The organism is Terriglobus sp. ADX1 (genome assembly GCF_036877645.1).
Classification (GTDB): Bacteria; Acidobacteriota; Terriglobia; order Terriglobales; family Acidobacteriaceae; genus Terriglobus.
In genome coordinates, this window is sequence record NZ_JAEDXV010000002.1 from 57,672 (window position 1) to 273,250 (window position 215,579).

Sequence of the window (215,579 nt, forward strand, 5' to 3'; positions counted from 1 at the left end):
TGATCAAGAACCACGTAGTCGTGGGCACTGGCAACGATCTGGACGCGCCAAGCTTCCTGAAGTCGTTTGATCCGGAGACGGGCGATCTGCAGTGGACGTGGTACGTAACGCCGCAGAATCCTGGCGATCCAGGTCTTGATTCCTGGAAGAACCTGGATGCAGCACGCCACGGTGGCGGCGGCACATGGGTAACGGGCGCGTATGACCCGGAGACCAACTACTACATCATGAGCACGGGCAATCCCACGCCGAGCTGGACGAACGGCAATCGTGGCGATGGCGACAACCTGTACACCTGCTCGCTGGTGGCGCTGGATGTGGATACCGGCAAGCTGAAGTGGTACATGTCTACTTCGCCGCATGACACGCACGATTACGATTCTGCGCAGACGCCGGTGCTGGTGGACGGACTGTTCAAGGGACGTCAGCGCAAGATGGTTGTGACCGCTGCTCGTAACGGCTACTTCTTTGTGGTGGATCGTGTAACGGGTGAGCACCTGCTGACCACGAAGTATGGCGAGACGACGAACTGGTCAAACAAGCTGACGCCGCGCGGTGGGCCGTACCCTGATCCGGAGAAGGACGCTTCCATTGGTGGCAGCCTCATCTCTCCGGCTTCGGGTGGCACCGTGAACTGGCAGCCTCCGGCTTTCTCGCCGCAGACGGGTTTGCTGTACCAGTATGAGAACAACGGCTTCTCCGATGCGTTCCTGACCGATCCCGATCCTCGCGGAGCGATGGGCCTGGGTGGCAAGGAAGAGCTTTCCATCGGTACGTACTCGAACTACATCTCAGCCATTGACTACAAGACGGGCAGGGCGCGGTGGCGTCACTCGCTGTATGGACAGGGCACGGGCGGCGGCGGATTGCTGACGACGGCTGGTGGCTTGCTGTTCAGCGGCGATGGATCGGGCAACCTGGTGGCGTTTGATGTGGCGACTGGCAATCCGCTGTGGCACGCACACATTGGCAACATCTCGAATGCACCGCAGACGTTCCTGCTGGATGGACATCAGTATGTCATCGCGGCATCGGGCGATACGGTGTATGCGTTCCAGTTGCTGTAACGACTCGTAAAACGTAATGAGGCGGATGACAGAGGATTCTGTCATCCGTCTTTTCGTTTGTACTTCGTAGGGATCTCAACGCTTTGCGTGATCGCGCTTGCGCAAGCTGATTTAGCCTTCGTGGTCTGAAGACTTTGAGCGATTCGTTGTCGGCAGGTGTGTTGGGATTCTTCGCTTCGCTCAGAATGACAGCGACAGGCGGTCTTCGAGAATACCGCTACGGCAGGCGCTCTACGGAGTAATTCGCGGGAATCTTGGGCGCTTCAAACTGGTCGTCTTCCAGCGGCTGGTTCACGGAGAGTTCCGTGATGGTCATGTTCAGCGTGATCTCGTCCTGTGGGCGCCGGATGGTGATCTTGGCCGGGAAGGTGGTCTCGCCGAACATCTTGTAGTCGCTATAGTTGGCGACGGTGACCAGCTGGCCCTTCTCGTCATAGATGTCCTGCTGGTAGGGCAGCAGGGTGGAGCGACCAATGTGGATGACGCGCTGCGTCTTCAGCTCTTGGCTGTTCTGCACCGGGCGATAGATTCCGAACTCGTATTCCGGCTCGTCCACAATGTATTTCTTGGTGGGATCAGGCTGGTAGATTCGGTCGTCTGAGGTCATGGAAACCAGTTCGCCGGGCTTCGCGCTCTGGATCAGAAGCGAGTCCGTGAACATGTCTGGCCGCAGGTTTTCCAACGCGTTTTTTGAGGGCGTGGTGATCGTATTGGAGCCGGTGACCGCACGGCTCTTGGGTGGGATGACCAGAGTGAAGGTCTGGCCATTGGTCACCATATCGACCATGCGGGTGTGGATGGCGGGCAGCAGCCCCAGGAAGTGGAAGTCGCCCGGTTTCCGGATCAGGATGTAGCCGTTGAACGAGGTGTAATCCACCACCTTGCCCTGTTTGCCACCCCCGGTGGATGCCTGCATCTCCACGGAGGCCTTCAACGTTTTAATGCTGTCGTAGCGGTCTGCAGTGGACTTGACGATGTGGTCCAGTGATGAGGAAAGCACCTGCTCCGGCGGGTGGGTCTTCATGACGGAGCGCGTCGTGCGAAGGCAGCCGCCCAGCGCCGGTAAAAGCGCCAGGAGCAGTAATGAGTTCCTTCGAGCGTGCTTCATCGTTTCCAAACGTCCAGTGTCATTGATTGGCGCAGCATCGTATAGCGACGATCTACGCCATCAACAAGGGGTATCAGGTATTGGATGCCGATTTCAGGCCGCCCGATGGGACTTTTCTCCCCTGGTGTTACACAAACTGTTACGTGCGGACTTAACGGGCGTTCGGTAAAAGACCGGTCTCCACCAGCACGGGCGGTTTGCGCAGTTTCGTGGCCTGCTCGTAGGCGTAAGCCCAGCCCAGCAGGTCGCCGTCGTGCCAGGGGCGTGTGCTGATTTCCAGGCCGAAGGGAAGGCCGCTGTCATAGAAGCCTGCCGGGACGACTACCGCGGGTACGCCGATATTGTTGTTCCAACCGGTAGACGAGTGCGGTCCGCTGGAAAGCTGGCCGTTCTGCGGCATGGTTTCGTCCGGCGGAGGCATCTGCGCGCTGGGATAGATCACGCCGTCCAGGTGCAGACGGTCGAGTTCGGAGAGGAACAGGGCGAGGGCAGCTTTGCGCGGTGCGAAGTAGGTTTCGTCGGCCTTGGGGTCGTCCTTCAGGAGAACCTGCGGGGTGGGAGGGCGGTTGGGATTCACTGCAGCTCCCGGTGGGGTTATGCCGGTGACGGTGGCTGGTAGCGGGGAACCGATGGCCTTTTCGTAGGCATCGACGGAGCGATATTCGGCGGGGCCGAACTCGGCCAGCCACTGGTTGGTACCGTCGCGGCGGTAGGCGCGGGTGTTGATTTTGCGAACTGCCTGGGCAAAGGCGTCGGGCATGAACGTGTCGTCGATGACGACTTCCGCACCGGCGGCACGGAGTTGGTCGATGGTCTTCATCAGCATGGCGCGGGTTTCAGGGCGCATTGCGTTTGTGGGGCGGGGAGCCACGCTGACGCCGAAGCCGGTGTTGCCACTGAGCATGAACGCAGGAACGCCGAATCGCTTGCCCTTGAGCGCATCTTTCTTCAAGTAGGGAAGATAAGGGCCAAGCTGCGCGGTGTCTGCGCCTTCGGTTCGTCCTGTGCCTTCCGTGCGGAAGTCGAGGGGATCGCCCGGGTGACCGCTGCCGTTCATGACGCTGAGGGCAATGGCTGCGTCGGTGACGTTGCGCGCAATGGGGCCGGTGTTGTCCAGCAGCCAGTCCAGCGGCGCGATGCCTGCAATGCTGACGAGTCCGCGTGTGGGCAGAACGCCTACGACCGCGCTTGTTCCTGATGGCATGCGGATGCTGTTGGCAGTGTCGGTCCCGGTGCCGAGCATGGCCATGTTGCTGGTGACGGCGGTGACGGTTCCTCCGCTGGACCCGCCGGGAGAGAACCGCACGTCATACGCGTTGCCGGTGCGGCCGAAGGCGGTGGAGCGGTTGGTGTCGCTGGCGGCGAAGTCCGGCATGTTGGTGATGCCCAGGATGATGGCTCCCGCTGCTCGCAGGCGCGCTACGACGGTCGCGTCTTTCGGTGCAATGAACTCGTGTCCCGGCAGGGCGAAGCCTTGCCAGCCGTCGCTGTCGATCAGTCCCTTTACTGCGGTGTTTGCCTTGATGACTACGGGCACACCCCATAGCGGTTTCGCTGCGTCGTACTTCGCTGTGTCCTGTGCCTTTGCTGTTGCGAGTGCGTCTTGCGTGTTTACCGTTTGCACGGCGCGATAGATGCCGTTGTACTTTGCAATGCGGCCCATGTACCAGCGCGTGACCTGCTCCACCGTGTACTTCCGCTGTTTGTAGAGCTGGTGCAGTTGCTCGATATCGATCTCCAGCAGATCGTGATCCATCTTTGCCTGCTGCGCTGCGGGAAGCACGGGCAGGTTCGCCGGTGGCGCAATCGGCGGCGGTGACATGGGTTCCGGTGGGGTGCTTCGCTGCTGGGCGGCAGCGGTGGAGGCAACAACGGCAACAGCCAGCGCAAGCGGCAGAAGGCGCATCGGTGGGAACCTCAGAAGCAATAGGGATGCTCCGTTTGTAGCACGCTTCTGCTCGCGTTACGCAGCGATGTGTTGCGACAGGCTCAGCGTGTTGCCATCGGGGTCTTTGAACCACGCGACTTTGTCGCCGTCCGGTGCGGTCCAGATGCCGAGTGCGTCCTGTTCCATGAAGCCGAAGCGGACGAACTCCACGCCTTTTGCCGTGAGCGATTGCACGTCGTCTTCGATAGAGTTGGTTTCCCAGCCCAGGATGGTGAATTGGGCTGGGATGACCTGCGGCATCTTTGCCAGCCGGACCATGTTCGCGCCGCTGCGGAAGATGAGAGCGAAGCCGTCATCGGCCACGAAGGTGAGTCCCAATACGTCTGCATAGAAGGCTTTTGCGCGATCTGCGTCGGTGATGGGGGCAAATCCGATCAGCTTTCCATTCATGGCCAACTCCGTGTTATTGAACGCTGCCGCTGACGTCGTCGGTAGGGGCGTCGAGTTCAGCTTCGAAGCCCGCGCGAATTTGTTCCAGGAAGTCTTCGGCGTCCACCTGGTCATCCTGCTGTGCGTGGGCTTCGGCGATGTGCCGGGCAAGGTCTGCCAGCAGCAGTCCCCATGCGGAGGGATCCTCCCACATGCCAAAGGCAAGCGCCACATGCTGTTCGCCGTTGGCAATCCAGACGCGCAGGACCTCCAGCGAGCGGGGATCGCGCGATGCGGCGGCGGGAATGGGCAGTGAATCTTTCTGTGACATGGTTCGGTTTCCTCAGAATCCAAAGTAATCCACAGTTTCCTTGCGGCTTCCACAGGCTGTGTGTGGATAACTCCGGCAAATGTAACTACAAAGGCAACCAAGAGACTACACGGCGTGCTAACAGACTGTGAATAACCGCGTCTGAGCCGGTTGAGACTGCTGCATACGTGGGGCAAAAGCAGGCCTGCAGCGGAGGCTGTAACCTGAACAAGGCGGCCGCGGCAAGACCTGTTTCGCAGGACCGCTGTCTGCATATTCTGTACAAACGCAATGCTGCACCGCTCCACGAGCGCCGGTAGTCAAGCGCGAGGAGAACCACTCATGTCAACCTTCCTGCAGATCGTCGAGCGCGACGGGCTTCCCGCATCCGTTCATACAGAACGCGTGATCCTCGGAGCCATGTTGTCCGACCCCGTTGCCGTTGTGGATGCGACGGCGAAGCTGATTGCAGATGACTTTTCGCTGGACTCGCACAAGCGCATTTATGGCTGCATGCAGGAGCTTTCCGACATGGGCCACGCCATCGACTTTGTGACAGTGGCAGAAGTGCTGATTCGTCGCAAGGAGTTGGAGGCCATCGGCGGACGTCCTTACCTGATCTCGCTGACGGAAGACCTGCCGCGCCACCTGGCGATTGAAAACTATGTGCAGGTGGTGAAGGACAAGTCGATCCTGCGCAAGCTGATGCAGGTGTGCGAGATGGGTTTGAATCGCGCCGCCGACCAGAGCGAAGTGTCGCTGGATGTGCTGGGCGATGTGGAGAACCGGCTGATGGAGATCAGCGAAAGCGCCATCAAGCGCGGGTTTTCTGACATTGGTCAGATTGTTACGGAGAGTTTCGGTTCCATCGACCAGCTCTATGAACAGGGCCGCGAAATCACCGGACTGGAAACGCATTACACCGAGTTTGATCGCATGACGAGCGGCTTGCAGAAGGCCGATCTGATGATCATTGCGGCGCGTCCTTCCATGGGCAAGACGGCGTGGGCCATCAACATTGCCCAGAACTGCAGTGTGCGTGATCAGAAGGTGGTGGCCGTCTTCTCGCTGGAAATGTCGAAGGAGTCGCTGCTGCGACGTATGTTGGCCAGCGAAGCGTTGGTGAATAGCCGCAAGATTCAGACGGGCTTTTTGCCGCGCGAAGACAAGCAGAAGCTCATCAATGCGCTGGATCGGCTGATGAGTTCGAAGATGTTCATTGACGATACTCCGGGCATCACGCTGACAGAAATGCGTGCGAAGGTGCGTCGTTTGAAGCAGCAGGAAGGTTCGTTGGACCTGATCCTGATTGACTACCTGCAGCTGATGACGATTGCCGCGAGTGGCCCCGGTGGACGCAAGCCGGAAAACCGTACGCAGGAAGTGTCACAGATTTCGCGTGGTTTGAAGGCGCTGGCCAAGGAAATGAATGTGCCGGTGATCGCGCTGTCGCAGCTATCGCGTGGAAGCGAACAGCGCCAGGGCGACAAAAAGCCGCTGCTCTCGGATTTGCGCGAGTCGGGTTCGATCGAGCAGGACGCAGACGTGGTGTGCTTCATCCATCGCGAAGAGTATTACGACCGCGAAAACGAGGACGTGAAGGGGCAGGCGGAGATCATTATCGCCAAGCAGCGTAACGGTCCTACGGGTTCGGTGAAGATGGCGTATCTATCGGATTACACGCGCTTTGAAAACCTTGCACCCAGCGGTACGGGGGGCGGCGACTACTAACGGTTGTACCGTTTTCGGTGCAGTTCCGTGGTGAGTGCTTAGTCCTGATATCTCAATTAGTTTCAGATAGCTGGCCAACCTATCCGCGTCCTGCTGCTATCCTATTAAGGATCGTAGGATTCGATCTGGTCATTTTGCGTGTTTCTGGTTCCACCGTCACCGCATTACCTCCACATTGCGTTCGTCGGTACATTCAGCTTCACAAGGAACAGAACATGGAACAGGGCACAGTTAAGTGGTTCAACGATGCAAAGGGTTTTGGATTTATCAGCCGTGCAAACGGTGGTGGTGATGTATTCGTTCACCACACCGCAGTACAGTCCTCGGGCTTCCGCTCGCTGGCAGAAGGCCAGACGGTAGAGTTCGAAGTGACCAAGGGACCCAAGGGCCTGCAGGCTGACAACGTTCGCGCAGTCTAAGCGAAGGTTTCAGTAATAAAGAGGGGGATGGCCTTTGGCCATCCCCCTCTTTGTTGCCCTCAATGATGTTTATGCTACTTGCTTCTTCCACTGCGCGATGCGCTCGATGGCGAGGCGAATGTCCTTGTCTCGCTGTTCAGCGTTGGGCTCTTCGCGTTCGATGACGAGCGGGCCGGTGAAACCGATCTTCTTCAGCAGGGCAATGAATGCGGGGAAGTCGACTTCGCCTTCTCCAAGCGCTACTTCGCTGCCAAGTTCTCCTAATGCCTTGGGAGATGTGCCGTCTTTGCAGTGGACGGAGCGCACATGCTTCTGCAGCAGGTCCAGCGCAACAATCGGATCGCCACTGCCGTAAAGGATCATGTTGGCGGGGTCGAAGTTCACGCGCAGGTTCGGCTTCTTCACGTCAGCCAGGAACTGTAGCAGTGTGTATGCGCTTTCCTGTCCTGTTTCCAGAACGAAGTCCTGGCCGTTGGCGGCGCATGCGTCACAGAGTTCGCGCGCGATGCCGACGAGTTCCGTGTAGATGGGCGATGCGGGCTCATCGGGGATGAAACCGATGTGGCATGACAGCGATGTGATGCCGAGAGCCGCAGCGAAGTTCGATGCTTCCTTTGTGCGTGCAATGCGTTCCGCGGCGTAGCCCGGTGCGGTGAAGCCTACAGTCTCATGCACCTTTGCGAGGTTCGCGTAGTCTTCTCCGCGATAGGCAACGACAGCGCCGGAGACGATCACGCCTTCGCGTGCGATCGCTTCCTTCCATTCATTGACGGCTGCGGCGCAATCGAGTGTGGGCGCTACGCCAAGCTGGCATACGCGCAGGCCGAAGCTCTTCAAATGTTGGAGATGCGTGTTGGCATCTTTCTCTGCCCAGAAGACGAGGCCTGTTTCCAAGGGTTCTGCTACTGCCATGAAAGTTCCTTTCCGTTATTGTCGCGTGATTGCATGAGCAGCAGCGCCAGGCGAACAGCCTCCGCGGAGCTTTCCGGCGGACAGAGCGCGGGTGCGTTGCCGGTGCGGCAGCATTCGATAAAGTAGGCAATCTCGTCATAGTAAGCGTCGCGTTCCGGGAGCTTTACTTCGTGCGATTCGTTGCCGCGGGTTTCGGTAAGTTCGCCGTCTGCAAATGTCAGCGATGCATCGCTTGCGGTGATAGAGAAGGATGCGGCGAATGGTGTTTCCGGCGCAAGCCATCCACCTTCCACAATGATTTCCTTATCCGCGTAGCGAAGGGTTGCACGCATGGTGTCGACTTCGCCAATGCTGGTGGCGCTCACGGAGATGGGTTCGCCGAACCATTGCAGCGCTTGATCCAGATCGTGCAGCAACAGATCAGGAATCGCGCCGCCGCTAACCTTGATGTCACGCAGCCACTTGCTCCAGTGTGGATAGCCGGTGCTGCGACGTAGCGTTGCTGTGGTGATGTTGTTCGTTTTCTTAACGAACTCAAAGGCATACGGATACGGCTGCATCCAGCGCAGAACATGCGCGATCATGAATATCTTGCCGCTGGCCTTTGCCAGTGCGAGTAGTTCTTCGCAATCCTGATTGCTGAGCGCCATGGGCTTTTCGCACAGCACATGCTTGCCGTTGGCGAAGGCGCGTTCAATGGCTTCACGGTGCATGGGCGTGGGCAGGCAGATGTCGACGGCGTCTATGGCGGGATCGTCCACGACTTCATGCCAGTCCGGCGTCCAGCGAACGGAGTCGGGCAGCGGTTCGGTTTTCAGATCGAGGTTGCCACGCGTGGGTCCGTCTGCGGATGGCTTGTTTTGCGAGCCGACTGCGACGAGTGTTGCGCCGGGAATGTGCGTGATGGCCGCAGCGTGCGCGCCGCCCATGAAGCCGTATCCGATGAGTCCGATGTTCATTGTGCCTTTCTAAGTTGTTACACAAGCGCGCCGTTGCGTGCGGGCAGTTTCCAGTCCCGGCGAACCCAATGGCAGGTGTAGCCGTTGGGAATGCGCTGCAGATAATCCTGGTGTTCCGGCTCTGCTTCCCAGAAGGGGCCTGCGGGTTCGACTTCCGTAACAACTTTGCCGGGCCACAGGCCGCTGGCGTTTACGTCGGCAATGGTGTCTTCGGCAATCTGCTTCTGCTCCGGCGTGGTGTAGTAAATGGCGGAGCGATAGCTGGTGCCAATGTCATTGCCCTGGCGGTTGCGTGTGGTTGGGTCGTGAAGCTGGAAGAAGAACTCCAGCAGTGTGCGATACGTGAGCTTCGCAGGATTGAAGATGATTTCCACGGCTTCTGCGTGCGTGCCGTGGTTGCGATAGGTCGCGTTGGGCACGTCGCCGCCGCTGTAACCTACGCGTGTGGAGATGACTCCGGGATAGCTGCGCAAAAGTTCCTGCACGCCCCAGAAGCATCCACCTGCCAGAATTGCTGTTTCCGTCGACATAAGTAGAAGGTACCCCTCTGCACGATTGGATGCGCAGAGGGGGTAATGCGAGGCAGTGCTACTCGGCGAGCACTGCCTTGTTGAGGTTGCGCGGGCTGTCCACGTTGATTCCGTTCTGGATAGCCATGCAGTAAGACAGAATCTGCAGCGGAATCACTTCGCAAATGGTGAGCAGGCCTTCGCTGGCTTCTTCCACGGGGACAAAGAAGTCAGCGAGTTGTTCGACGGCGGTGTCGCCTGCGTTGCCGATGGCAAGAATCGTGGAGCCCTGCGTACGCATGTCCTGCATGAGTTGCACGACTTTTTCGTAGCGCTCGACGGATTCGCTATCGCTGCGATCGACGGTGGCCAGCATGACCAGCGGTGTTTCCTTGCTGACGAGTGCGTTGGGGCCATGCTTCAATTCGCCGCTGGGGTAACCTTCAGCGTTAATGTACGCGGACTCCTTCAACTTCAGTGCGCCTTCACGAGCAATGGCGTAGTGAACGCTGCGACCCACAAAGAGAAAAGCCTTGGCCTTGGCAATCTGTGCAGCGATTTCGCGAACGCGGCTCTCCCACAGAGGCAACTGACGACGTACGCGATCAGAAAGCGTGCCCAGTTCTACAAGCAGCTTGTCGAGTTCCGGTTTCACTAGAACGCCGCGCTCTTCTGCTGCGAGCAGCGAAAGCAGGTACAGGTTCAGCAGTTGTGCGGTGAAGCTCTTGGTGGCGGGCACGGCGCGTTCGCGACCTGCGAAGGTGGGCATGGAGACGGAGGCTTCACGCGCCATCGATGAGCCGGGAACATTGGTGATGGCCAGCGTGTGGTGGCCTGCGGTGTTTGCCTTGCGCAGTGCGGCCAGCGTGTCTACCGTTTCACCGCTCTGTGAGATGACCATGACGGCAGCGCTCTTCAGCGAATGCTCGGACCGGTAACTGTATTCGCTGGCGTATTCTACGTCGACATGGATGCCTGCCTTGTCTTCAATGAGCAGCTCTGCGACGAGACCGGCGTGGCGGCTGGAGCCGCTGGCGGCAATCACAATGTCGCGCTGCGCTTCACGCAGCCATTGGCGAATCGACTCGCAGGTGTCGTCGCGGAATCCTTCGGCGGTGGCATAGGCAGCCAGCGTGGCGGCCAGTGTCTCCGGCTGCTCGTGGATTTCGCGGAGCATCCAGTGCGGGTATGGTGCGGGTGTATCGCTCACAGTATTACCTCGTGTTCCTTATGGTTCTTGTTTATTTTGATCCGTGCGGCAGAGACACGGTGCGCCCTTCACGGGCGGAAAGATAAAAAGCGTCCAGCACGGTCATGACATTGACTGCATCCTGCGCCGTGATAGCGGGAGCAGTGCCTGTGCGGATCGCATCGCGGATGCTTTCGTAATACTTTTGTTGGCAACCTCGCTGCGGTGCCGCAGGTGTGGTGGTGCCGGTTGCTCCATCGATGATGACACCACCATCGGGGTCAATGCCAAATGCGGGATCATTGGGTGACATGCCAGATTGCAACTGTGGCTCCTGCGTGTCTGCGCCGTATTTCATCCACGTTGCCGCAGTGCCATGCAGTGTGGAGCGTGGGCCTGTGCCTGCGACCAACAATGATGCATTGAGCACAACGCGCATATGCGGATAATGCAGAACGGCGTGGCCCCAGTCGTCGGTTTTACCGCCAGGGCGCAGCGTTGCAAGACTTCCCTGAATGGCGTGCGGCATACCGAAGAGATACATGCTCGCGTCAATCATGTGCGGACCAAGATCAAACCACAGGCCCGCGCCGGGGCCGGGATCTTCACGCCAGCGCTGACGCACGTTGGGCCGGAAGCGGTCCATGTGCAGTTCGTAGTGCGTGACCTGACCCAGAACGCCGGATTGCAACACTTCACGCGCGCCCTTGATTTCGCTTTCCCAACGGCGATTGTGAAAGACGCTGAGGATGCGGCCATGTTCGTTGGCGATTTGTTGCAGGTCTTTTGCTTCCTGCAGGTTCAGAGTGAATGGCTTGTCGACAACAACATGTTTGCCAGCACGCAATGCCGCTGCCGCCAGCGGGAAGTGCGAATCGTTTGGTGTAGCGATTACGACAAGATCGATTTCAGGATTAATGATTGCTTCCTGCGCACTGGAGACGCGCACATTGGGATAGCGCGCGTGCACGTCGTCCGGGCGGCTGGAGCCGACGAGCGAAAATGCGATGCCCTCCACGGCCTCAAGCAGAGGCGCATGAAATGTGCGGCCGGCATAGCCGAAACCGAGGAGGGCAGTGCGAACAGGAAGCATCGTCATCGTCAGGCTTAGTGGTACTTGGTGATATCCATGCCGAGTTCGTAGGCTTCGTTGTCTGCCATGAGTTCATCCCATGTGGCGGCGCGGCCCAGTTCTGCGGACTTGCGACCCAGGATGCAGCTCCGTGCGCTATCCACGCCGGTTGCAATCTGGTTCTGATACTTGTTGCCGGTGATGCTGCCGATGAAGTCCTGGTCCTTCATCTTGTCTGCCTCGGCCAGGTTGTCAGTGAAGGCACCGTCTACAGCGAACTTGCTGTCGGTCTTTGCAGGGCCGCCATCCCACGTCCATGCCTTCGGTCCCATGATGCGCAGCGGTCCCTTGTAGGGCGCTTCCGCAACGCCGTCGCTGCCGAAGACGTGTTCGGCAACATCGAAGAAACCCTTGAAGTTGAACTGCGTGGAGTTGAAGACGAGCTGCACGTCACCAGGGTAGGTGTAGATGACTTCGTAGTTATCGTTGATGTTGCCGTAACCGGTGACGGCTTTACGGCTGGCGCGCGCATCGGCCTTGATGGGATGTGCTCCCATGATCCAGTTGCAGACGTCAATGACGTGAATGTTCTGTTCCACCAGAATGTCGCCGGAGAGCTTCTTGTCACGCACCCAGTTGCGCAGGCGGAACTCTTCCTGCGAGACGTTTTGCACATCGTGGAAGACAGCCGGTGGTGCGTTGTAATAGCCGCTGAGCGATGCGATCTTGCCGATGTCGCCGTTGTGAATACGCCTGACGATTTCAACGAAAGGCGGTGCCTTGCGAATCTGGAAACCAACAGCAACGCTTACTTTGCCATCGATGCGCTTGGCGATCTCAAGTGCGCGACGCGTCTGCGGAATGTCCACGCCCACGGGCTTTTCAACGTAAACGTGCTTGCCGCCTGCGGTGAGGATGTCGAGATGCTCCACGTGGAAGAAGGGCGGTGTGGAGATCTGCACCGCGTCAATGTTGGGGTTGGCGGCCATAGCCTTGTACGCTTCCCATCCGTGAAAGGTCAGCTTGGGATCAACGGCAGGCTTGCCCAGTGAAGCGTTTACCTGATCAAAGTGCTGCTTTCCCTTGGCAAGCTGGTCCGGGAAGATGTCGCCCAGCGCGACGATGCGCGCATCGGTATTCTTCGCGAACGATGTTGCGACGGAAGTGCCGCGGCTGCCGCAGCCCAGCAGGCCGTAACGTACAGCGGAGTTGGCGGCATAACCAAAAGCCGTGGAAGGTTTCACGATGAGGAGACCGCAAGCAGCACCGGTCCCCTTGAGAAATTTTCTGCGATCCATTTTGTTCTCTCCGAATGTCGCTTAAGCGCGGCCAAGCTTGTTGAGGATGTTTTCGAGGTAGACCTTTTCTTCCTTCACGTCTTGCACCTGCTGCGGGCCAGACGTTTCGCGTTCAATGCTGATTGCACCGGTGTAGTTCAGAGCCTTAAGCATCTTGAGCACAGTGGGGAAGTCCACGTCGCCCTTGCCGATCTGCACTTCTTTGCCAAGCTTGTCCGGATCGGTGGGCCACATGCCGTCCTTCGCGTGCATCGCCTGCACGTGCGGTCCGAGAACCTTCAATGCATCCACCGGATTTGCTTTGCCGTAGAGGATGAGGTTCGCGGTATCCAGACCAACGCCGAGTCCGGGATGGTTCACATCCTTAATCATGCGCAGCATCGTGGTGGGGGTTTCCTGGCCGGTTTCCATCAGGAAGTGCTGGCCGTTGTCAGCGCAGTGCTCGGTGAGTTCGCGGATGGCCTTAACCGTTCCGTCGTAGAGAGGATCGTGCGGATCTTCCGGAATGAAGCCGCAGTGTGTCTGAATGCGACCCACACCAATGAGCCTCGCAAAATCTGAAGTTTGCTTCAGTGCATCGACACGAGCCTGACGGTACGCAGGCGGGACAACGCCGATTGTCGAGGGGCCTTCCACGAAGTTCCACTTCAGCGGCGCCGGATGCACGACTTCTGCCGTGGTGGGAACCACCTGATATTTGTCAAACAAATCATTGAACTGCTTGGCCAGAGCGGGCGTGAATTTGCCCAGATAGCCGTCCAGCGAAAGGAAGCAGGTCGGGAAGCCCAGATCGTGAACGAGTTTGATTTTGGCTTCGGGATCAGGGAACGGTGAGATGAGCAAACCCAGAGCCATGGGCGCGTGGGTGCGCTTCAACGCTTGTGCTTCAGCGCGGTTAGGCAGCGCAATTTTTCCTGCGACGGTGGCCAGTGCGGCTGCGGTGGCCGCGTGCTTTAAAAAGCCGCGACGCGACAGGCCTGAGACTTCTCCTTGCTGTGTGTGCTCCTGCATGTACTTTCCCCTCCGAGTGGTTCTGATTGCTACAGGGCGATCAGATAGTTAAAAGCCGCGATGGAGGCGGCGCTGCGTGGCAGCGAGACCGGCTCCCCATCGCCAAAAATGATCTGTGTGGAAGCAAGGAAGCGCGGCAGGATGCCGTTCTCAATAGCTTGTCGTGTGGCAGTTCGGAAGAGGCCGTTTTCAAAGCCCTCCAGATCCGTGAAAAGCACCGCCGCAGGATCGTTCAAATGAACCAGTGTGGCGATGGCGCTGCCAAGGGCTGCGCCTGCATCGCGCAGCAGCTTAATGGCTTTTGCATTGCCACGCATGGCCAGATCTTCCAGATCACGCATGCTTTGAATGGAAAGCCCTGCTTTTTTTGCGGCTTGGCGCAAGGCATAACCGCCTGCGAGTGTATCCAGACAGCCGTTGCGTCCGCAGCGGCAGGGCGGGCCATTTGGGTCCACAGTAATATGGCCGATTTCTCCCGCGCTGCCGTCGTGTCCGCGATAGAGCATCCCGTTCATATAATGCGCGGAACCAATGGTGCGGCCCAGCATGACGATGGAAAAGTTGTCATACTCGCGTCCACGACCGAAGATCTTCTCGCCCATAGCGATAGCGTTGGCATCGTTGTCTGCCCATGCGGGAAGTTTCAATGCGGCTGCAATCTTTTCTGCAATGGGAACATCGCGCCAATCCAGACCGGCGGAGTAGCGACAAATACCTTCCTCTGCGTCCACAATGCCGGCGACGGAGATGCCAACGCCTCGAACACGAGCGCGTGCGACGCCAGATTTGCGCAACGTGCGTGTGAAGCTGGCGCGGACGGCAGCAGGCAGCTCCTGAAGGTCACTGTGTTCTGTCACTTCTTCGTGACCGAGGACTTCGCCACGCAGGTCGGTGATGGCGAGCTGCACCTTTTCTTCGTTGATGCTGACGCCGACGAAGCAGGAGTGGGAGGCCTGAAGAGAAAGCTGAACCGTAGGGCGTCCGCGGCGCTTGCCCGCATTCATGGCGGGCGTTTCCAGCAGAAGTCCTTGCTGCAACAGGTGTTGGGTCACTTCGGTGATGGCTGCAGGACTCACACCCGCGCGATCGCTCAGTTCCAGCCGGGAGAGCTGGTCGTTTTCGAGCAATGCGGCAATCACGGCGGTCTTCGCAGACCGGAAGGATACCTTCATGAGAAAGCTCTCCAACCCCGGGATGTGTTTCCGGGGTATTGCGTCTGGGTAACAGGGATGTAAATCCTGCTTGACCCTTCACAGGGCGGTGGATATGATCCACCTACCGAAACATTGTTGACCTGATTACCTTCGCAATACTACATCAGCCGCACCAGGATTGACTCCAATTTATTCACTGAGTGAATTTATAGGTGAGTCGACCGGACAGGATGAAGTGCAGCTGGCAGGGGAGTAAGCGCTTTTCGCCGGGGAAGGTTCTAATTCCCTTTCGGCACACGAAAATTCCTGTGCGCACGCGTATTCACGACACAGGGCGTTACCAGGCGGAATAACACTCGGGAGACCCGGACCATGAAGGACCTATCAAATATTTGTACCCAGTCGCGAGGCACTGCAGATAAGCAGTGTTTCAGTATGACCAAAGGCACGTTGCGTACGATGGCAATCGCCGGTATGTTTGCCGCAGCGGTTTCACCGGCCTTTGCTCAGAACACCACAGCGGATGTAGTCGGCACGGCAACGGACGTGTCAGGCGCCGTAGTGCCAAATGCCACCATCGTGCTCACAGATGTCAACACGCACGACAAGCGTACGGTTACCGCAGGCTCCGCCGGTGAATATACGTTCACTCTGTTGAAGCCGGGCACGTACTCACTGACCGTAACGGCAACGGGCTTCAAGACATTCCAGATCAACAGTTTCAGCATTGCTGCAGGTGACCGTGCGCGTGAAGATGCGCATCTGGCGGTTGGTAGCGAAGGCGAAACAATCAACGTAGAAGCGACCACGCCCGCGTTGCGCACGGATTCGTCGGCCATCATCAACACGGTGACGGAAAAGGCGACGCAGGAACTGCCGCTGAACGGACGTAACTTCATCAACCTGGTACAGGTGACGCCGGGCGCCACGGAAGGCCTGAACAACGGTCTCGCCAGCGGCAACCGCCCGGATGATCGTCGTCAGACCTCGTCGGTATCGATGAACGGTCAGGCTGACATGATGAACAACCAGACGATTGACGGCATCGATAATAACGAGCGCATCATCGGTTCCATTGGTGTTCGTCCTTCCGTGGACTCTATCCAGGAAGTCAGCGTTCAGGCGAACGTATTCACGGCAGAAGTGGGCCGTGCGGCAGGCGCCATCATCAACGTCATCACCAAGTCCGGTGGCAACCAGTTTCACGGTACGGCTTACGAGTTCTTCCGCAATGACAAGCTGAATGCGAACCCGTTCAAGTTTGGCGCAACCATCCCCAAGCCGAAGTATCGCCAGAACCAGTTCGGTGCCAGCCTTGGCGGCCCTATCTGGAAGGACAAGACGTTCTTCTTCGTGGACTACGAAGGATTGAACAAAGTCTTCAATCAGAACCCAACGATTACCAGCGTTCCATCATTGTTTGAGCGCAACAACCCCGGCAATTTCACGGACAACCCGTCGATTCCGGTGGCGCAGCAGACCGTCGCTCCTGCTAACTTCGACAAGATTGGACAGCAGTACATCGCCCTGTTCCCGCTACCGAACTATGGTGCGGCTGGTGCTGTTACGAACAACTACATAGGTACTCGTGGAGACTCGCAGTTCTCCAAGGTAGGTGATGTTCGTGGCGACCATCTTTTCTCAAACGGTGATCGCGCGTTCCTGCGTTACACCTACAACCGTGTCGACACCAAGATCGGTACGCTGTTTCCGGCAGTGAACTCAGCTGCTGGTGTTATTGAACCGGGCGGCAACCTGGGCAGCTATCCTGGCCCGGCAGCCACACGCGCGCACCAGGCGCACCTCAACTACACCCACGCGTTCACGCCGACTCTTCTGCTGGAATTGAAGGCGGGTTATACGCTGCTGGATAACGCCCAGTACCCTCTTAACTTTGGCAAGGCCATCAACACGGCGATGGGCCAGCCGAACATCAACGTAGATGGCCGTACGGCTGAACTTTCCGCAGTATCGGTCAGCACGCCCGGCACGAACCTCGGAAACCGTCCGCCGATCATCTATCACGAAAACACGTATCAGTATGAGGGAGCCGTCAGCTGGATTCGCGGCCACAACTCGTTCAAGTTCGGTGCAGGCGTTATTCGTCGTCAGGACTCTGTCACACAAACCGATACGGCGAATGGCAACTGGACGTTTGATAACTTCTCACAGTTGCTCACCGGAACGTACACATCCGGTGGTCGTAACGAGATTCTGTATACGCCGCACAATCGTACCTGGGAACCCCACTTTTACTTCCAGGACGATTTCCACGCATCGTCGAACCTGACACTGAACATTGGTGTCCGTTACGACCTGTTCACGCCGTATACGGAAATCAACAACATCCTTTCGAACTTCGACATCCTGCAGGGAAGAATTGTGGTGGCAGGGCGCAACGCTGGCGTACATGGCGGTGTGCAGACGGATTACAGCAACCTGGCCCCGCGTTTCGGCTTTGCGTATACGCCGATGGAAAAAACGGTTATCCGTGGTGGTTTCGGCCTGACGTTCGCGCCGGAAAATACTACCTCTGGTTCGGCGTTGGTGAACCAGCCGTTTACCGCAACGTATGGCCCCTTCACGTCCGCGCAGAGCGGCCAGAAGTTTGCTGCTGGTCTTCCCATTCCAGCTCCGAACAGCTACACGAATCCAAGCGGCGCCATTACTGCTGCGTTGGATCCTAACTTCAAGTCGTCGTATATCGAGCAGTTCAACCTGACAGCTGAGCGAGAGTTTGCCGGTTTCGTGGGCACACTCTCTTATGTGGGCGAACTTGGCCGTCGCAATGGCTATTATCTGTCTGACTACAACACGGTTGGACTGGCAAACCTGTCGAAGGTATTCGTAACGCCGGGTGACACCACCACGAACTCGCCCGCGGTGAACAGCAACTACAACCAGTACCGCCGATTCGCCTCTACTGTGCCGAACATAACGAACATCCCGCTGTATCGCAGCACTGGCTCCAGCAGCTACCACGCGATGCAGGCCGTGTTGAAGCGCCGCTTCAGCAAGGGACTCGACATGTCGTTGGGATATACATGGGCGCGTTTGCTGGATAACGCGGAATCGATCAGCAACAACGGTGGCAACGGCTTTGGCTCATCAGCAGAGCTGATCAATACGATCGATTACGGCAACGGCAACCTGGATGTGCGGCACCGTGTCACGGCGACGTTCAACTATTCGCTGCCGTTTGGTAATAGCGCTCATGGTTTCAGGGGTGTTCTGATCAAGGGATGGCAGGCCAATGGTGTCGTGGTGTGGAACACGGGCATGCCTTTCTCTGTGACAAACACCGTCAACCGCAGCGGTACGCGTCCTACCGTCGGAGGCGGCGATCGTCCGAACATGATTGCCAGCGGCAAGGTTGGCCACCCGACAATCAGCAAGTGGTTCGACACGAATGCGTTCGTCTTCCAGCCCACAGCTACTATCGGTTCGGAACATCGTAACCAGTTGTTCGGACCGGGGCAGCAGCGTGTGGATCTGTCGCTGTTCAAGAACTTCGACATCTACAAGAGCCTGAAGCTGGAGTTCCGCACGGAAGCATTCAACGTGATGAACACGGCACAGTTCGTGAACCCGAGCTCGACGTTGTCTTACCAGACCTGTACTACGGCTTGTAATGGCTTCCCAGTTGCGGGCTTTACGCCAACTGCAGGTTACGGTTCCATCACCTCCACGGCGAATGCCTACAACCCGCGTTTGATTCAGTTCGCGGCTCGTTTGAAGTTCTAACCAAAACAATGCCGGGCGGCTCACTTGTTGAGCCGCCCGATTCTTTTCTTCTCTTTTCAATGCTGTTCTTTTCTCAGGAGATTTGCGTTGATGCAGCGACGTTCGTTTCTGAAGGCTGGTTCCATGGCCGCGTTGGCCACCGTTGTTGGATGTAAATCTTCCAAGGCAACGACTGCGCCGCGCATTGCGTATGGCGGCATTGCGATTGAATGCAGCACGTATGGCCACATCCGCACGCGCTATGACGAGTTCACAATTACGCGTGGCGATGCGTTGAATGCTTCTCCGCGCTTCGCTGTGTTGAAGCAACGCTATCCTGACGTTCCTTTCATGGGAACTATCGTTGCCACTGCGGTTCCGGGCGGTCCTGTTGCGCGGGACGCTTACGACAAGATCAAAGCAGAGTTTATTGATCGTCTAAAAGCGTTGTTGCCGTTGGATGGTCTGTATCTACCTATGCATGGCGCCATGACTGTCGATGGCCTGGATGACGCTGAAGCCGATTGGTATGAAGCTGCGCGTAATGTGGTTGGACCAAACTGCCTGATGTCTGCAAGCTACGATCTGCACGGCAACATCAGCAAACGCATTATTGATTCGCTGGATATGCTTTCCGCGTTTCGCACAGCACCGCACATCGACAAGGAAGAGACGATGTTCCGGGCGTGCGACATGCTGGTGAAGTGCGTGAAAGAAAACATTCGCCCAACGCTGGAGTGGGCGACGATTCCTGTATTGATGCCGGGTGAGCGCAGCTCTACAAACTGGGAACCGGCGAAGCGTTTGTGGGCACAGTTGCCTGAGTTGAATAAGACGCCTGGTGTGATGGATGTGTCCATGCTCGTGGGCTACGTGTGGGCCGATCAGCCGCGCTCTGCTGCATCTGTTGTCGTGACCGGAACCAATCCTGCAAATGAAGAGAAGGTTGCCACGAATCTTGCGCAGCAGTATTGGGATGCGCGCAAAGAGTTTGCGTTTGGCGATCCGGTTTGTCCGCTGGATGAGTGCATCACGAAGGCGATGAAGTCTGACGTTCATCCGCTTGTTCTTGCGGACTCCGGCGATAATCCGACCGGTGGTGGCAATGGCGATCAGGCCACGGTTCTTGAAGCCCTGTTGAAGGCTGGCGCGAAGGATGTTGTCTTTGGTGGTATCGCCGATAAGCCTGCGACGGACGCGTGTTATGCAGCGGGTGTTGGCAAGACGATCCCGCTTTCCATTGGTGCAACGCTTGATCCGATTGCCAGCAAGCCAGTGAAGGTAACGGCAACGGTGAAGGCGTTGTTGCAGAATGTTGATCCTGCAAAGCGTGAAGCAGCAGTGCAGATTCAGGGCGTCACGCTGATCCTGAGTGCGTATCGCAGGCCGTATCACGAGATTGTGGACTTTACGAAGCTGGGTATTGATCCGCACGCAGCGAAGATCGTTGTTGTGAAGTCTGGCTATCTTGAGCCTCAGATTAAACAACTGGCGAAGGCGAACCTGATGGCGCTGACCGATGGTGCGATCAATCAGGACATCGTGCATCTGCCGAAGAACAAGAATCGTCCGCCAACGTATCCGTTTGTGGATGACCTGACCTACACGCCGAAGGTGTATGTTTCGGCGCGAAGCCCAAAGCAGGCGTAAACACTCGTCACAACGCAACAGGCAGTAGAAGGAGATAGCAATGGAGTCACGCACGATGCAACTGGATCGCCGGAACTTTCTGAGGGGCGCGGGTGGCGCAGCGGCCGCCAGCATATTGGCAGGCGAGGCATTTGCGCAACAGAAGAGCGCAACACCGGAAACCATTGAGAAGGGGAGTGCCTTCCGTCCTCTTACGGAGAGCGAGAAGCTGGACCGCATCGCAGCGAATAGCTATCCGTTGCGTTGGATCTTCAAGAACCGCAACAACGTGGGTGATAAAGCGACCGTTGAGAAGATGCAGGCGAAGTATGGCAGCATCACGGCGCTGGAATATCCCGCATATGCGAAGAAGTTGTTTCCGGGTGTGACGAAGTTCGATATCTGGTCCAGCCTGTTTGGCGACATCACGGATGAGAGCCAGTACGAGCCGATGACCATCATGGGATACAACGGCAAGGAACGTCAGATTACGGAGTTCAATCCGGGAAGCCCGAACGGCGTGAAGTGGCTGGAGAAGCTGGCGGCGAAGCAGAAGGAAGAAGGCGTCTTCTGTCATCACATCTCGAACAATGCGCCGCGCGATATCTGCGAACTGGATGAAGCGAAGCGCAAGGCTGGCGTTGCTGTTGCGAAAAAGTGGTTGGATGGTGCTGCCATTCTTGGCGCGAAGAGCATGCGTATCAATAGTGGTGGTCCGCGCATTGCGCCGTCACCACAGCCGAACGAAACCAGCTATCCGAAGAACCCGGATCTTGAGAAATACCTGAGCCAGTGCATCCAGTCATTCAAAGAAATGGCGGAACACGGTTCGAAGGTGGGCGTGAAGGTGACGTTGGAAAACCACTGGGGTCTAACCGCGAATCCCATTAATATCCGCATCATCATTGAAGAAGTGAACAGCCGCTGGTGCGAAGCTTCGCCGGACTTCGGCAACTGGGAACACAAGTATCTTGTCTATCACGCGCTAAACGACCTGGCGCCTTACGCACACACCACATGCCACGCGAAGCACTGGGACCGTTGGGATAATGCGTTTGGCGAAGGCACGCACATTGATGTGCAGCGCAACGTGCGCATCATGATGAACAATGGTTATACCGGCGTGTTTGCGCTGGAGTACGAGGACGGCCCTTGGGATGGCGTTGAGGGCGCGAAGTATCTGTTTGAGCAAGTGAAGGCGGCGCTGTAACAGGCGTCTTCCTTCGCGGAGGAAGTGTTGCAACGAGAACTGGAAATATGTGCGGAGACACTGCAGGCATGCGAAGCAGCAAATGCCGGTGGCGCCGATCGCATTGAACTGTGCGCCGCCCTCAGTGAGGGCGGCGTTACTGCTGGCGTAGGGTTTCTGCGTGAGGCGATTGCAGCTTCAAGCATTCCGGTGCATGCACTGGTGCGTCCGCGCGGTGGCAACTTTGTGTATTCCGCCACAGAGTTTCGCATGGCGTGTGCCGATGCAGAGATGGCATTTTCGCTTGGTGCTACGGGCATTGTCGTAGGCACGTTGACGGCGGATGGATCTATTGACACTGCGCAGACTGCAGAGTTGATTCGCATAGCGAATGGACGTCCGGTGACGTTTCATCGCGCGTTTGATCTTGCGCGTGATCTGCACGAGTCGCTGCGCGTGATCATCGATCTTGGTTGCAGCCGCGTGCTTACATCGGGTGGACAGCCCAACGTGATGGAAGGTCTTGAGATGCTGCTTGAGCTAACGCAAATATCGGCAGGCTGGATTCGCATTGCAGCGGGTGGTGGCGTGTCGCTGCAGAATGCTCCACTGCTGGCGAAGGTTCCAGGGCTTGATCTACACGGGTCGTTTCGTCGTAAGCCGCATGCGGCAGATGTGCGTGATGTGTTGTGGCAGCAGGGCGAGGCGCGGGTTGAGGTAGAAGATGTTCGTGTGGTTGCAGAATTAGTGCATCGCGCGTGACGTGAATGTAGTTGTGTTGAATCCTGCTACGGAGACTGTCATGGATCGCCGGACATTTTTATCGTTAGGTGGCGCGACGCTACTGCACGGGCCGCTTATGGAAGGTGAAGCGCAACAGAGCGCCGTGACACCACAAGTCAAGCCGTATCATCCTGCGGGTAAGGTCAACATCGTGATGTTGATGGCGGATCAGCATCGGTGGGACTGCATGGGCGCGTATGGCAACAAGACCATTCATACGCCAAATATGGATCGCATTGCGCGTGAAGGCGTTGTGTTTGAGAACGCGTATTCATCCACACCAAGCTGCACGCCTGCACGCAGTGCGTTGATGACGGGGCGTAGTCCATGGGGACACGGAATGCTCGGCTATGGCACCATCGCTACGAATCCGTATCCGACAGAGAAGGCCGCGGCTATGGCACAGGCGGGGTATTACACCACGTCAGTTGGCAAGAACCACTACTATCCCATTACGAATCCGCATGGCTATCACCACCTGGTGAACGATGAGCATTGCAGCTACTGGTTTCACAAGGGCGAAGGAAAACATGCGCAGTCCGCGGAGCCGCGTTGCGATTATGAATCGTGGTTCTGGTCGCAGATGCCAGACAAGGATCCGCATGCAACGGGACTGGGATGGAATGACCGCAGCAGCAAGCCGTTTGCCTATCGCGAGGAGATGCACGCGACGCACTGGACGGGTGAGACAGCTGTGCGTTTTCTGCAGCAGTATGAGCGCGACGAGCCGTTCTTTCTAAAAGTGTCGTTCATTCGCCCGCATAGTCCGTATGACGCGCCAGAGCGATTCTTTCGAATGTATGAGCGTGAGTTGCCGAAGGCTGCTGTGGGTGATTGGGCGAAGAAGTATGAAGCCCACTCCAGCGAACGCGATGATCTGTGGCACGGCAAGTTCAGTGATGCGGAGATTCAAAACTCACGGCAGGGATACTACGCCGGTGTGAGTTTTGTGGATGAGCAGATTGGCCGCATCCTGCGCGTTCTGGAACAGCGCGGCATGTTGGATAACACCATGATTGTGTACTTCAGTGACCATGGCGACATGTTGGGCGACCAGAATATGTGGCGTAAGTCGTATGCGTATGAATCGTCCGCGCACATTCCCATGCTGGTGCGTCCTGCGAAGTCGCAGCAGTTGCAGGTTGCAGGGAAGCGGATGTCGCAGGTGGTGGAGATTCGCGATCTTCTGCCAACGTTTCTGGATGCGGCTGGTGCGGCGATTCCTGACGATGTGGAAGGCAAGAGCCTGCTTGCATTGCTGCGCGGTAAGACCGAGTGGCGCGAGTATCTTGATCTGGAGCATGCCATCACGTATGACCCCAGTAATCACTGGACGGCACTGACGGATGGCAAGTGGAAGTACATCTTCCATTGCTATGACGGCACGGAGCAGTTGTTTCACCTGGCGGAAGATCGCGCTGAGTTGCACGATCTGTCTGCGGATGCTGCGCATGCCGAGACACTGGCGATGTGGCGCGCACGCATGGCGAAGCACCTGGAGGTGCGTGGCCCGCATTGGGTGCAGGACGGGAAGCCGGCGATTCGTAAAGGGAATGATCTTTACTCGCCGAACTTCCCTGGCTATTCCAAAGAGATTCCGCTGCTTAGTTGGGCAGGGTAAAGGCTATGTATGCGCCGGGAATCGGATCCTGCGCTGCGGGATGCCCGGGCACGGCATGTGTGTACGTGGTGGCGCGTGCTGCGGCGCAGAAGACCACGTATTCCTTGCCATCAATCTCGTAGATGGCAGGCATGCCTTCCAGCGCAGCGTCCACTTCGTGTTCCCACAGAACCTTGCCAGTAGCTGCATCCAGTGCGCGAATCTTGCGATCACGCGTTCCGGTGAAGATGAGTCCACCTGCGGTGACTACCGGGTTCACCTTTGGAAAGTGCGAGCCGGTGTTCGTGATGACCTTTGCTGCCAGTTCCGGTACTTCACCCAACGGAATCTTCCAGCGAACGTTGCCGGTGTTCAGGTCATATGCGGTGAGCGTGGTCCACGGCGGAGCGATCACGGGAAGGCCACTCTCTGCAAACAGGAAGCCGAATCCGCTGCGATAGCGCAGCCTGGCGGGATCGCCGGTCGGTGCGGCCGCGGTGTTTTCAACCATCGGCAGTCCCGGATTCTTCAGGAACTTCATCAGGTCGTCCACCTGCGCGGCGGGAAGGCTGCCGAAGGACGGCATCTGATTTTTGCCGTAGCGGACGGTCTGGCGAATCTGTTCTTCGGTTAACCGTTTGTCAACGTCAACCAGCGTGGGGATGACGGGGGCTTTGCCTTCGCGATTGATGCCGTGGCACAGACTGCATGTGTTGGCATACACCGCTGCGCCTCGTGCCTCTGGCGTGCTGCCGGTGGGTGCAGCGGGAGGCAGTTGCAGTTTCAGCATCGCGGGCAGGTCTTTCGACACGACGTAAAGATAGCCGTGCGTGGGATCGACGGCTGCGCCACCGTAATTCACACCGCCGTTGTTGCCGGGCATCTCGACCGTGTCCTGCGTGGTGGGCGGTGTGTAGATGCCTTCATTACGAGCAGCATCAATCTGCTTCTTTAGGCGATCATGTTCCTCGGGTGTGAGGTACGGGCTCAGGTCTTTCGATGTGAAGGTTTGGCGGCTGAACGGTTCTAACTTTGTAGGCACGGGCTGCGTGGGCCACACGTGTTCGCCTGGCATGGCATCCTGCGGCACAGGCTTTTCTTCAATAGGCCACAGAGACTTTCCCGTTACGCGATCGAAGACCCACAGGTAGCCCGTCTTGCTGGTCTGTGCGACAACGTCCACATCTTTGCCGTTGTGTTTCACAGTCAGCAGCATGGGCGTGTTCGGGTTGTCGTAATCCCAGATGTCGTGATGCACCATCTGGAAGTGCCAAATGCGCTTTCCGGTGTGTGCATCGATGGCAATCAGCGAGTCGCCATAAAGGTTTGAGCCAGTGCGGTTCGCGCCGTAGAAGTTGTACTTGGGGCTGGCGGTGGGCACGTATAGGATGCCGCGCTTCACATCAAGCGCCATGCCTCCCCATGCATTCGCTCCGCCCACGGTCTTCCATGCGTCCTTGGGCCATGTGTCATAACCGTATTCGCCGGGATGCGGAATCGTGTGGAAGATCCACGTCATCTTACCGGTGAGAACGTTATAGGCGCGGATGTCGCCAGGAGCGGAGTCGTATTCTTCGTTGGTCGCGGAGCCAAGGATCACCAGGTCGCCAAAGACGCGGCCGGGATTGTAGGACTGCACCAGCGTCAGCTTGTTGACGTCGCGGCCCAGGCCTTCGCGCAGATCCACGTTGCCGTCCTTGCCGAAGGTGGTGATGGATTTTCCGGTGGCAGCGTCGATTTCACGCAGTTGATTGTCCACTGCAAAGATGAGGCGCTGGTCCTTGCCATCCACGCTCTGCCAGTAAGCCAGGCCGCGCGTGGGAACCAGCGGCGTCTTCGGCTGCAATGGATGCGACCACAGTTGTTTGCCTGTGCCTGCATCCAGCGCCACGATGCTGTTGTTCTGGGCCAGCACATACATCGTCTTGCCGATGATGAGCGGATTGAAGACGTAACCGCGCCCATCGCCGGTAGAAACCCGCCACGCTTCGCGCAGATGACTAACGTTGGTGCGGTTGATCTGCTTCAGGGATGAGTATTGTGTGCCGTCTTCTGAGCCGCCATACGCGCGCCACGACGCATGCACGTCGGCTGTTTGTGCTGAGGCTGAGGCTGCGATGAGAACACTGGTGAAGGCAAGAGAGCTAAGCAGGTTGTGCCGTGGTGGCATCGACTGACTCCGTGGACCGTTGTTCGATTGCATGTGCGCGTGCTTCAAATGCCTGCTGGTCGCGTGCGCGCCACAACGCTCCCTCAATCGGATCAACCACGCCATCGCGCGTTTGCAGCGATGGAAAGTCTTTGCGCAGAGATGCGATGAGTGCTTCGCGCACGGGAATCACTCGCTCCATGATGGAGCCGGCAAAGGCAAGCTGCGGAACAAAGGTGGAGTCGCCCTGTAAGGTTTGCAGCTTGCGAATCAGCAGACGCACCAGGTGAGCCAGTGCTTCGCCTTCGGCCTTCAATACTTCCTGTGCAACCGGGTCACCGTGCTGCGCCACGCTGTAGACAAGCTGCGCAAGACGTGAAACGTCTGGTGCGGGCGTGCGGTTTGCGTACTCAATCAACAGGTCAAGCGAAGGCAGATTCCAGAAATCCATTACGGCCTGCTGCAGCGCCGTGGTCCGTCCTTCATCAATCGCGAGGAAGACGGAGCGGATGGCGCGCAGGCCAATAGCGTGGCCGGAACCCTGATCGGAGAGCACGGGGCCCAACCGCCGGTGTTGGCCATCTTGCCGGAAGGTGTGCGTCCTGCAACATTTGAGCCTGTTCCTGCCAGTACAAGAACGCCGGGGCCGCCACGGAAGGCAGCATCCAGAGCGATCTCTACATCGCCCAGGAGAAGCAGTTGTCCGCTGACACGTTCTGCGATGGTTTCGCGCAGCCAGTCGGCCACCATCGGAACGGTTTCGCCCGCTGTGCCAACGCAGGTGCGCAGCACGGAGGACATGGTAATACCGCTCTGTGCGGTCAGGCCGCGAAGGCCTTCTTCCAGATTCTTTTGTGCAGTGTCCGCATCAGTGCGAAGACGCTTGATGGTGCCGGTGCGCTGCCGCGCCAGCGTGCGTGTTTCATCGGCCAGTACAAAGTCCGTCTTTGTGCCGCCCGCATCAATCGCCAAAAAATACGCCATAAGGTAACTTTACTTTGCGGAAGCCATGAGCGGGGCTATCGCACCCCGAAAGTCCCATGTTATTCCTGCATTTCGAAACAAAAAAGGCCGTAGAGAAGTAATTCTTCTCTGCGGCCTTTGATTCTGCTCTAAAGCGTGCTTAGAAGTAAATTTTGGCGGCTAGTTCAATGGATCGAGCAGCGTTCAGGGTTGAGGTGATCTGGCCCGCCGAGGACGAGTCGATATTCGTCACGGGCGTTGCGAAGGTGGTGTGGTTGAAGACGTTGAAGAACGAGCCACGGAACTCCAGCGAGCGGGCGTCGCCGAACGGGATTTTCTTCAGGACCGAGACGTCAAACTGCACCAGACCGTCGTTACGCATGGTGTTGGTGCCGCCATTGCCGTAGGTGTATTGCGCAGGGATGCTGAAGGCATCGGCGCCCCCCGTGGGGCAGGAGGCATTGCGCGAATCGTAGAACCAGCAGGTGGGCTTGCGCACCATCTGCGGGCGTCCGGTGATGTTCGGGCGTTGGCCGCCAAGGCCGGTGTTTGCCTGGTCGCTGCTGATGCTCAGGGTGAAGGGCAGGCCGGATTGCAGCGTGCCTACGCCGGAGAGACTCCAGTTGCCGATCAGGCCTTGCACAAAGCCGTTGGCGCCAGACGCGAACATCTTGCCTTTGCCGAAGGGCAGTTCGTACAGGCCGCTGGTTACGAAGTTGTGCTTGATGTCGTAGTTGCAGGGGCCGTAGTAGTTATAGCCGCCACTCACTTCGCGGGTCAGGCCGTTGAATGTGCCGTCCGTAAGGCAGGCGCCGTAGGTATAGGAGACGAGGAACGTAGCGCCACTCAGCGCGCGTGTCTCCAGCTTTGTTTGTAGCGAGTTGTAATTCGCGTTGCCCGCGTAGCGATACAGCGTGAGCGTGCCCCACTGCTGGAAGGGCCGACGGTTCTGGATTGTGCCTGCTCCGGGGAACGGGTCGTTTGCAGAGAATGGTTGCACAATGTGCTGCGTGCGATTGCCCACGTAAGCCACATCGAGCGATACCTTGCGACCGAATTGATGCTGGACGGCGACGTTGTATTCCTGCGTGTAGGAGTTCTTTACCTGCAGGTCCATCGTGGTGAGGCTGGGTTGCGAGCAGGACAGCGCGACATAGCCGAAGGAGCAGGTGGAATTGCTTGTGTTCGCGGCGACGATCGGCTGGCCCGAGTAGAAGTCGCCGAAGGTCAGCGTCGGGGTGGGTTTCACGTTGTTTACGGTTTGCGACGCGATGAACGGCACTACATTCTGCGTGTTGTTGATGGCGTTGTTATCCGGAAAGAGATAGAAAATGCCGTATCCCGCGCGCAGTACCGTGTTTTCTTCCGGCTTATAAGCCACACCGAAGCGCGGCCCCACATTCTTGCGTGCTGCTTTGCGGATGGAGGTCGGCAGGCCGAGATCGTTTGAGTACTGCAAGCGATCGGAGAACAGCGAATACAGATACGGTGTTCCGGGCTGCGCGTTCATGGAGAAGTCAGAAGGAATTACAAGCTTGCCGTTCGTCGGATTCCATCCCGATGTCTGACCCTTGATGCCGTTGTAGAACGGATTGATCTCCCAGCGTAGACCGGCATTGATGGTCAGCTTCGAGCTTGCCTTGTAGTCGTCCTGCACATACATCGACTGAAAGTTAACGTAGTTACCCCACGGCTGGCGGAAGTAGCTGCGCAGGCCGGATGCGGGATAGCCCAGCAGGAAGTCCGCAAAGTTGTCGCCGGAGTAGGAATTGCTGAAGGTAAACGTACCTACCGAATTGGAGCCGAAGAGATAGGTGTTGGTGTCGTGGAAGTTCTCGTAGCCAAAGCGGACTTCATGTTTGCCGCTGGTGTACGTGGAGCGGATGACGTATTGCCACGAACGGATCTTGTTCTGCTTGGGATAGTTGCCGCTCTGGCCGGTGAAGCCCGCGTAGTTTGAGATGCTGAGCTGCGGCATGCCCTGATACTGATCGGGCGATAGACCTTCCAGGCCCTTGATACCCGCTTGCTGATTGATGTTTTGTCCCTGCAGCGAACTGGTGAAGAAAAAGACGCTGCGGTAGTAGGAGAACTGCGCCTCCGTCAGCCACTTCGGCGAGAAGATGTGCGTTTCACGCAGCACCACGTTCTGGCCACGGCTGCGTAGCGGAAAACCGCCGAGGGCTGGGAAGGGGTTGGGGTCCGTTTCGTGGTTGTCCGTGATGGAGTAGCGACCCATCAGGCGGTCTTTCGAGAACAGCGTTTGATCAATGCGGATGTCGCCCTGATCCAGTTGCTGCTTCAGGCGGTTTGTCAGTACAGCGTGAGATACAGTGCCACGAAGCTGATTCGCGGCGGGCAGATACTTCAGGAAGAACTGTGCCTGCGGGACAATGCGGTTTGCGGGGATCGTGTTATTCGCAAACGCAGTGCCGGTCAAAGGATCTTTCAGCGTGATGCCTGTGCCCTGATAGTTGCCGGCGCGCATGGCAGCGCTGGGCACAATGTTGTCAAAGTTTTGGCCCAGTGTGTACAGCGTGGATTGCAAATCGAGGAAGAAGAACGTGTGGTCCTTCACGATCGGTCCGCCGACAGCAATGCCGAACTGATTGCGATGCAGCGGCTGGTTGCGTCGCGTGGAACCTGCAGGTGGAACGTAGAAGTAGTTCTTCGCGTCGAAGGCGTTGTTGCGCAGGAACTCATACGCTGTTCCGTGGAAGGCATTGGTGCCGCTCTTCAGCGTGGCGTTCACAATGGTGGGGCTGTGGCCGTAGTCGGCGGGCATATTACTGGATTCCACTTTGAATTCCTGCAATGCGTCTACGTTGGGCGAGATCAGCGTGCCACCAAGCTGCGATTCTGTGATGTTCGATCCGTCCAGATACCATCCTGTCCACGAAGGTGAAAGGCCGTTCACATTTACGTTGACGGCGCTGGCGCGGATGGACGTGCCGCCGGAAGCAATGTTCTGCCCGCCCTGAATGAAGCTGACACCCGGCGTAAGCTGCGTCAGCTGCCAGAAGTTGCGGCCATTCAACGGCACGTTCTGCACCGTCTGCGTATCAATGACCTGACCTACGGCAGAGGACGCCTCATTCAACAGCGGCGTCTGCGAGGCGATCACGTCTACCTTGTCGGTAATCGCGCCCACGTGCAACACGGGGTTGATAGTCGCGCGCTGCGCAACTTGCAATTCGGTGTCGGCTATCTGTGCCGAAGTAAATCCGTCATGCGCGATCGTGATGGAGTAGTGGCCGATCTGCAGATTCGGAACGTTGTAAACGCCGCTGCCGTCAGACGTGGCGGTGCGTGTCTCACCTGTGCCCAGGTTGCGGATGGTTACGGTTGCGCCGGGAATGGCGGCGCCGGTGTCATCCTGCACGGTGCCGAGGATGGTGCCGGTGTTGGATTGCGCGTGGGTCACGGAGACACAGGCAAGGGCAAGCGATGCAGAGAGGATGGCCTTCCGGGAAAAGTGCAGCGGTGTCATGGGAATATGCTCCGTCTGGATGTGTGATTTGCCGTTTTCCGGAGGCGTTTGCGGCGATTGCAGAGCGACGCGGAGCAGGCAGAATCGGAAGCGTTTCCGAAAATACGCATCGCTATGCTGCCTTGTCAATAAAATCGTCACCCAAAAGGCACCTGTGGCACAATTTTGTCGGAAACGCTTCCGCTATGGATTGACAAGGGAATCCGATAATGCGGATGATTTCGGAAACGATTCCAATTTCGGTATTCACGAAAGACTGGTTTTTAGAAACTATGAGCAGCTTGCAGGCAAAACAACTAGATGGAAAGATTGCGCTGGTGACCGGCGCCAGCAGCGGCATTGGCGCCGCCTCTGCCGTGGCGCTGGCCGCTGCCGGAGCGCACGTGTTGATCCACTACAACTCACAAGCTGACGAGGCACAGAAGGTGCTGGATCAGGTCCGCGCCGCGGGTGCTGACGGCGAAATTGTGCAGGCTGACCTGGGAACATGGGACGGCACGCAGATTCTCTGTCGTTATGCGGAAGCGCGGCAGATCGACATCCTGGTGAACAACGCCGGATCGCTCGTGCAACGGACGCGCGTGCTGGAGTTCACACACGAGCTATGGGAGAAGGTGATGATGCTGAATCTAACCAGCGCATTCTTCCTGTCGCAGGCGGTGTTGCGCGGCATGAGTGAACGTAAGAGCGGCGTCATCATCAACATGTCGTCCGTGGCTGCGCGTTTTGGCGGTGGGCTGGGTGCGTTGGCGTATTCATCTGCCAAGGCTGCGATCTCGACCATGACGAAGGGACTGACGAAGGAGTTTGCGCCGCAGGGAGTGCGTGTAAACTGCATCTCGCCCGGCACGGTGAACACGGGGTATCACCGTTCGTTCTCCACGCAGGAAGGGCTGGATGGTGTGCGTGCAGCAACGCCGATTGGACGACTGGGAACAGCAGAGGAGATTGCGGATCTGGTGGTGTTCTTATCCAGCGATCAGGCGACGTTTATCCATGGCCAGGTCATTGAGATCAATGGCGGATTCTTCATGGCGTAAGTTGCGAATCAAGACGGGAAAAGGGCGCCCTGTGGGGGCGCCCTTTTGCATGAAAGTAATCTTTCGGTGTTTCAGACGGACGGAGCAATGTCGCGACGGCGTGCCATGCGCGGCAGCGTCCACACTAGCGTTGCTGCAATGATGGGCAGCGTTCCGAAGAGCATGAACACAGGCCGGAACGAGTAGTGATCGACGAGCCATCCAGTGCACAGACTGAAGACCATACCACCGAAGCCGGAGCCCATGCTGGCAAGTCCCCAGATGGAAGCGACGGCGTTCTTCGGATACAGATCGCGCGGAATGGCGAGTACGTTTGCCAATGCGCCACTGTAGCCGAAAGTTGCGGTGGAGATCAGTGCGATGCTCAACGCTGCGCTGCTAACCATGGCCGCAGGAAACGCGCAGACCATGCACGCGGAGAAGAACAGAACGCTGATGCGGCGTGCTGTCTGGTCATTGACGCCACGCTTCATAATCAATGCTGTTAGAAAGCCGCCAGCAAGATTGCCGAGACCTGCTGTGGCAAAGGGAATCCAACCAATCTTTCCAATCTGCGCCAGTGTGTAGCCGTGGCCGATCTTCAGATACTGAGGGAACCAGAATGTGTAGAAGTACCAGACGGGATCGGCGAAGACCTTGCTCAGCGTGAACTGCCACACAAAGCGATCCTGGATCAGCGAAAGGACCGACGGGGCAGGGACAGTTGGTTCTGCAGGATTGACGGGTGGCGTGCGGTAGATCAGCAGCCACACCAGCATCCAGAGGAATCCGAGTACGCCAACGACGGCGAACGATGCCTTCCATCCGAAGCTGATAGCGCACCATGCGAGCAGCGGTGGAGCAAGCATGGCTCCAATGGCTGCGCCGCTATTGAAGATGCCCGAAGCAAGCGAACGTTCGCGTGCAGGGAACCACTCACCAATGACCTTTACCCCGGCGGGATAATTGCCCGCTTCGCCCATGCCCAGCAGAAAGCGATAGATGCCGAGTGAGAACGCGCCCGTGGTGAAGCTGGTGAGAATCTCTGCGGCGGACCAGAAGGCAATGGTTAGCGAATAACCTTTGCGACTACCTAATCGATCCAGCAAGGGCCCGGAGATGCCGTTCATGATGGTGTACGCCAGCATGAACGCGAAGATGATCTGGCTGTACGTGCCTGCGGAGATGTGGAACTGATCCAGCAGCACAGGCGCCATGACAGAGAGTGTCTGGCGATCCAGATAGTTGATGACGGTGGCGAAAAACGCCATGGCCAGCATGACCCAGCGCATGCGGCTCAGTGTGAATGTCGTGTTTGTTTCCGCAGACGGATTCGTTATGGCCGATGTGCTCATGCGAGTCCCTGCTTTGCAAGGTGCGCGCGGACAGCCTGCAGGTCCTTCTTCATGGTGGCCAGCACTTGTTCCCGCGGCAGCGTGAGTGTGGTCTTGCCGTTTTCTGCGCCGCCCAGCGGATATTCAAAGTGCAGTTGCAGCGGGCCGTTGAAGTTTTGCGCTTTCACGATAGAGAGGAACTGGTCGAAGTGCACCATGCCCTCGTTGATGGGGCACCAGTGCGGTACAAACACGCCTGTAGCGCCGAGACTCTTGTCGTAAGGATCGGCATGCGTGTTGCCCTTTTCATTGCGCGCCCACAGGAAGTCCTTCAGGGCGATACCACGCATCCAGTCTGCGGAAAGTTTGCTGGTGCAGATCCATCCGCCATAACCGCCTTCTACAGTGGCGTGGCCAATGTCGTAGTTGAAGCCAAACCACTTGGGGTCGAGTCCGCGGAACATCTCCCACAGATCCCAGATGGTTGCGCCGATGGCTTCCGGGCCAGAGTGTGTGTGATACATCGCAGCAACGCCGTTCTTCTGGCTGAGGTCTGCGAGTGCGCGTACACCGGGGCGCATCGTATCCAGCTGTGCAACGATGGGTTTGTTCGTTTCGTATTTCAGTCCGCCCCAGCGATAGTGATGAATGCCTTCGCCTGCGGCGGCCTCGAGAATCTTTTTCGCCATAGGCATCGTGGCAGGTGTGATCTCCGTGCTGATCATGGAGACTTCCAGACCGGCCTTGCGCACAGCGGCGACAGCCTTGGGCAGATCAGTGGTGACGTTCTCCGGCAACACGTGGCCTTCGGCGCGCACGGTCATATCAATCGCGTCAAAGCCCATATCCTTCGCTGCCATAGCAGCTTCTCCGATGGGCATGAACTGCAGATGCTTGGAGAAGATGGAGACCTTCAACGGGCCAGTGGGTGGCACTGGCTCGATGGTGCGTGTGGATTCTGCGCGCAGTGTGGTTGATCCAAAAGCCTGCGCTGCGCCTGCCATGGCCGCTCCCAGCAGAAGCGATCGGCGTGACATTCCCCATTCTGTTTCGTTCTGCATGTGCGTTACCTCTTTGCGGTCGATGTGGTGTTTGCGGGCAATGCAAAGGTCAGCAGCGTTGACCCGGCCGTGACGGAGACATACTGCTTGCCGTCTACGGCATAGGTCATTGGCGGGCCCTTCATGCCCACGTTGGTGTCGTAATGCCAAAGAATCTTGCCCGTCTTCTCATCAGCGGCACAGAACGCGCCGTTGGGATCGGCGTAGAAGACAAGCCCTCCGGCCGTAGCCACCACGCCGGACCATGTCTTCAGAACAAGCGGGCCGGGTTGTGCAATCTCCCACTTCGTTTCGCCGGTTTCAATATCAATGGCGCGAACGAAGCGCTGGCCAATGCCTTGTGCCTCAGGCGTTCCTGGTGCTGCCTTGGGATCACCGCACGCCTCAATCGTCATCATGTAATACCAATGCGTGGTGGGGCTGAACGCGGTGGAGGTCCAGTTGGCGCCGTTGTCCGGGCAGTTGCGCTGCTTGGTGCTCATGGTGGAGGGCAACGACTTGTTCAGGATGGGACGACCGCTGGCATCAATACCAGTGGCCCAGTTGATGCGCTTCAGGAAAGGCTTTGCCAGCAGCAGTTTGCCGTTGGTGCGATCGAAGACATAGAAGAAGCCGTTACGGTCTGCGTGTAGCAGCAGCTTGCGTGGCTGGCCTTGGAATGTCGTGTCAACAAGGACGGGCGGCTCCACGGCGTCGCGGTCTGCAATGTCGTGTGGCGTGAACTGGAAATACCACTTCACTTTGCCGTCGTGCGGATTCATGGCAAGGATGCTGTTGGTGTACAGGTTGTCGCCGGGACGCGTGCGGTCGTCAGAGTCGGGCCATGGATTGCCGGTAGGCCAGAACAGCGTGTCGGTTTCCGGGTCATACGAACCGTGCAGCCACGTCGATCCGCCGCCCAGCTTGGGCCATTCCGGGCCCCACGTTTCCAGGCCGGGTTCGCCGGGGCCGGGCAGCGTCCAGTGTCGCCACAGTTGTTTGCCCGTCTCTGCGTCGTAGCAGATGATGAAGCCGCGAATGCCCCAGTCGCCGCCGCTGACGCCACCGATGACAGTGTCGTTCAGGATCATGGGAGCGACGGTGGAACCATACTTCATCTTTTCTTCCGGCATGGTCTGTTCCCACACGGGCTTGCCGGTGACTCGGTTCAGCGCGATGAGATGTGCATTGTCCGTGGTGATGTACACCTTGTCGCGGAAGACCGCCGCGCCGCGATTCGTGCCCACCGATGCGTCACCTACAAGGCCCGATGTCGGCGGACGGAACCATGTCCAGATGGTGCGGCCTGTCTTTGCATCCAGCGCACTCACGCGGTTCTGACCGGAGAAGTACATGATGTCGCCCACCACAATGGGCGTGGCCTCCAGGCCAAGCTGCGGCATGGGCGCAATCCACTTCAGAATGAGCTGGCTGATGTTGCTGCGATTGATGCTGGTCAGATCGCTGTAACGATTAGCGTTCAGCTTGCCGTTGTACGAGGGCCATTCGCCCTTGCGTGGATGCAGGATTTCGTTGAATTCGATAATGCTGGCGCCGGGTGTGACGATGGTGTTCTTTTCCGACATGGGGCCGTCCACACCGGTCAGGCTGCCGAGGTATGCCGTGAGGTCATCCATCTGTTTCTCAGGCAGAGCAAGCGGCTTCATCGCGGCGTGATCGTCAACAGTTAGCTTCACCACCTGTGAGAGCGGCAGCAGATGAATGGTGCCGCCTTTCTCGTCTTGCAAGTGGATGTCGTAGTTGGTGCGATTGCGCAGATAGCCGCGGAGTGTTTTGCCGTTGGTGACCACGGTGGCCAGTTCGTAACCCGGTGTGATGTGCAGGTCCGGCGCGGTCAGCGCAGAGCGGATCGCCGGTGCGCTCATGCGTGATCCAACGTCGGAAAGGTCCGGGCCTGTAGCTGAGCCCATGCCGCGCACCATGTGACAGGTGCTGCACTTGCCGTCATCCCAGTAAAACTTTTTGCCCGCTTCGGCATTGCCACTACTGGCGCTTTCGGATGCGGTAACGTTCAGCGATCGGACGTATGCGGCCAGGTCATCAATCTCTGCGGACGGCATGCTGGCGAACGGAGGCATGCCTTGCGCGGGAAATCCCGCTGCAATGATGCTGTGGATGCGCGCAATGTCTTTGCCTCGGAGGTCAGGGTTATCGGCCAGTTTTGGCGCATGCTCCGTTCCGCTGCCGTCTGTTCCGTGGCAACCAATGCACAGGTTGTTGTACTTTGCTTTTCCGGATGCAGCGGATGGCGTTTGCGCAGGAAGCGCCACTACCGCCGCAGCGCACAGCAGAGCAGCAATCAGGGGGCGGGATGCGGAGCGTCCGAAGCTGGTTCGTGTTTCATTCATGTTCTGCGGTCATCCAGCCCGGAACCGGCCCTCCAAAGGCCCGGTCCGCGTCCGTGTTCTCCTGTGTGGGTTTCGTGCCGGTTCTGTGTGTCGGAAACGCTTCCGAGGAATCTTCAGGCAAGCATCGTGCGGCTGTCAACCTCCGTATTGCGACATCGGATACCCTCGCTTTTCGCGTCGTGGGAGTGGTAGCGTTGTAAACGCTTCCGAAAATGCAGGATTGCAGACGGACAACGAGGAGTGGGGATGTCGGAATCGCTTCAGGGAAAAGTGGTGTTGGTGGTGGGAGCTTCCAGCGGCATTGGGCAGGCCACGGCGGAACTTGCCGCGCGTGAAGGCGCAGTGGTGGTGGCTGCAGCTCGCCGCGAAGACAGGTTAATCGCAATGAAGCAGCAGCTTGCTTCAGAGGGGATTGTGCTGCATACACGCAAGGCCGATGTCACATCGCTGGAAGAGATGCAGTCCATGGTCGACGACGTTGAGAAGAACATTGGAAGCATCGCGATTGCGGTTTACGCCAGCGGCACCAACACGCCGCAACGAGCTATGAAGGTTATGCCGCCTGCCGTGTGGAATGAAGTTTTGGAAGTGAACCTGACCGGCGCGTTTCACCTGGCGCACGCAGTTCTGCCGGGTATGCGCAGCGCGGGTGCAGGGCAGATCGTGTTTGTCTCTTCCACGGCCGGAGCCATCGCCGATCTTTCCGGCGCGGCGTATCAGGCTTCCAAGCGCGGCGTACTGGGGTTGGCACATGCCATCCGCCTTGAGGAACGCATGAACGGCATTCGCACCTGCTGCGTTATGCCGGGGCTGACGAATACGGAGTTGGTTGATAAGCGGCCAGAAAAGTTATCCGCGGACACGCTGGAGAAAGCGCTCCAACCGCAGGATGTGGCGGAGACGATTGTGCACTTAATGAAGACGCCTCCGCACGTCACCATCACGGAACTGCTGATGGTGCCTTCGCAGGCTTGATGATTCTCTTCAATTCGTCATTCTGAGGAACGGAATGACGAAGAATCCCAACACATTTGAATCGTGCGAATCCGTCTGGCGTTTTCGGCCGACACTTCTCAGCATCTTTCTCTCGGCCTACATCGTAGAGATTCTTCGCTTCGCTCAGAATGACAGCTGCGAATCGTTAGCGAGTGGAAAGCTTCGCTACCGATGAGCGTTCCACCAGTTCCACATCCACCACGCGATGGATAGGCGTCTTTGAGCCACTGGTGAGCAACTGCTGCACGATCTCAACCGCCGCGCGTCCGACTTCATATTTAGGCTGACGAACCGTGGTGAGTGGCGGGAAGGTCATGGCGGACAACTCCACATCGTCAAAGCCGATGAGTGAGATATCGCGCGGAATTCTTACACCTGCTTCAATCGCAGCACGCATCACGCCAAACGCCATCGCATCGTTGCCGGTGGCAATGGCGGTTTCGCCGTTGAGATTGCGGAAGATTTCAATCGCCGCTTCGTAGCCACCCTGCATGGTGTTGATGGTGTGGATGGTGTTTACGCGTGCTCCGCGTTGTGCTTCCATGGCCTTAATAAATGCGGTGGAGCGTCGTGCAAGGTTGGCGTGCTTCTTAGGGCCGGTGAGGTTAATCACCTTGCGATGACCGTTCCGCAGAAGGCATTCTGCGGCCAGTCGTCCGCCTTTGTCGTTGTCTGCATTTACGGTGGAGAACGTGGTATCGCGGCCGGGGCGGTTCAGCAGCACAATGGGCACGCCTGCTGCTGCAATTTTCTGTTGATCCTCGCGCGAAAGAGTCGCGACGGAGTTCATGATGATCGCTTCTGCACGCTTATCCAGCAGCGAATTTACAGACTTCATCTGGCGCTCGGCGTTTAGATCGCTGTTGCACAACATCACATCGCGACCGGATTCCAGTGCGGCATCTTCCACGCCGCGCGCCACTTCCGCAAAGTAAGAGTTGCGGATATCGCTGACGATAAGGCCCACCATGTCTGATCGGCCGGTCACCAGGCCACGTGCAAAACGATTGGGCTTGTAGTGCAGTTGCTCTGCAATGCGTTGCACGCGCGCCTTGGTTTCCGGGTGCACGCCATAGGCATCGTTCAGGGATCGCGATGCGGTGGCAATGGTGACACCGGCGGCCTCTGCCACCGCCTGCAGAGTCACGCCGCCTGATACCGGGTTTCCGTTCTTCACCATCAATCACGTGTGCCGGGCGAAATCGGTATCGCAAACCGGCGACTTCCTGTCTTTAGTTTTTGAGTCGGCGCAAATTTCCCGGAGGCGCCACGGACAAACAATACCCGAAGAGAACCTTTTTCGGAAACCTTTCCGAAAAAGCATACCTCAGGAGTGGGTCCACTTTGTAACTGTGTGAGACGGAGGAACCGTCGCTGCGATTTACTCGGCAATACGCTCTCCGCGAAGTTTCCTCATCGTGTCTAAATAAAACGACAGGTTGTGTACGGAAGCCAGTGTGGCGGCCAGCGGCTCGCCTGTATGGAACAGGTGGCGAAGGTAGGCTCGTGAATAACGGCGGCAGACCGGGCAGTGGCACGCGGGATCTGCGGGGCCATGATCTTCACTGAATTTCTTGCCACGAATGTTGAGTCGGCCTTCGCTGGTGAACAACAGGGCATGCCGCGCGGCGCGTGTGGGCAGCACGCAATCCATCTGGTCCACACCCATCTGCGCGTATTCCACAATCTCGTCGGGATAGCCAACACCCATCACGTAGCGCGGCTTATCCCTGGGCAGCAGCTCCAGCGTGTGCGCAATGATTTCGCGTGTAACTTCGCGGGGTTCGCCAACGGCAAGACCGCCTATCGCATAGCCATCGAAGCCTTCGCCGTTTGGCGCGCGCATCTCCAGCAAGCGATTCGCGCTTTCCGTGCGCAGGTCTTTGTACATGCCACCTTGCACAATGCCGTACAGGTTCTGGCGCTGGCCCAGCTCGTTAAACCACGGCACGTCCTGGCAATGCGAGTGGAAGTGATCCAGCGAACGCTGTGCCCAGGCGTGGGTCAGCGCCATGCTGTCGCGCGTGCGCTCGTAGGTTGCGGGATGTTCCGTGCATTCATCAAAGGCCATGATGATGTCCGCACCCAGCGCAATCTGCACGTCAATGGAATGTTCCGGCGAGAAGAAATGCTTGGAACCGTCCAGATGCGAGCGGAACTCAACACCTTCTGCGGTGATCTTGCGCAGCGCGGCGAGTGAGAAGACCTGGAATCCGCCGCTGTCCGTCAGCATGGGCCGGTTCCAGCTCATGAACTTGTGTACACCGCCCGCGCGACGGATCAGCTCATGGCCGGGGCGCAGGTACAGGTGATAGGTGTTTGCCAGAATGATTTCGGCACCACGGCCATCGTCACCCAGAGTTTCCAGTATGTCCTGCGGCACAGCTTTTACCGATGCGGCTGTGCCCACGGGCATGAAGACGGGCGTTTCCACGCTGAGGTGAGGAAGGTGCAACGTAGCGCGGCGCATGGAGTTTTCCATGCGATGGATTTCAAAACGAAGAGACATCAATTCTGATTGTAGAAAACGATGGGCGACACCGCGCAGATAGCAGTGTCGCCCACCCTAATCTCTGCGCAGCTCGGAGGGTTAGCGCAGAGAAACTTCCCGGTTTTAGCGTGCGCCGCCGGAGACCTTCACGATCTGGCCGGTCACCCAGCGAGAGTCGTCTGTGGCGAAGAAGGTGGTGGCCGCGGCGATGTCGTCCGGCTGGCCAACGCGGCCCAGCGGCGTCTCTTCCACCGCTTTTGCTTCAAACGGGCTGCCGATGAAACCCTTGCTGATTGCGCCTTCAGTCACCACCATGCCCGGGCTGACGCTGTTCACGCGAATCTTCTTCGGTCCCAGTTCCTTCGAGAGCGTCAGGGTGATGGTGTCCACGGCTCCCTTGGTGGCGTTATAAACGGCGAGCGCTGCAGGAGCCAGTGTGGCTACGACGGAGCTGATGTTGATGATCGATCCGCCCTCAGCCGGGAAGTGCGGCACGGCGGCCTGCGTGGTGAGCAGAAGACCCAGCACATTCAGGTCAAAATGGCTGCGATAGTGTTCGACCGTGATGGCTTCCAGGGGAGCGGGGTCGAAGATGCCGGCATTGTTCACCAGCACGTCGATCTTGCCGTATGCCTTCACCGTTTCGTCGATCAGTTTGGTGATCTCTTCCGGCTTCGCAACGTTCGCGCCTACGGCAATCGCCTTGCCGCCAGCTTTCGTGATGCGTTCCACTACGGCGTCCGCGCCAGCCTTCGACGAAGCATAATTCACAACGACGGATGCACCATTCGCCGCCAAATCTTCTGCGATGGCCGCGCCAATTCCCTTGGATGCGCCGGTTACCACTGCAACTTTTCCGCTGAGCTTACCCATGATCCTTAGATCCTCCCGAAGCATCTCGCTTCGACATTTCAATGACTATCGAAATGATTGCGTTCAAGAGCAAAAGGATTCAGGAAACATTTTGATGGTTGTGAAAATGTGATGAAGGAAGCGAAAAACTCAAGCGAGCTCTTTCAGGTAGGAAAGGTAATTCTTCCAGACTTTGCGTCGCACTTCCGCACGGACGAACTTGCCGTCGCGATGTGTCTCAATCAGGCCTGCCGATTCCAATTGCCGCATGTGATGGGACAGCGTTGCCGGATTCATCTCAAGGCATCCACGTAGATCCATGCAGGTGGAGTTTTCCTTGTTTGCAATGCGGCGGAAGACGGCAAGACGAGTGGGGTCAGCAAGCGCGCGCGTAATGGCGATCATGCTGCGCCCCTCTGTGTTGTCTTGTGTTTCTTCCCGTTCTGTCTTGTCTTTCTTTGCCATGAGGGGACCGCCTGCAATTCAGGCAGTATACGCGGGCGCGTCCAGTTCCTGCAGAAGCTGGCGGACTGTGCGCTGCAGTACGGGATGAATCATGTCCGGTGCAATGGCTGCCAGCGGTTCCAATACAAATCGGCGGCGATGCATCTCCGGATGCGGCAGGGTCAGTTCTGAAGTCTCTAAAATTACTTCGGCATATAGAAGCAGATCCAGATCCAGCGTGCGCGGGCCTTTTTCAATGCCATGCGAGCGATCGCGACCATGCTCACGTTCGATTTGCAGCAGATTTTGCAATAGAAGCGCGGGGGGCAATTCGGTTTCGAGGAGCGCTGCACCGTTCACAAACTCGGGCTGATCGGTATAGCCAACAGGTTCCGTCTCAATCCACGGCGAGACAGCTACGACGCGACCCACAGATGCCAGAGAACGAATAGCGTCCGCGAGAGTGGCTTTGCGGTCACCCAGGTTTGATCCCAATGCGATGGCGGCTAAAGGCACGGCGAATCAGGCGTGGACCGGCGTGGCGAACGCGGCTTTGAGAGGTGATTCCATGGCGGGCTCTTCGTCAAATTCCGGAGCGAGCTCCCATGCGGAGCGGTCTTTCAGCAGCTTGCTGACCAGTGCTGTGTGCATGGCGTGGCCTGCGCGTTCTGCAACAACGCGTCCCTGAATGCGACGTCCTGCAAGAGCAAGATCACCAATCAGATCCAGCACTTTATGGCGGACGAATTCGTCGGAGAAGCGGAGCGGGCCATTCTGGACTTTCTTTTCGCCGATGATGATGGCGCAGGTCTCATCCGCGCCGCGAATCAGGCCCATGTTACGCAACATGGGTTCGTCTTCGCGGAAGCCGAAGGTGCGTGCCGGTGCAATCAGATCGGCATAGGCGCCGGTTTGCAGGTCGCCCAGAAAACGCGATGTGCCAATCGGTGCCGGGAAGTCGATGGTGTAATCGATCTGGTAGCCCTTGCCCGGGTAGACGCCGATGAACTTCAGGCCATCCTTGCTCTTTTCTGTGACTTCCACGGGTTTCAGAATGCGCAGATATTCGCGGCGGCGGCGCTGCTGCTGGATACCGACACGTTCAAACGCCTCGACATAGGGCAGGGAGGAACCATCCAGAATGGGCACTTCCAGGTTGTCGATTTCGACGATAACGTTGTCCACGCCACAGCCGATGAACGCGCTCAGCAGATGCTCCGTGGTCGAAATCAGAACGCCTTGCCGCATCAGCGACGTTGCGTAGGACACCTTGGCTACATTGCGGCCGTTGGCGGGGATTTCAAAGTTGTCCAGATCGGTGCGACGAAAGACGATGCCGGAACCGGCGGCGGCGGGTACCAGCCGCATGGTGACAGGTGCGCCGGAATGCAAACCCACGCCGCTAAAGCAGACTGCCTCCTGCAACGTGCATTCTCTGTGTGGCGATTGACCCAAATCCTGCGCTCCTGATCCAACTTGGAGAATGCGACGTGGGGCGCGTCGCAAAGTCCGGCGAAGGACAGCGTACACCCATTTGGGGAGTGCGCAACTGTGTCTAAATGGACACAGTTACCCGATGCCTACATGCCTTCAGACGTAGAATCGGGCCATGTCCTCTGACCTGCATCTGCTGCAAAACATCCTGACCGAGACAAACGACCGATGGCTTGCCCGTTTGCGCGCATTGGTGGAGTGCGAATCGCCGACCGAAGACGCGGCGGCGGTGAATCGTGCCATGGACATGGCGATCGCATGGGCGGAGGAGCTTGGCGGACGGGCGGTGCGACACCCGCAGACGGGTTATGGCGATGTCGTCGAACTGTGGTTCGGAGAGCAGACGTCAACGCGTAAACCGTTGATGCTATTGGGGCATCTGGACACGGTTTGGTCCACGGGAACGTTGGCTGGGATGCCGTGGCGGCAGGAAGCCGATGCACAAGGGCGCATGCGGTTGTGGGGGCCGGGCGTTCTGGATATGAAGGCCGGGGTCATTATGGCGCTGGCCGCGGTGGAGGCGGTGCAGCGAAATGGCGGCCTTTCACAGCCTGTCGTCCTGCTGCTGAATCCTGATGAGGAGACCGGATCAGAGGTTTCCCGGCCCTATACAGAGCGGATTGCTCGCGATTGTGAAGCGGTTTTCGTGTTGGAACCTGCGCAGGGACTGCCCCGTACTGCCGACGATGCGGCCTACAAAACGGCGCGAAAGGGCGTTGGGCATTACAGGCTGGATGTGACCGGTGTCGCCTCGCATTCCGGGGTGGACTTCACACGCGGACGGTCGGCGGTGCTGGAACTGGCGCGATTGCTGTTGAAGGTGGAGCAGTTCACAGATTTGGAGACGGGGCTGACAGTGAATCCCGGAGTCATTGGCGGCGGTACGCGGTCGAACGTGATTGCCGCTCATGCGTGGGCGGAGGTGGATGTTCGCATTGCGCGCGCTGCCGATGCGGACCGCGTCGACCGGCTTTTTCATGGTTTGACCGTCGACGAGCCTGCATGTTCGTTGCAGGTGAGTGGAGGCATCAATCGTCCTCCGATGGAACGTGGTGAAGGTACGGTGCGTTTGTTTGAGCAGGCACGTTCGCTGGCTTCGCGCCTGGGTATGGAGTTGAAGGAAGCTTCTACGGGCGGCGGATCGGATGGCAACTTCACCGCGGGCATTGGTGTGCCAACTTTGGATGGCATGGGTGCTGTCGGAGAAGGCGCGCATGCCGCGCATGAATCGTTGCTGCTGGATCATATGTTGCCTCGCACTCTGTTGTTGGCGGCGATGATCGCTTCCGGGAAATAAAGTCTCCACAATGACCGCGATATGCGGCTGTTCAGACCCAATGGCTCGCCGGGATACAATGAACGACGGGACTTTGAAAGCCTTCTGCGCGCATATTCCCACCAGTTCAAGGTAAGACGTTAGGAGTTTTCACCATGGCGATTCCCGCCACACAGATGCGCCCCGGCATGGTCATCAAGCACAACGACAAGCTGCACTCAGTTTTCTCCGTTGAGCACCGCACCCCCGGCAACCTCCGCGCCTTCATCCAGGCAAAGCTGCGCAACCTGGAATCGGGCGCCATGTTTGAGCACCGCTTCCGCTCCGGCGATGCGATCGATCGCGTCATCGTAGACGACGTGCAGATGGAGTTCCTGTACCAGGATGGCGACGAGTACATCTTCATGGACATGAGCAACTACGAACAGACCTCGCTCTCGCGCGAGATTCTGGGCGATGCCGTGGATTACATGCTGCCCAACATTAAGGTGGACATCAGCTTCATCGACGGCAAGCCGGTGGGCGTGGAACTGCCCAACGTGGTTGAGATGACGGTTGTGGAGACGGAGCCGGGCATCAAGTCCGCAACTGCTTCGTCCGTTACCAAGCCTGCCAAGACCGAGACCGGTCTGGTGGTGCAGGTGCCGCCGTTCATCAACGAGGGCGAGAAGATTCGCATCGACACCGCTGAAGGCGCATACATGAGCCGCGCGTAAGCACGGCAGAAGAGAGACATCGAGAGGGCTGCGCACATCGCGCAGCCTTTTCGCTTCAGGAGCCGTCATGACATATCTTGTACGTTGTCTATCTGGTCTCGCCAGCATGCTCTTCGTTGTGACTGGGTCTTCACAGCAGCAAACACCTCCGGGAGGCGACCCTGTGGCGTGGGCAGCGGTTTCCATTCACCCTACCGATCCTACAAGTACCAAGAACAGTTGGGGCGACCAGCCTAACGGCATCTCAGATCACGGTATTGGTCTGCAAGGCCTTATCTCTCAGGCTTACAACTTCAGCGTGATGCCGTTCCGTGATGACGAGATCGAGGGATTGCCTGCATGGGCGAAATCAACTCGGTACGACGTGATTGCGCGTGTTGACCCGGACGATCAAGAAGCCTTTCGAAAACTTTCAAGCCTATCTATGCAGGAGACCGTTGCTGCATTTGCTGCCCGCCAGAGTACTGGAGAGATGCTGATGGAACAGGCTCTGCTGGCAGACCGATTCCATCTGAAGGCGCATTGGGAACCGCGAGAACGGACTGTCTATCTGTTGACAGTGGCGAAAAGCGGTGTACGAATGTCGCTTGCGGCTGACCCAAAGCATGGCGGCATGACATTCAACTCCGGAAAGCTGTCTGGTAAAGGAGTGCCCGTGCCATTCATCGCCAGTCTGCTTGCTTCTCCCGCTCAACGAACGGTGATGGATCACACCGGGCTGACCGGGCGATACGACTTCGATTTGCACTTCGCTCCCGAGAGCGTGACCGCTGCCGATGCGACGAGTGCAGAACCGGATTTCTTTACCGCTGTGCAGGAGCAGCTTGGATTAAAGTTGCAGAGTAGTAAGGCTCAGGTCCCAGTGCTGGTCATTGACCATGTTGAGCAGCCCACGCCGAACTGATGGCGTGTTCGCCCCATATGAGCTTTTCACTGCAGTGATTGGAGCGTACGGACGTGAAGAGTCCATTCCGAAGCCTTAGATTTCAAGCCGGCGCTTTCACTGTCGTCGCTCTTGGTAGCTTGATTGCGCAAGCCCAAACGACAACGCCGCCAGGTGGTGAGCCGCTGCAATGGATGGCGGTTTCCATTCATCAGATGGACCCTGCGCACGAGAACAACGCGTCTGCGAATGATCAGCCGAACGGCATCTCTGAACGAGGGGCGCCGCTTGCTTCGCTGATCTCGCAGGCTTATAACTTCGGCATCATGCCCATGCGCGACGACGAGATTACAGGGCTGCCAGGCTGGGCGAAGTCTGCACGCTACGACGTGGATGCGCGTGTGGCTCCCGAGGACGTACCGGCTTTTAAGAAGCTGTCCGGGCTATCGACTGCCGATACGATTGCCGCGTTCTCCACCCGCACCTATACGGGCGAGATGCTGATGGAGCAGGCGCTGCTGATGGAACGCTTTCACCTGAAGGTGCATTGGGAAAAAGGCGAACGCAATGTCTACATGCTGACTGCTGCCAAGGGCGGCGCTCGCCTGAAGCCCACGGAGTCTGATCCGAATCACGGCAGCATTTCCTTTTCTTCTGGACGCATTACCAGCAAGGCGGTGCCGGTGGTGTTCTTCGCTTCCATTCTGGAGATGCCGGCAGACCGCAAGATCGTAGACAAGACGGGATTGACCGGATCGTACGACATGGATCTGCATTTCTCTTCATCGAATCTGAGTGCCAACACCGGCGACGCCAACAACAACGATCCGGATTTTTTCACGGCGTTGCAGGAACAGCTTGGACTGAAGTTGCAACCAGCGAAGATGGAGATCCCGATTCTTGTGGTGGATCACATCGATCCGCCGACCGATAACTAGCCACAAAAGCAAAGGGCACGGATTCATCCGTGCCCTTCGTCGTTCTCACATGAAACTGCTTAGGCTTTGAGCGCAGCCGCCAGTTCTGCGAAGGCAACTTTGCTTTGTGCACCGTCGGCAAACTGCTTCACCGTGGCGATGCTTGCAGCCACTTCGTCTTCACCCAGAATGACAATGCTGCGTGCAATGCGATCTGCATTCTCGAAGCTCTTCTTCAGACGGAAGCTGCCGTCACCCACTTCCACTTCCAAACCGGCGGCGCGCAGTGAACGAGCCAGCGCCAGTGCCGCAGGATTCTGTGCGGTGGAGAGCGGTGCGATGTACGCGTCGATCTTTGCTGCAGCGGGCTCGCCCTCTGCCACAGCACGCGAGTCTTCCAGAGCCTGCAGTGTCAGGATGAGGCGGTCTTCGCCAATCGCAAAGCCAATGCCCGGAGCCTTCGGGCCGCCAAGCATTTCGCTCAGGCCGTCGTAACGTCCGCCACCCAGCAGCGCGTTCTGCGTTCCAAGGCCGAGATCAACGGTGAACTCAAACGTGGTGCGCGTGTAGTAGTCCAGTCCACGCACCAGTCGCGGATTCACTTCGTAGGGAACGCCGCAGGCATCCAGCGCGGCCTTTACCTGCGCGAAGTGTTCCATGGAGGCTTCGTCGAGGTAGTCGGCAATCTTCGGCAGCGCGTTGATGATTTCCTGGTCGGCCTCATCCTTGCTGTCCAGCACGCGCAGCGGGTTCGTCTCCGCGCGGCGCTGATTGTCGGGGCACATCTTGTCCTTTACTGGCGCAAGCGCCTCGCGCAGTGCCGCAATGTAGCGCGGACGATCTGTCGATGAGCCGACCGAGTTTAGATGCAGCTTCCAACCCTTGTATTCGTTCGCAGCAGAGGCGCGCGGAATGCCGAGCTCATCCAGCAGCGTTGCCAGCATCTCCAGCACTTCCGCATCGCGCAAAGCAGATTCGCTGCCGGACGATGTGGGGCCAATGACCTCAGCGCCGATCTGGAAGAACTGGCGATAGCGTCCCTTCTGCGGGCGCTCGCGGCGGAACATGGGGCCAATGTAATAGAGCTTCTGCAGTTGGCCGGTGTCGCCGAGCTTGTGTTCAATGTAGGCGCGGACCACGCCTGCGGTGTTTTCCGGGCGCAGCGTCAGTGACTGTGCCTTTTCGCTGGCAGCGCGTGCGCGGTCTTCCCATGTGTACATCTCTTTGCTGACGATGTCGGTTTCTTCACCCACGCCGCGCGCAAACAGTTCTGTTGCTTCCAGCACCGGCGTGCGTATTTCACCAAAGTTGTAGCGGGCAAAGACGGCGCGAACGGTGCTTTCCACGCGGTTCCACAAAGCAGTTTCAGGGGGAAGCAGATCGCGTGTGCCGCGGATTGCTTTCACGATAGAAGCCATAGTCATTAGTTTATCGGAGCCTGCACTGCGCGATTTCGCAGGAGTCATCGACAGTTTCCGTAAGCCATGTGTGCCTTTGTGTCGATAAAGAAGAGAGCATGACGGCGAGAGCAGTATCAAAATCTGCTCATGGATGAAAACTTCTTCTTGCTATTGCACCAGCCACGGTGCACCATATTGCTGTGTTCGCATCCGATGTGTTTTCATTGGCCACCTGCAACACGCACAAAGAAGATGTTGCATCCTAACCAGCATCGGTAGCGGAGGTTTGTGGACCATGATGTCTGATGATGATCTGAAGTACTACGCAGCGGCGCACGACGACTATGAGCCTGAGCTCGACGACGACGACGAAGAGGACGACTTCGACGACGACGAAGAGGACGAAGAAGACGAAGTGACGACCACCTCGGACGATGACGACCGCACGTTGGACGATGAGGAAGACGACATCGACGACGAGCCGGATACAGACGATGACACCGACAGCGAAGGCTCCGACCGTCTGCTTCACAGTGAGCATCACGCGGAACAGGCCACGCTGAAGGCAGCACCTTCGTCGCAGGTGGATCCTTACACGCCCGCAGAGAGCGAATCGGTAGAGCCGGAAGAAAGCGCAGCTGAAGTTTCAGTTGGAGTATCGTTGAGCTCTGCAGCGTCTGCTGTGAAGAAGGCTCCTGCAAAGAAGACTGCCGCGAAGAAAGCCGCAGCTCCTGCAGCGAAAAAGGCTGCTAAGAAAGCAGCGAAGAAGGCCGTAGCCAAGAAGGCTGCGAAGAAAGTGGCCAAGAAGGCCGCAAAGAAATCTCCCCCACCCGCAGCAAAGAAGGCAGCCAAGAAGGCCGCGAAGAAAGCAGCGAAAAAGGTGGCGGTGAAAAAGTCAGCACCCGCAAAGAAGACCACGGCTAAGAAAGCTACCGCGAAGAAGGCGGTCGTGAAGAAGGCTGTGGCGAAGAAAGTAGCGGGAGCAAAGAAGTCTGCCACGAAATCGTCAGCGACGAAACGTGGCGGCAACGTCGCCAGTAAGAAGGCGACGAAATCCAACCAGCGAGGAAAAACCTTGGCAACCAAGAAGGCTCCTGCAAAGAAGGCCGCGGCAAAGAAGACTGCCGTGAAGAAGGCTCCGGCGAAGAAGGCCGTAGCGAAGAAGGCTGTAAAGAAGGCTGTCGCAAAGAAGGCTGTTAAGAAGGCCGTTGCGAAGAAGGCCGTCAAGAAGGCCGTTGCAAAGAAGGCCGTCAAGAAGGCTCCGGCGAAGAAGGCTGCAGCTAAGAAGGCCACCAAGTAGTTTGGCGCTTCTCCTAACCGCAGACGGGTAACCGGCTGCACGTAGTTAAGGCAAGCAAAAAGGCCCGGCTCCTCCCCGTGAGGCTCCGGGCCTTTTTGCGTCTGGAGATAAGTTTGGATTCAGGTCAAGGGTGCATGTCGTGGGTATCGTGCCAAAGCATCCAGTGATCGTTCAGCGCATGCGCGCCGCACCTGGCATACACGCTCCTTGCGGACTCATTGGCCTCATCGACATTCACGCACACTTTGTGAATTTTCTGTTGGATGAACCAATCGCCCATCTGCGCAATCAGGAGGCCGGAGATACCAATGCCTCGTTTCTCCGCAGCGACGTTCAGCCATTGCAATTCTCCATCGCAGCCCAGCCGCGTGGTTTTGTGTCCGGCAACGAAGCCGATCACATCCGCATCGACAGCCACAAAGAGGGCTCGCTCCAAAAGAGCGTGTTGAGGCATATGGATTCCTTGCTTGTACCGCGTGATCCTGTCGACCCAGAACGCTTCATCTGCCCATTCGGGAGCGCGGATGCGAGCCATTGCTGCAATGTCTTGCTCTTCAACAGGCCGGATGATCATGGAATCCTTCCGTAATGCAGCAGACAAATGAAGAGAGCGGGCCATAGAAGGCCCGCTCTGGATATGCTGCAAAAGAACGATGCGGTTTAGGACTTTGCCTTCTTTGCTTCGTCGATGGCCGCCAGAACTTCTTCGCTGTGGTTCTGCACCTTCACGTCTGGCCATACCTTTACGATCTTGCCCTTGGGCGAGATGAGGAAGGTAACGCGCTTGGCGAAGTGGTTGGGGCCAGCAGCTACAACGGGCACGCCGTACTCATCCACAACCTTGTGCTCGGGGTCAGCCAGCAGCTTGAAGGTCAGGTTCTCCTTGGTGCAGAACGCCTTGTGGCTGTCGGCGGTGTCCAGGCTCACACCCAGAACCGCGGCGTTGGCCTTGTCATACATGGCCTGGTCGCGCTGAAAGTTGTGCGCTTCAATGGTGCAGCCCTGCGTCTGATCCTTCGGATAGAAGTAAAGAACAACCCACTTGCCCTTGTACTGAGCAAGGCTCACCTGTTTGTCTTCCTGCGAGGGAAGAGTGAAGTTCGGGGCAGCCGCGCCCGGTTCCAACAATCCTGCAGCGGCAGCGGCCATCGCCATCCGCGCCGTTCCTGCTACCGCCAATGCGGCTACCAACACCATGGACCACAATCCTGCACGCTGCATATACATCTCCCTTGGGATCTACCGGTGACAGTATGACTCAGCGGCCCGGTGCTGGGTAACAGGAAATACTCAAAATTTCATCGAAACGATGCGCCGCTTTGCCGGTTAGGCCGGTCGCAGCTCGCCCACCACGGAAATGCCTGCGGCGTCGGCATCGCGCAGCATGTTCTCTTCGTCAAACAGCAGCGTGCGTCCTGCCTCCACGGCGAGGCATGTCGCTCCAGCAGCCTGCATGGCGCGGATGGTGGGAACGCCCACCACCGGAACGTCAAAACGAAGATCCTGCTTGGGTTTGGCAACCTTCACCACCGTTAGCGAACGCGCCAGCGTAGAGGCATCGTCTTCCAGCGATCCCATCAGCGTACCGGCGCGGGCAATGCAGGCGTCCGTGCCTTCCATGGCTTCCACGGCGACGCACGCACCGGCTGCGATCACGACTGTCTGCCCCAGATCGAACCCTGCAATGCCACGGGCGACCGTAAGGCCGTAGGCAATGTCGTTGCGCTCGGTTTCATTCGGAGCGCGTTGGGTCAGCACACCTTGTTTTGCCAGCATGGGTTCCAGGTATGCCGTGGAGCTGATCAGTTCAATGCCTTCATCGCTCAGCACTTTGGCTACCGCGCCCAGCAGCATGTCGGTGTTGCGTGTGCTCAGGCTCATCAACAGCTTGGCCAGGCGCCAGTCGGGACGGATAGCAGAGAAGATTTGCTTGTGCCGCACCTGCCCGGCCATCACCGCGTTGTGTACGCCAGCCTTCTGAAAGGTGTCGATCAGTTTTGACAGTTCGCCAAGGCTCATCCAATGGACTTCCATGCCGCTGTCGCTTGCGGCGCGCGTGTCCATCTCCGGATCGGTCTCTTCCTTGATGGCTGCGACCACAACGTGCAGCCCACGCGCACGTGCTGCTTCAAGCAGAAGAAAAGGGAAGCGTCCGTTGCCAGCGATTAATCCAAGCCTGTCCATCAAGCGTCATCGTCCCACGCCGGAGGGGATTCGTTCAATGGCACTCCGTGGGGTTGATGCTCGCGTTACCCTTGAACGTGATGCGAAGCCTGTTTGCCGCCGTTGCCGTTTTGTCTCTTGCTGTACCTGCCGTTGCGCAGGATGCTGCTGTGCACACCGTGGAAACATCCCCCGGTTTCCGTGACGCCGCGCTGAAGAACTTTCAGGGATACGAGTCGAGACTCAGCACGCACTGCCCCGCAGTCACGCCGGACTGGAACGCTGCATCGCACAAGATCTACGGCAAGCCAGTCGCTGGCGCTGACGGCAATCTGAGCAATGCAACGTGGGTGGAGAGTGTTCCCGGAACTGCCTGCGGCGAGCATCGGCGCTATCGCGTTCTGGTGACGATCCGTGGCGGCCATGCGGCCGTTGCGCCGTTGTTGCCGGGGGAGAGCATCGCGACACCGCAGCTGGAAACCGACGCGCAGATGCCCTTGATGAAAGCAACGGCGGAGTTTGTTCCCAAGGGCCAGACCTGCCCGGTGGATGTGCTGGATACGAAACTCGATGGTCCCATCCCTACCGTGGCGCGCGGCGCATGGAATGAGACCTGGACCGTCCGCACCTGCAACCGCACCCTGCACGTGCCCATCCGCTTCGTGCCAGACGTGGTGGGCGAGGGAACCAGCATACGGATTGAGTCGAAGGCTGTGACTGTGGCGCAGTAAAGGACATTTTGCCGGAAGTTTCGTGGCATAATGTCCTTATGGCGACCCTAACCACAGTTCGGGCTCCACAAACCTTCTCAGCTGAACTGGGCATTGACCTGTTTTCGATTGAGGCGGGTCTGCCCCTGGATTCGCTGGCTACGCTGGTGGAGTTGACGGGAATGACCTGGGCTGATGTCTATCAGATCGTCATCCCGGCCCGGACACTGAAGCATCGTCGTGCAAAACGTCAGGCACTTTCGATTGAGGAATCGGACCGTCTTGCTCGTGTGGCTCGAACGTTTGATCATGCCATGCGTGTCTTCGGTGATCTTGAGCGGGCGCGCCTCTGGTTGGAGCGTCCGAAGCATCGGTTTGAAGAACGAACGCCGCTGCAAATGCTCGTTTCAGAAATGGGCGGACGTTTAGTGGAAGAGATGCTTGGCCAGATCGAACATGGAATCTTTGCCTGAATATGGAGTTGTGGCGCATCAGCCGCTTTCCTGATCTGGCGGGTCTTGGAGGGTTGAAATATGCTGGCCGCTGGCATAGCTCTGGCCGCGAGATTGTTTATTTCGCTGACTCGCTGGCAGCCGCAATGCTCGAAATACTGATCCATCTGGAAATTCAGGAGGACGAGATTCCTCTTGGATATCTTGCTTTGCAGGTTGCATGCCCGGACGACATGACGGTGGACACCCTGTCTGTCACCGCCGACGCTTGGCAAGAGGATTTAGCAGCAACCCGGAAAGCTGGCGACGCATGGCTGAAGGACAACACGACAGCCTTGGCGCGGGTTCCATCCGCGGTGTTACAGGACACAACAAATTTCCTATTGAATCCGCGTCATCCTGACGCCGCACGGCTTGTATTGCAAAGCAGAAAGCCATTGCGTTTCGACCCGCGGCTCATCAAGCGTATGCGCCAGCCTACTTGATAATGCCGCGTTCGCTCTTGGCGACGAACTCGGCAAGATAAGCGACGCGTTCCCCGAATTCTCCACTGGCCACCTTTTCACGGATGGCTTCGAGTGCCTGCGTGGTATTCATCTTGCTGCCCTGCAGCAGGCGATAGGCCTGGCGAAGCTGCTTGATCTCATCTGGTGTAAAGCCGCGGCGCTCCAGGCCCACCCTGTTGATGCCGAATGCCTTGTTCTCGCGGCGTACGCTGGTCAGGCTGTAGGGCAGAACGTCCTGTGTGATGGTGGTGCCGCCGCCAATGTAGGCGTAGGCGCCGATGGTGCAGAACTGGTGCACGGGGGCGTTCGCGCTGAGGACGGCGTAGTCCTCCACCGTGACGTGTCCGGCCAGCGTGGAGCCGTTGGGCAGAATGCAGCCGTTGCCGATCTTTGAGTCGTGGCCAATGTGGACATAGGCCATGATCAGGCAGCCATCGCCGATCTTCGTTTCGCCGCCACCGCCTACGGTGCCACGGCTTATGGTGACGTTTTCGCGGATGGTGTTGCCGTTGCCGATAGTCAGCTTCGTCGGCTCGCCCTTGTACTTCAGATCCTGCGGACTGCAGCCGACCGAGCTGAACGGGAAGACGCGATTGTCATCGCCCATGGTCAGGTGGCCATCCAACACCACGTGGCTTACCAGTTCGCAGCGTTCGCCCAGCACCACGTTCGGTCCGATAGTACAGAAGGGACCAACGGTGCAGCTCTCTGGAATAATCGCGCCCGGCGCAACGAAGCTGGTGGGATGGATTGCCATGGGAGCTAGACGGCTGCCTCAGGCAGCGTAGGGCCGTCCTGCTGCGGATTCGATTCGCCCGCAGTTTTTGCAGGAGCGGCTGCCTGCGATGGACGCGGTACAAGCTGGCAGGTCACGGTGGCTTCGCAGGCTACCTTGCCGTCGACCGTGGCCACGCCCTGCATCTTCACGGCGCGCGAACGCCAGTTCAGCACGGTGACTTCAATCTTCAACTGATCGCCAGGAACGACGGGTTTGCGGAACTTCGCGCCGTCAATGCCGGTGAACACCATCAGCTTGTTTTCGCGGTCAGGGATTTCGTTCAGCAGCAGTGCGCCGCCCGCCTGAGCGATAGCCTCAATGATGAGCACGCCCGGCATCAACGGATAGTCAGGGAAATGGCCGGTAAACTGCGGCTCATTCACCGAGATGTTCTTCAGGCACACGATGCGCTGCTTCGGTTCGACCTCAAGAACGCGGTCAATCAGCAGAAACGGATAGCGGTGCGGAAGCAGCTTCATAATCTGCTGCACATCCATGACGGGGGCGACGATCTCACTCATGACTCTTGTGAGTATAGTTCGCCCCGTCTTCTCACGGTTTTATTGCGTTTCCGTGAACGGGTTTCCACGGCAAAGTTCGCCCATATCAAGTCAATTTAACTGCAGAGTTGTCTTCTTTGCGGGCGAGCACAATCGGTTGGTAGAACGTTGTCGTTTCTGGCATCAGCCATTCGATTTCTCTGAATCCGTGTGATGCAAGGCTCTGGGTAAGCTCGGCGCGCGTTATGGCGCGATATCGAGACGCATAGTGCTTGCTTGTCCAGACTGAGGCTGTGTTCCAGGTCAGATAGAGATGAACGTCGTATTGGTTGCCATCCCAGTCCCACACCTGATGAACAAAGCGGCGAGTCTCATTCTCGGAATAAAAAGTAGGGCCTTGAAAGGATGGGCGAGTGGGTAGCAGGCTGTCGTAGTCACGAATCGTGGCAAGAAGAACACCGCCGGGCCTCAAACGAGCGGAAATATTCTCCAGCGCGCGGCCCAGATCCTCATCGGACAACAGGTGAGGCAGAGAATTATCTCCGGCCATTACCGCGTCGAACTCTGACGCGGGAAGAGCAGAAAGATCTCGCATGTCGGCCACATGGAATTCGATATTCAGTCCCAAACTGCTCGCTTCACGGGCCGCTCGCTTTACTGCTGCCTTGCTTAGATCAGTGGCAACGACCGTATGACCGCGTTGGGCAAGCCCGAGTGCTTGTGTTCCGATCCCGCAGGCACAGTCAAGTATCTTGAGGGGACCGCGAACCAGCTTGTTTTCGAGCAACGGCCCGAGCGTACCTGCCTGCCGTTGAACCGAGCGACCCCAGTCCTCAAAGATCAGATGATAGTGTTCTGCCAAATCATCGTAGAACCCCGCGGTGTCCGTACTCATGGTCCTCCTCAACAGTGGGGCGCACTATCTGGCGTTGCTCGATTCAGCCGGGGCTGCCGTCTCTCCCTGTGGCTGCAGCCACGGTTCTTCGAAGCGGATGCCCACGGATGCGTCGCCGCAGATCCTTGCTTGCAACGGCGCGGAGACATCGCCCTTGTCGAGCTTCACAGTGCCTTTTGCCACGTTCACGCAGGTGTTGTGGTCATAGACTTCGCCCGAGACCCAGCGCAGCGCCGAGCGTGCGGACTTGCCCGGAGCGAGAACTACAGGAGTCAATACCGGGCCTGGGTGCATCCCCTTTGGGGTGTCGGGTTGGGCTTTGAGGGGTGCGTTGGTGATGTCCAACCAGGTGATTTGCGGACGGCGCGGCACCGTGCAGGTTCGCAGCCCTATGTTGGTCAACACAAGATAGGCGCCGGAGTGAGACATGCCGTTGAACTCGCCGTCGGCAGTATCAAAGCTCAGAGCGATATCGAGCGCTGTGCAGGTGGATGGCTGCGCGTCCTGTTGTGGCTGAGCGGCAGGGACCAGCCCCTTCCCTCGATATGGCGAAGAACAGCCACACGACAGAAGCAGGAAGGCGGCGATACACAGACGTGATGCTTTCTTCATTTACTGTTGGATGCGGCTGTTAGTCCTTGTGCTTGCCGAGAGGTGCGTTAGGCGCGAAGAGAGCCGGATCGACGGGCTTGTAATGAATTTCTTCCACGAAGCGCTGCGCCACCATGTCGCCGTTGAAATAGCGCGTGGTGACGTAGGGAGTAGGAATGCCATCGACGTCATGCCAGTCGCTGTACTCTTCCACGTCCTCGTCAAAGTCGCTGTATTTCTCGTTGCGGAACTGGAACACACGGCGCAGCGGGTAGTGATTGCTCAACTCAATGTCTACGGTGACAGAGTCGTTGTGCTTGTCGATGAGTGTGACCTCTTCCACCTCGCGTCGCGCCACGACTTTATGACCACCATAGACGAGCAGTGTCTGCGGATCGGTGAGCCATGTATTTGCAATGGAATCGATGGAGTAATGAATGCGACGGAAGTAGGCTTCCTGATCTTCCTTGGGCAGCGGCTTACGGCCGCGATAGGTCACTTCCACGCCTTCGGTGGTGGTCCATATCTGAACGACGTCGCGCTTCTTCGTCAGTTCAATGCGGTCTTCCCACTGGTTGTTGGGTAGCGCATGGTGAAACTGAACGTATTCGCCCACGCCGGTAGGTTCGTTTTTGTAGAACGATGAGGTGCGGCCTCGCAGAACGTAATCGCCGCGGTTCAGCCACTTCTGCCCGCCCAGCGCTGTGTACATGGTGTTCAGCGCAGCACGTGCCTTGGCCTGATCAATCTCTTCACCCGGTTTGGGCTGCGTGACAATGATCTGCTCTTCGCGCTTGTTTTCCTGTTTGGGTGGCAGGGTCAGCGTGCGTTCCTGCGCGCGCGCAACGAACGGCATGAGAAAGCAGAACGCAGCGATCGTTGTTATTCCGTTGCGAACACGCTTTTCCATCGAACTCTCCATAGATCTTTTATCCAACCAGCACCGCGCCGCCATTCACGTTGAAGATCTCGCCTGCCACAAATCCTGCAAGCGGTGTGCAGAGAAACAGGATGGGCCCAGCGATTTCTTCCGGTGTGGCGACACGGCCCAGCGGAATGGCGCTGAACACCTTCTTAGACGCGATTGGATCGGTGAGAGTACTTTCCGTCATCTCGGTATGCACCCAACCTGGCGCAACGCAGTTCACGCGGATGCTTTGCGGGGCGAGTTCTGTCGAAAGCCCCTTGGTCATGCTGATGAGGGCGCCCTTGGTGGCGGCGTAGTCGGCATGGAAGGCTTCGCCGCGTTGTCCTGCGGTGGAGCTGACAAGGATGATGTGGCCGCGCACGCCATCGATGGGCTGTTGCGATTGCATCTGTGCCACCGATGCGCGGATGAGTCCGAAGACGCTGTCCAGGTTGATGCCGATCGTGCCGTTCCATTGTGCGTCGGTCATGCTACCGATGGGCGCGTCGTGCGGCGGCCAGATGCCATGATTGGCAACGAGAATATGTAATCCACCGAAGTGCTTTATGGCAGCTTTTACCAGAGCATCGCCATCTGCCGCGGTGGCAAGCTCCTGACGGATGGCCACGCACCATTCCGGGCCGCCGCACTCATCCTGTAGCGCGAGAGCCTGCGCTTCTGCCGCACGGTAGGAAAACGCAACCTTCGCGCCGGCCTTGCGAAACAGGCGAACAGCCGCCGCACCAATACCGCGCGAGCCGCCGGTGATGAGAGCGACGCGGCCTTCAAGAGAGAGTGAGACACCTGCATGTTGCATGTGTTCACGCTACACGATGCGTTAGAACAACCGCTCCGCACGGCGCAGATTGCCCGCGGTGCCAATGTTGGCCAGCGTGAAGTTGAAGCGATAGGCGTTTTCGTTACGCACGCTGCCCAGTTCGTATTTGCGGTATTCACCGGAGATGCCGCAGCAGTTCCAGTTATAGGAAACCTGCGATGCGGCGTACTGCACCTGCGACAGCTTCAGATCGATGCCCGCATTGGCAGCGATGCTGAGACCGGGTTTGGAAGGAGTTCCATAACCCAGCAGCACGCGGAGCTGGCTAAAGTCGCTGATCAGGGATGTGGCTGTGCTGCCGCTCCCAGTATCGGTGGTGAAACGTCCTGGCGCATAGAGACGCGCATGGCTGAATCCGCCAAAGAAGTTGCCCTGATGGTAGTCGACGAAGACGTTGCTCTGACGCATGCGTCCTGCGTGCAGGTCATAGGCCATGTCCCACTCCATGTCGATGTGGTCGGTGGCGCTGAGTTTCATCTCGCTCACAAGGGGCGAGGCGCTGCGAAAGTCCGTAAGGAACGCGATGCCGCTGAGGTCGAGCGTGCTATCCAGAACGTTGCGGCGATTCAGCACCAGCACACCGTCGGGATTCGTAGGAGTCAGGTATCCGCCAAACGTGTCATCGAAGTAATGGCGCTGCACCAGCTTCCAGCGAATCGTTTCGCGTGTGCCGCCGCAGGACGAATTCGTTTCTGCGGGGTCTTCGTTGGCGTAGCAGGCACGTGTCTTGGTGGGGCGCAGGAACAGGCGCTGCGTAAATCCGTACTCCAGTTCGTTGCGGTTCGCGACAACGTCAGTGTCATCGAAGCGCAGCGTGCGGGCAAAGTCGCTAACACCGCTGGCGTAGCGGTAGTTCATCTCAGGTTCAATGGTGTGACGCGCTTCACGGCCCAATATTTTGCGGAAGGCGCCCGTGTCGAAGGTGCGCTCCAGAACCGGGAAACGCATCTCCATGCCCGCTTCTGTCACGAAGCGATTCAAGCCGGGGGCGCGTTCGGTTGGCACCGGGCCGGGCAGGGCTGTCGCCGCTCGCGAGTGCGAATAGTACGTATCGTGCAAACCTACCGAGGGGCGGAAGCGGAACCCGGCAAAGCCAAAGGGCATGGAAAGCTGCGGATGAACGTCATAGCGACTCACCAGATCCGATGCAAAGCCTGTCTGTGCGGAAGGTGTTCCTTGCGTCCGTTTCAGGCCCGCATATTGCAGCGTGGAACTCCATATAAACGGCGTGGTGCCGATGCGACGCTCCAGCGAATCCAGATCGAGTACAGGTGCGTGGAAGATACGGATCTGTTCGCCGGTGCTGACAATCTTCAGGCCCTGATAGCGCTCCATCTCTAATGCCGCGACATAGCCGTTGCGAGCAGTCGTGCCGTACAGATAGGACTTGATGTCGGATGACACGGCCTGATTGAAGTTGTCGGTAAAGGCCTCGCGGTAGATGTAGCTGCTCAGATATTCAGCGTCTGCAGCGGCGCGCGTGTGGAGTGAAAAGTCCTTGCGCCCCGAGAACGCGACATCTTCACCACCCTGATTGACGTAGGTGTTCGCCGTGGTCGTTTGGCCATTCGTGGTGGTGGTCGTTGCCTGGTAGAAGCCACGATCCAGCAGTCCGGAGTACCGCGCGCGAAGGAAATCGTTGTTGCGGCCCTGCATACGGAAGCTGGCGGACTGCTCCCAACCGCGCCGCGAGAAGTATTCCGCACCTACGGTCAGATCGGCGGAACGACCCAGCGTCATGTAGAACTGTTCACCGATCACGATTCCTTTCGTGGTCGAATTGCCAGCGATTGGAATCATGAAGCCGCTTTGGCGTTCTTCGCTGTCGGTGGGGTGCGTGGCGTAGGGCAGAAAGAACACCGGGATGTTGTACAGCCGGAAGATCGTGTTCTTTGCGCGTGCCTTGCCGTCCTGAACCAGAAAGTGTCCCGCGGCCAACTGCCAATCGGGGTGCGGCAACTGGCAACTGGTGACAGTGCCGTCGATAATCTCCATCTGCTGCGGTCCGGTGCGGATCACTTCGCGACCGGTGAACAGGAACGGATTTTCCGTGGTGTACGTGGTGCCGCGTGTCGACAGCTTCACGCCAATAGAGCCGGACACGTTGTACATGCGGCCGTTTTCCGTATGGATGTTCAACAGCGCGCGGGTGGCCTGCATGGTTTCTTTGCCGCCGTCCGCGACGATGTGTACATGGCCTTCGGCCTCCGCGTCGCCAGTGGTCTGGTCATAGCGGATGTGGTCGGCTTCCAGTCGATAGTCGCCGTAAGTGACGACGACATTGCCGTCCAGCAGCAGCATGTTGCCATTGCGGCTCTGGCGGTCGCTATCGATGATGATCTTTTTTGCCGAAGGCTCCGGCACAGGAATGGCTGTGGGAAACCGTTCCGTGCCCGGATCCTGCGGTAGATCGCGCGGTTGCGGCGTTGCGGCAGGGGATGTATCGGCAGGGGGTTCCTTGGCAGTTACCTGCTGTGCCGTCGCAGACACTCCAAACGCCGCCGCCAAAGTGATACACCAGCAAATACAGGCTTCGCGCACGGATGCGATGCCAGGCGGCAACACCCCGGAGCGCGTGCTGGATGTTCGCGTGACGTTCTTCCGGAAAATGGCGTTGCTGCTCACTGAAGTTTCTATTCTACGAAAGTGAGACGCCTTGAGCACCGCGAGCCCTCTCCCCCTGCAGCCGCTACCCGCTGGCACCGTTTCTGAAGAGGAAGCACGCGCCCTCAAGCGTGAGATTGCCAACCGCCTGGCCGAGCACCGCCAGCGTCGCGGTCGGACCGCGGAGACACAGTCCATGCTGCCTATGGAGACGCCCGCACCGCGCCATCGCGTTGCGGATTCCGTGGCGGCTCGCTTTGCCCGTTCCGTTTCCTATAGCGATTTTTTGAAGCAGGAGGCGGAAGCCGCCATCCGGCAGGCTGAGGCAGCCGCCGAGGTCGCCCGTCGCAATGCAGAGGCCATTGCGGCCGCGCAGATGCAGCTTCTGGAAGAGATTGAGCAGTGGAACGAACCGGTTGCGCCGCAGCCGGAAGCTCACGGACCTGCCGAAGTCATTACCTTTGCGGCGCCGGTGGAGACGGAATCGCCATTGGGAATCTCTGAGGCCGTCACCGAAGCCAGGATTGTCATGGCTAAGGAGCCTGTGAGCGTCGCAGAGCCGCCGATTTTGACCGTGCAGGCGGCAGAGCCAGCCGCGCCTGCCGTGGTGGAGGCTGTTGCCCCTGCACCTCCAGCTCGTCCTGACTTCGCGCAGGTGTTCACGGCTGCGGTCAATGAGATTCAGGAAAAGCCAGCAACGCTGGCAGAGCGTCTGGGACTGGCCACTGGGCCACTGGACTCAGCCGTGGCGCTGCCGACGAACCTGATTGAATTTCCGCGCCAGCTTGTGGCCGCACGCAAAGCTCGTCCGCGCTTGGCGGAGGGTCCTCTGCGTGACGAAGCAGATGCCGCGCCGGAGCGTGCACAGCTTCGTATCTTTGAAGTGGAAGCCAGCGCTGTTTCCACAGAGCCTATGGTGGAAAGCGTTCTGCCGGAGTGGCACACCATCCGTCTGGATGTGGACGCGCCGGTTCGGATGGCAGAGTCGCCGGATGCGCAGATCTCGTTTGCGATGCCGCTGTATGTGGCTCCGGGTAGCCAACGTATGATGGCGTTCCTGGTGGACGCATGCTGTGTGGTCACTGGATTCCTGATGGCGGTAACGGTGGCGGCCTATGCTTCGCCGGTTCTGCCCACGGGGCTGCCTGCGGTCCTGGCGTCTGTGGTGACGTTGTTTGCCTTTGCCATTGGCTACCAGACGCTGTTCTTCTCCCTCAGTGGCACCACACCGGGTATGCGTTATGCGCGCATCGGGCTATGCACCTTCAATGATGAAAATCCCACGCGCAAGGCCATGCTGCATCGCATCTTTGCACTGCTGCTGGCGGGTATGCCGCTAGGGCTGGGACTGCTGTGGGCCTGCATGGATGAAGAAAATCTCGGATGGCACGACCGCATTTCGCGCATGTATCCGCGCGGATATTAATGTGTTCACGATAGGCTGAAGGGGCATGGCATATGAGCTCACCCCTGCTCGCAACCGCAAATTCCTCGTGCTGCTGTGGCTGTTTTTCTATGCCACCTTCACGCTGATTGTTCCGCCACTGCTGGACGATGCCGATTCCGTCCATGCAGAAGTGGCGCGCGAGATGATTCAGCGCGGCGACCCCGTTACGCTCTACGCGAACGGCATCCGCTACCTGGAAAAAGCACCTGTTCTGTACTGGTCCATGGCGGCCAGCATGAAGGTATTTGGTGCGGCAACAGCCGCAGCGCGGTTGCCGCTGGCACTGTTTGCGCTGGCGCTTTTTCTGTTGACGGAAAGCTTTGCGCGCCGCGCCTTTCGCAGCACGCGCGCGGGTATCTATGCGGCAATGTTGTTGCTGCTGTGTTTCGGCATCTTCATCTTCACGCGCATCCTCATCCCGGATGCCATCGTGTGCCTTTGGCTTACGGCTTCGCTGTATTGCTTCTGGATCACGGAGCAGCAGGGCGAACAGCCGTGGCGTCTGCCGGCTCTCGGATTCGGTGCGGCATGTGCGCTGAATATCCTTACCAAGGGATTGATCGGCCTCGTCTTCCCCATCGGCACCATCGTGCTGTATCTGTTGCTGACGCGTGGCTTCATGGGAACACTGCGGCGCGTGTGGAAGCTTCATCCCATCTCGGCTCTGGTGATGTTCCTGCTGGTGGGTGCTCCGTGGCATATCGCTGCTGGCCGTGCGAATCCCACGGAAGGGCATCCCGCAGGGCTGACACATCCCGGCCACATCTTTCCGTTGTTCTGGAAGGGCTGGCAGGTAGGCGAGCCTTCCTACGGCAACGTGCATGGGTGGACGTGGTTCTACTTCATGAACGAACACCTGCTGCGCTACCTGAACCTTCGCGTGCCGCGTGACTATGACACCGTGCCGCTGCTGCTGTTCTGGGGCTTGGTGCTGGTGTGGATGATGCCGTGGAGTGCGTTCCTGTTTAAGGCAGTGGGCGCTGCGCCGTGGCGTGCCTTCCGTTCGCGCAGCACCGCGCTGTCACTGGATAGTGAGCAGAAAACGCTGCTGCTGCTGACCATTGCGGCGCTGTTGCCGCTTGTGTTCTTCTCGTTCTCCACGCGGCAGGAGTATTACGTTCTGCCATCGCTGCCGTTCTTTGCGATGCTGATCGGCCGCTGGCTCGATCGCGAAGCCACGGAAGCAGAGGGCGAAGTGATTCCGGCAACGCTGGGCCAAAGCGGGCAACGCATTGCCACTGTCTTGCTGGTGCTGGGCAGCCTTGCTTCTGTGGTGTGTGTGTTCTTTTTGATTCATGCGAAGGTGCCGCCACCAACCTTTGATCTGGCCACCATGCTGCAGCAAAACCCTGGTGAGTATGCGTTGTCCTTCGGTCACTTTCTCGATCTGAATGCAACTGCGATGGGAGCATTCCGCGATCCGTTGATATTGACTGCTGTTGCGCTTTTCGGTGGGACGCTGGCCGCGTGGTGGCTGCGAAAGAACTATCGTCCGCATCACGCCAACATTGTTCTTGGCGTTGCCACGGCAATGTTTCTTGTCGCCGCGCATAAGGGATTGCAGACTTTCGCTCCGGTGCTCAGCAGCGAACGGTTGGCACGAACCATTCAGCCTGATCTTCGCCCGGATGACCTGATCGTGATCAACGGCGAATATGAGTCAGGATCGACGCTCGGTTTCTATCTGCGTCGCGACAACATCCATATCTGGCATGGACGATCCTCGAACCTCTGGTACGGATCGTTTTTCACGGATGCGCCGGATATCTTTGAGACCGATGCATCCATGCGCCTGCGTTGGACAGGTGTACAGCGTGTCTTTGTGTGGACAGAGCCGGGTAAGCTGCCGGCTTTGCCGGGCAGAACTTACATCGTTGCCGAAGGCGGCGGAAAGCAGATCATCAGCAACCGCGACACCGTCTACTAACGTGAACGCGCACGTTCAATCGCGCGCACCACTGCCTTTGATTTATTCACGGTCTCTTCGTACTCGGTCTGTGGAACGGAGTCGGCGACCACGCCGCCGCCGGACTGAACGTAGCCGTCTTTGCCGTGCATAAAGAGCGTGCGGATGGCGATGCAGCTATCCAGGTTGCCGCTGAAGTCGGCATAGAAGATGCTGCCACCGTAGACGCCGCGGCGCGTAGGCTCCAGTTCTTCAATGATCTCCATGGCGCGAATCTTCGGTGCTCCGCTGAGCGTGCCCGCAGGGAAGCACGACTTGAACGCATCAATCGGTGCGAGATCAGGGCGCAACTTGCCCTCAAGCGCACTCACAAGATGCATCACGTGCGAGTAGCGCTCAATGAACATCAGCTTCTTCACTTCAACGGAACCGAACTGGCTGACGCGACCAAGATCGTTGCGGCCCAGATCGACCAGCATGACGTGTTCGGCAGTTTCTTTTACGTCCCGCAATAGGTCTTCTTCTAAACGACGATCGCTGGCTTCGTCATCGCCGCGCGGACGCGTTCCGGCAATGGGATGATATTCAATCTGTCCGCCGTGCACGCGAACAAGCAACTCCGGCGACGAACCCACAATGTGCGCTGGTGTTTCCGTCCTTGCGCCGGGCTTCTTCATGGGGAAGCGCAGGAAATACATGTACGGCGATGGGTTCACGATGCGCAGCGAACGATAAATTTCAAACGGATCGACGCCGGGCTGGCAGTCGAAACGCTGCGACAGCACGCACTGGAAGATGTCGCCTGCAGCTACATAATCCTTCACCTTGGCGACAGCCTTCATGTAATCGCGCTTGGCAGTGCGCGGCGTCAGTTGTAGCGGACCCAGCGGCTTGTGCTTTTTCGTTGCTGGCAGGGGCCCTGCAAGCTGCTTCTCCAGGCGATCCAGGCGGCGAACTGCCTTGGCATAGGCCTTTTCCGCATCCGGCTCGCGCTTCAGATCGGCTGTGAGGATGAGAAAGATTTCCTTCTTCACATGATCGAAGGCAAGCACTTCGTCAAAGAACATCAGGCATGCGTCGGGCACGCCGAGTTCGTCCTTCGCGGTTTCTGGAAGGCGCTCAATCTGCCGCACCACGTCATACGCAAAGAAACCTACGGCGCCTGCCGTAAACGGCGGCAGCCCCGGTAGCTTCGCGGGTTTGTGTTCGCTTAGCGCGGACTTCAGCTCGTGGAAGATGTCGCCTTCGTACTGGCGTGTCTTCTTGCCGTCGATTGCGGTGATGGAGCGGCCACGCGATTCCAGCTTGCGATACGGTCGGATGCCGATGAAGGTGTAGCGGCCAATACGCTCGCCGCCTTCAACTGACTCCAGCAAAAATGCTTCTGGCTCTTCTGCGGCAATGCGCAGGAAGGCGCTCACCGGCGTCTCCAGATCGGCAGTCACCGTGCGATAGACAGGGATGAGCGTGTGCTTCTTCTTCACAAGTGCGAGGAAGCTCTTCAGATCGGGCGTAGCGGAAATGGTACGTGGCATGGCGGCTGAACTAATGGTACTGGAGTGTTCGGATCGCCGTTCAGGGATTCGTGAAGAAGCCGTTGCGCGCCTGTACTCGCAGTGACTTATCTTTGGTTTTCAGTTCCAGCTTGTGGAATTGCCTGGGCTTGGTGTCTGCGGGCAGGTTATAGCCGATTTCGTATTGTGTGCGCAGTTCCTGGGCGATCTCCTCAAAGATATGTTTGAGTGTTCTCCCGGCGCTAACCTGATACACATGGCCACCGGAGGCAGAGGACCATGCCTGCAGATTCTCAAGCCCCGGATCGCCGCCTGAACGTCCAGGGGAGTTGGCGAAGGCGGACTGCGGAAGGCCGCTCCATGCGCTATAGGAAACAGCGTAGATGGGGACATTGTCGCGCTGCGCTTCGGCAATTGCATCGTCGCGTTTTGTAATGCTGCCGTTGTCGCCACCGTCGCTAATTAGGATGATGGCTTTGCGCCCACGAATCTTTGAAAGCACGTTCTTGCTGAGTGTGTAGATCGCATCATTCAGGCGAGTGGCGTTGGCTACCCTCTGGTCGTAGTGCAGCCCATACAGTGCCAGGTGCAGTTTGCCGGGATCGTTCGTCAGATCGCTGTGGGCCAGGACGTTGGCGTTTACCTCAATCAGTGCAGCGCGGTCCTGAGGACGTCCCAGCACCGTCTCGAAGAAGACATCGCAGGCGCGTTGCTCATCGTCAATGAAAGTCCGCTGGCTGCCGCTGGTGTCAATCATCACAATGAAGGTCAGCGGCAGGTCATCACCCTGTGAGAAGTACTGAATCGGCTGCTCTTTGCCATCCTGCTTCAGTAGGAAGTCGTCTTTGGTGAGGCCAGGGCGCGGTTCGCCGGTTTTGTCCGTAACGACTGCGGAGACTTCCACCAGACGCGATGTCACATGCAGTGTCTCCACCGGCGCTTCCTGCGCCAGTGAGGGCAGTGCGAGCAGCAGCACCGGGAAGAGCGTGAGAAAACGCATGGCGATTACACCGCGTGATTCAGAACCTGTGCGTAGAGTGTTGTGTCCACATTGCCGCCGCTGAGAATCACTGCGGCGGGGCCGGGTCTGCGTGCGGTATCCATCAGTAGTGCGGCAAGTCCCAGCGCACCAGCGCCTTCTGCAGCGTTATGCGTTGCAGCGAAGTACAGTCGCATGGCTTCCGCTACTTTTGCTTCCGGCACTTCTACAAAACGTGCCACGCCTTTGCGCATCGCTTCCACGGCTTCTGCATTGGGCTTGCGGCAGGTCACACCGTCGGCAATCTTCGCCGTTACGGGTGCCTCCACGACGTGTCCTGCGGTCACGCTCAGCACCGTTGCACGTGCCTCCGTGGAGGTGACCCCTACGATTTCTGTCGCCAGGCCAAGTCCATCACGCACGGCAATAGCACCGCAGATACTGGAGCCCATGCCCACAGGAACATAGAGTGTGGCAATCTCCGGTTGCGTTTCCAGCAGCTCCAGATGCAGTGTTGCAACGCCGGTGATCAGATCCCGATGCACGCCGGAAACCATGTGCCAACCGTGCTCGTTGGCAAGTGCAACCGCATGGTCCATCGCAGCCTGATAGTCATCGCCATGTTCAATCAGTTCCGCGCCTTGAGAACGCATGGCTGCGTTTTTCTCCACGCTGTTGCCATGAGGCACAACAATGACGGCGCGCAGACCATGTTTGCGTGCGGCAATGGCGATGGACTGGCCATGATTGCCGCGTGTTGCGGAGATCACTGTGTTGACTGAAGGTTCGCGGCGTCGCAGCGATTCCATGTATACCAAGCCGCCGCGCACTTTGAATGCGCCCACAGGCAGATGGTTCTCATGCTTCACCCACACCTGTGTCCCGGCAGCCGATTCAAGCTGCGGCCAGCGAATCTGCGGCGTGGGTGTCAACACGTCGTACACGTGGCGCGATGCTTCACGGATGGTGGCAAGATCGGGCAGCAGGGTTTGCTCAGGCATGGGTTGCAACCATCTCCTCCGTGGAAGGTGTGTCTATAGCACGTGAAACCTGCACATTGACTGCGTAAAACGTGGCTCCGCCGCCAATGTCGGTAACGCGTTCGCTGGTGAGCACGTTGACGCCGTTACCATCGTGCGACAGCTTGTTCCAGCCAAGCGATGTGGCAACTGTGCCTTTGACGACGCGACCTGTGAAGGCAACGCGCAGGTGAATGGAGCCGCGTTCATTGGCTACTTCCACTTCATCGCCTTCGTGCAGATCGCGTGCCGCAGCATCATCCGGATGCATCTCCACAATGTTCAAGCCGATGCGCGCGTCTTCCATGTCGCGATGTTTCGGCATGTTCGCAAAGGTGGAGTTCATCCAGTTGTCCGCTTTGCGCGCCAGCATGCGCAGCGGTTGTGTACTGTCTCTGCGCTCGGGTGCGACGACGTATGCCGGCAATGGGTCGAGCCCCTGTTCCTTAAGCGATTCGGAGTAGAACTCGCCTTTGCCGCTCGGTGTTCTGAACCATGAAGCATCGCTGAAGGGCATGAATTCGCAGCGTTCATTGCGCGGCAGCTTCAGCGGCATCATGTTGCCGTGTGCCTGTAGCGCTTCCATCGTGATGCCTTCGTGCCACGGGTGTTGCGTATCCAATGCTTGCCGGATGAGATCGTGTTCGGTGTCGTGGAAGCATGACTCATCGAATCCCATGCGCTGTGCAAGCTGGCCGAACAGCCACACATTGCTGCGTGCTTCACCCTGCGGCTGCATGGCGCGCAGAGATAACTGCGCAACGTAATGGCCGTATGCTCCTTGGACGTCATCCTGTTCCAGGAATGAGGGCGATGGCAGAACGATGTCTGCGTAGTCCGTGGTGTCTGTGAGGAAACAGTCGTGCACCACGGTAAAGAGATCGTCGCGACGCATGCCGCTCAATACCACATTCTGATTGGGTGCCACGGCTCCGGGATTCGAGTTGTAGACGAACAGCGCATGCACACGCGGTACATCCAGCTCAGTGAGCGCGTGGCCAAGTTGGCTCATGTTCACCATGCGCGCTTCGCGGTGCAGCGGACTCGCGAGCATTAACTCCGGCATCTGCAGCTTCGCGGAATTAAAGCTGAACGCATTCGACGAAGACAGCATCACGCCACCTCCATGATGCTTCCATGCACCTGTCAGCAACGGCAGCATCCCCACGGCGCGCGCGGCTGTGCCGCCATTGTCGGTGCGTTGAATGCCGTAGTTCATGCGGATGACCGCAGGCTTCGTCGTAGCGTAGCGGCGCGCCAGCGTGACGATGGTTTCCGCGTCGATGCCGCAGATTTTCGCTACATTTTCCGGCGCATATTCCGCAGTCATCACGCGTTCGCGCAGCTCTTCAAAGCCATGCGTGCATGCGGCGATGTAGTCGCGTTCTTCCAGGCCGTCGCGCAGAATCACATGCATCATGCTCATGGCCAGCGCGGTGTCTGTGCCCGGTGTGAGTGCAATGTGTTCATCCGCAAGCCTTGCGGTCTTTGTTTGATATGGATCAATCACGACAAGGCGTGCGCCGTTGCGTCGCGCCTCTTCCACAAAGGGCCACAGATGGATGCTGTTGCCGTGCAGGTTCGCACCCCACGCAAGGATGAGTTTTGCGTTTACAAAGCTCTGCGGCTCTGGCCCAATGCGCACGCCGTACACCGCATTCAGCGCCGCTGATCCAGCGCTGGCGCAGATGGTGCGGTCAAGCTGCGACGCACCCAGCCGATGAAAGAAGCGGCGATCCATAGAGCCATAGCCAAGCTGTCCGATGGTGCCTGCGTAGCTGTAGGGAAGCACTGACTCCGGGCCATGCTCGTCGCTGATGGCTTGCAGGCGTTGTGCAATGGTATCCAGCGCCTCGTCCCACGAGATGCGCTCGAATGCGGCAAACTCCTCGCCATGTTTCAGTGGGCCTTTTGGCACATCCGCTTTGCGCTTCATGGGATGCAGCAGACGATCGGGTGCGTACACGCGGTCGAGATATCGCGCAACCTTGCCACAGAGAAAACCACGTGTCACAGGATGTTGCGGATCACCGGTGATGCGGACGACGCGTTCCGTGGCGTTGTCAATCGTGGCGATGATGCCGCAACTGTCCGGACAGTCCAGCGAACAGGTCGCATGGACTGTGCGTGTTGCCGACGCGAGTTCGTTCCCGCTGCCCATGTGATGATTGTAGAAGTTCCTCGCGGTAAAAGAACGGCCAATCTGCAACGGAGGCTTCCGGCAATGCTTCGCATCGTCCGCAGTGTGGTTTTTGTAATCGCAGTGGCAAGCGCGCCGCTGTGTGCCATGGCGCAGCGTCCCGAAGGCGAGCAGATGAAGGTGCTCCCGCAGGCGGAACTGGATGTGGTGAAGGTGTTGCTTTCGCAGGAACGCGCGTGGAATGCGAGTGATATGGATGCGTTCCTCAGCAGTTATGAGAAGTCGAAAGAACTCATCGTGATCAGCAACGGCGTGGCCCACGGTTTTGAAGATGTGGAGGCCACGTATAAAAAGAATTACCCTGACCGCGCCAGCATGGGCACGCTGACTTTCAGCGACCTGGAACCGCACATTCTGGATGATCGTTTTGCCATGGCGACAGGCAGGTACTCGCTGGAACGCGTGAAGAACAAGGGCGGTAATGCGTCTGGCACGTTCTCACTGGTGTTGGAGAAAACTGCGCAGGGATGGAAGATCATTCTGGATCACACCACCTAATTTCCGCATGAGTTACGTGCCGCGAACAGCGCGGCGGGTGCATCCTAAAGACATGCGCGTTCACGAAGTGAAGACCTCCACCCTGAAGCTGGTGTTTGAAGAGGGTGGTCCGAAGAATGGCAGGCCGCTGATGCTGGTGCATGGCTGGCCAGATTCGCCGCGAACCTTTGACAAGCTGTTGCCCGCATTACATGGCGCGGGGTATCGCACTGTGGTGCCGTATCTGCGCGGCTACGGCCCCACGGAGTTCCGTTCGCCATTCATTGGCCGCAAACCGCGGCGTACAGGGCAGGCCGTTGCACTTGCACAGGATGTCCTTGAGTTGGCGGATGCGCTGAAGTGGAAGACGTTTGATTTCGTCGGTCACGATTGGGGCGCGCGCGTTGGCTATACGCTTGCAGCGCTGCATCCGAAGCGGTTGAATCGCATGGTTACGTTGGCGGTAGCGTTTCAACCCGGCTCACTGAAAGCTCCCAAGCTGTCGCAGTCGCAGGCTTACTGGTATCAGTGGTTCCTGTGCACGAAACCCGGCGAGGCCGCGTTCCGCGCCGATCCGCTGGCCTTCTGCAAACGTCAGTGGCAGACGTGGGGACCGGCGGATTGGTTCTCAGAGCAGGAACTGGCCGCTGCCGCGCAATGCTGGACGAACAAGGATTTTGTCGACGTTGCATTGCACTACTACCGCGTGCGTTGGGGCCATGCCGAAGCGGATCCGCAATATGCTGTGCAGCAAGCACGCTACGATGCAACGGTGACGCTGGATGTGCCAACGCTGCTGATTCACGGCATGGAGGATTACTGCGTGTTGCCCGAAACGACGGATGGCGCAGGCAGGCACTTCACCAACGGCTATCGCCGACTGCTGCTGGAGGGCGTGGGGCATTTCCCGCAGCGGGAACAGCCCGAGACGGTAGCCAACGCAATACTGCAACACTTGTGGGAGCCGAAGGGATGAGTGGAGAAGAAGGTTTGATCGTGCGGCATTACCAGGTGGAGGGCCGTGTGCAGGGCGTCGGCTTCCGCTGGTTTGTGCAGCGCGAAGCTGCGGAGATTGGCCTTCGAGGATGGGTGCGGAACTCCCCGCATGGCCATGTGGAAGCGGTCGCCGCGGGCTCACCGGAGCAGATAGCGGAATTGGAGGCCGCGATGAAGCGCGGAAGCCGTGGATCGCGTGTGGACCGCCTCCGTATTCACAATCTGGAAGACAGCGAAGCGGACGCACTCACTGAGTTCCATATTGAAGGTGCGGTTTAGGTCTTTTATCGGTTCCCGTTCGGCGAGAACGACAGTCTGCCATACATAGCAAGGGGGAGGTACCTGACCTACGCCTTGCGCCATTTATCCGGGCCGCCAGCATGCGTATGGCGAACGCGCTCCACATCCGGATGGTCAGCAGGATTCAGTTCTTTTACTTTTGTGATCGCCTCTTCCTGTGTGGCGAAAAGGGCGCTGGCACGTTCTGATCCCTTTGCTCGTACCGCAAACTGGCCGTCCTCATTCTTCTCCACGAAATAGTGTTTTTCCGTCGACATGGCAACACTCCTTTTTGGCTGAGATGCGAGAATGTCGGCCTATGTATCCCTGCCGGCTCGTTACAATAACCACATGTCCCACCTCATCAACTGCGAACCTCTGAAGGACCTCATCCGCACGGTCCCTGACTTTCCCAAGCCCGGCATTCTCTTTTACGACATCACCACGCTGCTAAAGGACAAAGCGGGCTTTGCGCAGATGATTGACGCCTTTGCGGCGTATTACATCGACAAGCAGATCGACCTTGTCCTGGGCATTGAGGCCCGCGGCTTCATCTTCGGACCGGCGATGGCGTATCGCTTGAATGCTGGCTTTGTGCCCGTTCGTAAGCCGAAGAAGCTGCCCGCACCCACCGCTCGCGTGACCTATGACCTGGAGTACGGTTCGGATTCGCTGGAGATCCATCTAGATGCCATCCAGCCCGGCCAGCGTGTGGTCATTGTGGACGACCTGTTGGCGACTGGCGGCACCATGCAGGCTACGGTGCAGCTGGTGAAGCAGCTTGGCGGCGAGATTGCCGGTGTGGCGTTTGCCGTGGAGCTGGACTTCCTGAAGGGGCGCCAGAAGTTCCCGGACGTCGATGTGTACTCGCTACTGCACTACAACGAGTAGAGTTCAGCATCGCTACACGGCTGTCATTCTGAGCGAAGCGAAGAATCCCGAAGCACTCTCAATCACTGAGAATGCTTCGGGATTCTTTCTTGAGAAATTTCAACTATTTCGTTGCTGCCTGCGCCGCCGGGATCCTTCGCTTCGCTCAGAATGACGGGTTATACGGCGGAATTATTAACCGAACAAGATGCAGCTTGGCGATTTCACTGCTGCGCCGGAGACTGTCGGTTGCAGGAATCCCGTGGCTTCATCAATGGGGAACACCAGCACTTCTTCGGTGAACTGGTTGGCACTCAGGAACCAGCGACCTGTGGGATCAATGGCAATGTGGCGCGATTCCTTGCCTGGGTTGGCCATGCGCTGCACTTCCAGCAGTCCGCCGGTTTCCGGGTGAATGGCGTACACCACAAAGTCTTCATGCACGCGGTTGGAGGCGTAGAGGAAACGCAGATCCTTGCCGAAGACGATTTCGCAGGCACGAACGTCCACCTTCGACACACCGGGCGGCAATGTGCGCACGGTGGACAGTGTCGTCAGCGTGCCCGCGGTGGCATCCCATGCAAGCTGGTCAATGGTGCATCCTATTTCGTTGATGTTGTAGACCCACACGCCGTTGGGATGGACGGCAACGTGACGCGGACCATCGCCGGGTGTAGCAAGCCATGCGCCGTGTGCGCTCAGCTTGCCGCTGGGCCGATCCACCTTCAGGATGCGGATGCGGTCACAGCCAAGGTCGTTGATGAAGACGAAGTTGCCGCAGGGCGAGAACGTGGCATCATGCGCGTAGCTGTGGTCCTGGCGCTTCGGATCGGGGCCGTGTTCTGCGGCATCAAAATTCGCCAGTGTCTCCGGTGTCAGCAGTCCGCCGAGCGAAAGCTGAAACGATGCAGCCGATCCGCTGATGTAATTCGCGGCGACGACGACACCATCCCGCTCGTCGAAAGCTACGGCGTTCTGGCCGCCGGTAGAGGCGCTGCTCTGCTGCGTGAGTTTGCCATCGGCGTTTACTGCAAAGGCGATGACTTCACCAAAAGCGCCATCACCCGATGGCTGTGATGTGGTCAGCAGGCTGCCATTTTCGGCAAAACGCAGCCAGCTTGGCTTGGGCACATCGGAAACCCGTTCCGGTTCGGTCAGCAGACCGCGCTCCGTATCGAAGGATGCTGTATAAATGCCGCGGCCACCGCTGCTGGTGCCAATGAAAACACGTTCCTGACTCATTGCTTCTCCTGCTTCTTATGATGCGATTTTTTCAGGCAAACAGCAGGCAGCTTGGCCCGGCAATCTGCACCTGCGATGTGCGCTCGCCCAGTTTTCCTGTCGCGGTGTCGACAGGGAAGACAGAAATGTCGCCGGAGAACTGGTTGGCGCTCAGGAACCACTTGCCGCTGGCGTCAATGGCCATGTGGCGCGATTCGTGGCCGGGGTTCATGCGTTCCTGGATCAACTTCAAGTTGCCGGTTGCAGGATCAATCGCAAAGACAGCGAAGCTTTCGTGGATGCGGTTGGATGCGTACAGGAAGCGGAAGTCTTTCGAGAAACACATCTCGCACGAGCGCGACTGGTCTTTGCCCGGTGCGCCGTTCGGAATCGTGCTCCATGTTCCCTTGGTGGTCAGCACACCGTGCGTTGGATTCCACAAAAGCTGGTCCACGCTCGATCCCATTTCGTTGATGTTGTAGATCCACTTGCCATTGGGGTGAAACGCAAGATGGCGCGGACCCGCGCCTGCCGTGCCTTCCCAGTGGTCTGGCTTGTGCGGCAGCAGTTTTGCTGTTGCGTGATCGAGACGGAAGACGTGGATGCGATCGCAGCCCAGGTCATTCACGAAAACAAAATCACCATCTGGCGACGTGAGTGCGGAATGAGCATGCGCGCTCATCTGTCGGTCTTTGTCTGGCCCATGTTCGCTGGCAGGGAATTGGATGAAGCTTGCTTCGCTCAGCTTGCCGGTCGCATCCACCAGGAACGACGAAACGTTGCCGGGGCCGTAGTTCGCAATGAAAGCTGCACGCGCATCTTTCGATACGCCAATGTGGCATCCGCCACCATCCTGCGAAAACGCACGGCCGATCTCGGAGATAGCATGGCCGCTGCCGATGCGATAACTCACCGCCACGGAGACGCGCTTGCCTGCCGCATTGGGCGCTGTAGCTTGCGCGAAAAGCATGCCCTTCGCAGTGGCAAGAAATCCGGGACTGTCGATCTTTGCGACCAACTCCGGCTGGGTAAGTTTGCCATCGACAAACTGTGCGGCGAAGATGCCGGGCGCAATACCAGAGCCATCGCGCGCGGTGTTGGCGGTGCCAATGAACAACCGCTGTCCTTTTGCCTGTGCTGCCGCGCCACGCAACATCATGCTTGCGCCCACTGCTACTGATCCCGCCAGAAACTCACGCCGTGTCTGCACCCGCTTCACTCCTTTTCAGCGAAGCCTCATTCAGACACTTCGCTCACACGCAGTTTTTCGTCCTTACCAAGATAGCCCTTGCGGCGCAGCCAGTCCTCCATGCGGTCGTGCAGTAGATCCAGTGGCACGCGCAATCCTGCTTCCATCAGGCCATCAGCGAGCGGAAGCGTGTCGTCAAATATCGCGTCGTTGGTGAAGTTGCGCATGGCGAAGCTATCCAGTCCTTTCAGGGGGACAGGACAGGTGGTGCCGTCTTCATGCACTACATGCAGCGCAATCTGGCGTACGAACATGAGAGAGATGGTAGTGCATTCCTGCTAAGCCCAAAGAACATAGCATGCACCCGGCAGCTTGATGCTGCTCACCTGCGCGCTCAGCAAGCCGGTCTTGGGATCGCGCGGCAAGACAGACACATCGTTGCTTCGCTGGTTCGCTGCAATCAGCCAGCGTCCAGTGGAGTCCAGCGTGATGCAGCGGTTCTCCACGCCTTGCGACGGCAGGAACTGGATGCGCCGCAGGGTTCCGTCCGGCTGTACCGCATACGTGACGAAGCTTTCCAGCGTGCGCACGCTGCAGTAAAGAAAGCGACTGTCCGCTGACAGCGCCATGTCTGCGGTGCGGCATTTTGGCGGCGCGTCTAGCGGAAGGGTACTCACGCTTTCGCGGAACTTCAACGTGCCGCGCTTCGCGTCCCAATCCAGCAGGTCCACCGTATTGCTGAGTTCGTTGTTGCAGTAAATCCACTTGCCATTGGGATGAAACACAAGATGCCGCGGCGCAGAGCCGGGCGCTGCTGTGTAGAACGGGGGATCGTGCGGCGTAAGCTTTGCTGTCTCCGCGTTGAATGCATAGACGTAAATGCGGTCGCACCCAAAGTCGTTCACCAGCACAAAGCGGCCACCGGGTGCGGTCAGAATGGAGTGGCTACGGCTGTGCGGTTGCGCAGGCTGTGGTCCGTGGTGGTCCGCGCCGTATTCAATGTGCTCAACATACGGCGAGAGTTCGCCGTTGCGATCAATGCGATAGGTGCTCACGTCGCCGCTGCCCCAGTCGGCCACCATTGCCATGCGTCCACTGGGGTCAATGGAAACAAAGTTTGGGATGCTGCCCTTGGCAGTCTGCTGATTGATGGGGCGCAGAGGCTGTTCTGCATTGCCGGTGATTTCGAATCCCTGCACGGCTGCAATGCCATTCACCACGGTTGTGCTGTAAAGGCGATTGCGCTGGCGCGGGTTCAGCGTCATGGAGTCGTTGCCGGGAAGCTTTGCGGCCATATCCGGTGGTGCAAAGGTGCCGGTCTTCGCGTCGAACGACGTCTGAAAGATGCCCTGCGCTTCCTTGCCCGTGGTGCCGATGAAAGCGGCTTTGCGATGGAGCGACAGCGCGGGCTGGATGGCAAATGAGCGTAAGGCAAAGGCAGTAGCAGGCAGGCCAAAGGCGAAGTGTCGACGATTCATTGCGGGCAGCTCCGGGGATGCGCCACCAGCATACGCTCTTGGGCCGTTTGCCAGGTTTGCTCTGTCATTCTTCGCTTCGCTCAGAATGACAGGCATAGCAAACAGTGAAGGAGCGCCAAGGCGCTCCTTCCGTATCCACTGAATTCAGAAAGCGATTTACAGAGCGCCGCCATCCGCGGGCAGATGTCCGGCGTACTCTTCCGGCTTGATGTTGTCATCGATCACCGGCAGTGCAGGCAGTTTTGCTGTCGATCCGGCTTCGTTGACGACAGCTTTCACGTTGGTCAGTACTTCGTCCACCGTCATGGTGTACATCTCGCGGCCGTTGTCGTAGCCGTTCTGGATGATGGTCTTCAGATACTTGCCTGCAGCCTGCGCTGCGGCGTAATCGGTAATGACGAAGCCAGTGGCGCGCTTCATCTGCACCCAGGCAACGTTCGGCATCGCAATCCATACCGGGCGTCCGCTGACGTCAAAGCGAATGTCCGTGGCGTCCGCATGGCGCGTGGCAATGGCGACAACCGTGCCCTTCCAGACGCAGTGCAACTTTTCTCCGGTCCACTTGTCTTCGACGGTGAAATCCTCGTACATCAGCAGGGGTCCTCTCGCAGCGGGTGCTCCCTTCCAGACTAAGGATTCCTACCCCGATGGGCAAGCTGTGGCGGCCCGGATTGCCGAGATAAATGACATATAGATGACATCTCATTCATCTGGCGGCCTGAAACAAAGAATTTGGCAAAAAAGGGCCTTCTCGGACTGGAAGCGTCCGATGGGGTGCGGGTTAGCGTAGCGAGAGAACCAGAACAGCTCCCTCACCGCTGTCTGATCTGAAGGAGCTTCTTGACGCAACCTCGCAGATGGAATCGGCGCGAATTCATGATGGCCACGGGTGCGGCTGTGTGTCTGGGGGCGCTGGATTCCCATGCGCAGGAAACACCGGATTACACGGTCACCATTGATGCCTGCACCGTGGAGGCTTCGCCGAAGCATATTGTGCGCACCGTGGGATACAACGGCCAGGTTCCCGGGCCACTGCTGCGCCTACGCGAAGGGCGAGCCAGCACGATTCGCATGGTGAATCGCACCAAGTCTGAGGAGATTGTGCATTGGCACGGCCTGCACCTTCCCCCTGCGATTGACGGCGCTATGGAAGAGGGAACGCCCATGGTGGCGCCGGGCGCCACGGTGCAGTTCCAGATGACACCGCAACCGGCGGGGTTTCGCTGGTATCACACGCATACCTTTGCCGGGAACGATTTGAGGAAGGCACAGTACAGCGGCCAGCACGGATTCCTCTACGTGGAATCGGCGAATGAGCCGGGCAACTATGACGCGGAACATTTCCTGGCGCTGCATGACTGGAACGGATATCTGACCGGCGGCGACGACGGTTCCATGAATCCCACGTATGACATCAGCACGGTGAACGGCCGGATGCTCGGCTATGGCGAACCCATCCGCGTAAAGCAGGGGCAGCGTGTTCTGTTCCACATCCTGAACTCATCGCCCACTGAGGTTCACTGGGTCGCGCTGGCAGGGCATACGTTTCATGTCATTGCGCTGGACGGCAATCCGGTCGCCACGCCTTCTTCCGCTGCGATGCTCCGGCTTGCGCCTGCGGAGCGTGTTTCCGCCTGGGTTGAGATGGATCATCCCGGCGTGTGGGTGCTGGGCGAGGTGCGCAAACACATTCAGGCTTCTGGCATGGGCGCGGTCATTGAATATGCCGGAAGCTCGAAGAAACCCGCGTGGCTGCAACCTGCGTCGCTGGAGTGGGATTATGCGCAGTTCGGAGCCGCAGACCCCGACGCGGCGGCTTCCTCAGAAGTAGAAGAGATACCACTCGTTCTTGAGAGCCGTTTCAAAGGGCACGGCGCGCAGGAACGTTGGATGATCAACGGCAAGTCGTATCCCGATACCGACATGCCTGTGCTGGTGCAGGGACGTCGCTACCGTCTGTTCTTTCAGAACAAGAGCATGGACGACCACCCAATGCATCTGCATCGTCACACATTTGAGTTGAGGGAATTGGCTGGCGGGAAGCGAACGCGCGGTGTCATGAAAGACACGGTGCTGGTGCCCGCCGGAGCAGAGACAGCGGTGGAATTTACCGCGTCCAATCCCGGCCTCTCGCTGCTGCATTGTCACCAGCAAAACCACATGGATATGGGTTTCATGATGGTGTTTCGCTATGCCTGAGAGAACAGCACACTGGCGGATGAACGTGCGTGGCTGGTTGCTGATGGCAATGGCGATGGCTGGACTGTGTGCCGCGCATAACGTCATGGCCCAGGGGAATTACGAGATCCAGGTCTATGGCTCGGACACGGTGCCTCGTGGCAACACCATGGTGGAACTGCACTCGAATTTCACTGCAAAGGGCCAGCGGTATGAGTTGCAGGGCGTTTACCCCACCAACCATCAGCAGCACGAAACCATAGAGATTACGCAGGGGCTGAACGACTGGTCGGAGGTGGGGTTTTACATCTTCACCAGCGAGCAGGACGGACATGGCCTGCAGTGGGTGGGCGACCACATTCGTCCGCGCGTTCGTGTGCCGGATGGCTGGCATTGGCCTATCGGTGTCAGCCTGTCCACGGAAGTTGGTTATCAACGCGCGGTCTACTCCCCGGATACGTGGACATGGGAGATCCGACCGATTCTCGATAAGTCGGTGGGCCGCTGGTATTTCGCGGTGAATCCGGCGCTGGAACGTACATGGCACGGACCGGATGTGAATCAGGGGCTGGGGTTTGCGCCGGGAGTAAAGGTCAGCTACGACGTGAACCGTGCAATCAGCATTGGACCGGAATATTACGCGGATTACGGACGCCTGTGGCGATTCGACACTCTGCACAATCAGCAGCAACAGATCTTCCTGGTGACGGATCTGAACGTGTCGCCGAAATGGGAGATCAACTTTGGCGCGGGACTCGGCGCTACGGCAGCCACGGACCACCTTATTGTGAAGTTCATCCTTGGTCGCCGGTTTTCCTGGAAGAAGCCGTCTGAGGTTGAGTAGGGCAGTCTGCTAACCTTACCTTTGGTGCTGTTGCGCCGACCGATTCGCGTTCCGGCTCCGGAGAGGGCCGCCGCATGCCAAAGGATTCAGACTCTTGGACACACCCACCCGCACCCGCACCTCGCCGCTGCCCGTTCACCATGGTCCGCTGGCTGTAAACACCAACTCCAGCAGCACGGCATTCTTTGACCGGATTGCCAATGACCGCAAGCTTGCACTGAACCTGGCCATCGCTGTGGTGGTTGTTGTCATTGCTGTGGTGGCGGGCATTCTGGTGTACAACCACCGCTCGGCTGTGGCTGCGGATCAGCTTTCCGCTGCCATGCAGACTTACGCGGCGCCGATCCGTTCTGCGGAGAACCCGGTTCCCGCCAGCATGCGCAGCTTTGGCTCCACGGATGAGCGTGCGAAGGCCGCGAATGTTGAATTCAAAGCGATTGCCGACACCTACGGCATGACCGATGCGGGACGCAATGCGCTGTATCTGGAAGGCCTGACCGCGCTGCAGACGGGCCAGAACAGCACCGCCGAGGAGCTGCTGAAGAAATCCGCTGGAAGCTGGAACCGCGACATCTCGAACCTGTCGGGATTGGCGCTGGCCGGTCTTTACCACCAGACGGGCCGCACCAGCGACGCTGTGGCAGAGTACAACCGCATCATCGCGAAGCCTTCGAATGTGGTCCCCGCTGGTCTGGCGAAGTTGCAGCTTGCAGAGATGTACGACTCCGATGGCAAGTCCGCTGACGCGAAGAAGATTTACGCGGAGATCAAGGACAAGGACCCAAAGAGCGCCGCTGCCGAAGTGGCCAGCGAAAAGCTGAACGGCCCCGCAGCACGCTAAGTTACACCGTAAAAAGGAACACCGCATGGCGGCTCCCGAGAAACCACCGGCAACACTGGCAGAGTTGATTCGTCGACGCTCCAGCGCCGGAAGGTCAAAGGAGCCGCCATCGCCGTCTGCGGCAAAGCCTCCGGTGGCGGATCGGCTGGGGCAGTTTGGACTGCTCTTTGCCGAGCCTGAGGAAGAAGTCGTTGCCCAAACCGATGAGCCGGAGACACTCCTCGAACCGGAAGAGGTGAAGACTCCGGAACGCAGGTTTTGGTCTGTGGCGGAACTGGTTTCTGCATTGCGCTTTCGCGTGGAGCGCGAATATGCGGATGTGTGGGTGGAGGGTGAAATCTCCAACTGCCGCCCCGCGCCCTCGGGTCATTTGTATTTCACCTTGAAAGACGGCGATGCGCAGTTGCCGGTGGTGTTGTTTCGCCGCGAAGCTGCGCTGCTGAAGTTCAAGCCATCGGACGGTCTGAGTGTGCTGGCGCGTGGGCGTGTCAGCGTGTTTGAAAGCCGCGGCCAGTTGCAGTTGATTGCCAATTCGCTGGAACCGCGCGGCGCAGGCGCTTTGCAGCTTGCCTTTGAGCAGTTGAAGGCGAAGCTGCGTGCGGAAGGGCTGTTTGATGAAGATCGCAGGCGTCCGCTGCCGCCGTTCCCACGCACCGTAGGCGTCATCACCAGCACGCAGGGTGCGGTGCTGCGCGACATTGCCACGGTAGTGCGGCGACGTCATGCACGGTTGAATCTGTTAGTGTTTCCAGCGACTGTGCAGGGGCCGACGTGCGCTGCAGATGTCATGCGCGGTCTGCGGTATTTCAATGACGCACCGGAAGCGCATCGCGTGGATGTGATCGTCATTGCCCGCGGTGGCGGTTCTGCAGAAGACCTGAGCGGATTCAACGACGAGGCACTGGCGCGTGCTATTGCCAGCAGCGACATTCCCGTGGTGTCTGCGATTGGTCACGAGACCGACTTCACCATTGCCGATTTCGTTGCCGATCTGCGCGCTCCCACGCCTTCTGCCGCTGCGGAGATTGTGACTGCGGCGCAGCATCGCATTGAGGAGCGCGTGCAGTCCCTGGAAGCGCGTCTGCTGCGGGCTGTCCGTTTCCAGCAGATGCACGCGCGGCAGCGTTTTCTGCGTGCGTCTGCGGAGGGCGCATTTGCGCGCTTGCGTGACAGCATTAACCGGCGTCATCAACGAGTAGACAGTGCGCGTTTTCGGCTGGAGACGCTTTCGCAGAGGCTTCTGCAAACGCGTTCCACACAGCTTCGGCAGCTATCGGATCGTTTGCATCGGCAGGACGTCCATCGCCGCGTGTTGCTCGCGGTGGCGCGACAACAGCATTTGCAGCAGCGTCTGGAACGCACGGCGGCGGGGCTTGCAGAGCGCTCCCGGCAGCGGTTGGACCGTGCAGAGGCGCGTTTGTACGCACTTTCGCCTACGGCCATCCTGGAACGCGGTTACGCGCTGGTATATCGCGAAGACGGTACGCTTCTTCGTGATGCGTCCAATGTGCACGAGGGCGACACGATTACGGCTCAGGTGGCGCACGGAACCGTCCGCGCCATCGTTAACGGGCGTAATCCTTAAGATTTTCGGCAGGTTTTCGCAAATCCCGCGCCTAGAATAGATACGGCAGGAATGACATACGAATGAGAAAGCTCTTCGGAACAGACGGCATTCGCGCCGTTGCAGGACAGGCCCCTCTCGACCCTCGCACCATCCACGCCGTTGGCGTTGCACTGGCGCACCATATTGCTGCGCCAGGCGTGCAGCCGAAGGTCATTCTTGGCATGGACACGCGCGAGTCCAGCGAATGGATAGCCGCAGCCATCACCGAAGGACTGCGCGATGGTGGCGCCGTGGTGGAGTCCGCGGGTGTTATCACCACGCCTGCCGTGGCGTTTCTCACGCGTGCGCATGGCTTTGCCGCGGGTGTAGTCATCTCTGCTTCGCACAATCCCTGGCAGGACAACGGCATTAAGGTCTTCGGCCCGGATGGCTACAAGCTCCCGGATGAAACAGAGCTTGCTATTGAGGAAGAGATCTTTCGCCAGTTGGAGTCCAACTCGAACCACTCCACGATTCACACTGCTGCACCAGCCGTAGAAGAGTCGGATCGTGCGGAGTATGTGCGTTCGCTGCTGGCGGCTGTGCCAGGGCTCTCGCTGGATGGCAAGCGTCTCGTCGTTGATTGTGCGAATGGCGCGGCATCCTCCGTTGCTGCGCAGTTGTTCGCCGGACTTGGAGGCGAGGTTCGCATTCGCAATGCCAGCCCTGATGGTCGCAACATTAACGTCGACTGCGGCGCGACCAAGCCCGAGGTTGTGGCGAAGTATGTGCTGGAAGACAAGGCGGACATCGGCATCACGTTTGATGGCGATGCAGACCGTGCCATGTTTGCTGACGAAAACGGCCGCGTGATCAATGGCGATGCGGTAATGCTGTTGGCGGCACGTGATTTGCAAGAGCGTGGATTGTTGCATGACAACACCGTTGTTGCCACGACGATGAGCAACATGGGATTGGAAGCGGCGTTGAAGCGCAGCGGCATCCGCATGCTGCGTGCGCCTGTGGGCGATAAGTATGTGCTGGAGCAGATGAAGAAGACCGGCGCATCGCTGGGCGGGGAACAGAGCGGTCACATCCTCTTTACAGGCAGATCCACCACGGGGGACGGTCTGCTGACAGCGCTGTTGCTGCTGGATATTGTGCATCGCAGTGGAAGTTCGTTAGCCAAACTGACGGAAGACCTGAAGACTTTTCCGCAGGTCATCGTGAATGTAAAGGTGCGCGAAAAGAAGCCGCTGGAGGGCATTCCGTCTGTTGCGGAAAAGATCCGCGATGCGGAAAACGCACTTGCCGATACGGGGCGCGTGGTGATCCGTTACAGCGGCACAGAGGCGCTGGCACGCGTGATGATTGAAGCCGAAGAAGAAGAGGCCATGAAGCATCATGCCGAAGCGATTGCATCCGCCATTCGCAGCGAACTTGGCGTGTAATTTCTTTCTTGAAAAATCGCAAAGCTGAAGTAGAGTGCAGGGACGGAGCTACTGATACCTTCCCATGCGAATCTTCGCACCTGCACTCATACTGCTTCTCTCTGCGCCCATGGCAGCCCAGCAGCAAACATCCGGCGCAACCCTTTCCGGTACTGTCTTCTGCGAAGATACCGGGCGTCCGGCGCGTTTTGCGCGGGTATTCATCACGGCCGTGGAACCCAGTCATGCTGGCGAGGACTTTCTGCAGCAGATGCAGAAGCTAGGGCAGCAATCCGCAAAGAAGAACGGCAAGCTGTACACACCGCCCAACGAAGAACAAAAGAAGCAGCAGGCACAGGCCGCGCGCCAACTGGATGCCGTAGCCTCGATGCTGAATGCTACCAATGCCGGGATGGACGGCACGTATCGTGCTACGGATTTGAAGCCGGGAACCTATTACGTGCATGCGCTTGTGCCCGGGTATGTTGATCCGTACGCGCAGTTTTCACCGGAAGATTTTCAAAGCTCTGACCCTGAGGTACGTTCCCAGATTGCGGCGTTGCCCACGGTGCGCATCGGGAGTGACGCAGAGAGTCAGACGCTGAACCTGCGTTTGCAGCGCGGCGCCGCTCTGAATGGTCGCGTGGTGTATGACGATGGATCGCCTGCCGTGGGATGGAATGTGTGGGCCCTGCGCGTTGGAACAAACTTTGAGGTGAACGCTGCGCTGTCCCCATCACTGCAGCGGCAGGCCGCAGAGGAGATGGGCCAGCCCGTCTCCGTGACCGACGATCGGGGCAACTATCGCATTACGGGATTGACCGACGGTCAGTACACGCTTCGGGTTGACATGGGAGCCCTAGGCAGCGGTACGGTTGCACGCAATGCCACCCGAAGCGGTTCCGGCATACGCATCGCGGTGTATTCGGGAAACGTGCTTCATCCTTCTGAGGCGAAGGTACTCAGGGTCCGCCAAGGCGAAGAGGAAAGCATGGCGGACATGGTGGTTCCTATGAAAAGTCTGCACACCCTCTCCGGCAAGGTGACGGCGAACAGTGACGGTCATGCTCTGAACAAGGGGACGGTCACGCTTTCCACCAAAGCCGATCCGCAGATCCATGGCCGCGCCATGGTGCAGAGTGACGGTAGCTTTGTATTTGAAGCGTTACCGGGCAATACCACTTATACGCTCACACTGAACGACGCAGGCGACGCCACTTACAAGGAGAGCAAAGCTGCTTTCCTGGGCGTTTCCATCCCGGATGTGGATGTGCAGAAGAGCTACGCGCACGCCGAGCAGGATGTGATGCTGGGCGACGCCGACAATACGGGTGTCCACTTTGGCCTGGATGCCGTGGAAAAGCCTGCTGCGGATGAACCGAAGGCTACGCCACCACCATCCGCGGAACCCGGTCGCTAATGCCGCACAGGACTTCATAGACGCTGGTGCCCGCGATACGCGCCTGTTCGTTGGCTCCTACAAATTCAGCGCCCATGCTGCCCACCAGCACTACCTCATCACCGATCGTGGTTTGTGGAAGATGTGTCACGTCCACCACGGTCAGGTCCATGGACACGCGGCCCAGAATTGCCGCGCGCATGCCATGCAGCAATACAAATCCACCGGCATCTTCGGTAGAAGATGAAAGCCCACGTCGGAAGCCATCTGCGTAACCCACGGGCAGTAAAGCCAACCGCATCGGCCTGGTCGCAACGAAAGTCGAGTTGTAGCCGATGGTTGTCCCTGCGGCAATGTCGCGCAGACTCACCACACGCGTCTTCCACGTCATCACCGGGTGCAGCGAACAGCCAACGTGCGCTTCAGGGAATCCACCTTCCATGCAGAGTTCCAACGGCAGCGTGTAGCCGTACAGCGCAAGGCCTGCGCGTGTCATTGCCTGCGCTCCCAGCATGGTTGCTAACGAAGGAATCGCTGCGGGCATGTAACCGCTATCGGTAGCTGATGTATTGCCCGCATGGACGTATGCAGGCTTCAGTCCTGCTGCGGCTACTTGTTCCAACGCAAGCGTGAAGTCGCGCATCTGGCGGCGGTCTTGCGGGTCGTCGGCGATTTCCGTGGATGCAAGATGCGTCATCACGCCATCCAGCAGCAACGGTGAGTCCGCAATGAATCGCGACAGCAATTGCTCCAACAGCGCACCGGGAGCCACGCCCTGCCGCGACATGCCTGTATCAATCTCCACATGTACCGCGAGTGATTGCGCCGGAAGCCCACGGCGTTTCGCTTCTGCTTCCAGCAGGTCGAGATGATAAGTCTCCCAGACGACTGGCGTAAGAGCGTAGTCAAGAACTTTGGCTTCTTCACCAAACCACAGGCTGCACATCACCAGCAGTCGTGGTTGCGGCATGCCCTGCGGCAGAATGCCCAGCGACTGGCGCACAGCAACGCCTTCTTCCACGGAGGTCACACCAAGCCATTTCGCACCGGCAGCGGCGAGAATCGGAGCGCACTCTGTGGCTCCGTGACCATAGGCATTTGCTTTGATGACGGCCAGCATTTCCACTTGCGGCCCCGCGGCGGCCTGCAGTGCTCGGTAGTTGGCGACAAGGCGCGACGCAGAGATTTCCGCCCAGATGGGGCGCGTGTGGCTGGGAAGTACAGATCGCATACGGCTGCTCTGATGCTAACGTTCTGCGAATGCACAGTACAGGTCAGTCTGGCTTCGGCTTCGAGATTGCGTCGATCACCAGCGTGTCCGCGGGTGCCTTTACAGGCTGCAACTTCAGCCCGGCTTGCGACTGGATCGCCGTGAACAGGCCCGGCGGTGCGTCTGCAGCGTCACTGGGTGGAGCATCGTCCGGCGCCCATTCCAGCTTCAGGTCGTAACGTCCCTTCAGCCCTGTCTGGTCCACGATGGGGCGGTTCACGTGGAACTGCAGGATCAGCACAAGCTCGGACATGGCCGTGTTCGTGAGATTCTCCACGCGAAGCCCGGCCGCCTGGCTGTTTCTCTGGTCCATCGGACCATCGGGCTTACTCGTGTTTTCGATCATCTTCGAGCCACCCTTTGCCACGGTCAACGCGAACACCGGCATCTCCCGCTGTTCGTGGTGCAGTTGCAGCCCGAAGCGCTCCGCCAGAATCTTCCGCATCAGCGTCTGCACCTGCGTCAGGCTGGGAGCACCTTCCGTGTCCGGGACGCCGGCCACGTCCCAGCGCTGTGTCTCGGCCCATCCCGGCAAATTGGCGATCTGCACCTTTTGCATGCCATAGCCAATCAGCAGAAGTTGTTGCACGGTGCTTCCCAGCAGTAGCACACGCCTGCCATCCATGTTGATGTGTTGGCCGCGCGTTTCAGTGGGGTCGGTGGCTTTCACGGATGCGACTTCCCAGTCGGGATCAGCATTTGCGGGCATCGGCTTCTGTCCGAGTGCAGCGGAAGGAACAATGCTGCAGAACATCAGCGAGGATGTGAGCATGACAGGCGAGGCCCAACGCCGGATACGAGACAGAGTTTTCTTCATACCGGGTATACGTGCGATCTCTGCCGATGTTCCTTTGCAGGACGAACCGAGGTGATTCGGTGCAGGCGCCGATTGCATCCAATAAGGCATCCATGAGCACGCATCGCAGTTTTGACCTGACCACGCTTCCACTTTCTGACACGTACAAGCTGCTGGCTTCTACCGTCACGCCGCGGCCTATTGCATGGATTACTACGCTGGATCAGGAAGGCCGGGCGAATGCAGCGCCGTTCTCGTTTTTCAATGTGATCAGCTCCGATCCGCCGTTGTTCTGCGTGGGGTTTTCAGCGGCGCCGGACCGCGAGGGCAAAGATACGCTGGCGAACATCCGCGCTTCCGGCGAATTGGTCATCAACCTTGTCTCGGAAGAACTGGCAGAGGCCATGAACATTACGGCTACGAACGCGCCGCGCGGGTTGGATGAGCTGGTGATTGCAGGACTGGAGATTGCGCCCAGCGAAACGGTGCTGCCGCCGCGCATTGCGGCCTCGCCGGTGTCTATTGAATGCCGGACATTCCAGTGGATTGAAACAGGCGGGTCGTCCACTGTGTTGATCGCGCGCGGCGAACGTTTGCACATTCGCCGCGACGTGTTTTCGAACGAGGAGAAGCTTTACATCGACAACGCGAAGCTGGACCTCATTGGTCGTATGGGTGGGGCAGGGGACTACATGCGAACCCGCGATACCTTCACCATTACGCGTATTGCCTGGAAGGACTTTCCGCAGAAGTAGCTTTGGACGCCGTTACTTCACTGGGGTGGCTTTGAATTCGCCGTCCACGCTGTATTCAATGACATTCACGGTGCCGGTGATGGTGCCGTCGCCATTCAGCTTTCCGTTGAATTTCAGCGATGCCTGATCGCCCTTGGCCTGCCAGGTGACGTTGCTGCCATCCACGGAGCCGGAAAATTCCGTCATGTCGCTGCAGCCGCCGTTCAGTTTCTTGTCTTCCTGCGTCCATTTGCAGGAGAAGTCGCGTTCGTTGCCCATCACATCAATGTGGACGTTCCACTGTCCGCTCACGCTGGGAGCCTGCGCCAGGGCTGCGGTCGAAAGGGCGCAAAGAAAGGCGGCTGCAATTCGGGTGTACATGGGGTCTTTCCTCCGTGGAGCAAACGAAACATGCAACCGGGTGACATCCGTATCGCATGCTGGATGCAATACGGATGAAGTCCGCCAGAATGTTCCGTTCGTTTTTTAAACTCCCTGGATTCCGACACCGTGTCGCGAACCGTGCAGCCGCCTTTTTCTCTCGCAGTTGTTGTTATGGCTTACGCATCTTTGCTTTGGACTGTTCGTCTACACTCTTCTCGATCTGATCGATCGTGAAGCTTGCCGGGATCTGACTCGGCGGATAGTCGACAAATGTCTGAAGGAACGCAGCAGCCTTGCTGATGCCATAGGCAGAAAGGTATGCGTTCTTCGTCGTCCAGTCGTAGTACTGGTCAGAGACAATGTCGGCCCGCTCGTACGGATCCATTCGCAGGTTGTAGATTTTGGGGGCTCGCAGGCACGTCAGGGGATTGTTCCATACGGCGAATCCACCCGGCGCGCGCTGTTCACACCACACGAACTTCCAGTCGTCGATACGTGATGCCACCATGTCACCGTCGTCGTCGAAATAGTGGAATTCGTGTCGTGCACTGTGCGGTTGTTGTCCAGTCAGGTAAGGAAGTTGGTTATATCCATCCAGATGGACCTTGAAGGTTTTACCGCCAATACTGCCGCCCTTCAGGAGTGTCTCCTTAATGTTGGTGTCGCCTGCTGCTGCAAGCAGCGTGGGGAACCAGTCCATTCCTGAAAACATCTCGCGAGAGATCGATCCAGCCTTGATGTGTCCGGGCCAACGCGCAAGCGCTGGAACACGGAACGCGCCTTCCCAGTTAGAGTCCTTTTCGCTGCGGAACGGTGTCGTGGCTGCATCGGGCCATGAGAACTGGTTAGGCCCGTTATCTGTTGTGTACACCACGATGGTGTTGTCAGAAATCTTCAACTGGTCCAGCAGGTCCAGCAGTTTGCCTACGTCCTTGTCGTGCTGCACCATGGCGTCGGCATATTCATTGCCCGGCATGCCGCTCTGTCCGCGTTCCGCATCGGTAACGTGGGTGTACACGTGCATGTGCGTGAAGCACATCCATGTGAAGAACGGCTTGTCGGCGGCAACCTGCTTTTTGATGAAGGTTTCGGCGGCCTGCTCAAAGTCCTCGTCCGTCGTCTCCATGCGCTTGGCAGTCAGCGGACCGGTGTCCTCAATCTTGCCATCCGCATAGCTATGGATCACGCCACGCGGCGAGTAAATCTTCTTGAAGTTCGGGTCGACCTCATTGATTGAGTTCCAGTATGGCCGCTCTGGCTCTTCCTCGGCGTTCAGGTGATACAGATTGCCGTAGAACTCGTCGAAGCCGTGGTTGGTAGGCAGAAACTCATCCCGGTCTCCCAGATGGTTCTTACCAAATTGCGCAGTCGCGTAACCGAGAGGCTTCAACGCCTGTGCAATCGTAATGTCTCTCGGCTGGATGCCGGCAGTTGCTCCAGGAAGTCCGACCTTGGACAATCCTGTTCGCTTTGGCGACTGTCCGGTGATAAAGCTCGAACGTCCCGCGGTGCAGCTATTCTCCGCGTAATAGTCGGTAAACTTGATGCCTTCCTTGGCGATGCGGTCAATGTTGGGTGTCTCATAGCCAACCACGCCAAGGCCATAGGCACTGATATTTGTTTGTCCAACGTCATCGCCGAAGATGACGAGGATGTTTGGTTTTTTGGCCTGCGCCGACGCCGCCTGCGAGAATGCCAGGGCAGCGACGATCAGGGTGCAGATAGTGACGATAGCGCATCTGCGGAATCGGTCCATAAACCATCTCCATTCGCTTGTCTTTGGTCATGGGGTTGTGCAGTTACGCCCTGCAGGCACACCCTCGTGATTCTGGTTCGTACAGTAGGCCGACCCTGCATCCGCCAAAACTGCCAGTTCTGACAGTTCGTTCCCGGAGCAGCAAATGCGCGCATCCGATAAAATCAACCCCGTTGCGCACATCGCGCCGTAGAGGAACAAAACGATGGCATCTCAGATGGCAAATATCCCCGCGCTGAAAGATCTGCACGGACAGCTCAGCACCCGCATGACCAAGGCTGTGGAAGATTTCCGCACCAACCTGCTGGCAGTACGCACCGGTCGCGCCAGCGTGCATATGCTGGACAACATCCGCGTGGATTATTACGGCAGCGAAATGCCCATCAACCAGCTGGCGCAGTTGTCCGCGCCGGAACCGCAGCAGATTGTGGTGCAGCCGTTCGATGTGGGTACGGTAGGCCTGATTGAAAAGGCCATCCGCACCAGCGGTCAGGGCTTTAACCCCATGCACGACGGCAAGATCATCCGCGTGCCGATTCCACCCATGACGGAAGAGCGTCGTCGCGATGCCGTGAAGCAGCTTTCCGGCATCCTGGAAGACCACAAGACGGCCATCCGCAACATCCGCCGCGACGGGAACGACAGCGTGAAGAAGTCCGCCAAGGACAAACTCATCAGCGCCGACGATGAAAAGCGCGCCACGGAAGAGATCCAGCAGATGACCGACGCGCAGATCAAGCAGTTGGACGACATGTTCAAGGTAAAGGAAAAGGAACTGATGACGGTCTGATCCGTCGCCAGTTCCAAGCAGCAGAAAGGCCGTTATCTCTCAGAGATAACGGCCTTTTTCATCACTTCCCGCAGCTATTCTTCCAGCCGGTAGGTGTATTCCTCAATCACGGGGTTGGTCAGCACTTCATTGGCAATGCGCTCCACCTCGGCCTTTGCGGCGTCGCCGGTCAGGCTGTCAGCCAGGGTCAGGACAAAGTATTTGCCCTGGCGGACGGACTCCACCTGCGGATGGTGCAGGCGGCGGAGGGCATTGGCAATCGTCTGCCCCTGGGCATCGAGAACCGTGGTCTTCAACGTGACGTAAACATGGGCGCGCATGCCCGGATTATAGCGATTTCGGCCTCCTGACGCGTCCCGGCCCCTGAGGAATGACCGGCTTGGAGGATATGTAGGCTGGCGGGTACACTGTTCTGGAGTTGCCGAAGCTCCTCCCCGGGGCGTATTGTTCCCCGGCAACCACACCTTCTCGACAAAGAGACCCGAAAGAGCCTTATGCCGAACTATTTGAAGTTGCCAGTTGGCGCCAAAGCGCCGGAAGTCGTAAACGCGGTGATTGAAATCCCTTACCAGGGCCGCATGAAGTTTGAGTACGACAAGCAACTGGAAGTCTTCCGGCTGGACCGCAATCTGTACAGCCCGGTGCATTACCCCGGCGATTACGGCTTCCTGCCCTCCACGCTGGGCGATGACGGCGATCCGCTGGACGTGTTGGTGCTGGTGGATGAGCCCAGCTTCCCTGGCTGCCTGCAGGAAGTGCGCCCAATCGGCCTGATGGAAATGATTGACGGCGGCGAAGGCGACGAGAAGATTCTTGCTGTGGGCTGCGCGAACCCCCGCTTCTTTGACATCACCAGCTATGAGCAGATTCATCCGCACAAGCTGAAGGAGATCGTCCACTTCTTCTCTACGTACAAGGATCTTGAGGGCAAGACGGTGAAGATCGAAGGCTGGAAGCCGGTCGATTACGCACACGAAGTCATTGAGAAGTCCATCAAGGCTTACGCGGACAAGAACGCGAAGTAAGACCAAAGGAAAACCCGATATGCGATTGGCCGCACTTGCCCTGATCTTTGCCGCAAGTGCGGCCTTTCTGTCTCTGGAAGCGCAACAGGCTCCGAAAGCACCTGTTCCCGTGATTCTGTCTACAGATACGGGGAATGAGGTGGATGACCAGTGGGTGATCCTTTATCTGCTGACCGACCCGGCGTTTGATGTGCGTGGCCTCCTCTCGGCGCAGGCGCCCACACTGCCTGATCCCTCCGCGCATTGGACATTGGGCGTTCTCCGCGACGAGGTGGAGAACCACATGGGCCTCACGGTGCATCCGCCGCTGGTGGAGGGTGCCAGCACGCCCATGCAGGACGCCTCCACACCGCAGCCCAGTGATGCGGCGCGTTTTCTGGTAGAGCAGTCGAAGGGATTTTCGTCCACCAACCGGCTTACTGTACTCACTATCGGAGCAGCCACCGATACCGCTTCTGCGCTGCTGTTGGACCCGACCCTCGCAGACCGCATCCGCATTGTTGCCATGGGATTTACCAATCTGCAGGCGGATGGCGCTGAGGAATTTAATGTGCTGAACGATCCGCATGCGTGGCAGACGATTCTGACATCGCGCGTGCCTGTCGTAATTGGCACGGGTGAAGTATGCCGCCACGACTTGTCTATGGGGTACGCGCAGGCGCAGCAAATGCTGGCAAATCACGGCCCCATTGGCGCCTGGCTGTGGGATGAATATCAGATGTGGTACTTCTCGCACGTCAAACCCCGTCGCGTTGCGGATTTCACGAACAAACACGTGATCTGGGACATCATTACGGCGGCGTATGCACGCGGCCTGGTAACGACGCAGACTGTGCCTCGACCGTCGCTGACTGATCACACGCGTTTTGCTGCCGGGCAGAGCGGAGCGATGTGGGAGACCATCACGCATGTCGATACCGTAACGCTGTGGAAGGATTTCTTCGCGGATCTGGATCACTTCACCGCAACCCATTCGTTGCCGCCCTATCAGCCGCGTTAAAAGGCTGCGCAGTGACGCTGAAGAAACTAACATAGAGAGATGAAGCCTCGATCTCCGCTCTATGTCACCTCGCTGATCGCGGGTGCGTTCTTCATGGAGAACCTGGACGGCACCGTAATTGCCACGGCGCTGCCACAGATGGCGAAGAGTTTCCATGCCACCGCCGTCAGCCTGAACATTGGCATGACCGCGTATATGCTCACGCTGGCCGTGCTGATTCCTATCAGTGGATGGGTGGCAGACCGCTTTGGATCGCGTTCGGTGTTTGCCACGGCGGTGGGCATTTTCACGGTGGCGTCGCTGCTGTGCGCAGTCTCGCAAAATCTCACGCAATTCACGCTGATGCGTATTTTGCAGGGCGTGGGTGGCGCCATGATGGTGCCAGTGGGACGTTTGATCGTGTTGCGCGAAACACCGAAAGACAAGCTGGCGCAGGCGATTGCATACATCTCGTGGCCGGGACTCACAGCGTTAGTGCTGGGGCCTCCGCTGGGGGGATTCATTACCACTTATGCAAGCTGGCACTGGATCTTTCTGATGAATGTGCCGCTTGGCATTGCCGCCCTCATTCTCGCCATGTTGTGGATTGAAAATGTTCGCACCGACGAGCGGCATCCGTTTGATTGGGGCACGTTTGCATTGGCTGGCATTGCTTCTGCGGGCAGCGTCTATGCCATGGAACTGCTGGGTGGTGGAGAAACGCGCTGGCCTGTTCCGGTAACCATGCTTGTGTTGAGCCTGCTGTGTGGTGTGCTGGCCATTGTGTATGCGCGGCGCAGGCAGGAGACATCGCTCATTGATTTCGAATCGATGCGGCGCAAGACGTATTCGCTTTCCATCTACGGTGCCAGTGCGTTTCGTCTTGCCGTTTCTGTGCTGCCATTTCTACTGCCGCTCATGTTTCAGATTGCCTTCGGTCTGAATGCATTCCGAAGCGGCCTGTATCTACTGGCGCTTTTCGCCGGCGATCTCAGCATGAAGTCGATTGTGTTGCCGTTGCTGCGGCGGTTCGGCTTCCGTCGCATCCTCATCGTGAACGGTATTCTCACGGCGCTATCGATGGTAGTCTGCGCATTCCTGTCGCCCTCCACTCCAGTAATGCTGCTTCTGCTGGTTCTGTTTGTACACGGCGCATGCCGCTCCATGGAATTTACGTGTCTCACCACGCTGGCTTATTCGGAGATACCGCCAGAACGCATGAGTCGCGCGAATGGATTCCTGAGCGCCATCATGCAGTTGAGTGTGGGCATGGGAGTTGCCGTGGGCGCAGTAACACTGCGTTCCGTGGCACACGTACGCGGACATTCAGCAGCCACACCGCATCTTGCAGATTTCCGCTGGGCGATTCTTCTGATGTCCATTGTCGCGCTGGGCCCGGTTTTTGACAGCCTTGCTCTGCCGCACGATGCAGGCGCAGATACCAGCGGCCATCAGTCGGGGATTGCCGAGGCGGAATCCGCATTGGTCTAAAAGCAAAGAGGGCACAGCAAAGGCCGTGCCCTCATTTTCATTCGTTAGCTTACCTAACCGTTAGGGCGAGCTGCGACCATACGTTCATTGAAGGTGCGGAAAAAGTTTGCATAATCGCCACCTTCCGCTGCAAAACGCAGCGGCTTCACACGGTCGATGATTACTTCTTCCACTTCCGGCTGCTCACGCAAAACGGCGAACGTTTCACGCAGATAATCCGCCAAAGGCATCGCTGCAGGGTCGTTCTTCTGACGATCACCCATCAACTCCGTTTGCACATACGGCGGAATGATCTCGATCACCTGAACGCCCGTGCCTTTCAACTGAAAGCGCAATGACTGGGTGTAGCTGTGAATTGCAGCTTTTGTAGCGCAGTAAGTCGGAGTCATCGCGAGTGGCACATAGGCCAAACCGCTGGTGACAGTCATTACGGTCGCAGATGGCTGCTGCAACAAGTGAGGCAGCAGGGCAGAGTTCAAACGGATCGGCCCAAGCAGATTGGTAGCAATCGTGGCTTCTGCATCTTCGGTGTTGCCGTCCGCCAGCTTTTCGTTTCGCATGACACCGGCGTTATGCATGACCGCATTCAGCTTTGGGTACTTCGCAATCAGATCACGCGCGAATGCCCTGATAGCCTCAGCGCTATCAATGTCCAGAACTTCTGCGCTCATGCCGGGGTTCGCTGCGACGACCTCATCCAGAACAGACTTGCGACGTCCTGCAATGATGACGTGATTGCCTTCCTTGTGAAACGCCTCGGCCAGTCCGCGGCCAATGCCGCTGCCGCCGCCAGTAATCAGGATGGTGTTGTCTTTGATCTGCATGGTGTCTTCTCCTGCGGGAAAATGCTATGCAAGATTATCCGCCATTGTCGGTTCCGTTCTCGTGAACACAAAAAAAGGGGCAGTGTTTCAAGCTGCCCTCTTGCCAAAATTAAACGATGTCGCGGCGATTCCCGAGCGAACGAGTGGCGCTGGATCAGCCTGCAGATCGTAGACGATTTATGAGAGTTGCGAGTGCTGGGCTCTGCATGCGGCACATCTTCTCTTCCAGCGCTTGGGTCACAAAGTGGTTAAGAGAGATTCCTTGTTGCCGCGCAAGTTCTTCGGCCTGTTGCCGAAGAGAGAGCGCAATTCGAACCGGTATGTTTTCGTGCCTTAGGGAGTCCATAAGTGCCTCAAAGAGAAACCAACGCAGAAATAAGCCGCAATGAAAGTCTTCTTATCTTAGGTGCGGCGGTGCAAAAAACACACTGACAAATAAAAAGTTTAGAGCCTATCCCAATTTGGGAATTAATGTGTACCGCTTACTTATGCTGCAGGCAAGCGAATTGTTTCGTACGGAATCAAGCTCTTCTGTTTCAGCAAGCCAAAGAATTTTTCTTTTTCCACTGGCCTGCTGTAGAGAAAGCCTTGTGCAATGCGACATCCAAAACCGAGTAGTGTCTTCGCTTCAAACTCTGTTTCTACACCTTCCACTGAGACGCTCATGTCGAGTGCTTCACTCATGCCAAGAATGAACTGAATGATCTTGCCGTTGACGGGCGAATCAATGAGGGAGCGAACAAAACTCTGATCAATTTTCAGCGTGTCAACAGGGAACTTCTGAATGTAGCTCAGAGATGAGTATCCTGTGCCGAAATCGTCAAAGGCGATCTTGATGCCGAGAGCGCGAATCCTCTGTAGAAGCGGACCCATTAATGCGGGTTCACTCATAAGAATGCTCTCTGTGATCTCAAGTTGTAACTGGCTCGCGGGCATGCCGGTTTCCTCCAGCGTCCGCGTAAGAAGATCGAAATATCCAGGCAGTTCCAATTGCTTCGAGGAAACATTGAGCGAGAGCAAAAGCGGCTTGGATGACTTTTCCTGAAACTTATAGAAATCGCTGCATGCTTTGCGGAGAACCCAGTTCCCAATTTCGATGATGTGACCGGTCTCTTCAGCAAGGCGAATGAAGGTGTAAGGGCCCAGCAATCCCCTTACCGGATGTTGCCAACGAATCAATGCCTCCGAGCCATAAATGGAGCCGTCGCGCATATCCACCAAAGGCTGATACCACAACACAAACTCCTCTTCCTCAATGGCGCGCTTCAACTCCTTACGATCTTCAATGCCGCGAAGCATGTTGGTATACATCTCTTGCACAAAGACAGTGACACGTGCGCCACCTTCGCGCTTGGCGCTATACATCGCCAGATCCGCGTCACGAACTACCAGATCCGGATCGGAATAATTGGCATCGATCGTACACAGGCCAATAGAAGCTGAAAGATGGAATGAGTTCCCTGCAATCTCAAGGGGGCGCTCCAGCGCAGTCAGCGCCTGGTGGGCAAATCGCTGCGCACAGCCGGCGTCTGATGCGCAGTTGAGCAGCATGGCGAATTCATCTCCGCCAAGTCGTACCACCACATCTTCCTCTGTTGCCAGATTCCGCAGACGCTTTGCCACTTCCTTTAGCAATGCGTCGCCCTGCGCATGCCCAAGCATGTCATTGGCAGATTTGAAATTGTCCAGGTCAATGTAAAGCAGCGCGTGATAGGCGTAGGTTCGAGCACCTTTCTTTTGAAGCAGTGTTCGCAAACGATCATTCAGGTAACTACGGTTATGCAGGTTGGTTACCGGGTCAGTAAATGCAAATGCCGCCAACTTCGCTTCAGCCCGCTTGCGCTCTCGAATCTCCTCCAAGAGCGTTTCGTTCTGCATGCGCATAGCTCTTTGCTCTGCCAGTGCTTTTGCAATTTCCTTTTCGTGTTCGGCTTCTGCCAGCCCGCGGCTCCATCGAATGCTGCGCCAGTAGAGAAACAATCCTGCATGCGCAACACACAGCAACAACACTGCAATACCCATGGCAAGCGGCACAGCGAATGGTGGCAGCTGCAATTGCGTGGATTGGGAATCCAGAAAGAAGCGTTGAGGAGATGGCGCATTGCGACCCCACATGCCTATCAGGTATGTCACTGCGGTTGCGGCTAGAACGCTCGCAACTGGATAGACAAACCGCGTACCGCGCCAGGGTTTTGCTGCCCTGCGCAGGAGAATCGCGACCAAAAACTGCGAAGAGAAACAAAACGCCGTGGCAAGGAAGAAAGTGATAGCGAACTTGAGGGGACGTATGGGATAGCGGAAGTGCGATGCGCCTAACAGCAACAGTTGTGAACTCAGAATCGCCGTTGCTTCCACAAGGCTGGACGGCAAGAGTAAACGCAGCCGAACATCTTGGCGGATGATATTCCGGAAGACGAATGTTCTGCTGCCTACGGTTACCAGTAGTGCAAGCGCAAACAGTAAAAGATCAAACGACGTACCCTGCGGGACCTGGAACAGGGAAAGAAAGCAAAGCTGGACACAGAAGCGGCAATAGCCCGCAATTGCACCAGCTCCAAGCGTCCATATGCCTCTGTGTGCTTCCTCAAGAGATGCAAGGGCCTCAGCAAATCGGAATGAGCTGAACATCGTAAGCAGCATCAACAGGAAGACTGCAGCCACACCATGTGGCTGATGAGTCATCGTCAGTTGCAATCCCTGACCTTCAAACGCTGGATACAAGTTACAGCTTCCTTTCTGGCTATCTTTCTGCACTTATCGGCATATCGCTGGTTCAAGTGACTGCGCATGCGGTCGATAAAAGCTCTTAGACAGCACTGCAGAATCTTGTGTGTATTGTCCTTTTGTAACTGGCAAATGGCTTGCGTTGCTCTCGCACTTTAGTGGCGATATCACTGCTGATATCAAAACGGAGATTTTTCGAATTCCGGTAACTCATTCTGGTGACCAAAATTCATTTCTGGTTGCAAGATAGTGAAACGGTTCCTCTGAGTTTCGAGTTTGTGTAAGCAAAACGACGGACAAGATGCACAGAGGCACAGCACACTACGTATCACCGTTTCAAGGAGAGCAACATGACGCTTCGCATCTGGAAAGATCTCGTACAGGACGAATCAGGACAGGACCTCATCGAATACGCACTGGTCGCAGGACTCGTTGGCGCAGCCTGCGTCGCAACGCTGCAAGGTTTCGCCACCGCCATTCAAGGTGTTTTCACCACCATCCAAGGTCATTTCGCCTCCGTCACCTAAACCGCAGCATCAGCACTATTTTCTTTTTTGGCTTCTATGCCTTTGTTTCGTATTTCTGCCAGGAGGTAAAACGGCGATGACATCGCATGCAATCGTATTGCAGTCGTACACCGTTGCAGTGGCACTTTTCGCCGCTGTTATGGATGTGCGGTCGCGCCGCATTCCGAATTGGTTCACCCTTCCAACGCTTGCTGGAGCACTTCTACTGCAGGTAACCATCGGAGGCCTGCATGCACTGGCGCTATCGTTCGTAGCGTCATTGCTTGCAGGCTCTCTCTTCCTCGTGCTGTTTCTCGCAGGAGGAATGGGCGGAGGAGATGTGAAGCTTATCGCTGCGATTGCAGCGGGTATTGGTCTCTCTAATACCGGCGCGCTCCTCGCACTTACTGCATTATGCGGTGGCGTTATGGCCCTCGTTGTCATTGTGTGGCATGGGCATGTGCGGCAGTCCATACGGAATGTTGGCCACATCGCGGTACACCACTATGAGAACGGCCTGGAACCACATCCTGAATTGAATGTTCGCAACAAACGCAATCTTCGTCTGCCATATGCCCTGGCCATCACGGCTGGTACGTTGCTGACAATCTCTCTTGAGAAGGTGGGGCAATAACATCATGCAGCCACGCCGAATTCTCATTGCACTTACAGTTGCGCTCGTTGTATCAGGTGCGTTTACGCTTTGGCTTGGCGCCCGGTTGTCGCATCAATCCAGTCCCTACGGACGCCTTAGTTATGTCGCTCCTGCTAAAAATCTCGAGCCAGGCGAGGTCATCAGCGCCAAAGATCTGAAGCAGGTTCCGTGGCCAGTTGAAACGCCTTTGGCTGGGGCCTTTGTCCGCAACGATGAGGTTATTGGTAAGTCAGTGCTATACCCCTTGCAGGAAGGCGAACCGCTAACAGCGCACCAGCTTGCAACCAGTGGCGGTCTCTCTGCGCGCATTCCTGCCGGCATGCGTGCCATTTCACTCAAGTCCAATGAGGTGGTGGGTGTTGCCGGATATCTTTTGCCCGGTACTCATGTCGATGTGCTGGTAACAGTGCGCGCTGCTTCTTCTGCAGATCCGGTCACGTCTATCGTGCTGCAAGACGCACAGGTACTTACTGCAGGCGAAAAGATGCAGCCCGATCCAGATGGTCATGCCAGCAAAGTCGATGTGGTCACACTCCTGGTATCGCCCGAGGATGCAGAGAAGATTGTCCTCGCCAGCACCCAGGGAACAGTCCACTTTGTTCTGAGAAATGGCGGAGATCATGTCGTCGCAACCAATGTTCCGATGAATCTTTCCGCATTGGGTGTACAGGCATCTTCGCCAGTAGCGCCTGCCGCTGCTTCTCATACACCTGCACCCACGCGGCCTCAGCCGGCGCACACCAAACCGACTCCCGCTACCTACAGCATCCAGGTTCGCCGCGGCGATAAGGATTCCGTGGAGACCTTTTAATGCATCGCCTGAATGCTTTCTTTGATCGCTCGATCTTCTGCATGGCCCTTGCAGCAACACTCGCGCAGGTGGCTGTTTATGCGGACGCCCGCAGCCACACGCCTCTACGGCGTCCACTGAAACAGATAAGAATAATCCGACCGCGACGCAGCCTGTATCAAACGCAAGCGACAGCGTGAATACTTCAAAGCAAGTGATTGCCTCGCGCATGGAAAGCGCAGTGCTGTCCGACGCGCCGACCCATTTGCTCATTGGTCACTCGGCATACGTCACATCACAGAAACGTCTCTCGCGTGTGTACATAACAAATCCTGCTGTGTTGTCCGCGTACACGGCCACTCCCAATGAAGTATTGGTTACGGCGAAAGAACCAGGCGTAAGCTCGCTCATGATCTGGGATGAAAATGGGGAAACGCACACTTACTTCTATTCGTCCGATGTAGAGACCACGCTGTTGGACAGCGTACTGAAGTCTGCGCTGCCCAATGAAAACATTACAGTGCGGTCTGAGGGCTCACGTGTTCTGCTCTCTGGCACGGTCGGTAGCGCCACGTCGTATCAGACGGCGGAAAAACTCGCTGCTCAATATTCCAAGGATGTCTCTAACGCCATCGTAGTGAATCCTGCCACTGCGCGTCAGGTTCGTCTGCATGTTCGCATCGTGGAAGTGGATCGGACCAAGCTGGAACAGTTGGGCTTCAACCTCTTCAGCACAGGCGGTAATACGCTTGGGCAAAGTACTACCTCGCAGTTTCCCTCAAGCCTAACCACCACGACCGGCAGTACCAGCAGTAGCAGCACCGGGAACACTTCCACCGTAGGCGGAAAAACTGTCTCTGTTACCAATCCGTTAAATTTCCTGCTCTATAGCGCCGATCTGAATATCGGTGCCATGATCCAGGATTTGGAACAGCGGAATGTTCTACAGATTCTTGCAGAGCCAAATATCACCACATTAAGCGGAGAAAAGGCTAACTTCCTTGCGGGTGGCGAATTTCCTTTTCCTGTAGTGCAGGGAGGCGTCAGCGGTCTTACTTCCATCACGGTCCAATTTCGTCCCTATGGTGTGAAGCTCGAGTTTCTTCCGCAAGTAAATACTGATGGCTCCATTGCATTGCAGGTCGCGCCAGAAGTTAGCGCGCTGGATTACACCAATGCTGTACAGATCAGTGGTTACACCATCCCAGCCATCTCAAGCCGCCGTGCAGATACGCAAGTGGTGCTGCACGATGGACAGACGTTTGCGATCTCCGGACTACTGGATCAACGCACAACGGACCAGCTTGGACGTACGCCCGGTATCGCAAGCATTCCGATTCTTGGAAATCTGTTTAAGAGCAAAAACGTCAATCATTCCACCTCAGAGCTATTGGTCTTAGTTACACCAGAAATCGTTGACCCATCGAAGGAGCAACAGATCAAAGAACCCGCGCTCGCTGTGAAGATGTTGGACCGTACTAACTTTGACGACAAGATGCAGAAGCCACAAAAACACTAAAAAGACACGCCAGACAGAGGTGTCAGGAGGGACGCAGGAATGTATCAGTTAAACGGAAATCTCGATGTAATTGTGCTCACGATCGGGACAGAAGAGCGCGTCACCCGCGAACTTTTGGAAGTGGTGAATATGCGCAATTGGTCGAGCAGTGCATTTCACTTTGATCGCTATCTCACATCGCTCCGGCACCCATCCATCGGGCAATACATCTCATCCGCGCACGGCTGTATTGCCTTTGTTGACTATGACCGCAATCCCGACGAGGCAGCGGAAACGGCGCAGTATCTTTCAAAAGTCTTTCCCGGAAAAGTTCTCATCGTCGCTGTAGGAAAGCGTCCCACCTCAGCTGTCATCTTGGCTGCCATGCGCGCGGGGTGCAGCGAGTACTTTACCAAGTTCTCCGCGCAGCAGGAACTGGATGTGATTCTCGATCGCTTTCAGGAATCCTGCTTCACAGAGATGGAGAGCCACGCAACGAATGGTTCCGTCCTTTCCATTCTTGGGGCGAAGGGGGGCGTGGGCGCCACCAGTGTTGCAGTGCATCTTGCCGCATTTCTCGCTCAATACCATCAGCGGAAAACACTGCTTATTGATCAGCAGCAGATGCTGGGGCATGCCTGCGTGTATCTCGGAGTTGACGGAGAACACCACACGCTTGCCGAAGTCGTGCGCAATCTAAAACGCATGGATAGCGAACTGCTTCGTGGCTTCGTTGCGCATCATCCCAGTGGACTCCATGTTTTGTCTTCGCCGGATGCGTCCATCAGTCATGAACCCGTTGATGCCCAGGAATTCGCACGCACCGTTGAGTTCCTACGCGGAGAGTATGACTACATCATCATGGATTGCGATCGTAGGCAACCAGACCTGTGGCCTAGTATCGCGAATGCTTCCTCCGAGATTTTGATGGTGACCACGCCAGAAGTCGCTGCAGTGCGTGATCTATCTCGTATCGCCGATGGTCTTGTAGTGACAGAAGGTACATCGTCAAAGCTAAAAGTCATTCTCAATCGCTACACAGCGCCACATGCCGTTGCTGCGGAGCAGATTGAAAAAGTCTTGAAGCTTCCCATCGCACTCAAGCTGCCGGATAGTCCTGGCGAAATGGTGCACGCCTCCAATTCGGGCAACACGCTGAAGTTTCCAGGGCCAAGCCAGCTTGCAACGGCTCTGCATGGATGGAGCAGCAAGCTTGCCGACATCAATGCAAAACCCGCGCCGGCACGTAAGGAAGAAAAGACTGCTTCGCGCTGGCGACAACTCATGCCTGCCTGGTAAACGCAGAACTGCACAAAGAGGAACGTAGAAGCCAATGGCTGTTAACAGCATGATCACGGTCGATGAAGGGGAAATAGCAATGCCCATTCGTCATAGCATCTCGGAGGCCACCCAGCAGGAGGTGAAGTCGGCGGTGCATCGTGAGCTGTTGAAGAGGCTCGATCTTGAGCGTTTGGCTGAGTTCAATGAGACACGTTCCAGTCAGCAACAGCTCTTCGGCATCATCCACCGCATCGTCACGGAACAAAGCATTCCGTTTAGTGCTTCAGAGCGGGATCGCCTGACACAAGAGGTTTTGAACGAGGTCTTTGGCCTTGGTCCTATCGAACCGTTGCTCCACGATCCTACAGTGAGCGACATCCTCGTCAATACATGGAACTCAGTCTATGTAGAGCGCCGCGGGATTTTGGAGAAGACCAACATCGTCTTCAAAGACAACCGCCACCTCATGCACATCATTGAGAAGATTGTGTCTGCAGTGGGCAGGCGAGTGGACGAAATGTCGCCTATGGTGGATGCTCGCTTGCCGGATGGTTCGCGCGTCAATGCCGTAATCCCGCCGCTTGCGATTGATGGACCAATTCTGTCGATTCGTCGCTTCGGCAATACACCACTTACTGCAGAGGATCTCATCCGGTCAAAAATGCTCGCGCCTTCCATGCTTGAGGTCCTTCGCATTGCGGTGGAAGCGCGGCTGAATATTGTGGTTTCTGGCGGCACTGGCGCAGGTAAAACAACTCTGCTGAATGTGTTGTCCGGATTTATCTCTGAGCGCGAGCGCATTGTCACAGTGGAAGATTCTGCCGAACTCCTGCTCCGTCAGGAACATGTCGTACGGCTTGAAACACGACCGCCAAATCTGGAAGGACAGGGGGCTATTCGGCAACGCGAACTCATCATCAATGCGTTGCGTATGCGTCCTGATCGCATTGTGGTGGGTGAAGTTCGCGGCGAAGAAACGCTGGATATGTTGCAGGCCATGAATACAGGCCATGACGGCTCTCTTACGACTATCCATGCGAACTCACCGCGCGATGCCGTTGCTCGTCTTGAAACCATGGCGATGATGGCCAACGTCGGCCTCCCGGAGAAAGCTATTCGCAACCAGATCGCATCAGCAGTACACCTTATTGTGCAGGTGGCGCGCATGAGTGATGGTTCGCGTCGCATCACCCACATTGCAGAGGTGGTAGGAACACAGGCAGAAATCGTTGCGTTGAATGATCTTTATCTCTTTGAACGCAAAAGCACGGGAGCCAGCGGTAAGGTGGCCGGACGCTTTTACTCACCGGGCATTCTTCCGCGGTTTGCAGGCAGGCTACATGACACGTCGCCTCAAGCCCTTGCAGAACTTCTAAACGTGAGCATGGAGGTCTAACGACATGTGGATTCTCCTCTGCTTCATTCTGCTCGCGTCGATCCTTTTCGCTGCAATGATGTATGGCACCAAGCCGTCGAAGGTCGCTACGGAAGCAGAGTTGCGTCTGCAGACGCTCGTCGTCTTTACAAAGACGTCGCAACCAAAGACGCCACAGACCAGTCTGGAGAAGAAGGTGCCAGGCTCGTTCTTCTGGTTAGAGAAGCGTCTGGAGGGAACTCGTCTACTAGAAAGTATTCGTATCTTGCTTCTGCAATCCCGAAGTAACTGGAGCGCAGGTGGAGTCATCCTCACGGTCTTCGGTTTAGCTATTGCATCGCCTTTGCTGATGTATCTCATCACAAGCAACGTCATCCTGACAGCAATTGCGTTTGCGTGTTCTTTCTCGCCTGTTCTGTGGCTTCGTATCAAGCGGCAGCGTCGCATCAAGGAATTTGAATCTGCACTGCCACAAACACTGGAGATGTTTGCGCGTTCGCTGCGTGCAGGCCATGCGATCTCGGTTGCGATTGGTGTGCTTGCAGAAGAAGCTCCGCTCGCAGTTCGTCAGGATTTTGCAGAAGTGCATCGCGATCAGAATTACGGTCTGCCTATTCGTGATGCATTCTCTGCAATGCTCGAACGCATTCCCTCACGTGACCTGCGCGTCTTCATTACGGGGCTTCTCATTCAGAAAGATACCGGCGGAAATCTTCCTGATGTGATGGATCGCATTGTGGCAGTTATTCGCGACCGTGTCCGTATTAAGGGAGAGGTGCGAACACATACTGCACAAGGCCGCCTTACAGGATGGATCCTTTGCTTGTTGCCCGTGGTATTGATGCTCGTTATCAACGTCATGAACCCAGGATATTCACGCATCCTGTTTGACGATCCGGTGGGTCGGAAGCTTCTCTACACGGGTTTTGTCCTTTTATGCCTCGGCGTGTTGACCATCCGCCATATCATCCGCGGGATTGAAGTGTGATCACATGAATCTTCTTCTTATATGTTCTGCCGGATTCACGATCTTCGCAGCCATCCTGCTTGTAGCTATGCCTATGTTGTTGAAAGAGTCCGCCAGCGCGGATCGTCTTCAACAACTGGTACAGCCAAAGGCTATCGTCGTACAACCATCGTCTACACGGTTGAAGGTTGTCATGGCGCGCTGGACTGCCATGCTTCGCCCACGCTCCGGTACGCGTCAGAGCGAACAGTCTAGAGAAAAGCTGGAAGCGGCCGGCCTTCGGACCTCCATGCAGATGGATACCTATGCTTTGGTACAAGGGGTCGCGCCTTTGGTCGGATTATTTGCCGGTACCTTTGTCCCGGGCAATAAGCTGCTGGCATGCGTGACACTGGCTGCCGCGGGCTATCTTGGGCCGGATATCTGGTTGCGGCGGCGTATTCGCTTGTACAAGGAGAGAATTCTCCAATCCCTTCCAGATGCGCTTGATCTGCTGAACATTTGTGTGGAGGCAGGACTTGGCTTGGACCAAGCCATGCTTCGTGTTTCGGAAGAGCTGGCACTGAGTCATCCGGAATTGCATACAGAGTTTCAACGTGTGCAGTTGGAGCAGCGTGTAGGCGGTGGAAGGATGGACGCCTGGAAACGGTTTGCGGAGCGGTCAGACGTAGAAGCAGTTCGATCGTTTGTTGGCATGCTCATTCAGTCAGAGCGATTTGGAACTCCCATCTCGCGCTCACTTAGTCGGTTTGCAGACGACCTGCGCATGCAGCGCAAGCAAGGCGCGGAAGAGGCGGCTGCAAAAACCCGCGTCAAGATTGTTTTCCCTCTGGTTTTCTTCATCTTCCCCTGCCTGTTCCTGGTATTGCTGGCGCCGGCAATTATTAGTTTGTTCGGAATTTTTAAAGACCTCAACTAACTCAGGTTGAGGCGCGACATAAATCGATTTGATCTAGGCGAAGTAGATAAACATAAGGAGATATTTCTAATGGACATGACCACAGTGATTCGCGTCGTAGCCGGTGTTCTGGCGGTATTGATTCTTGGCGTAATTGTGTATCGCCGTCGTAGACAGGCTTAACCATGCGGCCCAGGCGTGTAGTTTCCGTCTCCTCTCTTGCGGGAGATATCGTCCTGGCCTCAAACGTTGTGGTGGCAGATACATCACTTCGTCGTGCAGTGGGCTTGCTGGGGTGTGCGCATCTTCAACGCGAAGAGGGGATCTGGATCAAGCCTTCTTCTGGCGTACACACCATCGGCATGCGCTTTCCCATTGACGTGATTGGCCTGGACAAACAACTTCGCGTCGTGCGCCTCTGGCCTTCACTTAAACCGTATCGCATTACAGCCATCGTGCCGTCGATACGTACCGTCCTTGAACTTGCCGCAGGAAGGATTGTCCAATCCGGACTGCGGCTGGGGGACCAACTTCGCATCCAGGAGTCCGCGCTGTTAGATGAGGCGTCTATTCCAACTTCGTGACGACAGCGGCCAGGTGTTGATCATCACCGCTTTATGCATGGTCGTGCTGATTGGGTTTCTTGGCATGGCCGTGGATATCGGATCCGTCCGTTATGAGCAGCGTCGTCTGCAGAATGCCGCAGATGCGGCTGCGCTCGCCGGTGCGCTGGAAGTGCGCGTCTGCGGCGGCACGCCGAACTGTGCCGCCATTCAGACCGCTGCGCAGAATGCGCTAGTAGAAAACGGTTACAGCAAAGCTGCTCTCCTCACAGACTGCACTATTACACCCGGTACTGGGCTTACCCTCATAGTGACTAACCCCACCTGCATTGTTAAAAACTGGGTCGATGCAGGCCATACACAAGAACGCCTCAACTATGTGGAGACGCAGGTTTCTGAAACAGCGCCGCTGTATTTCTCGCGCATCTTCGGCTTCACCGGCTTCAGTCTCAAAGCGCGTGCGCAGGCCGCACGAGGTATAGGCGGACCGTGTATCTATGCATTGGACCCCAGCGCATCCGGGGCGCTCAATGTGGGCATCGGTGTCGGCTTTAAATCGAATTGTGGTGTTGTCGTTGAGTCCAGTAGCCCCACTTCTGTTAACTGCCTTGTAGGGCTTGGCGTTACTGCGCCGTATGTCCAGGTTTCACCAACAGGGGGCGGTGCCAGTCTTCTGTGTCTCGGAAGCACCCATGTCAACAAGGCACCGGTTCCGGTTCCTGCAGATCCGCTGGCCTATCTTCCGGCTCCGCCGAATGCAAATGATCCTTGCGGTACCCGAAGTGGCAACGTGTTTAACGGCTCGCCGCGTGCGGTGGACCCGACATTACTCGTTGGAAACGTCACCTTTAATCCTGGTGTTTACTGCGGTGGTATCGCCATTACGGCCGCCTTGCTGTCCAATATAACGTTCAATCCTGGTACATATGTCCTTCGCAATGGCCCCGTGTATCTTCTTGGTCTTCCCGTCGGTACCTCAAGTGGCTTCACCATTACCGTTAGTGCCCTGAGCAGCATTGTTGGAAACGGCGTTACGTTTTATAACGAGGGCGACGCCGGAAGCTTTTCGCTAACGGCCAGTTCTTTGCCGTTACAGCTTTCCAATTTCCAACTCACCGCGCCCACGACTGGCAATTACGGGGGCATCCTCTTTTACCAGGCTCATGGCATTACGAATACAGGAACGTTTCTGGTGAACCTGTTACAGGGATCCCGCATGGACGGCGTGATTTATATGCCGGACGCGCTTGTTACCTACGGTGTCGGCGCTGTTGCGGGAGCTTCTCATTACAACGGCATCGTCGCAGATCAGGTACAGTTCACTGCGCAGATCCTCAGTCTCATAGCCAACGATTATTCCTCTCTACAAAGCGGCTCACCTTTAGGTGGAGATCACTCGGAGCTTGTGCAATGAAACTGCATACTTCGCGTCGCCATTTCGTGAAACGATCTGCTGCCTTCGCGCGACGACAGGACGGCAACAGTCTTATTGAAACGGCTTTCGTCCTTCCCGTGTTGCTCCTTTTGCTTGCGGGAGCAGTGGACATTGGCCGTGCCTTTCGTGCTGCCATGATCGTGAACCAAGCGGCAAGCACGGGCGCTGCGTATGGTATTCAGAACCCCTCAGATACTGCGGGCATGCAGCTTGCAGCGAAGACGGATACATCCACACTTGTAACGGTGGTGCCCGCCGCAACATACGGATGCGAATGTCCAGATGGAACCAGTATTTCCTGTTCACCTCAAGCATCGTGTCCTTCGTCGATGAACAGCGTGTATTACGTTGAGGTGGATACCACGGCTACTTACACGCCTATGCTCCCATGGCCAGGTATATCCTCAACCATTCCTCTTTCGGCGAAGGTGAGGCTTCGTGCATCGCGTTAAACAGCTTCGAACAGGCGAAGTTTTATGCGAGGAAACTGGCAGCACTCTGCTGGAGTCAGCACTGTGTCTGAGCCTTGTACTGCTGGTCAGTATCGGTATTATGATGTGTTCCCTGGCTGTCTATACAGAGCACTATGTTGAATCGGCTGCATCCAGTGGCGCACGCTATGCCACCGTACGCGGTTCCACATATAGCGGAACGTCATGTGCCGCGGCTGCTTCCTATTATTGTGAGGCGGGAACCAGTGGCATTCTGAACTACATTCAGACAAATGCTGCGCCAGGCATTAAGGTATCCAACATATCCGTTACAGCATCATGGCCGGGAACAACTGGAGCCGGTGGTGCATGCAATACCGCGCAGGGAAATGATAGCCCAGGCTGTCTTGTCACGGTAACTGTGAGTTATCCCTTCACCTTCACCCTGCCAGGTTTATCGAAACAAAGTATTACCTTCCATGCCAGCCGTTCGACCATCATTTCCCAATAAGTTCAGCTTGGATTAAGGTCGCTGTGCTTGCAATAAAGGATGCAACATGTCTAGTAAGCGGTACCGCACGCTTGACGGCTATCTTTAGATAGCCTGAACCGCCATGTTCACGAAGAAATACATGTAAGTCAGAAGCGGCGCGAGAGTGGGGTCTGCATCGACAAGCTGGAGGACGCGGTCTTACCTTGCTGTCTTAGCCAGCTCTCGTGCTCCATGCGGCTTATCTTTTCTGCCACAGCCAGGCTAATAAAGTGATTGAGCGAGATACCTTCCAGTCGCGCAAGATCTGTAGCTTGCATGCGTACCGACGGACTCAGACGCAGAGGGAAACTTAATACTTTCTTCTGTTCCATAGACCCTTTTCACGTTGCACACTCACGGCGAAATAAGCAAGCCTGGTGTGCGTTTTCATATCGTTTCATCTTTATCGAAGATGTGACGATGTTGATTTGTGTTGAAGCAATTCCACCTGTAAGTACAAGGATGTTGGCGCGAACGAGCTTCATGATTGCACAACCGATAAACCATGAATTATCCAGTATCCGACACTTTCTTGAGATTGGCGCTACGGAGTTCCATTAGAGGAGATATCGGTAAAAATCTTAACTTCATCTCCGGAAATTCCTTTCAGTGAACAAGATTGTGCCCTTTTTCTGCCTGCGCGCTAGCAAGAATGAAGATGACGCGAAAAAGCTTCCTGTCGCTTGAATCGAGTAGTTCCAAAATGGAACCGCTCGCCAACTGACTTACAAAGTTTCTTGCACGCTTCCTTGCAAAGTTGCTGCTTGGTTAGAACTATGCACCATCTCTTACTAAAGACGTACACCCCTGATATTCCCAGTGATATCAAAACTTTGGAATATGATTCCGACCCCATTTTTAGGGGTTTTTCTCAATTTATGGTTGCTTTCGACGATAGGAGCATGAGCGTTGCCGACGGCTGCGCCATCCCCTGCGCAAATCTCCCAAGAACGCTGTTGGAGGAACCATGCTTGATCTTCTGCCCAGTAAAAGAAAACCAGCGGAGGCTTTCTACGGAAAGCTGCTCTTAGCTCATCTCGTCGTATTTCTTATGTGTTTTGTCATGGCAGGCTGCGGTGGTGGTTACGCCGGCGGCGTTGTTCCCAGCCTGGTAACTTCAAAAGTCACCATTGATAGCGGTCAAAGCTTTATGGCGGTGGCCAACAATCCCTCAAATCTTCCCCTTAGCTGGTCACTTTCCGGCACAGCATGCTCCGGCCAGACATGTGGCACGTTGAGTGATAGTTCTGCGCTGGGATCAACTTATGTTGCTCCCTCTGTGACGCAGCAGACGACGATAACGCTTACAAGCACAGTTACAGGAACCCAGTCTGCCAGCACCACGACTATTGTCGTCAATCCGGCTCCACAGATCAGCGGTACTGCGCCGGACGCCACTGTGGGCACGGCGTACAGCACGACATTCGCTCTCACGGGTGGCACGCCTGCATTGAAGTGGCTCGCCGTGAAGGGCACGTTGCCCGCGGGCCTCAGCTTTAACACCACAACCGGAATCCTGTCCGGCACGCCAACGGCTGCCGGCACCAGCACGTTTACGCTTCAAGCGGTAGACTCCAGCGACGTGCCATTCACGGTGACTTCCACCATCACCCTGAAGGTGAGCGCCAGCTCTTCCAATTCTGCACTTCAGGCGGTAGGCACTACGCCCGATGGCACAGTGAATGTGCCTTATGTTTCCGTATTGCAGGCCAGCGGTGGAACCAGCCCGTACAACTGGAGCATTACAAGCGGTACGCTTCCGGCGGGGCTCAGCCTTTCTGCCACCGGTGTTCTTTCTGGCACACCGACGGCTGCAGGCACATCTACCTTCACCGCACAGGTGCAGGATGCTGCGAACGCAACCGCAACGCTGAACCTGACACTGAAGATCAACGCAGCATCGTCGGGTGGATCACTCACGATTGCCACTTCCACACTGCCAAGCGGCACTGTGCAGATTGCCTATGCCGCCAGCATCACCATCACTGGTGGAACAGCTCCCTACACTTGCTCGGTTGATTCCGGTTCGCTTCCTGCAGGTCTCACGTTGGGTAGCAACTGCGCCGTTACTGGCATTCCAACAACTGCAGGCACCAGCACATTCACCGTGCACGCTACGGATGCCAGCAGCCCATCCAACTCTGGAACAGGTCTGATCACCATCGTCATCAACCCTGCGCCGGCAGTGCTCGTACTCTCATCGCCGCCGCCGGCAACCGTTGGGGTGCCTTATAGTGGCGCTGTTTCGGTTACGGGTGGTACCGCACCGTATCACTGCGTGCTTGCGTCGGGCGCTATGCCTGCCGGTCTCACGCTCGGTTCGGATTGCGTCATCAACGGTACACCGCTGGTCGCGGGCACCACGTCCATCGGCGTCACGGCAACCGATTCCACAAACCCGGCAAACATCACCACGGCCACTGTTACGGTCACAGTGCAGGCTCCGATTATCACGCTCACCATCACGGCTCCTCCGGTTGCAGTGGTTGGTGTGCCGTATGTCGGAACCATCGGTGTGGTAGGAGGCACTGCACCGTATCAGTGCACGCTTGTCTCGGGAACGTTACCCAATGGCCTCACCATGGGCTCCGACTGCGTGATTACCGGAACGCCGCAAACGCCGGGTGTTTCTACGGTAGGCATCACGGTCATTGACTCCGCGAACCCGCCAAATACCAAGACCACCACCGTCAACATCACTGTGATCGGAAGCCTGCTCACACTTACCATCACCTCACCTCCGGTGGCAGTGGTAAATGTGCCGTACGTCGGTCTGATCACGGTTGTGGGCGGCGTCGCTCCCTACACCTGCACGGTGGCTTCCGGTACATTGCCTGCCGGTCTGACCCTGAACTCCAACTGCGTCATCACCGGTACACCTACCGCGCCCGGCGTATCCACGGTCAGCATCACGGCCACGGACTCCGCCAACCCTGCAAACACCAAGACGTCTCCGGTCACCATCACGGTGCAGGGTACGTTGATTACCCTCACGCTTACGGCACCTCCTGTGGGTGTAGTGAACGTGCCCTACGTCGGCGTCATCCTGGTACTGGGTGGAACACCGCCGTACACCTGCTCCGTGTCTTCCGGCACGTTGCCTCCTGGCATCACGTTGCACAGCGACTGCACGCTTACGGGCACGCCGACCTCGGCAGGCACGTTCTCGGTCAATGTCTCTGTCCACGACTCTGCCAGCCCGGTCAACTCCACAACAGCCGCTGTGCCAATCACCATCCTTGGCGCAACGTCGTCACTCACCCTTACTGGCCCGGCAAACGCTACGGTTAGCAAGCCCTATAGCGGAGCCATTGGTGTCACGGGCGGAACTGCCCCGTATACCTGCGTGATCAACAGTGGCAGCCTGCCCGCAGGCCTGACGATGGCTGCAAACTGCTCCATCACAGGCACGCCCACCGCGGCTGGTACGTCCACCTTCAATGTCACGGCAACCGACTCGGGCAGCCCGGCTAAAACCGGCACCGCGAACATTGTCATGACCGTCAACCCGATTAGCCCGCTGTCGCTGACAGGCGGCCTGCCTAACGCAACGCTCGGTGTGGCTTACACCCAGACCCTGCAAGCAACGGGCGGACTTCCGCCGTACACCTACACGGTCACCTCCGGATCGCTGCCTGCGGGTCTCTCGCTCTCAAGCGCCGGTGTGGTCAGCGGAACACCAACCGCGGTCGGCGCAAGCAGCTTCACCATCACCGCAACGGATAGCCAGGCAACGCCGCAGCAGGCCAGCCTCCCGCTGACCATGCAGGTGCTCTACCCCAGCACACCGTCTGACGCACTGCTGAAGGGACCCTACGCGTTCCTCTTCCAGGGCTATGACGATGTCGTGGCAGGCGTGCTCGCCTACCAGACCGCAACCATCGGCAGCATCACCGCAGACGGTAACGGCCTGCTCACGGCTGGCGAATTGGATAGCAACCACCAGTCCTCCAACCCAACCGGCAACACCATTGCTACGAACGCCCTGCTGGGCACGTACACCATCGGTACGGATGGACGCGGCACCCTTGCCGTAACCACCATAAACGCGGATGGTACGGCAGGTCACACCACGCTCTACTCACTCGTGCTGAAGTTGCCGACGGCTCCGGCCACGGCATCCTCCAGTGGAAGCATGATCGAGTCGGATGGAGACATCCTGCTTGCAACCAAGGGCTCCGGAACACTGCTGGCACAGAACACCTCTGCATACAGCAATGGGCTGACTGGCAACTATGCCTTCGGCGTCTCCGGTGACACACCTTGCATCCCCACCTGCACCATCGGCCTCATCGCCGGTCCTGTAGCCACAGTCGGTCAGTTCACTGCCAATGGTGGAACGATCACCGGTATCAGTGACGCCAATGTGGCCAGCACAAACTACGCCAGCTCCACACTCTCAGGCGCCAGCTCCGCTGCGGATACCAACGGTCGCATCGGTCTGACGCTGGACAGCGCGAAGCTCGCTGGTCTGGCTTACCCAACTCACTACGCTGTGTACCTGGTGGATGCGACCCACGCGTTCCTCATGTCTACAGACAAGCACTCGTCCTATGTGCTGCAAGCTGGTACTGCCACAGCACAATCCACCACCACCTTCAGCAACGCATCGCTGAATGGTCCCTTCGTCGGCTATGAGAACGCAGCAATCAACCCGGGCATCATCGGCAAGACGCTCGATAGCGTACTCAACCTGTCCTCGGCAAACGTTATCCGTGGCACGGGCAACAACAACGGTACCTGCACCACCACCAATGCGGATTCAGCCGGTCTTACGGGCCTGGTCAACACACTGACTGGTCTCGGTGGCAACAACAACCTGCTGAACTATGTGCTCGGCACATATCAGTCGCTGGGCAACAGCAACTGCGCTGTCGCCAGCAACGGACGTGTTGTCTTCAACTATCCCGCCCCCGATCCATCACTCCTGACACCGATTCTTCAGTTGTTGGGTCTGACGGGTAACCCCCCGGCGCCACGTGTGGTTTACCTCACGGGCAACAATGCGGGTTACTTCCTGGAGACGGGCTATGCAGGTCTCGGTCACCTGGAAGCACAGGCAGCCGGTCCGTTCACCCTGTCCAATCTGAATGGCACCTATACCTATGGCACGGTCCCGGCATCCAGCCTGGCCACCATCGACGGTGACGGTACCTTCACTGCGGACGGTGCAGGAAACCTCACCTATACGACGGATACCAATGTCGGTGTGGGCAACCTGAACATCCTGCAACTGGGTGTCGGTGGTAGCGCAACCTACAGCGTTACGGATGCAACCGGAGGACGCTATCTGCTGAACGACGGAAGTGTGGTCTACGCTCTGTCGCCAGGCCGGTTCGTGGTACTGAAGGGTGGCTTGCTTAGCACCGCTCCGTACACGGCAATCCTCTACTAACGCACCGGAATGGAGTGAGGTCCTGAGCGACCTCACTCCACCTCCGGAGGTTTCCAAGGTCCTCGTTCAGAAAAGGGATTTTTATGACTCGCATCATGTCTGTGCTTCTCGTTGCATCCATTGCATCTCCCCTGGCCCTTGCGCAAGCCAGCCCCAGCGGTGCTGACTGGTCTGCTCCTCGTACGACGCTTTCCGTTGGTTATGCCAATGTGCGCTCCAATGCACCTCCAGGCCAATGCAACTGCTTCGGTGCTAATGGTGGATATGTCTCCGCTGCGTACTCTCTTCTTCCGTGGTTCCGCATTGCCGGTGAAGTGACCGGTAGCCATGCGAATCACATTGGATCCCTCGGCCAGGATCTGACGTTGATGACTTATACCGCCGGGCCGCAGATTGTTGTGCCTGCAGGACGCTTTGAGTTCTTTGGTCATGGACTCTTCGGCGCTGCGCATGGCAGCGATTCTTATTTCCCATCGGGCAATACGGTCAGCAGTTCTGCCACCAGCTTTGCCATCAGTACCGGTGGCGGTATCGACATTGGCCTAACGCGTCACATCGGTGTTCGCGCAGCCCAGGTGGAATATTTGCGCACGAGTTTCCCCAACGCTGGAAACAACAACCAGAACCACACAATCTTCAGTGCAGGTCTTCTTCTGCGATTTGGTCATGCTGGTAGTCGCGTGGATGCTGACCGCAATCAGGCGTACAAAGTGCAGCGCGACATGGAGAAGCAGGCGCATGAAGCAAAGCCGGAGGCACCGGTTGCAGCTGCGGCGCCGCCTCCTCCGCCACCACCCCCAACTTCCACCACCATCAAGGCTCCAGCAGCGACAGATGCCGATTTCGACCACAGCGTAGATAGCGCGTTCTTCGATTACGACAGCTATGAGCTTCGTCCAGATGCTCTGGCTGCAGTGCTGAAGAATGCAACCTATCTCAAGGCACATCCTGATCTGGAGATTGTTGTAGCCGGATATGCGGATGAGCGCGGAACGGCAGAGTACAACCTTGCGCTGGGGCAGAAACGTGCACAGGCTGTGCGCGATCAGCTCATCGCAGATGGTGTATCACCCGCCAAACTGGACGTTGTCAGCTATGGCAAAGAAAAGCCTTTGTGCAGCGAAGATAACGAGGCGTGTTTCCAAAAGAACCGTCGTGCGTCTCTAGAGAATCACTCTCGATGAAAACTGATGCTTTTGAAGTATTGCGTCTGTGCAACGAAGGGTAGAGAGTCGAATCCTATTGACTCCAGCCTGGAAAGGATGAAGATTGGGGGAGCTGCGACGCAGCTCTCTGTCTTCTTTTGAATATGTACCTTGACGCGCCCGATTATGCCTTGGCTGAAGCACCGCGGCGGCCTGCTGTGCTTAAATTTCCTTCCAGGCCCGTGGTATTTAGCGAGCTGGTTGCAGCACTGACGTATGCCTTCGATCTGGGCTCGAGCGAACACTCAGGGCACACCCTGCGTACGTGTGTTCTGGGTATGAATCTGGGAGGGGCTATCTGTCCTTCGCAGGAATGGATGAGCGAGCTCTACTACGCCTTGCTGCTTAAGGATGTGGGGGCGACGAGTAACACCGTTGACATCTGCGAACGCATGGGGATGGAGGAACAACTCTGCCGCCTTGCGCTTCGCGTCTTCGATTGGACAAAGCTCACATGGCCACAGATACGCTTTGTGTTTCGGCATGCTTTCCGTGGCAAATCATTCCCCTCAAGGCTGAAGCACATCCTGCGCCTCCTGCAGAACCGGCGTCTTGTGTGGCAGTCCGCCCGTCAGCGCGCTGTCACCAGTGAACTCATCGCACGTAAGTTTGGTCGCTCAGAAGCTACGATCGACGCCATACGTTGTGTTGATGAGCGGTGGGATGGCTCAGGTGGCCCTGCGGGTATGAAGGAGAGTGAGATTCCATTGATGGCGCAGACCTGTGCCATTGCGCAGACTCTTGAATCGCTGGATACCATTCTGGGACGCGATGAAGCCGTCCGCATTATTGAAGATCGTGCAGGTACGTGGTTTGACCCTGGGTTAGTCGCCCTCGTCGTCATCATGCATCAGGAAGGCACTCTTTGGAACGGAGCGGATACTCCTGACCTTATGCAGGAAGTGCTTTCACGCGATCCAGAACCAGGAAAGATTGCCTGCGGCTATGACGTATTTGAGAACATCTGTTCCGCGTTTGCTGACATGATTGATGCCAAGTCGCACTACACGTTCATGCACTCGCAGAACGTTGCTGTGTTCACAGAGGCGATTGCACGGCAAATGCATCTCTCGGAAGAGAAGATCACCTCGCTGCGCCGCGCGGCACTTCTGCACGATATCGGCATGCTTGGCATCTCGAATTCCATCCTGGATAAAGAAGGCCCGCTCACAGAACAGCAATGGGTCGCGGTGCGCGAACATCCCCGACACACCTACGACCTTTTGCGCAAAGTGCGTGGCTTTGAGGATGTCGCACGGATCGCACGCGATCATCATGAACGTCTGGATGGCTCCGGTTATCCGCAAGGACTGACAGCGGAGGACATTGATCTGCCCACACGCATTCTCAGTGTGGCCGACGTGTATGACGCCGTCTGTTCACCCCGCGCCTATCGCAATAACCTGGAGCCGGAGACGGTCCTGCAAATCATGGAGAAACTGACGCCGCATCAACTGGACGTCGATTGCGTCGCAGCTCTCAAGCGAATTCTGGAGCAGGCAAAGCATTACAGCATCGCACCCTGAAGCAAATTGTCTGAGGAAGAAGATGGCATCTGACTTCCGCAGCAGCCACGGCTGGACAGCCACCGATGCTTGCGCTGAAAGATATGGAAAGGAATGGTAGGCACGAATGGATTCGAACCATCGACCTCTACCGTGTCAAGGTAGCGCTCTAACCAACTGAGCTACGCGCCTGCGTTTGAAAGGGGATTGCTCCCCGGCTGCCCGGGCGGGCTGCCGACTCCTTTCAGTGTAACTCTCGTTATCCCTCGTGGCAAACGCTTGCCTCGTGTGCGGGCCTACTGGGAAGAGGCTGCGCGCCCTGTTTGAGGTCGCAATTTGCGGGTGATTAACCGCTGCATATGTCCCGCTTGATCATCTGTCAGGCACCGGATCGGCAGTGCGGAAAAGCCTCCCTCGTACAGAAACACGACCACGCGATTACCTCTCCTCGTTTCAGTGAGGCTCGTCCATGGCGACAGTGAAGGCTCTGCCTGCGCATTGAGATTGATTCCAGAAGTTGCGTCTTCATGTTGGGGAACGCGGAAGCACCACCCGCTTTCCTGCAGGATGGCTTCGCACTCACCCGTCGGAATCGGAGCCGCGGTGGCTTTACGGCGCTGACGTTTCCAGGCCATCCCTGCGATCCAAAGAATGACGCAGAGACCCACCAATCCCAGCAAAAGCGGTATCACGATACCTGTACCGACCAATGCACCTTCCCGCCGCAGACTCAGCAGTCCACTGAGAGATGCGCCCACCAATGGGATAAGGATCACTGCAAACGTGGTGCCCGGAATGCCCCCGCTACGCCGCTGTCGTTCCGTAGCCAGCCGCACTGCTTCGTCCCATTCTCTCTGCGTCCAGTGGTAGACAATGCGCATCGTGCCGAATCCTTCCATCGGACTATATCGGCTCCCCGGCTGGAAAGGGCGGCAGGGAGTGCCACAGAAGTCATAAGACCGGTATCTCCAAGACAGTCTCTGCGACGCAGCCTTCGCCGCATATGATGAAGTTATTCCTTCATCGGGACAGTATGACCTCTCTCCTTCGACAGCTCCGTGCCGCGCCAAACCTGCTGACGCTTCTGCGTCTGCTGGCCGTGCCGTTTCTGGTGGAAGCGATTCTGGCGCAGCATGAGGAGATTGCGCTGCTGATCTTCGTCGTGGCGGGTGCCACCGACGCGGTAGATGGTCGCCTGGCCCGCAGACTGAACCAAACCACGCGCCTCGGGCAGTATCTGGATCCCATTGCGGATAAGCTGATGCTCTCCACGCTTTTCCTGACCGTTACGTGGGTGGGATTGGTGCCTAAATATGTGACGGTGCTGGTGTTTGCTCGCGATATCGGCATTCTTTGCATCAGTATTTTGTTGTTTTTCACGGGTACCATGCGGGACTTTCGCCCATCGGCCATCGGCAAGCTCAACACACTGGTGCAGATCTTCACCATGCTGCTGGTCCTGTTGACGGCCGTAAAAACCACCGCAACATTGAGCGAACTGCGGCATTGGCTGTTGGTGGGCATCGCCTGGTTGGCGCCGCTTTCCGCCGCGCAATATGCCTGGATGGTCTTCCACCGCATCGCGACGGACCCGCTCGAGAGCCTGGCCTGATACATCGGGGACAAAGTTTAATAATTATTCTTAAAGAACATGGTTTTGCCATTGCCACCCGGTTTCCACAGGCCTACACTGGAAACATGCCCGTGGTGTATCTACCCACAGGCCTTTGACCTCTTATGCTGCGGTTGACCAAAAAAGCGGATTACGGCCTGATGGCCCTGAAGTATCTTGCCGAGCAGGCTGTTCTGACGGGCAAGACAGGACCGGCTAGTGCCCAGTCCGCCAAGGACATTGCGGAGGCGTACCATATCCCGCCGCAGCTCCTTGCCAAGATTCTTCAGACGTTAACCCGGCAGGGCATTCTTGTTTCGCACGCTGGAACCAATGGCGGCTACGCGCTGGCGCGTACAGCTGCTGAAATCAGCGCGTTTGAGGTGATCCGAGCCATTGACGGCCCGCTGTTTATCACCTCTTGCATCACCATTCACGGCACCTGCGACCTGGCCGGTCACTGCACCATCAAAGAACCGCTGCGCAAGGTGAATGACAGCATCAAGGAGCTGCTCAGCGGCATTACTATTGCCGATCTGGCAGAACCGCAGGACACCGCCGAACCAGCCAACACGCTGGGCGGGGGCCTTGTCTCCATCGCTCTTTAGAACCCATAAACAATAGGCACGCGCAGCAAATTTGCACCACTTGCTCGGAAACGGATCAGGAGAAGAAACAAGTCATGAGCCTCGCCACGGAAATCGAATTGCTGGAGTCCACACCCGCGCACAAGGGCGTCCAGTTGCCCATCTACATGGACAACCATGCCACCACCGCGCTTGATCCGCGCGTGCTGGAAGCCATGCTGCCGTACATGACCAAGATTTACGGCAACGCTGCCAGCCGCAACCACCAGTTTGGCTGGGAAGCTGAGCAGGGCGTCGACAAGGCGCGCGAACAGATCGCCAAGCTGATCAACGCCACGCCGAAGGAAATCATCTTCACCTCCGGTGCCACCGAAGGCAACAACCTTGCCATCAAGGGCGTTGCGGAGATGTACCGCGAAAAGGGCAACCACATCATCACCCAGGTGACCGAGCACAAGGCTGTCCTTGACACCTGTAAGCACCTGGAAAAGCGCGGCTACAAGGTCACCTACCTGCCGGTTGAGGCAGACGGCCTGGTTGACGTGAAGAAGATCGCGGAAGCCATCACGCCGGAGACCATCCTCGTTTCCATCATGTACGCCAACAACGAAATCGGCGTCATCAACCCCATCGCAGAAATCGGCAAGCTGTGCCATGAGAAGGGTGTGCTCTTCCACGTGGACGGCGTGCAGGCTGTGGGCAAGATTCCGGTAGACGTGCAGAAGGACAACATTGATCTGCTCTCCATCTCCGGCCACAAGATTTATGGGCCGAAGGGTGTGGGCGCTCTGTACGTTCGTCGCCGCAGCCCGCGTGTCCAGCTCGTCTCGCAGATTGACGGTGGCGGCCACGAGCGCGGCATGCGTTCCGGTACGCTCAACGTCCCCGGCATCGTTGGTCTCGGTAAGGCCTGCGAGCTTTGCGGCGAAGAGATGGAAGCAGAGACCAAGCGCCTGACTGAACTTCGCGACTATATGAAGGCAAAGTTTGAAGCTGCTCTGGACTACGTTCACGTCAACGGCAACATGGATCACCACCTGCCCGGCAACCTGAACATGAGCTTCGTCTACGTCGAAGGCGAGAGCCTGCTGATGGGCATCAACGACATCGCGGTCTCGTCGGGTTCGGCCTGCACCTCGGCCACCCTGGAGCCCAGCTACGTGCTCAAGGCCCTCGGCCTCGGCGACGACGTTGCGCACTCGTCCATCCGCTTCGGCCTGGGCCGCTTCAACACCAAGGAAGAAGTGGACTACGTCAGCGACAAACTCATCGACACGGTGCTGAAGCTCCGTGAACTGAGCCCGCTGTACGAGATGGTCAAGGAAGGCATCGATCTCGACAAGGTAGAGTGGACCGCCCACTAAGGAGTTTTCCTGTGGAACAGAAAATTGATTTTCGCCAACAACGCGCACGAGCGATCCAGGTGTTAGTTCCCATTCTGGTGAGCGTTTCGGTGGTTGATCTTCTGTTCCACCAGTCCTTATCTTTCTGGTTGGCGTCGGTGTTATCACCAGTGTTTGGGGGGCTGATTGTGCTTTGGCCAATGTATTACTGGCAGAAGCACGCAGAATCCATCAAGTGACAGGAGCAATTCGTTGAAGGAGCCGTCCGGCAAAACTTGGCTCAAGACCATGTTGCTCACATGGCTCTCCAGCATGGCCGCCGGCTACTTCTTCCACACGCCACTCACCTGGCGTGAGGCGTTTAAAACATTTGACTACGCCATCGCGTTTGCGACCGTGGTCTGGCTCATCGCCCTGGCCCGTTGGCACAGGGGAATTATCAAGGGGTAGCATCCGGCGGGGATTTGCACTGAAATCTGACCGGAAGGCATCTAATTAACGTATTCGCTCAACAGGAGACGAACATGGCATACAGCGATAAGGTAGTCGATCACTACGAGAATCCGCGCAACGTCGGAACGCTCGACAAGAACTCCGCCGAAGTGGGCACGGGCCTGGTTGGCGCGCCGGAGTGCGGCGACGTCATGCGCCTCCAGATCAAGGTCAATCCCGAAACGCAGGTTATTGAAGACGCAAAGTTTAAGACCTTCGGCTGCGGTTCGGCCATTGCCTCCTCCTCGCTCGCGACGGAGTGGGTTAAGGGCAAGACCATTGACGAAGCTCTCGCCATCTCCAACACGGAGATCGTGAAGGAACTGGCCCTGCCGCCGGTTAAGATTCACTGCTCGGTGCTGGCGGAAGACGCCATCCGCGCGGCGATCGGCGACTGGAAGAAGAAGAACCACGCAGCAGAGCCGGAACTGGCCGCAGCAGCAAACTAAGCACTCGATTCGGCGGGACAGGCAGGCAGCCTGTTCCGCTGCGTCACTCTGCGGTAACCGGGCTGATGGTTTCCTTGATCGGCTCCACGGAGTCAGCGGGAAAACCGCCCAGGCGAGCGTGTTCGCGGATCAATTCCGCGTTCGGTGCCACGTAGACGCAGTAGATTTTGTTGGGCGTCACGAACGACTCAATCCACTGAATCTGTGGTCCCAGACTGCGCAACACAGAGCAGGATGTCTGTGAGATAACTTTTAGCTGCTCAGCCGTCAGGTCGCCAGCGCCCGGTAGAGTTCTTTCAATCAGAAACTTCGGCATGCGAAACTCCTTTCACCACTCGCTGCCAACATAGCAGCGCACGTTGACGGGTGTCGCAACAGAAATGCAGCTTCGACCGCCAAAATTCGTGATTCCTAAGACCTGGTACGCCGGTCTCTGTGCCGCGTTCCTTGTCCTTCTGGCGTCAAGCATGTTCGCACAGCAGGTCGTTCAGCGTGGCACCTTCGGCCATCCTGGTGCAGTGTTTGACGAAACCGAGCAATGGACCACTCCGCTGGCGCTCGCGGAAGATCATGATGTCGTCATCTACATGCCGGACACGTCCACGCCGCAGTGGCTGCAGCGCAACTACAACAGCTACTTGAACAAGGGCACATACGTGCTTTCGCTGTTCACGTTCTATCGCACGCCCGCAGCCTGCCGTGCCAACCAGATTGCATGGGGCCTTGGCGACGCAGCACACCTGAACGCCTGTCTGGATATTGCGTATCGTGTGCGTCGAGCGCTGATTGACCCGGTTTCCAAGTCTGTCACGTTAGAGGCAGCGGCTATGGTCGACCAGAATGGCAACATTCAGCCCTCCAGCGTGCAGGAAGACCGCGTCTTTCGCACCTGGGATCAGCTCGACACCAATACGCAGACCGCGCTCAAGAAGGCCGATGAACTGATTAGTCGTCAAATGAAGATCTACGATGCGCGCCAGCAGAGCCTGCGCTAGTAAAGGAATACCCATATGTCCGTAGTAGGAATCAGCAGCACCACAAGCAACGAGATGAGCGCACCCGCCCCGCAGGCAGGCGCAGCTCCTGTGTACTCCAGCCCTATCGTTCCGCCTATCTCCGCGCCGCCGGACAATGCGAAGGCGCAGAACATCCAGGTGACGGAGAAGGCGTTGAAGCGCATCCGCTCCGCTATGCAGAAGGAAGGCGTTTCCGCCGAACAGGGTGGTTTGCGTGTGGGCATCACCGGCGGTGGCTGCAGCGGCCTCTCGTACAACATCCGCTTCGATTCGCAGGCCCGCGAGCGTGACCGCGTGTATATCTACGAGCAGGATGGCGACAAGGTGCAGATCTTCGTTGACCCCAAGAGCTTTCTCTATCTCAGCGGCATGACGCTCGATTTCGAAGAGACGCTCATGCGCCAGGGCTTCAACTTCATCAATCCGCACAGCACCAAGAGCTGCGGCTGCGGTTCGTCGTTCACAGCGTAAGGCATGCAATGAATCGCAGAGGCTGTGCCATTGGTGCAGCCTCTTTGCTTTCCGGACAAATGCAACTCGACTACATCCATACCACCGAACATCCCGTCTGTCGCGTGCCTGCGCGTTACTACCGCATGATGAATGCGGCAGGCGAGCATATCGGCAACATTAATCTCCGCCTGGACACCACGGAAGCCATCACCCGTTACGCAGGCCACATCGGCTACGAAGTGTTCCCGGAACATCGTGGATATCGTTACGCCGCGAGGGCTGTGCGGTCGCTGATTCCTGTCGCAAGAGAACACGGGATTGGAACCCTCTGGATCACCTGCGACCCCGAAAACACCGCCTCTCGCCGCACCCTTGAACTCGCCGGCGCTGAGTACGTGGAGACAGTGAACGTGCTCTACAACCACGCCATATTCCTCGCAGGCCATCCACGCAAATGCCGTTATCGGCTGGCTACTTCACCTGAAACGGATGCGCCGCAGATACCATCAGAAGAGACGCTATGACCTATTTCGAAGTCTTCAGCCTGCCCACGAAACTCGCACTCGATACTGCATCGCTTGAGAAGAGCTTTTACAAGCTGTCGCGTGAGTTCCACCCGGATCGCTTCGCCTCCAAATCTGCGGAGGAGCAGGCTGAGGCCACGGAGAAATCCTCTCTGCTGAACGATGCCTATCGTACGTTGCGCGATCCCATCCGGCGCACGGAATATCTGCTGGAGCTGGAAGGCGTCGAGCTGGAAGAGCAGTCGGTGAAGGCCACGGAGTCCGCGCGTGCTTCAGGCACGGAGAAGAAGCAGATTGTTCCGCCGGATCTTCTGGAAGAGGCCTTTGAGCTGAACATGCAGTTGGAAGAGATGAAGATGGCAAAGAAGATGGGTGACGATGATCCCCAGCTTCGCAAAGATCTTGAAGTGGCAAAGTCCAATTTCACCGCCATGCTTGACGATTCGCAGAAGCAGTTGGAAGCTCTTTGGACGAAGTGGGACGCAGGTGTAGACGCCGACGATGCCAATGCCAAGTCCGCAGCGAAGGATGCGATGGTGGCTTTGCTCAATCGCCGCAGCTATCTGCGAAACCTTGTGCGTGACGTGAACGCTGCACTGGAATAGCGAGTGCGCATCGCCCGAAGGTGATACGCACGCAAGCTGAATCTGAAATCAGGTGAGAAACGCGAAGCATTCCTGTTCCGTGAAGAAAAGAAATTTAAGCGCCCAGAGCCAATAGAACGCAGCCGGCAAGCCCTCCACCCAGAAGCGGTCCCAGCACGGGAACCCACGCATAAGCCCAGTCGCTTGGGCCTTTGCCTGCGATAGGCAATAGTGCATGTGCGAGTCGAGGTCCGAAATCGCGTGCTGGATTGATGGCGTAACCGGTGGTTGCACCGAGCGACAGGCCAATCGACCAGATAAGAAGGCTAACTAACAGCGGGCTAAGCCCAGCCGCTGCGCCGGTTGTCAGTACCAGCTTGCTGCTCATGCCGCCTGCAACTATCACCAGTACAAACGAAGCCAGTGCTTCGCAGAACAGCGCCCATCCATAGTTGCGCACAGCAGGGCTGGTTGCGAAGACGCCCAGCTTTGCATCCTGTGCTTCGGTCAATCCCCACAGAGGCAGATAGAACAACCAGGTCGCAGCCGCGCCGCAGAATGCTCCCGCTACCTGTGCCAACACGTAAGGAATCAGGTGGCCATACGCATGGCCCTTGATCGCAAAAGCCAGCGTGAATGCGGGATTCATGTGCGCATCGGGGGAGCCGAACAGCTGCGATACGAAGATGCCGCACAGCACGGCGAAAGCCCATCCTGCGGCGACGACCATCCATCCTGCGTCTTGCGCCTTGCTGCGCTTCAGTGTCACTGCTGCGCACACGCCGTTACCCAGCAGCAGCAGCACAAATGTTCCCATAAACTCGCCCAGCACCGGGCTGCGTGCAATCACAAACATCTCCTTCGGAACGCAACCACTCTACTGCGGCAGATACTGCTGTGCCAATGTTGTAAACGCACTCACCTGCGCTTGCTGCCATGCTTCGTCGTGACCCAGTTCCGCGGCCATTAACTGTGCAACGCGCGGCGCCATGGCAATGGCCGCTTTTGCATTCAGTAGCAACGCACGCGTCCTGCGCGACAGTACATCCTCAACGGTAATGGCCATCTCCTCGCGCGCGGCCCAAATGACTTCTGCCGCAAGATAGGGAAGCGCCGGATGCAGTTGCTGCGCAAGCTCTGGCGACGAAGCGGCCAGTGCACGAATTTGCGCCGCATCGCTGCCGTACACCTGCAGATGCCCCAGGTCTGTTGCATCGCTCCATCCATGCACATGCAGATCAGCCGTCGTGCAGGTCACATCGGGCAGATGCCCCAGTGTTGCCGCATGATTCACCGTGTCTTCAGCCATGTGGCGGTACGTCGTCCACTTGCCGCCAACGATGGTCAGCAGGCCACTGCTATCAATGTGAATCGTATGGTCGCGGGATAGAGCACTTGTCTTCGATCCGTCACTGCCAGCGGCCTTCACCAGCGGCCGAATGCCGACGTAGATGGCCAGAATGTCATCGCGCGTGGGTTTACGCGAAAGATATTCGCCCGCAGTCTCCAGTACAAACTCAATCTCTTCTTCCAGCGGCTTCGGCTCGTAGCTGGGATGATCAATCGGCGTATCTGTCGTGCCAACGACAGTGTGCTCATGCCACGGAATGGCGAAGAGCACGCGGCCATCGCTGGTGCGTGGCACCATGATGGCTGTATCTGCGCGAAGAAAGCTCTTCTCAAATACAAGATGAATGCCTTGCGATGGCGACACCATCGTCTGCACATCGGGCTCGGCCATGCGTCGCACTTCGTCGGTGAAGATACCGGTCGCATTCACTACAACCTTTGCTTGAACGTCAAAACGTTCGTCAATGACGCGGTCTTCCAGCGTTACACCATGTAGAAATCCATCATCGCCACGCAACAGGCCGACCGCTCCGCAGTAGTTCAATACGGTCGCGCCATGGTCCGCTGCAGTCATCACCAGATGCGTGAGCAATCGTGTGTCATCGAACTGGCCATCGTGATAGACAACGCCACCACGCAGACCCTCATGCGAGATCGTCGGCAGGCGTTCCAGTGTTTCTTCGCGCGAAAGAATCTTCGACTTGCCAAACGAATACTTCGTCGCCAGCAGGTCATAAATCTTCATGCCGATGCCATAGAACGGAGCTTCCCACCACTCATAGTTCGGCACCACGAACGGCAGATCGTGGACAAGATGTGGAGCGTTCTGTCGCAGCAAACCGCGTTCTTTCAATGCCTCCATCACCAGGGAGATATTGCCCTGCTCCAGATAACGCACACCGCCATGCACCAGCTTGGTGCTGCGGCTGGATGTGCCTTTTCCGAAGTCCTCTCGTTCGACAAGAAGTGTTTTATAGCCACGAACAGCAGCATCTACCGCAACACCCACGCCTGTAGCGCCGCCGCCGATTATCACCACATCCCACGCGGTATTGCCGTGTGTCTTTACGGCATCAAGCATCGCTGTACGATTCATGCGTTCCATCCCTTCGCGCGTTCCACGGCTTCTTTCCAGCGCGCGTATAAGGCATCGTAATCCCGCTGCGGCGTGAACAGCGTGCCTTCGCCCTGCACGCGCTGAATCTCGTCGGTGCTGTTCCAGAAGCCAACGGCAAGCCCTGCAAGAAACGCCGCGCCCAGTGCTGTGGTCTCCAGATTTGCGGGGCGATGTACGGGTACACCCAGTAGATCTGCCTGAAACTGCATCAGTGTGTCGTTCGCCGTTGCACCACCATCGACGCGCAATTCGCGCAGTGGCACGCCCGTGTCTGCATTCATGGCACGCATCAGATCCGTCGTCTGCAGCGCAATGCTCTCAAGCGCGGCGCGCGCAATGTGTCCCTTCGTTGTGCCGCGACCAATGCCAATGATGGTTCCGCTGGCATACGGATCCCAGTGCGGTGCGCCAAGCCCTGTAAACGCGGGCACAAACAGAACACCGCCGTTGTCCGGGACGCTTTGCGCAAGCTGTTCCACTTCGCTGCTGGATGCAATGATTCCCAGTCCATCGCGCAGCCACTGCACCACTGCGCCGCCAATAAATACGGAGCCTTCCAGCGCATATTCCGGTTTGCGATTCGTGGAGCAGGCAAGCGTCGTCAGCAGACGATTCTGGCTCTCACGAAATTCGTTGCCAATGTGCTGAAGCAGGAAACATCCGGTGCCATAAGTGTTTTTCGCATCGCCGGGCTTTGTGCACATCTGTCCGAAGAGAGCCGACTGCTGATCGCCCGCAATACCTGCGATCTCCACACCTTCAAGCCCCAGCGTGGTGCTTACAGGGCCAAGCTTTTCGCTGGACCACACCACCTCCGGCATCATGCTGCGCGGCACACGCAACAGCCGCAGCATTTCGTCATCCCACTTGTCTTCAACGATGTTGTAGAGCAATGTGCGCGATGCATTGGTGCGATCGGTGAGGTGTTTCTTGCCGCTGGTCAGGTTCCACACCAGCCAGCTATCCACGGTGCCAAACGCCAGTTCACCACGCTCTGCTTTCTCGCGCGCACCGGCAACATTGTCCAGAATCCACGAGACCTTCGTGCCACTGAAATAAGGATCCAGCCGCAATCCGGTACGGCGACGAACATCTTCTTCCACGCCTTCGTTGCGAAGCTGTTCACACATGGATGCCGTGCGGCGGTCCTGCCAAACAATGGCGTTGTAGACAGGCTTGCCCGTCGCGCGCTCCCAAACTACGGTGGTTTCGCGTTGATTCGTAATGCCGAGCGATGCTACATCGCGGGGACGCACACCGGCGCGCCCCAGCACTTCCACGGCTGAGGTCAACTGGCTGGTGAGAATCTCAAATGGATCATGCTCCACCCAACCTGCTTTACCCTCAGGGAAAATCTGCGTGAACTCATGCTGCGCTGTGCCTGCAATCGCGCCTGCATGGTCTACCAGAATCGCGCGCGAACTGGTCGTCCCCTGATCCAGCGCCAGAACATACTTCGCCATAAACCGCCTCACCACACGCCGCGAAAGCTTCAGCAGCGCAACGGAGCCACCATATCACCGCGCGGTTACGGATTCCACCGGCGCTAAAGCCTTGGTACAGCGGGGACATGGCGAATACGCGTACACTTTTCTTAAGGGGTTTCGCTGATGGTCTTCGTTCTGGACAACTACGATTCGTTCACCTACAACCTGGTGCAGTATATGGGCGAGCTGGGCGCGGAGATGGTCATCCGCCGGAACGACGAGCTGACGCCGGAAGAGATTGAAGCGCTGAACCCGGACCATATCCTGATTTCGCCCGGCCCCTGCACGCCGCAGGAGGCTGGTGTCTCCATCGATCTGATTAAGCACTATGCCGCGAAGGGAAAGCGCACGCCGATCCTGGGTGTCTGCCTTGGCCATCAGGCGTTGGGTGCGGCCTTCGGTGGCAATGTGGTTCGCGCGGCACGCCTGATGCACGGCAAGACCAGCCGCGTGCAGCATGATGGACGCACACTGTTCGAAGGCATTGATCAGGACATGACCTGCACACGCTACCACTCGCTGGTGGTCAGCCCGGAAGGTCTGCCAAAGGAGCTGGAAGTTTCTGCGCGCACGCAGGACCCCGAGGGCGAAGTCATCATGGCATTGCGCCATCGTGAACTACCCATTGAGGGCGTGCAATTCCACCCGGAAAGCGTCCTCACGCAAAACGGAAAACGTTTGATTGAAAACTTCCTGAAGATGTAAATCGTATGCGCCGCTCCTTCGTTTTCTCTGCAGCTCTCGTGTGTGCGATTCATGGCAATGCGCAGCAACCGCTGGGCTCCGTGAAGACGCAGGGTAACGAAGTCAGCGGCCTGGTGCGTGTGAGCAATGGCAACGCGGTGATTGGCAACAGCGCTGCTGTGGCTGCCGGTGTGCAGCCTGCTGAAGTCACTTTGAGCCGTGGCGGCTCGGTGAAGATTTGTTCCGGATCAGCGGCGCATCTGGCTCAGACGACCATCGCCGTGGCCAAACCTCCCATGGTGATGGCGGTGGACCGCGGGGCAATTGAAATTCGCACGGCAGCGGAGAAGACCGACAGTATCCTTACGCCGGACCTGCGGTTCGAGCTGTCCGATGCAGCGCCATTGGATTTGCGTATCCGCATTGTGCCCAACGGCGATACCTGCGTGGACAATGCGGGCAAGAATGCCCCGATTCTGCATGTAACGGAGACGTTTGGTGACGGCACGTACTTCGTCCGGCCGGGCCAGCGCGTGTTGTTTGAACATGGCAGCCTGCGCGAGGTCGTAGACCACGAAAGCTCATCCTGTGGGTGCCCGCGCCCTGACGATCTTGTTCTGGCAGGCAAGGGCAAGCTTGGCGATGGCAAGATTACAGACGAAGCGAAGGCGCATCCATTCCCTGAGGCTGTAAGCCAGGGATTGCAGCAGCCCGAACCTCCGCAGCCCGCGCCCGTGGGCGAGACACACACTCGTGTGAACAGCACGCTGGCTTACAGCGGCACCACCAACACCGTCGTCGGGCCGCCGGGAGAGAGTACAACGGCTGCGGATATTGCAGCCCCTGTAGCCGCAGCCCCGGCAGCGCCTGTTGTTGCGCCTCCGGCTGCAGTGCCCGCAACGGATGTGCATGTGGCATCCACAAAGCCGCCGGAAGAAGGCCCGCATCCATTCCGGGCCATCGGCAACTTCTTCAGAAAGCTATTTGGCGTACACGATTAGCCGATAGGGCAGGCGTTACTCCTCAGGAGGTACGCTCTCTTCAAGATCGCGCTCAATCGACTCTGCCTTCGCTGCATCTTCCGGGAACAGCTTTCGGAGACCCAGCAACAATGCCTCGGGCGAGTAGGTTTCCACGTGCAGGTCGACGGACGTGTTCACATTGGTCCTGTTGCCGGTTAGCACGCGTTTGACGGTGGGGTGAGATATCTCGATATAGCGCAGCAGCCTTTCGGCGTTGCCATCGCTATGCCCATTTACAACGCAGGCATGCACGTTTGGGAAGAGTTCCAGCGTGGCACGCGCTTCCGCATAGGAATACGCGGTGATGACGTTGAACTTGGCAGTCTCCAGCACCAGCTTGCGGGTGGAAATGCTGCCCGCGAACTCGTGATCGACAACCAGAAAGCAAGGACGAAGAAACATGGTGCCTCCAAACGGAGGTCACTCAGAGGTTATTTCTGAGCGACGGCAATCCGTTGGATGCCTTGCAGGTCTGATACCCAGCCCACATTTGTCATGTTTTCTAACAACTCGTCGACGATCGCAGTCCGTCCAGCGGTTTCCAGCAACAGCCAGCCGCCGGGGCTCAGAGCTGCAAACGCCTGAGGAATAAGGCTACGCAGAACATCGTGCCCGTCTGCACCACCAAACAACGCCAGATGTGGTTCGTACTCGCGCACCTGCGCGTGCAGCGTGTTCTTCTCAGTGAGAGGAATGTACGGCGGATTCGACACGATCAGGTCAAAGGTTTCGCCGGTTACTGCCGTCAACAGGTCTGACTGCAGAATCCGCGTACGGCTCAGCGTTCCCAGGCGAGCAGCGTTGTCCTGCGCCACTGCCAGTGCATCCGGCGAGATATCCAGCGCAGCCACGAGGCTTTGAGGGTATTCCAGCGCCAATGTCACAGCCAGAATGCCGCTGCCCGTGCCCACATCCGCAATCTTCAGCGGAGTCTTGCGGTCCGGGAACAGACGCAGCACCTCTTCCACAATGTGTTCGGTTTCAGGGCGGGGAATCAGCACATCCGGCGACACGGCAAACTCGCGTCCAAAGAACTCCTGCGAACCACGCAGATGCTGAATCGGCACAGCATGGCGACGTTGCGCCAGCATGCCCTGGAACGATCCGGCTTCCTCTTCCTTCAGTGGGCGGTCCGGCTGCGCCATCATCTGTACACGTGTCAGGCCGGTGGCGATTTCCAGGATCTGCTGCGCATCGCGTGCTGCGTTTTCACGCAGGTCCTCACGCATAGACAGGCGCATGGTGCCAAAGCGCAGTGCGTCGTCTACCGTGCAACCTTTGATCTTCAGCGGTTCGTGCGGCTGCAACTCCTGCGGCATTACGCAGCAACCTCGGCTTCCGCCTTGAGGCGTTCGCTGGTGTCGTGCGCAATCAGCGCATCAATTACCGGCTGCAGCTTGCCTTCCATCACATATTCCAACTGGTGCAGCGTCAGCCCAATGCGATGATCCGTCAGGCGGTTCTGCGGGAAGTTGTACGTGCGAATCTTTTCGCTACGATCGCCGCTGCCCACCTGCGATTTGCGCGCACTGGCCTGTGCCGCGTGCTGCTTCTCCATCTCCACTTCGTACAGGCGCGAACGCAGAACGCGCATCGCCTTTTCGCGGTTCTTGATCTGCGACTTTTCGTCCTGGCAGCTTACAACCGTGTTCGTGGGCAGATGCGTAATACGGATGGCGGAATATGTGGTGTTTACGCTCTGTCCGCCAGGGCCAGATGAGCAGAACGTATCAATGCGCAGGTCCTTCTGCTCAATCTTGATGTCTACTTCTTCCGCTTCAGGCAGAACTGCAACTGTGATGGCAGAGGTATGCACGCGGCCCTGTGTTTCCGTCGCCGGAACGCGCTGCACGCGATGTACACCGCTCTCATACTTCAGCGACGAATACACGCGGTCACCTTCGATCATCGCGGTAACTTCCTTCAATCCTCCGACAGAGGACTCTGTCTCAGAGAGCACTTCTACCTTCCAGCGATGGAGTTCGGCATAGCGCAGGTACATGCGGAAGACCTCTGATGCGAAGAGCGAAGCCTCGTCACCGCCAGTAGCCGCGCGGATTTCCAGCACTACGTTCTTTTCGTCGTTCGGATCCTTGGGCAACAGCATGATCTTGAGCTGCTCTTCAATCTCGGGCAGACGGCCTTCCAGAACAGTCAGTTCTTCCTGCGCCATAGCCTTGATGTCGGGATCGCTCTCGGTCAGCATCAGCTTCGCGTCGGCAATGCCATCGCGTACGCCCTTGTATTCGCGGAAGCGCTCAATGACTGGCTCCATGTCGCGGTGCTGCTTGGCGGTCTTTTGAAAGCGCTGCTGGTCGGTCACCAGCGATGGGTCGGCAAGCTCGCGTTCAAGCTCCTTGAAGCGTTGTTCGAGCTGTTCCAGACGGTCAAACATGGGCAATCTTCTCCTCCTGCGTACACGCAGGGTTCAGCAATATGGGGAAACGGGAAAAGGGTCGCGTGAAACGCGAAAAGCCGCGGCAAACGCAGCTAGGCAAAGCCAAGGCGTGCCGCGGCATGTCGGGAAGCACCAGCCGGATTGTACAGAGCGCGCAGCATCGCTTATTTGATGATAGCGCGACGACCGCGATGCACAGGCCAGATACTGCAGGGAGGCTAGATGGCGCGCAGAACACGCGCCGGCAGGAAGATGATGGCGGAAACCAGTTCCAGTGCTCCATCCACGGCAATGCCCACCAGCCGGAACGGCAGCAGAAACAGCCAGACCAGCGGATACAGCACGATCGCGAGCAGAGCCAGCGGCCAGCACATGACGAAAAGAAGGCAGAACAGCAGCAGCTTCAACATGGGTTTATCCCCCCTTGCATGACATACGCCAACTGCACGAAAAGGTTCCGCCGAATGCTTACTTCGCGTCGTTGTACTCTTCCAGCCACGCCATCTGGATGGCTTCCAGAATGCCCTCGTTGGACTTCGCCGCGTCGCCGGTAAAGCCGGGCAGGCCGGTGATCATCTTATGCATGTCCGTAAAGCGCACCGAAAGCGGATCGGTGTCCGGAAACTTCTCCTGCAACTGGATGCCGATCTCCTCGGCATCTTCCCAACCAAACTCAAAGGGCATGGGGTGCTTAATCCTTCTGCGCCGTAACGGCGGCGGGCTTGCCTTCCTGCACGTAGTTGCGGTTCCACGCAGGAATCTCCACAACGTAGGTTCCGGGCTGGGTAATGACGGCCTGGCAGCCCAGGCGCGAGTTCGTCTGTGGTCCTGCAGCCAGGTCCACGCGGTCCAACTCATCGTCTTCCGGATCGCTCAGTCCCGGCGCGCCTTCCTTCACATACAGATGGCAGGTGGTGCAGGCGCACACGCCGCCGCAGGCGTGGTCCAGGAAGATGCCGTAGTTTTCTGCGACATCCAGAAAGCTCATCGGCTGGCCGTGGCCGTCGTAGGGCAACGTGCCGAAGGGGAACTCCACGGTCTTGCCTTCCGGCTGAAACGTCACGCGGACAATGCCCTCGGCGGGCGGCTTGGAAAGATCAATTTCGGGCAGTTCAACGTGATGTTCTGACATGATATTTGCTCTGTTGTTCATTCTATCGAACGGGCATGTCTGCGCAGAGCAATCTCCATGACAACCGTGTTGATTGTGAAGCCAATCCAGAAGGCAAAGCCGAAGAACTGGTGCGGAGTCCACCCGGTGAGTCGCGCCGTGGCAAAGAAGATGCCCATAACGGGGCGGGTCGTGGCGATGCCCAGCACAATGGCCGTGGCCCGCAGCGTCCAGCGCCGATCCGCACTGGCATCTCCGGCGCGCCAGGCACGAAAGCTCTGCGCCAGAGAGAAAAGAAAGAGCAGGTTGAAGACGACTACCGCTGCCCCTTCAACGCTCCCACCCACCGGGTGCGCCGCCATGCCGAAGGCCGTAAGTCCGACAATCAGCCCCAGTATGTAAAACGCCGCCCGTACCGGTTGCCGCAGCCGTGTCCGGTTCCAGTACACCAGCGGCAGAACGCACACAAAGACCAGCGCGACGACGATGTGCGCATAGGTCAACGAAGCATGGGAGCGGAAGAACTGATCCAGCCTCTGCAAATCAGGCGGTTCCGCGGAGGAAGGCGTTGTCCCGAGTGCCAGCAAGCGCCGCATCCCCGCGGCAATAGCCACCAGGACACATAGCCAGAAACCAACCCGAAGCGCTGAAGGTAATGGCGTTAGTTCATGTGGTCGGGAATGGTGTGTCTGTGCCATGGAGCCCCTATTGAGCTAAACGAGAGAACCTGCCCCCTGGTTCCGCAATGGGCTTCGCTTCTGATCAAAAAACATGTTCATAAAAGTCCGACGATGGCACGGAAGTTGCACCGCCGGGATGCGCCTGCCTTGGGGACTGGTCGGGGTCTCCGATGTATCCTCAACCTCAGAAGGCGCCAATGCTCTGCAGCGGAGGGTTTCATCGTGCATAACGTTTTGGTTGGGGTCGGCTTCGTACTGCTTATCCTCATCCCGTGCCTTGTGGCCGTCTTCAGTTCGTCCAAGGAAGGTCATTCCGGTAATACGGGTGAGCACGAAATCCCGAAGGAACCCACGCGTCCTCGCGGTCACAGCCCATCCCGTATCCGTGAAGCCGCCGCTGCCATGACAGCGCGCAAAGAAGCAAAGGCTGCTGCCGAAGAAGCTGCCGCACGCGGCGAACGGCCGTCACGCATCCGTCAGGTAGCAGCGGCTGCATTCACGCGGCCTGAGGCGAACAGCGCAGGCGAGCGTCCATCTCGCATTCGCAACGTTGCTGCTGCAATCAAAGCGCGCCCGCCAAAAGACGTTCCCATGGCGTCTGGCGATCCCGGAGCGGTAAAGCCGAGCATCCGGGAACTGCGCGCAAAGCACGCAGCCCCCAAGCCGCCTCGTAGTTAGTTGTCTTTCTTCGTTTCGTCGATCTGCGCCGGTGCAAACGGGTGCGGAGCGGCCGGGCCATCGCCGATGTTTTCACCCGCCGCGTCCATCGTCTTGCCGGTCATGGCCTGCTGTAGCGTGGTGTCCATCATCAGTTCCGCAAAGCGGCGCGTTGCCTTATCCAAACGGTCAATGGCAGCGCGGATGTCCTTGTAGTCCTGCTTCTGGATCGTGTCGTCAAGATTCGCCTGCGCTGCGTCCACTTCGGCAATTTCATCCGGCGTTAGCTGCTGCCAGGCGGCATGATTGCGGCCCTTCGCCACGGCTTCGCGAATGGTGTTCGCCTCGTTCGTGGCTTCAATCAACTGGCGCTGTTCCAAGTCCTCTTCCGCGTGATCGAACGAGGCCAGGATCATCTCTTCCACCTGGTCGTCTGACAGGCCGTAGGTTGGCTTCACTTCAATCTCGGACGCCTTGCCGCTGCGTTGTTCCTTCGCGCTCACCTGCAGAATGCCGTTCGCGTCGATCAGGAACTTCACCTCAATGCGCGGCAGGCCTGCCGTCATCGGCGGAATGCCCTTCAGATCAAATCGTGCCAGCGAACGGCAATCCTTCGCCAGTTCGCGTTCGCCCTGTACCACGTGAATGGCGACGTTCGTCTGGCCATCCACGCCTGTGGTGAAGTGTTCCGTAGCGCTCGCGGGAATGGTGCTGTTGCGCTGAATGATCTTTGCCGCCACGCCGCCCAGAGCCTCAATACCCAGTGAGAGCGGAGTCACATCCAGCAGGAGCAATTCGCTGGTGGCGGCAGAGCCACCGGCCAGAATGTCCGCCTGCACCGCCGCGCCCATAGCGACGACTTCATCCGGATTCAGCTCCGTATGCGCCTTCTTGCCGCGTGCCGAAAGCTGGAAGACCTCGTCCACCAGTGCACGCACCGCGGGAATGCGTGTCGATCCACCGACCAGGACAACTTCGTCAATCTGCGCAGGCTCAAGCCCCGCATCCTTCAGCGCCTGCCGCGCCGGTGCCGCAGTACGTGCAATCACCGGCTGGATCAGCCCTTCAAACTGCTCGCGCGTAATCTCGCGCTGATACTTCTTGCCATTCGCCAGCGCGATATCGAACTTTGCAGCTTCATCCGCTGACAGCGCGATCTTTACATCAATCACGGCCTTGCGAACGGTCTGCACCACCTCGGGCGTGGGGGCAATGCCAAGCTCGTGCTGAATCTCATCCAGCGCAATGCGTAGCAACAGATGATCAATGTCGTCGCCACCCAAATGCGTGTCGCCGTTGGTGGCGATCACTTCAAAGATGCCGTCGTGCAGCTTCAGAATCGACACGTCAAAGGTGCCGCCGCCAAAGTCATACACGGCCACGGTGCCCACCTTCGCACGATCCAGACCATAGGCCAGCGCGGCTGCGGTTGGCTCATTGACCAGTCGCAGTACATCCAGCCCGGCGATGCGTCCTGCATCTTTCGTAGCCTGACGCTGCGCATCGTTGAAGTACGCGGGAACGGTGATGACGGCCCTGGTGATAGAAGTGCCAAAATAACGCTCGGCATTTTTCTTCAACTGCTCCAGCACCAGCGCGGAGATCTGCGGCGGCGTCAGCACGCGGTCGCCCACGTGCAGCTTCAGCACTTCGTCATCCTTCTGATCGTCGGCAATGCGGAAGGGAAACAGCGAAAGCTCGTCGCGCACATCATCCATGCCGCGACCCATCAGGCGTTTTGCGCTGTAGACAGCATTCGCGGGCGAAGACAAGAGCGTACCGCGCGCGCCATTGCCCACCGTCACCGTGCCGTTTTCAATGGCCACCACCGAAGGCACCAGGTTTGACCCGTCTTCGCCGGGAATGACAACCGGAACGCCATTCTCAAGAAAGGCGACAAGTGAGTTGGTAGTGCCAAGATCGATGCCGACGACGCGTGTCTGTTCTGCCATACCGTTCCTATTCCAGATGCGCCTCTGTGCAGTAAAGACGCACAAAAGCCCGACTCTTCATTGTCGCATTCCATGCGATTTTCAAGGAAATCAGACTGTTACAAAGCGGCGGCGCGACGTTTCTGCGGCCAAATGCGTCTGAAAATACATGCGTCGCTTTGTATCCCTCGTCCTCCTTGCAGTCGGACCTGCGCTTTCGGCGCAGACGGCGCGCATGGAGGCGATTGTGCCCACTGCTCCCGCCGTCGTCGCAAACCGCAAGAATCACGCCACGGTTACGATTGACGCGACGAAGGGGTGGATTGATACCGGCATCCCGCTGGTGGCGGGGGATAGCTTGACCGTGAAAGCGGACGGCACACTCACCCTGGCGAACGGACAGACCATTACGCCAGAAGGCAAGGAACACTTCTGGCGCGATCTTCTGCGGCAATATCCTTTGCCCACCGCGCAAACCGGCGCATTAATTGGCCGCATTGGCGATAACGATGCCGCATGGCCCTTCAGCATTGGCGTGGGTGGAACCATCCCGGTGCGCTCCACCGGCAATCTTTTTCTGCGGGCAAATCTCAGCGAAGACCTCACTGCCACCGGTAGCTACAAGGTTTCGGTGAACCTTGCACCTGCACCGCGTGCTTCTACCGCATCTGCATTGAACCTGTCGCAACTGCTGCAGCCTGCAATCTTTGATACATTTCCACGTCGCGATGACGATGGTCAGGGCAACGACGGTGACGCCGTGAACTTTGCGCTCATCGGTTCGGAGCAGCAGGTGCAGGACGCGTTTCTCCGTAGTGGATGGTTCACGGTGGACGCGGATCGCAACACCGCCATCCTGCACGGACTACTGGCCACGCTGTCCAAAGAACCCTACCGAGAAGTGCCTATGAGTTCGCTCTATCTCTTTGGCCGTCCGCAGGATATGAGTTTCGCGCGGGGTGACACATTGCGTGTGGCTGCGGAGCGTCATCATCTGCGCATCTGGAAGACAACCCAAACGGTTAATGGCCAACCGCTTTGGGTGGGTTCTGCGACGTATGACAACGGCTTTGCTCGCGACAGCCGCAATGGCCAGGTGACTCACAGCATTGCGCCAGCCATCGATACGGAACGCGATTTTCTGCGCGACAGCTTCACTTCCACAGGCGCCGTTGCTGCTGCAGCTTATGTCACACCGTCAAATCCGATACGCGAGGCAAAGACCGCGACTGGCGCTAGTTTTCATTCCGACGGACGGATTCTCGTGATGTTGTTGCAGTAAGATAGGCCCGCAAACGGAGGTCTTCCCATGAGCACCGTGAATGTTATCTCTGCCATCCGCTATCGCGATTGCAACCGCATGATTGAGTGGTTGAAGCAGGCCTTTGATTTCGCGGAATACGCTGTCTATCGCGGTGACGATGGCGTAGTGCAACATGCGGAACTTACACTCGGCAACGGCATGATTATGCTCGGAACAGTCGGTGCAAATCCTGCGACCGCAGGGTGGTATCTGCAGCCGGACGAAGCAGGAAATCGTGTGACCTCGTCGATCTACCTGATTGTGAAAGACTGCGCCGCAGCGTGGGAGAAAGCGAAGGCCGCGGGAGCCACCGTACTGATGCCTCTTGAAACAAAGGATTACGGCGGCAGCGGCTTCAGCGTGCGCGATCCCGAAGGACAGATATGGAGCGTCGGCGACTACGATCCGTGGACAGCGCCGAAGAGCTGAGAGTGTCGCCTTCTAAACCGTCTGTTCCTCGCAGTTGTAACAGGTGAATTGATCGCGTCCGCCTTTTTTGGAGCGGTAGAGAGCTGCGTCAGCATTGTCCACCAGGTCGTCGGACGACCAGTTGTCGGTCCAGACCGCGATACCCATGCTGATGGTGACGGGTTCTTTCTCCCAGTGGAAGGCGTGCATCGCTTCGCGAATCCGGCCGGCCAGGGCGACGGCTCCCTGCGCGTCGGTCCTCGGCATCAGCACCGCAAACTCTTCTCCACCAAAGCGACACGCTGCTTCATCTGCGCGATTGGTGCGGTTCAGAATCGTTGCTACGTTGCGTAAGACTTCATCGCCGTAGGGATGACCAAAGCGGTCATTAACGCGCTTGAAATGGTCCACATCCAGCAACATCAGCGCCAGCGGCTCTTTGCTTCGTTGCGCAGCAATTACGGCTGTCTCCAGCCGGGAGTCAAAGGCACGACGATTCCACAATCCGGTAAGAGCGTCGGTAAGCGCCAGTGAACTTAGCTTGCGGTTCGCCTCTTCGAGCTCTTCCTGGACGTCGCGCAGGTGCTGTTCGCGCTCACGTTGTTCCGTCAGATCAACGGAACAGCAAGCCAGCACCGGATCGCCATTGGAGTCGCGACATGGTGCTTTGGTAGTTCTCCAGTAACTTTGCCTGCCATCCGCTTCCTTCAGATCCAGGAATGTTTCCTGTGGCTTGCCCGACTGCAGAGCCGCCCGGTCTTCCTGAAAAACGCGCTCGGCTGTCTCTTCATCCCATAAATCGCGGCTTGTCTTGCCCAGCCATGCTGTTTCGTTGATGGCAAAGCGATCCGCCAGTTTGCGGTTATAAAAGCGGAGCCTGCCATCCTCATCTTTCAAATAGATCTCAGCCGGAACGTTATTCAGGATGGTCACAAACATTTCACGGGCACGTTCTCGTTCCTCCAGCAAATCTGCCATGGAGCGCGCCCGTTCACGCAACTGGATACGATTGCTGAGCTGCCGTCCGAGCACTTCCAGTGCACGAAGCTGCTGTGGGGTCAGCGCCGACGGCGCAGTGTCCATCACGCACAACGCTCCTACTGCCGTGCCGTCAATGGTGGTGAGCGGCGTGCCTGCGTAGAAACGAATCCCGCCACCCACAGGCCCGCCAAACCGCGCATCTTCCACGGTGTCTTCCACTACCAGAAGCTGCTTGCTTTGTATGGTGTACTGGCAAATCGACTCACGCACGGGCATCGTTCTGGCCCCTTGAAAGCCCATGCGCGCCTTGATGAGTTGGGTCTCCTCATCCAGCAGCGTCATCGCGCTCAGTGCCTTGCCGCACAGAGCTGCAGCAAGTTCCACCAATTCGTCGAACTCCCGCTCATCCACCTCTTCCATCAGCCCAAGCTGGCGGAGAATCTCACTCCGCCTACGGGCTGCCTGTAGCAAAGCTGTGTCGGTCTGGGCAATCGGCAACTCGGTTTAACCTCCAGGGGCGATCGGAGCGGAAGCCATAAGCCTCTCCGTCGAACACATTTTTAATCTTTCACGACGACGCTGCGTCCCGTCGAGTCCTTTTGCAGGTGTGTCATACATCGGCGGTGATCGTGTGGAAAAAAGATTAACCAGTCCTCGGGTATCGCCCTGGAATAGAAGCGCTTGCGCTCCTCAATGGTCCGCAACGGATCCAGATCAAATCCCATCACCCATCCCAGATCCAGGTGTGCGCTTGTGGGAATTAGATCGCTGACAAAGCACCCATGCTCACCACCGCTTTCAATGTGGACGGCCATGCATTGCCGCGTATGTCCGGGGTAGCACTCCAGCGTGATGCCGGGGATCACTTCGGCATGCGTACCTTCCACCAGCCGCATCTGGCCAGTGGCAATCATTGGCTCGTAGTTGTCTGCCACATAGCTGACGCGGTCGCGCTCCCACTGATGGCGTCCATGTTCCACTTCGCCGCGATGCGCAATGTATTGCGCGTTCGGAAAATACGGCACCGCCTTGCCGTCTGCATCCAGCACGCTGTTCCATCCGCAGTGATCCCAGTGCAGATGCGAATTGATGACGATGTCGATGTCTTCCGGCGCAAGCCCCGCAGCCTTCAGTGAAGCTGGAAGCCGTTCCTGTATCGCGTAAATCTCTTTCAGCTTGGGGACAATCTTGTTGCCGAAGCCGGTTTCAATCAGCACGTTCCTGCCGCTGATCTTCACCACCACGCAGTTCAAACCAAGCATCACGCGGTTCTTTTCATCGACCTCAACCTTGCGTGACCACAACGTCTTGGGCACTACGCCAAACATGGCTCCGCCATCGAAGAGGCAGGTGCCATCGGTACACACCACAATCTCGGCATCTCCCACGCGGGCGCGCCCACGGATCAGCGCATCATCGTCTGTTGCAAGAAACTCAATCGGCATCAGAAACAGCCTACCGCCTTGCCAGAGGTGTTGTAGATACCGCGGTCGTTGCAGGCTTATTGCAAGCCGTGGGATTTCAGAAACAAGGCCGTGCTCTTCCAGTACAAGCCGCCATCCCGCGATATCGCCATGGCACGCGGCCGATCCAGTGCGAACACCTGGTCATCGACGATGCGCCATGCGGCGCGCAGCTCCCATCGATTGTCGTTGGTACGTCCCAGTGTCAGGAAGTAGTCGCCGCCTTCCACAAGGGGCTGCTGTGCTGCCGTCAGCGCAGCCAGTACAACGTTGCTGTCCTTCCATAGCAAGCCTCCTCGTTGCACGATATCCATCGTCCGTTCGCGTGGCGTCGTACCCTGATACACCTTTTGCACGGCAGCTACTGAAGTTGTCACAACGCCAAGACCACCTGTCGTCAGATTGGCATCGCTTTGCAGGATGTGCGCTCGCACAACGGCCTGATCGGCTTCGGCAGGCGTAAACGGCGGCATTTCAATTTCTGGACCGGACAATCGACGGAGGTCGCCCTGCCCCAGGTTGTAGTGACCTTCCAACAGCGGAGCCAATCCGCGGATACCCTCTTGCGCGTAATCGGCGATGGCTGCTCCCGTTGCGTTGTATGCCTGAATGGTTGCCATGCCGCCGGATAGGTTTGTTGCCAGCGCGTCGGAGCTGATGGCACTGCCGTCAATGGAAGCGCACGCACGTCCCTGTGGTGCACACGCGTTTTTTAATAGCAACACTGCGGAGGGTGGTTCGGTGGAACCTCCACCAATCGTCTCTCCAAAGAAGACAAGGTTTTCGCCCGGAGCGGGATAGCGCACACCCGGTTGGCGCAGCGTAGCTCCGTTGTTGTCATCGAAATAGACAGTGCCGCCCGCCATAACAAAGCGAAGTATGGAACCCTGCGGAGGCGGCGACGGCGCAGAAGCTATTTCACTGCGGTGTCCTCCTGAAAATCGATTCGATACGACCGATGAAGATGGGAATCCCGCAGGCGCGCGCAGAATCACTGTGGGCAGAACGGTAAGCACCGTCACCATGCCGTTCTTGTCCGGCGCCAGATACGCGTCCGTACGTAAAACCACGCCTTCGGCGGTGACACTATTTACGGCATTCGCGCGCAGGTTGAGGGAAATGGGGCGGTCCACCACGCCAACGGAGCGGTTGCGCATATCGAGAGCGTTTTGCCCGTTAAAGGCTCGCAACGCAATCTGCAGATCGCGATCGATGTTGTGTCGATCACCCCGCAACTCGGGAATTACTGACTTGGAACCGGAGCCAAGAACATGATCCTGCGCCGGCGCAACGAACGGCATCACGAACGCAATCACGCAGATGTGAAAACGCTTCACGGTGGCAGCAGTGTATCTCTTGAATCACTGCTGCCACCGTCGATTTTCAACTGTTATTTCATGCCTTGTGACGGGAGGCGTAGAGATCGGCCTCGTTCCACAGGGCATCTGGCGCTGCTGCTTTCGCCTCTTCAAAGGTGACGCGCGCCTTACGCCGGTATGCCAGGTTCGACATGAATGACGCCACCGAAGACCGATAGCCCACTTCCACCGTGGCATTCACGCTGTTCTTGTTGCGGGAACGGATTGCTTCAAACCAGTTGCCCATGTGCGTGACACCCTTTGTGGTCGATTCAATGACCACGCCGTTGGGATCGTTCGCTTTCTCCGGCATAAACTTCGTGCCGCCGCGTGAATTCTGGCTTCCGGTCACCATCCCTGTGGAGCCCGACACATGCTCAATCGTCCCATTGGATCCCAGATAGTGTTCGCCCAATCCATAACGCGAATTTGAGAAGGTGGACTGCCACAGAACGGTGAGGTCGTTCGGATATTCCAGTGTTACGGCAATGGTGTCAGGCACCTGTCGCCCATCTTTCTCGCTGAACACGCCACCCGCACAATACGCGGCTGCCGGAACATCAAGATCCAGCGCGGTTGCAATCCACGCAATCTGGTGCACCATGTTTTCTGTAATGTTGCCGCCTGAGAACTCCCAGAACAGCCGCCAGTTGATGAACTTGTTTGCATCAAATGCGCTCTTGGGGCGGTTTGCCAGGAACAGGTCCCAGCGCACATGTTCCGGGTTGCAATCTTCAGGAATAGGACGCACCCACTGACCTTTGCCGCGCGGTGTGTTGCGGCTCATCCACGCTTCCACCATGGTTAACTTGCCCAGCTTGCCGCTCTTGACCCAGTCCTGCACGTCGCGCAGCTCACCTTCGCTTTCGTGCTGCATGCCAATCTGCACCACCTGTTTGGATGCCTTTGCGGCATCGCGGCAAGCCGTTGCGTCCGTTATGTTGTAGGCCATCGTCTTTTCGCTGTACAGGTCTTTGTTTGCCTGCAGCGTGGCAAGGAAATACTTGGCATGCAGATGCAGCGGCGTTGCATTGATGACCGCGTCCACGTCCTTGTTTTCCAGCAACTTCAGCGGATCGTCATAGGTCTTGATGTTGGGATATTTCTCCTTCATCATTTCCAGGCGACGTGTGTATGCGTCAGCGGCAGCCACAATTTCAATGTTTGGCTCCTTGAGAGCATCCCGCAGGTCCTGCATACCGCGATCGCCGCATCCCACCAGTGCGATTCGGATGCGGTCGTTGGCGCCAAGTGCGCGCGCGGTGGGCATAGCTGCGAGCGCTGTCGCGGCTCCCATGGTTCCAAGGAAGGTTCTGCGAGTGATCATGAGTCGGTTCCTTTGGTGAGCTGAAAGCATCTGTCGGCGAAGGCCCAACTGCTGAGGTTGGACCACTGCAATAGAACCTTTGCCGAAGCGCATACCAATCTAGACCAGAAATTCCGTCCCCGTCACGCGAATCTGCGCCATTTCTTTCGAGTTTTACTTCCAATGGAAAGCCGGCTCACAATCTTGTTGGAACCGCTTCCAATCTGCCGTATTTTCTGCGACATCTTCACCTGTGCGGGTGGCAGCGTTATCATCGCCTCACTGTGAAGAATTTTTCTGCTCACTTCCTGCGTCTTGTGGGTGCTGCTGCTATCGCCGCAGTCGCCCTGCCTGCCCTTGCACAGAACAACGCCACGGAATATCGCTTTACCTTTCCAGACGTGGTGCACCACGTGGTGCAGGTGGAGGCTACCTTCCATAACGTGCCGCAGCAGCCTCTTACCGTGCAGATGAGTCGCTCTTCACCGGGCCGTTATGCCGCCTTTGAGTATGCGTCGAACGTCTTCGAAGAGAAGTTCACGGATGAAAACGGCAAGCCGCTGGCGGTTACGAGACCCGACCCGCGCTCATGGACTGTGAGCGGACATCATGGCACCGTGCATGTGACCTACAAACTGTTTGGCGACCGGGTTGACGGCACGTTCATGGCGGTCGACACGACGCACGCACATTTGAACTGGCCTGCGACGGTGATGTGGGCGCACGGTTTTGACGATCGTCCGTCGAAGCTGACCTTTGTTGTGCCGGATGGTTTGAACTGGAAGATTGCGACGCAGCTTTATCCCACGGCCGATCCGAATACGTTCACATCGCCGAATCTGCAGTACCTGATGGATAGCCCTGCGGAGCTTGCGAATTATGCTCTCCACACCTTCCAGGTGCCAGCATTGAAACCCGGCGGCAAGGCCCAGACCATCCGCGTTGTGGCGCATTCGCAGGCAACGGATGCAGAGCTGGCTGAGTACTTTGCGGGCGTGGAAAAGATTGTGAAGGAAGAGCAGGCCGTCTACGGCGAATTGCCTGACTATGAGCCGGGCTATTACACCTTCCTTGCCGATGCACTGCCGTGGGACAACGGCGATGGCATGGAGCATCGCAACAGCACGGTGATGACCTCACGCCAGCTTGGTTTGAGTGTCGTGGCGCACGAGTACTTTCACAATTGGAATGTGGAACGTATTCGTCCTGAGGGATTGGAGCCGTTCAACTTCCGCGATGTGAACATGAGCGGTCTGATGTTTGTTGCGGAAGGCTTCACGCAGTATTACGGCAACCTCGCAATGATCCGCACAGGGCTGACACCGATGCCGCGCGGCATGATGGGATTCGCGCGCGATTTGAGTAACGTGATCAATTCGCCCGCAACACAATATCGGTCCGCAATGGATATGAGCCGCATGGCGCCGTTTGTGGATGGTGCGAGCGATCTATTCCCGACGTACTACAACAACACATTTGTCTCGTATTACACGTTTGGCGATGTGGTGGCGATGGGGCTTGATCTGTCATTGCGCGTGAAGACGAACGGCAAGGTGACGCTGGATGACTTCATGCGTGCCATGTGGTTCGCATACGGCAAGCCCGGTGGCCCAGAACCTGGCCTTGTAGGTCATCCGTATAGCATTGCGGATGTGCAGACGCAGCTCGCAAAGGTAAGCGGCGATCCGGCTTTCGCTGCAGATTATGTGAAGCGTTACATGATCGGCACGGAGAAGGTGGACTACGCTGCGCTGCTACAGCATGCAGGCTTCGTGATGAAGAAGCGCGGCGGCGCTACTCTGGGCAATATCTATCTGGCAAAGAAGGGTGACCCTGTGCGTCGTGGTCAGGCACCTGCCGGGCCGGAGACGTTGCGCGTTGCCGCATCCACCATTATTGGTTCGCCCGCGTATCTTGCGGGATTGGACTTGGATGATGAGTTGATCAGTGTAGGCGGTGTGGCGATTAACTCTTCTGCGGATGTGGAGAAGGCCATCGATGGACACAAGACTGGCGACAGCGTGGAGCTCATCTTCAAGCGTCGTGGTCAGGAAGTACGTTCGAAGGCTGTGCTTGCGGAAGACCCTTCGCTGGAGATTGTTCCTGTGGAGACTGCAGGCGGAACGCTAACTGCGGAACAGAAGGCGTTCCGCGAAGCGTGGCTCGGAAGCAAAGCGAAGTAGTTATTCCTCTGTATGTTCAAAGGGCACGGCTCTCGCCGTGCCCTTTTGACTTATCCGCGTAGAGCTTTCCAGCGTTTCCCCAGATACCGATTCCAATACATCAGCAGACCAGTGATAGATAGGATGGGCAAGCTCATACCAAGCACGCTCCAGATGACTTTGACCCATGTACCCCACAGCGTGCCGAAGTGCAGTGGATAGACGAGCCACAGAATCCAATCGCCCAACGTTTGTTTCTCGCCATAGTGCCATGTGGAAAGCAACTGTCCGTCTGCTGCGAATGTGTGGATGAAGCGATGCGAAAAGTCGCCGGGCGTAGGGCTGTCCATGTATGCGACGTAATTTTCTCCGGGCGCGTCGGGTATTGAAACGCCGGAGAGAAACGCGGATGGATTCAGTTGATTGGAACGATCTGCAATTACCTGCAGTGTCACAGGAGCACCAACATGTTGTGGCTTGGGTGCAATGGGTTGCCGCATGGCCTTCACTGGCGAGATGAAGCTTACGGCTTTCATTACCTGGGCAGGGAACAGGAAATCAATCGCGGTGAAGCCCCACCAACTGACAATCAGTAGGGTCCAGATGCCGATGGCGTTGTGTGTATCGAAGTTGATGCGCTTCCATCCGGCGCGCAGATTGACATAGAAACCACGCGCCCATGCGCGAATGCCAGGCCACCACAGCACCACGCCGCTGATCGACAGGACAAGCAAGCCAATGCCCATGACGCAGTTCACGATGAAGCCGGTCTGCCCCATCAGCAGGTAGATGTGCAGGTCGTGCATCCAGTCAATGAAGCCGCCACGAATGGGTACGATCTCGCCGGTGGTCGCGTTCAGACGCAGGATATGTTGACCTTTGTTTACAGTGTGCAGATACGCCGTGTACACCGGCGCATTTTCCTGTGGCCACATCAGGTAATACAACGGCTCCTTCGGATACGCTGCAGTCACTGTTGCAACAATCTGTGATGCAGGAAGCACATGCGTTGCGGCGTACGGCTGTCCGCGGAAGGCGCGCGATTGCAACTCGTCTTCCCATACCAGCACAGAGCCGGAAAACCCAATAACGATGATGTAAAGCGACAACAGGACGCCCAACCAGAGATGAATCTGGAAGAGCGCCCTGCGCAGCCACAACTTTCGTGGATGATGAACGAGATTGCTTGCGAATCCCATGCGTTTAGAAGTGGTACTTCACTTGTCCGATGACGTTGCGAACATAGCCGTAGTAGCAGTAGCTCAAGCCGCTGCACGTGGCCACGTAACGTTTGTCGGTAAGGTTTGTTGCATTCACACTGAACTGCATGCCGCGATAACCGTAGCGCAACCCTGCATCGAGCAAAGCGTAGTTCGGAATGAAGAAACTGTTCGCGCTATCCGCCGCATTGGTGCCAACGAAGCGCACGCCGAAGTTGCCACCAAGCCCGCTGAAACGCTTGTTGGTTACGGTGTAATCCGCAAGCATCGATACTTGATTCTTTGGCGTCTGTGGTAGCCATTTTCCAATGTTTGCAGAGGTCTGATCCTTCACGGTGTCCGTTGAAGTAAAGGTGTATCCACCGTGCAGGCTCAGTCCGTGCTGCAGGCTGGCGATTGCCTCTAACTCCACACCACGCGAGCGAACTTCGCCCGTTTGCACCGTTTGAAACGCAGCGTTGCTCACGAGCACGTTGGTCTGATTGATCTGGAAGAAGGCTGCGGTGAAGTAGCTGTTCCAGGTGTTGGGCTGCACCTTTACACCGGCTTCAATCTGACGCGAATCCGATGGCTTTGCGGGATCGGTCGATTGGCCGGTAGTTGCGTTGTAGACATAGCTACCTGCATTGGGCAGGAAGCTGGTGGAGAACGAAACGTACGGCGAGATGCCGCTTGCCGTTAGATAACCAACGCCTGCGCGGCCGGTGAATCGCTGATCCAGATGGCCAGTTTCCGTGTGCGCAAGGAAGTCTGCAATGTCGTTCTTTGCGAAGTCCTGGCGTCCGCCTAACGTGAAGATGAGGCGATTGCGGTACTTGATCTGATCCTGCGCGTACAGTCCGTGCTGCTGCAGCAGGTTGTCCTGATACAGATACGGCGACATGTTCGGGATCGTGGTCACGCCGTAGACAGGCTTGAAGATGTTGATGTCCGCGACCTGCGCGAATGCCTGTTGGCTCTTGATGGCGACGTGTTGATAGTCGTAGCCGAAGAGCACGGTCTGCTCCCAGTCACCGTTGGTGAAACGACGCAGTGCGCGGTTGTCCAGCGTGTTGATGCGGTTCCACCGCGGCAGCTCGTAGGCGTAACGCGTCACCATCGTTGTGCTGTTGCCATCGAAGCCAGTGCCATATACGGTGCTGCCCTGGAAGTTGATGTACTGGTAGCGATAGTTCGAGTGCAGGTTCCAACCATCGTTGAACAGGTGGTCGCCGGTGTAGCCCGCTGAGGCCTGATCGCGTTTGACCTTCTCCCATCCCGGCTCACCGACGAAGGTGTTTACAGGGATCACGCCATTGGGATTGCTGTAGAGCGTTCCGCTCGCGGGCAGGAACTGGCTCCAGCGTGTGCCGTCATGTTGCCAGTCGCCCAGGAAGGTGAAGTTCGTGCGGTCGCTTGGTTTGTAAGTGAATGATGGTGCGATGAGGCGACGATTGTCCGGCGTATAGTTTGTCTGCGTGTCGCTGTTGCGCAGCACGCCCAACAGGCGATACTGCCACACCTGGTTTTTTGTAAGCGAGCCGGTAGTGTCAAAGAATCCTTCTCGGCGATAGAACGAACCAAGCTGCATGCCGACTTCTGTGCGGCGCTCGGCCGATGGACGCTTTGTTACCTGGTTGATCAGGCCTCCCGGAGGCACTTGTCCGTAGAGGACGGACGAAGGTCCGCGTAGCACTTCCACGCTTTCCAATTCGTACGGATCCAGTTTGCCGGAGAGGGAATTGAAGCGCATGCCATCGCGGAAGACGCCGAACGTCTCTGCAGCGAATCCGCGGATCTTCAACCAATCGAAACGCGGTTCCACACCGAACTCGTCTGCCTGTACGCCGGGCGTGTAACGCAGCGCTTCGTTCATGGTGATCACATTGCGCGACTGCATTTCGAGTTCGCTGATGATGGAGATCGATTGCGGCACTTCCACCAGCGGTGCGTTTGTCTTTGAGCCTGCGTTCGATGCGTAGGGAACAAAGCCGGAGTTCGCCGTGACGTTGATGACGTCGGTTGCGGATCCAACCTGCAGCTTCAACACAGTGGGCTGGGTGCCGGAGGAGAGTGTTACGTTCTCCTGTTGCAGTGCGGCAAAACCTGGGGCCTGCACGGAAACGTTGTAGCTACCTGGATGCAAGGACAGTGCTACTTCGCCGTGGGCGCCCGTCTGCACTCGATACACCGTAGCGCCGCAACGGACTTCAACTGCAGCGCGTTCAACGGTGGCACCGCTGGCGTCCTGCACCTGCAGTGTTACAGCCTGGATGGGCGTCGACTTATCTTCAGAACATGTATTCGACTGGCAAAAAGCGACCTGGGAGATAGTGGCAAACGAAACAAGTAAAACCGCGGAGTACTGGATAGCTTTCAAAACAAACTTCCTTTAAGGCGCACCGCCGCGGCCGCGCATGAGCGCACGGAAAGCCGCAATGGAGCGGATTTTCTCTGGGGGCGAGACAGGCTCGCACGTTAGCGTAGGAGAGGCTCACCGCAGACGATTGCGGCACGCACTTCTCTCCCCTCCCTCAAGGAGAGCCTCAGAAAACGGCAATTTCTGCCGTACTTTCAAAATACGACAAGAAGAGTCCGAGATCAAGGCTGAAGATGAATTTCTTTACCTTGCGTCGCCCTCGGCTTGGATTCCATTGCGCAGCATGAAGACGAAGTCGCAGGTAGGTGATGACGCTCCGCAATACAGCACGGCATCGCGAAAGACATGGCCATTTGAACCGGGCGGAGTGTATCCCTCCAGCTTCAGACCGCGAATTTCATCCAGAACCGGCTTCAGGTTGCTGTCGCCGCTAACGAGTGACGCTTCCGCCACTGCTTCGTTCACAATGACAACACGTACCGTGCCACCACCACTTAGTTTCGCGGGACGTTTGACTTTATGAGTGCGCATCGCCTGGATGGTCGAGGGCTCTTCCTTCCAGGATGGATTCACGCCTTCCTTTTCCAGTCGTGTTTCCGCTGCTTTTGCAGCTTCGTAGTCTGCCTTCGCAGCGGAAGCGTTCTCCGTTGCCAGCGCCAGCCGGTAGATGGCTAACGCACGCGGCTTCTCATTCAGAGCTTCGTATGCCTGTCCCAGATGATTTCCCACTACGACTTCAGGCCGATTCTTCCAAGCCGCACGGAACCACGGCAGAGCCTCGGCCGCTTTGCCTTCCAGCAGCAGAATGTATGCCAGCGTGTCCCATGATGCGGTCATGTTTGAGGAAGCCGCAAACGTGCGATCGTTCGCAGAATCTACCGGTGTCTCAGCCGTTTGCTTCTCCAACAATGTGATGGAGCGCCGCGAAGTCTCTTCGGCGAACGGCAAATCGCGCTTCATCTCTGAAAGCAGATACACATTGTTATTCAGGACGTTCGGATCGTCGCTGCCTTCGATTGCGTGATGCGCATGAGATGCGGCCTCGTCAAATCGCTTGGCCTCATACAGTTCGTTCGCAACCAGGTATTCCATGTTGCGGTCATCAGGTTTGGCTTTTGACGCGACTTCATAAGAAGCAGCAGCTTCCGAATGTTTGCCTTGTTGCGCCTGTACCGTGGCCAACATGCCACGAATTGTGACATCATCCGGGTCGCGATACGACTTCAGGAGTGTCTCTGCCTTCTCAAACTGTTTGTTATGGAGATAGAAACCCGCCAGCCCGACGCTGATGGCGGGGATATCATCCGGGTGGTTCTTCACCTCTGTCTCGAGGTCGGCGACAGCTTGGTCAAGCTTGCCTTCCCGCGCCTCCGCATAGGCCAACATACTCATCACGTATGGAGTATTAGGGGCGCGCTTATGTACCTGTTCCAGAAGGCGGCGCTCCTCGGCAAAATCATTGCGTTGCAGCGCGCTGTTTGCGTTCTCCATCAGTTCGCGTGTGGAAGCGTCCATATCCTTCAAGGGATCGTTTGAAGATGATTTGTCTTCCTTGGGAGGATTCTTCTTGTCGGAGGATTTTACCGGTGCGATTAGGCGGATGTAGTTCTCGCCCGTATCCATACCTGCGGCGTGTATGAAGGCGTTGTAGTCCTTCCACTGCTCTTTTGGCAGCTTGTGTTTCAGCACCACCACCGTGCGGTCCACATACAGCTTGCCGTCTGCCAGTCGATAGGTCTGGTCATATGTGGTGTAGTCTCGCTTCACATGCTGCGCTTCGGGCAGCTCCGCGCGGTATCCCTCCGGCAGCACGATGACTGTATGCGCTTCGAGTGTGCGCGGTGAGCCCAGGTCAATGTCGTGTTCGGGAGCTTTCTCCTTGTCGACAGTGGTGACTTCCAGAGCGGGAAACAGGGGCAGGATGTTGCCGTTTTTCCAGTCGGCATAGTCTTCGCGCGTATAGTCCCATGCAAGCTGTACCGGGGCACTCGGGTCGTTCTGGCGTAAATCTGTATTGCTTACCTTGCCGCCAAATCCCATCGCCTGGCTGACGATCTGCATCGCCTGGTCCCACTGTGACGGAGAAACCTGCCGCAGCATCACGCGGAAATCCAGTTCGTTGTCCGAACGAACAGATTCGCGCATGTGCGATTTCAGCAGCCCGTTATTGTCCAGCGTGGCATCGGCGTTGAACACTTCGCGGTAAGGAAACGGCGGGTCCGCAGGCGTCTTTACCAGCGATGCGGGGGAAGACGCGGGCACCAACAGTGCATTTACATCGCGCAGTACGGGCATCAGAACCCGATAGGGTGCGACTTCTGCCGTGCTGTCCAACCAGATACGGTCCGGTGTGCCGGGCAATTGCACGGTTGTGATTACGTGATTGAAGACCGCGGGTGTGGGAACTTCCGGCACCGCCACAATGCCTGCGCCAATCAGCGCAGGAGCCGTGGTGAATCCTTTTGCCTTCAGCAGCGATTCCAGCAACGTGTCCTTGTCTTTGCAATCACCGTACTGATTACTGAGTACTTCTGCTGCCGTGTGAGGTTGATAGCGGCCCACGCCCAGGCTGATACCCACATAACGCATCTGCGATGCGACGTAGCGATAAATCGCGCGCACCTGTTCTTCCGGTGTCTTCGCGTCCTTTGTCAGTTCTTCGGCCTTCGCCTTGATGGCATCATTGGGTTCTGCCCGTTGCAGGGCCAGTCCGCGATACCAGTCACCAATCTCTGCCCAGCTATGGAAGGTGGTCCATGCGATAGATGGCAACTTGCGGCCGTCGCTGTCTTCGTCCGGATCTTTCACAACAGCGGCGGTCATGCGCCCGTTCTCATCCTTGGCGGAAGGCTTTGTCTGCGAGTAGGTCCATGTCCACGTCTTCAGGCCATTCGCTTCCTTTGGCGTTACCGGATGGTTCGGACTCCACACCTGCAGGTACATTGAGGCGGGCGCTTCCAGCGTGACGGCTTGCGACAACACGACGCCGGAACCGGTGGCGAAGTGTTCCGCGCCCCACCATTCGTTTGGCGCTTCGGCTTTTGTGCGCACGATGTGTAGTTGATATTCCAGGCGATCGCCCACCGAGAGCGAACGTACCGGCACATGCTTCTCGCGGATGTCGCTGTAGACGGGAGCCTGACGAGAGACTTCCGCCGGCATTTCGATGGCGTCCGTTGTGGGTGTTTCCACTGTGCTGCCATCCGCCTTGTGTACGCGGACGTAGTCTATGCTGCCGGTTTCATTCGCCGAAGCGTACGAGACGCTGAGCACAGAAAACTGTCGCGCGGTACCTTCCGATTGCACGCGCAGTACGACGTGTGTGAGTCGCTCGCCGGTACCGTCGGGCTTCATACGGAGCGTACTGTCCAGCTTTTCAAAGACATATGGTTCGTCGCGATAGGGATCGGATGATGTGTTGGCAGAGGACGAGGAATTTTGAGCAAAGCAGGAAGAGGCGATGGCAGCAAAAACCAACAGGGGACGTACGCGTACGGAAATCATGAGGAGTACAGCGTATATAGCAGAATCGGACAGTTGGTGAAAGTACTATCTTGAGACGCGAAAAGGGCCCGCTCGTCGCGGGCCTTTTCTGTATGTGGGCTATTGCGAAAGCGGCGTTATGCGAGGCAGCTCTTTGCGTAGGCCAGGCACTTTGCCACTTCCTTTACTGCGTCGGAATCTTCGGGCAGTTTGTACTCCAGCTCGATGGTTGCGGGGAAGTTGTACTTCTCCTTCTTCATCAACTGCAGCACTTCCTTGATGGGGGTGTCGCCCTGGCCGAAGGGCTGGTTCTGGCCACCCTTTTCCGGATACTGGCGATCCTTCAGGTGCATGCTGGTGATGCGGGCGTGGTTCTTCTGGATGAAGGCAATCTGGTCGTGATTGCCTGCAGCGGTGTAGTGGCCAATATCCAGGTTGATGCAGTTCCATGGCGACTGTGCCATGGCCTGATCCCACGTATCCGGCTTGGCCTGCGTGTGTGCGTGGTAGCCCATGCGCATCTTGTACTTTTCGCCAAACTTGCCAATGCGTGCGGTCAGGCCGGGGTTGTTGTCCGGCATTTCCATGGTCAGGTGGTTTGCGCCACAGGCCTTGGCTGCCTTGAAGGCGTAATCAAACTCCGCATCGGGCATGCGATCCGTCAGCGTGATCTTGAATGCGTAGATGCTGACGCCTGCGTCGTTGTATAGCTTGCGCAGTTCCGCATACTTGTTCACGTCCATGGTGGTGCGCCACTTGGTCACTTCTTCCGCATGGGCAAGCTGCGCGGCCTTTTGTGCTTCTGACATCTGAGGACGCGGTGCGCCGGGTGCAGGTGGCGGTCCCATGGGGCGCGGCGGCATAGGCGGCATGCCTGCCCACAGCTCCTGCACGTTTTCCAGTTCCGTGGCGTTGATGCCGTCTTCCACGGCGTACTTCAGCACGGACAGCGCATCGAACGGCTTCATCTGGCGATAGGAGTAGCTGATGACGCCAATCTGTACGCCGTTGAACTTCGAGTTCGGTTTGCCTTGAGCAAAAAGTGAACGCGGTTGAAGAGCAGCGGCGGAAATGCCGACAGCAGCAAGACGACCGAAGTCGCGGCGAGTGATGTTCATAGGTGCGGAAAATCCCTTCGTGGGAGTAACGGTTCCCCGAAGCGAGATTCTAGGGGCGCAGAACAAACCATGGCAAGCGATTCGACAGAATGTCACACTACAGCGCAGGGCCTACTTCGTTAGCTGGCAAAGGTGTTTCGATTTCCAAGTGTGTTCCATCGTAGTTGGTGGTTTGGAAGCGTCGTGAAGAATGAGGACCAGGCTACGCCGCGTCTCGCTTCCAACCGCGGTCAGTTCCATAGGCACACCTTCAGGGATGACGACGTCTGTTCCTTTTTTCCCGGCCTGCATACCATCCGGAGTCTCCAGGCATGTCTCACCCGTTTCGGTATAGAAGGCTTCGATTCCCGAATGCGTGTGCGTTTCGCTTACCATCCCAGGTTGCAGAACCGCTTCCATGTATTGCGCGGTATAAGTCCGCCCCTTTTCCACGGTCAGAGGGCCCATTTGGGTTACGCGCGTGCCCGACGCATAAGGTTCCGGTTTCTCTCCGAGGGTGAGAAGCCAGGTCTTGCCTAACGATTCGACGACCGTTCCGTGCGGTCCCTTCGCTTGCTCCGCCAGATCCTTCGTGGGGAACGTGTCCAGCGTCCAGTACACCTGTCCTTCAAGAACACCGACGGGTTGATGCGCCAGAATCCAGCAGCCGGTTTCGCCCGTCCTTTGGGCGACTGGCTTACAACTCATGAGGTTTTGTGGCTGTTGAGCGGCGATGGGGCATTCGACGCCGAGAAGAAGCAGGCCAGCATAGGCCATGCGCAGCAGTAACGTCCCATACGCTTTGCGAATCACAGGCATTTACCCCCGAATCGTTTGAGACACCCCCTCGAAGGATGTCACAAGCCGATGCGAGAACCAACCACAATCTGGCCGGTTCTGGAGGTTTACTGTGCGTCTGGATTGTCTTTGTTGATGCGGAATTCAATGCGTAGTTCCAGGTTGGGTCCGTGGAACTCCTTGGGCAGCGGTTGAGCTGTTCCAAGTGCTGTGATGGAACCCCATGCGGCGCGGTCGATTGCTACGTCATGCGTGGAGTAATCGAGATGCATTGCGCTGATCTTGCCGTCCGGCATGATGGTGAAACGCACTCCGGTGATGCCCTGCTTGTTAAGCGGTGGGCGGCACTCTTCCGGGATCAGCGGCAGCCAGTTGCGACGGACATCAGAGAGCAGTCGCTGGATATATTTGCCGAAGTCAACACCCTGCGTGTCGCTAAGAATTTGTACACCCTGCTTGGTACCGCCTTGTTGGCCACGGCCCACAGAGCCGTAGTCGCCGCTATCACCGGCATTACGAGAACCACGCGCGGCCTGAGCGATCTGAGACGCGGCGCTTTGCGATCCTTGGCCGAAGTTTGGCCGATTGTTGGACTGGTTCGGGGCAGGCGAATCCACCATGGGCTGGGGATGCGGCACGGGCGGCGTCGGCGTAGTAGGAGTGTTCTTTGCTACCTGCTGCGGAGGCGGAGCCTGTTGTTGCTGCGGAGCGGGGGCCTGTTGAGGCGCAGCCTGAGGAGCCTGCTTGGGCATGGGAGGCGCGGGTGTTCCGGCGCGCGGTGTCGGCTGTACCTGCGGATTCGGCTTGGGGCTTTGCGATTCGGCGGTGTGCGCGCTGATATTGGGCGCTGGCTTCATCCGCTTGAGCTGATCTTTCAGGTCTGGCGGCGTGTCCAAATAGGTCATGGTGGAGCGCTTATCGTTGTCCGGCGCCATAACGATGACGGGCGCATGCCATAGATAACGTGGGCCATAGACGATAACCCAACCCAAAACAAGCCAAACGATGACGGAGATATAGACGGCTTCGCGGAAGCGCGCACGTGTGCGCTCGTCGTCCACCTCGTCCAGCAGCATGATCAGTTCATGCTGTTCCAGATCGCCGTAACGGCCCATACCGCGGCGGTTTCCGCGGCGTGGACTCTCCTCGGGCTGGGGTGTCTCCTGGGTGGGTTCGTCAGAGGGTGTCTGGTATGGCGGCACGCTGAGTCGGTCTCTATCTGTAGGACTGTCGAAACGCCCATTTGTACGCAGAAAAGCGCCGGAGGGCTACAGGACAGCAGGATTATTCTCTCATCCCGCGTCAAAGCGCGCTTCAAATGGCATAGCTCGGCGTCTGTGGCGGGTAGAATGACCGAGGATGTTTCACCTGCACGCTTTCGCAACCCTGCTGCAGACCGCCCCAGACGCGGTCTCGCACGCCGCGCCCCACCATGTGGGCTGGCTCAAGCATTTCACCCAGACCACCCAGGCGTTCTTTGAACGCTTCGGCCTGTGGGGCCTTGCTGCGATTGCGCTGCTGGACTCCGCCATGCTGCCCATGCCTTGGCAGTATCTGTTGATCACGGATGTGAACAATCACCCCGGCACCTGGATTCTGTATCCGGTTGTCGCGGCTTTGGCATCCACGTTGGGAAGCCTGGTTCCGTTTTACGTGGGACGTGTGGGCGGCGAACTGTTCCTGTTGGGCAAGATCAACCGTGAGCGGTACGAGCGTTTGCGCGATCGCTTTGAGCGGCAGGAATTTCTGGCGATTTTCATTCCCGCAATTGGGCCGCCGCCGACACCGTTCAAGCTGTTTGAGTTCTGCGCGGGCGTGTTTGAGATGAAGCCGATGGTCTTCCTGCTGGCGGCGTTTCTGGGCAAGTTGGTTCAGTACGGCGCGTATGCGTTGCTGACGCACAAGTACGGCCCGCAGGTGATGGACGTCATCATGCACGGCGCGCGTGAGCATGCACAGTTGACCCGCATGATTGTGGGTGTTCTGTTGGTGCTGTTGGTGGTGTGGATCCTGCGCAAAATCTTTGACCGTCGCAAGGGGACGCAGCTTCCGATTGAAGATGGATCAGTGGAAGAAGGCAAGTCCATCATCGTGGAAGAGTAAGGTCAGCCTGCAGCGGCTGCACGCTCTTCGCGCGAAAGAAAGAACTCTTCTACATCGTTGATGTCCTGCGTGAGTCTGTAGGGCGGCAGGCTGTCGAGGAAGATCTTGCCGTAGCTTTGCCGCTGAATGCGGCTGTCCAACAGCATCAGCACGCCACGGTCGCTGGCGCTGCGAATCAATCGTCCGAAACCCTGTTTTAACGTGATGACTGCCTGCGGAATCTGTAGATCATGGAATGGCTTGCCGCCTGCGGCTTCAATCGCTTCCATGCGTGCCTGCATCACCGGATCGCTGGGGACTGCGAATGGCAGGCGGTCGATGATGACGCAGCTTAACTGGTCGCCCTGCACGTCCACACCCTGCCAGAAACTTGATGTGCCAAAGAGAATGGCATTCGGTGTGGAACGAAACTCATCCAGCAAGGCTTTGCGCGGAGCCTGCCCCTGCAGCAGTAGCGGGTATGGCAATTCCACCAGCATGCGTTCATAGAGCGTCTTCATCTGTGCGTAGCTGGTGAAGAGACAGAACGCCCGGCCGCGGCTGAACTCCAACACGCGTCGCATCTTCTCCGTAGCCTGATCAATGAAATCCGGGTCGCGCGGATCAGGCATATAAGGCGGCAGATAGAGCAGCGCCTGTTTGTTGTATTGGAAGTGTGAAGGCACGGTAAGCTCACGTGCTCCCACCAGTCCCACGCGCTTTGCGATGTGTTCAAAGCCGCCCTGCACAGTCAGCGTTGCGCTTGTGAGCACAACAGAGCTGAAGTCTTTGAACAGCGTGGTGTTCAGTATTTCCGACACATCAATGGGCGTTGCTTGCAGATAGGTGTGGTACGCAAGCGGTTGTCCAACCTGTGTGCGCGAGAAGTTCTTCACCCCACCAGCGGCACGTCGCTCAATCCAGAAGACCGTGTTCGGGTCTTCCGCTTCCATCAGGAAGGTGGATGAGGTGCGAAGCTCCGTCACGCGGCGCTTAAGGCCGTTGACCTCCTCTACATCCTTAACGCGTTCGAGTTCATCGCGCAGACGATCCAAAGAGGTTAGGTAACTTGCATAACTATCGCCGCGCTCTTCGAGAAATCCCGGGCGATCGCGAAACGGCTGGCGGCCCAGTTCAAAACCGTTCATGGGTAACGAGCCAAAGAAGGCACGCGAGCGCTCACGCAGTCCATTCGTTGCGCTTTCAATGCTGGATGAGGAGACCTTCTTCGCTCGCAACATCATCTCCACATCGCGCGCCAGCTCCTCGCAGCGCTGTTGCGAGATCGCCACGCCGAAGTAATCGCTGGCTACTGCCTCCATCTCATGCGCTTCGTCGAAGATCACCGCTGCTGCATCCGGCAGAATACCCGCGTCGAGCGCGCCGGCTGCCTGCTGACGGATATTCAAATCGGCGAAGAACAAGTGATGGTTAACGATGATGATGTCGCTTTCAAGCGCCTTGCGCCGCATTGCGGTGATGTAGCACGGCTCGAAGTTGGGACAGCTTTGCCCCAGGCACGCTTCGCTGCGCGCATCCAGCTTGGAGAACAACGGAGATGGTTCCGGTAGACCAACAATCTCAGCGCGGTCACCCGTCTCCGTCTCACTTTCCCACGCGATGATCTTCCCAAAGTGGTCGAGTTCTGTGAACTCCGTCAGCAACGACGAGGTTTGCTGCAGCGCGTACAGCTTCTGCTTGCACACGTAGTTGCCGCGGCCCTTCATGTAGCAAACCTTCAGCGGTCCCAGCAACGATTCAAGAAACGGAATGTCCTTGAAGAACAGCTGCTCCTGCAGGTTCTTGGTGCCGGTGGAGATGATGACGCGCTGCCCACGCTCGCGCGCCAAGCGCAATGCGGGGAGTAAATACGCCAGCGTCTTACCCGTACCCGTGCCTGCTTCCACAACCAGGTGGCGATGGTCCTGCAGTGCTGCCTCGACTGCCTTGGCCATCTCATACTGCCCCTTGCGATGCTCGTAGCTCAGCGAAGACTTGGCCAGCACGCCGCCCGGCGCGAAGAACTCGTGCAGTGTGGGCAGTTTCTCTGTTGTGGCAAATGCAGGCATAAAGGCGCAGGAAAGGCGAACATCTTCAGTGTAGACTGCGTCTGCGCTGCTACCCTTAAAGATGGAAGCAGGTAAGCACGATGGCACCGGAAAAGAAGCGGCTCGGAAAAAAGCACAGGACAGCGCAGACGCGTCCGCATAAGGGCGCCACGCCCAAGGGCGCGAAGGCTTCGGCTTCAGCTGCGGGCGGAGCATCGCCGAAGGGCCGCAAAGCCATCTCCGCAAAGAAATCCGCCTCATTCAAAGAGAGCAAGGTGCGTACGCAGTCCCCCACCCGGCAGAAGGGAAGGGCGATCACCGGAGCGCAGATGGCTCCGGGGGCGCTACCCAAGGCGGAGCGCGAGCGGCTGGGGATTCCTGAGCCGTCGCAGCGTGCCCCCAAGGGGGCGCGTGGCATGGGGTCCAGCGCAGAGGTGCAGGAGAAGCGGTTGGTGCATCGCGCCGCCCTGAGCGATCCAGAGACGGAGAACGCCTTTGCCAGCACGCTGCCCATGATCGAGGAGGCGCAGCGCCCATCGGATGCCATTGCGGCTCCTCTGTTCGCCATCTGCGGACGCCCTAACGTGGGCAAGAGCACCCTGTTCAACCGGTTGACCGGAACGCGCCGTTCCATTGTGGGCGACGAACCGGGCATCACCCGCGACCGCATCTACGGCGAGGTGGATTGGGAAGGACGCGTGCTCCGCATTGTGGATACGGGCGGTGTCATTCCCGACGATGAGGCGCTGATCCCGCGGGAGATCTTCCGGCAGGCACAGATTGCGCTGGAAGAGGCTGAGGCCATTGTGCAGGTGGTGGACGGACGCAGCGAGTTGACGCTGCCGGACATTGACCTGGCGCGACTGCTGATCCGCAGCGGCAAGCCGGTGTTCCTGGCGGTGAACAAGATGGATACGGCGCAGATTGCGCCGCAGGCCGAGAGCTTCCGCACGCTGGGATACAAGGATGTGTTTCCGGTGAGCGGTGAGCATGGGCTGGGCATGGGCGACCTGATGGATGCCGTCTCTGCCGCATTGCCGCAGACGGAGCCGGAGGAAGCAGAGGAACTGGAAGACGTCTGGGAGGATGAGGCCACAGACGAAGAGGCTCCTCGTGAGCGCAAGCTGCGCTCGCATGGCGAGCATGTCTCCAAGGAGACGAGCATTGCCATCATCGGTCGACCGAACGTGGGCAAGTCGACCCTGCTGAATGCCCTGACAGGAACGGGTCGCGCCATTGTGTCGCCGATTGCGGGAACCACGCGCGATGCCGTGGACGAGACCGTGGAGCGGAATGGCCATAGCTTCCGGTTTGTGGATACCGCAGGTATTCGCCGCAAGGGCAAGACCACGCTGATGGCTGAGAAGCTGTCCGTGATCATGGCACGTAAGCATCTTGAGGCTGCCGATGTGGCGCTGCTGGTGATTGATGCTACCGAAGGTGTAACCGGGCTGGACGCCAACATTGGTGGCTATGCGCATGAGAGCGGCCGCAGTGTGGTGATCGTGGTGAACAAGTGGGATGCTGTGACTACCAACCGTGAAGACGGACAGGCTCCTGCGGATCAGAAGGTGTACACCGAACAGGTTCGCCATGCGCTGAAGTATCTGGATTACGCTCCGCTGATCTTTATCAGTGCGCGTGACGGTATCAACGTGGACGAGGTGTTCAAGAAGGTGCAGCTTGTGGCGCGCGAGCGGCGTAAGCGCATCAGCACCGGCCAGATGAACAAGTTCCTGGACCATGTGGAGTTTGAGAAGGCTGGTGTTCCGTACAACAAGCGTCTTCGCATCTACTACATGACTCAGGCAGCGGTTGCGCCGCCGACGTTCATCCTGTTCACAGACCGCGACGTGAAGCTGCACTTCAGTTATGAACGCTTCCTGGAGAACCAGATTCGGGCGCAGTGGCGGTTTATCGGGTCGCCGATCTGGTTCAAGGTTCGGGCGAGGAATAAAAAAGGCGAGAAATAGGTGCTTCGCACCGCTCTCGGTTTGTTTCTCGAAGTGGATGGGGTACCCCCTCCCCCCTATTTTTCTAAAATCGTCTTTCTATTGGGTTTACGGCGCTACTGTTTGTAAAATCGTCTTCCCATTGGGGTTAGGGGCAAAATCGTCTTTCTAAATGAGTTAGGGCCGCGCTTGTGCGCGGCCCTTTTCTCTCTGGTTCTATTTTAGTGGTTTCGTGGAAATAACCTGCCAAGTTTATTTCTTTTGGTTTGTTGGAGTTGGGTGGTTTGGGGGCTTGACAAGATTTCCCGCCGATCTCCCAAGAAACTATTCAAATAGAAAATCATGGTTTGCTTTATTTGGCTTATTAGTTCTACATTGTGTAATTAATGGTGGGTGAGTTTGAGTATCTGCTTCTGACCGCTACCGCACGCTTAGGCGAGCAGGCATATGGTGCTGCGATTCGCAGATTATTGGCAGAGGTGGGCAGGCCCGTATCGATTGGGGCGCTTTACACCACAATCGATCGGCTGGAGAAAAAGGGTTTGGTTACCACGTGGATGGGCGAAGCCACGGCGGAACGTGGAGGCCGTGCGAAACGCATGGTCAGGGTCACCACCGAAGGATTGCGAGAGGCGGAAGAGTTTTACAGCACCATTACGATGATCAGCCGCGATGTGTCATGGATAAAACGATGACTCCTATGACCTTTATCAACCCCAAACTGCTGGGGTGGCTGGCCTCGTTCCTAAACGAGAACGATCGAGAAACTGTCCTGGGAGATATGGCAGAGGAGGGTGCCGGTTACAGGGCTTCTGCCATGGCTGTCTGCGGACTTGTGTTGCGCAAAGAAGTGGAGAGGTGGCGCTCGATCTCGCCGTGGCTCGTGCTGGTTCTGTTGCTTCTGCCCTGCGTCTTTTTGATGGTGGTTGTGACGAATGCTGTGACAGACGTCAATGCGATTTACCTGTGGATGCTTGTCAACAACGCAGATCCTGATCTACTTCGGCAGGCGGGTTACTGGTCAAACGTGAAGACTTGCATGCCCCAGCTGTTATTGAGTGTCCTGGCACTGGTGGGGTGGTCATGGTGCTCTGGCTTCGTCATCGGGGCTGCCTGTTGGAGAGTCCGCCGATCAAACCTGATCCTGATAGGTGTGCTCGTCATCTTTGTCCAATTGGGTTGGATACCCTTTCCCGTTCAATCCGTACTTTTGCCACACGGGAGAGACTTCATAGGAAATGCTGCTGTTTTTCGCAATGTGTTTTACCGGGATGTGTTCCCGTGGCTGGTTCTGCTGCTGCTTGTAGTTTTCCCCGCAGCGCGCGGCATGAACGACGCGCGCTGCACGGGCCGTGTAGTCGGAAAAGAAAAATTCCTGATGATCACCGCACCTGGTGTGATTCTGCTAGCGCTGGTAGCACAGGTGTTTTTACCTGGCTCTCATTCCTTCTCGTTGTTTTACTGCGGCGCAGCGGGAGCAGTCCTTCACCTTATTCTGCGCGATCGACGCCAGATACCCGCCCGGTTGCAAACTTCCTGAGTGAAGGAGAGAGATGAACAAGATGAATCGTTTCGCTGCGCGTCTGCTTTCAGCACTGATTCTGACTACCGTGCAAAGCGCATCCAGCGCGCAATCGCCACAGTCTGAAAGTGACTTCATTCCTGCGCACGCACGGAAGTCCGCGTCGGACTTCACGCTCATCGACGTGTACGGCAAGCAGGTGACTTTGTCCAAGTACAAGGGACGTGTGGTGTTGCTGGATTTCTGGGCGGTAAATTGCGGTGGATGCAAGCAGGAAATCCCTTGGTATGTGGATTTTGAATCGCACTATGGGAAGTCAGGGCTGTCGCTGATCGGGCTGGATATGTACGGCGAAACTCCTGACATGGTGAAGGCATTTATGACGCATTCGAAGATGACCTATCCGGTTGCAATTGGGACGGATGCATTGGGGGAGCGCTACGGGTTGCGGGAAATGCCTTTGACGCTTCTGATTGATCGCAAAGGGCGGATTGCCGTGGCGCACGCGGGCGTGGTCGATCGCGATGCTTTTGAAAGAGAGATCCAGACGTTGCTGGCAGAGTAGGCCTCTGTGGGATGATCCGCCCAGATCGCGTCGTCTTAACTGAAAATGCATCCATATTGGTGAGGTTCTATTCTGGTAGTGGAGGTGCGCATGGCGCACGATCACTCGCACGGACATCACCATCATGTACACGGACCCACGAGCGGTAAGCGGCTTTGGGTTTCGCTGGCGGTGACGCTGGTGTTTTGCGCTGGTGAGGCGATTGCCGGTTTGGTTTCGCACTCGTTGGCGCTGCTCTCCGATGCCGGACACAACGTGAGCGATGCTGTTGCGCTGGGGTTGGCGGCGTATGCGGTGGTGGCTATGAAGAGGCCTGCTGCCGGGCGGCATACGTATGGGCATATTCGTGTTTCCACGCTGACAGCCTTGTTCAACAGCAGCACATTGGTTTTGATTGCGCTTTGGATTGCGATTGAAGCGGTTGGGCGGTTTCGTCATCCAGAGCCAATTGAAGGCAACCTGATGATCTGGGTTGCGGTTATCTCTGTGTTGATGAACACGGTGATTGCCGTGGCGCTGGCGGGTGATGCGAAGCACAGCCTGAATTCACGCGCGGCGTTCATTCATATGGCGGGTGATGCGTTGAGCGCTGCCGCTGTGGTGATTGCCGGTGTGGTGGTGCGGTACACGGGATGGCTGTATGCCGATCCGATTGTGTCGCTGCTGATTGCCGTGTTCATTTTCTGGAGCGCGATTGGCATTGTGCGCGAGGCGAGCGATGTACTGATGGAGAAGGCTCCGCAGCACCTTGATCCGGAGACACTAGCTGCGCGCATTGGCGAGATTGAGCCGGTGTGCAGCGTGCATGATGTGCATGTGTGGACGGTGGGTGAAGGACGCAATCTGCTGAGTTGCCATGTGGCGCTGCCCGCGAACCATACGCTGCTGGAAACCACGGCGATTGTGAGTCGTATTGAGAAGATGCTGCATGATGACTTCGGCATTGAGCACGCGACGATTCAGCCGGAAGAAGATGGGCTGTGTCGCATGGCGCATACGACGACTGTGTTTTGCAGTATGGAGACGCATTCCCATTCCCATGCGCATTAGTGGTACTTCGTACCGTTCTCGACGCTTCGCGTGAACCTAAATTGTTGCTGTGTGGATAGGGCGTGCCTTTGGCGCTCGTTGCTGTGGCTGGGACTTTTCCTGGAGCTCCGTTTGCGTTGTAGAGGGCTGAGAAGAATGCAGGTCCTTCGGCTTCACTTCGTTTCGCTCAGGATGACGATCCTTTGAAGTGTGTGAGCTTCGCTTTGCGAAGCTGTTTTGGTTTTGTGGTTAAAAATCCCAAGCGGTCTTGGCAGGATGAGAGTCAGTTGGGATTCTTCGCTTCGCTCAGAATGACGACCTTTGGTGGTTGGATCCGCACTGAAAGAGCGATGCCCACGTTAGGCTCGCGAACCTGGGTTTCGTGGTTTCCCGGAGCGTTGTAGAGGGGTCGAAGAAAGTAGGTCCTTCGGCTTCGCTCAGGATGACGCACGTCGTGCGTTAGAGCTTCGCTTTGCGAAGCTGGTTTTGACTGTATGAAGTTGGCGGGGGCGGGTTCACTGTGGGGTACATGTCGTGTTGCGACGCAGGGGAATTTACGTCCTGTTTAAATACGGATGCGTTTGACGTGACATGCTGAAAAACGACAACTACAGTTGCAGTGATGCCGTAATATGGCGTTCACATTCCCTTGTACGCCCTGCTGCGGGGCGGTGACACTGCTACCTCGATTGTTGTCCCCTGCACCTTCCTGTTGAGCGATTTGGAAGGTGTCTATTTTTTTCTGCATTGCTTTGTGAGGCCTTACCTTGAAAACAAATTTTGGATCGAAGCGACTGCTTTCTGCGCTGCTTTGTGCCCTTTATGCGCTGCTGCTGAGTAGCTCAGCTTTTGCCTTGCCGGCTGCGCCGAATCATCTGCTGATTACGCAGGTGTATGGTGGCGGCGGCGGTGGCAGCACGACCACCACCTATACCTACAATCGCGACTACGTTGAGATTTTTAACCCAACCGCGACAGCAGTAAGCTTGAACGGGCTTTCCGTGCAGTATGGCTCTGCAGCGGGAAACTTTGGCACAAGCGCTTCAAACATTGCCGTGTTGCCTAATGTGATGTTGCAGCCCGGTCAGTTTTACCTGATCGGTGGCAGCAGTGGTACTCAGGGTGGCACGTTGCCAGCGGTTGATTTCAGCGCCAGCCTTTCCATTGCCGCAACAGGCGGTAAGGTAGCGCTGGTTAACGGCGTCACGGGTAACCTGCCTGGCACGAGCTGCACTGGTGGCAACATCATTGATGAAGTTAGCTTCGTCTCTGGTCCGAGCTGCGCAGAAACGTCGGCTGCACCGGCCGGTTCAAACACTCTGGCGGCAATTCGCTCTGATGTATGCGTTGATACGGACGACAATTCCGCAGATTTCATCGCAGATACGCCTGCGCCACGCAACAGCAGCACTGCCGTACATGCCTGCACTACGTCGATTCCAAGTACGCAGGTGGCAGTCGCTTCTGCTTTGGCGAACCCCGCTACCGTTACCAGCGGCAGCAATACTGTCCTGACGGTGGTGATCACGCCGGGTACCGCGACGACGTCGGCTACGGTTACGGCGGACCTTTCTGGTTTGGGGGGCAGCGCGGTCCAGCCGCTGGCACTTACTGCCACGAATACGTATACGTACACCTACACCGTGCCCAGCAATACAGCGGCGAAGACATACAGCATTCCCGTTACGGTGACGGACAACACAACGGCAACTGCTTCGAGCAGCATTTCGCTGGCCGTTACAGCGCCGGTGGTGGATACACCTATCTCCACCATTCAGGCGAACCGTTCTGCTTACGTGAACACGAACATTACGTTTACGGGCGTGATCACGGTTGTGACGAACGCTGGTTATTACATGCAGACGGCTTCTTCGACTCCGGGATCGACCGGCGATGAAGGCATCTACGTTTACAGCGGTTCTGGCAAGAATCCTGCAGGTGCTGTGGTTGGAAACAACGTTACGGTTACCGGTAAGTTGACTCTGTACCCTGCGGCTACCGCGAGCCATACGCCTTCGCTGGAAGTCACGACAGCTTCGCTGACGGTGAACAGCACCGGCAATCCTTTGCCGACGGCGATTTCCATCACGGCGCCGACTCCGACGGGTGGTATCTACCAGCTTCGTCAGTACGAGAGCATGTTGGTGAGCCTGCCTTCTGTGACTGCGGTTGGTGGCACTGATGCCACGCTGACCGAGACGACGGAGACGGTGGTTTCGAATGGCCAGTTCTACGTGACGGGTTCGAGCATTCCTCGTCCCTTCCGCGAACCGGGGATGGACTTCCGCGACTTCTCGTCGACGACCTGCCCTTCCGTGGATGCTTGCCCGGCGGCAACGAATCCGACGACGGCTGCGGGTGCGGTTCGTCCGGCGAACCTGACGCTGTATGACGACAACCCAGAGCGCTTGATCATTGAGAGCTCGCTGGGTGGCGGCACGGCGATTGATGTATCGGCGGGTGCGGTGATTACTGGCGCAACCGGCGTGGTGGACTACACCTACTCCACGGATTATCCGTATGGCGATCCGGCTCGCATCATCCTGACGGCGGCGAACCGCCCGACGGTGTCGACTGCTGGAGCGCTGACGGTAACGGCGTTGCCGCTGCAGAACAGCAACCAGTTCACGGTTGCGGCGTTCAACGTGGAGCGGTTCTTCGACACGAACTCTGCGAACGATCTTTACTACAACCCGGTGACGGGCAAGACGGCAGGAAGCTCTGCTGTGGACGTTACTGCTGATGCGTATGCTCGCCGCTTGAAGAAGTTCTCGCTGGCGGTGCGTACGGTTCTGAATAACCCGGACATCATCTCTGTAGAAGAGGTGGAGAATCTCCAGGTTCTGAAGGACATGGCCGCGCAGATCGACGCGGACACCACCACTGGCACGAAGCCCGGCTATGTGGCCTATGGCACGGACTCCATCTCGACGTTTACGAACGACGTGGGCGGTATCTCCGTTGGCTTCCTGGTGAAGCCTTCGACTGTGAATGTGACGACGTGGGAGCAGAAGGGAACGGAAACACTGATCCCTGCTGGAACGTCGGCGCTGAATGATCGTCCTTCGCAGGTGCTGCACGCAACGATTAACCGCGGCGCGGGCGCGAAGCCGTATCCCATCACGGTGATCTCAAACCACCTGCGTTCGTTGAATGCGGTCAACACCACCGCAGTACAGCAGAAGAAGGAACTGCAGGCCGAGATGCTGGCGAACCTGATTCAGGGCTACCAGCAGGCGGGCGAGCATGTTATTGCAGTGGGTGACATGAATGCCTTCCAGTTCTCGGATGGCTACACGGATACGCTGGGCACCATTACTGGCAATGTTGGCAACGGTGTTGCCGTGCAGCCGGGTGTGGCGATTGTGAATCCGGCGGCAGTTGATCTGATTAACAACCTGCCTGCTGCACAGCAGCAGAGCTACACGGAGTGGGGCAACGCACAGGTGCTGGACCATGCCGTGGTGACTGCGGACATTGCAGGAACCTCGACGCTGGCAGTGGGCCACATTGACGCGGACTTCCCCGTTGCGCTGTACAACGATGCAACCACGCCTGCTGCGATGTCGGATCACGATCCGCTGCTGGCTTACCTGGCACTGCCCGCACCTGTCACCAGTGCAACGCTGACGGGCAATGGCACATTTGCAACGGCGTTGCTGATTGGCCAGTCTTCGACGGGCCAGCAGTTGACGCTGACCAACACGGGCGAAACTGCCATCAGCATCACCGGTTTCACGGTGACGGGTGACTTTGCGCAGAGCAATAACTGCGGAACGTCGCTGGCGGTGAGTTCATCCTGCGTGATCAACGTGGTGTTCACCCCGACTGCGGCAGGTGCTCGCACCGGCAGCATTAAGCTGAACAGCTCGGCTACCGTTTCGACTGTGTCGCTGACGGGTACGGGTGTGGCGCCGGCTGACTTCACGATGGGCGATTCGTCGGGTAATGCGACGACGTCGCTGACGGTTTCGGCTGGTTTGAGCGGCACCGTTTCGCTGAAGCTGACTTCGACCGGCGGCTTTGCCGGATCGGTGGCATTCACCTGCGCCGCTTCGGGAACGGCTGCTACCGGTGTGACCTGCACGGTGACTTCGCCGGTGACCCTGGCAGCGGCTGGAACAGCCAATGCAACGGTGACACTGACGACGACAGCTCGCACGCAGGCTTCGACGTCGGGTCTGACGTTCACCAATGGCTCGGGAGGCATGGCGTCGCTGCTGCTGGCTGCGTTGCTGGCTGGCGTTGTGATGCTGGTGGGACGCAAGGGACGCGTAACGCGTATGGGCGGCCTGCTGATGCTGCTGTTCGCCCTGACGGTGGGTGTCACGGGTTGCGGCAGCTCGTCGCACCTGAACACTTCGCCTAACCCCAATGGCACGCCCAACGGAACCTACACCTACAAGGTGACGGCAACTTCGGGAAGCACAAGCCACGTGGAAACAATCAACCTGACGGTGCAGTAAACGCTGCTTCGGAACGACCAAAGCGGGCCACGCGAAATGCGCGGCCCGTTTCTTTTGCTGCGGATTTTTTATCGTGCTGAGACAGCAAAGCTCTCTCCGCCGCGATGGCAGAGAGGGCTTTGCATGGTTTGAGGGCGACTTAAGCTGATGCGGCGGGAACGAAGCCGTCGCAACCGCTGATGGGGGTCACTTTCAGGTGCAGGCTGGCAAGCTTCGGATGTCCGCACTCATCCACCATGACAACGTCTGCCTTGTGGCTGGTGAGGATGCTTACCAGTGCGTTGTTCTTGCTGTGGTGCTCGCCAAAGTGCGTACAGAGACCACACTGACCATCATGAACTGCTTCCATAGGACACCTCCAAGAACTCAGTTGATTGGAGCCGGGGCAGCGCCCTCACGTTGCCTCGGTACTCCAATGACGACAACCATAAACATGCAGAAAATACCTGTAAATTGCGACATTTTCAGTCGCGTTTCGTTTTTGACCCGGACCAATAGTGTCGTAGATATATACCTGGCCCTGACGGGCTGTGTCTTCAGTGACTTATGCTGTTCTCTCCGGACACGCGCGGAAAGAACGGGCGGCCAGAGAATCGGTGTGGAAGTGTCTAGCCCACTGAGAGGCGTAGGCGTTCCAGCAAGAAGAGGCAGTCTCTCTCGTGCAAAACATACAGAGCAATACACGGAGCCTTCGCTTTGATGACATGGTCTATGGCGGCAATCGCACTACAATGAAACTCTTGCACGCTTCCAAGAACAAGTCTTCCAATGCCATCGTCGAGCCAGCATTGACGCCTGCGCAGAGAACAACGTTCGAGCGCAATCTGCGGCACTGGTACGAACAGCATGCGCGTGCTCTGCCGTGGCGCGGGATCCGAAATCCGTATCGCACTTGGCTTTCGGAGATCATGCTGCAGCAGACACGGGTGAACGCCGTGCTGGAGCATTACGAACGATTTTTGCGGCGGTTCCCCACGATCATTTCTCTGGCGCTGGCGCCGGAAGATGAAGTGCTGGCGCAGTGGAGCGGGTTGGGCTATTACCGTCGTGCACGTATGCTGCATCGCACAGCGAAGCTGGTGGTGGAGGAATATGGCGGCGAGTTGCCGTCGACCGCAGCGGGGCTGCGAAGGCTGCCGGGCATTGGGTCCTATACCGCCGCGGCGATTGCGAGCATTTCGTTTGGGGAATCGGTTGCCGTGGTGGATGGCAACGTGGAGCGCGTGTTGCTGCGTGTGCTGGGGCTGCCGGAGACGACAGGCGCGAAGATGGCGGAGTTCCTGGAACGCACGGCGAATGCCCTGGTGCCACGACGCAATGCGGGTGACCATAACCAGGCCATGATGGAACTTGGCGCAATGATCTGCACGCCGCGTTCGCCGCGGTGTACAGAGTGCCCGGTATTCGGCTTGTGCCGGACGCGTGGCGAGCATTCCACGCTGGAGCGCACACCCATGCGGTCAGAACGTGTGCGTTATGCGTTGACCACTCGACGCAGGGTGGAGGGGCTGGAGGTCTTGTTGCAGCGGCGTCCGAAAGATGCGTCGCTGATGGCGAACATGCTGGAATTGCCACAGCTCTCCACGCAGAAGGATGCGGGCGAGTTGGTGCTGCTGGAGGAGCCGCTGCTGCGTGTGCGGCACTCAATTGTGGGCACGAACTACTACGTGGAAGTGGTGGGCATGGCGACGCGGCGCGACGCGGCGAAACATGCGTTGCGCAGTGATGCGATGGAGTGGGTTCCTGTGGCGAAGCTGCAGGAGTTTCCGCTGACCGGTCTGGCACGCAAAGTGTTGCAGAGAATGAAGCTGATGAAGCTGCCGAGCGGACTTCCGCAAGCAGTTCCGCTGCTGATTGGGCGCGGTGGTCGAGCAGCTACGGGCAAGAAAGCCTGACGATACCGCGGCGCGATTTACCGTGCGGTACTTGCTCGTGCGCGGCTTTCCGTGTACATCCCATAAGGGAAGCATCCGCCGCCACATTCCGTGAGGCTGCGGACAATTGACAACGGAAGACGTCCCGCACGGTGATGCTGTGCGCAGGAAGGAAAGGCTTGTTATGGCAACGGAACGCAGTGCAAATGCAGTTTGGAATGGCGGTCTGAAGGACGGCAGGGGCGTGGTGAGCACGCAGAGCGGCGTGCTGAAGGATCAGTCGTACACGTTTGTGTCGCGCTTTGAAAATGGCGCCGGTACGAATCCGGAAGAGTTGATTGCAGCGGCGCACGCTGGCTGCTTCTCCATGGCGCTGAGCGCGGAGCTGGAAAAGGCCGGGCACAAGGGCGACAGCGTTGCCACCACCGCAACCGTGGTGCTGGAGTTTGTGAATGGCGCTCCGACCGTGACCACGATTCACCTGAAGAACGAATCAAAGGTGCCGGGTCTGGATGCGGCGAAGTTTCAGGAGATTGCAGAAGGCGCGAAGAAGAACTGCCCCATTTCGCGTTTACTGGCAGCAGCAAAGATTGATCTGGATGCGAAGTTGATCTCGTAAACCGCGTTTTGTGAAGCAGGAAGGCCCCGGATATCCGGGGCCTTTTCATTGCGAAAAGTATTTTGGTCACCGAAGACATTTTTTGCATTCGTGTGTGTTCCTGTTTGCGTTTCTGTTGACATAGAGAGACTATGCCAGATAGGTTTACTGGCATAGGCAATCTATGCCAGTAGAGGCGCACACCTGATGAAGCACAACGAGATCCCACCTGGCTCACTGACGTTATTGATTCTTCGCACGCTGGCTCGTCATGGAACGCTGCACGGCTATGAGATTGCAGAGTCGATCCTGCAGGCCTCAGACAACGTGCTGGAAGTGGAAGAGGGGTCACTGTATCCCGCACTTCAGAAGATGCTCGTTAACAACTGGGTGAAGGCGGAGTGGGGCGTGACGAAGGGCAATCGCCGCGCGCGCTACTACCAGTTGACCGCTGCAGGGCGAAAGCAGCTTGCGGCAGAGTCTTCCAACTTTGAGCGTGTTTACAGCGCGATTGCGCGTGTGTTGCAGACGGCTTAACCAGCGACTCGTTTTGTATTTCCCATTTTTATTTGCAGGAGAAATCGGCCATGTCACTTCTTCGCCGTATCCAGATGCTGTTTCGTCGTTCGCGTTTTGACTCTGAGTTGGAAGAAGAGATGCGTCTCCACATGGATCTGCGTGAAGAGGAGCAGCGAGCCGCGGGCGTTACGCCGGAAGAAGCGCGTCGCCAGAGCAGGCGCAACTTTGGCAATCCCACGGTGCTGCGCGAACGCAGTCATGCTGCATGGGGATGGGGATGGCTGGAGTCATTGGTGCAGGACATTCAGTATGCGCTGCGTTCCATGATGCATGCGAAGGCGCTGACCCTGATGGCGCTGCTTTCGCTCAGCCTGGGTATTGGAGCGAATGTTGCCATCTTCAGTTTTCTGGACGCGCTGGTGCTGCGCTCGCTGCCAGTGACGAGACCCTCAGAACTGGTGATGCTGGGCAAAGGTGATGACGCAGGTGAAACGGACGATTATGGCTCTACGACGCTGTATTCCTATCCGTTCTTTCGTGAGTTTCGCAAGAGCAATACGGTGTTCTCAGATGTTGCTACGGTCATGAGTTTTGGCAGCGAGATGCATGGCACGCTGGATCATCGGGATAGCATGCAGAAGCTTACGGGGGACACCGTATCCAGCACATTCTTTTCAACGCTTGGTGTCGATCCTGTGATGGGTCGCTTCTTTCGCGATGAAGAAGATCGTGTTGAAGGCAAGTTTCCTGTGGTGGTGATTAGCTATGCCTTCTGGCAATCCGAGTTTCAAGGGACGCCGGACATTCTGAATCACACGGTGAAACTGGCCGATACGACATTCAACATCATTGGTGTAGCGCCGCCGGGATTCTTCGGAATTGAAGTGGGCCATGCTCCCGATTTCTGGGTGCCGATGGCCATGATGCAATCGTTGCCATCGCACAGCAAGGGATATGCGGATGGCTTCTTTCAATCGAACTATGTTTTCGGGCGGTTGAAGCCAGGCGTGACGCGTGCCCAGGCAGAGGCGGAGACGAATGTGCTGTATCAGCATATTGTTCGATCGCTTCCGAACGCCGATCTGAGTGCATACAACCTGGCGCATCTGCAGAACGCGCACGTGTCGTTGACCAACCTATCCACAGGGCGTTCGTTCCTGCGCAATACGTTCTCTGATCCGTTGAAAATTCTGATGGGTGTGGCCGCGCTGGTCTTGCTGATTACATGCGCCAACATTGCCAACCTGCTACTGGCGCGCGCGACGACACGCACGCACGAGTTTGCAGTGCGGCAGGCTTTTGGAGCGCAGCGGTTGCGGTTGATTCGGCAGTTGTTGACGGAAAGTCTACTGCTATCTGTTGCGGGTGCGGGACTTGGTGTGATCCTGGCGCTCGCTGCGGATCGCGTGTTGCTGCGCATGATCTCAGGAGGTCCGGATGCGAATCTGCTGCCGCTGGATATCTCGCTGAATGTGCGACTGCTTGCCTTTACGCTGTTTGCCACAGTGGGCACGGCAGTACTGTTCGGACTGGTGCCTGCGATGCGTGCATCGCGTGTGGCCGTGAATGAAGGCTTGAAGGAGAGCCGCCGCAGCAATAGCAATGCACGCAGTCCGCTGGGCAAGGGGCTGGTGATTGCGCAGATTGCACTCTCGCTGGTGTTGAGTGTGGCTTCTGTTCTGTTTCTGCGGACGCTGGTGAACCTGACACATGTGGACACAGGTTTTCCGCGCAATAGCGTCATGCTGGTCGATATGGATTCGAGCGTGCTGGGTATGAAGAGTGAAGACCCGCGCATGATTGCCATGTTCCAGGAGATTGAGCGACGCGTTGGTGTGTTACCGCAGGTAAAGGCTGCGAGCTTTGCCGCGTTCACCTTTGCGCAGGGTAGTTGGAATGGAACGCTCAACGTACCAGGCATGCCATTCAAGGAAAAGAACTTCGTGAGGCATAACGTGATTGGCAACGGCTATTTCAACGTGATGCAGATACCTTTGCTGGCGGGCCGTGGCTTTGGGCCGCAGGACAGTGCGACATCGCATAAGGTGGTGATTCTGAGCGAGAGTACTGCGCGCGATTTCTTTCCCGCAGGTGTAAATCCGATTGGTCGCCATATGTATCAGGGCAAGGATCCCAAGCCGGAGAATGATCTGGAAGTGATCGGCATTGTGCGCGATGTGAAGTTCAGAAGCCTCGACGAGCGGAAGACATACATTGACTACTATCCCAATCCGCAGCATCCATGGGGTTATGGAAGGTTGGCAGTGCGGTATGACGGCAACTTCGCCACGATGTCCACTGCCGTGCAAAACACGATCCGTTCTGTGAATCGCAACCTGGTGATTGACCATGTGACCACGCTGGACCGTGTGATTGAACGGACGGTGGTGAATCAGACGCTGATGGCGCAACTGTCCACAGCCTTTGGATTGCTTGCTGTGCTGCTGTCCGCGATTGGCATCTATGGTTTGATGAGCTATCTTGTGGGGCAGCGCACGGGAGAGATTGGCATACGGATGGCGCTGGGTGCATCGCATACCGGCGTGCGATGGATGGTGATGCGCGAGATCACGATGCTTGTGATCAGCGGCGTTGCAGCGGGCATTGTGCTGACGCTGCTGAGTGGGCAACTGGTGCGTAACTTGCTCTACGGCGTTGCGCCGTCAGAGCCGGTGAGCCTCCTTGTTGGCATTACTTTGCTCACGGTGATTGCGCTTGCAGCAGGCTATATTCCTGCGCGACGAGCTTCGCGTGTGAATCCGATGCAGGCACTTCGTTATGAATAGCGATGGTTGAATCGTTGCAAGAAAAGAAGGCCCTCGCAAAACATTGCGAGGGCCTTTCGCAGCAGTCGGAAGACTTCGGGAGGAGTCTAGAAGTTCCAGGACATGGTGCCGCGAATGATGCGTGGATCGCCGGGTTTGACGTACAGGTCGTTGTAGCTTCCGGCGTACCAGCGCTTGTTGGTGATGTTGTTGGCGTTCACTTGCCACATGGCATGGCCGCGGCGATAGCTGGCTGATGCGTCGACAATGCCGTAGGCCGGGAGGCGGAAGCTGTTGGCGAGATCGCCGGACTGGTCAGTGTAATGGCGTCCGCCAAAGCCGAAGGTGAGACCACGCACGGGGCCACGCGGAATCTCGTAGGTGCTCCACACGTTGAAGAGATGCTTGGGTGCGTTGAGTGTGGGCGTGCCGGCGGGCAACGTTGTGTCGTTGGTGACGATGGCATTGATGAATGCGTATGAAGAGACGATGTTCCAGCCTGCGAGCGGATGCAGTGTGGCCTCAAGCTCTACGCCGCGGCTGCGCTGCGCGCCGGTGACGAGGTAGTAGTTGGGAACTGCCTGATTGGCCGTGGCAACGTTCTTGCGATCGAGTTGGAAGAGTGCCGCGTTGGCGAGCAGTTTGCCATTGAGGAAGGAAGACTTTACGCCGCCTTCCCATTGCTGTCCGCGCTCCGGTGGAAGGTAAGAGGCGTGTGTGGCGTCAATGTAAACCTGGCCGGACTGCGGCAGGTATGACTTGCTGAAGCTGGCGTAGACCGTGGTTTGTCCGAATGCCTGCCACGTAACACCGAGGCGCGGTGTGATGCCGTGGCCGTTCTGATTCGCTGATCCGCGGCTTTCATTCTTGGCCCAATCAAAGCGTCCGCCACCGGTGATGGCGATGCGCTTCGGCAGGCGGATGTGGTCCTGCAGATAGAGGCCGGTGTACTGCGTGACGGTCTGCGTGTCGGTGTAGAGCGAGAGCGAGCGCACGGGGTTCTGGCCGTAGACGGGCTTGTAGAGATCCAGCGGTTCGTACTGCGTGGGGTCGCTGAAGTTAATGGACCAGCCCTTGCCGATAGTCGGGTTGCGATAGAAGTCGAGGCCGAGCAACGCGCTGTGTTCCATGCCGAGGAACTTCGCGCGGCCCTCGATGCTGGTGTCGGTTTCGTGCGTCTGCCACGGACCGTACCAGGTAAGCGGATAGCGATAGAGCGTGCGGTTGTCTGCACCAAGGAATGAGGGATAGTAGATGCGATTCCAGTTCTGCTGATACCAGGCGAAGCGTGCGTTCTCGCGGAAGATGAGGTTGTCGCTGAAGCTGTGATGGAACTGCACGCCGAACTGCTGGTTAGCCTGCGAGTTCTTGTTCGCATTGGCTTCCAGTTCGCCGATGTAGGTGTTGATGGGCAGGATGCCATTGCCGGGGTTAGGAAGCACGGTGCCGATGGCGGGTAGCGGCATGCCCTGTCGGCCGTTATCGCGCTGGAAACGTCCGGTGAGTGTGAGCCATGTGGAGCTGCGTGGCTTCCATGTGAGCGACGGCGCGAAGTAATAGCGATGGCGATAGGTGTAATCCACGAAGGTGTTCGCGGAGTGATACAGCGCGGCGAGACGACCGTAGACGGTACGCGATGAGTTCAGCGAACCGCCGATGTCGACTGCAGGATCGACGAAGTTAAAAGAGCCTGCGGTGACCTGCGCGTGCACGAAGAAGTCCGGCACAGGCTTGCGCGTGACGATGTTGACGAGGCCGCCGAGAACGCTCTGGCCGTAGAGTGCAGACGATGGCCCCTTGAGCACTTCGACAGACTCCAGGCCCCATGTTTCCTCTGACATGCCGTTGCCGCCGCGCAGGCCGTCGATGTAGGTGTTGAACGAGGCGTCAAAGCCGCGGATGCGGTAGTAGTCCCAACCGTCGTAATAACCGCCTGCGATGACGCCGGGGACGTTCTTGAGCGCGTCGTCGAGCTTCACCACTTCCTGCGAGTCCATGAGACTGCGATTGACTACGCTGATGGCCTGCGGGACTTCGGCCAAAGGAAGGTCGGTCTTGGTGCCGCCGCTGCTGACGGGTGTGGCAAACTCATTGCCTTCCGTGGCCGTGACCGTGACGGCGCTGCGGACGTTGCCAACCTGCAGGACCGGATTCAGAACGGTGCCGGAGGTGGAGTCAGCGATGTCCACCTTCTGCGATGCGGTGCCGAAGTTGGGCGCCTCCACGTCGATCTGGTATTCGCCGTAGGGCACGCTGACGGCATAGGCTCCTGCTGCGTCGGCGGTGATCTGTGTGCGGAGTGTGCCGCAGGTGAGCGTGATCTGTGCGCGTGGGACGCTTGCGCCGGTGGGGTCCGTGACGACACCGGAGAGACGGCGGGGCGCGCCGCGATGGCCATCGCAACCTGCAGGTGCGGGCTCTACGGCGGCGCTCCCTGCGGGTTTTGTGGTGGGTCGAGGATCTTCGGCAACCGTGTGCATCACGGCGACGGAGGAAAGCGCGAGGGCAAACGAAACTGGCAAAAACGGGCGCATGAATACCTTTCAGGGATGTGGCCCGTGAAAGCAGAAAAGAACTCCGTGGGAATTCGAGGCTGCCGTGTGGGCCCATCGAACTCACTCCAACGGACTCCCCTCAGAGCGCCGAAAGCAGTGAAAGCTTGTATTGATTAATATCGGACAAGTTGAGTCTTATATCAAGTCAGGAGTGCGATTACAGGTATGCAGCTGCGCGTTATGCCACGATTTGTGGGTGTCGGGGTATCATCGGCAGCGATGAAAACCATGTCCTTTCTGTCGTTTCGAAATCTGCTTGTTCTTTCTTTGCTCTGCGGTCTGCGTTTGCCTGCGCAGCAACAGACGCCTGTGCGCAATGTGGTGCTGGTGATGACGGACGGCATGCGCTGGCAGGAGATCTTTCGCGGTGCGGATGAGACGCTGCTGACGCCGGAGAACTACTACAACAAGCGCGACGTTGCGCCGCTGAAGCAGCAGTTCCTGGCAGCTACTCCGGAAGAGCGCAGGCGCAAGCTGATGCCGTTCTTCTGGGAGCACTTTGGTTCTACCGGCGTCATCTTCGGCGATCAGGATGCGGGTTCGACGGCGTCTGTGACGAACGGCAAGAACTTCTCTTATCCCGGATATTCGGAGACGCTGACGGGGCATCCTGATCCGCGTATTGATTCGAACGATGACAAGCCGAACCCGAACCTGACGGTGCTGGCGTGGTTGAATCACAGGCCGAAGTTCAAGGGCAGCGTTGCGGCATTTGGTGCATGGCACACCATTGCCAATGCAGTGAATCCAGAGAAGTGTGGCTGCGTGGATAACGCAGCGTACGATCCGCTGGTGATTTCGCCGATGCCGGATGCGCTGGCAGTGTTGAATGCGGTGAAACGTGATTCGCCGCGCGAGTGGGAAGATGAGACGTTCGACGCTCCCACGTTCTACACGGCAGAGGAGTATGTGAAGGCGAAGAAGCCGCATGTGCTGTACATCTCTTTGGGCGAGACGGATGAGTGGGCGCATGCGGGCAACTATAACGAGTACCTGCTCTCGGCGCATCGTGCGGACCAGTACCTGAAGCAGCTTTGGGATTTGTTGCAGTCGATGCCGGAGTATCGCGGTTCGACTGCGCTGATCTTCACCACGGATCACGGTCGCGGCGCGGTGGGCGATACGTGGCGGAACCATGGTGAGAAGGTGCCGGAAGCGAAGAACATCTTCATTGCGGTGAGTGCGCCGGGGTTGGATGGTAAGGGCGTGCAGAAGAATGCGGCGTTGGTGACGCAGTCGCAGGTGGCGGCGACGCTGGCACGTTTTCTGGGTGAGGATTGGAAGGCTGAGGAGCCGAAGGCGGGGGAGGCTTTGCCCTTGAAATAGGGCGGGGCTAAAACGCTCCCTGCTACCATCGGATCGCTTGGCAATTGGTGCTCTGTATGAAAACGAGTGATATGAACGCCAAGCCCAAAAGACATCGTGCTTTGATGTTTGTTCTCAGCCTCTGCTGTCTGCTCTGTAGCATTTTGGCTCTTGCTTCAAGAGACTGGGATTATCTGGTGCAGTCACCATTGGGGCGCCACGCTGGGGAGTTTCAAGCAGCAGCTTTAGTGCTGTTTGTGCTTTTGATGAGGATGAAGCTCCCTCGACCTCAGTGAGGGGAGCCATCTTACAAATAGGGTTTAAGATCCCTGTTTCTGTCGAAGATGCGTTTCTGGTTTCCTGATGCGTTGTAGTGGGGTGAGAGGAATGCAGGTCCTTCGACTTCACTTCGTTTCGCTCAGGATGACGGTCTTCGACCGTATTAGCTTCGCTTGTGTGTGTGCGAAGACCATAGAAACACCCGGCGATCAGTACTGTTCTCGACGCGCGTTGCGCGTGATTTCTACGGCAATAGAAAAGCCCGGCGCGAGGCCGGGCTTTCTTATGTGGCTGGTGTCGGCACCGATCACAGGCGAAGCCTGTCGAGAACGGTGCGAAACACTAGTCCTGTTCCTTACGGACCTTCTTGCGATTCCGCTTGCGTGCCAATGCTTCCTTGACGCGCTTCTTTTCGCCGGGCTTCAGGTAGAAGGAGTGGCGCTTGACTTCCTTGATGATGTCTTCCTGCTGAACCTTCCGCTTAAAGCGGCGCAGTGCATTCTCAAGTGGTTCGCCCTCTTGGAGACGTACTTCTGCCATGTAGTAAAACACCCCGCTCTCAGGTCACGCTGACCGTTTCCTAGGATATCGCAGATTGGGCGGTTTTGCCGGACTTTTAGCGGACCGTCATGACCGGGCAAGTAGCTGCGGCGAGGACCTTAGGTGTCATGCCTGTCTTCAGGTATCTCAAAGCAAAGGAGTTTTCCCGAGGGCCGAGGACGATAAGGTCTGCGTTTACGCGTTCTGCGACGGCCAGGACGGCTTCCGAAGCATTGCCGTATTGGATGACACACTCGGGTGTGCACCAATCGGTGACGCCCGGGGGCACGAGCCTTTCCAGCGCGTGTTTCGCCTGCTCTTCCGAATTTTCGTTAAGCTGTTCGCCTTCCGGGATCACGTGGCAGACGTAGACGTGCGCGCCACTGTCCTGTGCGAAGGCGTAGGCGAAGGTGGCGGCCTTGCGGGACTCTTCGCTGTGGCTGGCGGCGTAGACGATGTTGCGGAAGTGGAATCCGGTGCTCTCTGGCTCCTTCGCGTTGGGCCCTACGGTAAGGACGGGCACGGTGGCGCGGCGGAAGATCTGCTCGGCGGTGGAACCCAGTACCAGCTTGCCCAGGCCGTGCCTGGAGGCGGTGGCCATCACGATGAGTTGCGGCTTGGTTTCGTTCGTGTGGATCAGGATCGCATCGACGACGGAGAAGGAGGTCAACATAGCCTCTTCTGTGCGGATGCCTTCCAGTTCTCGTGCCTCGCGTCGTAATTCCTCTGCGTTGCCGTGTGCTATGCGGTCGAGGGGCACGGCTCCGCCGCCGATGTCCGCGCCGTTGGTGCCGAGGTCAAGTACATTCACCAGCTCCAGAGTCGAGTCGAAGCGGCGAGCCAGTGCAGCGGCGTACTTTACGGCGAGGTCGGCCGCGGGAGAAAAATCCGTGGTCACCATGATGCGTTCCAGATTGATGCGGTAGCGTTCGCCAATGACGGGCATGCTTTACCTCCTCCAACACTGCGATTACACATCCGGGAGACCAGCAATACAGTGATAACCGTCACGATGGACGCGACTTTATTCGCCAGGGTGATACGTGCGTTCCACGTGGCCTCGTAGCTGGTCGGGGTAGAACATGACTTCGCGGAAGTCGCCGCTGCCGTAACGCTCCTGCTGGTCGTTGAAGTGCTTGGAATCGGGGTGGCCGCTTTCGCCGCCACAGGTGACAGCGCGTGCGCGAACGCGGTCCGGGCCAAATTCGACGACGGCTACGAAGCTGTTGCCGCTGGTGCCGTACCGCTTTTTGGTGTTGGGATAGCTGCGCGCTGCGAAGGCGGCGAGCGATCCCCATGTGGATGCGGTGAAGGGAATGGCGATGCTGGGTTGCGCGTCGTCAAAGTGTGGCACGATGCTGTCGTCGAGGCGTTGGTAGCGGTTTACTTCGCCCCACGGCTTCTGCCATGTGCCGAAGTCTTCGGTGAGTTTGTCTGTGGCTTTTTGCAGACCGGCGAGCAGGTCGGCGGGTGGCACGTTGGCGACGACGTAGTCCTCCCACAGCATGCCAGCGCGGCGCGATGCCAGAGCTACAGGTGTGCCGCTGGCTTCGCCCCAGTAGACGGCGAGTGTTGTGGCGACGGAGTCGGCTGCCCACTTGTCATCCCACTTACGCAGCACTTCAATCTGCGGTGCGAGCTTGGTGCGTTGCGGATCGTTCTGTGGGAGGGCGTCGTAGGCGCTTAGCAATGCGGGGACGGTTTTTGCGAAGTAGGGAAGATACGGGTCGAATGCGGTGGTGAGCAGAGAGTCCAGCGTGAAGTCTTTGCGATCGTTAAGAACCTTAACCATGTGGACGCCGCGCGCGGTTTCCGTGCCTTGTTCCACGTAGGGTGGATAGTCCTTCTTCTTCAGCGAGCTTTCGCCTGAGCCGCTCCAGGGCGCGTTATTCACGTTTTCCAGCCAGCCGCTGTGCGGATTGCGAAGTTGTGGGATCTGGTCGAGTGCGGTGAGACCCTGCCAGTCGGTCGCGGGATTCGTGCCGTCGACGGGCTTGGTGTAGTCAAAGCGTGTGTCGCGTTCGGGGATGAAGTTGCCGTGCCAGTAGGCGATGTCGCCGTCGGCACTGGCGAAGATGGTGTTGTTGGAGGAGTTTGCCATCAACTCCATCGTCTTCTTGTATTCGCCGTAGGTGCGTGCCTTGGTGCGAAGGAAGCTCTGTTCCAGCGCTTTGACGGGGATGTTCATCAGTTCGACGGACACCCATTGATCGCCGTCCTTGCGCACGACGGGGCCGCGATGATCGGCGATGCCTTCAAAGGTGCGCGACTTCATGGAGCCGTCTGCAGCTTTGTATTTCAGCGTGATGCTGCGGCGTGTGAAAGGCTTGGTCTCTGCGCCGTACTTGTAGCCGATGACGTTATCGCCAATCTTTACGATGGTGTTTTTGAATTCGTCGACAGCGTCGACGTTCGATGAGGTGTGCATCCATCCGGCGCGATCGTTGAAGCCCTGGTAGATGAAGATCTGTCCCCATGTGACCGCGCCGTAAGCGTTGAGGCCTTCTTCGCTTTGCATCTGTAGTTCGCTGCGAAAGAAGAACGATGTGTGCGGATTGATGAGCAATAGCGCGTGGTGGTTCGCGGTGTTGGATGGGGCGATGGCTGCGCCGTTGGAGCCGCCGGGTTCCACATCGCGATTCACCTGCGCGAGTTGTGCAACGACAGCATTGTGCGTGTCGAGGCGGCCCTGCTTGCTTGCGGAAGGAGCGCCGTAGAAGTCTTCAAGTGACTTCAGGTTGACGCGTTCAATGTCGCCGCCGATGGAGCCTTCCGTAAAGCTGAGCGCCATCCATGGTTCGAAGTGAGTCAGCGCGCGCGGCTTTACGTTGGGGTGTTTTGCAAGGTAGTAGTTTGCGCCGTCGGCCCATGCTTCCATCAGTGCTTTCAGCCAGTCGAGGCTTTCGTTGAAGTCGCGCTTGAGAACGACGGGGTCAATGAAGAGTTGTTGACGCAGGTCCTGCCAGAGTTTCGATTCGCCGTCGGCCTCGCTTACGCGACCGAGTGACACGAGGTAGTTCGTCTCGACGCGATTGAAGTCGTCTTCGCATTGCGTGTAGACCATGCCGAATACAGCGTCGGCATCTGTCTTGCCTTTGACGTGCGCAATGCCCCAGGTATCGCGCGTGATGGTGATGGCGTGCGCGTGTGCGGTCCATCGCTGCTGTTCGGGGAGGCGGTAGTCGACGGCGCCTTTTTGCGCGATAGCGAGTGAGGCAGTGAGGGCAAAGACGGCAAGGACGAGACGCTTCACGACGGACCTCTGGTTTAGCGGTGCTATGACTTTAGCACCGGGCTTGTCTTGCCTACGGATGCATTGCAGAGGGCACAGAAGAATGCAGGTCCTTCGGCTTCACTTCGTTGCGCTCAGGATGACGAACTTTGCGCGTTTGAGCTTCGCTGGTTTGTTCGTGATTATGCCGATCAGCCGAGTGTGCGTTGCGTAAGGATCTTTGTTGGGTCGAGCTGTACGTTGAAGCCGGGGCCGGTGGGAAGAGCGATGTGCGCGTTCTCTACCGTCATGGGGTTCTTCTCGAAGTGATAGTAGTGCTGCATCTTGATGGCGAGGTATTCGCCCAGCGGGAAGGTCATGGGGCTTTGACTGAAGATGGTGTGGGCCGCGGCACGGAGGCTGTGGCCGTGCGGGATGCAGGGCACATCATAGAGCGAGCAGACGGTGCCGATCTTGATGAGTTCGGTGATGCCACCGCACCATTCGGGGTCCGCCTGTACGACGGATAGCGCGTTCTCTTTGAGATAGCGTTGCACTTCCCAGCGGCCGTAGAAGTGTTCGCCTGCTGCGATGGGGATGGTGGTGCTGCGATGGATCTCTGCGAAGCTGCCGATCTTTTCCGGGTGCGTGACCTCTTCCATCCAGCGCACACGGTAGGGTTCGACGCGGTGCGCCCATTCGAGTGCGTAGGTCTGGTCCCATCCGCTGTAGGTATCGAACATGAGTTCGGTGTCTTCACCGAGTGTTTCGCGGAGCGTCTTCACCAGTTCCACGTTCTTGCGCATGCCTTCCGGGCCTGAGCCGTGGCCGTAGGCGATGAACCACTTCTGATAGCGGAAGCCCTGCTTCTGAAGCTCGAGTGCGCGTGTGCGGACCTTGTCGAGTTCGAGTGAACTGCCGAGTGCGCTGACGTACATTTCGAGCTTGTCGCGCGAAGGGCCGCCGAGCAGACGGTAGACGGGCACGCCGTAGACTTTGCCGCGCAGGTCCCACAGCGTGTTATCCGCGGCGGAGATGGCCATCATGTAATAGCCGTCGCGGCTGTGGCGGTCGCTGCGGTAGAGCTGATCCCACAGGACTTCACCCGCGAGTGCGTCCTTGCCGATGAGGAACGGGCGCAAGCGCTCCTGAACCACCATTGCCGGCTCTTTTTCGATGGGGCCGTAGAGGCCTTCCAGGCCGCCGGTGGCGCGGATGCGCAGGTAGATCGCTTCGTACTTCACGGTGGTTTCGCCGCCGGGATGGTCGCTGTAAACCGGCGGGCGCAGGGTTTCGTAGATGTCTTCGGGATTGACCTGTGCCTGTTTGTTGATGCCTGCCTGCTGCTGGTATTGGCCGTGGAGTTCGAGCAGGTCAACCGCTTCAATCTTCAGCGGAGCGATGCCGGTGGGGCGGTCCGCCTGCATGGCTGCGGCCGCGTTGCTCCATGGGGAAGAGGAAATCGCCGCGGCGGCTGACAGGAAGTTGCGACGGTTTAAGAGGACAGGCATGGATGGCGGCTCCGCGGGAATTTCGCTGCGACGGTAGGTGGTTCGGTCTTAGCGAGCGAAGCATATCATTCGCGATGCGAACTAAATCAAGTGGTTTCCCGATGAATCGTAGAGACGCGAGACAAATGCAGGTCCTTCGACTTCACTTCGTTTCGCTCAGGATGACGCGCTTTGCGCGTACGAGCTGCGCCTATGATGAACTTCGTTCGTGATACTCAGGTCAGCTTCGCGAACCTGGGGAAAGCCGGATTTGTGGCTGGAAGCTTTGAAGGGAATGGCGCAGGAGGATTCGTTGGGATTCTTCGCTTCGCTCAGAATGACAGTGGGAACAGTTCGCAGACTCTGTTGAGATCTTCTTCGCGGACTCCGTTGAGATCTTTGTGGTGTGAAGGAAAGCAGGTCCTTCGGCTTCACTTCGTTTCGCTCAAGATGACGCGCATTGCGCGCACGAGCTTCGCCTATGACGAACGGATGATATGCACAAAGGGGACGAGCTTTGTGCTCGTCCCCTTTGTGTTGAAGGCGTCGTTTTGTTTAGCGCAGGACGAAGCTGTACATGGTGTCGCCTGCGGCGATGACAACGTATTGCAGCCCATCGAGTTCGAAGGTGATGGGGCCGTTGGTGGCGGGGCCGCCAAGGCCTGCGTGCCACAGGATGGCTCCGTTGGCAGCGTTGAAGGCCACGAGGTTCGATGTGGTGTCGCCTGCGAAGAGCAGGTTGGTGGCTGTGGTCAGGATGCCGGAGCGTGCGCCGGAGCTGGGGAAGAGATGCTCCCACTTCATCTTGCCGGTGCGGTAGTCCAGCGCGCGGAGGTAGTTCTTCTGCATGCCGAAGCGGTCGTTACCGGCCCAGCCCTCGGGCTTATCGCTGGTGTCGAAAAGGTAGTAAATGCTGGCGGAGTCCGACGCGAGTACGTAGAAGAGGCCGGTCTTCGGGCTGTAGCTGGGCGGGAACCAGTTGGACGCGCCGCCCTGTGCAGGCATCACGATCACGCCGTTGGGCTGGGCCACCTTCTCCGGATTGACGATGGGCTGGCCGTTGTCCTTCACACCGGAGGTCCAGTTCTGCCAGGACCAGGGCGTGGACTTCAGCACTTTGCCGTTGGTGCGGTCGATGAGGAAGTACCAGCCGTTGCGGCTGGCCTGCGCGAGCAGCTTGCGCGGCTTGCCGTCAACGATGCCGTCGATCAGGATGGGCGTCTGCACCGCGTCCCAGTCATGGGTGTCATGCGGGTTGGGCTGGAAGTACCAGACGAGCTTGCCAGTGTCGGGGTTCAGCGCGCAGATGGTGCCGGTGTAGAGGTTGTCGCCGGGGCGCTTGCTGCCTGCGATGACGGGCTGCGCGTTGCCGGTGCCGAAGTAGTAGAGATTCAGCTCAGGATCGTAGGTGCGGCTACCCACGTCATGCCACCGCCGTGTGTCATGGCTTCGTCGTTGGGCCATGTCTTGGCTTCGGGCGTGCCGGGATCGGGATGGGTATAGAAGCGCCACTGGCGCTCGCCGGTGGTGGCGTCGTGCGCTTCAATGTAGCCGGGAATGTCAAAGTCGTCGCCGCTGATGCCCACCATCACATGGTTGCCCACGATGACCGGGGCGACGGAGCCGAAGTTGAACTTGTCCGGATTGCCAATCGAAGAGTGCCACTTCTCCTTGCCGGTCTTGATGTCGAGCGCGACGAGGTTGCAGTCTTCTGTCTCGAAGTAGAAGGTGTCACCTTTCACGGCACCGCCGCGGTTGCCGATGGTTTCGCCGCCCTTGCTGGGCCAGTCAAATTGCCATAGCTGCTTGCCGGTGCGCGCATCCACGGCCCAGGCGTGGCTGGGAACGGTGAAGTACAGCACGCCGTTGATGGAGAGCGGTGTGGCGCTGATGCGTTTGCCGCCGCCGGTGGTGGTGGTAATGCGATGCGTCCACGCCAGTTGCAGGTTCTTCACGTTCAGCGGCGTGAGCTTGGTCAACGGGCTGTAGCGGCGGCCGGAGTAGTCGCCGTTATAGGTGGTCCATTCGCCGCCGTCGAGTGTGCCAACGGTGCCGGAGGGAACGGCTGTCTTCACGGCAGCGTGCACGGGTTTGGTGGTGGCGGGCGTCTGCGCGTGCAGCAGCGACGCGGAGGCAAGGAGCAGGCTGGTCAGGCAGAGGCGCTTCATTGCAGTGTGTCCAGATAGGTGGTCAGGTTGTGCATGTCCGCGTCGGTCAGGCGGTGGACGAGGGCTTCGTGTTCCGCGTAAGGATTCTTCACGCTGACCTTGCTGCCAGCGACGATGTTCACGGATTCGATGCTGCCATCCTGATGCTTTACGGTTGCGGTGAAGTCATCCATGCTGACGAGCGTGCCGGAAACGGTCTTGCCCGTGGGCATCTTCACGGTCACTTCGATGGGAGCTTTCTTGCCCAGGCCACCCTGCGGGAAGACGATCTTCTGCTGCAGCGTGGCAGGGCTGTAGCGCTTGCCCACATCGGCGAGGTCGCCCGTGACGGAATGACATTTGCTGCAGCCACCCTGACCGTTGAAGTAGGCCTTGCCCGCTTCCAGGTCGCCAGAGGTTAGTCCCTGCGGCTTGTCGTTATACCCGCTGCGCAGAATCTTGTTGATCTGCGCGGACAGGAACTGCGAAAGGTCGCTGGCTTCCTTGTCGTTGTAGCTGAAGTTATGCGGTGCGGAGGTCTTCAGGAACGGCGCAAGCTCCTTACCGCGGAGGTTTTCACGGCGATCATGCAAAACCATGGTGCTGCGGTACAGGTCAGGCGCAGTGTCTGTGCCTTTGGCGTCTGCGCCGTGGCAACGCGCGCAGTCCTTCGCCCAGATTTTCGCGCCGCGGTCCACGGCGGTGGGTTCTGTGATCGTTCGTGGGAACTGCGCTGTGGCCGTCAGCATGAGTCCGAGTGGAAGCAGTCCCACGCTCCATTGCAAAGCTTTTCTATATGCGTTTTTCACGCCGGGTAGGACACTCCATTTCACAGGCAGCAGTAAGAAACAATATTTCCTGTGCTCTCCTTTATACTTGCTCCCCGTGCGGGGAGGCCAAGTGTGAATCGTCGCGAACCAATGTGGGCAGATAATTTCGCGCCGCCAGCGCCGTCGTGGCGCTTTTCTTCGATGCTCTGGAACCTGAATCGCAAGATTCCCATAGAGCAGAGGTTAGATGCGTTGGCCGCCGCTGGCTATACGGGCGCGGAACTGGTGGACGAGTGGCGTAGCTGGAAACCGGAAGAGATGCGCAACATTGTGGCGAAGCGGCACGCTCTGGGCATCGACTTTGATCTGATCTTTCCGGCGAAGGTGAACCTTACGGATACCGCGCAGCGCGACCTGCTGCGCGCGCAGGTGAAAGAAGCTATTCCGGTGGCGCAGGAGTTGGGCACGTCGCACTTCTCGTTTAACTCCGGGCCGCACATTGCAGGGGCTACGCGTGAGCAGGAGTGGACTGCGATCTCCGATGGATTGAAGATTGCCGCGGATGCGCTGGGCGATGCGAAGATTACGATTCTGCTGGAACCGATTGATGTGCTGGAAAACGCCAAGCTGGCGATCAACTCGGCGTTTGATGGATTTGCGCTGGTGCGTGCGTTGAACGATCCGCGGATCAAAGTGTTGTACGACCTGTACCATGAGCAGCGCGGCACGGGAAACGTGATTGATACGCTGCGGAAGAACATTGACCTGACGGCAACGGTGCATATTGCCGATGTTCCGGGGCGTCACCATCCCGGCACAGGCGAGATGAACTACGCCAATATCTACCGTGAGCTTGCGCGGTTGAACTACAGCGGTTACATCTGCATGGAGTTCTATCCGCTGAGTGACACGACGACTGAATTGAAGGCGGCACGCGAGGAAGCGCTGGCGGCTGCACGAACGGCATAACGAAACCAGATAACGATTGACGGAGAATACGATGAACCGCCGCGACTTTCATAAGCTTTCCCTTGGTGCTGCAGCTGCAGCCATGCTGCCTTCTACGAAGGCGTTTGCGGAGCCAGCGAACACCGTTGCCGCGAATGGTGGGCACAAATTCTCTGTAATGCTGTGGACGATGGACAGAAGCCTGTCGTTTGAGGACCGCCTGCAGCGTGTTGCCGAAGCGGGTTACACCGGCGCGGAAGTTGGTAACGAGTACGAAAAGTGGACTCCTGCAGAGTGGAAGACAGCGCTGGCGGCGAAAGAAAAGTACGGCATCACGATTGATTCTGCGGTGCCGGGACGCAATGCATTGTCGGATCACTCGAAGCGCGATGCGCTGACAGCGGATATTAAGAAAGCCATTCCGGGCGCGAAGCAGCTGGGCTGCAACCAGTTCATCTACACGGCATATACGCGTGTTCCGGACCAGACGCCGGAGCAGCGCCGCGATGCGATTGTGGACACGCTGAAGTATGCCGCGGATTTATGCGCGAAGGACGATATCGAGATTGTGTTGGAGCCGATCGACTTGTTGGAATACAAGATGGAAGCCGTGCCCAGCGTGGCCGATGCGTTTGAGATTACGCGTCTTGTCGGAAGCCCTAAGGTGAAGGTGTTGTACGACTTCTACCACGAGCAAAAGCAGGCCGGAAACCTGATCGAGAAGCTGACGAAGAACATCGATCAGGTAGGTTTGGTTCACATCGCGGATGTCCCGGGACGCCATGAGCCCGGTACGGGCGAGGTGTTCTACACGAACATCTATAAAGAACTGGCGCGGTTGAAGTATGACCGCTACATCTGCATGGAGTTTACACCGTCCGCTGGCAAGGAATGGGTACCCACGCTGCGCAAGGCGCGTGAAGAGGCCATTGCGGCCATGAAGCAGGCGTAGGTTCCTTTCCAGAGCAACGAAGGGCACGGCGTACGCCGTGCCCTTTTCATTTCCTGCTGCCTTGCTTATGCGACGTCTTTGTCGCGGGAGGTTGTGGAGCGATCTGTCCATGCCTTCCATGTGGTGTTGTTTTGCGCAACGCTGCCACCGTGAAACTTTGCGGGATACGACATCATGGCGATGTAGATGTCAGTGAACTGACGCTTGGCGCAGCGAGTGCAACGCACTGGATAGCGCAGCATCAGCACTTCAAACAGATCCACGAAGCGCAGGCGTGAACGTCGGAACTGAGGATTGCCGCAGAACGGGCATGCCACCTCGCCCTGTTTCAGCTCTACCGTGGGGCGTTCATTGTAGGGCTGCACCAAGTGCCGGTAGTTGTTGGGCTCAACCGTTGTGACACCGATCTCTTCCTGCTTTTGCGGGATTCCCATGTGTTCCTACACGGTAAGGTCAGTTGGGCGAAATCGCAATGAAAAACACAAGAAAAAGCTTTCATATGAAGGTAAAGATGTGTTTCCATGTAGGATTTTCCCCATGTTCAATCGACGTCGTTTTCTGCAGGCTGGATCGTTTGCTGCTTTTACAGGTGGTGTCCTGCGTTTGTCTGCCGCTACCACAAAGATGATTGCGCCGTTGCAGAATGTTCTGCGTAGCCCGGACATGGTCCGCGTGCAAGTGAAAGATGATCCTGGGTTTGTGAGCTTGCAGAGAAGCGGAGACCGCTGGACGACAGCGGGACTTGAGCTGGCCGTTTCGGAACGCACGGACGCATTGGACATATCGCTGCATGCGCCGCAGATGCCGGTGCAGAGGATTCATCTGCGCTGGCATGGAACGATTTCGGAAGAAGTAAAAGTATTGGGCGATGCGTGGGAGCGCTCCTATGGCGATCTGGCATGGCTGCCGCTGCAGCCGGAGCGGGTGTTGCCGTGGTATCTGCTGGCCTCTCACGGCGGTGTGACGGCAGGCGCGGGCGTGAAGACCGGTTGCGCTGCGCTGGCTTTCTGGCAGGTGGATAGCGAAGGCATTTCGCTGTGGCTGGATGTGCGCAATGGCGGCAACGGTGTGGTGCTGAGCGACCGTGTGGTTGCCCTGGCGTCTGTGGTGACTCTTCCTCCAACGCAGGAAAGTCCATGGAATGCGGCGAAGAGTTTGTGCCGCAAGATGGCCGCAGAAACCAACGTCCCAGGCAAACGCGGCAAGTATGCGCTGGATGTTCTGTACGGTTCCAACGACTGGTATTACGCCTATGGCAAGAACACACCGCAGGGGATTTTGCGCGATGCGGAGTTGATGCGGGAGGTGGCTCCTGCACATGGGCCGACACCCTTTTGCATCATTGACGACGGCTATCAGGATGCCGCGCGTTTCCCATCGCTGTCGCGGCTGGCGGAAGAGATTCGCGGGAAGGGTGCTGCTCCGGGAATCTGGATTCGTCCCCTGCGTGCGAACAGCAGCACGCCTGCGGAGTGGTTGTTGCCCGCGAAGCATTGGCGGCAGACATCACGGGAACTTGCGTATGACCCTACTGTCCCTGATGCGCGTGAGCAGGTGCTGAAGGTTGTGCGAGAGGCGCGCGATTGGGGCTACGACTTCCTGAAGCACGACTTCACCACGTATGAGTTGCTGGGCGGTTGGGGTAAAGACTTTGGCGCTTCGCCAACACGCGAAGGCTGGAGCTTCCACGATCGCAGTCGTACGAATGCGGAGATTATCCGCGAACTGTACATGGACATTCGCAAGGTCGCGGGAGAAGACCGCATCATTCTTGGTTGCAATACGGTAGGCCATCTGTCGGTGGGCATCTTTGACGCATCGCGTACGGGTGATGACACAAGCGGTCGCGATTGGGAGCGCACGCGACGTATGGGCGTGAACACGCTCGCGTTTCGTTTGCCGCAGGATCACACCTTCTATCGCACGGATGCTGACTGTGTGCCGTTTACGCCGGACATTCCGTGGCAACAAACAGAGGCGTGGCTGCGTGCTGTAGCGGCGAGCGGATCCATTTTGTTGGTGTCACCTGATCCTCGCAGCATCGATGCGCGTGCAAAAGCAGCGATTCGAGAAGCCTTTGCACTGGCCGCACAGAAGCCGCAGGCAGAGCCAACGGACTGGACGGATTCACGTACGCCGTTTCATTGGAAGCTTAAGGGCGCCGCGACAACCTATCCGTGGTTGGAAAGCACAGGCGCGTCGCCGTTTCAGGCGTAGTGGTTTTGTGAGAGATACGCTATTCGGCTTTTGCTTGTGCGGCGCGACGTTCGCCGGAGAGGCGTGTCGCGGGAGAATCCTGGAAGGGCGTTGCCAGAGCGTCGCGGCGCGCCTTCTCCACCAGCGCCTCGGGTGATAGCGGCTTGCCGAGATAGAAGCCCTGAAAGAGATCGCATCCCAGTTCGCGCAGGATGCGGACGTGGTCAGCAGTTTCAACGCCTTCGGCCACAATCTCAAGATTCAGGTGGCGCGACATATGCACGATGGCGCGAACGATGCCGACGGCGGGTGCGTTATCGGTCAGCTTCAATACAAAGGAACGATCGATCTTTACGGCGGAGATAGGCAGTTCGCTGAGTCGTGCGAGTGAAGAGTAGCCGGTACCGAAGTCGTCGATGGAGAATAGTACGCCTGCTTCTGCGAGCCGCTTCATGCTGTGGATCATGCTGCTGAAGTCGTTCATCAGCGTGGTTTCCGTCAGCTCCAGATGCAGTATCTGGGGTGATAGCTGATGCCGTTGCAGCGTCTGCAGCACTTTCTCCGCGAAGCTTGGCTGCACAAGCTGGCGGGCCGATACGTTGACGGCCAGTTCAAAAGCCGGAATGCCCATGGCGCGCCATTCTGCCATCTGGCGGCAGGATTCGTTCAGCACCCAATGTCCCAATGGAAGAATCAGGCCGCTTTCTTCCGCAACAGGAATGAAGACGCTTGGCCCCATTTTGCGCAGGAACTCATCCCCGCCGCGCACCAGAGCTTCTACACGCGTCAGATTGCCAATGTTGTTGTAGATGGGCTGGTAATAGACCTCAAGCTGATTGCTTGAGAGTGCCTGACGGAGAGCGACTTCCACTTCTGTGGCGGAGTGGGTTTCAATTTCGTTCTGCTCGTTGGCCATCACGGCGCAGCCGCCGCCCATACGCTTCGCCTTGTAGAGCGCGCTGTCAGAACGCTTGCGAATCGTATCCAGATCCAGTCCGTCGTCCGGATATAGAGCAATGCCGATGCTCATGGAGACGGCGATCTCATTGTTGCTGAGCTTTAGTGGCTTTGTGAGGGAGCTCAATAGTGCGTTTGCCGCGCCCTGTGCGCCGCGTGCTGAAGGCAGGCCACCCACCATGACGGTGAACTCTTCACCGCCGGTGCGGGCCAGCGTGTCTGCATCGCGCACGCGCGATTGCAGGCGTCCCGCAATTTCCTTCAGGCATTCGTCGCCCACCAGGTGGCCATAGGTGTCGTTGATCTGTTTGAAGCGATCGATGTCCAGCGTAAGTAGCGCTACCTTGTTGCCGTCGCGTGCGGAACGCGCAATCGCTTGTTGTGCGCGATCTTCCAACAGCATGCGGTTCGCAAGTCCGGTGAGGGGATCGTGCTGTGCGCGATAGACCAGCTCGCGGTTCGTACGTTCCTGCTCGGTGATGTCCATGGCCATGATGAAGCGCGCCTTGCGGCCCTGAAACACCACGTCATGCCCGGAAAGGTCGACGTCAAAGATAGTTCCATCTCTGCGTTGATGTCGCCAGAACTGCCGTCCATCCTGCAGTGGAATATTCATCATGCTGCGGAGGCGGAGCTTCTCCTCTTCCGGCATGATGTCGTACAGGGTCATATCGAGGAACTCTTCGCGTGGATAGCCATACACCTGCACCGCAGCGTCGTTCACTGAAAGAAATTTTGCAGTGGCAGGATCGTAAATCCACATGGGCTGCGGATTGCTCTCGTACAGCAGACGGTACTCTTCGCTGAGCACCTTGATCTTTGAGGTGTCGAGTTCGAGCACCAGCAGGATCATTCCGATGCCTGCAATGTATTTGGGAAGATTCCAGATCTGGTTCAGAGAGTGCACCCACTCCGGATGTATGTCGATGAACTCGTAGACCACATACATGGTGGCCCATCCCAGAAAGCCCAGAGCGCAGATCCATGCACCAATGTGTTTGCGCAGCGGGCTGGCCAGCAGAAGAATGACGCAGGCAAGGAATATCTGGACGAGAATGGCGGCCAAAATAGCGCTGATATTGCCAGCGGCCAGCAATACTGTTTTGACTGCGATTCCAGCAATACACAGCAGCAGAATCCAGGGAAATGCAGGCGATTTTCTACCGAGGACGCACCACGCGATATAGATAGCGATCGCTTCGCCTGCCACGATGCAGGCAAAGATGTAACCGGGCTGCTGAAAGCCGTAGGTCGTGCCAACCGCCACAATCGCCGGGGGCAGCGTGATCATGGCCAGCTTCAGGCTCAGAGCGCGAGGAGAGATGCCATCTGCTGCGAAAGAAAAGACAAACAGAAGGCCGCCGACGAACAGAAGTATGAGGCGCAGGGATTCCAGCAGCGGACTAGCGACTAGCTGATGGCTTTGCGGAAGCCAAATAAGAAAGCTGGCCAGGATAGAGATCCAGCCGGCGAGCCATAACCGGAAACGCCTCTGCGGCCGACTGGCCTGTAGTACGCCAAAGAAGATGACGAGGACGGGCAGCAGCAGCAGATCAAAAAGATTGCCTCGCACTTACTACATCCCCTCTCTCACGTATGCGTGAGAAGCCTGTTCATCCTTTGTACCGCGTTCGGGAACGATGTGGGATTTCGCGTGGTGTAACCAACCTGAAATATATCCGGCTCTCAGCGTACGGCTCGAAATTAACGCATTCCCATCCCACATCCGGGGTATCTATCGCGATCTTTTACTTTCTTTTCAACGCAATCGCTGAGATGCTTCTTTTGCAAAATAGGTGACTATGAAGTCCGCACCGGCTCTGCGGATTGCGAGCAGGCTTTCCATCATGGCGCGCTCTTTCTCCAGCCAGCCACGCTCAAACGCGGCGTGCAACATACTGTATTCGCCGCTGACCTGATACGCGCCCAAAGGCAGGTCAAAGCGTTCGCGTGTGGCACGGATCACATCGAGGTAAGGGCCTGCAGGTTTAGCCAGCAGCATGTCTGCGCCTTCGGCCACGTCGAGCTCAATCTCGCGCATCGCTTCACGCACGTTGCCGCCGGCCATCTGATAACCGCGGCGGTCGCCCATCTGCGGTGTGGAATCGGCGGCTTCGCGGAAGGGGCCGTAAAACGCCGAGGCAAATTTTGCGGCGTAGCTCATGATGGGCGTTTCTGCGAATCCGGCTTCGTCGAGCGCATCGCGGATGGCGGAGACGCGGCCGTCCATCATGTCGCTGGGTGCAATGATGTCAGCACCGGCGCGGGCCTGCGAGACGGCAGTCTTCGCCAGCAGCGGCAGCGTGGCGTCGTTGTCCACGGTGCAGTCGTTTCCTTCGCCGGTCAGCGGGCCGCAGTGGCCGTGGCTGGTGTATTCGCAGAGGCAGGTGTCGGCGATCATCACGAGTGATTGCAACGCGGAGTCGGCCTTCAGGGCACGCAACGCGCGTTGCACAATGCCGTCGTCCGCATAGGCGCCACTGCCTTCCAGGTCCTTGCTTTCAGGGAGGCCAAACAGGAGCAGACCGCCGATGCCCAGGCTGGCGCATTCCGCGGCTTCCTTCAGGGCTTCGTCGACGGACAGATTGAAAACACCCGGCATGCTGCTGATCGGCTTCCGTACGCCTTCGCCGGGACAGATAAACAGCGGAGAGATGAACTGCGAAGGCTGCAGGAAGGTCTCGCGCGTCAGCGAACGCATCGCTTCGGTGCGGCGCAGGCGGCGCATGCGGGTCACGGGAAACTGCATGCTTAATATTGTACGTTTTCGTACAGACGCTATAGAAAACGAAGGACTTCAGCCGATCCACAATTTGTCTACATTCAGTTGCGGCAGTAAATGACAAAGAAATCGGGCGCCGAAGCGGGGCCCGAGAGTATTGCTATTTCAGGTTTGGTTAGAAGGATGCACGCAGGCTGAACTGGAACTGACGATCAGCGCCATAGGTGCCGCCCTTGGTTGTGCTGCGTCCGAAGTTGGCCGATCCATAGGTCAAGTTCGGGTTGTCAGGCGTCGGGTGGTTGAGCAGGTTGAACGCTTCAGCGCGGAAGGTAAGCGCCGTGTTCTCGTGACCCGGAACCAGAACCCAGCTCTTATTCAAAGCTGCGCTGTAGCTCTGGAAGCCAGTTCCTGTGATCGCACTACGTGCACCGCGTCCAAGGAAGTGACCTGCGTATGGGAACAGGGTGCAGGTCAACAGGTTCGTCGACTGTCCAGTCGGCACAGTGACGGCGCCGGTGGAACCTGCGATCTGGTTTGTTGTTGGGCAGCTCACAGCCGAACCGGTGTTCGTTGCGAAAGCGGTAGTGTCAAACCACGTTGCGGTACCGGTCTGGCCTGCGAACGCCTTGCTCGTCCGGATAGGCTTCGTGAAGGGGACGTACTGACTTCCCGATCCCTGTCCGACGCCCGCGATGTCCGAGCTGGTGGTTACGCGCTGCGGCTGACCAGTCTGAGCCTGGAGAGTTCCGGAGAACTGCCAGTGACCCAGAACGGCACGGTTTGCCCAGTGCGACGAGTGGTTGAACTGGTCGATGTTATAGACGAAGTTCGCAAGGAATACATGACGGGCGTCATAGTCGCTCAAGCCCCAGTTCGGTTTGGGGTCATAGGCGTTGGGCAGTTTGAAGCTATTGGCGGAGCCATAGTCCTCTGCCTTCGACCAGGTATAGGCAACACCGAAGAGCAGACCCTTCGTCATACGGCGACGGAGGTTGACCTGCAGTGCGTGATAGATGGATCCGCCAGCATTTGTTGCCTGGTTGATTGCGTAGAAGCCCTGGTAAGGACGCAGTGTGTCTGCGTACTTTACAGCCCGGTTCTGCGGCTGATAGAGCGTTCCGGTCTGAAGCTGGTTGATATTGTTCAACTGCTCCAGATGAACACCCCTGCGACCTGCGTAAGAAACAGTCAGGACGCCCAGGCCCTTCATCTCCTGTTCGACCGTTCCGTTCCAGTTCCAGGATTCGGGGCTTGGGTAGTTAAATGCCTGCGAGGAATACAACAGCGGATAGTTAGACGATCCACCCTGACCTGCAGGATTGTCCACGCTGCCCTGCGAGACTGAAGCGGAAGGCTGGAACGGAGTGTTGCCGCCCGTGAAGACGTTGTCCGTAATGCCGAGGCGCTGGACATAACGTCCGCCACCTGCACGGATTACCGTGCCAGGCTTTACCTGGTAGGTAATACCAACACGCGGCTGGAAGTTCGTCTTGATGGTCGGCGAGTACTGACGGTCATATCCGCGGAACAGGAAGGAGTATCCGTTCGCCAGAATGTCCGCGCTCACGTGTCCCTGTGCGCTGGAGGGGAAGCCGCTGCCCGGAATAACCACACCGTTCAGCAACTGCTGCTGCGTACCCGTTACCGTACCGTTCGTCGGGCTCACAACGGCCGCATTGCCAGCGTTGTAATCCTTCTGGCTGAATACGGACTGGTTGCCCCACTTCGCGTAGTACGGGTTGTAGTAGCTCCAACGCATACCGGCTTCGAGCACCAGGTTCGGTGTTACGTGCCAGCTATCCTGCGCGAAAGCGTCATATGACCACGCACGATACAGCGTGTACGAGCGTTGGCCGATTTCACCGTAGGTGTCGAACAGGCCCAGGGCAGCGTTTGCAATACCGTTCCCGCTACCACCAGCGCGGGCATCCGTAAATACGAACTTACCGTTCTGGTTGTTGGTGGAACCCGGGGTGTTGGATACGGTGATCTGATCCTTGTTGTTTTCGCCCGCATACTCAGCAGAAACGCCGAACTTCGCCGTGTGGTTACCCCACACCTTGGTCAGGTTGTCTGCAAAGGTCCAGATGACACCGCCCGACTTTGACGGATAGGGTGTGCCGTCCAGAAGAGTGATTGCGCCCGGAAGCTGGATGGTCGGATACTTCAGCGGTAGATCCTTTGTGGAAGCCGAGAAGAGGAAGGGATAATTGATGCCGTACTTGGTACGGTCATACAGACCGCTGGAGGTATCCACGCCGATGGTCACGTGTTCGCCCGAGGCGGAAGCGATAGCTTCGTTCACCATGGTCGGGTTGATGTTCCAGGAGTAGTGCAGGACGGCAATCTGGTTCGGACGGCTCCACTTCTGCGGCAGCTTATTGAAGTTGCCGTTAAAGGGAGACGTCATGTGGAACGTGTAATTCAGGATGGTCAGACGGATACGGTGTGCGTCTGAGGGGACCCAATCGACCACCAGCGTATCTTTACGCTGAGTCTGCGGTGCGGCGGCGGTGGCAATCCAGTTGTAGTTCGCCGTTGCAGTATTCGGCGCCGGGAACGCATTCAACAGGCCAACACCGTTTGCGCTGAGCTGGTTTGCTGGAATGATGTTGTTCGGATACGGCGTGTTAGTGCCCGGCTGGTTAATCACCGTGCCCGGGTTATAACCATATTGCTTGGCATTGGCGCCTAGCAGTTCACTGAAGTCGCCACCCTTCATGGCGATCGACGGCACCGTGTTGGTCTGTGTGGCACCGACCATGTACTTCACCCACTCCTGACCGAAGAGGAAGAAGAGCTTTGACTTGTCCTTGTTCCAGTGCCCAGGAATATAAATAGGGCCATTCAGGTTCCAACCAAACTGGTTGTAGCGGAAGGCCTGCGGATGGAGACGTGTTGCATCAGGGTTCGAAGGCAGCTTACGTGACCAGGTATTGGCGTTGAAGAAGTTGTTACGCAGATACTCGTACGCCGATCCGTGGAAGTCCGAGGTTCCGCTCTTGGGAACCATGCGGATCTGACCACCGTCGGAACGGCCATACTCAGCCTGGTAGCTGCCGGTGAGGACCTGCACCTGGCTGGTGGAATCCACGTCTGCTACGCCGATTGAAGTACCGTTGGAACGGGTACGCACCATCGGAGCGCCGTCCAGGGTCAACAGGCTTTCCTGGCTACGTGCGCCGCCAATGTTAATGCCGTTGTCCAGGCCGAAGTTGAAGTTTGCCATCGGCGCGTTACGTACAACGCCGGGCTCCATCTGGGCCAGGTACATCGGGTTACGGCCGTTGAGCTGAATGTTCTTGACCTGCTCCTGGGTAACAAGCTGGCCCAGAACGGCTGATTCGGTCTGCACGGTGTTGGTGTTCGCTTCCACAACCACGCTGCTGCTCGTGTCGCCGACCTTCATCGGTGCGTCCACACGCTTAGCGATCGACGGGTCGACCTGCACGCCGCTGGTCTTGAATGCCTGGAACCCGCTGGCTTCCACCGTTACGGTGTAGGTGCCGGGGCGAACGTTGGGAATGGTGTACTGGCCGCTTTCGTTGCTGGTAACGGTGTTTTCCGCGCCCGTTGCCTGGTTGCGAAGGGTGACCTTCGCATTGGGCAGGACGGCGCCAGTCGGATCGGTGACGGTGCCCGATACCGCGGAGCTATCGGACTGCGCAACGGCGCTGATAGCGAGCGGAATCGCCAGTGAGGTCGCAAGGAGCGATCTCACGAGGTGGTGTCTTTGGTACATAGTGCCTCCAAGTGAAACAAGAGCTGGTTCGCAACACATATCCCTGGCGAACTTAAGCCCTACGCGTTCTACCGGTCGGGATTATCAATAGTCAAGAGATCAAAACGCTTTTAACTGAAAAATAGTTATCGATAACTATCCCGAAATTCATAGATTTTTCCCGATTGCGATAGATGCCTTTAACTCCCATATCCAGGGGCCTTCAATGCCTCCGTATTTCGGTAGGCGAAATACAATGGACATGTGGCAGAACCTACTTTGATGCGTCAGACAAGCCCCGCCGCGCTGGAATGGCCGCGCCTGCGGGAGCATCTTGCAAGCCGGACACAGTCTTCTTTGGGACGCGTCCGCGTGCTGGCCTTAGAACCTTCGCGTGACTTGCAGGCGATTGAACGAGCACAGACCGTTACTGCGGAGATACGTCTCTTTCTCGTTGCCGGTGGGGCGTTCAGCTTTCACGGCCTCTTCGATGCCAGCACGCTACTGGACAAGGCGCGCATCCCCGATGCATCGCTGGAGCCACTGGAGCTTCGCCGCATTGCGGAGCTGGCGGAGCACATTGCTGACTGGCGCAGCCTCATTGCCGAGCCGCCCGATGAGATTCGCGATCGCTGGCCGACGGTTACGGCCATCTCGCAGCCCGTGGTGCAGACGAACTTCTATCGGCTGCTGCAACTGATCAGCGGCAAGATCGAGTCGGATGGTTCGCTGGCAGATTCGGCGTCGCCGGAGCTTGCGCGCATTCGCAAGGCGATGGAGCGGCAGCACAAGGCGATTGAAGAAAGCCTGCGTCGGCAGTTGCGTGCAGTCAGTGCAGAGGGCGGCGCGCAGGAAGATCTGATCACCATTCGCGGTGAGCGATTTGTGATTCCGGTGAAGACGGAGTTTCGCCGTCGCGTGCCGGGCGTTGTGCATGGTTCTTCTTCGTCGGGGCAGACCGTGTTCGTGGAGCCGATGGAGACTATCGAGCAGAACAACGAACTGGTGCGCCTGCTGGATGAAGAGCAGCAGGAGATTCATCGCATTCTCGTTGCCATGACGCAGGCCGTGGGCGAGCAGGCGGGTTCTATTGCGCGTGGCACGGAAGTGCTTGCGGACATGGAAGCGCACTTTGCCTATGCGCGCTTTGCGCAGGAACTGGATTGTGTGCGCCCTGTGTTCACTGACGGTAAGCCGCACGGCGATGACGCTGCGTTGAGTCTGGATGCGGCGCGTCATCCGCTGTTGCAACTGCGCATGCTCGAAGAGCGCGCGAAAATTGTGCCGCTGACGCTTAGCCTGCCGGGTGCAGCGAAGCAGCTCATCATCAGCGGTCCGAACACGGGCGGTAAGACGGTTGCGTTGAAGACGGTTGGCTTGCTGGCGTTGATGGCACAGGCTGGATTGCCTGTCCCTGCAACGAATGCGCGGCTGCCGATCTTCTCCGGCGTGTATGCGGACATTGGTGATGCGCAATCGATTGAGCGCAATCTGTCGACGTTCTCTGCGCACATCTCGCATGTGAACGAAATTGCGCGCGAGGCGGACAATCGCGCGTTGGTGCTGCTGGATGAGCTTGGTTCTGCGACCGATCCGGAAGAAGGTGCTGCGCTTGCGGTTGCGATTAGCGAGCGATTCCTGATGCTGGGCGCTTGGAGCATCATTACGACGCATCTCACGTCGCTGAAGATTTACGCCGCAAAACATGCGGGTGTTGTGAATGCTGCCGTCGGCTTTGATGAACGCACGCTGGCGCCCACGTATGAATTGCGCATGGGTGTTCCCGGCGCGTCGAGCGGTATCAACATTGCCGAGCGGCTGGGGCTTGAAGCATCCATCATCAAAGCTGCGCGTGCTTCGGTGACGACGCAGTCTGCGGACATTGCTCGCTTCCTCGATGAACTGCACACGCAGCTTACGGCCGTCGCGAAAGAGCGTAATGATCTTCGTCTGCGCGAGATGGAAGTGGAGCGCGAGAAGCGTCGCCTGGAAGCGGAAGGCAAGAACGAACAGCACAAGCGCGCACGCGAACTGGAGAGCAAACTCGCATCGTTGATGAAGGAGTTTGAGTACCAGATGCGCGAGAGCGTGAAGTCCATTGAGGACAAGGGCGCGAAGGTTAAAGCAAGCGCAGAGGCGGATCGTCGCATCGCACGTTTGAAGCGCGAGTTTCAGGAGAGCTTCAATCAAACGGTTGTGGCGCACGTTTCCGGCGCAGATAAGAAAGATCCAGCGGCGCGACCACATGTTGTGAGTGCTGTGAGTGCGGGCGATATGGTGCGGCTGAAGTCGATGGGGCGTGATGCGAAGGTAGAACGCATCATCGACGACCGCACGTATGAAGTGTCCATCGGGCCCATGAAGATGCGTGTACCGAAGGATGACATTGCGCACGTCACGGTGCCTGCGCCGCGGCAGTCGCCCATTCAGCATGCGCAGAAGCGCGGTATCAAGGTGGTGGCACGCGAGCCGGATATGGTGCCGGGCGAGATCAATGTTATTGGTCGCACAGCGGATGAAGCTCGTGACGAAGTGGAACGCTTCCTTGACCAGGCGTTTCTTGCAGGACGACCAACGGTGCGCGTGGTGCATGGCACAGGTATGGGAATCCTGCGCCGCAGCCTGCGCGATTATCTACGCAAGCATCCGCATGTGATCAGTATTGAAGAGCCGCCCTATAACGAAGGCGGACAGGGCGCAACGCTGGTACAGTTACGCCAGTAAGGAGTGCTTCATGGCGACGTGCACACATACCGACCAGATTAACGATGTTTCGCCCAACACGAACGGCTGCGAAGAGTGTTTGAAAACTGGCGGCCGATGGGTGCACTTGCGCATGTGCCTTACGTGCGGCCATGTGGGTTGTTGTGACCAGTCGGTAGGGAAGCACGCCACGAAGCACTTTCATGCAACGAACCATCCCATCATGCAATCTGTTGAGCCGGGTGACGACTGGGGCTGGTGCTATATCGACGAAGTGATGCTTCAGTTCGAGTAAGTACGATGGAGCATCTGGATATCGCTTCCGTTTTGGAAGAGTTGCGTGCGCTGGAGCCTATCTTCCACACACATGCATTCGGTGTAACGCTGGATGATTTCGCACGCCGCATGGTGGATGACTACTGGGAGATCGGCGCTTCCGGTGCTCGTTATGACCGCGCCTTCATTCTGAAGCATCTGGCTTCCGCGCCGCCGGTCGACGCGGAGGCAGCAGGCTGGATCACTTCGGATCACGCGTTGCGTTGTCTTGCCGCGGATACTTTCCTGCTGACCTATCGCCTGCAACAGAAGGAACGCATCACGCTGCGCTCCACGCTCTGGCTTCGTACAGAACAGGGATGGCAGATTCTTTTCCATCAAGGGACCGTCGTCTTTTCCTAGCCTTTTGCGATTCACGAAATCGTCCTTGACTATCCATATAGTTGTATATACAACCATATGGAAGACGGAATGAAAGGGGATTGCATGCGGCTGTTTAAGGTTGTTTTCGGATTTCTTTTTGCTCTTGGCGGAGTTGCGTGTGCGCAGACGCCATCTGCTCCATCACTTCCTGCCGTACCGACAACGAAGGTCATCGCCATCGGCAGCATCGTGAACATGCCTGCGAGCGGAACGGCAAACATCATGCCGCAGGAAGTTTCCGATACAGTGCGCCTGTACCTGGCGGGGAAGATTGACCAGTGGTACGTGCGCAAGGATCAGCGTGGTGTGGTGTTCCTGATGAATGTCACCAGCACGGATGAAGCGCATTCTTTACTGGAAAAGTTGCCACTGGGCGTTGCGGGCATTATGAAGTTCGATCTGATCCCGGTGGGGCCGCTCAGCCCGCTGAATTACCTTCTTCCTAAGGAGAAGTGAAACGGTGTTTTGTTATTGTGCGGAGTCGCGCCGTGTTTCTCGCCTGCTTACCGCAAAGTATGACGCGGCGCTGGCGCCAACTGAGCTTACGTCAAATCAGTTTGAAACGATGAGTGTGTTGCATGCGATGGAGCGTTGCAGCGGTCGCGTGCTGGCTCAGAAACTCGCGGTGGATAAGACGACGCTATCGCGTAACCTTCGCGGCATGATCGAAGCCGGTCTTGTTGTGGCTAAGGGGTCTGCAGAGGATGCGCGGCAGGTGGACTATTCGCTGACAGCGGTTGGTCGCAGAAAGCTGGCGAAGGCCCAGCCGCTATGGCAGGCTGCTCATGAAGAAACCAGCCGGCAGCTTGGTTCGCATGCTGCATCTACGCAGAAAGTTCTACAGAGGATGGCCGCGGCACTGTAACAACATCCGCCAAAACGCTAAGATTGGCTGCATGAGCAAGCTGCGAACCAGCGCATCGGCGCCCATCACCGTGCAGAGCGAAATCCGCGCCATGAGCGTGTTGTGCGAACAGGCGGGCGGAATCAATATGTCGCAGGGCATCTGCGATACAGATGTGCCTGCGGTTGTGATGGAAGGCGCAAAGGCCGCAATGGATGCGGGCTTCAACATCTACACACGGCTGGATGGCATTGCACGTTTGCGCGATGCAGTGGCTGCCGATTGGTCGCGACGTAGCGGTATGCCCGTTGATCCGGAACGTGAAGTGCTCATCACCAGCGGTGCTACCGGCGCGTTTTATTGCGCAGCGCGTGGGCTGCTGGATCCCGGTGATGAAGTCATCTTGTTTGAACCGATGTACGGGTATCACATCTACACGCTGCGCGGACTTGGACTGGTGCCCGTGATTGCGCCGCTGGAGTATGGCACGTGGGCGCTGGATGTGGATGCGTTGCGTGCAGCGATTACGCCGAAGACGCGCGCTATTGTGCTGAACACTCCGTCGAATCCTTGTGGCAAGGTCTTCACCCGTGAGGAACTGCAGGCGGTTGCTGATATCGCTATGGAGCAGGATTTGTTTGTGCTCTCCGATGAGATCTACGAACACTTCATCTATCCCGGTCACACACACATCAGCATGGCGACGTTGCCGGGAATGAAGGAACGCACTGTTACCATCTCAGGATTCTCGAAGACGTATAGCGTTACCGGATGGCGCGTGGGGTATCTGATTGCCGATGCAAAGTGGATACCCGCGATTGGGTTCTTCTCCGACACGGTATACATCTGCGCACCGGCGCCATTCCAGCACGGTTGTGCTGCAGGCCTGGAGTTGTTGCCGCCATCGTTTTACACGGAGCTTGCTGCAGAGCACGATCGCAAACGTGCGCAGACCGTTGCTGCATTGCAGGACGCAGGGCTTACGCCGCATATACCAGATGGAGCGTATTACATCGTTGCGGATGCAACACCGTTGCATGGAGCTACAGCCGCGGCGAAAGCTCGCGATCTGCTGGCACGTACTGGTGTCGCTGCGGTTGCGGGTTCTGCGTTCTTTCGCAAAGGCGGCGGCGAGAATCTATTGCGCTTCTGCTTTGGCAAACGCGATGCCGATTTGGATGAGGCATGCCAGCGGTTGCGGAGCTTATCGCATGCCTGAGCGACAGATCCTGCAAGTTCAAGACTTCGAGAAAGAGCGCGTTTGCGCTACACTGCGCGAATGCTGCCAAGCCTGAAAGATCTCGAAGGATTCTTCGAGTGGTTATTTATTGGATCAAGCCAGGTGGCGGCCTGGGGAAGTGTCCTCACCCTGATCATCGTCTACTACTACACGCGTTATACCCGACGCATGATGGTGGCCACGGAAGCTACGATGCGTGCTTCGCAGCGGCCGCTGGTGCAGGTGGTTGGAGTGCAGCGGTTTGGCGAAGAGGTTGAAGTTCAACTGCGCAATGTGGGCCACGGGCCTGCGTTGAATCTTTGCCGTTGGGTTGCGCGTCGCAGTACTGTGGCGAATGGCATCCCGCGCAGGCCCGGTTTCATTGCACCGCCGAAGCACTTTGAAGAGAACTCGCATGTTGAAGTGTTGGGTTCGGGCAATGAAGAGGTCGTCGATTTTGAACATCGTATGGCCGCAGGCAAAGACTGGGAAGAAGTCTTGCTGATCATCCATGCCGAGGACATTCAGGGTAACCGCTATCAGAACGCCGTGAAGATTCGATTGAGCGAAGAAGAGAATCGCATGGTGTGGCAGAGCATGTCTGAGCAGTTGCAGGAAGATGCCATGGAGCATCCGCTGGTGCAGAAGTTGATGGCGGCGAAGAGCAACCTGGAAGAACGCATCAAGCGCTAAAGCACACTGAGAAAGTTCACCAGGTCCTGCTTCTCGCGTTCGGTGTAATGCGCCTGATAGCGGCGGTCGTAGAAGTCCACCACGGCGCGCAGGTTTTTCGCGGAACCTGCAGTGAAGTACGGTGCGCGTGCGGGCAGTGCACGCAGTTGCTGCATTACCAGTGAACCCACGTCAGCGCATTTTCCTGTGATCAATGCACGTCCGGGATCGTTCGTGTAAATAACTCGACCAAGATAGGGATGCGGCGTCGCCTTTGCATTGCATGTGATCTTGAAGAGTGGCAGGTCCTTCTGATCGCCAGCCCACGGCATTGATGATGTGCCGATGTCCATCCATGCCTGTGTGGTTGCTGCGCCGGTGCGGCGTTCGCTGTGGCAGGTGGTGCAGGTTCCTTGTGTGGTTTTGTCGTTCTTCAGATTCGCTGTTTGCGTGATGGCAAAGGTGCGTGACGAAAAGACAACGCTGCCGCGTTCCACGGAACGACGGAATTCATTTTCCGGTGCGTTCGATGTGCCTGCCCAATGGTCAAGCGTCATACCGTTGCCATTCGGCAGAGCTGCGGCGCGGGCCAGATTCCATGAACCAAGCAGTGCGGGCGCGCCAAAGCTTGAGATGTCGCCGCCGGTGTCGTCGTGTCCCTGCGAGACGAAAACCTGTCGTTCAAACGCTACGATGCTTTGCATGTCTTCCGCAGAGATGTTGCCGTGGCCCTGCATGTGTTTGTGAAAAGCATCCTGCGCCTGCGCTTCCAGCGTGGTGGCGCGGCTGTCTGCGGTGAATGCGTCGGAGGCCTCCAGGTAGCGGAGATTCGCTGCCATGCGTGGTCGGCGATAGATGGATACGGAAGGCTGGGCAGCGTGCAGGCCGTAGGTTTTTCCACTATTGCAACCCGTGGGATCGCGCACGACTTCAATGTGAAACTCCGGCGTAAGACCCTCCGCGGGCCATTGCTGTTGAATGCGGAAGAGGCCTTTCTCCAACAGCAAAGAATGCGATGCACGATCGCTCTGCGGAAGGTCAGGGCAGTTGGATCCGTCGACTGCGGCGAAGACCGCATCGTGTCCCGTGGTTTCTAACCAGCGCTCCTGCAGCTTCTCTGGTGTGACGCTCATGCCGTTGGAAAGTTGATGGCAAGTGATACATCCACGCCCATTGGTGCCGAGCGGACGGAAGAAGGGATGCTGACCAGAGGTGAGGTCACCCGCTGTGTTGTAGATGAGTAGGTCGCCACTACTGTCCTTAAAGACGGATGAGAAGGGCATGCGTTCGTTGCTGCCTGCTTCCCACCACGCGGGCGCGCCACCGTACTGGCCCATGGTTCCAAGCACAATTGCCGCAACAGCAACTGCGCCGCAGGCGACGGCGGCGATTCGCTTCAGACGCATTCGGACTGGAAGCTGCAACAAGGGCATGACCCCTCACGCAAAAGACAGATTGAAACAGCGGTACTGCAAGGTATATCACCGTAATACAGAAAGTAGTTCGTTTTGTTACCAAATAATTCGGCAGATCGTTGCAGGCAAAAGAAAGCGGCGCAGCCGAAGCCGCGCCCTTCGTGTTGATGTTTCCTTATTACTGTGTGGGCGGGCGACGCGTGGTGTTTGCGTCGGGCTTGCCGCCAGGATTCCACGTAGGTTTCCACGTCGTATCGGCCAGCCAGCGCACGGGACCTTCCATGGATTGGATTGCCGCTGTCATGTGTGTGAAGTCGATCGTCTTCAATTCGTCAGAAACCTGGTGGTAATCCGTGTGCAGGCCAAAGGAGGAAACGGTCTGCGCAATGATGCCCTGACGCGCCAGCGCAATGTTGTCGCTGCGCATGAAGAATTGTTCCTTAGGATGCGGATCAGCCACAATGTTTGCGCCGTGCTTCGCCAGTTCGGGGCCGAGGTTGCTGCGCTCGTAGCCTGTGAGCCACAGCGTGCCTTCCTTTACGGCAGCATCGGGGCGGCCAATCATTTCAAACTCCAAGTTGGCCACCAGCGATTCCAGCGGCACCGGCGGATGCGCGAGGAAGCCACGTGCGCCATATCCGCCCATCTCTTCGCTGCCGAAGAGTGCAAATACGATGGTGCGCTTCGGAGCTTTGCCTGCTGCCAACACGCGCGCCAGATTCAGCACGGCGGTGGTGCCGCTGGCATCGTCGTCCGCGCCGTTATAGATGGCGTCGCCATTCTTCGGTTCTTTCAACATGCCGAGATGGTCAAGATGCGCGGTAAGAAGAATCACTTCGTCTTTCAGCTTGGGGTCGCTGCCGGGCAGCATCGCGATGGCGTTCCATGTTTCGGTGCGCGGCGTGTCTTCAAAGGTGGCCAGGCGCTGCTTCGTGCGGTCGTTCATGCGTGAGGTCAGATCGACGGGAATCTTCTGCAGGAAGGTGCCGTTGTCACCCGCGGGCTTCAGGCCCAAGCCTTCAAACACGGCGGCGCAATACTGTGCGGCAAGATGTTCGTCACGCGTCAGACTACCGCGGCCGTGCAGCGTGTCGCTGGCCAGGAAGTCCATGTCAGCATGCACATGCGCGGCAAGCGATGCGGTGTTTGGCTGGGCTGAGGTTTTTTTCGCTGGTCCAGCAGCATAAGAGGGCACAGCGGCAAGCGCCGCGAGGGCAAAGACAGTCAGAAATCTGGAACGCATATCGGAGACTGTACTGTTCCGAAGACTGCAAGAGCAACTGTATCTATCAGAATTCAATACCGCGCTGCGCCAGAATGCCGCGCGTGTAGGCGTGCTTCACCTCGCGCATCTCCGTGACCGTATCTGCGAGCTCTACCAATAATGGATGCGCATTGCGTCCCGTCAGGATGACATGCAACATCTGCGGTCTTTCTTTCAGCGCCTCTGTAACGGCCTGCGCGTCGAGCATGTCATACCCAATGGCGTAGTTGATCTCGTCGAGCACGATTAAATCCCATTCGCCAGAGTGCATTGCGCGAACAGCTTCCTGCCACGCCTCCTGCACCATGCGCAGATCTTCAGGATCAGTTTCCGCACCGCCAACCTTCACAAAGCCGCGGCCTAACTGCTTGATCTCAAAATCGCCGTTAAAGCGTTCGGCAGCATCGAGTTCGCCGTAGTGCCACGAGCCTTTCAGAAACTGCAGCACCAGCACACGCATGCCATTGCCCGCAGCACGCATAGCTGTGCCCAGCGCGGCAGTGGTTTTGCCTTTGCCTGCGCCTGTGTGAATGATGAGCAGCCCCTGCCGCTGTGTTCCTGCATCTGTCATGAGATTCAGTATGTCCTTAATGGCCCAGGTGATACGGATGTCCCTGCAGAATCGTCGACGCGCGATAGATCTGTTCTGACAACACAAGCCATGCCAGTTCATGAGGTAACGTCATAGCGCCTAATGAGATGCGCAGATCAGCGATTTTCCGAGCTTCATCAGACCATCCGTCCGCAGGCCCAATGGCCAACATCAATCGGCGAATGCCGTTGTCGCGCGCTTCGCGAATGCGTTCCGCAAATGCGATAGAGTCCAGTGATTTGCCGCCGAGATCAGCGATCCAGAAGAACGCAGCGCCCGCACGTTTTTCATCACCCACAAAATCCAGCAACATTTTTTCATTACGAAAAACACGCGGCGTCGATGGCAACGTCTTGCCGCAGCGCTGTAAATAATCCTGTGACACGGCTTCAAGCGAGGCATGATGTGCGGCACCGGGGCGCACAGAAAGCAACGTTACTTGAATCGCCATCGATGCACCTTTCTGTCGCGCAGTTCAAAATTGAAGATTATGTAATTCGCAAGAATGTTCTATGAAAAAGCAGATATATCAGGTTGGCATTGGGACGCTAAAGCTGTCATAACGCGTCATAACTTGCCATCTCCCTGTCCTCTACCGAATTGGTACTCCTCGTGCAATAACGCATGTCGCAAGACTGTTTTCCCCTTATTGGATCTTGGCCGAGAGGCCAAAGTCCTGCTCACGACAGCTCTCTTGAGGATACTCATTGATGAAGAAACATTTTGTCCGCCTGGCCTTGGCTGCGGTTACTCTCGCCGGTGCGCCGGTGATCCTCTCCCCTTCCGTATTGGCTCAGGCCATTTCGGTTAACGGCGGTTCCATCGGCGGTACGATTACCGATCCATCGGGCGCAGCAATCAGCGGCGCCGGTATATCAATCACCAGCACGGACACCGGCTTCAAAAAAGAGTTGACCACCGACAAGTCCGGCTACTATCAGGTAGGTCCTCTCAACCCCGGAAACTACACCGTGACGGTTACTGCGGCTGGCTTTCAGACCACCACGGTAACGACTGTCGTCCGTACGGGCACGGCCACGTCCGGTAGCTACAAGCTTTCTGTGGGGCAATCCAGCACAGAAATCAGCGTCAGCGCTGGTGATGTGCAGGTGAACACGGATCAGGTGTCCGTGGGTGGCGTTATCACCAAGCAGCAGATTGATACCCTCCCCGTGAACGGCCGTAACTTCCTGGATCTGGCACAGATTGAACCGGGTGTCATCCTGCAGTCAGGTGAATCGTTCGATCCCACCAAGGCCGGTTACTCGGCTATCTCAGTCGACGGCGTTTCTGGCCGTACCACGCGTATTCTGCTTGACGGTCAGGACATCACCGACGAGACCGTGGGCACCACGATCTTCAATGTGTCGCAGGGCGCGATCAGCGAGTTCCAGTTGAACCGTTCGAACTCGGACGTGAGCGGCGATGTTACTTCAACCGGCCTGGTGCTTGTTTCCACTAACTCCGGTACCAATGCGCTGCACGGACAGTTGTTCTATAACTTCCAGGATCACCGTGCAGGCTATGCTCTGACGAAGAACGCGGTTGATGTTCCGTTCCAGCGGAACCAGTTCGGTGGGTCCATCGGCGGCCCCATCATCAAGGACAAGCTGTTCTTCTTCGGTAACGCAGAGCGCATCAAGCAGGACTCTTCGGCGGCTTCGCCTGTTTCCACGGGTGCATCTGCGCTGTTCAACGCAGTTGCCGCGCAGTACCCCGCCATCCCCAGCCCCTATCGTGAAACCTATTCAACGGCTCGCCTGGATTACAACGGTCCGTTCGGTGGCCACTACTTTGTTCGTGGTAACTACAACGTGAACTCGGTGGCGTCGAACTATGGTTATGGGTACTGGCTGTATGCAAACCGCGATAACACCCCCGGTATTGCTGGTGGCGCGGATTTTGCGACAGGTAAGTTCACGCACTCCTTCCGCGTATCGTATGAGAAGTTCCACAACCTAATCAGCGACGCGACAGCAGGCAACTCCTCTGTCTACAACCCGCTGCCCGGCTTCGCTTTTTATAACTCGGCGCAGGGCTTGTACGCTGGCCCGAACTACCTTGCCCCGCAGGGCACCTTCCAGTCGGATAAGCAGTTCCGTTATGACGGTAGCTGGACGCGTGGTTCGCACAACGTCCGTTTCGGTTACTCGTTGAACCGTATCCTTGGTGGTGGCTTCGCGGCCTTCTTCGGTCTCAGCCCGCGCGCATCTGAGTCGCTCTCCACGCAGCTTGCAAATTGCGGTGGCGCTTCTGGTGCAGCGGCTTGCCCCACGGACCCTATCAACGGCTATCACGTTGGTACGGTTTATATTGGCAACGGTCAGGGCTACTTCACAGAGAACTCTGGTTTCAATCTGCCCGGTGGCGGCGTAGGCGACTGGCGCTCCGGTGCTTACCTGTCGGATAACTGGAAGATCACGCCGAATTTCACCTTGGTTGCAGGCGTTCGTTGGAGTGTGGACACAGGCCGCGCCAATCAGGACATCAATCTGCCGACCTGCGCGGATCTGGATACCTCTGCCTTCACGTCTGGAACCAATCCCTGCGCTGGTCTGGCTGGCACCACGGGCCTGTTGTCGCTATGGCAGTCCAACCTGGGCGCCACTCGAGTTCATCAGCCCTGGACAAACTTCGGACCGCAGATCGGTTTCAACTACGCTCCTGGTAACCACAAAACCGTACTGAGTGCCGGCTACGGTATTTACTACGAGGGCGATGTCTTCAACAACACGACAAATGCCCGTAACGCGCTGTTGAAGTCCGGCGCATTCTTTGACGATCGTAGCGTCTGCTCTGGCAGCTATGCAGTCAAGTTCCCGGATGGATCGACCGTCACCAGCGTGAACGGAACCTCCATCCAGAACATCTGCACCACGCTGTCTGTTAAGCAGGCCGCTCCACTGCTGGTTCAGTTGCAGCAAAACTACCAGTCCGTCACAAAGGCCAACGCGAGTCTGGCGAACGGTGCCTACCTGGGCGAGACTCTGAACGCCTCTGGTATCTATGCCCAACCTTACCGCACACCCTACTCGCAGCAGTTCAATGCGAGTATCCAGCGTGAAGTCTTCAAAAACGCCACACTTGCGGCCAACTACGTTCACCAGAGCACGATTAAGATCCCCCTCCAGACGGATCTGAACCACATCGGTGCGGCTCGCTACCTGAACAGCACAGCGGCAACGAATGCAATTGCCGCAACGGCACAGGCGTTCGGTTGTACTGGAGCAGGTACTGCCACCGCAAATGCGCAGTGCGCGATTAACAACGGCGCTATGATCGGTGACTTTGCCGCTGAGGGGCTGGATGGCGGCGCGAATTACTTGGGCGGATACCCGGTCGGTAACATCGGTGGAACTCCAGCTTTCGGTGCAGCCTTCCCCGGCGCGAATCCTCTGCTCGGCAGTGGTGCAGTCATTCTGCCTCAGGGGCGTTCGGGCTATGACGCACTTCAGCTGGTCTTCCGCGAGAATGCGACCCACCCTGCTCCGGGGATTCAGTCTGCGAACGTTCAGGTGTCCTACAACCTGTCGCGCGTCATGAATATGGGCACCGGAGTAGGAACGCAGTCTGACCAGTTCTTCAACAATACCGCTGTTGATAACGATAACCCGACCCAGTTCATGGGACGCAATGGTCTGGACCACAAGCACCAAGTGAACTTTGGCGGATCAGCGACGCTGAAGTACGGCCCACGCGTTGGCTTCATTGGCCACTTCTACTCCGCGGCTCCGGGCACCTTGTACTTAGATTCGACCACAAGTGATGGCACGGCAAACGGTGGCATCTTCCTCTCGGATATCACGGGTGACGGTACGACGGGCGACATTGCTCCGAAGACCGGTGTGGGTAGCTACATGCACCAGATCCAGCCGAAGAACTTCAATAGCTACGTCAGCACATTTAACAGCACCTATGCCGGTACACTGACACCCGCTGGTAAGGCACTGGTGAACGCTGGCTTGGTAACCAACGCGCAGATGACGGCGATGGGAGCGACGATCCAGCAGATCGCAACCCCTGCCTCTGCCACTCCGATTGGGAATCCTGCATTCCGTTCTCTTGACCTCAACTTCGCCTACCCGATCCGCTTCTCGCGTCTTCGTGAAGGCCTGAGCCTGGAGCCGTCCGTCGTGTTTTATAACGTGATGAACTTCTCCAACTTCGGAAACGCAACTTCGACCACCACCACGCTGATCAACGCCAATACTGCAGGCGGCTCGACTGTGACCAGCTCGGGTTACCTGCAATCGCCGAACACTTACGCTGCATTGAACAACGGCCGTACGCAGCGTGGTTCCGGTACCTTTAGCGTGGGTGCACCCCGTACCACGGAGTTCCAGCTCAAGCTGAACTTCTAACTTATCCCCCGGAGAAAGCGATGCGGAGAGCCTTAGCTCTCCGCATCGCTTTTTGCTGCCGTACTGCATGACTACCGGACAAATAGAAGCGCGCTGGATCCGAAGATCCGGCGGCGCTTCTATTTGTTTGATGGAATGGTTATTTGCGGGTGCGTTTTGCCGCGGCTTTCTTCGTTGCAGGCTTCTTGGCAGCCGGAGCTTTCACTGCGGGCTTGGCAGCCTTCTTTGCGACCGCCTTCTTCGGCGCTGCAACAGCCTTCTTTGCCGCGGTCTTCTTCGGTGCGGCTTTCTTTGCTACAACCTTCACCGCTGCCTTCTTTGCCGTGGCTTTCTTTGCAGCAGGTGCTTTGGCTGCGGTGGTGCCAGCCTTTGCGCGTGTCTTGGCTACGGCAGCCTTGATCTCGCTGTTCAGGTCGGCTGCGCTGATGGACTTCGCAGTCTTGCGCAGGCGCTCCAGTCCATAGAACTCGCGCTTTTCCGGCATGAAAACGTGAACGACGAAGTCCACATAATCCATCAGGACCCATTCGCCCTGGCGACGGCCTTCCACTGAGTTCGGCAGAACGCCAAAGTCCTTCTTCAGGCGGTATTCAATCTCGTCTGAGATGGCGACGTTCTGGCGTTCGTTGGTGCCGCTGCAGATCAGGAAGTAATCCGTCAGCGAGCTTTCCGATGGGTCCAGTGCCAGGATGCGGATATCTTCCGCTTTCTTACTGTCTGCCGCGTCCACTGCTGCGGCAAGCAAACGGTTCGCTTCCAAAGTTGGCATTGATCTCCTTCTCTACAACACTCAGGATAGACGCGTGCAGGCCTATTCTGCCACTGTCAGAACGTATCGGGCGAGATGGATTTTAACGGGCATGGTAAAGGTGCATGCGCGCAATGTAGAGAGCCACCTTGGTGTTCAGCATGTCACCGCAGGAGATGCCCAGCCGCAGGCGCTCGCGAACGGCGCTGGCAGAGGTTTCTTCTTCCAGATCAGTCAACAGATGCACGCGTTCTCGTTGCTGCGGAGACAGCTGTAGCGATGTCAGGTCATACAGATCAAACCCAGGACGCGACAGGACGATCCACTCGGCCTCTTGCAACAGGCGTTCCGGCTCATGCCAGCGGCGTAGCGTCAGGAAGCTATCGGCTCCCACAATGACGAAGATCGATGCGTCGGGATAGAGCGCACGCAACTTGGCAAGCGCGTCCACGGTGTAGTTGGGCAATCCGTCGGCGCGTGGCGCATCCAGATCGGTGACTTCCAGCCTTGGGTCTTCTGCGCAGAGGAGACGCGTCATTGCCATGCGGTCTTCAAAGCCCGCACCGGGCGAGTTCTGTTTGAGCGGCTGCACGGCTGTGGGGGCCAGCAACACGCGGTCCAGCGCAAAGGCGTCCGCGGCCTTGAGTGCAGCGTGAAGATGTGCGCGGTGCGGGGGATCGAAGGTGCCGCCGAAGTAGCCAATGCGCATGCTTGAGAAGCTTACCAGCCCAGCATCACTTTGCGCAGAGTGGGACGACGTAACAGCAACCCTGCCCATACGAGGAAACCAAAGACCACGGGCACAACCCACATAGGATCACCAACGCGTGCGTGTGTCATCACAGCGCCGCCCATGTAGGCCGTCATCAGGATGGCGCCAATGGGCGCAGTGCGCGGAATCAGATACAGCACGCTGCACAACAGCTCACACAGGCCCACCCACAGGATCATGCTGAGGGGAATGCCGAATGGAGCCATGCCCTGCTTCACCATCTCCGCTCCGCTTAGCGCAGTGAACGCGCCTGTAAACAGCATGAGCGCGGGGATCGCGCTCAGCACCCAACCTGTCCAGTATTGTGCCCGGCTGGGCGTGCTCTCTTCCGGCATAGCAAAACCCTCGTGGAAATTCGTTCCACGAGGGTACATGCCGTGTGCTCTTCTGCCAAGGGGTTAGCGGTCGTCGAACATGCCTGCGATCGCGCCGCCGATAAGGCCTGCACCGAGACCAGCGCGTGTTTCCTGACTGGGTACTTGCATATAGCCCTGTACCGCGTGGGCCAGGCGTGCAATGGGGAGTGTCTGCAGCCATACCCGTCCGGGACCGGTCAGGGCAGCCAGGAAGATGCCATCGCCGCCAAAGAACATGTTGCGGATGCCGGGAACGCGTGTGATCTGAAATGAGACACCCGCATGGAACGCGCCTACGTGACCGGGATGCACGCGCAGCGTCTCGCCCGGGGCAAGATCACGTACAACGACTTCGCCGCTCAGCTCGAGCCACGCCGTGCCTTGCCCATAGAGCTTTTGCAGCAGGAAGCCGTCTCCGCCAAACAGGCCTGCGCCCAGTGACTGTTGAAAGCCCACACCAAGGCCGATGTTCTGCGTCGCACACAGAAAGCCGTGGCGATGCACCATGTACTCGTCGCCATCGCCGTGCAGTTCTACGGGAACGATGTGGCCGGGAACCTTCGTCGCAAAAGCGACTTCGCCGGGCTGTCCCACGGCGGTGTATTCCGACATAAACAGAGTGCCACCACCGGCCATGCGCTTGATGGCGCCAAAGAATCCGCCACCGCCTGCGGCCTGCGTATGCGTGTGCATGTTGATGCTGCTGGTCATCCAGCTCAGTTCGCCAGCCTCGGAGATGATCGTTTCTCCAGGCTGCAGCAAAAACTCAATGGCGGGCATGGTGGTGCCGTGTATACGCGATTGCATTGATGTCTCCAGCGCCACCCTCAGCAGCGCTCCAGATTCAACATACGCCTGTGGGCGGTCCGCGGTTCCATCCTGTCGCAAGGACAACTGTTTTGAACTACCGATTGCAACGAGGGCAAAACAAAGTTCCAATGCACATGGCGCAGATAAGCCGCTGCCGTGTGCCGATGAAATCAGCACACAACAGCGGCTTATCTGCAGAGTTGCGTTGGAGGACGCGTTCTACTTCACGGTTCCGTTCATCGCTGCCGGGAAGAATGCTCCGCCCTTACCTGCGGCGCCTCCTCCGTAGACGATGCTCAGAACCTGGGATGTGGTGCGAGCATAGGTCATACCGTTGCTATCGCAGTCCACAATGGTGGATGCACTTCCATTGACGCCAACACCGATGTCGTCATTGTTTGTGCCATCCAGCTTGGCGCGCGTTGCGGCAATGGCTTGAGAGATGGACTGGGCCGTTGCGCCTGCCTGGAAGATACGCGTGCGGATACTGGCTGCGTGATAAGCCTCCACGTTGTGGATGCCAACAGCCTTGTCCAGGTACGTCTTGTTGGTGATAAGCCCTGCTGCTCCTTGATAGGCTGTCACACCCACATCCTCAAAGATAAATGCGCCAATGAGGAAGTTGGTTTCGCTTGCGAATGGATCAAAGGTGGAACCAAGTCCGGCCGCAGAGGCCAAGGCATTAAAGCTGTTCATAAGATCAATGTTAGGCATGGCAACCGCATTCGCGGCCAACGCAGATTGAAGGAACTTCACATGGTTCTGTTCGTCCTGTGCGACTTCTGCAGCAAATTGCTGAAGAAAGGGCGTCGTGAAGTTAACCTTCGGATTGGACTTCACCGTAACCGTTCCACCGGCTGTGCCGCCACCACTTTTCGTGGAAATGCCAGCGTTGTCGATGGTGGTACCGGTGACTGCCAACGTGTAGAACTGCGCCTCAAGAAATTCAAGATTCAGGGCAAAGTTAAGAATGTCGTTGTCGTTTACGCCCGAAGATTGTGCGAACGCCTTGCTGCCCAGTGCCATGCCGGCCAGTGCGGCGCCGCCAAGCATAAGTGCAGAACGGCGTGAACGTCCGTCCGGAGACGTTTGATTGTGAAGCTTGTTTTCCAGAATGTTTTCCATGTCTCCTCCTTAGGACTTTGAAGCCGCGATGGTGCCGTTCATACCGTTGGGATAGAAGCCGCCCTTGCTGACGACACCCGCTGCAGCACTGAGATAAACGATGTGCAGAACCTGGTCCGTCGTGCGGTCGTAGGAGATGGAGTTGGAATCTGCCGCGACGATGTGGCCTGCATCCAGCGTAGTTTCCGCGCCGCCACCGGCTGTTGCACGCAACATGGAGATCTTGTTTGCGGTGGTGAGATACGGATCACCAAGCTGTGCAATCAGCGTACGGATGGTGCCTGCGTGATAGGCCTCAGTGGCAAGGATTCCTGCGGCTGCGCCGAGATTCGATGTGCTGGTAAGAAGGCTGGCCGCACCGTGATACGCCGTGACGCCAACATCTTCAAAGATGAACGCGCCCAGAAGGAAGCTGTTTTCATCCGCAAAGGGATTAAAGCTGGACCCTATGCCCGCAGCCGATGCAGCAGCATTAAAGCTGGCTGTGAGATCAATTGCAGGACGGTTTACTGCTGCAGAACCCAACGCCTTACGCAGAAAGCGGACGTGTGCCAGTTCGTGGTTTGCAATTTCATTGGCGTACTGCTGAATGGCGGGCGTCTTGAATGAAACCATGGACCCGCCAGTCACCGCACCTGCGCTGGATCCGGCATCCGTGCTGGTAAGCCCTGAGCCGGTTGCGGCGCGCAAATAGAACTCTGCTTCCAGATATTCCAGGTTCAAAGCAAAGTTCAGAATGTCCGTATCTGTGATCGTTGGAGTGGTTGTGGGAGGAGGTGTGGTGGTTGACGAGTTATTGCTATCACCGCAACCGGCCGCAGCCAGTGCAGTAACTGCCATGCCGGCGCCCGCGAGAAACTTGCGCCTGGAAAGATCTTCTGTGACGAGCCGACTGAGCTTGTTCACGCTCTGCCTCCTTGGGGATGTTCACTGCAAATCTGCATTGTCCTGTCCTGGACTGCACGTACACAGCAAGTACGCCCTCGCGAAGGGAAGTGGATTTAGCGCGGCAGCATTTTGTTGAAATAAATTTCTTGCTCCAAATTCAGGAGAAAATTTCGATCGGACAAAATCCAATTACATCGGCCACAGCGTAGTTGCAGTTGAAGAGACAACTCTTCCGAGAGGAAACAACAACGATGAAGAACCGAGTGCTGGTGTTGTGTTCGATGATGCTTCTCCTAATTGCCCCTTCACTGGTGGCGCAACAGGATCCCATGGTGGGTGGTGCTGCGATGTATCCCACAAAGAACATCGTGGAGAACGCCATGAATTCCAAGGACCACACCACATTGGTGGCTGCAGTCAAGGCTGCAGGTCTGGTGGAAACGTTGGAGGGACCCGGGCCATTCACCGTGTTTGCTCCTACCAACGAAGCTTTTGCCAAGCTTCCTGCCGGAACGGTGGACACGTTGCTGAAGCCTGAAAACAAGCCCATGTTGACGAAGGTGCTGACCTATCACGTGGTCTCCGGCAAGCTCGACAGCGCAGCCATCAAGAAGATGTTGAAGGAAGGCCACGGCAAGGCAGAACTGAACACGGTGAGCGGAGGCAAGCTGTGGGTAATGGCGCATGACGGAAAGATCATGTTGAAAGATGAGAAGGGCGGCATGGCGACCGTCACCATTGCAGATGTGTACCAATCGAACGGTGTCATTCATGTGATTGACAC

General features: G+C 57.5%; 192 protein-coding genes, 1 tRNA gene and 1 pseudogene (1 of these 194 only partly in view). 91 read left to right on the forward strand and 103 right to left on the reverse strand.

The genetic code is table 11. The annotated features are described in order from the left end of the window. Nucleotides 1-1,067: the 3' portion of an acido-empty-quinoprotein group A gene (locus JAO32_RS01970; protein WP_334236958.1), read on the forward strand. Its footprint begins 595 nt before the window's first position; the window shows 1,067 of its 1,662 coding nt (coding positions 596-1,662); its start codon lies off the left edge, out of view; it ends in the stop codon at nucleotides 1,065-1,067. A gap of 217 nt (nucleotides 1,068-1,284) precedes the next feature. Here JAO32_RS01970 and JAO32_RS01975 read toward each other — a convergent pair whose 3' ends face one another. The 4 genes from JAO32_RS01975 to JAO32_RS01990 all read right to left on the reverse strand — a co-directional run bounded on the left by JAO32_RS01975 (nucleotide 1,285) and on the right by JAO32_RS01990 (nucleotide 4,823). Beyond that, the gene (locus tag JAO32_RS01975; protein ID WP_334236959.1) at nucleotides 1,285-2,175 is read right to left on the reverse strand and encodes an outer membrane lipoprotein-sorting protein; all 891 of its coding nucleotides are present in this window, start codon (nucleotides 2,173-2,175) and stop codon (nucleotides 1,285-1,287) included. Between the two features lie 151 nt (nucleotides 2,176-2,326). Further along, nucleotides 2,327-4,081, reverse strand: coding sequence for an amidase (locus JAO32_RS01980; protein WP_334236961.1), 1,755 nt, complete (start codon nucleotides 4,079-4,081; stop codon nucleotides 2,327-2,329). A gap of 57 nt (nucleotides 4,082-4,138) precedes the next feature. Further along, a complete protein-coding gene (locus JAO32_RS01985; RefSeq protein ID WP_334236962.1) occupies nucleotides 4,139-4,513 on the reverse strand; it encodes a VOC family protein in 375 nt (124 codons plus the stop codon). Nucleotides 4,514-4,526: 13 nt separating this feature from the next. Continuing rightward, entirely contained in the window at nucleotides 4,527-4,823 is a 297-nt protein-coding gene (locus JAO32_RS01990; RefSeq protein ID WP_334236964.1) for a DUF5076 domain-containing protein, read from the reverse strand. 321 nt (nucleotides 4,824-5,144) lie between these two features. Between JAO32_RS01990 and dnaB the strand changes: the two genes are divergently transcribed. Together dnaB and JAO32_RS02000 are read left to right on the forward strand one after the other, a co-directional pair. Further along, entirely contained in the window at nucleotides 5,145-6,533 is a 1,389-nt protein-coding gene (gene dnaB, locus JAO32_RS01995) for a replicative DNA helicase (RefSeq protein ID WP_334236966.1), read from the forward strand. Nucleotides 6,534-6,748: 215 nt separating this feature from the next. Further along, the gene (locus JAO32_RS02000; protein WP_334236967.1) at nucleotides 6,749-6,952 is read left to right on the forward strand and encodes a cold-shock protein; all 204 of its coding nucleotides are present in this window, start codon (nucleotides 6,749-6,751) and stop codon (nucleotides 6,950-6,952) included. Between the two features lie 69 nt (nucleotides 6,953-7,021). On the opposite strand, the gene JAO32_RS02005 is transcribed toward JAO32_RS02000, so the two are convergent. Genes JAO32_RS02005 through JAO32_RS02040 form a run of 8 tightly spaced genes read right to left on the reverse strand, consistent with a single transcriptional unit; the run spans nucleotide 7,022 to nucleotide 15,074 of the window. Continuing rightward, nucleotides 7,022-7,864: a sugar phosphate isomerase/epimerase family protein gene (locus JAO32_RS02005; protein ID WP_334236969.1), complete on the reverse strand. Its 843-nt coding sequence runs from the start codon at nucleotides 7,862-7,864 to the stop codon at nucleotides 7,022-7,024. Further along, nucleotides 7,855-8,823 carry a Gfo/Idh/MocA family protein gene (locus tag JAO32_RS02010; RefSeq protein WP_334236971.1) on the reverse strand — a complete coding sequence of 323 codons (969 nt, stop codon included), beginning with the start codon at nucleotides 8,821-8,823 and terminating at the stop codon, nucleotides 7,855-7,857. Before JAO32_RS02010 ends, JAO32_RS02005 begins: the two co-directional genes overlap by 10 nt. Nucleotides 8,824-8,840: 17 nt before the next feature. Further along, a complete protein-coding gene (msrA, locus tag JAO32_RS02015; RefSeq protein ID WP_334236973.1) occupies nucleotides 8,841-9,353 on the reverse strand; it encodes a peptide-methionine (S)-S-oxide reductase MsrA in 513 nt (170 codons plus the stop codon). A gap of 58 nt (nucleotides 9,354-9,411) precedes the next feature. Beyond that, on the reverse strand, nucleotides 9,412-10,542 hold the full coding sequence (locus JAO32_RS02020; RefSeq protein ID WP_334236976.1) for an SIS domain-containing protein: 1,131 nt from the start codon (nucleotides 10,540-10,542) through the stop codon (nucleotides 9,412-9,414). Nucleotides 10,543-10,573: 31 nt separating this feature from the next. Beyond that, on the reverse strand, nucleotides 10,574-11,620 hold the full coding sequence (locus JAO32_RS02025) for an oxidoreductase (protein ID WP_334236978.1): 1,047 nt from the start codon (nucleotides 11,618-11,620) through the stop codon (nucleotides 10,574-10,576). A gap of 8 nt (nucleotides 11,621-11,628) precedes the next feature. Beyond that, entirely contained in the window at nucleotides 11,629-12,891 is a 1,263-nt protein-coding gene (locus JAO32_RS02030; RefSeq protein ID WP_334236980.1) for a Gfo/Idh/MocA family protein, read from the reverse strand. A 21-nt stretch (nucleotides 12,892-12,912) separates the two neighbouring features. Continuing rightward, a complete protein-coding gene (locus JAO32_RS02035; protein WP_334236982.1) occupies nucleotides 12,913-13,902 on the reverse strand; it encodes a sugar phosphate isomerase/epimerase family protein in 990 nt (329 codons plus the stop codon). A gap of 29 nt (nucleotides 13,903-13,931) precedes the next feature. After that, entirely contained in the window at nucleotides 13,932-15,074 is a 1,143-nt protein-coding gene (locus JAO32_RS02040; protein ID WP_334236985.1) for an ROK family protein, read from the reverse strand. A 417-nt stretch (nucleotides 15,075-15,491) separates the two neighbouring features. Between JAO32_RS02040 and JAO32_RS02045 the strand changes: the two genes are divergently transcribed. From JAO32_RS02045 to JAO32_RS02065, 5 genes are all read left to right on the forward strand, one after another. Beyond that, nucleotides 15,492-18,800: a TonB-dependent receptor gene (locus tag JAO32_RS02045; protein WP_334236986.1), complete on the forward strand. Its 3,309-nt coding sequence runs from the start codon at nucleotides 15,492-15,494 to the stop codon at nucleotides 18,798-18,800. A gap of 90 nt (nucleotides 18,801-18,890) precedes the next feature. Next, a complete protein-coding gene (locus tag JAO32_RS02050; protein WP_334236988.1) occupies nucleotides 18,891-20,429 on the forward strand; it encodes a M81 family metallopeptidase in 1,539 nt (512 codons plus the stop codon). 40 nt (nucleotides 20,430-20,469) lie between these two features. After that, the gene (locus JAO32_RS02055) at nucleotides 20,470-21,618 is read left to right on the forward strand and encodes a sugar phosphate isomerase/epimerase family protein (RefSeq protein WP_334236990.1); all 1,149 of its coding nucleotides are present in this window, start codon (nucleotides 20,470-20,472) and stop codon (nucleotides 21,616-21,618) included. Between the two features lie 27 nt (nucleotides 21,619-21,645). Continuing rightward, nucleotides 21,646-22,359, forward strand: coding sequence for a copper homeostasis protein CutC (locus tag JAO32_RS02060; RefSeq protein WP_334236992.1), 714 nt, complete (start codon nucleotides 21,646-21,648; stop codon nucleotides 22,357-22,359). Between the two features lie 40 nt (nucleotides 22,360-22,399). Further along, the gene (locus JAO32_RS02065) at nucleotides 22,400-24,001 is read left to right on the forward strand and encodes an arylsulfatase (protein ID WP_334236994.1); all 1,602 of its coding nucleotides are present in this window, start codon (nucleotides 22,400-22,402) and stop codon (nucleotides 23,999-24,001) included. On the opposite strand, the gene JAO32_RS02070 is transcribed toward JAO32_RS02065, so the two are convergent. From JAO32_RS02070 to JAO32_RS02085, 4 genes are all read right to left on the reverse strand, one after another. After that, nucleotides 23,985-26,150, reverse strand: coding sequence for an outer membrane protein assembly factor BamB family protein (locus JAO32_RS02070; protein ID WP_334236996.1), 2,166 nt, complete (start codon nucleotides 26,148-26,150; stop codon nucleotides 23,985-23,987). The genes JAO32_RS02065 and JAO32_RS02070 overlap by 17 nt on opposite strands. After that, the gene (locus JAO32_RS02075; RefSeq protein WP_334236998.1) at nucleotides 26,125-26,685 is read right to left on the reverse strand and encodes a hypothetical protein; all 561 of its coding nucleotides are present in this window, start codon (nucleotides 26,683-26,685) and stop codon (nucleotides 26,125-26,127) included. The genes JAO32_RS02070 and JAO32_RS02075 overlap by 26 nt, the downstream gene beginning before the upstream one ends. Continuing rightward, entirely contained in the window at nucleotides 26,580-27,113 is a 534-nt protein-coding gene (locus JAO32_RS02080; protein ID WP_334236999.1) for a BadF/BadG/BcrA/BcrD ATPase family protein, read from the reverse strand. Before JAO32_RS02080 ends, JAO32_RS02075 begins: the two co-directional genes overlap by 106 nt. A gap of 139 nt (nucleotides 27,114-27,252) precedes the next feature. Then, nucleotides 27,253-30,582 carry a TonB-dependent receptor gene (locus JAO32_RS02085; RefSeq protein WP_334237001.1) on the reverse strand — a complete coding sequence of 1,110 codons (3,330 nt, stop codon included), beginning with the start codon at nucleotides 30,580-30,582 and terminating at the stop codon, nucleotides 27,253-27,255. Nucleotides 30,583-30,854: 272 nt separating this feature from the next. Between JAO32_RS02085 and JAO32_RS02090 the strand changes: the two genes are divergently transcribed. Then, complete coding sequence (locus JAO32_RS02090; RefSeq protein WP_334237003.1) at nucleotides 30,855-31,622, forward strand: SDR family NAD(P)-dependent oxidoreductase; 768 nt, start codon at nucleotides 30,855-30,857, stop codon at nucleotides 31,620-31,622. A 71-nt stretch (nucleotides 31,623-31,693) separates the two neighbouring features. On the opposite strand, the gene JAO32_RS02095 is transcribed toward JAO32_RS02090, so the two are convergent. Genes JAO32_RS02095 through JAO32_RS02105 form a run of 3 tightly spaced genes read right to left on the reverse strand, consistent with a single transcriptional unit; the run spans nucleotide 31,694 to nucleotide 36,344 of the window. Then, entirely contained in the window at nucleotides 31,694-32,956 is a 1,263-nt protein-coding gene (locus JAO32_RS02095; RefSeq protein ID WP_334237005.1) for an MFS transporter, read from the reverse strand. Next, nucleotides 32,953-33,996 carry a sugar phosphate isomerase/epimerase family protein gene (locus JAO32_RS02100; protein WP_334237007.1) on the reverse strand — a complete coding sequence of 348 codons (1,044 nt, stop codon included), beginning with the start codon at nucleotides 33,994-33,996 and terminating at the stop codon, nucleotides 32,953-32,955. Before JAO32_RS02100 ends, JAO32_RS02095 begins: the two co-directional genes overlap by 4 nt. 5 nt (nucleotides 33,997-34,001) lie before the next feature. Further along, nucleotides 34,002-36,344 (reverse strand): outer membrane protein assembly factor BamB family protein, encoded by a 2,343-nt coding sequence (locus tag JAO32_RS02105; RefSeq protein WP_334237009.1) that lies wholly within the window; start codon nucleotides 36,342-36,344, stop codon nucleotides 34,002-34,004. A 246-nt stretch (nucleotides 36,345-36,590) separates the two neighbouring features. Between JAO32_RS02105 and JAO32_RS02110 the strand changes: the two genes are divergently transcribed. Continuing rightward, nucleotides 36,591-37,319 (forward strand): SDR family oxidoreductase, encoded by a 729-nt coding sequence (locus JAO32_RS02110; RefSeq protein ID WP_334237011.1) that lies wholly within the window; start codon nucleotides 36,591-36,593, stop codon nucleotides 37,317-37,319. 166 nt (nucleotides 37,320-37,485) lie between these two features. Here the strand turns inward: JAO32_RS02110 and JAO32_RS02115 are convergent, their stop codons facing one another. From JAO32_RS02115 to lpxC, 6 genes are all read right to left on the reverse strand, one after another. After that, nucleotides 37,486-38,520: a LacI family DNA-binding transcriptional regulator gene (locus tag JAO32_RS02115; protein WP_334237013.1), complete on the reverse strand. Its 1,035-nt coding sequence runs from the start codon at nucleotides 38,518-38,520 to the stop codon at nucleotides 37,486-37,488. A 201-nt stretch (nucleotides 38,521-38,721) separates the two neighbouring features. Next, the gene (gene tgt / locus JAO32_RS02120; RefSeq protein ID WP_334237014.1) at nucleotides 38,722-39,849 is read right to left on the reverse strand and encodes a tRNA guanosine(34) transglycosylase Tgt; all 1,128 of its coding nucleotides are present in this window, start codon (nucleotides 39,847-39,849) and stop codon (nucleotides 38,722-38,724) included. 105 nt (nucleotides 39,850-39,954) lie between these two features. Then, nucleotides 39,955-40,704, reverse strand: coding sequence for an SDR family NAD(P)-dependent oxidoreductase (locus JAO32_RS02125; RefSeq protein WP_334237017.1), 750 nt, complete (start codon nucleotides 40,702-40,704; stop codon nucleotides 39,955-39,957). A gap of 129 nt (nucleotides 40,705-40,833) precedes the next feature. After that, complete coding sequence (locus tag JAO32_RS02130; protein ID WP_334237019.1) at nucleotides 40,834-41,148, reverse strand: ArsR/SmtB family transcription factor; 315 nt, start codon at nucleotides 41,146-41,148, stop codon at nucleotides 40,834-40,836. Between the two features lie 18 nt (nucleotides 41,149-41,166). Then, nucleotides 41,167-41,643, reverse strand: a complete 477-nt coding sequence (gene folK, locus JAO32_RS02135) for a 2-amino-4-hydroxy-6-hydroxymethyldihydropteridine diphosphokinase (protein WP_334237022.1) — start codon at nucleotides 41,641-41,643, stop codon at nucleotides 41,167-41,169. Between the two features lie 6 nt (nucleotides 41,644-41,649). Continuing rightward, the gene (gene lpxC / locus JAO32_RS02140; RefSeq protein ID WP_334237024.1) at nucleotides 41,650-42,552 is read right to left on the reverse strand and encodes a UDP-3-O-acyl-N-acetylglucosamine deacetylase; all 903 of its coding nucleotides are present in this window, start codon (nucleotides 42,550-42,552) and stop codon (nucleotides 41,650-41,652) included. Nucleotides 42,553-42,736: 184 nt separating this feature from the next. On the opposite strand from lpxC, the gene JAO32_RS02145 reads away from it, so the two are divergent. The 4 genes from JAO32_RS02145 (at nucleotide 42,737) to JAO32_RS02160 (ending at nucleotide 46,434) form a co-directional block, all read left to right on the forward strand. Then, nucleotides 42,737-43,918 (forward strand): M20 family metallopeptidase, encoded by a 1,182-nt coding sequence (locus JAO32_RS02145; RefSeq protein ID WP_334237026.1) that lies wholly within the window; start codon nucleotides 42,737-42,739, stop codon nucleotides 43,916-43,918. Between the two features lie 134 nt (nucleotides 43,919-44,052). Continuing rightward, nucleotides 44,053-44,613, forward strand: a complete 561-nt coding sequence (gene efp / locus JAO32_RS02150; RefSeq protein ID WP_334237028.1) for an elongation factor P — start codon at nucleotides 44,053-44,055, stop codon at nucleotides 44,611-44,613. A gap of 67 nt (nucleotides 44,614-44,680) precedes the next feature. Continuing rightward, nucleotides 44,681-45,517, forward strand: coding sequence for a TIGR03435 family protein (locus tag JAO32_RS02155; RefSeq protein WP_334237030.1), 837 nt, complete (start codon nucleotides 44,681-44,683; stop codon nucleotides 45,515-45,517). Nucleotides 45,518-45,636: 119 nt separating this feature from the next. Then, nucleotides 45,637-46,434, forward strand: a complete 798-nt coding sequence (locus JAO32_RS02160) for a TIGR03435 family protein (protein ID WP_334237032.1) — start codon at nucleotides 45,637-45,639, stop codon at nucleotides 46,432-46,434. A 59-nt stretch (nucleotides 46,435-46,493) separates the two neighbouring features. Here JAO32_RS02160 and hisS read toward each other — a convergent pair whose 3' ends face one another. Beyond that, a complete protein-coding gene (gene hisS, locus JAO32_RS02165; RefSeq protein WP_334237317.1) occupies nucleotides 46,494-47,831 on the reverse strand; it encodes a histidine--tRNA ligase in 1,338 nt (445 codons plus the stop codon). A gap of 277 nt (nucleotides 47,832-48,108) precedes the next feature. On the opposite strand from hisS, the gene JAO32_RS02170 reads away from it, so the two are divergent. Further along, complete coding sequence (locus JAO32_RS02170) at nucleotides 48,109-49,113, forward strand: hypothetical protein (protein WP_334237034.1); 1,005 nt, start codon at nucleotides 48,109-48,111, stop codon at nucleotides 49,111-49,113. A gap of 124 nt (nucleotides 49,114-49,237) precedes the next feature. On the opposite strand, the gene JAO32_RS02175 is transcribed toward JAO32_RS02170, so the two are convergent. From JAO32_RS02175 to JAO32_RS02185, 3 genes are all read right to left on the reverse strand, one after another. Beyond that, nucleotides 49,238-49,687, reverse strand: a complete 450-nt coding sequence (locus JAO32_RS02175) for a GNAT family N-acetyltransferase (protein WP_334237035.1) — start codon at nucleotides 49,685-49,687, stop codon at nucleotides 49,238-49,240. An 86-nt stretch (nucleotides 49,688-49,773) separates the two neighbouring features. Beyond that, nucleotides 49,774-50,334, reverse strand: a complete 561-nt coding sequence (locus JAO32_RS02180) for a peroxiredoxin (RefSeq protein WP_334237037.1) — start codon at nucleotides 50,332-50,334, stop codon at nucleotides 49,774-49,776. Nucleotides 50,335-50,439: 105 nt separating this feature from the next. Beyond that, the gene (locus tag JAO32_RS02185; protein ID WP_334237039.1) at nucleotides 50,440-51,297 is read right to left on the reverse strand and encodes an LpxI family protein; all 858 of its coding nucleotides are present in this window, start codon (nucleotides 51,295-51,297) and stop codon (nucleotides 50,440-50,442) included. Nucleotides 51,298-51,377: 80 nt separating this feature from the next. Between JAO32_RS02185 and JAO32_RS02190 the strand changes: the two genes are divergently transcribed. Genes JAO32_RS02190 through JAO32_RS02200 form a run of 3 tightly spaced genes read left to right on the forward strand, consistent with a single transcriptional unit; the run spans nucleotide 51,378 to nucleotide 52,923 of the window. Continuing rightward, on the forward strand, nucleotides 51,378-52,007 hold the full coding sequence (locus tag JAO32_RS02190; protein ID WP_334237041.1) for a hypothetical protein: 630 nt from the start codon (nucleotides 51,378-51,380) through the stop codon (nucleotides 52,005-52,007). Nucleotides 52,008-52,045: 38 nt separating this feature from the next. Beyond that, the gene (parS, locus tag JAO32_RS02195) at nucleotides 52,046-52,459 is read left to right on the forward strand and encodes a type II RES/Xre toxin-antitoxin system antitoxin (RefSeq protein WP_334237043.1); all 414 of its coding nucleotides are present in this window, start codon (nucleotides 52,046-52,048) and stop codon (nucleotides 52,457-52,459) included. Between the two features lie 2 nt (nucleotides 52,460-52,461). After that, nucleotides 52,462-52,923: an RES family NAD+ phosphorylase gene (locus tag JAO32_RS02200; RefSeq protein ID WP_334237045.1), complete on the forward strand. Its 462-nt coding sequence runs from the start codon at nucleotides 52,462-52,464 to the stop codon at nucleotides 52,921-52,923. Here JAO32_RS02200 and lpxA read toward each other — a convergent pair. The 7 genes from lpxA to JAO32_RS02235 all read right to left on the reverse strand — a co-directional run bounded on the left by lpxA (nucleotide 52,916) and on the right by JAO32_RS02235 (nucleotide 59,943). After that, complete coding sequence (lpxA, locus tag JAO32_RS02205) at nucleotides 52,916-53,701, reverse strand: acyl-ACP--UDP-N-acetylglucosamine O-acyltransferase (RefSeq protein ID WP_334237047.1); 786 nt, start codon at nucleotides 53,699-53,701, stop codon at nucleotides 52,916-52,918. The two genes, JAO32_RS02200 and lpxA, sit on opposite strands and share 8 nt — an antisense overlap. 5 nt (nucleotides 53,702-53,706) lie before the next feature. Next, on the reverse strand, nucleotides 53,707-54,243 hold the full coding sequence (gene fabZ, locus JAO32_RS02210) for a 3-hydroxyacyl-ACP dehydratase FabZ (protein WP_334237048.1): 537 nt from the start codon (nucleotides 54,241-54,243) through the stop codon (nucleotides 53,707-53,709). An 85-nt stretch (nucleotides 54,244-54,328) separates the two neighbouring features. Further along, nucleotides 54,329-55,117, reverse strand: coding sequence for a class I SAM-dependent methyltransferase (locus JAO32_RS02215; protein ID WP_334237049.1), 789 nt, complete (start codon nucleotides 55,115-55,117; stop codon nucleotides 54,329-54,331). A gap of 24 nt (nucleotides 55,118-55,141) precedes the next feature. Continuing rightward, nucleotides 55,142-55,729: a DUF4232 domain-containing protein gene (locus JAO32_RS02220; RefSeq protein WP_334237051.1), complete on the reverse strand. Its 588-nt coding sequence runs from the start codon at nucleotides 55,727-55,729 to the stop codon at nucleotides 55,142-55,144. A gap of 19 nt (nucleotides 55,730-55,748) precedes the next feature. After that, nucleotides 55,749-56,618 (reverse strand): hypothetical protein, encoded by an 870-nt coding sequence (locus JAO32_RS02225; protein WP_334237053.1) that lies wholly within the window; start codon nucleotides 56,616-56,618, stop codon nucleotides 55,749-55,751. A gap of 19 nt (nucleotides 56,619-56,637) precedes the next feature. Continuing rightward, entirely contained in the window at nucleotides 56,638-57,432 is a 795-nt protein-coding gene (locus JAO32_RS02230) for an SDR family NAD(P)-dependent oxidoreductase (RefSeq protein WP_334237055.1), read from the reverse strand. A gap of 21 nt (nucleotides 57,433-57,453) precedes the next feature. Next, the gene (locus JAO32_RS02235) at nucleotides 57,454-59,943 is read right to left on the reverse strand and encodes an LPS-assembly protein LptD (RefSeq protein ID WP_334237057.1); all 2,490 of its coding nucleotides are present in this window, start codon (nucleotides 59,941-59,943) and stop codon (nucleotides 57,454-57,456) included. Nucleotides 59,944-60,109: 166 nt separating this feature from the next. Between JAO32_RS02235 and JAO32_RS02240 the strand changes: the two genes are divergently transcribed. Together JAO32_RS02240 and JAO32_RS02245 are read left to right on the forward strand one after the other, a co-directional pair. Beyond that, a complete protein-coding gene (locus tag JAO32_RS02240) occupies nucleotides 60,110-61,483 on the forward strand; it encodes an RDD family protein (RefSeq protein ID WP_334237059.1) in 1,374 nt (457 codons plus the stop codon). Between the two features lie 25 nt (nucleotides 61,484-61,508). Then, nucleotides 61,509-63,431: an ArnT family glycosyltransferase gene (locus JAO32_RS02245; RefSeq protein WP_334237061.1), complete on the forward strand. Its 1,923-nt coding sequence runs from the start codon at nucleotides 61,509-61,511 to the stop codon at nucleotides 63,429-63,431. On the opposite strand, the gene trpE is transcribed toward JAO32_RS02245, so the two are convergent. Genes trpE through JAO32_RS02265 form a run of 4 tightly spaced genes read right to left on the reverse strand, consistent with a single transcriptional unit; the run spans nucleotide 63,428 to nucleotide 69,131 of the window. Next, on the reverse strand, nucleotides 63,428-64,945 hold the full coding sequence (gene trpE, locus JAO32_RS02250; protein ID WP_334237063.1) for an anthranilate synthase component I: 1,518 nt from the start codon (nucleotides 64,943-64,945) through the stop codon (nucleotides 63,428-63,430). The two genes, JAO32_RS02245 and trpE, sit on opposite strands and share 4 nt — an antisense overlap. 40 nt (nucleotides 64,946-64,985) lie before the next feature. Further along, a complete protein-coding gene (locus JAO32_RS02255; RefSeq protein ID WP_334237064.1) occupies nucleotides 64,986-65,924 on the reverse strand; it encodes a VWA domain-containing protein in 939 nt (312 codons plus the stop codon). Nucleotides 65,925-65,929: 5 nt separating this feature from the next. Then, nucleotides 65,930-66,904 (reverse strand): threonine dehydratase, encoded by a 975-nt coding sequence (locus JAO32_RS02260; protein ID WP_334237065.1) that lies wholly within the window; start codon nucleotides 66,902-66,904, stop codon nucleotides 65,930-65,932. Next, entirely contained in the window at nucleotides 66,897-69,131 is a 2,235-nt protein-coding gene (locus tag JAO32_RS02265; protein ID WP_334237067.1) for a molybdopterin-containing oxidoreductase family protein, read from the reverse strand. The genes JAO32_RS02260 and JAO32_RS02265 overlap by 8 nt, the downstream gene beginning before the upstream one ends. A 15-nt stretch (nucleotides 69,132-69,146) precedes the next feature. Between JAO32_RS02265 and JAO32_RS02270 the strand changes: the two genes are divergently transcribed. The 3 genes from JAO32_RS02270 to JAO32_RS02280 are packed head-to-tail and all read left to right on the forward strand — an operon-like array spanning nucleotide 69,147 to nucleotide 70,874. Beyond that, the gene (locus JAO32_RS02270; protein WP_334237069.1) at nucleotides 69,147-69,620 is read left to right on the forward strand and encodes a YybH family protein; all 474 of its coding nucleotides are present in this window, start codon (nucleotides 69,147-69,149) and stop codon (nucleotides 69,618-69,620) included. 52 nt (nucleotides 69,621-69,672) lie between these two features. Beyond that, a complete protein-coding gene (locus JAO32_RS02275) occupies nucleotides 69,673-70,575 on the forward strand; it encodes an alpha/beta fold hydrolase (RefSeq protein WP_334237070.1) in 903 nt (300 codons plus the stop codon). Continuing rightward, nucleotides 70,572-70,874, forward strand: coding sequence for an acylphosphatase (locus JAO32_RS02280; protein ID WP_334237073.1), 303 nt, complete (start codon nucleotides 70,572-70,574; stop codon nucleotides 70,872-70,874). Before JAO32_RS02275 ends, JAO32_RS02280 begins: the two co-directional genes overlap by 4 nt. Before the next feature lie 68 nt (nucleotides 70,875-70,942). Here the strand turns inward: JAO32_RS02280 and JAO32_RS02285 are convergent, their stop codons facing one another. After that, complete coding sequence (locus JAO32_RS02285) at nucleotides 70,943-71,152, reverse strand: DUF2188 domain-containing protein (RefSeq protein ID WP_334237075.1); 210 nt, start codon at nucleotides 71,150-71,152, stop codon at nucleotides 70,943-70,945. A 73-nt stretch (nucleotides 71,153-71,225) separates the two neighbouring features. Here JAO32_RS02285 and JAO32_RS02290 point away from each other — a divergent pair, with 73 nt between their 5' ends. Further along, nucleotides 71,226-71,765, forward strand: coding sequence for an adenine phosphoribosyltransferase (locus JAO32_RS02290; protein WP_083347154.1), 540 nt, complete (start codon nucleotides 71,226-71,228; stop codon nucleotides 71,763-71,765). A gap of 174 nt (nucleotides 71,766-71,939) precedes the next feature. Here the strand turns inward: JAO32_RS02290 and JAO32_RS02295 are convergent, their stop codons facing one another. The 5 genes from JAO32_RS02295 to JAO32_RS02315 all read right to left on the reverse strand — a co-directional run bounded on the left by JAO32_RS02295 (nucleotide 71,940) and on the right by JAO32_RS02315 (nucleotide 76,223). Then, a complete protein-coding gene (locus JAO32_RS02295; protein ID WP_334237077.1) occupies nucleotides 71,940-72,986 on the reverse strand; it encodes a lactonase family protein in 1,047 nt (348 codons plus the stop codon). Nucleotides 72,987-73,017: 31 nt separating this feature from the next. Beyond that, nucleotides 73,018-74,175, reverse strand: coding sequence for a lactonase family protein (locus JAO32_RS02300; RefSeq protein ID WP_334237079.1), 1,158 nt, complete (start codon nucleotides 74,173-74,175; stop codon nucleotides 73,018-73,020). Between the two features lie 26 nt (nucleotides 74,176-74,201). Further along, nucleotides 74,202-74,468, reverse strand: coding sequence for a hypothetical protein (locus tag JAO32_RS02305; protein ID WP_334237081.1), 267 nt, complete (start codon nucleotides 74,466-74,468; stop codon nucleotides 74,202-74,204). Nucleotides 74,469-74,492: 24 nt separating this feature from the next. Further along, nucleotides 74,493-75,632, reverse strand: coding sequence for a lactonase family protein (locus JAO32_RS02310; protein ID WP_334237083.1), 1,140 nt, complete (start codon nucleotides 75,630-75,632; stop codon nucleotides 74,493-74,495). Nucleotides 75,633-75,788: 156 nt separating this feature from the next. Beyond that, nucleotides 75,789-76,223, reverse strand: coding sequence for a hypothetical protein (locus JAO32_RS02315; protein ID WP_334237085.1), 435 nt, complete (start codon nucleotides 76,221-76,223; stop codon nucleotides 75,789-75,791). 249 nt (nucleotides 76,224-76,472) lie between these two features. Between JAO32_RS02315 and JAO32_RS02320 the strand changes: the two genes are divergently transcribed. The 6 genes from JAO32_RS02320 to JAO32_RS02345 all read left to right on the forward strand — a co-directional run bounded on the left by JAO32_RS02320 (nucleotide 76,473) and on the right by JAO32_RS02345 (nucleotide 83,891). After that, nucleotides 76,473-77,831: a multicopper oxidase family protein gene (locus JAO32_RS02320; protein ID WP_334237087.1), complete on the forward strand. Its 1,359-nt coding sequence runs from the start codon at nucleotides 76,473-76,475 to the stop codon at nucleotides 77,829-77,831. Next, nucleotides 77,824-78,654, forward strand: a complete 831-nt coding sequence (locus JAO32_RS02325) for a hypothetical protein (RefSeq protein WP_334237088.1) — start codon at nucleotides 77,824-77,826, stop codon at nucleotides 78,652-78,654. The genes JAO32_RS02320 and JAO32_RS02325 overlap by 8 nt, the downstream gene beginning before the upstream one ends. Nucleotides 78,655-78,748: 94 nt before the next feature. Further along, nucleotides 78,749-79,495: a tetratricopeptide repeat protein gene (locus tag JAO32_RS02330; RefSeq protein ID WP_334237089.1), complete on the forward strand. Its 747-nt coding sequence runs from the start codon at nucleotides 78,749-78,751 to the stop codon at nucleotides 79,493-79,495. Between the two features lie 25 nt (nucleotides 79,496-79,520). Then, on the forward strand, nucleotides 79,521-81,080 hold the full coding sequence (xseA, locus tag JAO32_RS02335) for an exodeoxyribonuclease VII large subunit (RefSeq protein ID WP_334237091.1): 1,560 nt from the start codon (nucleotides 79,521-79,523) through the stop codon (nucleotides 81,078-81,080). Between the two features lie 62 nt (nucleotides 81,081-81,142). Further along, a complete protein-coding gene (gene glmM / locus JAO32_RS02340; protein ID WP_334237093.1) occupies nucleotides 81,143-82,492 on the forward strand; it encodes a phosphoglucosamine mutase in 1,350 nt (449 codons plus the stop codon). Between the two features lie 64 nt (nucleotides 82,493-82,556). After that, on the forward strand, nucleotides 82,557-83,891 hold the full coding sequence (locus tag JAO32_RS02345) for a carboxypeptidase-like regulatory domain-containing protein (protein ID WP_334237095.1): 1,335 nt from the start codon (nucleotides 82,557-82,559) through the stop codon (nucleotides 83,889-83,891). Here the strand turns inward: JAO32_RS02345 and alr are convergent. Both alr and JAO32_RS02355 read right to left on the reverse strand, forming a co-directional pair. Further along, on the reverse strand, nucleotides 83,857-85,101 hold the full coding sequence (gene alr / locus JAO32_RS02350; RefSeq protein WP_334237097.1) for an alanine racemase: 1,245 nt from the start codon (nucleotides 85,099-85,101) through the stop codon (nucleotides 83,857-83,859). The two genes, JAO32_RS02345 and alr, sit on opposite strands and share 35 nt — an antisense overlap. A 43-nt stretch (nucleotides 85,102-85,144) precedes the next feature. Continuing rightward, nucleotides 85,145-86,035: a TIGR03435 family protein gene (locus tag JAO32_RS02355; RefSeq protein ID WP_334237098.1), complete on the reverse strand. Its 891-nt coding sequence runs from the start codon at nucleotides 86,033-86,035 to the stop codon at nucleotides 85,145-85,147. Between the two features lie 14 nt (nucleotides 86,036-86,049). Between JAO32_RS02355 and JAO32_RS02360 the strand changes: the two genes are divergently transcribed. Beyond that, on the forward strand, nucleotides 86,050-86,691 hold the full coding sequence (locus tag JAO32_RS02360) for a flavin reductase family protein (protein ID WP_334237100.1): 642 nt from the start codon (nucleotides 86,050-86,052) through the stop codon (nucleotides 86,689-86,691). Between the two features lie 12 nt (nucleotides 86,692-86,703). Here the strand turns inward: JAO32_RS02360 and JAO32_RS02365 are convergent, their stop codons facing one another. Both JAO32_RS02365 and JAO32_RS02370 read right to left on the reverse strand, forming a co-directional pair. After that, nucleotides 86,704-87,051: a hypothetical protein gene (locus JAO32_RS02365; protein ID WP_334237101.1), complete on the reverse strand. Its 348-nt coding sequence runs from the start codon at nucleotides 87,049-87,051 to the stop codon at nucleotides 86,704-86,706. Nucleotides 87,052-87,223: 172 nt separating this feature from the next. Continuing rightward, nucleotides 87,224-88,810: an arylsulfatase gene (locus tag JAO32_RS02370; RefSeq protein ID WP_334237103.1), complete on the reverse strand. Its 1,587-nt coding sequence runs from the start codon at nucleotides 88,808-88,810 to the stop codon at nucleotides 87,224-87,226. 205 nt (nucleotides 88,811-89,015) lie between these two features. On the opposite strand from JAO32_RS02370, the gene frr reads away from it, so the two are divergent. Beyond that, nucleotides 89,016-89,600, forward strand: a complete 585-nt coding sequence (frr, locus tag JAO32_RS02375) for a ribosome recycling factor (RefSeq protein WP_083346246.1) — start codon at nucleotides 89,016-89,018, stop codon at nucleotides 89,598-89,600. 74 nt (nucleotides 89,601-89,674) lie between these two features. Here frr and purS read toward each other — a convergent pair whose 3' ends face one another. Continuing rightward, nucleotides 89,675-89,920: a phosphoribosylformylglycinamidine synthase subunit PurS gene (gene purS, locus JAO32_RS02380; protein ID WP_047494718.1), complete on the reverse strand. Its 246-nt coding sequence runs from the start codon at nucleotides 89,918-89,920 to the stop codon at nucleotides 89,675-89,677. Between the two features lie 174 nt (nucleotides 89,921-90,094). Between purS and JAO32_RS02385 the strand changes: the two genes are divergently transcribed. From JAO32_RS02385 to JAO32_RS02395, 3 genes are read left to right on the forward strand one after another with little or no spacing between them, the layout of a single operon-like run. After that, the gene (locus JAO32_RS02385) at nucleotides 90,095-90,625 is read left to right on the forward strand and encodes an inorganic diphosphatase (protein ID WP_334237110.1); all 531 of its coding nucleotides are present in this window, start codon (nucleotides 90,095-90,097) and stop codon (nucleotides 90,623-90,625) included. Between the two features lie 19 nt (nucleotides 90,626-90,644). Continuing rightward, nucleotides 90,645-91,625: a nucleoside hydrolase gene (locus JAO32_RS02390; RefSeq protein ID WP_334237112.1), complete on the forward strand. Its 981-nt coding sequence runs from the start codon at nucleotides 90,645-90,647 to the stop codon at nucleotides 91,623-91,625. A 39-nt stretch (nucleotides 91,626-91,664) separates the two neighbouring features. Next, nucleotides 91,665-93,095 (forward strand): MFS transporter, encoded by a 1,431-nt coding sequence (locus JAO32_RS02395; protein WP_334237115.1) that lies wholly within the window; start codon nucleotides 91,665-91,667, stop codon nucleotides 93,093-93,095. Between the two features lie 53 nt (nucleotides 93,096-93,148). On the opposite strand, the gene JAO32_RS02400 is transcribed toward JAO32_RS02395, so the two are convergent. From JAO32_RS02400 to JAO32_RS02405, 3 genes are all read right to left on the reverse strand, one after another. Next, nucleotides 93,149-93,919, reverse strand: coding sequence for an SDR family oxidoreductase (locus JAO32_RS02400; RefSeq protein WP_334237117.1), 771 nt, complete (start codon nucleotides 93,917-93,919; stop codon nucleotides 93,149-93,151). Between the two features lie 154 nt (nucleotides 93,920-94,073). Then, nucleotides 94,074-94,265, reverse strand: a complete 192-nt coding sequence (locus tag JAO32_RS19990; RefSeq protein ID WP_443082568.1) for a toxin-antitoxin system HicB family antitoxin — start codon at nucleotides 94,263-94,265, stop codon at nucleotides 94,074-94,076. A gap of 140 nt (nucleotides 94,266-94,405) precedes the next feature. After that, complete coding sequence (locus tag JAO32_RS02405) at nucleotides 94,406-96,640, reverse strand: putative bifunctional diguanylate cyclase/phosphodiesterase (RefSeq protein ID WP_334237119.1); 2,235 nt, start codon at nucleotides 96,638-96,640, stop codon at nucleotides 94,406-94,408. A 353-nt stretch (nucleotides 96,641-96,993) separates the two neighbouring features. Here JAO32_RS02405 and JAO32_RS02410 point away from each other — a divergent pair, with 353 nt between their 5' ends. From JAO32_RS02410 to JAO32_RS02470, 13 genes are all read left to right on the forward strand, one after another. Further along, nucleotides 96,994-97,170: a Flp family type IVb pilin gene (locus JAO32_RS02410; RefSeq protein ID WP_334237121.1), complete on the forward strand. Its 177-nt coding sequence runs from the start codon at nucleotides 96,994-96,996 to the stop codon at nucleotides 97,168-97,170. Between the two features lie 76 nt (nucleotides 97,171-97,246). After that, nucleotides 97,247-97,783, forward strand: a complete 537-nt coding sequence (locus JAO32_RS02415; RefSeq protein WP_334237123.1) for an A24 family peptidase — start codon at nucleotides 97,247-97,249, stop codon at nucleotides 97,781-97,783. A 4-nt stretch (nucleotides 97,784-97,787) separates the two neighbouring features. Then, entirely contained in the window at nucleotides 97,788-98,615 is an 828-nt protein-coding gene (gene cpaB, locus JAO32_RS02420; protein WP_334237125.1) for a Flp pilus assembly protein CpaB, read from the forward strand. Nucleotides 98,616-98,790: 175 nt separating this feature from the next. After that, the gene (locus JAO32_RS02425; RefSeq protein WP_334237128.1) at nucleotides 98,791-100,113 is read left to right on the forward strand and encodes a type II and III secretion system protein family protein; all 1,323 of its coding nucleotides are present in this window, start codon (nucleotides 98,791-98,793) and stop codon (nucleotides 100,111-100,113) included. Nucleotides 100,114-100,152: 39 nt separating this feature from the next. Continuing rightward, nucleotides 100,153-101,391, forward strand: a complete 1,239-nt coding sequence (locus JAO32_RS02430) for an AAA family ATPase (protein WP_334237129.1) — start codon at nucleotides 100,153-100,155, stop codon at nucleotides 101,389-101,391. A 79-nt stretch (nucleotides 101,392-101,470) separates the two neighbouring features. After that, on the forward strand, nucleotides 101,471-102,769 hold the full coding sequence (locus JAO32_RS02435) for a CpaF family protein (RefSeq protein ID WP_334237131.1): 1,299 nt from the start codon (nucleotides 101,471-101,473) through the stop codon (nucleotides 102,767-102,769). 4 nt (nucleotides 102,770-102,773) lie between these two features. Then, complete coding sequence (locus tag JAO32_RS02440; protein ID WP_334237133.1) at nucleotides 102,774-103,736, forward strand: type II secretion system F family protein; 963 nt, start codon at nucleotides 102,774-102,776, stop codon at nucleotides 103,734-103,736. 4 nt (nucleotides 103,737-103,740) lie between these two features. Further along, nucleotides 103,741-104,634, forward strand: a complete 894-nt coding sequence (locus JAO32_RS02445; RefSeq protein ID WP_334237136.1) for a type II secretion system F family protein — start codon at nucleotides 103,741-103,743, stop codon at nucleotides 104,632-104,634. Nucleotides 104,635-104,703: 69 nt separating this feature from the next. Next, nucleotides 104,704-104,796 (forward strand): LPXTG cell wall anchor domain-containing protein, encoded by a 93-nt coding sequence (locus JAO32_RS02450; protein ID WP_334237137.1) that lies wholly within the window; start codon nucleotides 104,704-104,706, stop codon nucleotides 104,794-104,796. A gap of 2 nt (nucleotides 104,797-104,798) precedes the next feature. Next, nucleotides 104,799-105,197, forward strand: a complete 399-nt coding sequence (locus JAO32_RS02455) for a DUF192 domain-containing protein (protein WP_334237139.1) — start codon at nucleotides 104,799-104,801, stop codon at nucleotides 105,195-105,197. Next, a complete protein-coding gene (locus JAO32_RS02460; RefSeq protein ID WP_334237141.1) occupies nucleotides 105,172-106,590 on the forward strand; it encodes a pilus assembly protein TadG-related protein in 1,419 nt (472 codons plus the stop codon). The genes JAO32_RS02455 and JAO32_RS02460 overlap by 26 nt, the downstream gene beginning before the upstream one ends. Further along, nucleotides 106,587-107,063, forward strand: coding sequence for a TadE/TadG family type IV pilus assembly protein (locus tag JAO32_RS02465; protein WP_334237144.1), 477 nt, complete (start codon nucleotides 106,587-106,589; stop codon nucleotides 107,061-107,063). Before JAO32_RS02460 ends, JAO32_RS02465 begins: the two co-directional genes overlap by 4 nt. Further along, entirely contained in the window at nucleotides 107,050-107,553 is a 504-nt protein-coding gene (locus JAO32_RS02470) for a TadE/TadG family type IV pilus assembly protein (protein ID WP_334237145.1), read from the forward strand. Before JAO32_RS02465 ends, JAO32_RS02470 begins: the two co-directional genes overlap by 14 nt. Before the next feature lie 128 nt (nucleotides 107,554-107,681). Here the strand turns inward: JAO32_RS02470 and JAO32_RS02475 are convergent, their stop codons facing one another. After that, complete coding sequence (locus JAO32_RS02475) at nucleotides 107,682-107,906, reverse strand: toxin-antitoxin system HicB family antitoxin (protein WP_334237147.1); 225 nt, start codon at nucleotides 107,904-107,906, stop codon at nucleotides 107,682-107,684. A gap of 635 nt (nucleotides 107,907-108,541) precedes the next feature. On the opposite strand from JAO32_RS02475, the gene JAO32_RS02480 reads away from it, so the two are divergent. The 3 genes from JAO32_RS02480 to JAO32_RS02490 all read left to right on the forward strand — a co-directional run bounded on the left by JAO32_RS02480 (nucleotide 108,542) and on the right by JAO32_RS02490 (nucleotide 115,700). Further along, the gene (locus tag JAO32_RS02480; protein ID WP_334237149.1) at nucleotides 108,542-112,969 is read left to right on the forward strand and encodes a beta strand repeat-containing protein; all 4,428 of its coding nucleotides are present in this window, start codon (nucleotides 108,542-108,544) and stop codon (nucleotides 112,967-112,969) included. Between the two features lie 83 nt (nucleotides 112,970-113,052). After that, complete coding sequence (gene pal, locus JAO32_RS02485; RefSeq protein ID WP_334237151.1) at nucleotides 113,053-114,153, forward strand: peptidoglycan-associated lipoprotein Pal; 1,101 nt, start codon at nucleotides 113,053-113,055, stop codon at nucleotides 114,151-114,153. Nucleotides 114,154-114,491: 338 nt separating this feature from the next. Then, nucleotides 114,492-115,700: an HD-GYP domain-containing protein gene (locus tag JAO32_RS02490; RefSeq protein WP_334237152.1), complete on the forward strand. Its 1,209-nt coding sequence runs from the start codon at nucleotides 114,492-114,494 to the stop codon at nucleotides 115,698-115,700. Between the two features lie 94 nt (nucleotides 115,701-115,794). Here JAO32_RS02490 and JAO32_RS02495 read toward each other — a convergent pair. After that, nucleotides 115,795-115,871: transfer RNA gene (locus JAO32_RS02495), tRNA-Val, on the reverse strand. 104 nt (nucleotides 115,872-115,975) lie between these two features. Further along, nucleotides 115,976-116,560 (reverse strand): hypothetical protein, encoded by a 585-nt coding sequence (locus tag JAO32_RS02500; protein WP_334237154.1) that lies wholly within the window; start codon nucleotides 116,558-116,560, stop codon nucleotides 115,976-115,978. A 152-nt stretch (nucleotides 116,561-116,712) separates the two neighbouring features. On the opposite strand from JAO32_RS02500, the gene JAO32_RS02505 reads away from it, so the two are divergent. From JAO32_RS02505 to iscU, 6 genes are all read left to right on the forward strand, one after another. Next, nucleotides 116,713-117,291 (forward strand): CDP-alcohol phosphatidyltransferase family protein, encoded by a 579-nt coding sequence (locus tag JAO32_RS02505; protein ID WP_334237156.1) that lies wholly within the window; start codon nucleotides 116,713-116,715, stop codon nucleotides 117,289-117,291. A gap of 125 nt (nucleotides 117,292-117,416) precedes the next feature. Beyond that, the gene (locus tag JAO32_RS02510; RefSeq protein ID WP_334237159.1) at nucleotides 117,417-117,899 is read left to right on the forward strand and encodes an RrF2 family transcriptional regulator; all 483 of its coding nucleotides are present in this window, start codon (nucleotides 117,417-117,419) and stop codon (nucleotides 117,897-117,899) included. Between the two features lie 74 nt (nucleotides 117,900-117,973). After that, nucleotides 117,974-119,242 (forward strand): IscS subfamily cysteine desulfurase, encoded by a 1,269-nt coding sequence (locus JAO32_RS02515; RefSeq protein WP_334237161.1) that lies wholly within the window; start codon nucleotides 117,974-117,976, stop codon nucleotides 119,240-119,242. A gap of 11 nt (nucleotides 119,243-119,253) precedes the next feature. Beyond that, on the forward strand, nucleotides 119,254-119,460 hold the full coding sequence (locus JAO32_RS02520) for a hypothetical protein (RefSeq protein ID WP_334237163.1): 207 nt from the start codon (nucleotides 119,254-119,256) through the stop codon (nucleotides 119,458-119,460). Between the two features lie 13 nt (nucleotides 119,461-119,473). Continuing rightward, on the forward strand, nucleotides 119,474-119,671 hold the full coding sequence (locus JAO32_RS02525; protein WP_334237164.1) for a hypothetical protein: 198 nt from the start codon (nucleotides 119,474-119,476) through the stop codon (nucleotides 119,669-119,671). A gap of 74 nt (nucleotides 119,672-119,745) precedes the next feature. Beyond that, nucleotides 119,746-120,162, forward strand: a complete 417-nt coding sequence (iscU, locus tag JAO32_RS02530) for a Fe-S cluster assembly scaffold IscU (RefSeq protein ID WP_334237166.1) — start codon at nucleotides 119,746-119,748, stop codon at nucleotides 120,160-120,162. Between the two features lie 43 nt (nucleotides 120,163-120,205). Here the strand turns inward: iscU and JAO32_RS02535 are convergent, their stop codons facing one another. Continuing rightward, entirely contained in the window at nucleotides 120,206-120,478 is a 273-nt protein-coding gene (locus JAO32_RS02535) for a DUF4242 domain-containing protein (RefSeq protein ID WP_334237168.1), read from the reverse strand. A gap of 151 nt (nucleotides 120,479-120,629) precedes the next feature. Here JAO32_RS02535 and JAO32_RS02540 point away from each other — a divergent pair, with 151 nt between their 5' ends. The 4 genes from JAO32_RS02540 to hscB are packed head-to-tail and all read left to right on the forward strand — an operon-like array spanning nucleotide 120,630 to nucleotide 122,760. Next, nucleotides 120,630-121,157, forward strand: coding sequence for a hypothetical protein (locus JAO32_RS02540; RefSeq protein ID WP_334237170.1), 528 nt, complete (start codon nucleotides 120,630-120,632; stop codon nucleotides 121,155-121,157). Nucleotides 121,158-121,172: 15 nt separating this feature from the next. Continuing rightward, nucleotides 121,173-121,649, forward strand: coding sequence for a HesB/IscA family protein (locus JAO32_RS02545; protein WP_334237172.1), 477 nt, complete (start codon nucleotides 121,173-121,175; stop codon nucleotides 121,647-121,649). Between the two features lie 8 nt (nucleotides 121,650-121,657). After that, nucleotides 121,658-122,155 (forward strand): GNAT family N-acetyltransferase, encoded by a 498-nt coding sequence (locus JAO32_RS02550; protein ID WP_334237174.1) that lies wholly within the window; start codon nucleotides 121,658-121,660, stop codon nucleotides 122,153-122,155. Beyond that, nucleotides 122,152-122,760 (forward strand): Fe-S protein assembly co-chaperone HscB, encoded by a 609-nt coding sequence (gene hscB / locus JAO32_RS02555; RefSeq protein WP_334237176.1) that lies wholly within the window; start codon nucleotides 122,152-122,154, stop codon nucleotides 122,758-122,760. Before JAO32_RS02550 ends, hscB begins: the two co-directional genes overlap by 4 nt. Before the next feature lie 94 nt (nucleotides 122,761-122,854). Here hscB and JAO32_RS02560 read toward each other — a convergent pair whose 3' ends face one another. Genes JAO32_RS02560 through glpK form a run of 3 tightly spaced genes read right to left on the reverse strand, consistent with a single transcriptional unit; the run spans nucleotide 122,855 to nucleotide 126,669 of the window. Beyond that, a complete protein-coding gene (locus tag JAO32_RS02560; RefSeq protein WP_334237177.1) occupies nucleotides 122,855-123,589 on the reverse strand; it encodes an MIP/aquaporin family protein in 735 nt (244 codons plus the stop codon). A 27-nt stretch (nucleotides 123,590-123,616) separates the two neighbouring features. Continuing rightward, complete coding sequence (locus JAO32_RS02565) at nucleotides 123,617-125,185, reverse strand: glycerol-3-phosphate dehydrogenase/oxidase (protein WP_334237179.1); 1,569 nt, start codon at nucleotides 125,183-125,185, stop codon at nucleotides 123,617-123,619. Beyond that, nucleotides 125,182-126,669, reverse strand: a complete 1,488-nt coding sequence (glpK, locus tag JAO32_RS02570; protein WP_334237181.1) for a glycerol kinase GlpK — start codon at nucleotides 126,667-126,669, stop codon at nucleotides 125,182-125,184. The genes JAO32_RS02565 and glpK overlap by 4 nt, the downstream gene beginning before the upstream one ends. 147 nt (nucleotides 126,670-126,816) lie before the next feature. Here glpK and JAO32_RS02575 point away from each other — a divergent pair, with 147 nt between their 5' ends. Both JAO32_RS02575 and JAO32_RS02580 read left to right on the forward strand, forming a co-directional pair. Beyond that, nucleotides 126,817-127,398, forward strand: coding sequence for an anthranilate synthase component II (locus JAO32_RS02575; protein ID WP_334237183.1), 582 nt, complete (start codon nucleotides 126,817-126,819; stop codon nucleotides 127,396-127,398). 5 nt (nucleotides 127,399-127,403) lie between these two features. After that, entirely contained in the window at nucleotides 127,404-128,378 is a 975-nt protein-coding gene (locus JAO32_RS02580) for a nuclease (RefSeq protein ID WP_334237184.1), read from the forward strand. A gap of 15 nt (nucleotides 128,379-128,393) precedes the next feature. Here the strand turns inward: JAO32_RS02580 and JAO32_RS02585 are convergent, their stop codons facing one another. The 7 genes from JAO32_RS02585 to JAO32_RS02615 all read right to left on the reverse strand — a co-directional run bounded on the left by JAO32_RS02585 (nucleotide 128,394) and on the right by JAO32_RS02615 (nucleotide 132,606). Then, complete coding sequence (locus tag JAO32_RS02585) at nucleotides 128,394-128,801, reverse strand: response regulator (RefSeq protein WP_334237186.1); 408 nt, start codon at nucleotides 128,799-128,801, stop codon at nucleotides 128,394-128,396. A 29-nt stretch (nucleotides 128,802-128,830) separates the two neighbouring features. Further along, nucleotides 128,831-129,718, reverse strand: coding sequence for a peptide chain release factor N(5)-glutamine methyltransferase (prmC, locus tag JAO32_RS02590; protein WP_334237188.1), 888 nt, complete (start codon nucleotides 129,716-129,718; stop codon nucleotides 128,831-128,833). Further along, entirely contained in the window at nucleotides 129,718-130,794 is a 1,077-nt protein-coding gene (gene prfA / locus JAO32_RS02595) for a peptide chain release factor 1 (protein ID WP_334237190.1), read from the reverse strand. Before prfA ends, prmC begins: the two co-directional genes overlap by 1 nt. A gap of 221 nt (nucleotides 130,795-131,015) precedes the next feature. Next, nucleotides 131,016-131,207: a hypothetical protein gene (locus JAO32_RS02600; protein WP_334237192.1), complete on the reverse strand. Its 192-nt coding sequence runs from the start codon at nucleotides 131,205-131,207 to the stop codon at nucleotides 131,016-131,018. Between the two features lie 58 nt (nucleotides 131,208-131,265). Beyond that, the gene (gene iscX, locus JAO32_RS02605) at nucleotides 131,266-131,481 is read right to left on the reverse strand and encodes a Fe-S cluster assembly protein IscX (RefSeq protein ID WP_334237193.1); all 216 of its coding nucleotides are present in this window, start codon (nucleotides 131,479-131,481) and stop codon (nucleotides 131,266-131,268) included. Nucleotides 131,482-131,488: 7 nt separating this feature from the next. Further along, a complete protein-coding gene (locus tag JAO32_RS02610; protein ID WP_334237195.1) occupies nucleotides 131,489-131,929 on the reverse strand; it encodes a 2Fe-2S iron-sulfur cluster-binding protein in 441 nt (146 codons plus the stop codon). A gap of 17 nt (nucleotides 131,930-131,946) precedes the next feature. Further along, nucleotides 131,947-132,606 (reverse strand): DUF2306 domain-containing protein, encoded by a 660-nt coding sequence (locus JAO32_RS02615; RefSeq protein WP_334237197.1) that lies wholly within the window; start codon nucleotides 132,604-132,606, stop codon nucleotides 131,947-131,949. A 204-nt stretch (nucleotides 132,607-132,810) separates the two neighbouring features. On the opposite strand from JAO32_RS02615, the gene JAO32_RS02620 reads away from it, so the two are divergent. After that, nucleotides 132,811-133,266 carry a hypothetical protein gene (locus JAO32_RS02620; RefSeq protein WP_334237199.1) on the forward strand — a complete coding sequence of 152 codons (456 nt, stop codon included), beginning with the start codon at nucleotides 132,811-132,813 and terminating at the stop codon, nucleotides 133,264-133,266. On the opposite strand, the gene hscA is transcribed toward JAO32_RS02620, so the two are convergent. Next, the gene (gene hscA / locus JAO32_RS02625; protein ID WP_334237200.1) at nucleotides 133,263-135,197 is read right to left on the reverse strand and encodes a Fe-S protein assembly chaperone HscA; all 1,935 of its coding nucleotides are present in this window, start codon (nucleotides 135,195-135,197) and stop codon (nucleotides 133,263-133,265) included. The two genes, JAO32_RS02620 and hscA, sit on opposite strands and share 4 nt — an antisense overlap. Before the next feature lie 148 nt (nucleotides 135,198-135,345). Between hscA and JAO32_RS02630 the strand changes: the two genes are divergently transcribed. Next, a complete protein-coding gene (locus JAO32_RS02630; protein WP_334237202.1) occupies nucleotides 135,346-136,458 on the forward strand; it encodes an LssY C-terminal domain-containing protein in 1,113 nt (370 codons plus the stop codon). A gap of 27 nt (nucleotides 136,459-136,485) precedes the next feature. Further along, nucleotides 136,486-136,908: a VOC family protein gene (locus JAO32_RS02635; RefSeq protein ID WP_334237204.1), complete on the forward strand. Its 423-nt coding sequence runs from the start codon at nucleotides 136,486-136,488 to the stop codon at nucleotides 136,906-136,908. Between the two features lie 12 nt (nucleotides 136,909-136,920). Here JAO32_RS02635 and JAO32_RS02640 read toward each other — a convergent pair whose 3' ends face one another. From JAO32_RS02640 to JAO32_RS02655, 4 genes are all read right to left on the reverse strand, one after another. Then, nucleotides 136,921-138,366, reverse strand: coding sequence for a sensor domain-containing diguanylate cyclase (locus JAO32_RS02640; protein ID WP_334237206.1), 1,446 nt, complete (start codon nucleotides 138,364-138,366; stop codon nucleotides 136,921-136,923). A gap of 62 nt (nucleotides 138,367-138,428) precedes the next feature. Then, the gene (locus tag JAO32_RS02645; RefSeq protein ID WP_334237208.1) at nucleotides 138,429-139,313 is read right to left on the reverse strand and encodes an MBL fold metallo-hydrolase; all 885 of its coding nucleotides are present in this window, start codon (nucleotides 139,311-139,313) and stop codon (nucleotides 138,429-138,431) included. Between the two features lie 56 nt (nucleotides 139,314-139,369). Then, on the reverse strand, nucleotides 139,370-140,668 hold the full coding sequence (locus JAO32_RS02650) for a hypothetical protein (protein WP_334237210.1): 1,299 nt from the start codon (nucleotides 140,666-140,668) through the stop codon (nucleotides 139,370-139,372). A gap of 58 nt (nucleotides 140,669-140,726) precedes the next feature. Continuing rightward, entirely contained in the window at nucleotides 140,727-142,016 is a 1,290-nt protein-coding gene (locus JAO32_RS02655) for a Gfo/Idh/MocA family protein (protein ID WP_334237212.1), read from the reverse strand. Nucleotides 142,017-142,279: 263 nt separating this feature from the next. Between JAO32_RS02655 and JAO32_RS02660 the strand changes: the two genes are divergently transcribed. Next, nucleotides 142,280-144,178: a M61 family metallopeptidase gene (locus tag JAO32_RS02660; protein WP_334237213.1), complete on the forward strand. Its 1,899-nt coding sequence runs from the start codon at nucleotides 142,280-142,282 to the stop codon at nucleotides 144,176-144,178. 50 nt (nucleotides 144,179-144,228) lie between these two features. Here the strand turns inward: JAO32_RS02660 and JAO32_RS02665 are convergent, their stop codons facing one another. From JAO32_RS02665 to JAO32_RS02690, 6 genes are all read right to left on the reverse strand, one after another. Continuing rightward, nucleotides 144,229-145,356: a PepSY-associated TM helix domain-containing protein gene (locus tag JAO32_RS02665; protein ID WP_334237215.1), complete on the reverse strand. Its 1,128-nt coding sequence runs from the start codon at nucleotides 145,354-145,356 to the stop codon at nucleotides 144,229-144,231. A 4-nt stretch (nucleotides 145,357-145,360) separates the two neighbouring features. Then, the gene (locus JAO32_RS02670; RefSeq protein WP_334237217.1) at nucleotides 145,361-147,736 is read right to left on the reverse strand and encodes a TonB-dependent siderophore receptor; all 2,376 of its coding nucleotides are present in this window, start codon (nucleotides 147,734-147,736) and stop codon (nucleotides 145,361-145,363) included. Nucleotides 147,737-147,979: 243 nt separating this feature from the next. Beyond that, nucleotides 147,980-151,240 carry a DUF3857 domain-containing protein gene (locus tag JAO32_RS02675; RefSeq protein ID WP_334237219.1) on the reverse strand — a complete coding sequence of 1,087 codons (3,261 nt, stop codon included), beginning with the start codon at nucleotides 151,238-151,240 and terminating at the stop codon, nucleotides 147,980-147,982. A gap of 116 nt (nucleotides 151,241-151,356) precedes the next feature. After that, a complete protein-coding gene (locus JAO32_RS02680) occupies nucleotides 151,357-152,337 on the reverse strand; it encodes a sugar phosphate isomerase/epimerase family protein (RefSeq protein WP_334237221.1) in 981 nt (326 codons plus the stop codon). Between the two features lie 111 nt (nucleotides 152,338-152,448). Next, a complete protein-coding gene (locus JAO32_RS02685) occupies nucleotides 152,449-153,135 on the reverse strand; it encodes a cupin domain-containing protein (RefSeq protein ID WP_334237223.1) in 687 nt (228 codons plus the stop codon). Nucleotides 153,136-153,221: 86 nt separating this feature from the next. Further along, nucleotides 153,222-154,316 carry an energy transducer TonB gene (locus JAO32_RS02690; protein ID WP_334237225.1) on the reverse strand — a complete coding sequence of 365 codons (1,095 nt, stop codon included), beginning with the start codon at nucleotides 154,314-154,316 and terminating at the stop codon, nucleotides 153,222-153,224. Between the two features lie 157 nt (nucleotides 154,317-154,473). On the opposite strand from JAO32_RS02690, the gene JAO32_RS02695 reads away from it, so the two are divergent. Next, on the forward strand, nucleotides 154,474-155,217 hold the full coding sequence (locus JAO32_RS02695; RefSeq protein ID WP_334237227.1) for a YqaA family protein: 744 nt from the start codon (nucleotides 154,474-154,476) through the stop codon (nucleotides 155,215-155,217). Nucleotides 155,218-155,219: 2 nt separating this feature from the next. Here JAO32_RS02695 and JAO32_RS02700 read toward each other — a convergent pair whose 3' ends face one another. Then, entirely contained in the window at nucleotides 155,220-157,265 is a 2,046-nt protein-coding gene (locus tag JAO32_RS02700; RefSeq protein WP_334237229.1) for an ATP-dependent DNA helicase, read from the reverse strand. Between the two features lie 80 nt (nucleotides 157,266-157,345). On the opposite strand from JAO32_RS02700, the gene der reads away from it, so the two are divergent. The 6 genes from der (at nucleotide 157,346) to JAO32_RS02730 (ending at nucleotide 166,778) form a co-directional block, all read left to right on the forward strand. After that, nucleotides 157,346-159,217, forward strand: coding sequence for a ribosome biogenesis GTPase Der (gene der, locus JAO32_RS02705; RefSeq protein ID WP_334237231.1), 1,872 nt, complete (start codon nucleotides 157,346-157,348; stop codon nucleotides 159,215-159,217). A gap of 365 nt (nucleotides 159,218-159,582) precedes the next feature. Continuing rightward, complete coding sequence (locus tag JAO32_RS02710) at nucleotides 159,583-159,891, forward strand: PadR family transcriptional regulator (protein ID WP_334237233.1); 309 nt, start codon at nucleotides 159,583-159,585, stop codon at nucleotides 159,889-159,891. After that, nucleotides 159,888-160,736 (forward strand): hypothetical protein, encoded by an 849-nt coding sequence (locus JAO32_RS02715; protein WP_334237234.1) that lies wholly within the window; start codon nucleotides 159,888-159,890, stop codon nucleotides 160,734-160,736. Before JAO32_RS02710 ends, JAO32_RS02715 begins: the two co-directional genes overlap by 4 nt. Nucleotides 160,737-160,749: 13 nt before the next feature. Next, entirely contained in the window at nucleotides 160,750-161,283 is a 534-nt protein-coding gene (locus JAO32_RS02720; RefSeq protein ID WP_334237235.1) for a TlpA family protein disulfide reductase, read from the forward strand. Nucleotides 161,284-161,373: 90 nt separating this feature from the next. Continuing rightward, nucleotides 161,374-162,333: a cation diffusion facilitator family transporter gene (locus JAO32_RS02725; protein ID WP_334237237.1), complete on the forward strand. Its 960-nt coding sequence runs from the start codon at nucleotides 161,374-161,376 to the stop codon at nucleotides 162,331-162,333. Nucleotides 162,334-163,079: 746 nt separating this feature from the next. Next, on the forward strand, nucleotides 163,080-166,778 hold the full coding sequence (locus JAO32_RS02730) for a lamin tail domain-containing protein (protein WP_334237239.1): 3,699 nt from the start codon (nucleotides 163,080-163,082) through the stop codon (nucleotides 166,776-166,778). Nucleotides 166,779-166,917: 139 nt separating this feature from the next. On the opposite strand, the gene JAO32_RS02735 is transcribed toward JAO32_RS02730, so the two are convergent. Continuing rightward, nucleotides 166,918-167,127, reverse strand: a complete 210-nt coding sequence (locus tag JAO32_RS02735; protein ID WP_334237241.1) for a hypothetical protein — start codon at nucleotides 167,125-167,127, stop codon at nucleotides 166,918-166,920. Nucleotides 167,128-167,509: 382 nt separating this feature from the next. Between JAO32_RS02735 and JAO32_RS02740 the strand changes: the two genes are divergently transcribed. The 4 genes from JAO32_RS02740 to JAO32_RS02755 all read left to right on the forward strand — a co-directional run bounded on the left by JAO32_RS02740 (nucleotide 167,510) and on the right by JAO32_RS02755 (nucleotide 172,555). Continuing rightward, the gene (locus JAO32_RS02740; RefSeq protein WP_334237243.1) at nucleotides 167,510-168,673 is read left to right on the forward strand and encodes an A/G-specific adenine glycosylase; all 1,164 of its coding nucleotides are present in this window, start codon (nucleotides 167,510-167,512) and stop codon (nucleotides 168,671-168,673) included. Nucleotides 168,674-168,836: 163 nt separating this feature from the next. Next, the gene (locus tag JAO32_RS02745; protein WP_334237245.1) at nucleotides 168,837-169,271 is read left to right on the forward strand and encodes an OsmC family protein; all 435 of its coding nucleotides are present in this window, start codon (nucleotides 168,837-168,839) and stop codon (nucleotides 169,269-169,271) included. Nucleotides 169,272-169,457: 186 nt separating this feature from the next. Then, nucleotides 169,458-169,787, forward strand: coding sequence for a PadR family transcriptional regulator (locus JAO32_RS02750; RefSeq protein ID WP_334237246.1), 330 nt, complete (start codon nucleotides 169,458-169,460; stop codon nucleotides 169,785-169,787). Between the two features lie 50 nt (nucleotides 169,788-169,837). Beyond that, a complete protein-coding gene (locus JAO32_RS02755) occupies nucleotides 169,838-172,555 on the forward strand; it encodes an ABC transporter permease (RefSeq protein WP_334237247.1) in 2,718 nt (905 codons plus the stop codon). A gap of 86 nt (nucleotides 172,556-172,641) precedes the next feature. On the opposite strand, the gene JAO32_RS02760 is transcribed toward JAO32_RS02755, so the two are convergent. After that, a complete protein-coding gene (locus JAO32_RS02760) occupies nucleotides 172,642-175,068 on the reverse strand; it encodes a TonB-dependent siderophore receptor (RefSeq protein ID WP_334237249.1) in 2,427 nt (808 codons plus the stop codon). A 249-nt stretch (nucleotides 175,069-175,317) separates the two neighbouring features. Between JAO32_RS02760 and JAO32_RS02765 the strand changes: the two genes are divergently transcribed. Then, the gene (locus tag JAO32_RS02765; protein ID WP_334237251.1) at nucleotides 175,318-176,415 is read left to right on the forward strand and encodes a sulfatase-like hydrolase/transferase; all 1,098 of its coding nucleotides are present in this window, start codon (nucleotides 175,318-175,320) and stop codon (nucleotides 176,413-176,415) included. Between the two features lie 600 nt (nucleotides 176,416-177,015). On the opposite strand, the gene rpsU is transcribed toward JAO32_RS02765, so the two are convergent. The 7 genes and pseudogenes from rpsU to JAO32_RS02800 all read right to left on the reverse strand — a co-directional run bounded on the left by rpsU (nucleotide 177,016) and on the right by JAO32_RS02800 (nucleotide 184,834). Next, nucleotides 177,016-177,213, reverse strand: coding sequence for a 30S ribosomal protein S21 (gene rpsU, locus JAO32_RS02770; protein WP_041592738.1), 198 nt, complete (start codon nucleotides 177,211-177,213; stop codon nucleotides 177,016-177,018). A 76-nt stretch (nucleotides 177,214-177,289) separates the two neighbouring features. Further along, nucleotides 177,290-178,159: a universal stress protein gene (locus JAO32_RS02775; RefSeq protein ID WP_334237254.1), complete on the reverse strand. Its 870-nt coding sequence runs from the start codon at nucleotides 178,157-178,159 to the stop codon at nucleotides 177,290-177,292. A 78-nt stretch (nucleotides 178,160-178,237) separates the two neighbouring features. Further along, nucleotides 178,238-180,466, reverse strand: coding sequence for a penicillin acylase family protein (locus JAO32_RS02780; RefSeq protein ID WP_334237256.1), 2,229 nt, complete (start codon nucleotides 180,464-180,466; stop codon nucleotides 178,238-178,240). Nucleotides 180,467-180,636: 170 nt separating this feature from the next. Beyond that, nucleotides 180,637-181,935: an enolase C-terminal domain-like protein gene (locus JAO32_RS02785; RefSeq protein WP_334237258.1), complete on the reverse strand. Its 1,299-nt coding sequence runs from the start codon at nucleotides 181,933-181,935 to the stop codon at nucleotides 180,637-180,639. 534 nt (nucleotides 181,936-182,469) lie between these two features. After that, nucleotides 182,470-182,919: an outer membrane protein assembly factor BamB family protein gene (locus JAO32_RS19995; RefSeq protein WP_443082569.1), complete on the reverse strand. Its 450-nt coding sequence runs from the start codon at nucleotides 182,917-182,919 to the stop codon at nucleotides 182,470-182,472. A 165-nt stretch (nucleotides 182,920-183,084) separates the two neighbouring features. Further along, nucleotides 183,085-184,082 (reverse strand): annotated as a pseudogene (locus tag JAO32_RS02795) (outer membrane protein assembly factor BamB family protein); the annotation flags it as partial. Further along, the gene (locus JAO32_RS02800; RefSeq protein WP_334237264.1) at nucleotides 184,079-184,834 is read right to left on the reverse strand and encodes a c-type cytochrome; all 756 of its coding nucleotides are present in this window, start codon (nucleotides 184,832-184,834) and stop codon (nucleotides 184,079-184,081) included. The pseudogene JAO32_RS02795 and the gene JAO32_RS02800, both read right to left, overlap by 4 nt. 129 nt (nucleotides 184,835-184,963) lie before the next feature. On the opposite strand from JAO32_RS02800, the gene JAO32_RS02805 reads away from it, so the two are divergent. Together JAO32_RS02805 and JAO32_RS02810 are read left to right on the forward strand one after the other, a co-directional pair. Continuing rightward, on the forward strand, nucleotides 184,964-185,800 hold the full coding sequence (locus JAO32_RS02805; RefSeq protein WP_334237265.1) for a TIM barrel protein: 837 nt from the start codon (nucleotides 184,964-184,966) through the stop codon (nucleotides 185,798-185,800). Between the two features lie 31 nt (nucleotides 185,801-185,831). Beyond that, on the forward strand, nucleotides 185,832-186,731 hold the full coding sequence (locus JAO32_RS02810) for a TIM barrel protein (protein ID WP_334237267.1): 900 nt from the start codon (nucleotides 185,832-185,834) through the stop codon (nucleotides 186,729-186,731). A gap of 65 nt (nucleotides 186,732-186,796) precedes the next feature. Here JAO32_RS02810 and JAO32_RS02815 read toward each other — a convergent pair whose 3' ends face one another. Next, on the reverse strand, nucleotides 186,797-187,165 hold the full coding sequence (locus tag JAO32_RS02815) for a hypothetical protein (RefSeq protein ID WP_334237268.1): 369 nt from the start codon (nucleotides 187,163-187,165) through the stop codon (nucleotides 186,797-186,799). 103 nt (nucleotides 187,166-187,268) lie between these two features. Between JAO32_RS02815 and JAO32_RS02820 the strand changes: the two genes are divergently transcribed. Further along, the gene (locus tag JAO32_RS02820) at nucleotides 187,269-188,948 is read left to right on the forward strand and encodes a hypothetical protein (protein ID WP_334237270.1); all 1,680 of its coding nucleotides are present in this window, start codon (nucleotides 187,269-187,271) and stop codon (nucleotides 188,946-188,948) included. Between the two features lie 19 nt (nucleotides 188,949-188,967). On the opposite strand, the gene JAO32_RS02825 is transcribed toward JAO32_RS02820, so the two are convergent. The 3 genes from JAO32_RS02825 to JAO32_RS02835 form a co-directional block, all read right to left on the reverse strand. Further along, nucleotides 188,968-191,457, reverse strand: a complete 2,490-nt coding sequence (locus JAO32_RS02825) for a putative bifunctional diguanylate cyclase/phosphodiesterase (RefSeq protein WP_334237272.1) — start codon at nucleotides 191,455-191,457, stop codon at nucleotides 188,968-188,970. A 186-nt stretch (nucleotides 191,458-191,643) separates the two neighbouring features. Then, nucleotides 191,644-192,633 carry a porphobilinogen synthase gene (gene hemB, locus JAO32_RS02830; RefSeq protein WP_334237274.1) on the reverse strand — a complete coding sequence of 330 codons (990 nt, stop codon included), beginning with the start codon at nucleotides 192,631-192,633 and terminating at the stop codon, nucleotides 191,644-191,646. A gap of 148 nt (nucleotides 192,634-192,781) precedes the next feature. Continuing rightward, a complete protein-coding gene (locus JAO32_RS02835) occupies nucleotides 192,782-196,327 on the reverse strand; it encodes a TonB-dependent receptor (protein ID WP_334237276.1) in 3,546 nt (1,181 codons plus the stop codon). Between the two features lie 282 nt (nucleotides 196,328-196,609). On the opposite strand from JAO32_RS02835, the gene JAO32_RS02840 reads away from it, so the two are divergent. From JAO32_RS02840 to JAO32_RS02870, 7 genes are all read left to right on the forward strand, one after another. Further along, nucleotides 196,610-199,051 (forward strand): endonuclease MutS2, encoded by a 2,442-nt coding sequence (locus tag JAO32_RS02840; RefSeq protein ID WP_334237279.1) that lies wholly within the window; start codon nucleotides 196,610-196,612, stop codon nucleotides 199,049-199,051. 10 nt (nucleotides 199,052-199,061) lie between these two features. Beyond that, nucleotides 199,062-199,325: a ubiquitin carboxyl-terminal hydrolase 14 gene (locus JAO32_RS02845; RefSeq protein ID WP_334237281.1), complete on the forward strand. Its 264-nt coding sequence runs from the start codon at nucleotides 199,062-199,064 to the stop codon at nucleotides 199,323-199,325. A gap of 5 nt (nucleotides 199,326-199,330) precedes the next feature. Further along, a complete protein-coding gene (locus tag JAO32_RS02850; RefSeq protein ID WP_334237283.1) occupies nucleotides 199,331-199,708 on the forward strand; it encodes a nuclear transport factor 2 family protein in 378 nt (125 codons plus the stop codon). A gap of 84 nt (nucleotides 199,709-199,792) precedes the next feature. Next, on the forward strand, nucleotides 199,793-200,185 hold the full coding sequence (locus JAO32_RS02855; RefSeq protein WP_334237284.1) for a hypothetical protein: 393 nt from the start codon (nucleotides 199,793-199,795) through the stop codon (nucleotides 200,183-200,185). Between the two features lie 4 nt (nucleotides 200,186-200,189). Next, the gene (locus JAO32_RS02860; RefSeq protein WP_334237286.1) at nucleotides 200,190-200,594 is read left to right on the forward strand and encodes a MarR family winged helix-turn-helix transcriptional regulator; all 405 of its coding nucleotides are present in this window, start codon (nucleotides 200,190-200,192) and stop codon (nucleotides 200,592-200,594) included. Nucleotides 200,595-200,625: 31 nt separating this feature from the next. Then, a complete protein-coding gene (locus JAO32_RS02865) occupies nucleotides 200,626-201,792 on the forward strand; it encodes a pyridoxal phosphate-dependent aminotransferase (protein ID WP_334237288.1) in 1,167 nt (388 codons plus the stop codon). 42 nt (nucleotides 201,793-201,834) lie between these two features. After that, on the forward strand, nucleotides 201,835-202,485 hold the full coding sequence (locus JAO32_RS02870) for a hypothetical protein (protein WP_334237290.1): 651 nt from the start codon (nucleotides 201,835-201,837) through the stop codon (nucleotides 202,483-202,485). On the opposite strand, the gene JAO32_RS02875 is transcribed toward JAO32_RS02870, so the two are convergent. The 4 genes from JAO32_RS02875 to JAO32_RS02890 form a co-directional block, all read right to left on the reverse strand. Beyond that, the gene (locus tag JAO32_RS02875; protein WP_334237292.1) at nucleotides 202,482-203,870 is read right to left on the reverse strand and encodes a hypothetical protein; all 1,389 of its coding nucleotides are present in this window, start codon (nucleotides 203,868-203,870) and stop codon (nucleotides 202,482-202,484) included. The genes JAO32_RS02870 and JAO32_RS02875 overlap by 4 nt on opposite strands. A 187-nt stretch (nucleotides 203,871-204,057) precedes the next feature. Next, on the reverse strand, nucleotides 204,058-205,122 hold the full coding sequence (locus JAO32_RS02880) for a M20/M25/M40 family metallo-hydrolase (RefSeq protein ID WP_334237294.1): 1,065 nt from the start codon (nucleotides 205,120-205,122) through the stop codon (nucleotides 204,058-204,060). A gap of 46 nt (nucleotides 205,123-205,168) precedes the next feature. Next, nucleotides 205,169-205,714, reverse strand: coding sequence for a cob(I)yrinic acid a,c-diamide adenosyltransferase (gene cobO / locus JAO32_RS02885; protein ID WP_334237296.1), 546 nt, complete (start codon nucleotides 205,712-205,714; stop codon nucleotides 205,169-205,171). A gap of 16 nt (nucleotides 205,715-205,730) precedes the next feature. Then, nucleotides 205,731-206,186 (reverse strand): 23S rRNA (pseudouridine(1915)-N(3))-methyltransferase RlmH, encoded by a 456-nt coding sequence (locus JAO32_RS02890; RefSeq protein WP_334237298.1) that lies wholly within the window; start codon nucleotides 206,184-206,186, stop codon nucleotides 205,731-205,733. A gap of 259 nt (nucleotides 206,187-206,445) precedes the next feature. On the opposite strand from JAO32_RS02890, the gene JAO32_RS02895 reads away from it, so the two are divergent. Next, a complete protein-coding gene (locus tag JAO32_RS02895; protein ID WP_334237299.1) occupies nucleotides 206,446-210,096 on the forward strand; it encodes a TonB-dependent receptor in 3,651 nt (1,216 codons plus the stop codon). Nucleotides 210,097-210,235: 139 nt separating this feature from the next. Here JAO32_RS02895 and rsfS read toward each other — a convergent pair whose 3' ends face one another. From rsfS to JAO32_RS02925, 6 genes are all read right to left on the reverse strand, one after another. Further along, a complete protein-coding gene (gene rsfS, locus JAO32_RS02900; RefSeq protein WP_334237301.1) occupies nucleotides 210,236-210,865 on the reverse strand; it encodes a ribosome silencing factor in 630 nt (209 codons plus the stop codon). An 82-nt stretch (nucleotides 210,866-210,947) separates the two neighbouring features. Continuing rightward, a complete protein-coding gene (gene nadD, locus JAO32_RS02905) occupies nucleotides 210,948-211,553 on the reverse strand; it encodes a nicotinate (nicotinamide) nucleotide adenylyltransferase (protein WP_334237303.1) in 606 nt (201 codons plus the stop codon). Nucleotides 211,554-211,564: 11 nt separating this feature from the next. Then, nucleotides 211,565-211,990 (reverse strand): DoxX family protein, encoded by a 426-nt coding sequence (locus JAO32_RS02910; protein ID WP_334237304.1) that lies wholly within the window; start codon nucleotides 211,988-211,990, stop codon nucleotides 211,565-211,567. A 24-nt stretch (nucleotides 211,991-212,014) separates the two neighbouring features. After that, the gene (locus JAO32_RS02915) at nucleotides 212,015-212,779 is read right to left on the reverse strand and encodes a TIGR00266 family protein (protein ID WP_334237306.1); all 765 of its coding nucleotides are present in this window, start codon (nucleotides 212,777-212,779) and stop codon (nucleotides 212,015-212,017) included. 222 nt (nucleotides 212,780-213,001) lie between these two features. Continuing rightward, entirely contained in the window at nucleotides 213,002-213,907 is a 906-nt protein-coding gene (locus JAO32_RS02920; RefSeq protein ID WP_334237308.1) for a ferritin-like domain-containing protein, read from the reverse strand. A gap of 9 nt (nucleotides 213,908-213,916) precedes the next feature. After that, nucleotides 213,917-214,813 (reverse strand): ferritin-like domain-containing protein, encoded by an 897-nt coding sequence (locus JAO32_RS02925; protein WP_334237311.1) that lies wholly within the window; start codon nucleotides 214,811-214,813, stop codon nucleotides 213,917-213,919. 233 nt (nucleotides 214,814-215,046) lie between these two features. On the opposite strand from JAO32_RS02925, the gene JAO32_RS02930 reads away from it, so the two are divergent. Further along, nucleotides 215,047-215,579 (forward strand): fasciclin domain-containing protein (locus JAO32_RS02930; protein ID WP_334237313.1); only part of this gene is annotated, 533 nt, incomplete at its 3' end.

Excerpts from the sequence above, each read along its gene's own strand:
- JAO32_RS01975 (WP_334236959.1), bottom strand. The coding sequence starts at position 2,175 with ATGAAGCACGCTCGAAGGAACTCATTACTGCTCCTGGCGCTTTTACCG.
- JAO32_RS01980 (WP_334236961.1), bottom strand. The coding sequence starts at position 4,081 with ATGCGCCTTCTGCCGCTTGCGCTGGCTGTTGCCGTTGTTGCCTCCACC.
- JAO32_RS01985 (WP_334236962.1), bottom strand. The coding sequence starts at position 4,513 with ATGAATGGAAAGCTGATCGGATTTGCCCCCATCACCGACGCAGATCGC.
- JAO32_RS01990 (WP_334236964.1), bottom strand. The coding sequence starts at position 4,823 with ATGTCACAGAAAGATTCACTGCCCATTCCCGCCGCCGCATCGCGCGAT.
- dnaB (WP_334236966.1), top strand. The coding sequence starts at position 5,145 with ATGTCAACCTTCCTGCAGATCGTCGAGCGCGACGGGCTTCCCGCATCC.
- JAO32_RS02000 (WP_334236967.1), top strand. The coding sequence starts at position 6,749 with ATGGAACAGGGCACAGTTAAGTGGTTCAACGATGCAAAGGGTTTTGGA.
- JAO32_RS02005 (WP_334236969.1), bottom strand. The coding sequence starts at position 7,864 with ATGGCAGTAGCAGAACCCTTGGAAACAGGCCTCGTCTTCTGGGCAGAG.
- JAO32_RS02010 (WP_334236971.1), bottom strand. The coding sequence starts at position 8,823 with ATGAACATCGGACTCATCGGATACGGCTTCATGGGCGGCGCGCACGCT.
- msrA (WP_334236973.1), bottom strand. The coding sequence starts at position 9,353 with ATGTCGACGGAAACAGCAATTCTGGCAGGTGGATGCTTCTGGGGCGTG.
- JAO32_RS02025 (WP_334236978.1), bottom strand. The coding sequence starts at position 11,620 with ATGACGATGCTTCCTGTTCGCACTGCCCTCCTCGGTTTCGGCTATGCC.
- JAO32_RS02030 (WP_334236980.1), bottom strand. The coding sequence starts at position 12,891 with ATGGATCGCAGAAAATTTCTCAAGGGGACCGGTGCTGCTTGCGGTCTC.
- JAO32_RS02035 (WP_334236982.1), bottom strand. The coding sequence starts at position 13,902 with ATGCAGGAGCACACACAGCAAGGAGAAGTCTCAGGCCTGTCGCGTCGC.
- JAO32_RS02040 (WP_334236985.1), bottom strand. The coding sequence starts at position 15,074 with ATGAAGGTATCCTTCCGGTCTGCGAAGACCGCCGTGATTGCCGCATTG.
- JAO32_RS02045 (WP_334236986.1), top strand. The coding sequence starts at position 15,492 with ATGACCAAAGGCACGTTGCGTACGATGGCAATCGCCGGTATGTTTGCC.
- JAO32_RS02050 (WP_334236988.1), top strand. The coding sequence starts at position 18,891 with ATGCAGCGACGTTCGTTTCTGAAGGCTGGTTCCATGGCCGCGTTGGCC.
- JAO32_RS02055 (WP_334236990.1), top strand. The coding sequence starts at position 20,470 with ATGGAGTCACGCACGATGCAACTGGATCGCCGGAACTTTCTGAGGGGC.
- JAO32_RS02065 (WP_334236994.1), top strand. The coding sequence starts at position 22,400 with ATGGATCGCCGGACATTTTTATCGTTAGGTGGCGCGACGCTACTGCAC.
- JAO32_RS02070 (WP_334236996.1), bottom strand. The coding sequence starts at position 26,150 with ATGCCACCACGGCACAACCTGCTTAGCTCTCTTGCCTTCACCAGTGTT.
- JAO32_RS02080 (WP_334236999.1), bottom strand. The coding sequence starts at position 27,113 with ATGGCGTATTTTTTGGCGATTGATGCGGGCGGCACAAAGACGGACTTT.
- JAO32_RS02085 (WP_334237001.1), bottom strand. The coding sequence starts at position 30,582 with ATGACACCGCTGCACTTTTCCCGGAAGGCCATCCTCTCTGCATCGCTT.
- JAO32_RS02090 (WP_334237003.1), top strand. The coding sequence starts at position 30,855 with ATGAGCAGCTTGCAGGCAAAACAACTAGATGGAAAGATTGCGCTGGTG.
- JAO32_RS02095 (WP_334237005.1), bottom strand. The coding sequence starts at position 32,956 with ATGAGCACATCGGCCATAACGAATCCGTCTGCGGAAACAAACACGACA.
- JAO32_RS02100 (WP_334237007.1), bottom strand. The coding sequence starts at position 33,996 with ATGCAGAACGAAACAGAATGGGGAATGTCACGCCGATCGCTTCTGCTG.
- JAO32_RS02105 (WP_334237009.1), bottom strand. The coding sequence starts at position 36,344 with ATGAATGAAACACGAACCAGCTTCGGACGCTCCGCATCCCGCCCCCTG.
- JAO32_RS02110 (WP_334237011.1), top strand. The coding sequence starts at position 36,591 with ATGTCGGAATCGCTTCAGGGAAAAGTGGTGTTGGTGGTGGGAGCTTCC.
- JAO32_RS02115 (WP_334237013.1), bottom strand. The coding sequence starts at position 38,520 with ATGGTGAAGAACGGAAACCCGGTATCAGGCGGCGTGACTCTGCAGGCG.
- tgt (WP_334237014.1), bottom strand. The coding sequence starts at position 39,849 with ATGTCTCTTCGTTTTGAAATCCATCGCATGGAAAACTCCATGCGCCGC.
- JAO32_RS02125 (WP_334237017.1), bottom strand. The coding sequence starts at position 40,704 with ATGGGTAAGCTCAGCGGAAAAGTTGCAGTGGTAACCGGCGCATCCAAG.
- JAO32_RS02130 (WP_334237019.1), bottom strand. The coding sequence starts at position 41,148 with ATGGCAAAGAAAGACAAGACAGAACGGGAAGAAACACAAGACAACACA.
- JAO32_RS02145 (WP_334237026.1), top strand. The coding sequence starts at position 42,737 with ATGTCCTCTGACCTGCATCTGCTGCAAAACATCCTGACCGAGACAAAC.
- efp (WP_334237028.1), top strand. The coding sequence starts at position 44,053 with ATGGCGATTCCCGCCACACAGATGCGCCCCGGCATGGTCATCAAGCAC.
- JAO32_RS02155 (WP_334237030.1), top strand. The coding sequence starts at position 44,681 with ATGACATATCTTGTACGTTGTCTATCTGGTCTCGCCAGCATGCTCTTC.
- hisS (WP_334237317.1), bottom strand. The coding sequence starts at position 47,831 with ATGGCTTCTATCGTGAAAGCAATCCGCGGCACACGCGATCTGCTTCCC.
- JAO32_RS02170 (WP_334237034.1), top strand. The coding sequence starts at position 48,109 with ATGATGTCTGATGATGATCTGAAGTACTACGCAGCGGCGCACGACGAC.
- JAO32_RS02175 (WP_334237035.1), bottom strand. The coding sequence starts at position 49,687 with ATGATCATCCGGCCTGTTGAAGAGCAAGACATTGCAGCAATGGCTCGC.
- JAO32_RS02180 (WP_334237037.1), bottom strand. The coding sequence starts at position 50,334 with ATGCAGCGTGCAGGATTGTGGTCCATGGTGTTGGTAGCCGCATTGGCG.
- JAO32_RS02185 (WP_334237039.1), bottom strand. The coding sequence starts at position 51,297 with ATGGACAGGCTTGGATTAATCGCTGGCAACGGACGCTTCCCTTTTCTT.
- JAO32_RS02190 (WP_334237041.1), top strand. The coding sequence starts at position 51,378 with ATGCGAAGCCTGTTTGCCGCCGTTGCCGTTTTGTCTCTTGCTGTACCT.
- parS (WP_334237043.1), top strand. The coding sequence starts at position 52,046 with ATGGCGACCCTAACCACAGTTCGGGCTCCACAAACCTTCTCAGCTGAA.
- JAO32_RS02200 (WP_334237045.1), top strand. The coding sequence starts at position 52,462 with ATGGAGTTGTGGCGCATCAGCCGCTTTCCTGATCTGGCGGGTCTTGGA.
- lpxA (WP_334237047.1), bottom strand. The coding sequence starts at position 53,701 with ATGGCAATCCATCCCACCAGCTTCGTTGCGCCGGGCGCGATTATTCCA.
- fabZ (WP_334237048.1), bottom strand. The coding sequence starts at position 54,243 with ATGAGTGAGATCGTCGCCCCCGTCATGGATGTGCAGCAGATTATGAAG.
- JAO32_RS02215 (WP_334237049.1), bottom strand. The coding sequence starts at position 55,117 with ATGAGTACGGACACCGCGGGGTTCTACGATGATTTGGCAGAACACTAT.
- JAO32_RS02220 (WP_334237051.1), bottom strand. The coding sequence starts at position 55,729 with ATGAAGAAAGCATCACGTCTGTGTATCGCCGCCTTCCTGCTTCTGTCG.
- JAO32_RS02225 (WP_334237053.1), bottom strand. The coding sequence starts at position 56,618 with ATGGAAAAGCGTGTTCGCAACGGAATAACAACGATCGCTGCGTTCTGC.
- JAO32_RS02230 (WP_334237055.1), bottom strand. The coding sequence starts at position 57,432 with ATGCAACATGCAGGTGTCTCACTCTCTCTTGAAGGCCGCGTCGCTCTC.
- JAO32_RS02245 (WP_334237061.1), top strand. The coding sequence starts at position 61,509 with ATGGCATATGAGCTCACCCCTGCTCGCAACCGCAAATTCCTCGTGCTG.
- trpE (WP_334237063.1), bottom strand. The coding sequence starts at position 64,945 with ATGCCACGTACCATTTCCGCTACGCCCGATCTGAAGAGCTTCCTCGCA.
- JAO32_RS02255 (WP_334237064.1), bottom strand. The coding sequence starts at position 65,924 with ATGCGTTTTCTCACGCTCTTCCCGGTGCTGCTGCTCGCACTGCCCTCA.
- JAO32_RS02260 (WP_334237065.1), bottom strand. The coding sequence starts at position 66,904 with ATGCCTGAGCAAACCCTGCTGCCCGATCTTGCCACCATCCGTGAAGCA.
- JAO32_RS02270 (WP_334237069.1), top strand. The coding sequence starts at position 69,147 with ATGCTTCGCATCGTCCGCAGTGTGGTTTTTGTAATCGCAGTGGCAAGC.
- JAO32_RS02275 (WP_334237070.1), top strand. The coding sequence starts at position 69,673 with ATGCGCGTTCACGAAGTGAAGACCTCCACCCTGAAGCTGGTGTTTGAA.
- JAO32_RS02280 (WP_334237073.1), top strand. The coding sequence starts at position 70,572 with ATGAGTGGAGAAGAAGGTTTGATCGTGCGGCATTACCAGGTGGAGGGC.
- JAO32_RS02285 (WP_334237075.1), bottom strand. The coding sequence starts at position 71,152 with ATGTCGACGGAAAAACACTATTTCGTGGAGAAGAATGAGGACGGCCAG.
- JAO32_RS02290 (WP_083347154.1), top strand. The coding sequence starts at position 71,226 with ATGTCCCACCTCATCAACTGCGAACCTCTGAAGGACCTCATCCGCACG.
- JAO32_RS02295 (WP_334237077.1), bottom strand. The coding sequence starts at position 72,986 with ATGAGTCAGGAACGTGTTTTCATTGGCACCAGCAGCGGTGGCCGCGGC.
- JAO32_RS02305 (WP_334237081.1), bottom strand. The coding sequence starts at position 74,468 with ATGTTCGTACGCCAGATTGCGCTGCATGTAGTGCATGAAGACGGCACC.
- JAO32_RS02310 (WP_334237083.1), bottom strand. The coding sequence starts at position 75,632 with ATGAATCGTCGACACTTCGCCTTTGGCCTGCCTGCTACTGCCTTTGCC.
- JAO32_RS02315 (WP_334237085.1), bottom strand. The coding sequence starts at position 76,223 with ATGTACGAGGATTTCACCGTCGAAGACAAGTGGACCGGAGAAAAGTTG.
- JAO32_RS02325 (WP_334237088.1), top strand. The coding sequence starts at position 77,824 with ATGCCTGAGAGAACAGCACACTGGCGGATGAACGTGCGTGGCTGGTTG.
- xseA (WP_334237091.1), top strand. The coding sequence starts at position 79,521 with ATGGCGGCTCCCGAGAAACCACCGGCAACACTGGCAGAGTTGATTCGT.
- glmM (WP_334237093.1), top strand. The coding sequence starts at position 81,143 with ATGAGAAAGCTCTTCGGAACAGACGGCATTCGCGCCGTTGCAGGACAG.
- JAO32_RS02345 (WP_334237095.1), top strand. The coding sequence starts at position 82,557 with ATGCGAATCTTCGCACCTGCACTCATACTGCTTCTCTCTGCGCCCATG.
- alr (WP_334237097.1), bottom strand. The coding sequence starts at position 85,101 with ATGCGATCTGTACTTCCCAGCCACACGCGCCCCATCTGGGCGGAAATC.
- JAO32_RS02355 (WP_334237098.1), bottom strand. The coding sequence starts at position 86,035 with ATGCAATCGGCGCCTGCACCGAATCACCTCGGTTCGTCCTGCAAAGGA.
- JAO32_RS02360 (WP_334237100.1), top strand. The coding sequence starts at position 86,050 with ATGAGCACGCATCGCAGTTTTGACCTGACCACGCTTCCACTTTCTGAC.
- JAO32_RS02365 (WP_334237101.1), bottom strand. The coding sequence starts at position 87,051 with ATGTACACCCGAATTGCAGCCGCCTTTCTTTGCGCCCTTTCGACCGCA.
- JAO32_RS02370 (WP_334237103.1), bottom strand. The coding sequence starts at position 88,810 with ATGGACCGATTCCGCAGATGCGCTATCGTCACTATCTGCACCCTGATC.
- frr (WP_083346246.1), top strand. The coding sequence starts at position 89,016 with ATGGCATCTCAGATGGCAAATATCCCCGCGCTGAAAGATCTGCACGGA.
- purS (WP_047494718.1), bottom strand. The coding sequence starts at position 89,920 with ATGCGCGCCCATGTTTACGTCACGTTGAAGACCACGGTTCTCGATGCC.
- JAO32_RS02385 (WP_334237110.1), top strand. The coding sequence starts at position 90,095 with ATGCCGAACTATTTGAAGTTGCCAGTTGGCGCCAAAGCGCCGGAAGTC.
- JAO32_RS02390 (WP_334237112.1), top strand. The coding sequence starts at position 90,645 with ATGCGATTGGCCGCACTTGCCCTGATCTTTGCCGCAAGTGCGGCCTTT.
- JAO32_RS02395 (WP_334237115.1), top strand. The coding sequence starts at position 91,665 with ATGAAGCCTCGATCTCCGCTCTATGTCACCTCGCTGATCGCGGGTGCG.
- JAO32_RS02400 (WP_334237117.1), bottom strand. The coding sequence starts at position 93,919 with ATGCAGATCAAAGACAACACCATCCTGATTACTGGCGGCGGCAGCGGC.
- JAO32_RS19990 (WP_443082568.1), bottom strand. The coding sequence starts at position 94,265 with ATGGACTCCCTAAGGCACGAAAACATACCGGTTCGAATTGCGCTCTCT.
- JAO32_RS02410 (WP_334237121.1), top strand. The coding sequence starts at position 96,994 with ATGACGCTTCGCATCTGGAAAGATCTCGTACAGGACGAATCAGGACAG.
- JAO32_RS02415 (WP_334237123.1), top strand. The coding sequence starts at position 97,247 with ATGACATCGCATGCAATCGTATTGCAGTCGTACACCGTTGCAGTGGCA.
- cpaB (WP_334237125.1), top strand. The coding sequence starts at position 97,788 with ATGCAGCCACGCCGAATTCTCATTGCACTTACAGTTGCGCTCGTTGTA.
- JAO32_RS02430 (WP_334237129.1), top strand. The coding sequence starts at position 100,153 with ATGTATCAGTTAAACGGAAATCTCGATGTAATTGTGCTCACGATCGGG.
- JAO32_RS02435 (WP_334237131.1), top strand. The coding sequence starts at position 101,471 with ATGCCCATTCGTCATAGCATCTCGGAGGCCACCCAGCAGGAGGTGAAG.
- JAO32_RS02440 (WP_334237133.1), top strand. The coding sequence starts at position 102,774 with ATGTGGATTCTCCTCTGCTTCATTCTGCTCGCGTCGATCCTTTTCGCT.
- JAO32_RS02445 (WP_334237136.1), top strand. The coding sequence starts at position 103,741 with ATGAATCTTCTTCTTATATGTTCTGCCGGATTCACGATCTTCGCAGCC.
- JAO32_RS02450 (WP_334237137.1), top strand. The coding sequence starts at position 104,704 with ATGGACATGACCACAGTGATTCGCGTCGTAGCCGGTGTTCTGGCGGTA.
- JAO32_RS02455 (WP_334237139.1), top strand. The coding sequence starts at position 104,799 with ATGCGGCCCAGGCGTGTAGTTTCCGTCTCCTCTCTTGCGGGAGATATC.
- JAO32_RS02460 (WP_334237141.1), top strand. The coding sequence starts at position 105,172 with ATGAGGCGTCTATTCCAACTTCGTGACGACAGCGGCCAGGTGTTGATC.
- JAO32_RS02465 (WP_334237144.1), top strand. The coding sequence starts at position 106,587 with ATGAAACTGCATACTTCGCGTCGCCATTTCGTGAAACGATCTGCTGCC.
- JAO32_RS02475 (WP_334237147.1), bottom strand. The coding sequence starts at position 107,906 with ATGGAACAGAAGAAAGTATTAAGTTTCCCTCTGCGTCTGAGTCCGTCG.
- JAO32_RS02480 (WP_334237149.1), top strand. The coding sequence starts at position 108,542 with ATGCTTGATCTTCTGCCCAGTAAAAGAAAACCAGCGGAGGCTTTCTAC.
- pal (WP_334237151.1), top strand. The coding sequence starts at position 113,053 with ATGACTCGCATCATGTCTGTGCTTCTCGTTGCATCCATTGCATCTCCC.
- JAO32_RS02490 (WP_334237152.1), top strand. The coding sequence starts at position 114,492 with ATGAGCGAGCTCTACTACGCCTTGCTGCTTAAGGATGTGGGGGCGACG.
- JAO32_RS02500 (WP_334237154.1), bottom strand. The coding sequence starts at position 116,560 with ATGCGCATTGTCTACCACTGGACGCAGAGAGAATGGGACGAAGCAGTG.
- JAO32_RS02505 (WP_334237156.1), top strand. The coding sequence starts at position 116,713 with ATGACCTCTCTCCTTCGACAGCTCCGTGCCGCGCCAAACCTGCTGACG.
- JAO32_RS02510 (WP_334237159.1), top strand. The coding sequence starts at position 117,417 with ATGCTGCGGTTGACCAAAAAAGCGGATTACGGCCTGATGGCCCTGAAG.
- JAO32_RS02515 (WP_334237161.1), top strand. The coding sequence starts at position 117,974 with ATGAGCCTCGCCACGGAAATCGAATTGCTGGAGTCCACACCCGCGCAC.
- iscU (WP_334237166.1), top strand. The coding sequence starts at position 119,746 with ATGGCATACAGCGATAAGGTAGTCGATCACTACGAGAATCCGCGCAAC.
- JAO32_RS02535 (WP_334237168.1), bottom strand. The coding sequence starts at position 120,478 with ATGCCGAAGTTTCTGATTGAAAGAACTCTACCGGGCGCTGGCGACCTG.
- JAO32_RS02540 (WP_334237170.1), top strand. The coding sequence starts at position 120,630 with ATGTTCGCACAGCAGGTCGTTCAGCGTGGCACCTTCGGCCATCCTGGT.
- JAO32_RS02545 (WP_334237172.1), top strand. The coding sequence starts at position 121,173 with ATGTCCGTAGTAGGAATCAGCAGCACCACAAGCAACGAGATGAGCGCA.
- JAO32_RS02550 (WP_334237174.1), top strand. The coding sequence starts at position 121,658 with ATGAATCGCAGAGGCTGTGCCATTGGTGCAGCCTCTTTGCTTTCCGGA.
- hscB (WP_334237176.1), top strand. The coding sequence starts at position 122,152 with ATGACCTATTTCGAAGTCTTCAGCCTGCCCACGAAACTCGCACTCGAT.
- JAO32_RS02565 (WP_334237179.1), bottom strand. The coding sequence starts at position 125,185 with ATGAATCGTACAGCGATGCTTGATGCCGTAAAGACACACGGCAATACC.
- glpK (WP_334237181.1), bottom strand. The coding sequence starts at position 126,669 with ATGGCGAAGTATGTTCTGGCGCTGGATCAGGGGACGACCAGTTCGCGC.
- JAO32_RS02575 (WP_334237183.1), top strand. The coding sequence starts at position 126,817 with ATGGTCTTCGTTCTGGACAACTACGATTCGTTCACCTACAACCTGGTG.
- JAO32_RS02580 (WP_334237184.1), top strand. The coding sequence starts at position 127,404 with ATGCGCCGCTCCTTCGTTTTCTCTGCAGCTCTCGTGTGTGCGATTCAT.
- JAO32_RS02585 (WP_334237186.1), bottom strand. The coding sequence starts at position 128,801 with ATGTTTCTTCGTCCTTGCTTTCTGGTTGTCGATCACGAGTTCGCGGGC.
- prmC (WP_334237188.1), bottom strand. The coding sequence starts at position 129,718 with ATGCCGCAGGAGTTGCAGCCGCACGAACCGCTGAAGATCAAAGGTTGC.
- prfA (WP_334237190.1), bottom strand. The coding sequence starts at position 130,794 with ATGTTTGACCGTCTGGAACAGCTCGAACAACGCTTCAAGGAGCTTGAA.
- JAO32_RS02600 (WP_334237192.1), bottom strand. The coding sequence starts at position 131,207 with ATGTTGAAGCTGCTGCTGTTCTGCCTTCTTTTCGTCATGTGCTGGCCG.
- iscX (WP_334237193.1), bottom strand. The coding sequence starts at position 131,481 with ATGCCCTTTGAGTTTGGTTGGGAAGATGCCGAGGAGATCGGCATCCAG.
- JAO32_RS02610 (WP_334237195.1), bottom strand. The coding sequence starts at position 131,929 with ATGTCAGAACATCACGTTGAACTGCCCGAAATTGATCTTTCCAAGCCG.
- JAO32_RS02615 (WP_334237197.1), bottom strand. The coding sequence starts at position 132,606 with ATGGCACAGACACACCATTCCCGACCACATGAACTAACGCCATTACCT.
- hscA (WP_334237200.1), bottom strand. The coding sequence starts at position 135,197 with ATGGCAGAACAGACACGCGTCGTCGGCATCGATCTTGGCACTACCAAC.
- JAO32_RS02630 (WP_334237202.1), top strand. The coding sequence starts at position 135,346 with ATGCGTCGCTTTGTATCCCTCGTCCTCCTTGCAGTCGGACCTGCGCTT.
- JAO32_RS02635 (WP_334237204.1), top strand. The coding sequence starts at position 136,486 with ATGAGCACCGTGAATGTTATCTCTGCCATCCGCTATCGCGATTGCAAC.
- JAO32_RS02645 (WP_334237208.1), bottom strand. The coding sequence starts at position 139,313 with ATGCCGATTGAGTTTCTTGCAACAGACGATGATGCGCTGATCCGTGGG.
- JAO32_RS02655 (WP_334237212.1), bottom strand. The coding sequence starts at position 142,016 with ATGATCACTCGCAGAACCTTCCTTGGAACCATGGGAGCCGCGACAGCG.
- JAO32_RS02665 (WP_334237215.1), bottom strand. The coding sequence starts at position 145,356 with ATGGGATTCGCAAGCAATCTCGTTCATCATCCACGAAAGTTGTGGCTG.
- JAO32_RS02675 (WP_334237219.1), bottom strand. The coding sequence starts at position 151,240 with ATGATTTCCGTACGCGTACGTCCCCTGTTGGTTTTTGCTGCCATCGCC.
- JAO32_RS02680 (WP_334237221.1), bottom strand. The coding sequence starts at position 152,337 with ATGAACATCACTCGCCGCGACTTCGGTCGTCTTGCTGCTGTCGGCATT.
- JAO32_RS02685 (WP_334237223.1), bottom strand. The coding sequence starts at position 153,135 with ATGCCTGTGATTCGCAAAGCGTATGGGACGTTACTGCTGCGCATGGCC.
- JAO32_RS02695 (WP_334237227.1), top strand. The coding sequence starts at position 154,474 with ATGTTTCACCTGCACGCTTTCGCAACCCTGCTGCAGACCGCCCCAGAC.
- JAO32_RS02700 (WP_334237229.1), bottom strand. The coding sequence starts at position 157,265 with ATGCCTGCATTTGCCACAACAGAGAAACTGCCCACACTGCACGAGTTC.
- der (WP_334237231.1), top strand. The coding sequence starts at position 157,346 with ATGGCACCGGAAAAGAAGCGGCTCGGAAAAAAGCACAGGACAGCGCAG.
- JAO32_RS02710 (WP_334237233.1), top strand. The coding sequence starts at position 159,583 with ATGGTGGGTGAGTTTGAGTATCTGCTTCTGACCGCTACCGCACGCTTA.
- JAO32_RS02715 (WP_334237234.1), top strand. The coding sequence starts at position 159,888 with ATGACTCCTATGACCTTTATCAACCCCAAACTGCTGGGGTGGCTGGCC.
- JAO32_RS02720 (WP_334237235.1), top strand. The coding sequence starts at position 160,750 with ATGAACAAGATGAATCGTTTCGCTGCGCGTCTGCTTTCAGCACTGATT.
- JAO32_RS02725 (WP_334237237.1), top strand. The coding sequence starts at position 161,374 with ATGGCGCACGATCACTCGCACGGACATCACCATCATGTACACGGACCC.
- JAO32_RS02735 (WP_334237241.1), bottom strand. The coding sequence starts at position 167,127 with ATGGAAGCAGTTCATGATGGTCAGTGTGGTCTCTGTACGCACTTTGGC.
- JAO32_RS02740 (WP_334237243.1), top strand. The coding sequence starts at position 167,510 with ATGAAACTCTTGCACGCTTCCAAGAACAAGTCTTCCAATGCCATCGTC.
- JAO32_RS02745 (WP_334237245.1), top strand. The coding sequence starts at position 168,837 with ATGGCAACGGAACGCAGTGCAAATGCAGTTTGGAATGGCGGTCTGAAG.
- JAO32_RS02750 (WP_334237246.1), top strand. The coding sequence starts at position 169,458 with ATGAAGCACAACGAGATCCCACCTGGCTCACTGACGTTATTGATTCTT.
- JAO32_RS02755 (WP_334237247.1), top strand. The coding sequence starts at position 169,838 with ATGTCACTTCTTCGCCGTATCCAGATGCTGTTTCGTCGTTCGCGTTTT.
- JAO32_RS02760 (WP_334237249.1), bottom strand. The coding sequence starts at position 175,068 with ATGCGCCCGTTTTTGCCAGTTTCGTTTGCCCTCGCGCTTTCCTCCGTC.
- JAO32_RS02765 (WP_334237251.1), top strand. The coding sequence starts at position 175,318 with ATGTCCTTTCTGTCGTTTCGAAATCTGCTTGTTCTTTCTTTGCTCTGC.
- rpsU (WP_041592738.1), bottom strand. The coding sequence starts at position 177,213 with ATGGCAGAAGTACGTCTCCAAGAGGGCGAACCACTTGAGAATGCACTG.
- JAO32_RS02775 (WP_334237254.1), bottom strand. The coding sequence starts at position 178,159 with ATGCCCGTCATTGGCGAACGCTACCGCATCAATCTGGAACGCATCATG.
- JAO32_RS02785 (WP_334237258.1), bottom strand. The coding sequence starts at position 181,935 with ATGCCTGTCCTCTTAAACCGTCGCAACTTCCTGTCAGCCGCCGCGGCG.
- JAO32_RS19995 (WP_443082569.1), bottom strand. The coding sequence starts at position 182,919 with ATGCCTGCACAGGGCGGCGCGTCCAACTGGTTCCCGCCCAGCTACAGC.
- JAO32_RS02810 (WP_334237267.1), top strand. The coding sequence starts at position 185,832 with ATGAACCGCCGCGACTTTCATAAGCTTTCCCTTGGTGCTGCAGCTGCA.
- JAO32_RS02815 (WP_334237268.1), bottom strand. The coding sequence starts at position 187,165 with ATGGGAATCCCGCAAAAGCAGGAAGAGATCGGTGTCACAACGGTTGAG.
- JAO32_RS02820 (WP_334237270.1), top strand. The coding sequence starts at position 187,269 with ATGTTCAATCGACGTCGTTTTCTGCAGGCTGGATCGTTTGCTGCTTTT.
- hemB (WP_334237274.1), bottom strand. The coding sequence starts at position 192,633 with ATGCAGTTTCCCGTGACCCGCATGCGCCGCCTGCGCCGCACCGAAGCG.
- JAO32_RS02840 (WP_334237279.1), top strand. The coding sequence starts at position 196,610 with ATGCGTCAGACAAGCCCCGCCGCGCTGGAATGGCCGCGCCTGCGGGAG.
- JAO32_RS02845 (WP_334237281.1), top strand. The coding sequence starts at position 199,062 with ATGGCGACGTGCACACATACCGACCAGATTAACGATGTTTCGCCCAAC.
- JAO32_RS02850 (WP_334237283.1), top strand. The coding sequence starts at position 199,331 with ATGGAGCATCTGGATATCGCTTCCGTTTTGGAAGAGTTGCGTGCGCTG.
- JAO32_RS02855 (WP_334237284.1), top strand. The coding sequence starts at position 199,793 with ATGCGGCTGTTTAAGGTTGTTTTCGGATTTCTTTTTGCTCTTGGCGGA.
- JAO32_RS02865 (WP_334237288.1), top strand. The coding sequence starts at position 200,626 with ATGAGCAAGCTGCGAACCAGCGCATCGGCGCCCATCACCGTGCAGAGC.
- JAO32_RS02875 (WP_334237292.1), bottom strand. The coding sequence starts at position 203,870 with ATGCGTCTGAAGCGAATCGCCGCCGTCGCCTGCGGCGCAGTTGCTGTT.
- JAO32_RS02880 (WP_334237294.1), bottom strand. The coding sequence starts at position 205,122 with ATGCGTTCCAGATTTCTGACTGTCTTTGCCCTCGCGGCGCTTGCCGCT.
- cobO (WP_334237296.1), bottom strand. The coding sequence starts at position 205,714 with ATGACAGATGCAGGAACACAGCGGCAGGGGCTGCTCATCATTCACACA.
- JAO32_RS02890 (WP_334237298.1), bottom strand. The coding sequence starts at position 206,186 with ATGGCGATTCAAGTAACGTTGCTTTCTGTGCGCCCCGGTGCCGCACAT.
- JAO32_RS02895 (WP_334237299.1), top strand. The coding sequence starts at position 206,446 with ATGAAGAAACATTTTGTCCGCCTGGCCTTGGCTGCGGTTACTCTCGCC.
- rsfS (WP_334237301.1), bottom strand. The coding sequence starts at position 210,865 with ATGCCAACTTTGGAAGCGAACCGTTTGCTTGCCGCAGCAGTGGACGCG.
- nadD (WP_334237303.1), bottom strand. The coding sequence starts at position 211,553 with ATGCGCATTGGCTACTTCGGCGGCACCTTCGATCCCCCGCACCGCGCA.
- JAO32_RS02910 (WP_334237304.1), bottom strand. The coding sequence starts at position 211,990 with ATGTACCCTCGTGGAACGAATTTCCACGAGGGTTTTGCTATGCCGGAA.
- JAO32_RS02915 (WP_334237306.1), bottom strand. The coding sequence starts at position 212,779 with ATGCAATCGCGTATACACGGCACCACCATGCCCGCCATTGAGTTTTTG.
- JAO32_RS02920 (WP_334237308.1), bottom strand. The coding sequence starts at position 213,907 with ATGGAAAACATTCTGGAAAACAAGCTTCACAATCAAACGTCTCCGGAC.